The sequence below is a fragment of the Acinetobacter sp. V89_7 genome (genome assembly GCF_029967895.1).
Classification (GTDB): domain Bacteria; phylum Pseudomonadota; class Gammaproteobacteria; order Pseudomonadales; family Moraxellaceae; genus Acinetobacter; species Acinetobacter soli.
Genome location: NZ_JASCAJ010000017.1, coordinates 1 through 230,686 on the forward strand (window position 1 = coordinate 1; position 230,686 = coordinate 230,686).

Below are 230,686 nucleotides of genomic sequence, written 5' to 3' on the forward strand. Positions count from 1 at the left end.
GTAGAAGTATTACGTGATGGCGTGGTGATTGGCACAGCGACCGTGACTGGCACCAGCTGGAGCTATACCGACATGGGTTTGGTTGATGGCAGCAGCTACAGCTACACGGCACGTGTAGTGAACAATGCGGGCACGAGTGGTGCATTGAGTGGTAGCTATATCATCAATGTGGATACTACGGCACCGTTGCAAACCACCACAATTGAACACTACATCGATGATCAATTGCCTAAAGACGGTACCTTTGACTTTAGCGTTCCAACCAACGACACCAGTCCGGCCATTCAAGGCACGGTGAGTGGTGCATTGGGCAGTGGAGAAGTGGTGGCGATCTACCGTGATGGGGTGTATCTGGGCAATGCGACTGTGGTAGGAGGCATATGGAGCTTCCAAGACTCAGGCCTCATGAACGGCAGTTACAGCTATACGGCACAAGTTCAGGATGCGGCTGGAAATGCGGGCGCCAGCAGTCAGGCGACCTTGAAAATAGATACTGTTCCGCCTGCAGCTCCGTTAGGTACATTCAATGCTAGCGGTTCTGAAATCAGTGGAACTGCTGAAGCAGGATCTGTTGTCAAAGTCAAAGATTTAAACGGTAATGTTTTGGGTTCTGCAACTGCTGATTCAAATGGTAATTACAAAGTTACTTTAGCCGATCCACTGAATGATGCTGAAAAAGTAAAAATTACAGCAACAGATAAGGCAGGCAATGAATCACAAGCTACAGATCTAACAGCACCAAATGTCATTATTGATGCGGTTAATAACGTTGTTTCAACAACAATTGATTTTGAATATCCAACTACAACCCAAACCTTTAATGATGTGATCAAAGCATCATGGTTATTAAATGTTGCTGGCTTGCCAGTAATTTCAACGGGAACAACCAGTGGTACATTTACTGTTGGTCCAAATACAATCGCAGATGCTAACTTTACTGTTTCAAGTAGCGCTGTATTGAGTCTATTAGATGGCGTGTCATTGACACTATCTAAACAAAATAGTGATGGTACTTGGACCGTAATTGCAAACAATAGTTCAGGTGGTTTGTTGGATTTACTCGGGTTACTGGGTCAAACTGCAACAATTACCATCAAGGATCTGACATCGGGTAACTATCGATTAGATTTCAATACCAATGCTTTAGTTGGGCTTGGAGGTTCTATTGATGTTGATGTTTCACTGACGAATCGAGATACATCGACCGATCCGACAGTTACAGCTGTAAAAACGATCACTGGAAATGTAATTACTGATAATGATGCTTCAAATGGTCAGGATCAGGTGACATCACAAACCAAGGTGACCGCAGTGAATGGTCAAACAGTCGCTGCTGATGGTACAACTACAATTGTAGGTGAACATGGTACGTTAACGGTTAAAGCGGATGGATCATATTCCTACACGCCGAAGTCGGATATTACGGGTATCGGTAAAACAGATGTGTTCACTTATACCATTACTGATGCATCTTCAGGTAAGAGTGATACAGCTAAACTGATCGTTCAGATTGGAACCAATAGTGATCTAGACTTGACTTGGAAACCAAATGATCCAGAGGCAGATGCGACCAGCGTTGTTGCAACTAATAACGAGGACACGGTTGGTGTTGGAGCGACCAATACTGAAACAACTGTGACAGGTCCATCGATCAATGAATCTTGGATTGTCGGTCTAGGAGGAAGTAAAGAGGTAATAAGTCAAACCATCACCATTGCTCAAGGTAACTTGGGAGCTATTGAAATCGGTTTATCAACAGGTTCACTAGTTGGTTTAGGTGGAGCTGCATCTATACAATTCCAAAAACTGGTAAACACTACATGGACAACGGTAAATACCATTTCCGCAAGTAGTCTTGCTGATTTAATTGGACTGTTTCCGAATGGTAATGGTAAGGTCTATGACGATTTGGAAGCTGGACAGTATCGTTATATTTTAAACTACACTCGAGGTATTAGTGTCGGCGGAAGCGTATCTGTTTCTAGTGAAGTAACTTCAACAGACCTCGATAGCTACACTGTAACTTCTCGTGAGACTGTGACAGGGAATGTGCTTACTGAAGATACTGGATCAGGAACTGATAAAGTGGCCTCGGCGTTTACAGAATTGTCGATTTCAACCAATGGAAATAGTTACACTACTGTAAGCAGTACTGGTACAACCATTCAGGGTGTACATGGTACCTTGGTCATCAAATCGGATGGTAGTTACACTTACACACCAAATACCACGCTTACAGGTGGTGGCGAAGATCAGTTTACCTACAAACTCACTGCACCAAATGGCGATGAATCGACTGCAACACTGACATTTAATGCTGGCTTTGTGTATAACACCAGTGCGGGTGCCGATATTATTACCAGCAGTGCAGGTGATGATACTTTTACCACCAACGCAGGTGCAGACAAAGTGATCTTCAACTTGTTAAACAACACTGATGCGACTGGTGGAAATGGTCATGACACATGGACTGATTTCAGCAAAACACAAGGTGATAAAGTGGATATCAGTGCATTGTTGACAGGTCAAAGTGTCACAGCATCTAATATTGCAAATTACGTTACAGTTACCAAAGATGGTGCAGATACGGTAATTAGCATTGATCGTGATGGAACTGGAACAACCTACCAAAGCACTGAGTTGCTTACATTGAAAAATGTGAATACAACTCTAGATGAACTGTTGCAAAACAATCATTTGATTTACTAATTCGTTAGAAAAAAAAAGAGGACCGTCAGGTCCTCTTTTTTTGTTTAAATATTATAAAAATTAATATCTTATATGTTAAAAACATCAATCTTATTTATGCACTACCAGTACAGGCAGTGTGGTTTCCCCTAATAGTTTTTGAGTGACACTACCAAGAACTAATTTACGAATACCTGTTCGGCCATGTGAACCAATTACAATTAAATCGACCGCATGCTCTTCAGATACTTTAATAATTTCTTTGTGAACATCTTGGCCTTCAATGATGACAGTATTCGCATCAATTCCAAACGTTAAGAATTTTTGTTTTGCTTCATCGACAATGGTTTTAATAATTTCCCGAGTTTGTTTTAGCGCGTCGTTTTCCACTTGGTGTGCCGAATTAATATATTCAATGTTGATGAATGGATCAATTGTTAAGACATAGATCACAGTCACTGTGCTTTGATAGGTGGTTGCAAGCTTGGCGGCATGCTGAATTGCAGTTAAAGATGTGGGTGATCCATCAACTGGCACCATGATATGTTGATATCCCATTCTTATATACTCCCTTGTATTTATTGATAAGATTTATTGCATCCAAACAGTATTCTATCTAATTTATAAAAAATAGAGGCGACTTAATTATCTTTAGTATGAGTTGCTTTCATAAATTAGCACAAAATAATCTTAAAGATTCAACTTTAGAATTCATGCATAATCAAATTTTTAATTGTTTTATATAAGATGTGTGCTTATGGTGATTTTCCGTCAAGTTCAGCCACAAAAAGCGTCATCGATTGAGCTATATCGACAGATATTGGCTGTGGTTGCATTAGTGCCTGAAGGTTATGTGGCCACTTATGGGCAGATCGCCAAACTTGCTGGACTACCTAAACATGCTCGATTGGTTGGAACTGTTTTAAAACAGATGAGTGAGACGTCAGATTTGCCTTGGCACCGGATTATTAATGCACAGGGACGAATCAGTACTGGGCAAATCAATGATGCTGGTCAAAATATTCAAGAACTCAAACTCATACAAGAAGGTATCATCATAAAAGATGGACGAATTGATTTGAAGAAGTACCAGTGGATGACTGACACATCTCAAATTTAGGCAAACTAGAATTGAGATGAATAGAGCACGATAAAAAGCCCCAGCGAACTGAGGCTTAAGTCATCGAGTGAAATTATAAGTATTCCACACTTACGATTTCATATTCGACTTCACCCTGAGGCGTCGTGATTTTGGCTTCGTCACCTTCGCTTTTACCCAGTAGACCACGTGCAATTGGCGAGTTGACAGAGATTTTATTGATTTTAAAATCAGCTTCATCATCACCCACGATCTTATAGGTTTTGCGCTCTTCGGTATCAAGATTTTCAATGGTCACAGTAACACCAAAAACCACTCGGCCATTGTGTTCAAGCTCTTTAATATCGATCACTTGAGCTGCGCCTAATTTACCCTCGATATCCTGAATGCGTCCTTCACAGAAACCCTGTTGTTCACGTGCAGCGTGATACTCGGCATTTTCTTTTAAATCACCGTGTTCACGCGCTTCTGCAATCGCCTGTGTAATACGTGGACGTTCAACACTCTTCAGATGTTGTAATTCTTTCTCTAGAGCAGATTTGCCCTCGGGAGTCATTGGATAACGTTGCATTTTAGTCCCTCTTAATAAAATGGGAAAACCGCATTTTTAAAAAATAAAAAGCCCGCCACCGATAAGGTGGCGGGACTTATCGGTAACGAATTAACCTACTGTTTGTAAATCTTGCAAACGGTAAACATCCATTGGCAATTTCACAGCAAAAGCTTGGCAAACGGCTTCTGCACCGTTGATGGTCGTGGTGTAATACACTTTACCCTGTAGGGCAGCACGACGAATCATGGCAGAATCATATTGCGCTTGTTTGCCTTCTGTTGTGTTGACAATAAGATGAATTTCACCATTTTTCAAGCGATCCACAATATGTGGACGACCTTCGGTGACTTTATTTACCGCTTCACACTCAAGACCCGCTTCACGAAGGACTTTATGTGTGCCATTTGTTGCAACAAGTTTAAAGCCATACGCGATTAACTGCTTGGCAATATCAGCAATGTATTTCTTGTCAGATTCACGTACAGACAAGAATGCATACTTCACTTCACCATCAGTTGGCAAACCAGGCAGACGTTCGTTTGAGCCAAGTACGGCTTTGTAGAATGCTTCACCAAAGGTTTGACCCACACCCATCACTTCACCTGTCGATTTCATCTCTGGGCCAAGCATTGGATCTACGCCAGGGAATTTGGCGAATGGGAAGACTGCTTCTTTCACAGCAAAACGTGTCGGGATAATCTCTTTGGTAAATCCTTGAGACGCTAGTGATTGACCCGCCATACAACGTGCTGCAACTTTCGCCAGTGATTCACCGATACATTTCGATACGAATGGTACGGTACGTGAAGCACGTGGATTCACTTCAAGAACATAGATGTCGTTGCCTTTTACAGCAAATTGTACGTTCATCAAGCCAATAACACCGAGCTCTTTTGCCATTGCAACGGTTTGACGACGCATCTCATCCTGAACTTCTTGAGAAAGCGAGTAAGGCGGGATTGAGCAAGCTGAGTCACCAGAGTGAATACCAGCCTGTTCGATGTGCTGCATGATACCGCCAATCACCACATCTTTACCATCAGAGACACAGTCTACATCGACTTCAGTTGCATCGTCCAAGAAACGGTCGAGCAGGACAGGCGCTTCATTCGACGCTTGTACCGCTTCACGAAGATAACGTTTCAGCTCTTCTTCGTTATACACGATTTCCATTGCACGACCACCTAAGACATAAGATGGACGAACAACCAATGGATATCCCACTTTCGCTGCTTCTGAAATACCTTCTTCAGCCGATTTTACAATACTGTTGTTCGGTTGGCGAAGTTGTAGACGTTGAATCATTTGCTGGAAACGTTCACGGTCTTCAGCACGGTCAATTGCATCTGGTGAGGTACCAATAATTGGTGTGCCTGCTTCTTCAAGCGCACGTGCCAATTTAAGTGGTGTCTGACCACCGTACTGTACGATCACGCCTTTTGGCTTTTCGGTACGCACAATCTCAAGTACATCTTCAAGCGTAACGGGCTCAAAGTACAAACGATCTGAAGTGTCGTAGTCTGTTGAAACTGTTTCTGGGTTACAGTTCACCATAATGGTTTCGTAACCGTCATCACGCATTGCAAGCGCTGCGTGTACACAACAGTAGTCAAACTCGATCCCTTGACCAATACGGTTTGGACCACCGCCAATAACCATGATCTTGTCACGGTTCGATGGATTCGCTTCGCATTCTTCATCATAAGTTGAGTACATGTAGGCAGTGCCTGACTCAAACTCTGCTGCGCAGGTATCCACACGCTTGTAAACCGGATAAACACCCAAATTCCAACGTTGCTTACGGAATTGCTTTTGTGAAATACCCATCAAGTTGGCAATACGTAGGTCAGATAAACCTTTACGTTTGAACGAACGGATGTTGTCAGCGTTTAGATCACCAAAACCTAGCGTCTTCACTTGCGCTTCAGTTTTGATAATGTCCTCAATTTGAATCAAGAACCAACGGTCGATTTTGGTCGCTTCAAATACGTCATCTAAAGAAAAACCGTGACGGAATGCGTCAGCCACGTACCAGATACGCTCCGGACCAGGCACTTTAAGTTCTTTTAAGATAATCTCTTTGGCATTGGTGGTACCGGCTTCAACTTTTTCATCAAAGCCACAAACACCCACTTCCAAACCACGTAAAGCTTTTTGTACAGACTCTTGGAAATTACGTCCAATTGCCATTACCTCACCCACAGATTTCATCTGTGTGGTTAACACAGGCTCTGCTTGCGGGAATTTTTCGAAGTTAAAGCGAGGAATCTTGGTTACTACATAGTCGATTGCAGGTTCAAATGATGCTGGTGTTACGCCACCGGTGATGTCATTTTTTAATTCATCAAGGGTGTAGCCTACCGCAAGCTTCGCCGCGATTTTCGCAATCGGGAAGCCTGTCGCTTTTGAAGCAAGAGCAGATGAACGCGATACACGTGGGTTCATCTCGATCACAACCATACGGCCGTCTTTCGGATTGATACCAAACTGTACGTTTGAACCACCTGTTTCAACACCAATTTCACGAAGAACTGCAATCGATGCATTACGCATGATTTGATATTCTTTGTCGGTTAGTGTTTGTGCAGGTGCAACAGTGATCGAGTCACCTGTATGCACGCCCATTGGGTCAAAGTTTTCGATTGCACAGACGATAATACAGTTGTCATTTTTATCACGAACAACTTCCATCTCGTACTCTTTCCAGCCAATCAGTGATTCATCGATCAATAATTGTTTAGTCGGAGAAAGATCGAAACCACGCTCACAGATCTCAATAAATTCTTCTTTATTGTAAGCAATACCGCCACCAGAACCGCCCATGGTGAATGATGGGCGAATGATGACCGGGAAGCCGAAACGTGACTGAATTTCCAGTGCATGTTCCATACTTTCTGCAACATCGGCACGAGGACACTCTAAGCCGATTTTGCGCATTGCGATGTCAAAAAGTTTACGATCTTCTGCTTTTTCAATTGCGTCTTTAGTGGCACCAATCAGTTCAACATTGAACTTTTCTAGAACACCATTTTCGTCCAAAGCAAGCGCACAGTTCAATGCAGTTTGGCCGCCCATAGTAGGGAGCACAGCATCTGGACGCTCTTTTTCGATAATTTGCGCAACAGTTTGCCAAGTGATTGGTTCAATGTAGGTCGCATCCGCCATTGATGGATCGGTCATGATGGTCGCTGGGTTAGAGTTGACCAAAATAACACGGTAACCTTCTTCACGAAGCGCTTTACATGCTTGTGCACCTGAGTAGTCAAACTCACAGGCTTGTCCAATTACAATTGGACCAGCACCGATAATCAAGATGCTTTTAATATCCGTACGTTTAGGCATTATTCGCTCCTCAATTACTTCTTAGCTGCTTCGATAAGTTCGATGAAATGATCGAACAATGGGGCACAGTCATGTGGACCTGGGCTAGCTTCTGGGTGACCTTGGAAGCTAAATGCGGGTTTGTCTGTACGATGAATACCTTGGTTTGTACCGTCAAACAGTGAGCGGTGAGTCACCTTCACATTTGCAGGTAAAGTACTTTCGTCAACAGCAAAGCCGTGGTTTTGAGAAGTAATCATCACTGTACCTTGTTCAAGGTTTTGTACAGGATGGTTTGCACCATGGTGACCATGATTCATTTTCATGGTTTTTGCACCTGATGCCAGCGCTAAAATCTGGTGACCCAAACAAATACCAAATACTGGTAAGTTGGTTGTTTCCACAATTGTTTTAACTGCTTCGATTGCATAGTCACATGCCGCTGGATCGCCAGGACCATTCGACAGGAAAACACCATCTGGATTCATTGCCAAAACTTTCTCGGCAGGTGTTTGAGCAGGAACAACTGTAAGTTTACAACCGCGGTCTGCAAGCATACGCAAGATGTTGGTTTTGACACCGTAATCGTATGCAACGACATGATATTTAAGTTCAGGTTGAGTAAAACCGTGTCCAAGCGTCCATGAACCTTCCGTCCATTCAAAGCCTTCAGGATCACAGCACTCTTTTGCCAAATCGAGGCCATTTAGACCACCAAAGGCACGTGCTTTTTCGAGCGCTTGTTCTTCTGTAATATTGTCGCCCGCAAGGATACAGCCGTTTTGCGCACCTTTTTCACGTAAAATACGTGTCAGTTTACGCGTATCAATGTCGGCAATTGCCACAACATTGTGCTGTTTTAAGTAGTCGCCTAAAGATTGTTCAGAACGGAAATTACTGTGAAGCAAAGGCAGATCACGAATAATCAAACCATTTGCCCACACTTTATGGATGCGACCCGATTCGGCGTCTTCGTCATTGCATCCAGTATTTCCAATGTGAGGATAAGTTAATGTCACAACTTGTTGTGCATAACTTGGATCGGTCAGAATTTCTTGATAACCAGTCATGGCAGTATTAAAAACGACTTCACCAGTCGTTGAACCCGTAGCACCGATAGACGTACCTTTAAAGATCGTTCCATCAGCAAGGGCTAAAATGGCGGGGGTGCTCAAACCAAAGCTCCTGAACTAAAACCACAAAAATTAGGGCTGTAAAAAAGCGAGTAGACGTAAAAAAAGGTAGGCTGCCTTCAAAAACATGCCCTCCTTTCAGTCTACTCGCTTATAACTTAACAGCGCATTATACGCATCGATTAGACCAAAGTCTACGTTTTTATTTGAAAAATTCTGAATTAAAACAATTCATTGTTTTTACTGAATTTTGATATCGAAATTTGAAAAAAACACTGAAATTCAAGATTGTCGAACAATTTTTATCAGTTTTCTCAACATTAGGCTTACTATGTAATATGCGGTGACCAAATCGATACTATTACGTGAATCAGAGGTGTATTCATGACAACAAAAAAATCATTAAAACAAGCAGTCCAAGCGCATCAACAGCAAGTTGATCAACTGTGTAGTGACACCACAGCACAGGTACAAGAAGTGCTGAACGAAACGCAGGAAAAAATTGAAACTGAAGCCAAAGAATTAAACCAGACCATCCAAACCCAGTATCAACAAATTAAAGCCGATGTGCTTGGCCGCTTAGATGTGATCAAATCGCAACTCACACATTCACAAGGCGATTTGTCTGAGGCAGTTGAAGTACTTAAAAAAGAGTTATTGCAACTCAGTGATGATTTAAGCAAATTGGGTAAAGAAATTAAAGATGATCTGACCCATGTGACTTCAAAACACAAGGAAACGCTGACTGAAGTGCTTAAGCGTTCTAAAGATCAGGCGCTTGAAGCATGGCATAAAGTCAAAGAGAGTGCTTAGTATTGAGCAAAAGACAAAAATGCGAGATCTAGTATCTCGCATTTTTTTAAAACTGATGTAGCCAATCCCGTTTATTATGAAAATCGGGTTGTGGACTACTGTGTTGCATGGCGTAGAACTGTGTTCCTTGAGAGGTGTTGAGTACAGCACTTAACCCCACATAGATATCTGTCCATTTCACTTGGTGCTGACGCATAAATTTGCCAAGATCGAGGCTTGTATTTAGACCGTAATGCGTGCGCTCTAGCTTGATGAGTTCAATATCATGCGCGGCAACAGGAGGCATCTGCTCTGGATAGCGATACTCTTCAAACTCATATACTTGCCAGGCCTGTGAAGGGGAGAGATTAACCTCACGGTACGCATCTTGATGTTTAATGCCAATAAAGACTTCAAGGCAAGTTGAATTCCATAAATAATCTTGACGAGGATGCGCTGAGACACGTTTGGGCCATTCAATCAGCTGGTTGGGATCACGTACCCAGAATCCGATATTTAAAACAGATGGATGTTGTTGCTCAATCGCACCGACCAGTGAAATGACTTCAAACCGATCAAATGCATTTAACTCATAACTCGCCATACATCAAATCAACTATTTGTTGCCCAAATGCGCATGACGCACAAGATTTGAAAGATTTGGATTTTGTTTTGCAGCTTTTTTATACAAAAGTGCAATCTTGCCAATTTTCTGTACCACTTCAGCTTGAGTCTCTGCAATTAAAGCATCAATCACTTGTGCACGCGCGTCGCGGTCTTCACCAGCAATTTTGATTTTAATCAATTCGTGATCATTCAGTGCGCGGTTGGTTTCTTCGATAACACCTTCCGTCAACCCTTGTCCACCGATCATGACCACTGGATTGAGCGCATGCCCGATTTGACGTAAGCGTTTACGTTCTTGGATAGATAAAGCTGCCATTGAAACTACCTAGGATTAAAAGCGCCTAAGTATAGCAAAGTTGAAGGTCAAACGCGCACACTATTGTTGAAATATTCGATTATGATCATAGGAAAAAATCTACCAAAAGTGGGGCTTTCTGATACACAACCATACTGCATCAATGCCGTTTTTGACGTACAATAGAGGTCAAGAAGTTTTTTAATATTTAGTAAGTTATGGCGACACGCATTACCAACCAGAAGTTATCTAAAAGTAGTCGTGCGTGGATGAGAGAGCATCTTGATGATCCTTTTGTAAAAAAGGCTCAAAAAGAAGGCTACCGTGCACGTGCTGCATATAAACTTTTAGAAATTCAGGAGAAATACAAACTGATCAGACCCGGAATGACAGTCGTCGATTTGGGTGCTGCGCCTGGAAGTTGGTCGCAAATTGCAGGCAAGCTTGTAGGTAGTAAAGGTTTAGTGATAGCTTCTGATATCTTGGCAATGGACGCTCTGCCGGACGTGACTTTCTTGCAAGGTGACTTTCGCGAAGAGGAAGTGTTCGAAAAATTGTTAAATATTTTAAATGGGCGTACTGTAGACATTGTAATTTCAGATATGGCCCCCAATACATCAGGTAATAGGGCAGTAGATCAGCCTCGTCAGATTTACTTATGTGAACTGGCGCTCGATTTTGCCCAGAAAGTACTTGGTCCAGATGGTCAGTTTGTGGTAAAGGTTTTCCAAGGATCAGGTTTTGATGAGTTTCGTAAGCAGGTAGTTGAGAGTTTCGATATTCTTAAAACTGCAAAACCTGCTGCCTCTCGTGCTCGATCAAAGGAAGTATTCTTAATCGGTCAAGGGCGTAAAAAGGCCTTGAAATAAAGTTTACTTGCCAAGCCGTTAAAAATTGTGCATTTTGTACAATTTGAACTGTTGCAAGCGCGAGACTTGCTGTGAACTAGGGTCAACCCAGTGATATGGGCATGATCAAATTAGATTGATAATGGGAATAAAGCTTTGAGCGATCTCTTCAAGAATGCCGTATTGTGGCTAATAATACTTGGTGTTCTGATCTTGATTTTCAGTAACATCAGTGACCGTAATAAGCCATCTGCAATGAATTATTCGGAATTTGTTGCGGCGGTGAATGCTGGTCAAATTAAGCAAGTCACTATTGATGGTTTGAATATTAGTGGTGAGAAAACCAATGGCTCTCACTTTGAGACAGTACGTCCGCAAGTTGAAGACACACAGCTTTTACCTAGCCTAAACAAGAACAATGTGGTGGTTGAAGGTACAGCTCCTCAACGTCAAGGCTTGTTGATGCAACTTCTCATTGCTAGTTTCCCTGTGCTTTTAATCATTTTGTTATTCATGTTCTTTATGCGCAACATGGGTGGCGGTGCAGGTGGTAAAAACGGGCCAATGAGTTTTGGAAAGTCGAAGGCAAAAATGCTTTCGGAAGATCAAATCAAAGTAACATTTAAAGATGTTGCAGGTTGTGACGAAGCAAAACAAGAAGTTGTAGAGATCGTAGATTTTTTAAAAGATCCAGCGAAATTCAAACGTTTAGGGGCAACAATCCCGCGTGGCGTTTTGATGGTTGGACCTCCAGGAACGGGTAAAACCCTTTTGGCGAAAGCCATTGCAGGTGAAGCAAAAGTCCCATTCTTCAGCATTTCAGGTTCTGATTTTGTGGAAATGTTTGTGGGTGTTGGTGCTTCACGTGTACGTGATATGTTTGAACAAGCTAAGCGTCATGCGCCATGTATTATCTTCATTGATGAGATCGATGCAGTTGGTCGTCACCGTGGTTCAGGTACCGGTGGTGGTCATGACGAACGTGAACAGACATTAAACCAGATGCTGGTTGAGATGGACGGCTTTGAAGGTAATGAAGGCGTGATCGTGATTGCAGCGACCAACCGTGTCGATGTACTCGATAAAGCCTTGTTGCGTCCAGGCCGTTTTGACCGTCAAGTGATGGTAGGATTACCTGACATTAATGGTCGTGAGCAGATTTTAAATGTTCACCTCAGAAAATTACCGTCAGTGACTGGTGTAGACGTTAAGGTATTGGCACGCGGTACACCGGGATTCTCTGGTGCACAGCTGGCTAACCTGGTTAACGAAGCAGCTTTATTTGCTGCACGTCGTAACAAAAACACGGTCGATATGCATGACTTTGAAGATGCCAAAGACAAGATCTATATGGGTCCTGAACGTAAATCGATGATTCTTCGTGAAGAAGAGCGTCGTGCAACGGCATATCATGAGTCGGGCCATGCCATTGTTGCAGAAGCTTTGCCGGGTACCGATCCAGTACATAAAGTGACCATTATGCCGCGTGGCTGGGCACTAGGTGTAACTTGGCAGTTGCCTGAGCAGGATCAGATTAGTCACTACAAAGATAAAATGTTGAAAGAAATTTCGATTTTATTTGGTGGTCGTATTGCTGAAGAAATTTTCATCAATCAGCAATCCACTGGTGCATCAAACGACTTTGAACGTGCAACTAAAATGGCACGTGCGATGGTCACCAAATACGGTATGTCAGATCGACTAGGCGTGATGGTTTATGAAGACGACAATACTCAAGGTTTCTTTGGAAATGTGGGTAGCCGTACAATTTCTGAAGCAACCCAACAACAGGTTGATGAAGAAGTTCGTCGTATTCTAGATGAGCAGTATAAAGTGGCATGGGATATTCTTGAAAACAACAAGGATAAAGCGCATACCATGGTGAAAGCCTTGATGGAGTGGGAAACCATTGACCGTGATCAAGTGCTGGATATTATGGAAGGTCGTGAACCGCGTCCACCAAAGGTTTATGTTGCTGAAAATCCAGTTGTTGATTTGGATCCACCAAGTAACGGACCATCTACACCTCCGCCATTGCCATCAATGAGCTAAGTGTGAAATAAAAAAGAGTCGCCTAGAGCGGCTCTTTTTTTATTTAAAACAAAATGGAAATTATCTTTAAAGTGATGAGGTTGTTAAAATGATGGCATTTAAATGTGGAGTCATTGCATGAAATTGATGCCCTTACCGCAGAAAGTCATTTCCTGTGGATCATTGGAGTTGGATTTATCCTGTCCCCATGTTATGGGTATTTTAAATGTCACACCAGATTCATTTAGTGATGGAGGGAAACATAACTCCAAGGTAGCTGCAATAGCGCATGCACAGCAGATGATTGCAGATGGTGCGAGTATTATCGATATTGGAGGCGAATCCACTCGTCCAGGTGCATCGATAGTGGAGGTTGAAGAAGAGATACAGCGTGTAGTACCTGTGGTTGAATCTTTGGCACAAGAGAATGTCATCATTTCTATCGATACCAGTCAGCCTCGTGTGATAGAAGCCGCTGTGGCAGCAGGTGCACATATCTGGAATGATGTGCGTGCACTTACTCGCCCAGGCGCCCTTGAGATGGCTGCGAGATTGAATATTCCTGTGATTATCATGCATATGCGTGGTGAACCGACCACAATGAATCAGCTAGATCAGTACGACAATGTTATAGAAGATGTGATTGATGAGCTTCAGCAGCGCGTTCAAGCTGCGTTATCAGCTGGTATTCGGCAGGAACATATTATTGTCGATCCCGGATTCGGTTTTGCAAAAAATGCCCAGCAGAATTTGACTTTGCTCAATGCGCTGTGGCGATTTACAGATTTAGGCTACCCAGTATTGTCGGGTTTGTCACGCAAACGGTTTGTTGGAGATGTCTTGCAAGGCGCAAGCGCAGATCAGCGAATGGTGGGGAGTGTAACTGGGCATTTACTCAGTCTTCAGCAAGGGGCCTCCATTGTTCGTGTTCATGATGTAAAAGCCACCGTGGATGCGGTACGTATGTGGCAGGCGATGTTGGTTGCATCGTGAATATTGCCTTTAAAGAAGGTCGCCTTTTTGTATCAGGTATGATATAAGCAGCACGTTTTTTATTGAAAAGATGTGCTGATGTTTAACGATTTACTTCTCCCTATGTTTGATGACGGCTACTATCCAGAAGTGTTAGTTGCAGAAGTTAAGCAGTATATTGTTGAATTTGCTAAAAAGATTCAGAAAATTGAGCAATCTGATTCTGAAATTTATCGCTTGGCAAACTTAACCTTGCTGAAAATCAATGAAATGAAACCAGACTTTGAGGATCTTGACTCGAATTTGGACGATACAGCCACTGATTATATTGCGGAAGCAATGATGATGGCCGTACAAGATGCGGGTTACATGGATATCGATCTTGAGGAATTGGTTGCAAACCGAGAATGGTGATCACCGTTCTCGCCATCTATGTGTAGTCATCGGTGTGATCTACATTTAATAGTGAGCAGACATAAAAAAACCAGCATATTGCTGGATTTTTTATTACACCATTTTAAAAGACTTAAAATGGTGCCCGGGGCCGGACTCGAACCGGCACGCCTTTGTGGGCGGGGGATTTTAAATCCCCTGTGTCTACCTATTTCACCACCCGGGCATGAGCGCCATCATAGTGTAACCATGCAAATTAGGCAAGGAAATCTTGAATTATATGCAGATTTTTCAAGCAATTATTTTGTTTCAGTCGATTCAAGCTGTTTAATGAGGCGTCCGATATTTTCTGTTGTACGTGTAAGATTCATTGCCCCATTTTTACAAGCTTGTTCAATATTACTGGCACCATCGAGAATACCGAAAATCGCAGTAATACCATCTTCATACAGCATTCCGATGCCTTGGCCGATATAGCCTGCACATACAAATACAGGCTTGTTAAACGTTTTAGCTAAACGCGCCACTCCAATCGGTGTTTTTCCAAACTGCGTCTGTATGTCGATTCCGCCTTCGCCAGTAAAAATGTAATCTGCTGCCTCAATTTTCTGAGCCAATTGAATAGATTCGATGACTGTTTCAACACCAGACTGAATTTTTGCCGTGGTAAACGCCATTAGGCCTGCGGCCAGTCCTCCTGCGGCGCCAGCACCCTTTACATGATGTAGAGAAATGCCTAAAGCTTGCTGAATAATATCGGCAAAATGACAAAGATTGGCCTCAAGCTGAATGAGCATATCCAGTGTGGCGCCCTTTTGCGGCCCAAAAATATAGGTTGCGCCGTGTTGGCCAATTAACGGATTATTCACGTCGGTGGCAATTACGATCTCAACATCAGCCAAGCGTGGGTCGAGTTGAGTGATATCAATTGATGCAATCTGATTCAGTTGCCCGCCACCCAATTCAACCTCTTGATCGAATTGATCTAAAAATCGTACACCTAAAGCACTTGCCATTCCCATGCCAGCATAATTGGTAACACTACCGCCAAGCCCGATAATAATTTTCGATACCTGATGATCTAAAGCAGCGCGAATCAGCTCTCCAGTACCATAAGTCGAAGTGAGTAGGGGATTGCGCTGATCGGGTGTGAGTAAGTGAATACCATTGGCCTTTGCTATTTCGATCACTGCGGTACGCCCCTGATCAATCAATCCAAAATAGGTCTGGACTTTATAGGGATGCAAAGGACCACTCACCGTGACATATACTTTTTGGCCTTGTTGCGCATCGATGATGGTATCTACTGTACCTTCACCACCGTCTGCCATAGGGCATAAATCATACTTGGCATCTGGAAAAATACGTTGTAAACCGTGTTGCATGGCCAAACATGCTTCTCTGGCAGTCATACTTTCTTTAAAGGAGTCGGGGGCGAGTACAAATGTTTTTGTTTTCATCATTGAATAATAACGCGATGCACATTGTTATTGGATTTGTTATGAAGATAACACTCAGATCTTGAGATTTAAATGAGAAAGTCTTGGCTTGAATAAAGAAAATATAAAAACATAAATTTCAGGCATAAAAAAACCAGCGTATTGCTGGATTCTTTATTGCACCATTTCAAAAGATTTAAAATGGTGCCCGGGGCCGGACTCGAACCGGCACGCCTTTGTGGGCGGGGGATTTTAAATCCCCTGTGTCTACCTATTTCACCACCCGGGCTTTACCAAATGTGGAGGCGGAGGTCGGAATCGAACCGGCGTACACGGAGTTGCAGTCCGCTGCATGACCACTCTGCCACCCCGCCATCATTTGGTGATGCACATATTAGCAAGCTTCAGAAAAAAAACAATACTAAATTCAGCGAATATGCGCAGAAAAACAACATCTAAAATAAAATTACCCAAATTATCATGTATCATTTGCAAAAATTGATTCATATCTAGCTTGGAGATGTGCCGTGGCATTGGTTTTAGATGGTCGTGCATTAGCAAAGAAAATTGAAGCGGACTTGTTGGTGCGTGTTGAAGCACTGAAAGCAAAAACAGGTCGTACTCCAATTTTGGCAACAATTTTAGTCGGTGATGATGGTGCTTCTGCAACCTATGTACGTATGAAAGGCAATGCATGTCGCCGTGTGGGAATGGATTCATTAAAAATTGAACTTCCACAGACCACGACTACCGAAGAGCTATTGGCAGAAATTGAAAAACTCAATGCCAATCCAGATGTACACGGAATCTTGCTGCAACATCCTGTTCCTGCACAGATTGATGAGCGTGCATGTTTCGATGCAATTTCACTCAATAAAGATGTCGATGGTGTGACGTGCTTGGGCTATGGTCGCATGGCAATGGGTGAGGCAGCCTATGGTTCTGCTACTCCAGCTGGAATTATGACAATTTTAAAAGAACACAATATTGAGCTGACCGGTAAGCATGCTGTTGTCGTAGGGCGTTCGGCAATTTTAGGTAAGCCAATGGCCGCCATGTTGCTTGAAGCGAATGCGACCGTTACGATTTGTCACTCGCGTACACAAAACTTAGCTGAGTTTGTGAAGCAGGCAGATATTATTGTCGGTGCTGTAGGTAAGGCTGAATTGATTCAAAAAGACTGGATCAAACCGGGTGCGGTAGTGGTCGATGCTGGTTTTCATCCGCGTGATGGCGGTGGTGTAGGTGATATTCAGCTTGAGGGTATCGAGACTATCGCTTCGGCTTACACGCCTGTCCCGGGTGGTGTGGGTCCAATGACCATCACTACGCTGATCCGTCAGACTGTTGAAGCTGCCGAAAAAGCACTCGTCTGAATATGAGCGATCATATATCGCGAGCACATGCAGTACCGCCTGTTTTACTCGAAGCACTGCATGCCATTATTCCAAATGCTGAATTACAGGCACAGCAATTACCCGATACGCCAATTTCCCTCTGGTTGATTCCTCCAGTATTTCCAGTAGATCGGCTCGATGATGAGGTGGTGCGTAGAATCTGGAACGATACACCGTACTGGATTTTTTGTTGGGCTTCGGGTTTGGCGATGGCACAATGGTTGCTGGCAGAGCCTGAACATGTGCGTGACAAGGTGGTACTGGATTTTGGTGCGGGTTCTGGTGTGGTGGCAATTGCTGCAAAACTGGCTGGTGCAAAACGCGTCATTTGCTGTGATATCGATGCGGTCAGTTTGGCGGCCTGCTGTGAAAATGCACGTTTAAACTCGGTGGAACTGGAGTATTTAGAGGATTTATATCAGTCGGAGCAAGTTGATGTGTTGCTGGCGGCCGATGTTTTATATGACCAGTGTAATCGTTTTTTTCTGGATGAATTTTTAAAATTCGCACCTCAGGTGTGGGTGGCCGATAGCCGGGTAAAAAACTTTAGCCATTCGCGTTATATGAAAATGGATGAACGAAGTGCAACCACATGGCCAGATCTGGATGAGGCGAAAGAGTTTCGAAATGTGAGTTTTTATAAGACGCTGTGATCACAGCGTCTTTTTTATGCGACAGATTGAATCAAGAACAGGTATAGCGCACGACTTTAAGTGTACTTGGGCGTGCCTCTAAGGCTTCACGCGTTGCATAGCCTTCACTGTTGTTGAGACTTGGACTGTCGGATAAGCCAAACGACATACGTGAGTTACGAATGGCAATCCCTTGATCTTGCGATCGGTTGGCTGCTGTATTTGGAATTTCATTGATGCTTAAAATCGACAGCGTATAGGTTTTGGTCGTTCCTAATACTGATTGACAGGCACGTTGTAATTTTCTCTGATCTAAATCTTGATTCGCGCGATTTGCAAGCGTATACGAAATCGTTGCCGAATTGGCAGATTTATTTTCGACTTGATAGCCTGTATTGCCGTTATATTGACGTGGTGTGCTTTGACAAGCCGTAAGACTCGCTGCAAGCGCTAAAACACCCAATAAATTATACATTTTCATGAAATTCATCCTTCTCTTATTGTGGTTAGTATCGCATAGTTTTAAGCATAACGTGGTGTCTGAGGCGGGGTGAATCCGCTGGACTTTACATCACTTAAAAAGTGTACACGTTTGGTGGGTTGTGGCGTGTGAAAATCTGGCCGCTTGGCTTTCCAATTTGGATGTTTTTTGTTAACGTTAAAAATAAAAACCACAAAAAGGCGGGGATGATGAACATAGAAAATTCGCTTCCGTTGTACGACATTGCAGTGATAGGTGGTGGCATTAATGGTGTGGGAATTGCCAACGATGCTGCGGGACGCGGTCTGTCGGTCTTTTTGTGTGAGAAAGATGATTTTGCCAGTCATACCTCTTCTGCCAGCAGTAAATTAATTCATGGTGGTCTGCGTTATCTTGAGCACTATGAATTTCGATTGGTACATGAAGCGCTAGCTGAGCGTGAAGTATTGATGCGTAAGGCACCGCATATTGTGTGGCCTTTGCGTTTTGTTATGCCACATCGGCCGCATTTACGCCCTGCATGGCTGATTCGTTCAGGCTTGTTTTTGTATGACTATTTAGGTAAGCGTGAAACGTTGGCGGCTTCCAAGAAAATTCATATGAATGCCAGTAGTCCCTTAATTCCGGAAATTTGTTTGGGGTTTGAGTATTCTGATTGTGCTGTAGACGACAGTCGTTTGGTGATCTTAAATGCGATGCAAGCCAGAGAGAATGGGGCAGAGCTGATGACTCGTACCCGCTGTGTCTGTGCCGAGGTTGTGGAGGGGGTATGGGTGCTTTCGTTACAGGGTGCAAAAGGATACTTTCAAATCCGTGCCAAAGCGTTGGTCAATGCAACGGGGCCTTGGGTCGAAGAATTTATTAAAACGCAGCTTGATCAACCCTCACCGTATAAGATCCGGCAGGTACAAGGCAGCCATTTAGTTGTCAAAAGATTGTATGAAGGGGATCATGCTTATATTTTGCAAAATAATGATCGCCGGATTGTGTTTACCATTCCCTATCTGAATGAATTTACATTAATTGGAACAACCGACCAACTTTATACCCAGCATTTGGATCAAGTTGAAATCACCTCGAGTGAGACGGATTATTTACTGGAGGTGGTCAATGCACATTTTAAAAAGCCAATTACGAAAGAAGATATTGTTGAGTATTTTTCGGGTGTACGCCCACTGTGCGATGATGAATCTGACCAGCCATCTGCCATTACGCGTGATTATACGCTTGCACTACAGATGATCGCCCCAAATGCACCGCTGTTATCTGTATTTGGCGGCAAGCTGACCACTTACCGTATGCTGGCCGAGTCTGCCATGACACGCCTAAAACCGTATTTTAAGCATATGGCACCTGCTTGGACCAAGACTGAACCTCTGCCAGGTGGAGAGCACTTTAAATCGAAGCTTACACTTGCAGCAGCTATTCAGCGCCGTGTGAAAGGGATATCACCAACATTGGCTACACGCTGGGCATCGACCTATGGTACACGTGTTTGGAAACTGCTTGAGGGAGTGGCCAAATTGGAGGATATGGGAGAGCATTTTGCTGATGAGTTGTATCGGGTTGAGGTTGATTATTTGATTCGGGTGGAGTGGGTGCAGACAGTTGATGATCTACTATGGCGCAGAACAAAACTGGGTTATCACGTTGGTAGTACAGAAAAACGTATTCTTGAAGATTACATGATGAACCGTATGGGATACACAACAGGATTGATTGCTTAACTATGTATTGGTGCAAATAAATAATCAAATACAATCTAATTCATTGAGCATTGAGTAGAAAATAAAAAAGGCCACAGATGTGACCTTTTTTATCTAAGCTAGATTAGCTCTTTTTGACTGCTTCAAGTAACTGGTTTTGACGTTCTTTCAATGCTTTTGGAAGACGTTCACCAAGTTTATTGAACAATTCAGTGTGGCTTTCAATCTCTGTAATCCACTGATCTTTGCTTTGAGCTGTGACAAGATCAAACTCTTCTTTAGAGAAGTCTGTGCCAGTCCAGTTCAAGTCATCGTAAGTTGGTACGTAGCCGATAGCAGTTTCAACTGCATTTGCACGGCCTTCAACACGGTCAATCATCCACTCAAGTACACGCATGTTCTGACCAAAGCCAGGCCATACAAAGTTGCCTTCAGCATCACGACGGAACCAGTTTACGTTAAAGATTTTTGGTAGCTTGTTACCAGCTGCTTCAGCTTTTTCGCCAACTTCTTGACCAAGTTGTAACCAGTGGTCGAAGTAGTCTGCCATGTTGTAACCTGCAAACGGAAGCATCGCAAACGGATCACGGCGAACAATACCTTGTTGACCGACAGCTGCAGCAGTTGTTTCAGAGCCCATGGTTGCTGCTTTATAAACACCATCTACCCAGTCAAATGCTTCAGAAACCAACGGCACTGTATCCGCACGGCGACCGCCAAAAATGAACGCAGAAATTGGCACGCCCGCTGGATTTTCCCAGTCAGCATCAATAGAAGGACATTGACCAGCAGATACGGTAAAGCGCGCATTTGGATGTGCAGCTTTTTCACCCGCAACGTGTGGCTGGCCTTTCCAGTTCGTTAAGTTAGCTGGAACTTCTTTAGAAAGACCTTCCCACCATACTTGACCGTCTTCTGTAACTGCAACGTTGGTATAGATCACGTCTTTATGCAAGGTTGCCATACAGTTTGGATTTGTTTTGGTATTGGTGCCTGGTGCAACACCAAAGAAACCTGCTTCTGGGTTAATCGCGTACAAACGACCATCTTCGCCTGGTTTAATCCACGCGATATCGTCACCTACGGTTTCGATTTTCCAGCCTTCGTAGCCTGCTGGTGGAATGAGCATAGCGAAGTTGGTTTTACCACATGCAGACGGGAATGCCGCAGCGATATAATGTTTTTCGCCTTGTGGATTCGTCACACCTAAAATTAGCATGTGCTCTGCTAACCAGCCTTGCTCACGGCCCATTGCCGAAGCGATACGAAGCGCAAGACATTTTTTACCTAGAAGTGCGTTACCGCCGTAACCTGAACCAAATGACCAGATTTCACGGGTTTCTGGATAATGCACAATATATTTTTCAGGGTTGCATGGCCATGCAACATCTTTTTGACCTTCTGTAAGTGGTGCACCTACAGTGTGAACACATGGAACGTATTGACCGTCAGTGCCTAATACATCGTAAACCGCTTTACCCATACGCGCCATTTTACGCATGCTGACTGCAACATAAGGAGAATCGGTCAATTCAATACCGATCTGCGCAATATGACTGCCTAATGGACCCATTGAAAATGGAACCACATACATGGTGCGGCCTTCCATTGAACCATCAAATAGACCGTTTAGCTTTTCACGCATTACTGCGGGCGCTTCCCAGTTGTTTGTTGCACCAGCATCTTCTTGCTTTTCAGAGCAGATGAACGTGCGATCTTCTACACGAGCAACATCTGATGGGTCAGAATTTGCAAGATAAGAACCTGGGTGTTTTTCTTGGTTGAGCGGTTGCATGGTGCCGTTTGCGATCATCAAGTCGATCAGACGTTGATATTCTTCCTCGCTACCGTCACACCACTCGATTTTTGCAGGCTTGGTCAATTTTGCAATTTCTTCAACCCATGCAATAAGCTTAGGATGACGAACGAATTCAGGTGCGTTCACTTGGGTCATGGTGAGGCCTATTCTAAAATGTGTACAACGTACAATTCCCTTTGGTTGTGGTACAACAAAAGAGACGAAGTCAAAAAAGTGGCGCTATTAAAGCATAAATCACTAAAAAAAATAAGACTAAAGACTATACAGGGGCTTTGGTGAGTATTTTTGTTTAATTTGTTTTAAATCAATATCTTAAGTTGTTTTTAGGGTGTGTTTTTGGTATTTATTAAAGAAATAGAGACTATTTATTTATAAAATAAATTTGCATATCATGATTTTATATGGCGGATTTGACTAATATATATTATTGATAAAATAAATGATCACCATTCAAAAATTACATAAAAGCGCTTTTATTTGTGTATTTTGTATTCAAAAATAAAGTATGTCCACTGTTTGACATATTAAAACGTATGGCTAAATTAAAACCACTCTCCATCATTTATAACGGAAAATCTGGATTTCATGCAAGTGATAATGAGGGGGTATATGAACAAATCATGACACTCTTTACTCATTATGATTTTGAGATTCAGGTTTTTGAGCTGGAACATGACATGTCGTTTAATACGCTCATGTCGAATGTACTCGAACGTCATCAAACCTCAGACCGTACTGGGTATGAGGGAGTAGTGGTTGCGGCTGGCGGAGATGGTACACTTAATGCGGTGGCAACCAAGCTGGTCGATACCGGGCTTGCAATGGGAATCTTGCCGCTCGGTACATTCAATTATGTGGCACGCGTTCTCGATATACCGCTTGATCTGATTCAAGCCGCCGAGGTGATCGCAACAGGTGCCCAACGATCAGTCCATGTGGCAAGTGTCAATGATCGTATTTATTTGAACAATGCCAGTTTGGGGTTGTATCCCTTATTTATTCAAAAGCGTGAAATGTATAATCAGCGTTTTGGACGTTTACCTTTAAATGCTTACACTTCGGCCTTAGATGTACTCATTCGTGATCGTAAAGAGCTCAAATTATCGATTAAAGTGGATGACCACCTTTATCCTGTCAAAACGCCATTGATCTTCTTTGGTAATAATCAGCTTCAACTCAAAGAAATGAATCTGCAAATCGCAGAATGCGCGGCGCAGGGGCGAGTCGCAGGTGTAGTGCTGGCCAAAAGCGATAAGACCAGTCTTTTTAAAATGCTCTATCAATTGATTCGCGGTGCGCTCGAGCAGGCCAAAGATGTATACAGCTTTAGTGCAGATCGCGTAGTCGTCGATTGTAAGCGTAAAAAATTAAAAATTGCCATTGATGGAGAAATTGAAGAGTTGACGACACCTTTAACTTTTACCGTGAAAAAAAATGCCTTAACTATTATGGTGCCTCATGCTGCTGCATCTGTCTGATTTACACTTTGGTACCGAGAAACAAGAGTGTCTAGATGCCATTGCTGCTTTTTGTCGGGAGCATGAGCCGGAAGTCATAGTAGTAAGTGGTGATCTGACCCAACGTGCCCGCTTTACGCAGTTTTATTCGTGCAAGCAATTTCTCGATAGTCTGGGTATTCCTTATATGGTTATTCCCGGCAACCACGATATTCCGCTGTACCATTTGTGGAACCGTTTTTTTTCTCCATTTGTTCGCTATCAGTTTTTCTTCGGCGCACTTGAGCCGACTATTGAAACCGAACATTTTTATGTCATTGGTGTGAATAGTATTCGGCGTCGCTATCATACCCGTGGCTATATTTCGCTAGAACAAATTCAAAAAACCAATGAGCTGCTTAAACGCGGCCCTGCCCATAAGCTTAAGCTGGTCACCTTGCATCAACCCTTTTATACCCCCCCAGATGAACCGCACGGTATTAAAGATTGTCCGGTGCTCGGCAGAATGGCGCTGAATAACTGGAGTAAAAGTGGCTTGTTTGGTGTGCTCCACGGACATCTGCATAAAACTGCGGTATATGATTTGAATCAGATTTATAATTTGCAGGCAGCGCATCCGGTTTATGACATTCATGCTGGCACAGCGACGTCTTATCGACTTTATAAAAGTTTACCCAACAGCTTTAACGTGATTTTTAAAGATGGTCAGGTTCAGCATTATTGGTTTGATTCCAACTTACGTCAGTTTGTTTTACAGCCTGCACCGATTGAAAAGCTGCCAGATCACAAATGAGTGTTTAAAAAAAATACAAAAATTCATTTTTTTTTCTTTTTTGCCCTTGAAGCCGTTTTTTCCATCCCCACAAAAGTGTCATCAAATTCATTTTGATGATTGCTTTAGGAAGAATGACAGCAAACATCATTTATTAAAATAGACTTAGTCTGATGGAGTTATTTATGAGCAACATTCGTCCATTACATGACCGTGTAGTAATTCGTCGTGTTGAAGAAGAAACAAAAACGGCTGGCGGAATTTTATTGCCAGGTTCTGCTGCTGAAAAACCGGCTCAAGGTGAAGTCATTGCAGTAGGTAATGGTCAAATTACGGATAACGGCGTTCGCGCACTTGACGTAAAAGTGGGCGACAAAGTGTTATTCGGTACTTATGCAGGTACAACTGTGAAAGTAAATGGTGACGAATTCTTAATCATGAAAGAATCTGACATTTTAGCTGTTCTTGAAGGCTAATTTGCGCATTAACCACTCATTGATAAATCAGATCAAGCATTGATAGAAAAAATTGGAGTAGAGAATGTCAGCTAAAGACGTAAAATTCGGTGATTCAGCGCGTTCAAAAATGATCGCAGGTGTAAACGTTCTTGCAGATGCAGTGAAAGTGACACTCGGCCCTAAAGGTCGTAACGTGGTTATTGACCGTTCTTTCGGTGCACCACACATTACGAAAGACGGCGTAACGGTTGCAAAAGAAATCTCTCTCAAAGACAAATTTGAGAACATGGGTGCACAGTTGGTACGTGAAGTATCAAGCAAAACCAACGATATCGCCGGTGACGGAACAACGACAGCGACTGTTCTTGCACAAGCGATCTTAAATGAAGGGATCAAATCAGTAACTGCTGGTATGAACCCGATGGATCTTAAACGCGGAATCGACATTGCAGTAAGAGCAGTGGTTGAAAACATTCGCGCGACAGCTAAACCTGCTGACGATTTCAAAGCAATTGAGCAAGTGGGTTCAATTTCTGCAAACTCTGACGAGACTGTAGGTAAATTGATTGCTCAAGCAATGGAAAAAGTGGGCAAAGAAGGCGTGATTACCGTTGAAGAAGGTTCAGGCTTTGAAGATGCGCTTGATGTTGTAGAAGGTATGCAGTTTGACCGTGGTTATATCTCACCATACTTCGCAAACAAGCAAGACACGCTCACTGCAGAACTTGAAAATCCGTTCATTCTTCTTGTTGATAAAAAAATCAGCAACATTCGTGAATTGATTACGACTCTAGAAGCAGTTGCAAAAACGGGTAAACCACTTTTGATCATTGCTGAAGATGTTGAAGGCGAAGCGCTTGCAACACTTGTTGTTAACAACATGCGCGGTATTATCAAAGTATGTGCGGTAAAAGCACCTGGTTTTGGTGACCGTCGTAAAGCAATGCTACAAGACATCGCGATCTTGACTGGCGCTACTGTAATTTCTGAAGAAGTAGGTATGTCGCTTGAGCAAGCTACCCTTCAAGATTTGGGTACTGCACACAAAATCACAGTATCGAAAGAAAACACAGTGATTGTAGATGGTGCGGGTGATGCCAATGCGATTGCAGAACGTGTTCAGCAGATTCGTGCGCAAATCGAAGAGTCAACTTCTGAATACGACAAAGAAAAACTTCAAGAACGCGTAGCAAAACTTGCTGGCGGTGTTGCAGTGATCAAAATCGGTGCAGCAACTGAAGTTGAAATGAAAGAGAAGAAAGACCGTGTAGACGATGCGCTTCATGCAACGCGTGCTGCGGTTGAAGAAGGTGTGGTTGCAGGTGGTGGTGTTGCACTTGTACGTGCAGTGAACTCACTTGACGGCTTAACTGGCGCAAATGATGACCAAACTGTTGGTATCAACATTTTACGTCGTGCGATTGAAGCACCACTTCGTCAAATCGTATCGAATGCAGGTGATGAGCCTTCTGTTGTTGTCAATGCAGTCAAAGCAGGTGAAGGTAACTTCGGCTATAACGCAGCAACGGGTGTATATGGCGACATGCTTGAAATGGGTATTCTTGATCCAGCTAAAGTTACGCGTTCTGCGCTTGAGCATGCAGCATCTGTTGCGGGCTTGATGTTGACTACTGAAGCGATGATCACAGATATTCCAGAAGACAAACCAGCAATGCCTGATATGGGTGGCATGGGTGGTATGGGCGGTATGATGTAAACCGCTCACATGTGGTTTAAATTATTGTAATTTAATAATATTTAAACTATATCTGTTAAGCTTACTCATAATGTTACTCACATTCGAGTTTGTTACAAAAAAGGTCACAAATTTTATTTGTGACCTTTTTAATTTTATAGATCTACTAGATCTCTTAAAAACTAAAGTCATCATATTAGATAAGGATTTAACTATTGGATGAATGAAAATATTGAAATAATACGCCTGAGAAAAATCAGGCGTTTTTGACTAAGAACAACAGCTATTTCATTCTGACGTAAGAATGGAGTTTTCCTCATGAATAATACAGGAAAGGACATAGCTATTAAGCCAGTAATTTTTACGTCCATCTTTGATTGGTCTTGTCACGCGACCAGTTTTAATTCGATCATATAGCTCCTTTTCTGAAATATTCATGCGCAAAGCGAATTCGGCAGTAGATACTCGACGTTCGGTATTAGTTAGGTCTATAGATACAGCCATTAAATATCTCCTTTAATAAAGTTTTAAGAGAAAACCTCTTAAAATAAAGGCTATCAAAATTTTAAAAAAAAAGATGAGATATATGGGAAAAAACCAAAAAAAGATGAGATATATGGAAAAAAACCAAAAAAAGATGAGATATGTTTAAAAAATTAAAAAAAGACTTATTTTTTATTATATCAGTAAATAATCTTTTGTTAGTTGTCAGTAATAACAACGTTGACTGCTTAACTCATTTAAAATAAATGAGCTAAACGTATACTGCTTTATCTTTTAATCTATATTTTTATTTAAAAGGATTTTTAGGATCAGATAAAATCGCATTTTTCTTATCGTTAAAGTTTCTACCAATTTCTGAGAATTTAAATTTATTTATTTCATATTCTGAAAAAAATTCTCTGCTAAAATAATTTTTAGTCTGATAAAGCTCTATCATCTTAAGTGTAATATCCAGATAATTCATTTCAATATTTTGTGATTTAAAAAATGATATAAGCGCACTTCCAAGAAAAAATTTCTCATGATTTTCTCTCTTCTTGTCTTTTATCTTCTGATCTCTTTGCTTATATGAATTATTCAAAGATTTTTTAATTTCATTGTGTGCTTTTTGTTTAATTTCATTGGGAGTTTTTCTATTGTAATTTTTTAGCATTTTTAATGCTATTGTTAATCTTTCATCAGTCTGAGAAGAAGGATCTTCATATCTACTAAAATCAACGATGTCATTTTCAATCTCAGAGCGATCACTCTTTGCTATCGTGCAGATAGAGTCCATTAATTCTGCTAATCTGTTTAATTCTAAAATTTTGTGATCTTTATTTTTTAATTTTCTTATATCTTCTTCGGTAAATTGATTTACAGGTTTAGATTGAATCAATTGAAGTACCAACTCATCTGAATGAGTACGTTTTGCTATCTGTCTTAAGTGTTTTTCAACTCTTAAAGTTATTTCATTCACTGTTAATTTAACTCTAGCCATTTTTAAACCATCTGTTTTTAAGAAAATGTTGGTATATCACAGAGTCTTAAAAAAAATCGCCATATGTTGAGTTTTTCAAAAAATACTACTTTTCTGTTAATTTGAGCTGTTAATTTATGGCTGTTAATAGTGGGGCAGATAAAAAATCTTTTTTGCGAATGCAAAAAAGATTTTTTATATCTCGTATCCGTGTCTTTTAAAATTTCGCTTCGCTCTCATTTAAAAGACACTTCTTCTCGTGCTGCGCAGCCCTGTTAATTTTTAAGTCTATGATTTTTAATGGTTATAGGGTGTTACTCTTATGTGCTATCGGCGTTACTCATATTTTTAGTAGGTGTTACTCTTATTTAGTTAAGCTGTTACACGGTTTTTATGAATAGCTTATATATCTGTTTTTATTGATAAAAATTGATATTTTTTAACTTTTTCATTCTGTTACTCTTATTTTTAGGTTTTGTTACTCATGCAGTTTTATTGAATGTGTATTTTTTGATCTGAGTTCAAGTTTTTTTCATTTTTCTTTACGAAACGAATCATGAATTTTTAAAATTTTGTAGGATCCGATATTCCAGTTAAATTAATATCGGAAGTAAAAATGTATTATTTTCATTTAAGTCATAACGTTAAAGGTAATAGTCAAATAAAGTTGAGTGACGGTCATTCAAAGTATCGACTATCAAAAAGTGCATATCACTATATTACTCGGACTTTATATTTTTCTAAGCATAAAAGTGAGATTGAAGAGCTTGAATATTGTTCTTCATATCATATGCCAGCTTGGGGCGATAATCATCCCGATCAGTTTTGGTATGCGGCAGATCAATATACAAGTGTGACCAAACGAACCTCATCACATATTACAATCGCTTTACCAAAAGAATTGGATAAAAATCGCCGTATTGAACTGTCTGAAAGATTAATGCATGAATTTTGCGGTCAATATAAAATGCCATCCACAATCGCAATTCATAATCATGTTGCTGCTCTTGATGGAAATTCAGAACAACCACATTTACATTTATTATTTTCTGAAAAAAGTATGCTGGATAATATTCGACGTTCCCCAGAGCAGTTCTTTAAGCAATATCGTCAAAAAAATCCAGCTAAAGGTGGTGCATTAAAAATCACGGCAGATGTACTCGGATTTCGCCGTAATATATTATTTCACTATCGAACAAAAACTGAAGAAATAATAAATGAATTTTTAGAAAAATATGCGCCAACCAAGATTGTAGAAATCTATGGTATTCAATTAGAAGTGAGTAGTGCGGTGTCATGTTTATCTAATGAAGATTATAATAAAAAATATGGAACTAAATTAATGGATGTTACTCAAGTTCCTAGGGAATTATTGTATAGCACTAACCCTGAAGATCAAGATGAGGTGGCAAATTATAGAAAGGAGATTCGGGAAATTCGTCAACATAACCTGTGTGAAGTCTATAAAAAAGAGTATGAGTTAGCGTTGGCTAAAAAAAGTGAACAGGAAAAGGAAAATACACATCATCTTGATCAATCGAAAAATCTAGATTTTGAGTTTTAATATATAGATGAAAAACCCAAAGTTTGTTATCTCTGATGAGCCAGTTCAATGGATTTAATCAGTCTTTGTTCAACCTTTGATTTAATCAAATGATCCATCTATGGACTTTAATAGATGGATCATTTGAAATTGGTTTTCGTTCAGTTTGACCTATTTCTTTAAATAACTTTCCATTTGTAGCTGTTCAAGTGTGTGCCATTGATAGCGCTCATGTCCTGCAAAATTCTGTTTGATATATACAATATGTTGAAGAATCCGCTTTTGATATTTCAACATTTGTTGAATGCGTTGATCATCACAATCAATATCTACACGTTGCTGCCTGAGTGCTTGATAAAAGCAGCGGTAATTGAGATCCATATTTTTTAACGTTTCGTTTAATGCAAGAGGGTGGAGTGGTTGGCTTAATCCCTTTACTGAATAAGATTCAGGCGTGACAAAGTTGGGGCGTAGATGGGATTCTTTTGCCACTTTTAATGAGGGTTCAACTGTATTTGATTTAACCTTGATATTTTGAAATGCCTGTTGAATTGAATTGATTAACATTGATGATTGGACGGCTTGAACAGAGTTTTCCAAAGGTGGTGTGATTACGACTGAATCAGAAGAGGGAACTACTTCGTTAGGCAGATTATTTTGTCCGTTATTCATCGTGATGAGTTGTTTTAATTTCTTATAGTTAATCGTATAGAAATTGGTTTGTAGCCATTTATTTTTTGCCAATTTTTCAATGACTAAAATTCCAGCTTGCTTTAACTTTGCCACAATTCGTTTGATTGTTGATAGGCTATAAACGCCAAGCGTCGCTTGCCATTGCTCGTAGCTATGGAACCAATACTTTTTTCCATTAAAAATTTTCCCTTCGTTATTTTCTAAGCAATAATGCAATTTCTGTAGAAAATTAGCGGCTGCAACGCCATACGCTTTTGCAAGCGTCGGCGAAGCAATTAAAGGATAGTCTCCTGAAATCAGGAGATTGTTCTTATTAGCTTTGGACATAACCAGCTCCAAACAGCACACGTTGTGCGCGTTCAATCAACTTGTGACGTTGATGCGTACGGAATGCCCATAGAGAGGAGAGGTTGTTATTTTGATTGAGCTTTGCGACTTCAAGAATTTGTTCATCATCCATCTCACGCATACACTGACGAATGATTTGATGTGCTTGTTCAAGCTCGTTAAGTAAGGAATTTGCGGTATCGACTGCAATATAAAGATTTGCCAATGTTTGGCGTTGAGGGTTTGAAATAGATTTACCGAGTTCAACAATCAGTTGAGAGGCTTGTTTTTTAGGTGTGCAAGTGTTTGCACCATGAAGAATTGCGTTCATAGCAGTAGTCCTAGATAAGTTTAATTACTTACCGCCATCATTTTCCTACGATGATGGTGGCAGCTTAACAGGAGTAGGAAATACTGAATCTAGGCTCAGCCAACCTTACGGTTGTCCTGTCAAACTGCCATAACGACTGCTAAACAGTAGACAAAAAAATAGCCGCAAGTGCGACATTTATTTGCACCTAGATAATATCAGGTTTCCTACGCCTGAACACAGATTTTGCTGTGTAGAATTAGCTTAGCTGGGTATACCTTAACCTGTCAACGATTCAATTTGATGTTTTTACATATTTTAACATTAAATAATTTATTGATTAACCTGAAGATATTCTGGATTGCTGACGGCTAGGAAACTGTTTTCAGAAGTGTTTATGGACGATGGTCATTGTTCAATATTTGTTGTTTTTCTTGCTTTGAGGGCTCATCTGAATAGGTCTTATATGTGTTTAAATCATAAAACTTAGAGTGACTGCTGTTAATCATGAGCTGAATTCATGATCGATTTGTCAGTGCCTCAACAATGTTTAAGGCTTTCACTAATCTTTTTCTTACATGTATGTATTGAATCTGGATATCACCCATAGCTGTATTGAATAAGATCATAAAAGGATAAGTCCAATCTTAATCTTAGCTGATATGACTAATCCCATTTCATTAGTCCAAATATTTAAAGGTATGGTTGGGAGATTTATTGATTCATTTTATTGTTTCATTTTAATAAAGAAGAACAGTCCATTTTAGTCTCATCCATTAAACCAAAATGAGCTAATTGAGTGGATTAATTTGACCTCATGGGAAAAATCAAACACTTAACTTAAATTCTTACAAGTAATTTGATTGTCTAGATTTTAGTGGCAGGAAAATTGACTAAAGCCCGATATGAAATTAATATGGGCTCGCTGGCCTACATTGCCAGTCGGTTTTGACAGACCGTTGATCCAGCACAGAGAATAGCTCGCCTATTTTTTGTGGACCTTCTCGTCCCCCTTTTATCTTTATGGTAGGACAGAAGGGGGACACCTTCGGGTGTGCTGGTTCCTTGGATCCCAGTCTGTCAACCCTCTTTTGTTCTGCCACCATTATTTGACAGTGATATGGCAGAACTTCTTAAGATTCAAGGAGCTTCACATGTTGTATCTATCTTTTCTTTTTTGTGCCTCGCCACCTGTTCAACCTTGTTGTGCTTTTCAACGAGGACTATACGGCTAATTTAATTTTTAGGCTGTATTAAAAAAACTTTTTAACAAGAACAATCCAACGGTGGATGGCTAAGTCACGCCTGTAAAAATAAAACTTTTTATATCTGCTGGTGATTGTGAATTGCATTGAACATGCGGGAAACAACCATGACTGAATTAACGAAACCCAAAATCATTCCAATCGAAAACCGTCCACAGAAATCCAAGTTATTTTTAAAATGTGTGGTTTTGCCAATTGTGATCTTTCTGATTATTGCCAAAATCTTTTCCTTTGGTGCTTTTGCCTATATCTTCTTTGGCTTTGACCTGTTCTGGTTTGTGATCATTTACTACCTCTATCAATATGGAAATACATATTTCGATGGAATGACTGAGCAACTGAAACGCCAAGGGGAAACTTTTAACTATCAAAATCGTGGTGTCTGGATTAATAGTCAGGATAAAACCATCATCCTGTTTGATCAGCCGGATCAGCGCTTAGTCAAATATCCTTTTGACTATATAACTTCTGTGGGATATTACAATCTGGTTGAAGACCGCTTCAGAACCACAACCACGGTGATCAGTAACCCGATGATGGGAACCCATGTTAATCAACAAGTACATCGGACACCGATGAAACGTGAGTTCCAAGTCAATATCGGAACACGGGATCAATTTAAACCAAATTATAGTCTTAAGGTGCTATTCCCTTGGCGTAGTCCAAAAATGGCCAGTGAAATTCGCCAGTTACTCTCGGCTGATCATTATCAATAACAACAATAAATATAAGGCAGTCAAATATGATGATTTCAAAATCGTTTATGCCATCTGTGCTGATGATGGCAATCAGTACTGTAATCCTCGGATGTGGTGGTGGCGGTAGTTCAGGTGGAGATTCCAGTTCATCCAATGGCGGTGGAGCGGATAATCCAGATAATGGCAATACAACTCCTAAGCCCGTGACCTGTGCTGAAAGCCAATATCTGGAAGAGGGTGCATGTAAAAATAAGGTAGTACAAAACATTCAGTCACTACCATTGAGCAGCCTGATTCAAGGTCAAAGTTATCCATTATCGCTTCAAACCGATCAAGGTTTGGCAGTGACTTTTAGCAGTAACACCCTCAACATCTGTAATGTAAGTGGTAATGAACTCAAAGCTCTTAAAGTTGGACAGTGTACTCTGGCACTGACACAGGCAGGGACAGCAAAAGTTCTACCACTCAATAGCCGCATGACCGTCAATGTGACTTGTGCTGCGGATCAATATCTAGAAAATAATGTTTGTGTAACTAAGGTCGAGCAAACCATTACCCCACTCAAAATCAAATACATCCTGACGGATAATGTTTATTCACTGGATACTGAATCCAGTGCCAAACTTCCCGTCACGATTAGCAGCCTTTCTTCATCAACCTGTACGTATAGTCAGGGCGAACTCAAGGGGATTGGGGCGGGTGTATGTACTCTTAAACTCACCCATGATGGTGATACTAAAACACTGGTAGCAGAGAGTAAAACCATCAGCTTTGATGTGTTTAAGGCTTCATCTATGAGTGATGACCCCAATATTAATAACTGTTATGCGGGTAAGCTCAGTGCAAAGTTTAGAAATGAATTCTTGAGTGAAATCAATACAGTTCGCTCTTTGCATGGGCTGCCAAGTATTACATACGATTATGCCCGTGAAGATGAGATGATGCAGACCGCACTGGTTCTTGCGGCAAACAACATCTTGACCCATTACCCCGAAGCCAACACAAACTGCTATTCCGATATTGGTGCGGTGGGTGCAAGAACCAGTAGCCTAGAAATGGGGGTAAGACAGAATAAATATGACTATTCACCTGCCGAAAGCATTACAAATATGGTGCATGACAAATTAAATCTGTTTGCAGGAGATGTAGGGCATCGACTCTGGATGCTCAATCCATTCTTGAAAAAATCGGCTTATGGTTCAGTCAATGCACCATCATTCAAGGATACCCGATTCCCTTATGTGGTCGGTACGTCCTACAAAGTGGTTTATCCCTTCGACAATCCAACCACTGCACCACTCGGTGTGATTGCCTATCCCTACCACAATTATCCAGCCAAATATTATATGGCGGGTTCAATTCTCTCGATTTCAGTTTTAACCGATCAAAAGAATTTCTTTGCCAATCGCAATGTGGACTACGCCAAAGCTAACGTTGTTGTCACTGAACGAAGTAGTGGTGCTAAACAGAAGATCAGTAATATCCGTTATGAAAATATCGGAGTTCCCAACCATATCCAGTTTAACTTTGACGATTTGAAATTGAACGTGATCTACGATGTCAAACTCAGCAATGTCTTGGTGAATGGTCAGCCTAAAGAATATTCCTACTGGTTTAACGTGAATGATCGGTAAGCGAAAATAAGGACAACAACAAAATGGGATGTATGATTAAAGAATTTCTTGTCACGAGTATCTCGCTGCTCATGATACACACCGCGACGGCTCAACCTATTTCTGCCTCATCTTTAACACTGGAGCAAGGCTTATCCTGTCTGGATTGGACTGAAAATGAACAATCTTTTAATAATCAACTGGCGTTGGGTGACAGGGCAGATATACCAACACCAGCGATCGCCAAACTTCAGAAAAAATTTCAAAAGCAATATAGCAAGCAAAAGACGGCCATTATCGATGATTCAGAAGATGAAAATTTCTGTCAGGACTGCCCTGAAACAACCGTCTATCTTCCTAGAAACAAAAGTAATCTAATTCAACGGATTGAGACCTCAATGCATGTCAGTATTGCAGGAGCAAGTACATCGATCTATCGTCGAGATGACATCGGCACAACTAAACAAAAAATTGAAAGCGGATTAAATATTAAATTCAGTAGCTATACAGGGCAGCAATTTAAAAACTTTAAACAGCAATGGGATAAAGCCTTAGATCAGGATAAGGACAGTGGAAAGAGAATTAAGACCACACAGGTCTTTCAGCAATATCCATATTTAAAAGCCTTTAATGGAGAAGTCTTCCAAAATCAAAAGATCTATACACCTAAACAGATTTATATCTATAGCCAGCCCTATAAACGAGATGCTTCTGATCTGAATGATATGATTGCTTTTATCAGCCTTTATAACAATCCAGTCAATTCCTCACAGCACATCTTACAGTGTGGCTTTATTGACAATGTGTTTTAACCTCCATATAAATAAAGAGTTGAATCAAATGAAAAAATTACTATTCGCAGGATTATGTTTAAGTCTTTCAACACTGGCTTGTGCAGGTGCCAAAGAAAGTCTAGTAGGAAAGCGTCTGGTCTTAGATTTGCCAGATACTGAATGCGCAGGATTGTCTTTTGCTAAGAATGGTAAAGATGCAGCGATGTATGCAGAATTAGGGCAATGCCAAGATCCTTTACTACTTCGAGTAAAATGGTTAGATGACAAGACCTTTATTTTAATTGAGAAAGTACGAACGAATAATATTTCTCCACCACGTAGCTATTTATACAGGGTCCAAAGTATCAATCAGCGTTATGTAAAACTGACTCAGATATGGACAGGCTGGGGAGATTATAAAGATACGAGCGTCAGTTATTACTATAAATAATGACAAGTATTGACAGCTTAGTGAATCCGTTAAAACAATGAACTACTACGCAGAGGATCCCTTCTAGGTAACTGAACCTAGGAGGCAATATGATAAAGCTAAAATTTCAGTACAAACAAGCTGTAAATAATCATACTAAGGACGATATACGAAAAAATACCCTCACCTGAGAATGTGTATCAAAAAACTTCAGTACACAGTAAAAGCATAGTTTTTATTTTCTTCATATTTTTGAATATAAAAGCTATCCTTTAAAACTTCGTATTGCACAATTCACAGGTTTAATGATGAATGAAATGATTTCGTCAATGATATATATAAAACTGCAAAAGAAGGAGACATAATTGGATAAAACGGGTATTAGTACTGTAAATACCGAGGTAATTAATGTAAAAAAATAACAATACAGATTTTAAGCTAATTCGATTTATGTATTAAATGTGAAAATTTATTATTATTTTCACATTAATTTACATAAGATATAAAATTTATCTAAAGGATTTAATAACAATACAAATCCAAATGTTATTTTTATTGTTCTGATAATTAAATGCTAGAGGTAATTATGAAAATATTAGCCTTGATAAGTGTTGGGATGGTTGGTGGTATTTACTATAAGATGAGTAAAACAAAAAAAATAAATTCAATAAAATTGGATTTTGATGAAATTGTTACTCAAATGATTTTAAAAAGTTTTTAATTTAAACAGAAAATTAATTAAATAAGGATGATGGAATGATATCTAAAGCTCTAAAAATTGTTTTTTTTCGTTATTTTTGTAGTGTTAACTCTAATAGTTCATAAGTTTGGGAGTGCCACTACAGAAATATGGATTTATAAATAATTTAATATTAATATAATCATAATTAAATATATGTATCTAGAGAGGGTGTAATTATGATTCAATATTTTAAATGCTTGATAGGTCTGCACAAAGTACTTGAAATTCATCGTTGTAAAGATGGTGAATTAACGGTTTGTCATCATTGTTTAAAAGTTTTTCAAAGTAATTAATTAAGAGTTGGAAGAATATAACTTTTAATGTTTATTTTTGATACGGTTGTGCTTTTTTTATAAAAAAATTAGTTAATAATTTATTTATTAATATGCCTTTAATGTATAAATTAGGTTTGAGGTATGCCTAATTCATTAAATTTATTTAATATAGCTGCTCGTAGTTGAAGCAAATTTATTTGTCTTCTTAAATTTTATTAAACACCGTATTGATTTAAATGAATATTTCCATTAATCTAAAAAAAACTAGAATTTGATTTAGATTTCACCATGATGCCAAAAAATATTAGAAGTGTAGAATTTTTAATATGGATAGCTAACTTTATTGAGAAAATAACTTATGAGAAATAACAATAAATATTATTAATTTTTATAAATAAATCGTTTAAATTATTTTAATATAGTTTTTTAAAAAAGAAAGATTTAAAATTTATAAGTTTTAGCTGGTTGATGAAAGAAGTTAAATATGTTTTTTAATTGAATAAAGTATATGTCTTGATAAAGGATCTTTCTTATCTAATAATGGATGAACAAATTCTTTAATTTTAGTCATTTTTAAGTGCTTCATCACTTCTTCTGATCTTATATTGCTGGATGCTGTAAAAGCAACAACTTTATTTAAGTTTAAATTTTCAAATGCATATTTTAGAACTATTGCTGCACCTTCTGAAGCATAACCATTTCCCCATGAATCTTCATCTATGCGCCAAGCAATTGCTATACAGGGTGAAAAATCAAATAAAGTTTTTTCTTCTTTTAAACCAATAAATCCTAAAAAACTACCTGAGGATTTTAATTCTACAGCCCAATATCCCCAACCATTTTCATGTAGAAGTCTTGATTCGTTTGTTATAAATTCAATTGTTTCAGAAGTTGTAAGAATACTTGGGTAATATTTCATTACCCGAGAGTTTTTATTTATTTTAATAAATTTTTCAATATCTTCATCTTTCCATTGTCTTAATATTAGCCTCTTTGTAATAATCATAAGCACCTCCATATATTATTTCTTCAGTGTATTATATTTTATTTTTATTATTTTTTTAAAAGTGACAATTTATGTATTTGTAGGTAATATATTTAAAATTGTAATTTTATATTATTTATACCAATTTGAACTAATTTATTATTGATGAGTCTGAATACATCAAATTTCACACTTTCTTACAGTACAGCTTTTCATTCCAGATAGTTAGTTTGTCCCTAATCTAATCTTCTACCTAATTAATTTAAATTAATTATATAAACAATTTTGATACTTAAATTTAAGTGTTTGATTTATAACTTATGTTTTTAAGTAATTCTTAAAGAAGAATTTAATAAATTTATATAAGTGGATATTAAATTTAAATTGTTAAAATTTTTACTTATTTATTGATGGTTATTACTTTATTACAATTCGTCTATTTAATTAAATGGAATATTATTTTATTTTAAAGGATTAACTCAAATCAATATTTTAATAATGAATAGTCAATTATCTAAAAAAAGTTTAACTTTCGATATATTAAATCGCTTTGAACAGTACACAGCTGAAGAAAAGTTAAATCAACGTCCAATTGTGTTGAAACAGTTAATTCATTCTATTGGACGGTTGCCTGAACCTGCCTCCGGACAAACATATCAACGATGGCAAATTTTTGCTCAGATCGCTGGCTTTGATCTCAGTTTAGCCAAACTTTTTGAGTCACATTGCGACGCTTTAAGCATCTTGTATGAACTCGGTTATGAAAATGAAATCGATGAGAAGACATGGGCTATTTGGGCTGCCAATGGTGGACCAGCGCAGATACAGGTTGAAAATGGGCTTTGTCATGGAGTAAAAATGTGGTGTTCAGGTGCTGAATTTATTCAAAAAGTATTAATCAGTTTTAAAGATCAACAAGGGCAATCTCAGCTCTGTATTATTGATTTAAGCCAACCATCGGTCTCGATTGATTTATCTCATTGGCAAGCCGTAGGTATGCAAGGAACACGGACAGCCAGAGTTAAATTTCAGGATACAGTAGTTAAAATTATTGGTAATCCTAATGATTACATTGATCGGCCTGGTTTCTGGCATGGTGCAGCGGGTGTCGGGGCTTGCTGGTATGGTGCAGCTGTACGACTAATGGATGAGCTGCAAAAAAGTTGCTTTACAGCCCCTAATTCTTTTAAAAAAATGTATTTAGGTCAATTGGCAAGCCAACTTGCGGTAACTCGACAATATTTCCACTATGTCGCTCAACTTATAGATAGTCAACCGAAGCTTAGTTATGAACGGGAAGTACGGATATTGCGTGCGCATGCAGAACAAAGCTGTTTGGCTGTTATTGAAGGGGTTGGAAAAGCGCTTGGAGCACGGCCTTTTTGTGAACAAGCAACTTTTGCCAGTCTAATGGCTGATTTACCTGTATTTATTCGGCAAAGTCATGCGGCATTCGATGATGAGCAAATTGCTGAACGATGTTTACAGGAGCAAATATCATGGCAGCTCTAAAACATTCTTTAGTCGAAGATCGTATTATAGAAGGGCAAGGTACACCCAGAGAACAATGGTTACATGCATTTTCGCAGCAGCCGCTATTGCCACTCGATCTTAAAAAATTTCAATCGAAACGAATTGTGATTGTGGCGCCGCATCCAGATGATGAAATACTCGGCTGTGGCGGCTTGATGCAACAGTTGATTAGCTTTAATTGTCGCCTAGTGATTGTCGCCGTCAGCAATGGTACCCAAAGCCATCCACATTCAAGTAAATATAGTCCAGAGCAATTAGATCGAATCCGCCCACAAGAAAGTCTGGCGGCGTTACATTGTTTACAGGTCTCAGATTTTGCTCAACGTATTGCCTTAAATTTACCAGATGGACAGATTCATTTGCATACAGAACAACTGTGGCAAACATTAGACATGCTGGTTCAAGCGGAAGACATTCTGATTTGTAGCTATGCACAGGATGGACATCCAGATCATGAAGCGGTAGGAAAAACGGTACAGGCCCTTGCTTTAGCGCATGCCCTACCATATTTACATGTGCTGATCTGGGCATGGCATTGGGCGCGACCACTAGATCCACGTATCAACTGGCAAAAGGCTAGAGCTTACAACTTAACTCAGGCCCAATTAATCAAAAAACGTCAGGCCATCATGCAGTTTAAGAGTCAGATTGAACCTGATGAAAGTACAGGCAATGCTGCGGTTTTATCTCCAACAATCATCGAACGTTTGTTAATGCCTTGGGAGGTTTATCTTTGTGAATGATTCTAGTCAATATTTCGAAGCCTTATATCATCACAATAATGACCCTTGGGGCTACGATTTACATTGGTATGAAGCTCGTAAAAGGCAGATTTGTTTGGCATTGCTTACTCAACAGCGTTATTCATCAGTGTTGGAAATCGGCTGTTCCAATGGCCATTTAAGTGTACATTTAGCCAAACGCGCTGATCAGCTTTTATGTCTAGATTTTTCTGAACATGCTGTTCATTGGGCCTCTAAACGTTTACAGAATTTGAAGCATGTGAGCGTTCAACACCAAAAAATTCCTGAATATTTTCCTGAACAGAAATTTGATCTGATTGTCATCAGTGAAGTGGCCTATTACTTATCACGCACTGAACTGCATGAACTGATCTATCAGCTCAAAAACAGTTTAACGCCACAAGGTGAAATCCTGTGTTGTCACTGGCGTCACGCTATTCAGGATTTTGAACTAGATGCTTCTCAAGTCCATCATCATTTAAAACAATCTTTGTTGTTCACTCATTATTTAAGTCTGAATGATCCAGATTTCATTATTGATATCTGGACGGTAAATCCTTCATCTTTGGCAAAACAACAGGGCTTAATATGAAAATAGGTATTGTTATCCCAGCCCATAATGAAGAACAGAATTTATCCGCTTGTTTGCAGTCAATTGAACAGGCTATTGAGAATATGGGTCACGATCAGGTCGAGATTTTAGTAGTTTTAGACAGTTGTACTGACCAGTCTCTTATGATTGTAAAGTCACATCAGATGAACTGGCTTGAATGTAATTTTGCTTGTGTAGGCAAGGCCAGAGATATTGGCATTAGGCAGTTAATCGATCAAGGTGTGACCTGGCTCGCTTGCACTGATGCTGATACAATTGTAGATCCAGATTGGTTACTATGCCAAATGCGCCATCAGCCCACAGATGCCATTTGTGGAATCGTTATACTGGATGATCTTAGTTACTTATCAGTACCGCAACAACAAAAATATTTGGCTCACTATCAGGACAGCATGAACCATCAACATATTCATGGCGCGAATTTAAGTTTTAGTGCGCAAGCTTATATTCAAGCAGGAGGTTTTGAGCCCATTCCTTGTCATGAGGATGTCTCATTAATTGAAAAATTTATTAAGCAATGTTGCAAAATCACTTGGAGTAATTTGGTTCGGGTCACCACTAGCAGTCGATTAAATGGACGTGCACCTGAAGGTTTATCGTACTTTTTAAAACATTTATAAAATTGACCTAATTCGAGAGAGAAAGTTAATCCACAGCTTTAGCGGGTGAAATATATTATTCAGCTTTATAAATGAGCTATTTAATTCTGTCATCCTTACAAAATTTAAGTAAATTCATATCTTTGCCTAATTAAATTGAAAAGCTAAGAAGAAAAAGTGTTAAAAATAAATGCTTTAATTTTATTTGAATAAATAATAATAAGCTGTTGATATATATAAATTTTATTTTTGTAAAAAATACTGTTTTTAGCTTGGTTTTGTGTATAATTTCGTCATAAAAGCCTCTGTGGATTTATAGAACTTCTCTATAGATTAGCAGGGGTTTTTCTATGGCGATTTATCCGAGATGGACGCTCTGAGTTAATTTGTGTGGATGGTATTAAATGATCCTTTTTTCCAGAACTGCTCTTATTGATCCTGAAATTCAATTAAGTGCTCAACGTCTTTCAACTCGTTTTAGCTTTTTCGGTCTGGGTTTCGCCACGGCTGCATGGGCGCCGCTGATTCCTTTTGCCCAGCAACGTTTGCATTTTAATCATGCCGATTTTGGTTTGTTGCTATTATGCGGCGGCTTAGGTGCAATGCTAGCTATGCCTGCAACAGGTAAAATTGTTCAGCGTATTGGTTGTCGTGTGCCGATCGGTTTCGCTTTACTTTTGCTTGCCGTTTTATTGCCAAGCCTAAGCTTATTGAGCACGCCGTTAATGATGGCGATCACCTTATTCTTATTTGGTACAGCAGCAGGAAGTCTGGGTGTCGCTCTCAATATTCAGGCCGTAGTGGTTGAGAAAAATAGCTTAAAATCATTGATGTCTGGCTTTCATGGTATGGCGAGTCTAGGCGGATTAGCTGGGGTACTGACGATTACTGCATTGCTTGCTTTAAGTATTTCGTCTGTTATAAGCGCATTTGCTGTGAGTTTACTGTTGGTAATTATTGTTTTTCTTTCAGTGCCATACAACATAAAAGCTGTAGAAAACACCCTTCTTGAAGCGTCATCGAAAGTGAAAAAGTCGATACGCCAGCGTCTGCCACAACCTTTGATTATATTAATTGGTATTGCCTGCTTCATCATTTTCATGACGGAAGGTGCGGCGATGGACTGGAGTGGTATTTATTTAACGCAACAATATGGAGTTAATGCCGCTTTTGCGGGATTGGCGTATACCTTCTTCGCGATTGCCATGACCACAGGACGTTTTACGGGGGATTATCTGATCCGTTATTTTGGTGAAAAAAAGCTTTTAACCTATAGCGCGATTTGTGCAACTTTAGGCTTGGCTTTGGTCAGTATCGCGCCTCGTTGGTGGCTGGTTTTAGTAGGTTATACATTGGTTGGCGCAGGTTGTTCTAACATCGTCCCGATCATGTTTTCCCGTGCTGGACGTCAGAAGATGATGGCAAGCGCAGTTGCCTTGTCGTGTGTTTCGACTATGGCTTATACGGGTATTCTGGTTGGACCTGCTTTCATTGGAATGGTGAGTGAGCTGTTTGGCCTAAGTACAGTATTTATGGCACTATCTGGTCTATTATTATTGATTGTGGCTTTAAATCGGTATACTTATGTGAAATAAGCATCATAGTGAATTGAACTGGCAATATCTGGATACTGCCAGTTCCTTACAAATTGAAGTACTATAAATTTTGATAAATAGGGTTAACGTTACGCATTCCCAGAAATCTGAAATTCTGCACAGCGGTTTTGTTCTGTAAGTCGTTAAGAAATGCATTGCGCCAGTCATTAATATCAAAATCTTTTAAACCTTTCATCAGTTGTTTGTAGCGTGAAATACGCTCTTGTCGTGGCATTTCCAGAGCTGTTTTTAAAGCATCGACCATTGCCGTTTTGTCGGTAGGATCAACCAGTAGTGCTTCTGACATATGCTCTGCAGCACCTGCATATTTGGATAGAATCAGTACACCAGGATTTGATGGATTTTGCGCGGCAATATATTCTTTCGCGACTAGATTCATTCCATCTCGTATTGAACTGATCCAGCATACATCTGCTTGACGATAGATTTGCATCAAATGATGATGTTTCATTGCATCATAAATACATTCCACGGGTTGCCAGTCTTGCTGAGCAAATTCCTGATTAATCATCTCGATCTTAATCTTGAAACGCTCAAATAAACGTTGATAAGCTGGAACTTCCAAACGGCATGGGCAAGCAATTTGTAAATGTTGAATATGCTGCTGATACTCAGGATATTTGTCTAAGAACTCTGCATAGGACAAAAAACGTTCCAGTAAACCTTTTGAATAATCAATCCGATCTACGCCGATAATGGTTTTTGCAGCATTCAGCTCTACTGGACGGGTAAGGAAGTCTTGTACATCAACAAACTTATGGGCCGCTTTTTGAATCGCTGTTGGATTTACACCAATTGGGTAGCATTTAATTATGGTTAAACGTTGATGGTAGCTTAACAAAGTTTGTTGAATTTTCTGTGCGTTCAATAAAGATGTGCATACTTGCATACACACTTTTTGATCTTTATCTGTTTGTAGACCCACCACATCGTATTGGCATAGATCCTCAATCAATTGTTGAGCACATGGAATTTTTTGCCAGATAAATAAAGGTGCAAAAGGAATGTGCAGGAAAAATCCAATTTTATTCTGCATACCGAGTTCACGGCAATATTTCGCCACACTTAAAAAATGATAATCATGAACCCAAATGGTATCGTCTGGATCTGCAATTTCGGCAAGTTTTTGAGCGAATAAAGAATTTACTTTTTGATATCCTTCGTATTCTGATGTTTTAAACTCAATCAGGTCTGAACGATAATGCATGGCAGGCCAAAGTGAATTGTTGGCAAACCCTGCATAATAATCTGAATATTGAGAATTTGTTAAAGGGCAGGTGACATAATCAACTTTATCCTTCCGAAAAATATTAAAATGTACTTCCTCTTGCTTATGAACTCGTTCGCCATTCCATCCGAGCCATACACCACCAATATCATCTAATGCATCTTGTATAGCGACTGCAAGCCCACCTGCGGTAGTTTTTTGCCCATCGGGAATACTGACTCGATTCGATAAAATAATTAATTTAGACATGTTTTCTCTCCATCTAAGTTGTTGTTACCCTTAAAATTATTGTCATAATTCTTAATATGTTCTAAAAATAATTCTAAAAAATCATGTACTTGTTTTGTGTCTTGAAGCTGGTATTTGGCATGGGTAAGCCCTTGACCGACTTTGATTGAGATGCCATCTTCCACCTGATTCACAAAATAAAAACCATCTTCGTCCGTGACGTCATCGCCAATGAAAATTGGTGTGTAAACCTCATACTGGTTTAAATGAGATAAAACTTCCTTGATTGCCAAGCCTTTGTTGGCTTGCGCAGGTAATAATTCATAAACGAATTTCCCTTGAATTAACTTTAGGTTGGGGAACATCTTTTGACTTTCTAATATTATTTTTTTCGCTATATCTTCTAGCTCTGGAGCTTTTCTGTAGTGTAAGGCAATTGAAGATTTCTTGTTTTCAATCAGTAAACTTGGATATGAGATACATGCTTGAGCTAAAATTTTATAAATATTTGAAATTTCTAAAAAATTCTTTGGGGTATGTATTTTTTTTTCATTCCCAAGATATATTTCTAATCCATGTAATGCAGCAATTGGAAGATGAATTGATCCAAATAATTTACGTGCAGAATCAATATCTCGTCCTGTTACAGCTACAACAGGAATCTCCTTTGAAATAATTTTTCCTAAAATATTTAAAGTCTTTGTCGGAATATAACTTTCAGTAGGATTTAATTGAAAATCAGATAAAGTTCCATCTATATCTAAGAACAGACATGGCTTATTATAAATTGAGCTAAGCTTATCTCTCAGATTCTGTAAAAAAATTAAATTTGAACTTAATTCCACTATTTTATTTTTCAATTTTAATATCTCTTATCACTATTTTATTTTTATTGTAGAGCGAAAATTTATATATAATAGATGATTTGTCAATAATTAAACACAAGCAGAACATAATTTACATTTGTAATGTTTTTAATACATCGTAAATTTTTTTTACATTTTTAATATAAAATTATTTGGTAAGTAATATTTATATCGTGCACAGTCCTGTTTCAATAAATCTTTTAAAATATTTTTCAGTATTCTGTATGAATTGACGAGAGTAGAGATAAATAAAATTAGTTTAATTTTCAATGATTTGGTCTTATTACTTGTGCCAATGAATACCATTAAAAACCTGAAATTAGGATTAAAATAAAAAATACATTCACTAGGAAGCACTGATAAGTATTTATCTATGGAGGTGTAGGGAAGCTATTAAATTAGGAAATTTAATTTGGTAATAAATATTTGATAATAATAGTATAAATTTTTTTTGGTAAAACTCGGATTTAATATATTGAAGATCTAGAAGTATATATGGATTAAAATTTAATTTAATCGTAAATACTCAAACTAATAAGTAAAATTCTGGAAAATTAGAGGGTTGGTTTTTTGTGGTAATAAATTTTTTAATTTGTATTTAAAGATATTTATTAAATGTTGATTAGAGATGAGATTATTTATAAGATTGAATATATTTTTTATAAAATTTAATTGCGTAAATTATTTTTATGATTTTAAAGTATTTTGGCTTGATAATAAGTAAATTACTATGGTTGTTAAAAGTGTAAATTTTATATTCATTGTTTCTTATGAAATAAATTTACTTTTTTAAATTGTTTGTATTTTGATTCTAATATATATAATAATGGAAATCTAATGAAAGGGTGGGTACATCATGTTATATAAATTACAATCATTTTAAAATTTTTATCACTTGTTTATAAATTGATTCAAGATAATTATTTAATGGCACTAGATTCTGACCAGACTTACTACGGATATATTTAAAATAAGGAGTCAAAGGATATTCTCCACTTTCACATACAATGACTCTTGGAAAACATTCCTTATGAAACTGATCCGCGGTGATATCAAGAATGATCCCATTCACGCTTAAATAGCAGTGTGCAATTTCTGGCATTCGTGCAGAAATTTGAACTTTCCCGACACGATAATCAGATTTTATGTTGTGAACATTGAGCAAATAGTATTGTAATAGATCGCAAGCATCGGCTCCACATTCTTTTGGAAATTTACTAAACGTTCCTGTAATAAAACCCTGAGTGATATGATCTAAAGCTCCACGGAAAGCTTGTGCAATACGAGAAAGTGTTTGAACATCATTTTCATAAGCCATTTGATCTAATTTTTAAAGTAATATAAGTTCTATATAGTAAAAACTATTAAATGTAAGATTTTACTAAATTTGTTGGTTGAATTGTTAAGACTATTACTAGTTGTAATACGAATAAAAATTTTATCTGGCTAGCGATTGGTCAACCGATAAATTATTTCAAACAATTTAAAAATATTGCACGATTTTTATACTACTTACATATTTGGAATGAATAATTTTCATTTCATAATAAACTAAAGTACTTAACTTTAAGAGAACTTTTCCATATCTCGATGTCTAAAAATTGCTGAAAATATTTATATGAAATTTAAGGAAAATGATTAGTTTATTAATGATAAACAAGATAATTTTAATTTAATAATTAAGCAAATTCAATCAGAGGTGAACTTGTTTCACATCTTGTAGAAACTAGAAGGGGAGCTTTAGGTGGTACACTTGTAGGTGCTTTAAGTACTGGAGTCGATGAATTGGTTAGACATGCTGTTGGTGAAATAATTGATATTACTGTAGAGGATAGTTATTGGAACAAAATTATGTAAATTAGTCTTATTAAAATTTTGCAAAGACTAAATATTCAGATCTAGATTATGATCGATACAACAGAAATACTTATCGAATAAGCTATGAAATACGTTATGAATGTGATTCCGATGTCGCATTCGGAGATGTAGAGCCAGAACTAAGAATTAATTGGGAGCAGGCAAAAGAAATAACGTTTAACTTGGGATCAAGCAAGACATGCTTCGCATGATGCTTTGAAAATGTATATGTATAAAGGATAAAATAAATAGTAAGGATTTATAGCCATAACAAAATCACCGTATTCATCAGTTATTTTTGTTATGGCTATACATTTTATTTGTTTTATATAAAAGAAAGCTGCCTTTAAAGAGCGGTTACTGAAAGATTCAGAAAATTATAGAAGTGTGAAGTGCAGGAACGTTTTTTTTCTGAATTAATAGTGGCTATTGAAGATTTCCATAAACTCATGTGATTTAAAGTAAGAATTAATCATTTCTCCACTTTTTGAATACTCAGGTATCTTTGCCTGATACTTCTTTTTTTCTTTAGACGAAGTATATTTGAACTCTGGTGGTATATCTTTACGAATAGGAGGTAGTTTTCTTTTACCATCAGTTGTAATTCGTTGAATAAATCCTGCTAACCATAAAATGAATTCACCTTCATTTTTTATATTCGGGATTAAGCTGATATCCAATTTTATTTTACATTCAGATTCGTGTTTATTTAAACATTCCTCGAAATCTATAAAATTATAAAGCAGTTTTAATTTAGTACTCTTTATTTCTTTACGTATTTCAATAATTAAGATGTTAAGATTTTCAAGAGAATCAGTGCTGAACTCTTTACTTTTCTTTAATTTATTATATATTTTTTCTGCAATACTTAAATACTGTGACATGTTATGCTTTCCCTAAATATTACTTAATACTTAATAATTATGAAATACTTTATGTTTTAAATTGTATATTTTGTGCGACTTATTGTTATTAGTAGGAGGTTTGTGAAACGTTGAGCTAAATGATACTTAGATTTAATTCGCTAGCCAATTAATAAATAATTGTTTTTGCTAATTTTTTATTTTTTTAAATCGAAACCTATTCTTATTTAATTTTGAATAAACCGTGCACAAAATATAATCGTAAATAATAAGTATATTGAAATTCTTTGCCTTATTTATAGTTTTAATACCATGACTTATAGTTATTTATTATTTTGAGTGGAAAAACAATTCTGTATTTAATTATTAATTTATTATATTTTGTAAGCTTTTGATCTGGTTGTCTTAAAATTTTATTATTTGATGCTGTTTAAATATTAGAAGGCATTTTTCTTATTGTGTATTATTTTTTTATCTTCTAAAATTGTTACTAAATGTTTGCTTTAGATTTTTATTTGAGCATGGGTTTTTTTATAATTTTAATGATATTGGTGGTTTATATAGCTTTTTAAATAATAAAATTACTTTTTATGGTTACATAAAGTTTCTTATTTTTTAAAAATAATAATAAAGTAGTGGTAAAGTTTACATAAAAAGCAGTCATTATAAAGTTGTTTTAAATTAATTAAGAGGCTCATTATGTTAAAAATGATCATTATCTTAGGAACTGGTGTTGCTTTAGGTTGCTATTATAAATCTCATAAAGATAAAGCTAAATTATCAGATGAGAAAGAAAATGCCGATATTAATCACAGTGAGGAAGCGAAGGGAAAGAAAGTTTTCAGTAGGTTTTTAAAATAAATATAAAAAGGAGCTTGATCAAAAGCTTCTTTTTATTTTAATCACATACATTATGAATGTATTGAAGTTATAGATTCTGAAATTTGATTCGATTTAGATATGAATAATATATCTAAATTTACGACCACAAGATGAGAGGTAAACAATATGAATAATCTATTAGTGAAAAGTCTAGTACTGAGTTGTGTTTTCACGCTTGTAGCATGTGAAAAAAATAAAACGACTGATAATTCAGCTCTACGGCAAGAAACGACTACGCCTCATTCGATGCAACCTGAATCACCCACTCATAGCAATCAATTGCATGATGATATGCAACATGATGCGTCTATACCTGTAACAAATGAAAATAGTACATCTGAAGTGCATACTGAAAGTGCAACTACGCAAAAAACTCCTTAGCTGTAAAAACTAAATATAATTATTTTATAGATAAAGGTTGAAGTTTGAATAAAAATTTCAACTTTTCAGGAGCGTTGATAGAATCAAGGGTAAGGCTAACTTTTGAATTATGTGATGTTGCTTACGTTATTAATTATTAATGATATATTTAGCAATTATTGTGTGGTTTTTATGTATCACATTTTTTATTTTAGTAGCATAAGTCCAATCAATATTAACAATTAATAACCTAACTTATAGCAAACTCTTTTAATACAAAAACTAAAGGAATAATCTCATGCCTCAATATTTAAAATTAGCTGAAAATATATATGCCAATGTTAAAAATTCAAAGGGGTTTATAGATGAACCTTTAGTGGATTTGAATAATTTAATGCTTGAACTTCGTAATGAGATTAAAAAAACTGATTTTAAGATACTTTATAATTATATAAATTTTGAGGATTTATTGATGAATTCTAGTGACTTACCTTTAAATTTGGATATCAGTATTTTACCAAAAAGTAAAAACAAAACAGAATATATTTTATGGCTTGCAAGTTTTATTCAGAAAATAACTTTTCCTATTAAAAAAGACCTTTTAAATGCGAAAAGTAAAGTAATTGTTCCTCATTACTATTATGATGATCATGGAAATATTGTTAACAAATTTGAAAATAATGGTGAAGAATATCTTTAAGATGGCTAAGTTATATATTAAAAGAAGTTGATGTTAGTAGTGAGGGATGAGATAAAATTATTGTCGAACAGATTTAATAGCAAGGAATTAGCCCTGTTATAGATCAGTACAATCAATCATGATCACAATGGTCTAAAGTAGTGATTATGGATAAGGTCATTCAGTTGAGTGACTATTTGATATGGTAATCCTCCCTCCAATTGATATGGTTTTTAGAATCAAAGATTTTTAATTTTAAAGAGTAATATCCCTTACAATTAGTTCAGTTGATATGTGGTGTCTGCAAAGATTTAACCCAATCTTTACCTTTGCATCGAACGCATTCTTGTTCTAGACTAAATAAACGTTGTGTCATTCCACAATACATACACGAATAAAAAAGTTCAGTTTCCAGACAATTAGCCTTTTTATAATCTTGAGGAAATAAGGGGAGACCCCACTTAGTTTCTTCTTTTGTATAAAATAATAAACTTAAACAACCATCTGTTTCCAGTAAGGCAACTCTGACTTGACCTAAGTGTTCTACACTTTGTTGACGCATTTCAGCAAAAAATTCATCATGTGAATATTTCTCTTTTTGGATATCTTTAATCACCATTAAGCCATTTTCTACGATGCATAAAGGTTTTCCTTCTAAGAGTATTTCAAACTTCTTACTTTTCATCATGATCCAAGTGATCAGACGATATAAAATAATAATGGTACACATCACCACAAAAGCTTGGGCAATAGGTGCATCATCTATAAACATCGGATCACCTGCAGCACTTCCTAGGCTCAGAATGATGGCGACTTCAAAGATTGATAATTGCCGAATGCCACGTTTACCAGAGAGCTTTAAGAAAATCAGAATAAGAAGAAACATGACAAAACACCGAATAATGATCTCAAGAACAAGATCCCAACTGGTGTCATAAAGAAAAATATCGATAATATTCATGGTTTTTCTCATTTTTATAATAAGTAATTAAACTCTGAAAAAAATGAGCTTATGTTTTAAATAAGCTCATTTTTTTATCCAATGATCGATTTTATATTCGATCCCAAGCATCTTTGATAGCTTGCTTGGCATGTTCCCATTTTAATCTGGATTCAGCTTTTAGCTCTTCCCAAGATTCTTTAAGACTGCCTTCAACATCTTCAAATTGCGTACTACGGTCATGTTCAGAGCGTGCACGACTACCTAACTCATAGGCTTTTGAAAAATCTCGATCATAATCAAGGTCTGGTGTGTCGAGTTGAGCTTCTTGATAATAAGGACGTGTCAAATAACTAGAACGCCAATGATCATTTGGATCAATCTTCACATTTGAACCTTGATTCTGTTGATTGGATAAATTTTGATTTGTCATGATAATTCTCCAGTAAACTTTCCAGCTTAGATAAAACTTAGGAGAATATTTATTTTATTCTCCTAAATCTATATAGATCTAAAACAATTAAGAATTACTTCTGTTGATTATTTTGATTTGATCCTTGGCGGTTAGAATCTTTTTGATGAGATCCTTGTTGCTGACGGTTGCCATTTTCCTGTTGTTGCTGTTGTTGACGATTGTCATTTTTTTGATTTTGCTTCTGTGGATTATTACGCTCTTCATTACGTTGATTATTTGTATTACTCATGATCGTACACCTCATCTAGTTTTAGATATTATCTGAGTAAATCAGATGATTAAATTAAAACATAAAAGTTTATATAAAATGGAGTAAGCCTGTTTCAGTATATTTAAATGTAATGCAGTTTTTTTATAGAAATAATGTTTTTTAACAAGTTAAGTATTTGTATTTGTTTTTGAAGCGAACAGTCTTAATATAAGTTTATAATAAATTAACAAACTGAAACAAAGAATAATATCATTTGTTTTGGATATCTTTTTTATTGATAATCTTAACAATATTACAGCATATATCCTTGAGTAGTTTTTTTAGCTTTTTGGTGGGGTATCCATGATATATCTTTTTGAAAATATAAGTTTTATTTTTATAATCTATGCAGTAAAAGAATGTTCCGACAGGTTTCTGTTTGCTTTCAGAGCCTCCATTCTTGAGTAATCCAGTGCAGGAAATATAAATATCTGATTTAAAGATTTTCTTTCCCTTTTTTATCATCTCTTCTGTGACCTGAATGGATTCAGCACTATATTTCTTAATTAGATTTGGAGAAATTTTTAGCACCTTTTCTTTTACCTTTAAGTCATAACAAACCAAACTTCCTATAAGAATATCTCCAGAAAAGGGACTTAAAGAAAATTGATAAGATAAATAACCTGCAGAAGTGCTTTCAATAAAGAATACAGAAATTTTCTTTTGAGCCAGTAATTCGCATGTTTTTTTAAACATCTCTTTCTCTCATCAAATTTATTACTTAAATTATTAATTATTTTTCAACTTATTTTCTGATTAAATAATTCAAAATATTGAAATGTAAAAAAGTGGTTTTCCTATTTTGTTGATATAAAAGGTATTTGATTTTTATTTGTTTCAATCTTAACTTGTTTTAACAAAATGTTAGTAGGAATAAAGCATGAGCAACGTAAAGTAAATTTATATTTTCGATTCGGAGAATGGAAATGCCTGTTGTCGTAAAAAAAAGATTACTTGATTTGTTGCACGACGATCATAAAAATTATTACGAGTTAGTTTCTTTCTTCTTTGATGGGGATATATCTAACTTTGAAAAAGAGAAAAAAGCAGTTAATTTCTTAGCACAAGAATTTGATACGATGAAGTCGAATAAGATTTCTTTACCTAATGAGATTGAGGAAATCCGTAATTGGTATAACAATGAAAATCGTAAAGTATGTCTCAGCTATCAAGACTATTTATGCCAGCGCAAAGCAGGGAGCCAGCGAGAATATTTTAAAAACATCGGGCAGGCATTTGAATTTTTATTAAAAGTTGCTCCTGTAAAAAAAGTAGACGGTTCTTGGCTATATAGCCTCGTAAATTATTGGAATGATCCTGTTTTTCATGACCTTATTTTAATTTATCTAGAAGAGCTCGGTCTGGGACAGGCAACGTCCAACCATGTCTGTATCTATGATGATTTATTGCGTGTATTGGGACTGGATGATTTTGAGCTTTTACTAGACGACGAGTATTATCATCACTCAGCAGTTCAACTGGCTTTAGCTTATGCACCACCAGAGTTTATTCCTGAAATCATTGGTTTTAATCTTGGCTATGAGCAGCTTCCTTTACATCTCTTAATTACCAACTATGAGCTCACAGAGCTGGGAATTGAAGCCAAATATTTCAATTTGCATATTACCATCGATAATTTGGACAATGGTCATGCGCACAAGTCTTTAAAAGCTTTTGAAAATGTTTATAAAAAATATAAAAATAAAGAAGCTTTTATGGCGAAGGTAAAACGAGGTTATGCCTTAAATCAGCAAGGTATGTCCTCACTACAAATTATTAAAGATCTGAATCTTGAAAATTCTGTTCATAAAATTTTAAAACGCAAAGCCTTAATTGGGCAACTTGTTCATAACGAAAAACAAATTGTTGGATGCAAATCAATTAATCATTGGCTAGCCAATCCACAACAGATTGGGAGTTTTATCGATCAATTGGTCGAAAAGCGCTGGATAAGATTCAATTGTGATCCTGAAGAAAGTCCGTTCTGGCGCATGATTAGCCATGAAGATGGGAAGATGTATGGTGTATTTACACCTGCAGAAAGACAAATTATTCATGACTGGATTGCTGGCGATCAATACTCAACCCATATCTTGCCTTATAAGAATAGCCTAAGTAAAGAACAGCCATTACTTGATTATCTATACAGTTACATCTCGGAGGGCGAACTGGAACATTTACAAACCAGAGTTAGCCAGACAGACAATTTTGCACTCAAGATATGTAAATTGACGCCTTTTCTTGGCCCCGAATCTCATCACAAAAGTATAGGCCTATGGAGTACACAGAAGTATGCCGAATTGTTATTTCCTTATTTAACTGCTTCATCGCGTTAAGTCAGGAAAACCACAACACCATTTAATCATTTTATTTAGCCAACAATAAAACAGGGTAGCCCAATGAATGACGATCTTAAAGATAACAATACTAAAAGTACTTTAGCTGGGAATACACCAGACAAAAGTAATCAGACTGAAAAAACTAGACAGCTTGATCAGGTAAGAAGTGATGCCACCGACGAAGCATTAACGACCAATCAAGGGGTAAAAATTGCAGATAACCAGAACAGCCTAAAAGCAGGTGTACGAGGCTCAACTTTACTTGAAGATTTTATTTTGCGTGAGAAAATTACGCACTTTGACCATGAGCGTATTCCAGAAAGGATTGTGCATGCGCGCGGTGTCGGTGCACATGGTTATTTTCAAGCCTATGAAGGCAATGAACGGTTTACCAAAGCGGGTTTCCTAACTGACCCAAGCATACAAACACCTATTTTTGTGCGTTTTTCGACAGTTCAGGGGCCACGTGGTTCGGCGGATACAGTACGTGATATTCGTGGTTTTGCCATTAAGTTCTATACCCAAGAAGGCAATTTTGATCTGGTCGGCAATAATGCCCCGGTATTCTTTGTTCAGGATGGGATTAAATTTCCAGATTTCGTTCATGCAGTAAAACCTGAGCCACATAGAGAAATTCCGACTGGGGCGACTGCGCATGATACTTTCTGGGATTTTGTTTCACTGGTGCCTGAGTCCGCGCATGCGGTGATGTGGGCGATGTCTGACCGTGCGATTCCACGTAATTTACGTTCTATCCAAGGTTTTGGTGTGCATACTTTCCGTTTTGTAGATGCCCATGAAAAAGCTCGTTTTGTGAAGTTTCATTGGACACCGAAACAGGGTTTAAGTGCGCTGGTTTGGGATGAAGCACAAAAACTGGCAGGTAAAGATCCTGATTTTCATCGTCGAGACCTGTATGAAGCTATTGAGCAAGGCCTGTATCCTGAGTGGGAACTGGGTGTGCAGATTCTTGAAGAAGAAGATGAGATGAGCTTCGATTTTGATCTCCTTGATCCGACCAAAATTATTCCTGAAGAATTGGTTCCGATTACGCCAATTGGCAAGTTTGTGTTGAATCGTAATGTGGATAACTTCTTTGCAGAAACCGAGCAAATTGCATTCTGCCCAGGGCATATCGTACCAGGGCTTGATTTCACAAATGACCCGCTATTGCAGGCTCGTTTATTTTCCTATACCGATACTCAGTTAAGTCGTTTGGGTGGTCCGAATTTCCATCAGATTCCAATCAATAAGCCTGTATGTCCATTCCACAATAATCAGCGTGATGGCATTCATCAGCATCAAATCCATAAAGGTCAGGCTTCATATCAGCCTAATTCAATTGATAACAACTGGCCGATTGAGATTCCTGCTACTGCACAGAATGGCGGCTTTGAAAGTTATCAGGAGCGCATTGATGGACACAAAATTCGTCAGCGTAGTGAATCTTTCTCGGATCATTTTTCCCAAGCGCGTTTGTATTATCAAAGCTTGGCGTCGCATGAGCAAAAACATGTGGTCGATGCCTATACTTTTGAATTAAGTAAGGTACAGCGACCACATATCCGTGAGCGTGAAGTTCAGGAAGTGCTAGCCAATATTGATACCGATCTCGCGAAGCAAGTCGGGCAAAATCTCGGAATCGATGTGCCAGACTTAAAAGAAACCTTTAAGCATGCCAGCATTGAAAAATCTGAAAAACTTTCTATGCAGGCATTTATTCCTGAGGATATTCAGGGGCGTAAAATCGCTGTGTTGATTCATGACAAAGTCAATGCGGAGACATTACGTACCATCATTAACTGGTCGATTCAGGAAAATGCCATTGTGCATTTATTAACGCCAATGCTGGCACCAGTAAAAGGGTCACGAGATGAAGTAATTACCTCTGATGGCATGCAGAAAGCAGAACCTTCTATTATCTATGATGCTGTGGTGATTGCAGATGGCGATAATTTAGATGCTGTCTTAGCGGATGGTGTGACCAAGCATTATTTACTGGAAGCCTATAAGCATTTAAAACCAATTGTATTCTTGGGTGATAAAGCTGAATTACTGGATCAACTTAATTTAATGTCAGATGAAGGCACGCTATTGCAAGATGATTTCCGTCATGTGGCCGAAAAGCTGAAACAGTTACTTCGTCATCATCGTATTTGGGCGAGGGAAGCCATGGCAGAAGCCATACCAGCCTAATGCTAAAAAGCTCCGTCATGGAGCATTTTAATATCACTAAAAATCAGGCAGCAGAGAGCTTGATCAAAACCAGAGCAATTCTTTCGATATGTTGATAGGCTGGTCGTTCAAGTTCTTCTCCAAACACATCAGGGTTAATTTCCTCATAACTGTATTTAAAGTCAGGATAATCTTGTATCCAGCTATGGACTGTTTCTAAAAACTTATTTCCATCCTGACTGATCGCTATACCAGTATATAAAAATAACGTACCTTGAGGCGTCAGTCTTTTGATTGCTTCGGTGAGAATATTAAAGGATAAATCAGTGCCATCAAGCGCATTACCGCCGTGCCGATATTGGCGTTCATGCAAATCCATTAGATAAGGAGGATTGGCAAAGATTAAGTCAAAATGACCCTCCAGATTGGAAAAAAGATTACTTTGTGTGGGGAAAATATTACTCAACCCCGTAAAATCTTTATTCACCTGACTATAAAACAGTGCTTTAGGATTAATATCCGCAGTAAAAATTTCCGTAGCCTCAGGAAATAACTTGGCAATCGTAATGGCAACAGGCGAAGCACCACAACAGAGTTCCACACTACGTTGTATAACATGTGTTTGGTGGAGTAAGTAGTGTTTAAGATGATAATAAAAACGATAAGTATCTGGTCCAAAGAACACTGCATCGGTTTCAAGCGTTGGGAAAGCCGAATGAATAAATAACTTTTCATCTAGAGATGCCACTCGAACTGAACTCAACCATTGCTGATCTTCAAGACGGATCAGGTCGGCATTTTTTAAGATTATAAAAAGTTGTCGATCCAGAGCTTCAGGATAAAAGGGCAGATTCCAGCCAAAAATATCCTTTAAGCTCCTCACTGTATTCGATAAGTGTTTCTTACGCTTAAAAATCCGTTCATGACTAAGCGGTGTTATAACAGCAAAACGATAATGCTGTTCTTCTAAAAAATGGAGTAAATAGTGCAAAGCCCTTTGCTGTATACATTCCATAGTTAAATGCTGATTCATTTTTGTGCCTCTTATTGTTATTAAAAAACCTCCTAAAGGAGGTTTTATGCTAGCTTAGCCATTGATAATTTCACCACCGTTCACGTGGATAACCTGTCCTGTAATATAACTGGCATCATCGGAAGCCAAGAATAAGTATGCAGGCGCAACTTCACTTGGTTGGCCCATTCGTCCCATAGGCGTATCCTGACCAAATTTCTCTACCGTTTTTGCATCAAAACTACTTGGAATTAGCGGGGTCCAGATCGGGCCAGGGGCAACACCATTTACACGGATACCTTTTTTCTGCTTCATGAGATTAGTCGATAAACTGCGGGTAAATGTTGTAATTGCACCTTTCGTGCTGGCATAGTCAATTAATTCATCGTGTCCGTGATAACTGGTAATACTGGTGGTATTAATAATACTGTCTCCTTCTTTTAAAAGAGGCAGTACCGCTTTGGTTAAATAAAACATAGAGAAAATATTGATTTTAAACGTTCTCTCCAACTGTTTATTACTAATATTTATTAAATCTTTTTGCTGAAACTGAACGCCAGCATTATTAACTAAGATATTGATTTTCCCAAAAGCCTTTACAGTTTCCTCAACACACCTTTCCGAGACTTTAGGATCAGTTATATCTTCTTTAAACAATATACATTGTTGACCTTCTTGCTCAACCAGTTGTTTAGTTTTTTCAGCATCTTCTTGTTCTTCAAGATAAATAATTGCAATATCAGCACCTTCCCGAGCAAATAATACGGCAATAGAGCGACCTATTCCGCTATCACCACCACTAATCAGGGCAACTTTATTTTTGAGTTTGCTACTGCCCTGATGAGTCGATTTAATAATTTCTGGTTCTGGATGCATCACTTGCTGCTTTCCAGGTTGGTGTGATTGTTCCTGAGCAGGTGCAGAGGTTGGATATTTATTCGGATTGTTGCTCATATCGAGAGTCCTTTAATTCAATTATTTTTTATCATCTTTCAAAAAAATGTTATTTTTGGTAAGGACAATGTTTTTATTAGTTGGAATTGTATTTTTTCCGTAGAAGGTAGTAAGAAAATATAAATTTTATCTTTTATCAAATGTCCTTTAGGTGAGAGATAATATCTTAAGATGATGACTGGTAATAATATCTCCAACAATTGTTATATTTTCAATATCTTGTGTCAAATTTTCAATGGGTGTGGATAGCTCTAGATTGAGTATTGCTCTAATTATTTTCTCGGTTAATTGCAATTGTTCTATACTGATCGAGGGTTGATGCTGATGAGAATGTAGAGCCTCAGAGGATAATTGATAATTAGTATAAATTTCAATATTTTTCAGATTGTTAGTAATATGTATGATGCGCTGAAATGGTGATGTAATATCTTTTTTCTCTATTTTGTAAAACCAGTCTGAGTCTGAATCATATATTAGCCAGTCGTTATTATTAATGTCTAGATGAGCCAGCAAAATTTCAGGGCTGAGTAAAGTAATAAAAGTTAGTCTTAGTTCCAAATCAGAATATATTTCAATTTCGTAATTCATTTTAAAACTCCTGAAAAAATTATTCGATCATTTTTATATATCTTAAATTTAATTGTTTCTTTAAACATCTACTTTGTATTATTTTTTATCAAATTTAATCTTTTCGATTGTGATTGTAAAATAATGTTTATTTGTTGTCTTTATTAATTCTTTATTCTCTGTGTTATTTCAAACGTAAAGACTAAATAATAATTTTTAAAATTAATATTTAAAAATTATTTATATAACATGACGATATAGGATTTATAAAAAATAAGTTGGAAACATTAAAAAGTATTGAAACATAGCAAGGTTTGGGAAAAAGTATTTTATCTCCTATGGTGATTATAGCCGCTATATATCGGCACATTTATAATTAGTAGAGGAAGAGATAATCATGGCTAATCAAAATTCAAGACAAGACGATCAAGATAATAACTCTGGTACATCAACTCGTGGATTCGCAAGTATGGATCCAGATAGAGTAAAGGAAATAGCAAGTATGGGAGGACGTGCCGCCCATGCGAGTGGCAATGCTCATGAATTTACTTCAGAAGAAGCTAGAGACGCTGGCCGTATTGCACATTCACGAGGTAATGCTCATGAATTTACATCTGATGAGGCGCGTGAAGCGGGATCATTAAGTCATAAAAATGATCGTCGTTTTAGTAGCCACGATGATGATTATGATGATCGGGGCGGAAATCGCTCAAGCGGACGTGGTCGTAGTCGCAATGATGACGACGATTATGATGATCGTGGTGGAAATCGTTCAGGTGGACGCGGTCGTAGCCGCAATGATGACGACGATGATGATCATGGTAGCAACCGTTCAGATGGACGCGGTCGTAGCCGCAATGATAACGACGATGATGATCGGGGTAGCAACCGTTCCGGTGGACGCGGTCGTAGCCGCAATGATGACGACGATGATGATCGTGGTAGCAACCGTTCAGGTGGACGCGGTCGTAGCCGCAATGATGACGACGACGATGATCGTGGTAGCAACCGTTCAGGTGGACGCGGTCGTAGCCGCAATGATGATGACGACGATGATCGTGGTAGCAACCGTTCCGGTGGACGCGGTCGTAGCCGTCGCAATGATGACGATGATGATGATCGCGGTGGCAACCGTTCAGGTGGACGTGATCGCAGTCGCCGTAATGACGACGATGAAGATCGTGGTAGCAACCGTTCAGGTGGTAGAGGCCGCAGTCGCCGCAATGATGACGACGATTATGATGATCGTGGTGGCAACCGTTCAGGTGGACGCGGTCGTAGCCGCAATGATGACGATGGTTATGATGATCGTGGTGGCAACCGTTCCGGTGGACGCGGTCGTAGCCGCAATGATGACGACGATTATGATGACCGTGGTGGCAACCGTTCCGGTGGACGCGGTCGTAGCCGCAATGATGACGACGATTATGATGATCATGGTGGCAACCGTTCCGGTGGACGTGGTCGTAGCCGTCGCGATGATGACGATGATGATGATCGGGGTAGCAACCGCTCAGGTGGACGTGGTCGTAGCCGTCGCGATGATGACGATGATGATGATCGTGGTAGCAACCGCTCAGGTGGACGTGGTCGTAGCCGTCGCGATGATGACGATGATGATCGTGGTAGCAACCGTTCAGGTGGCCGCGGTCGTAGCCGCAATGAGGATGATGACTATGATAATCGAGGGAATAGTGGACGTGGTAATTCGAATCAAAAACGTGATGAGTATGGTCGCTTTACCAATTAAAGAAATATCAATTTTTCAACTTAATAATCATATCGAAATGGTTATCTAATTAAAGAAGTTGAGTGGATTATATTTACTCAACTTCTTTTTCAGTTTCATCTCAATATTAGGGGTTATTTGATTATTAATCACTTTGTTGTTTTTAGGAGTATGAAATGAATACGATTAATTTTTCAGAGTGTGCAAATGTCTGTATTTTCTGTTCATTAACCTGTTCTACTTGCGCAGATCTTTGCTTAAAAGAAAATGATGTTGAGATGATGCGTGAATGTATTCAACGTTGTCTAGAATGTACTGAAATTTGTAGCTTATGTGCAAGATCAAATCAAATAAAATCATTTTTCTTGGTTGATATATGTGAACTTTGTGCCAGAGTTTGTGATTACTGTAATGAGGAGTGTAGGAAGCATAATAATGAGCACTGTCAGCAATGTGCTGAAGTATGTCATCTGTGTGCAATTGAATGTCGCAAAATGGTAGCTTAATTAATTTATTAGGAAATCAAGAAAGACATATGTTGCTGAAGGCTATGATAGTCACAATGAAATACTGAATGATGTAATGTTTTATTATTATCAATACTAATCGTGAATGAGGGGAGATATCTATATGTGGATTCTTATACTCACTGTAATTATTATACTTCTCACCATTTTGTTTACTAGAAAATTTCAAAATACCAAGACTTTATCGACTTCTACATCTGAGAATGCGTCATTTGTAGATAATGTTTTATATACGTTTGAAATAGCACAGGTAGAATCTTTCCAAGAAAATTTAAAGTCAATTGTAAATTCTGAAACTCATGAAAAGTTAGTTGAAGTCACTGCTAGGCTTATTTCTGAGCCATCAAATAAATTAGATAAACATGCAATTAGGGTAGAAGTGAAAGGATTAGTTGTTGGATATCTACATCAAGATGATGCACACCAATTTACAGAAACTTTGATAGATCAGAAGGTGGCTGCTGCTATCAGTGAAGAGAGCCAATTTTATGTTATAAATCTTTCGCTTATAGGCATACAAAATCTGAAAGAAATGTGAGTTGAGTAATTTATCAAGTGAATTTGTCGTTAAGTGACGAGTTGACTTGCAAAATGTGCTTATCTCAGCCAAGTATATTGATGGAAAAAAGCAAGACTTCGGGTTTTATTAGGAAGCTTTAGATCATATGGCATGACAGGATAATGTTAATACGAAATATAAGATAAAGGAGTTATATGCGATACTGAAAATATTTTTACACTTTCATAAGTTTAATGGGGGCTGTATTGTCCATTGTTTTGTCTAGGATCATTCTAATAATTAAATTATATATAAAAAGTAATCCCATCCATAATTGGATTACTTTAACTCACTAATAGATGTAACCCTTTATAGGTAAAATATAGAGTTAGTCCTTATCCCAACTATCTACATGATCAGCCCACCATTGCATCATTGTTTTACGGTCATTTAGCCATTGAGCATGATTGTATGATGCGCGTGTTTTATTATCAGAAACGTGGGCAAGTTGTATTTCAACCCAATCCTTATTAAAACCATTCTCATTAGCCACAGTGGATGCAGTTGCTCTTAAAGTATGCATCCTGAACTCTAATTTCATATTACTCAGGGCTGTATTCAATGTAGTTTTACCCATCATTTCTCCGTCTTCTCCCGCAAATATATATTCACTATCAGGATAAAGCACAAATTGCTCTTTTATGATTTCAATGGCTTGGTCTGACAATGGTACAACATGCATTCTGTTCTTTTTCATATTGCGGTTAGCAGCCAAAATATCAGCCCTCGATACTGCTGGAATCGTCCATGTCTTATCTTCAAAATCAATATATTCCTTTTTGCCTCGGCGTATCTCAATGCTTCTAAGCCATGTGTATGTTGCGGCTTTAATAGCATTTCGTGTGCTAATTAAGCCACCGTATGCATTGAGCTTAGGCAAAAGTACTTTTTTTTCAGATTCAGTTAATGGTCTGGCATGGGTTACATCTGGCTGTTTAATGTAACCCCTAAGAATATAAGTAGGATCTATAGAAATACGTTTTGTGATAATTGCATATTCCATAACTTCACCGATGATTTGTCTTACAAAAATTCCTTTAACCTCTCCTGTACCTCTTCCTGATTTTTTGATTCTTGCCATAGTGCTATCAAGCACATTTTTAATATCAATAGAGTCAATCACATGAATAGGTTTATTACCGATAAGAGGATAAACATCTTTCTCAAAATAACTGCTGCGGCGTTGTTCCCATTCCTTGGATTGTTGAGCTTTCCGAGAATTCATAAATTCGTTGGCGACTAAACGGAATGTACCATTATTTGCTTTGATTGCTTCAAGGCGTTCATGCTTCTGGTGGTTTGATGGGTCTACTCCTTTGGCAAGTTGCTCTCGATACTCCATTGTTTTTAAGCGAGCATATGCTAGAGTAATTTCAGGGTATTTACCGATTGTGAGCATTTTTGCTTTAGTAAGGAAACGATAGCGATAGCGCCAGAATTTGCTGCCAGATGGGCGGACTTCTATACAGAGTCCTGAATGATCAGCCACGCGGTATAATTCTTCACGTTGTTTTAATCTTTTGATTTTAAGGTCGTTTAACATAAGGTGTGAGTAACGCTATTTTTGAAAGTTCTTACTCACAATCTTACTCACAAAAATTGGTAATTGCATGTATCAGGTTGTTATGGAAGGTTTGAATGAAAACCTTTTTAAATCAATTGGATATTATTTCATGTAATTTGTATTTAGAGAAGGTTACCTCGTTAATTGGCATGATGTAATATCGACCGCATCCCGATTTTAAATACAATCGGGATTGAATATCTAAAAAGACCGTGAGCCTGCTCACGGTCTTTTTTTATGGTGATGTTTTGGCTTTAAGATAAAGAATCAACTAAAAAACCACAATTTGATGATGAATGTGCTTAAAAAATCAATTTTTAGCCGTGGATTAATTTAATTTTAAGTTTCAATGCTTATTCTTAACTCAGAAACAAAGGCTGTAGTTTCTGGTTTTCACCATGTTTATTCCTGGATAAGCATGGTTTTTTTATGTCCAAAATAAAATAATTGCCCATGTCGCGGCAATCATGATGAGCGCAACACACTGTGCAGCACTACCCATGTCCTTGGCATTTTTGGATAGTTCATGGCGCTCTAAAGAAATCCGGTCAACTACTGCTTCAATAGCCGAATTAAAGAGTTCGACAATGATGGCCAGTAGTCCCACAATCAGTAAAATTGCATGTTCGAGCGCACTTAAGTGCAAACTGAAATTGATGATTCCCAGCACAATATTCAGCAAGATAATTTGTCGAAATGCCGCTTCTAGTCGAAATGCAGATTTAAAGCCTGCCACCGAGTAGCCTGTTGCATTGAAAATACGTTTTAAGCCTTGTTTACCTTTAAATGGGGAATAGGGAGTCATAACGTTTTAAGCAATTAAATTTGCTCTAAAGTTAAGGGAATTGGCTTAAGAAACAATTAAGACGACCAAATTTTCAAATATCCAAACTAGCCTTATAGTTACCAAATCTTCATGATTTATCCAAAGTTATAAATTACTACACGATTCTGTAAATTCTGCTTGTATTTCATGAGTTGCTCATTGATGATCAGCGTATCAGCTAGTACCTAAAAATCTGAATGATCTTTGCGGTCATTCACTCAATGTTGAGCGCACGCCATCATGCTATCCAGATTTTTTATTGATAGACCTATTTTTGCTGTAGTTTTGGCAATTATTGTGATGGCGGTGGGCGTATTTTCCCTTCTCAATCTACCTGTCGAGCGTTATCCGGATATCGCGCCGCCTCGAATTGTCGTTTCGACCAGTTATAGTGGTGCAGATGCACAGGCTGTTGAAGACAGTGTGACTCAAGTGCTCGAGCAGCAAATCAAGGGTATTGATCATCTGCTATATTTTAGTTCGAGCAGTGATGCCAATGGTAACAGCCAAATTAGTTTGTACTTTCAGCAAGGAACCAATCCAGATCAGGCCCAAGTCCAAGTTCAAAATGCCATCAATGGAGCTCTAAACCGACTTCCAGACGATGTGCAGCGTCAAGGCGTGATTGTTCGAAAGTCCTTAAGTGATTCTTTTTTGGTGATGGGATTAGGTGATCGCTCAGGTAAATCAAGCAATATTGATATTGCAGATTATCTGACCAACAATTTCGAGCTGAACTTAAGCCGCATTGAAGGCGTGGGCGAAATTAATGTGTTTGGCTCTCAGTACGCCATGCGCATCTGGCTCGATCCGATTAAATTACAGCATTATCAATTGACCGTTGGTGAAGTACGTTCTGCACTGGAAAATCAGAATACTCAGGTGGCGGCAGGTGCGATTGGTGATTTACCTGCACCCGACGACCAATACCTAAATGCCAAGGTCACATCTGGCTCGCTGTTAAAAACGCCAGAACAGTTTGAAAATATCATTGTTAAAGCCAACAATAATGGCAGTTTTGTCTATTTAAAAGACATTGCACGTGTCGAGATTGGTGCGCAAAACTATCAGGTGTTTAACCGCCTCAATGGCTATCCGGCAGCGGGCTTGTCGGTATCACTTGCAGTGGGTGCTAATCTGGTGAAGACCGCCGATGCGGTGTATCAGGAAATTGCACGCCTCGAAAAAAATCTGCCCGATGGTTACTTTATTGTGTATCCACGAGATGACACACCATTTGTAAAAGAATCCATCAAACAAGTGGTGAGCACGTTACTTGAGGCGATTGTGCTGGTGGTACTGGTGATGTTTCTGTTTTTACAAAACTGGCGTGCCACGCTCATTCCAACCATTACCGTGCCCGTTGTGATCTTGGGGACCTTTGCCGTACTGGCAGTGCTGGGCATGAGCATTAATACCTTAACGCTATTTGCCATGGTCTTGGCGATTGGTTTGTTGGTCGACGATGCGATTGTGGTGGTCGAAAACGTGGAACGCTTAATGCATGAGCAACAGGTCGATGCACGTGAAGCCAGTATCCTGTCTATGCAGGAAATCAGTGGTGCACTGGTAGGCATTACCTTGGTACTGACCGCCGTCTTTATTCCAATGTCGTTTTTTAGTGGTGCAACGGGCATTATTTACCGGCAGTTTTCGATTACGCTGGTCGCAGCGATGGCGCTGTCATTGATGGTGGCACTGATTTTAACTCCAGCACTGTGTGCAGTCTTATTAAAGCCCCACAAACGTGAGTTTAAATGGGCACATTGGTTCAATCATAAGCTGGATCAACTTAGAGATCAGTATTTGCGTTTAACCAAGCGTAGTATTCAAACCAAAGCCATCACGCTGGTAATCTTTGTGGCGCTGATCGCGACCTTTGTATGGGTATATCGGAATTTGCCAACCAGCTTTTTACCGCAAGAAGATCAGGGAGCATTGAGCGTTCAGTTTACTTTGCCTCAGGGGACACCGCTGAGTAAAACCGAAGCGATTGGCAAGCAGATTTCAGACTATTTTATGCAACATGAAAAAGCCAATCTGAACGGTATTATGGTAATTCAAGGACGAAACAATTCGGGAACAGGACAAAACTTGGGGCAGGCCTATGTGTCTTTAAAACACTGGGATGAGCGAAAGGGTAGTGAAAACAGCGCGCAGAAAATTCGTGAGCGTGCAATGCAGTATTTTAGTCAGGATAATCAAGCACGTATCTTTGTACTCATGCCATCTGTGATTCGCGGATTGGGTAATTCAGACAAGATTTCATTTTGGCTGCAAGATTTAAAAGGACTTGGCCGTGAGCATCTGTTGGATGCCTTTAAGCAACTTCAAGACCAAGAAGATGCCACACAGGATTTACGCAACATTGATAAACGCAGTAATGACGATCAAGCCGTACTGAATATCAAGATTGACCATAAAGTGGCTATGGCACTCGGGCTAGATGTGGCACAGATTAATCAGACCATTTCCACAGCGTGGAGCGGCAGTTACATCAATGATTTTATTGATCGCGGTCGAATCAAGCGTGTGTATTTACAAGGTGACATGCAATATCGTTCGAAACCCGAAGATTTAAGCTACTGGTATGTTAAAAATGCGCAAGGACAAATGACACCGTTTTCACAATTTAGTCAGGTTGAGTGGACCGGTGCTCCTCCATTGCTGGAACGCTTTATGGGGTATCCATCACTTGAAATGGAAGCCGATGCAGGTAACGGTGCAAGTACGGGACAAGCCATGCAGAGTTTGACTCAACTGGTCGATAAAATGCCAGAAGTGGGATTGGCGTGGAGTGGCATTGCCTATCAAGAGCGCGAGTCGAGTAACCAAGCGGTGTGGTTATATGTCATTTCTGTTGTGTTTATCTTTTTGTGTCTTGCTGCACTTTATGAAAGCTGGTCGATTCCGAGTATCGTCATGGCTGCTATTCCGCTTGGGATAGGCGGCACCATTTTATTTAGTTCTTGGTTTAATTTTGCCAATGATATTTACTTTCAAATCGCATTACTCACGACCATTGGGTTGTCTTGTAAAAATGCGATCTTGATGGTGGAGTACGCCTCTAACTTGCAAAATCAAGGACATCGTATTCTTGATGCCGCACTGAAATCTGCTGGACTACGCTTAAGACCGATTTTGATGACCTCGCTGGCATTTGGTGCAGGTGTGATTCCTTTGATGTTTTCTTCTGGCGCGGGTGCGCTAAGCCGTCAGGCGATCGGGTATAGTGTGTTTGGAGGTGTGGTGTTTGGGACCATTTTGGTGCTGATCTTTATTCCGTTTATGTATGTATTGGTTCGTTCAATGGGACGCACAAAATCTAGGGCATCTTAAGCGGTTAGCATTTTAAATTTTATATTTGCTTTAACAGAACAATCTGGGTGGGGTTGAAACCACCTGCTATAAAAATAAACATAGTACTTGGAGAGAAACAATGAAAACGGCTCCAAATATCTTAGCCTTGGCCGATGCCTTGGCACATATGGATATTGGTGCGGCTCAAATGCTACTGCATGAGCTGCAATCGATTGATGTGGCCGAGGCACTTGAGCAACTACCAGTTGAGTCATCCAGTTTGATTTTAATGCAGTTGCCCAAGCGCGCCAAAGTTTATGCTGCGATGCATGCTGCTTATCAGGCGCGTTTGGCACAACTTTTATCTCGTGCCGATCTGGCGACCATTGTTACAGAAATGCCAGCGGACAAACGCACCGATGTGTTTAAGGCTTTGGCACCCTCTGAGCAGGTGGCCTTGTTGCCTGCACTGGCACAAGCCAAGCGTGAAGATCTGCGCCGGCTGGCAGAGTATCAAGAAGGTACGGCAGGGGCGATTATGACCTCGGAATATGCCACCTTGCGCGCCAAAATGAGTATAGCTGAAGCGATTGATTTTTTACGTCAAGAAGCCCCAGACGCCGAAACGATTTATGAGTCGTACATCATTGATGAGCAGCAACAGTTATTAGGTGAGATTTCATTACATCAGTTGATACTGGCACCTGTAGATGCCAATGTCGGTGCTTTAATGGCTACAGATATTGTCTATGCTTATGTCGATGATGATCAGGACGATGTGGCCAAGAAAATTGCCAGATACGATTTACTGGCGTTACCAATCATCGATCGGCAGCATCGGCTGGTTGGAATAGTGACCTATGATGATGCCATGGATGTCGCCAGTGAAGAGGCCAATGAAGATTTCTTGAAAAGTGCAGGGGTGGAGGCATTTGCGCCTACACTTAATTTGAAACAAACGCCGCTGTTTCAGCTTTATAAAAAACGTGTTTTTTGGCTGGTCATTCTGGTTTTTGGCAGTTTGCTATCAGGATTGGGAATTGCACATTTCGAATCAATTATTGAATCGAATATTGTACTGGTGTTTTTTTTGCCTTTACTGGTGGGAAGTGGCGGAAATGCAGGTTCTCAGTCGGCTACGCTCATGGTGCGTGCATTGGCGACAGGTGATGTGGTCTTAAAAGACTGGCTGCTGCTTTTGGGGCGTGAATGTCTGGTGGCTCTGGCACTTGGTGTTACGATGGCGATGGCCGTTGCAGTGCTGGGCTATATTCGTGGCGATGCCATGGTGGCTTTGGTATTGATCTTAAGTATGATTGGGATTGTGCTGATTGGCAGTGTAATTGGTATGAGTTTACCGTTTGTTTTAAATCGTTTGAATCTTGATCCGGCCAGTGCCTCTGCGCCTTTGGTCACTTCGATTTGTGATGCAACAGGGGTCGTGATTTATTTATGTATTGCGGCGCAATTGTTGCCTCAAATTTAAATACTTAATTTCGTTTTAAGAAGTGAAATCACCATGTCCAATCCAAAAAAAATATCCCAACAAGAGGTCATTCGCTTAGAGCGAGATTTGGCAAAGTTTGCCAATATCATGGACAGTGTAGTGCGTATTCCCTTTACCAAGCAGGGGGTGGGCGCCGATGCTGCGTTGAGTACCATTCCGGTTGCAGGCGATGTCGCTGGCTTTGCACTCACGCTGTATGCCATTCATAAAGCCCGGCAGATTGGGGTGCCACAACACAAACTTACGCCAGTACTCAAACTGGCGGCCATGGATGCCATACTCGGGTTTATTCCAGTGGCCGGCACGGTGTTTGATATATTTATCCGACCAAGCCGCAAAGCGCTAGAAGTCGTGCATCAGCACATTCGTGATGAGTATGCGATTAATAGTGACGACCATGTGGTGCATCCTTATTTACATGAGCAGTTAGAACGCAAACAGCAGCATTCTGCATTCTGGCGTAATCCTGTGGTGAGCTGGATTTGGTTGCATATTCCAGATTTGATCGGGTTGGTATTTCTGGTGCTGCTACTGGTCGCAATGTGGTTCGGTTTAAGTTATGTATGGCAGTGGTACCAAGGAATATAAAGTGAAAAAAGCCTCCAACTGGAGGCTTTTTTAATGGCTACACTTACGGACAGTTTAACTGATGAAGTGCTGCGACACGCTGTTCGATACTTGGGTGAGTTTGGAACAATGCTGCAAGACTAAATCCTTGTTCCTTACCTTCCGCAATTGCAAACGCTTTCATTTCTTTTGGCATCTGATCTGGCAATTCAGATTCCGCCTGTAGGCGAAGCAATGCCGAAATCATGGCTTGTTTGCCAGCAAGTCGTGCACCTGCTTCGTCGGCACGATACTCGCGCTGACGGGAGAACCACATTACAATCGCTGAGGCCAAAATACCGAATACAATATCGAGTACGATGGTAATAACGAAGAAACCGATGCCCGGTGCTTCACCATCTTGACGACCAAATACATTACGATCGATAAAATCACCGACCACACGCGCGAAGAACATGACAAAGGCGTTGACCACCCCTTGAATCAAGGCCAGTGTCACCATATCGCCGTTTGCAACGTGACCGATCTCGTGCGCCAGTACCGCACGTAGCTCGTCTTTGTTCATGCGTTCGAGCAATCCTGAAGAAACGGCAACCAATGCGTCATTTTTGTTCCAGCCGGTTGCAAATGCATTCGATTGATACGACGGAAAAATACCAACTTCAGGCATCTTAATGCCCGCACGTTGAGAGAGATCTGCAACAGTTTGCAATAACCATGCTTCAGCCTGATTACGAGGCGCATTCGGATCGATCAGTTCTGTACCAGTGGTTTTTTTAGCCATCCATTTCGACATAAAAAGGGAGACTAAAGAGCCCACCATACCAAACACAAAACAGATGACCAAAAGGTTGCCTAGATTTAAGCCACCCGCGCCATGGTAACTACCGACACCGAAGAGTGACAAGATAATGCCAGCCACAACCAGTACCGCGAGGTTGGTTAGCAAAAACAAACCAATCCGCATCATTGAGAAAATCCTCTTATAAGTAAAACCTATTATGATTCATTCATCATAAATCATTGCTCTCAATATGAGGGGAATCCTAAGAAAATTCAAGACCAATTACATGATTTAAGCTTTTTTTAAGTTAAATCCTGTAAGGGGTGGGCGACGTGCTTAATTTGAAATCTGAATTCGGGCTGAAGCCGTTGCATTACGGGTCACATAAGTGTTTGGTGCATCGGTAAAACTGCCATTTTCAAGAGCAATAATCTGGCGTTGCTGCGTATATTTCGGGGCAGTGTTTGCATCGGAATGTGTATAGTTTGCCGATTGGGCAATAATTTGTGATGATAACGGATTATCCGTGCTTGAGCTTTGTGAGGAAACATACAGATTTTGGTAACGGCTGGTCACACGCTTTACATAATCTTGGGTTTCACGAAACGGTGGAATGCCGCCATACTTATCGACATTCCCTTCTCCTGCATTGTAGGCTGCCAAAACCAGCTGCATATTGCCATTAAAGCGTTTCATGAGCCAGCTTAAATACTGTGCACCACCAAAAATATTCTGCTCGGGATCAAATACATTTGACACATTAAAACGTTTTGCTGTAGCTGGCATGAGTTGCATCAGTCCTTGCGCACCTACGGGCGAACGGGCACGAATATTAAAACCCGATTCGGTATGCATGACCGCTTTGATTAGGCCTTCTGACACACCGTGGCGCTGCGCAGCCTGACGGATAATATGATCGAAAGCATTGACGTTTTTACTGTAGCTCGGTAAAACCGATGCTTCTGAGGCACCCCAGTTGCGGTAGGTGTGAATATTACTGTCTGGGTAATAAGTAACTTTGACTTTGGTTAAGGCAGGGTCTGAACTTTTACGGTTGGTAAGCAAGGTTGCGCCGGATTTATCTTTATAGATAAACATCTGTCCCGCGATGGCGGTATTTATGCAGCCATAACTCAGTAAGAAAGAGCAAACAAATGGTAAACAAGAATCCATGCGTTTTTTCATTTTATGTTATTCGCTTTAGGTGATTCGCTAAAAGTAGTGACATCTTGTAAGCCAGTGTAGCAAAAAAAAAACGTAAACATGAGATATACAGCTAAAATTTTTCACAACTGTTTGACAGAAAAAATCAAGCTTTATTGTTTGGATGTTAATCAAAAAAAAATTAAATTTTTTTTTGAAATGGCTGGGTTGACTTTAATAAGCATTTGATTTTAAAAAAATAAAATAATTGGTTAAAAAATGATCAATTTAAACAAAACCCTTATTTTTTCGTCTAGTCACTTTGTCAAGCCTCCAGAAATCCACAATTTTATCCACAGGTTTTGTGGAAAACTGTGGAAAAGTCCAAAATATAAGCGTTCTGTGCAAAAAATGCTCAAAGAACTACTTTTTTCAGGACAATAAAAAAGCATGATACAAAATCATGACAATTTAAAGAATTCAAAATCTATAGATGCGATTCACGCGCGAATCATATAAAATTGCCCAGTATTTTTTTTATGGGTCACGTGTGTCTATGTACTCGCCAGTTGAGTCCGAAGCAGGATTTAATTTTAAGCCAGAGCTTCCTACAAGCTCCGCCTATTATCGCTTACTGAAAAAGCTCCGTCGACAAGTGGGTCACGCGATTCGTGATTTCAAAATGATCGAAGACGGCGATAAAGTGATGGTCTGCGTTTCTGGCGGTAAGGACAGCTATACCTTGCTGGATATCTTGCTGCAATTTAAGCGCATTGCACCCATCAACTTTGATATTGTCGCGGTCAATCTCGATCAGAAACAGCCGGGCTTTCCAGAAGACGTGTTGCCACGCTATATGGAAGAGAACAATATTCCGTATTACATTCTTGAAAAAGACACCTACACCATTACCAAACGCCTTACGCCGGAAGGTAAAACCTACTGCGCGGTGTGTTCACGTTTGCGCCGTGGTTCGCTGTATGGCTTTGCGCAAGAAATTGGGGCGACCAAAGTGGCTTTAGGCCATCATCGCGATGATATTATCGCGACCTTTTTCTTGAACTTATTCCATGGTGGAAGTCTAAAGGCGATGCCACCGAAGCTGCTTTCATCGGACAAGAAGAATATTTTGATTCGTCCGCTGGCCTACGTGGAAGAAAAAGACATCATCAAATATGCTGAAATGCGTAAGTTTCCGATTATTCCGTGTAACTTGTGTGGTTCGCAAGAAAATCTGCAACGTGCCATGCTCAACGAGATGCTACGTGAGTGGGACAAACAGTATCCAAAACGCTTGCACAGTATTTTTGGCGCATTACAAAATGTCTCGCCATCGCAGTTGGCAGATCGTGAGCTGTTTGATTTTGAAGCCTTGGACTCACAGCGCGAACTCGACTTTAAAGAACCTGAAGAATTAAAAAAACGACTGGATGTGGTCAATCTCAGCTTTGCTGCTGACTAACAAGTCAAGCGCTAACCTCTTAAAAAGTTAGCGCTTTTTTTTGATTAAAAATTGTGATTCTTCTAAAAATTAAGGGACTCATACAAAAAAGGTTAACGGACTTTTTAGAGATCATGCTATAACAAGGCAAAAGCTGTAACGCTTCAACCATGATGCTGTCTGGAAAAACAGCACACATAATTGAATAAATTGACTTGAGGAATAATCATGCCTGCATTTTTAACTGATGATTGGTTTACAACTGTTGAAAAACTAAGTGCAGACGCAGGTGATCTAAATTTACCACCAGCACTTGCAAATTTAGCCATTAATCTTGTTGTTGCAAATGCAGACAACACCACCGAAGTATCCTTGGAAAACGGAAAAATTCATAAAGGTCTTTCTCCGAATGCCAAAACCACTTTAAACATGGATGCTGAGACGCTTCGTAAGGTGTTTTTAGAGTTTGATATGGCGGCTGCAATGCAAGCCTTCATGACAGGCAAAATCAAAGTGCAGGGCGATATGTCTCAGTTGATGGCTTTACAAACTGCAAAGCCTAGCCAAGAGCAAAAAGATCTGTTCAAACGCGTACTTGAGCATACTGCTTAATTTACGCCAGCCTTGTATAAAGAAAGCTTACGCAGATGCAGTAAGCTTTTTTTATATCTGTATGATCAATTCGGCTTAAACATCGACCCAGCGTGGTGAAGTCTTGATGTGCTCCAAATAGGCACGAATCCGCGTAACATATTGCAAGGCTTGTCTGTAGCGGCCATTGCTGGCCTGATTACGATTTAGGTAGTTGTACAGGTTAAGCCACTGGTTTGGGTTTTTGCCCTGTGCCTGAATGCGCTTTTGAATTTGAGCGACTGCACCTGGCCCCATGTTGTACGCTACCAGAGCGTACCAGTTACGATCTGGATACGGAATCATTTCATACTGCTTGAGCATTTGATCATAATACTTTGCGCCGCCCTGAATGCTTTGGGTGGGGTCGTTGCGATTACTGACGCCCATCGCCTGCGCTGTATTATTGGTCAGCATCATCAAACCGCGAACACCAGTGGGAGAGACTGAGTTGGGCTTTAAATAAGACTCTTGATAGCCTATGGCTGCCAATAAATGCCAATCCAGATTGTATTGCTCGGCGCTACGTTTAAAGCTTGCCTTATATACCGGAAGTCGGTTACTTAAATCGCGCTGAATAATTTCCCACGATTCAGGCTGCACCACATTGCGGTTATAAAATGACGCCAATTGCTGCATGGTGCCATTTTGCTTACTTTGACACACATAACTGCTCGCAGTCTGTGTCAGTGGATCATCGGCATATTTAAACACCCAGTTGAGCGATGCATTGAGTCCATTTTGAGTCAGTGTACTGTCTGCACCACAGCTGGCCGAAAAAGAAATCAGTTGCTTGGTTTCAATGCTGTGTAAATCTGCGGTGGTCATGGCCAGATTGGCCCGGCCTTCGTTGATCCATTTTAACGCAGTCGCATCATCTTTGACGGTTTTAAACTTGAGCTTAACGTTAAGGCTCTGTGCATAATTTCTTGCCAGATCGTAACCAAAGCCATGAATAAACTCACCGTCTTTAAACACTGTAGTAGGCGATTCGACCGCAACCACAGTGAGGGTATTACTATTAACCACCGTATTATACTGGTGGGCTTTGCTGGCACTAATACTGTGAAACGGAAACACTATTGTACTTAATGCAAGCGCTTTCAAGGGGAGAGAAGAAAATAAAGTGTCTAGGCCAAGCCTCGACCCAGAAGTTGAACTACTGTGCATGTTGTCTCCGCTACAGATAATTTACGCCCTAAAAAATTTTGGCAAAACGAATACACAAAACTTTTTTCAAGTTGGTAAATCCAAAGAGGATGGGCATTCATGACGTCATTCGTGATGACATGGGATTAACAATAACTATGTAGAAAAACTACAAAGTTTAAAAAACAACCAAATAAAAAGTAGGGCGAATAATAATTGCCTAAAAACCTCTTGTCAAATTTTTAGGTCAAAAAATAGTCTTTGCGATATGTAAGCCTATGATTTACTAAGGGAAGAAAATTTATACACTGAAGTTGTGGTGTAAAAGAGGAAGCTCTGCAACAGTATGTAACCAAATTGTAAGTTGGTAACTGTTATAAATATTATAATTTTACTTAATTTGGTGGTTATTTCAGCGCTTGTAAGGCCTGTAAACAAAGACACGAAAGCAAAAATATCCTGTTTATTTTATGTGCAAAATTCATGTTTTTCGGCTTACATTTGCAATATTCAGATACGCATTAGCTGTAGGGTATCTGCTCTAATGATCAATCATTTGTACCGTATCGATTAGCCTGATTGATAGCGAATCGAATTGATGTACCATATCTTCCGACCCAATGGGGTTTGTACAGTCACCTCATCATTGATGGATTTACCCAAGCATGCTTTGGCCATGGGAGACTGCAACGAGATATAATCTTTACGGCCATAAATTTCTTCATCCCCCACAATCCGAAATTCAATGGTTTCACCTTCGTCATTTTCAAGCACTACCCAAGCACCAAAATACGCTTTGCCATCTTGCTCAGGGCTGTACTCTACTTTATGTGCCACTTCAAAAAGTTTGGTTAAATATCGGATTCTGCGGTCAATCTCGCGTAATTTTTTCTTGTTGTAAATATAATCGGCGTTCTCTGACCGATCTCCTAGACTGGCTGCCCACGAAACAATTTTGGTAATTTCAGGACGTTCTTTACGCACCAAATCGTTAAGCTCATTTTGTAAGCGTTGATAACCCTCTGAGGTGAGTAATTTGCGGTTCAAGAGATTGCTCCAAATACATGTCAGACTGCTGTGTAAAGCTACTACACTCTGCGCTCTAGATGCAGTACTTTTTTCACATGGGTGCGCATTTATAATTTCGTCCGAGCAAAAAATTAATGAAGGTCTTAAAAAAGCTGTGTTTTGTGTTTTGTGTGCGTAAAGTGCCCGATTTTGCTCGTAAATGATTCTACCAAATACTCAACATGAGAAAAAATGCCCATATTGTGCTTATTTTGAACATTTAACTGATTTTTATTAAAAATAATTTGCCAAGTGGTGTTTTTATTTATATGATAGCCGCCATTGGAAGCGTGGCAGAGCGGTTTAATGCACCGGTCTTGAAAACCGACGAGGGTGTGAGTCCTCCGTGAGTTCGAATCTCACCGCTTCCGCCAAATATTTAAATAAGCCCTTGTTTTTACAAGGGCTTATTTTTTTGCTGTAATTCTACCCCTCAACTTACCCCACATTAAATTTTGGATTGAGAGGTATTATTTGGTGTTGATTCGGATCACTTAGGACAATTGAAATCGGCTTTGTTGCACAAAGCTATTCTTGAAGGCTTCTTCAGCAATATAATTTCCAGATGAAGAAGCGTGCACCTAAAATCTACCGTACAACCAATTGGTCCTCGTATAACCAAGCTTTAATCAAGCGAGGAAATATTTCAATCTGGTTTGATCCCAAGACCCAATGGTATGCACAGCCACAAGGCAAGCACGGACGAAATCAAACTTATTCAGATACAGCGATTCAATGCTGTTTAATGATCAAATCTCTATTCCGTCTTTCTTTACCTATGGTCACTGGCTTTGTTCAAAGTCTCATTAAACTCTGTAATTTGAATTGGACAGCACCAGATTACTCCACCCTCTGTAGACGACAAAAGCATATTGATATTGCGATAAGCTATCAGAAAAGTCGTGATGGGTTACACCTACTCGTCGACTCTACGGGGTTAAAATTTTTAGGTGAAGGCGAATGGAAGCGTAAGAAACATCAGCCTGAATATCGTCACCAATGGCGCAAACTTCATATTGGTATAGATGCTAAAACCTTGCAAATACGAGCTGTGCAGCTCACAACAAATAATGTCAGTGATTCACAAGTCTTGGGTGATATGCTAAATCAAATCCCATCTGATGTGGAAATAGACTCTGTTTATACCGATGGAGCTTATGACACGAAATTGTGCAGACAAGTGATTTCAGATCGTCATGCACATGCCGTAATTCCTCCAAGAAAAAATGCAAGACCATGGAAAGATAAGAAATTGGGATCTTTAGAAAGAAATGAACTATTGAAAACAATCAAACGTCTAGGAAGAACGCTTTGGAAAAAGTGGTCTGGCTATCATCGGCGCAGTTTGGTTGAAACCAAGATGCATTGTATCAAATTATTGGGCGATAAACTCAGTGCTAGGAACTTTCAAAGTCAAGTGAATGAGATTCATGCACGTGTGGCAGTATTAAATAAATTTACGGACTTAGGCAGACCTAACACCCAAGTTGTGCCTTGAATTTGGTAGGACTTGGTGAAATCAGCCTTTAAAAGGTTTGTGCAACAAAGCCCTTTTACATCCTATTATTTTTAGGGGGGATTATCATAGCGAAGTATACAGTATAGACAGAACTGTATTTTTTTGTGATTGAATATTTATTTTTGTTTTAAGTTTGTGATAAATAGCATGATTAATGATACATTTCTCCAATGGAATATTAATGTCGTAATCCCATTTACTTCCCCAAGGGTTTGGGATTTTTTTCTATTTGTAAGTTTACTTTTAGAATTTGTAAGCCTGAAGTGACTTAGTGCGAATCAGGCGAAGGTATGATCATACCTTCGTCCTCGTATTCTTTATGCTCACTTTGGAGCAGGGACAATAATAATCTTATCGTTTGGAATTTCAAAAGTTTGGGGTAGCTTTCCTTTTTTAGGAGATAACTGGATAATAGTTTTTTGTCCTACCCCTGTAAGCATGACATTAATGTCCTTGAAAGTTGTGTAGTTGGGTTCTGTATATTTCGGCTCTGTCACTTTGTATTCTTCAGGGAGGAAACGGCTATATGGTGGTTGAACTAAGACGTAGGTATCTCTTTTTTGAAGATTTGAAAATCTCATACTTCCTTCCATCGTATTGACACCTATACCGCTAAATAAGACTGGAAAGATAAAAATACAACCGGCAAACAAATATTTAACTCGATTGAGATTTGTCAACTTCAGGTTGTTTTCTCTTGTCTGTGGCTCATTTAGTAACGCATAACGTTTTACTGCATTATCTTGAAAACATGTCCATAGTACAGAGAGCAAAATTACAGATAAGATTAAGTTGATGCTGATTGTTTTATCCTGATATATGAATGCTCCGATAAAGATGATGCCAAATAAACAAAGCATCCAATGTATGGCATTGGGTTTAACAAACTTAAAAGGTTCTAATGAGCTAGAGGTTGTTTGTTGGAGAGAGAACTTTCGACGAAGGAATCTTGACAGTGTGAGTAACGGGTTGAGGATTAAATAGGAAATACATACGCCTACAGATAAAAGGCAAGCAGTAATGATGCTATAAAAGAATCCAAAACAGACTGCAATGATAATAAAAATCAGGCTGTCACCAGCAGCTACTCCTGCTGGGAAATAGTTTAAATGTAGGCAGTACGCCACAAAGATACAACAGCCTAAAAAGGTGCCTAGCCCAATTACTACTGTTGACGCTTTGAGAATAGTACCAAGATTCGAATCAATTTGTTGTGAGGGTGGTAAAGTCATAACTAGCTACTTTGGCTGTTTGAAAAACACACAATAGATGACTTTTAAGAAGCGTAAAATACTAGCATAAAAACCCACGACAAGATGTGACGTGAAAGTTTGGACGCTTTGCTTTTTGATCTCTTCAGAAGCTAATGTCAGGTTTTTTGATTAATCAATTATAATGCCATTCGTTCTGCAAAACTTCTTTCAATTTCATCTGCTACGAAGAACTGAACCGTACCGGTTTTTTCGGAGAGATTTTTATTAAAGTTAGGTCACCTGACCTAACGGGCTCATCTTATCATAGTACATTGCTTCAAACTCAAATGGCGATACATAAGCTAGAGCACTATGTACACGCTTTTTATTGAACCAATCCACCCAGTTTAATGTCGCAAGTTGTACATCTACCAAACCTTGCCAATCTGCTTTTAGATATTCAATCACCTCTGTTTTGTATAAGCCATTCACCGTTTCAGCCAAAGCATTATCGTATGAATCACCAGTCGTACCGACTGATGCTCGTAAATTTGCTGCTTCTAAACGATTGGTATAGCGGATGGAAAGATATTGCACACCTCTATCGGAATGATGGATCACGCTCTTTGGCATGCCTCGATCATTCAATGCTTGCTCCAATGCATCGAGCACCATATCTGTATTCATTCGTGTAGATACTTTCCATCCAACAATGGCTCGTGAGAACACATCAATAATAAAGGCGGTATACACCCAGCCTGAATTGGTTCGAATATACGTGAAGTCAGCCACCCACAGTTGGTCAGGATGATCAGCAGTAAAATTGCGTTTCACCAAGTCAGGTGCAGAAGGAAGTTTACTTCGCCGTTTACACGGCTTTTCCAGTCGTGCCGACATTGAGCTACTCGAACAGATGTTTGTGGTATGTTTAAACGCACTGGATGAAATGCTTGAAGTGCCTCAGCACTCATCAAGTGCTACAACAGGTCATGAATCAAATTTCAGATAATATTCCACCTGATTCTTTTGAGCTTAAGCTGATGTGTCCTGTTGGGTGGTATGCTGGCGTGTTTCAATGGCAAATTTGAGTAAAGATGCGCTGCGGTAAAAACCATGTGCGAACTTTCCAAAAGGCATGGTAATAAAGAAGGTCATGACTGTTGCTAAGTGGAAAATTAGTAAAAGCGCCATGTATGGAGAATTACGAAATGCCATGAGCGCTAAGCCTGAAGCACTGACTAAAATTAAAAGGAAAATAAAGCCTCGATCTACAGGTTTTTGCTCGCGGTCACCATGCAGTGGATGGCGTTTAAGATTTAAATAGAGCAGGCCAGATGGCCCAACCACTAAGCCGATTCCACCTAGCGTACCCAAAATAACAGGCAAGCTTAGGTAAGGATAAGGTGCATGGAGGTTAAGGAAATAGTGATATAAAGTCGCTACACCTGTGGCTGCAAAGCAAAGCATAAAGCCATAAAACGTCAGGTGATGGAACACACGACGAATGTGTGTGTAACGGTCATCTTGCTCATTACAGCCTTTGCCATGTCCACCATCTAAATATTTAAGCATTAACACATTTTGAGAGGCTTGAACCAGATCGGGTTTCTCAACTTTGCCGTGAATGACTTTAGATGTTTGTTGCCAAAATTTACCAATTCCAATACCGAGTAAAACAATGGCAACTGTAAAGGTCGCTCCAAACAATAGAGCCAAAAAGTTATGCGGTAAAATCGCATAGAAATTACCTTGATAGCCTGCAAACAGGTCAATACCTTTGTACCGCACCATAGCGAGCATGTATAAAAAGAAAATAAGTGTTAATACCGAAATAAAAGGAATTCCCACAGATTTATAAAGTCGCCCTAAAGGTTGCGGGGTCGCAAACTCTTGGTAAGTTTCTAAACGTACTTGCGCCATCGCTTTAGGAATGTTTACCCCAAACTCGTGTGGCGGGGCATACTGGCAAGCGTGTAAACACGCACCACAGTTATGGCACAGGTTTGCGAGATAATGAATATCGGCTTGATTAAACTCAAGGCGCTTGGTCATGGCGGCAAACACGGCACAAAACGACTCACAGTAACGACAAGCATTACAAATCTGTAGCGCTCTTTGAACTTCCTGCTCATGCTCAGAGAGCTGAACAACTGGAATTAGGGCTTGAGTACTAGCATTCATGTTCAACTCCTTGTGAAAGTGCATAGCGGGCTGCATTTTTTCCGGCAATGCGTCCAAAGGTCGTGCCGATCGACATGCCAACGCCTGCGGTATAACCCTGACCAAGTACGTTACCTGCCATCATTTCACCTGCCACAAATAAGTTGCGGCTGGCTTTATTGTTAAAACGCACAGCAGCATCGTCTTCGACTTTTAAGCCTAAATAAGTAAAGGTAATGCCGGGTTTAAGCGCATAGGCATAGAAGGGCGGGCGATCGAGCGGAACGGCCCAATGGGTCTTGTTGGGAACGATATTTTGAGTGGTACAATCGTCTAAGACCGTATGGTTAAAGGTGCCTTGTACGCAGGCTTGATTAAATTCGTCTACGGTATGGCATAAGGTTTTTGCATCTAACCCGATTTTTTCGGCCAGCTCTTGAATGCTATTTGCTTTTACCCCCGCAAATACAGGTGGCATAAAGCGACCAATGGCTTTTGAATCAATAATGGAATAGGCGATTTGCTGTGGCTGTTTGGCCACAAGGCGACCCCAAATCGCATAACGTTTTGGCCAGAAGTCTTCGCCTTCATCGTAAAAACGTTTGGCCTTGTTATTAACCACAATTCCCAGTGAAACGCAGTCAATACGGGTGCAGATGCCGCCGTCATATAACGGTGCGCGTGCATCTACAGCCACACAGTGCGATTGCGATGGATCACCAATCATATCGGCGCCTCGATCGATCATAAATTTGAGTAAGTTACCTTGATTAAAGCGGGTTCCGCGGATAATGAAATTATCGGCAGGCCATTCGCCGTTTTCATTTCGTCCCCATGCTGCCCTTAACCATTCTAAATTTGACTCAAATCCCCCGGCGGCCAATACACAGCTTTTTGCTTGAAACACACGGCCATCTTCTGCAATTGCAGCTTCAAAATGTCCTTGATTTAACTTGAGGTCTTTAATTTTGGTGTTGTATAAAATCTCAATACCAAGTGCTTGCGCACTTCGGTAGTAGGCGTTGATGAGGGCTTTACCACCACCCATAAAAAAGGCATTGGTACGCGCAACATGTAAAGCACCTGATAGCGGCGGCTGAAAATTGACACCATGTTTACGCATCCAGTCGCGACATGTTGCCGTGCTACGAATGACCAGACGGGCCAAGTGTTCATTGGTTTTGCCAGCAGTGACTTTAAGTAGGTCTTGCCAATATTCTTCTTCGGGATAGGCATCGACCAGTACATCTTGAGGAGCATCATGCATGCAACGGAGGTTACGAGTGTGCTGTGAATTACCACCACGCCATTCTTTAGGCGCTGCCTCTAAAACTAGCACAGAAGTACCACTCTCTTTTGCTGTGAGCGCGGCACACAGTGCGGCATTTCCACCCCCAATGACAATCACATCATGCATAGATTTCTTCCTTTTTTAGCTCAGGCTAATGTAGCTTTAAAAGGCAATATGCAGTGAGAGGCTCAGCTTGAATGGGTGTTTAGTAAAAATAAATACAAATGGCTTAAGTGTTTATAAGCTTCGCACCGGGCCAGCGATTTTCTTGAATCAGGTTGATTACACATGCACGAATCACCACTTTAGTGGCTAAAGTGGCAGGCGAGAGTTCTTCTTCAGACAAACTAATTAAATAGTTAATACGCTCAATGGCAGGTTCAACGACGCGTAGCAAACATAAATCTTGGCGTGAGTTTAATGCGGCACCCGCAGGCTGAATAGTCGCCATTTCGAGTTGGCTGATACTTTCCATCAGCAAATGCAGTCCATCAATCTCATAGGCCACTTTAAGTTGATGAATTTTTTGTTCGAGCAACAAGCGCAGGCCATGTCGTTGGCTCGGTAAAATCAGGGGAAGTTTTTTAAGCTGTGTATGCGTAATGGTTTGCATGTCGATACAACTTTCAAGGTGATACTGACTCAGCACTTCTTTAGGCGAGATTAAAAACATTTGCTCTTTGACCAAAGGCTGAATAGCCCATTGTGGATCGACATCGTCACGAAAGATGATAGCCACATCGAGCTGCCTTGCATTAACTAAAGCTTTTAAATCACCCGATAATCCTTCTATTAAACGGACTTTAATGTCGGGGTAACGGTTTCTCATGAGTTTTAAAAAATGTGTGCCAATCACAGCCGCCACACTTGGTGAAAAACCGACGGTCACATGACCACTTAAGCGTGAAGAATGCGCAGAATCTACGGCATGCTCTAGGTGCCTAAGCGCCAGTTGTACTTGTTGAAAAAATGCTAAACCCGCAGGGGTGGGGACTGTACCCAAAGTAGTACGTTGTAAAAGACGAATAGAAAGCTCGCTTTCTAATTTTGAGATTTGCTGACTTAATGCAGAAGTGCCAATATCGAGATTTTTTGCAGCTTTACCCAAACTTCCAGACTCGATCACGGCAATAAAATACTTTAATTGTTTGAGTTCCACGGCAAATACTACATTGTCCTTTGTTCATTATTCTACACGGGTTTATCGCTTTGTATTTTGTTCTATCAGGCTGCGTAAACCGCCGAAAGAATAAAGGCAACATCCTCTCAAAATGCTGCCTTTTAGAGCTTTTATTGTTTAACCTGCTCAAGACCCTGTTCTTCAATCGTTTGTGTCGCTTGAGGCGATTTTACAAATTGAATCAGTTCTTTTGCTGCTTTTGCATGTTCAGAGTGTTTACCAATGCCAGCAGCAAATACCGTGACTTTTTGGTAAGGCGCAGGAATCGGGCCGACCAAATCAACTTGACCATATTGGCCAGTAAACGGTTTGATTTCACTAATTTGCTGGAAGCCAATATCAAACTGTCCTTCAGCAATACGTTTTGCAACGCGGTCGCCGACGACTTTTTCTGCTTTACTCGAAATTAATTTGTATTCGACCGGTGGAAAGCTTGGAAAAACATCTTTTTCAAGGTGTGTACCACTCGCACTCGCTGAATAGCCAATGTGCTTGGCATTGAGTAAAACTTGTTCAAATTTTGCCGCAGAGCTAATGTCTGGCTTTGGTGCACCTTTGGGAACAGCCATGCCAATGCTTGAATTGACCAGAGCACGTTGTGAATCTGGATCGACATACCCTTTTTCTGCAAGCTTACTGAGTTCGGGAGCAGCCAGCATCACCACATCAAAACGCTCACCACGATCGAGACGGTTTGGAATTGCAGTGGGCGATGCACCCATAGATGAACCAGAAGACAGATGAACTGTGTGACCAGTTTGTTTTTCAAATAATGGAATGAGTTTTTCCATAGATGAATAAAAACCGCCAGAGCTGATCACTTCGAGCGTGTCTGCATGGGTGAATGTAGAGCCTAAACCTGCACCAGCTAAGCACATACTCAATACAATCGGAGATTTTTTCATAGTAACTCACTTGAAGGACACAAGAACACAGCACGGTTGCAATATGCACGCCGTGCTGTTCATTAAAATTTTCAAATGATGCTGATGTGTTAGACACTCAGTTTTGCCGGTTCAACAACTGCGTCAGGATTGTTCTTTTTAGCACCACGGCATAAATACAGGCTTGAGATCAGGCTACATACGGCAGCAAACATGAGCCAAAAAGCCGGAGTGCTTGGGTTGCCAGTGTGCTCAACCAAGAAGGTGCATGCCATCGGCGTCATGCCACCAAAAATCGCAGCGGCAAGACTAAATGCCAAAGAAAAGCCAACGGTACGTACGCGTTTTGGCATTACTTCTGCCAGCGTGGCAACCATGGTGCCGTTATACAGACCAAAGAAGAAAGAGAAGTACGCAAGTGCAATGATCAGGTTGGTAAAACTAATGTCACTGACCAACCAGCTTAAAACCGGATAACTGGTAAAAATTGCAAGTGTCGTAATGCCGACCAGCACAGGACGACGTCCAATTTTGTCGGAAAGCAAGCCACCCATAGGTAACCAGAAGAAATTGGATAACCCTACAAATACAGTCGCTAAAAGGCTATCTGTGATCGACATTTCTAGAGTACGTTTTGCATAGACAGTGGTGTAAACCGTAATGAAATAGAACGTGGTCGTGGTCATGGCACTCATCATCATACCGGCCAGTACAATGCGCCAATTGCTTGCCAATGTGCTAAAAATTTCTTTGGTCGTCGGATGGGTTTTTTGTGCTTTAAAGTCTTCTGTTTCTTCCAGCGTACGACGGAACACAAAAATAAGCGGAATGATCAAACATCCAATTAAAAATGGAATACGCCAGCCCCAGTCACTGACCTGAGCATGGCTCAATACCGAATTCAGCCAATAACCCAGTAACGCTGCAAATACTACTGCAATTTGCTGGCTACCCGATTGCCAACTGGTAATAAAACCACGGTTTTTGTCTGTGGCAATTTCGGCCAGATAAATCGATACACCACCGGATTCAACACCGGCAGAAAAGCCTTGCAATAATCGTCCGATCACCACCAAGATGGGTGCAATGATGCCGATCGCATCGTAACTTGGAACAAAGGTAATTAAAATAGTACCCAGTGCCATTAAACTTAAAGTGATAATCAGACCTTTACGACGCCCCACGCGGTCGACATAGGCGCCTAGAAAAATCGCCCCCAACGGTCGCATTAAAAAACCTGCCGCGAATACGGTAAAGGTCATCATAAGTGAGACGTATTCATTTTCTGAATGAAAAAACTTGGCTGCAATATAGGTTGCATAAAATCCAAAAAGAAAAAAATCATATTGTTCTAAGAAATTGCCACTGGTGACATTTAGAATTTTTTTAAACGTAGCACTACGTTTAGCAACCTGTTCCATTAAGACCTCCTTGGTCTGAAAAATGGAAACCATCACGTGTCTCTTTTTTTATGACCGCATGGTCCGTCTTAAGGTGTCGTATTGATCGTGACACAACGTCATGCAGATATTTTGGTAAGAGAGGGCGATACCGTGTTTCCAGTTCAAACGACTTATCAAAGTTTGATAAAGAACAATTCATTTATCATGTGGCAGGAATGTACGAGGAAAAACAGAAAAGGAGTGAGAGTCTAAAAGTAATTGGGTATTTAGAAAAATTAATGACCCTCTATAAAATGAGTTCGGAACACGGCCAGATTTGTGCGCGAATTAATTCTTTTACACAGGCTTTAATGGCTGATTTGGCTGCCAGTGCTGCTGGCGAAAGCTCTTCTTCTGCCAGACTGACCAGATAATTAATTCGCTCGATTTCAGGATCAATCACTTTTAAGAGCTGGATCTGGTGCTTGTATTTCTGTAAACAAGCACTTCCTGGCCGGACACTGGCCAGATCCAGATGAATCAGGCTATCCATGAGCAGGTGTAGGCCATCAATCTCATACACCACATTGAGTTGACCAATTTTGTGTTCGAGCAGTTTACGTAAACTGTGGCGCTGTCGGGGGAGGACCAGTGGAATATCCCCAATTTGCTGTGACTGAATAATGCCCGTTTGCAAGCAATCCGATAAACCATGTTTGATCAGCACTTCTTTTCGTGCCATCAGATACATTTGCTCTTTAACCAAGGGCTGAATGGCCCATTGCTTATCAATTTCATGAGTAAAAATAATGGCAATATCAAGCTGGCGCGAATTAATTGACTGAATCAGATTGCCTGACAGCGTTTCGACAATTTCTAGGCGAATATCAGGGTAGCGTTCAGACATTAATTTCATTAAAGGGATGCCAATCAATGCACTGATGGTTGGCGGAAAACCCAAACTCACATGACCAGACAGACGTGCTGAATGCGCTGCATCAATCGCAAAATTAATCTGACGCAAAATTAATTGAGAGTGTTTTAAAAAAGCAAGACCCGCGGGGGTTGGAGTCACACCAAATGCATTACGTTGTAATAAACGAATGCTGAGCTCTTGTTCTAGCTTGGTAATTTGCTGACTAATGGCAGAAGCACCGACATCTAACTTTTGAGCGGCTTTACCAATACTGCCTGCCTCAACCACGGTTAAAAAATATTTAATTTGTTTGATTTCCATACGCAGCGTTTCGCTCATGATCCATGCAAATACTGGACTGATACTGCCGTTTTCGCAGCCAGTTATACCGCATCATAGCAGGATTAAAAAACGCAACAAGCCACAGATTCTTCATTTGACCTATTCACAACTGCGCCGTGGTACGCTTATGATCAAAAATATATTTCATGACTTTTCACGTATCTGGTTTTAAGAGTATTTAGGAGATCGTTGCAACGCAAATTACAATTTACGAAGGGCCTGTGAATCGTACCGGAGCTTTAGACAGTATTCGCTCGGTTTACATACGCGATCCAGATCTAAATCTGATTGAAATTTCAAACTATACCGATTGAGACCTTAAATTTACGCCGTATCGGGTTGAGTGTAATTCTGCGAAAATAACTCGTCCTGAATCCAGTTTAAAAACATCTCGATTTTGGGAATAAATTGGTGCGTGCGCGGATAAACCAGATGATGTGCCGAAACTGGAATGGAGAATGAATCGGGAAAAACACGCACTAATTTGCCCGAATCCAGATAATTTTGAGTAAGTAAGTTACTTTCCAGCACGAATCCCAAGCCGTGTGTCGCCGCTTCAAGCGACATATAAGAGCGGTCAAAACTAAAGGTATAAGGAAATTCAGGAATACTCAGACCTTGATGGGCAAACCACTGCGGCCAAGTCACCAATGTCGAGCGTGACAAAATCAGCTCCTTTTTAAGCAAATCTTTGGGTTCGTATACCGGGCTTCTCGTCAAAAGTTTGGGTGAGGCCAGTACCTCAAGCTGTTCATTCCGAATGGTTCTGATTTCGACCCCCGTCCAGTTCGGTAAACCATGTCGAATATCGATATCAATTTTATCTCGGGTAAAGTGTAGGTTTTCGTACGAGCACGACAGATTTACCTGTAGCATCGGAAATTTTTCTTTAAACGCCTCAAGCCGTGGCAACAACCACAGCAAACCAAAGCTTGGCGATGAGTGAATGTACAGACTGTCTTTAGGGCTTTTATCTGCCGCTTTTTCTGTGGCAAGCATCAGATTGTGCAAAATGGTGGTCACTTCGTGAAAGTAGCGTTCTCCAGACGGGGTCAGCGTGACACCGCGTGCGCCGCGAATAAACAGGCTTTGTCCAATCATGTCTTCTAGTTTGGCAATCTGATGACTCACTGCTGAAGGCGTTAAATTTAGATTGTCTGCTGCTTTGGCCACATTACCTAGCCGTGCTGTTTGCTCAAAAGCCTGAAGGGTTTTGATGGACGGAATCTGATTAAAATTGTTTTCACGGCTATCCATAGTTCTGTCCGGTTTTTGCGTTTTATTTTGCTTTGATTATCTTTAGGCGTGAATTTTTTTCATGCTTTGCTGAATTCTATCGTATTGCTGCCTGCACTGAAAAGAGCGAATCTAGCGCAAAAGCACACAAATAAAGTTAAACGAAGAGGATTGAGCATGTTACTACAAGGAAAAGTGGCGTTAATTACTGGTGCAGCATCTGCACGAGGTATTGGGCGTGCAACAGCAGAAATTTTTGCACAGCAAGGCGCCAAAGTGGTGGTGGTCGATTTAGATCTTGAACAAAGCCAGCACGCTGCGCAGGCACTGGGCGAAGGTCATCTTGGGCTTGCGGCAAACGTGGCCAATGAAGAGCAGGCCAAAGCGGCAGTCGATGCGGCAATTCAGCATTTTGGAAAAATCGATATTTTGGTGAATAATGCCGGAATTACTCAGCCCATCAAAACACTCGATATTCAACGTAATGATTACGATCGCGTGCTCGATGTGAGTTTACGCGGCACATTAATCATGTCTCAAGCGGTTATCCCATCCATGAAAGCCAGTGGAGGCGGGAGTATTGTATGCCTGTCATCGGTATCGGCACAGCGTGGCGGCGGTATTTTTGGCGGACCACATTACAGTGCAGCCAAAGCAGGCGTGCTGGGGTTGGCCAAAGCGATGGCGCGCGAGTTTGGTGCAGATAATATTCGCGTTAACTCACTTACGCCCGGACTCATCCAAACCGATATCACGGGTGGACTCATGAATGATGATCGTCGCCATGATATTTTGGCCGGAATTCCACTAGGCCGTTTAGGTAAAGCGCAAGATGTGGCCAATGCTGCGCTATTTTTAGCCAGCGATTTGTCGGCCTATCTCACGGGTGTGACATTAGATGTCAATGGCGGGATGCTCATTCACTAATGGTTTAAACCAAAAATTAAAATAGAGTAACGGCCACACGAGGATAGCGTGGCCACATATACAGGGACTCAAGTAATGGATACGGTTTATTTTCAAGAATCGGATGCAGTGCGTAAATCTGCGTATCGAAAAATTGCGTTTCGGCTGATGCCATTTTTAATGTTGTGTTATTTCTGTGCTTACCTTGATCGCGTTAATGTCGGTTTTGCCAAGCTGCAAATGATGAACGATTTGCAATTTAGTGAAGCAGTATACGGTTTAGGTGCAGGAATCTTTTTTCTCGGTTATTTTTTATGTGAAGTGCCCAGCAATATTGTTTTACATAAAGTCGGTGCACGCCGCTGGATTGCCCGCATCATGATTACATGGGGTATTTTGTCGGGTTGTTTCGCCTTTGTACAAACAGAATGGCAGTTTTATACCTTGCGCTTTCTACTGGGCGTAGCAGAAGCCGGACTGGCACCGGGATTACTCCTTTATCTCACGTACTGGTTTCCATCGTACCGACGTGCCCGCATGACCGTGCTTTGGTTTATTGCCATTCCGATCTCGGGCATGATTGGCGGTCCGATCTCGGGCTTGATTATGGACCAGATGAACAATGTGCGCGGTTGGCACGGCTGGCAGTGGATGTTTGTACTCGAAGCCATTCCCACGGTTGTGGTTGGGCTTCTGGTTTTAGCAATACTTAAAGACTCGGTCAATGATGCCAACTGGTTAACAGACGACGAAAAAAGTCTGGTTAAAAAAGAAATTGCCGAAGATAACCAGCACAAACAAGGCCATGGCAGCATTAAAGATTTTGTTCGTGACCGTCGATTATGGTTACTGGCGGGTATTTATTTCTGTGTGGTGATGGGACAGTACGCCATTACCTTCTGGCTACCCACACTCATTCGTAACTCCGGAATCAGCGATAACTGGCATATCGGATTACTCACCAGCTTACCGTATATGTGTGCCATTTTTGTAATGCTCATGGCGGGCCGCAGTGGTGACCATTTTAGAGAACGCCGTTGGCATTTGATCATACCGATGTGTGCAGGTGCAGCAGCACTGACACTGGCCACTCTGTTTGTCTCTAACCTGACCGTTTCATTGATTTTCCTCTGTATCGCGGCTTCAGGTGTACTGACTGCATCATCATTGTTCTGGATGTTGCCTACCAACTTTTTAGGTGGCGTATCTGCCGCAGCTGGCATTGCAGCAGTCAACAGTTTTGCCAATCTTGCCGGATTTTGCTCACCGTATTTGATCGGTTGGGTAACGACTAATACGGGATCCAATGCCATCGGCATGTTCATTATAACCGCGGTTCTGTTGTTCGGTGCGACCTTGGTGTCTCGTGTTCCAGCAAAACTGGTCAATCGTTAAAAAGGAAAGAAAATGACAATGTTAAATATCGATCGCGCTGGGCAAATTGCCGAACTTCATCAACGCGCCTATAACATTCGCCAGCACGCATTGCGTATGGGGCAGGTACAAGGGCAAGGATACGTAGGGCAGGCACTGGGTGCAGCCGATTTACTTGCTGTGGCATATTTTCATGCCATGAAGTATCAACCTGAAAATCCGGAATGGGAAGGTCGTGACCGTTTTTATCTTTCGATCGGTCACTATGCAATTGCACTTTATGCCGCGCTGATCGAGGCCAAAATTGTGCCTCTCGACGAGCTGGAAAGCTATGGAGCTGATGACAGCCGTTTACCAATGTCAGGCATGGCCTCTTACACGCCCGGTATGGAAATTACCGGTGGCTCGCTCGGACACGGTTTGGGCATTGCAGTGGGGGCTTGCTTGGCACTCAAGCAAAAAAAATCCGATGCTTTTGTGTATAACCTGCTTTCCGATGGTGAATTAAACGAAGGCTCAACTTGGGAAGCGGTGATGTCGGCTTCACACTGGAAACTCGACAACCTAATTGCAATTATTGATGTCAATAATCAGCAAGCTGACGGCCACTCAAGTGAAATTCTGGCATTCGAGCCGATTGTAGATCGATGGGAAGCCTTTGGCTGGTTTACCCAGCGTGTTGATGGCAATGATGTACCTGCCTTGCTCAATGCGTTTGATCAAGCCAAACAGCATACCGGACAGCGCCCACGAGTAATTATTTGTGACACCAAAATGGGCAAAGGCGTATCGTTTCTGGAAAGCCGTGAAAAAACTCACTTTATTCGTGTCGATGAACACGAGTGGGATCAAGCATTAAATATTTTGACGCATTATGGTCAATAAGGAGCATTTCTGATGAGCCAGTTAACACATCCGCCAAAGAAAAAACTTACTACCTCAGCCATGATTGCTTCAATTGCTGCGGAAGGACAACCTACCAAGCCAGCGCCATTTGGTCATGCCCTTAATGCACTCGCAAAAGAGCGCGACGATATTGTCGGATTATCGGCCGATTTGTCGAAATACACCGATCTGCACATTTTTGCCAAAGAAAATCCGGATAAATTTTTTCAGATGGGTATGGCTGAACAACTCTTGATGAGTGCAGCCGCAGGTATGGCACGTGAAGGCTTTGTGCCTTTTGCAACCACCTATGCGGTGTTTGCATCGCGCCGTGCTTACGACTTTATCTGTATGGCGATTGCAGAAGATAATTTAAACGTCAAGATTGTCGCGGCTCTACCTGGCCTGACCACAGGTTACGGACCTAGCCATCAGGCTACCGACGATATCGCGATTTTTCGCGCAATGCCGAACTTGATGGTGATCGATCCATGCGATGCGCTGGAAATCGAGCAGGCCATTCCTCAGATTGCAGCGCATAAAGGGCCGGTTTATATGCGGTTATTGCGTGGTCAAGTACCTTTAGTACTCGATAAATACAACTATGAGTTTAAGCTCGGCAAGGCGCAAGTGATTAAGCCCGGCAAAGATTTGTTAATCATCTCTACAGGCTTACTGACCATGCGTGCACTTGAAGCCGCCGAAGCTTTGGCGCAAGAAGGGATAGACGTGGCAGTGCTGCACGTACCAACCATCAAGCCACTCGATGAAGACACCATTTTGCAGGAAGTGGCTCAAGGTGGACGTCCGGTACTAACCGCAGAAAATCATTCGCTGGTGGGTGGGCTTGGAGAAGCAGTAGCTGCTTTGCTGCTTAAACATGGTCAGCATCCGCGGTTTGATATGATTGGGCTGCCAGATGCCTTTTTAGATGCAGGCGCGCTACCCACCTTGCATGACCGCTATGGTATTTCGACCAAAGCAGTGAAAGACAAAATCAAGGCACATTTGGCGAAGTAATGACTCTATAAGTGTTTAAGCACGCCCCAAAGCCACGCTCAATTGAGATTAATTATCGAAAAACACGACAGCATTTATTTCAAAACAAGTTAAAAAAGTACAGCACCACCTATAAGAATTCTTTTAGGTGGTGCTGTTTTTTAAGATGCCACTAAGTAAGCTCATGGCATATACACCTCTACATGTATAGGCTTAGAAAAGTAATCAAATCAGCCAAACTGTTTACACTTTGCGAACTTCGACTTAAGTCTAAAAGATAATTCGATATTCAGTTTATTTGAATAAATTAATTATTTTCAATGAATTAATAGTTTTAATGCTAAAAAAGTAAACGTGTGAGTTTTTTATATTGTCGACAATGTGATTGCAATTTGCGTTATCTGTGCGTATTTTAACAACAGCATCGTCGTAATTGTTGACATCATCATGACCGAACTTCTTGAGCCAGCCGCGCGCGCAAGTACACAAGAAACCCTGACCGATCAGATTTTTAAAAAAATTCAATCGGCGATTGTCAGTGGTGAAATCGCAGCGGGCAGTAAAATTTCGGAGCCAGAATTGGCACGTGTTTATGGCATCAGCCGCGGGCCGTTGCGAGAAGCCATTCATCGGCTAGAAGGACAAAAACTGGTCGAGCGCACCGCACATGTGGGCGCGCGGGTGGTATCGCTGTCACATCAGCAATTGCGAGAGCTATATCAGATTCGTGAAAACCTAGAAGGTCTGGCTTGCCGACTAGCCGCGCAAAGCATCGACAAACAGCAAATCTTAAATTTGCGTGACGTATTGCATCTGCACGCGCAAGATCCCGATTTCAAAGAAGGTAAGGGTTACTATTTACAAGAAGGCCAAGACGATTTTCATTACTGCATTATTAAAAATTGTGGCAACAAAACCTTGGAAAAAATGCTCTGCGATGAACTCTATCATTTAATTCGAATGTATCGGGTGCAGTATTCCAAAACCCCGAATCGTCCGCACAGAGCACTGTCTGAACATTTACATATTTTAAACGCGATTGCCGAAGGAGATGCTGAACTGGCAGAACTTCTGATGCGCAGGCATATCGCAGCATCGTATCGCAATATCGAACAACATTTTATTTAATTGACAGGGAGAGAGACCAGCACATGTCTACAGTATCAGCAGGACAGAAATTTAGAGATGCAGTCGCCAGTGAACGTCCATTACAGGTGGTGGGTGCAATCAATGCCAACCATGCCTTATTGGCCAAACGTGCAGGCTATAAAGCCATTTATTTGTCGGGTGGTGGGGTTGCGGCGGGTTCGCTTGGTTTACCCGATTTAGGTATTAGTAATTTAGATGATGTACTGATCGATGTGCGCCGTATTACGGATGTATGCGATTTGCCTCTGCTGGTCGATGCCGACACAGGCTTTGGCGCTTCAGCATTTAATATTGCCCGTACCACCAAATCGCTAATTAAATTTGGTGCTGCCGCCATGCACATTGAAGATCAGGTCGGTGCCAAGCGTTGTGGTCATCGTCCAAATAAAGCTATTGTGAGCCAAGAAGAAATGGTTGACCGGATTAAAGCGGCGGTTGATGCACGTACCGATGAAAATTTTGTGATTATGGCACGTACCGATGCACTGGCTGTCGATGGTTTACAAGCTGCGATTGATCGTGCAGGCGCATATATCGAAGCCGGTGCAGACATGCTATTTCCAGAAGCCATTACCGAGCTTGCAATGTATAAGCAATTTGCACAGGCGACTGGCGCACCCATTTTGGCCAATATTACCGAGTTTGGTTCTACGCCACTATTTACCACCGATGAACTGGCCTCTGCCGATGTCAGCCTTGCGTTATATCCACTCTCGGCATTTCGTGCCATGAACAAGGCAGCCGAAACGGTTTATGAAACCTTGCGTAAAGAAGGCACACAAAAGAATGTGGTCGACATCATGCAAACGCGTAAAGAGCTGTATGAACGCATTAACTACTATGCATTTGAAGACTATTTAGACAACGCATTTGCGAAAAAGAAATAAATAAGCCCTCTTTGAAAAGAAGTGGAAACGATGGTCTTGGCTATCGTGAGGGCGGCATGGATGCAGCTACATTGGACGGCCTTGCACTGCTTTTAAAGCGATTAAAGCTCTGATGAGGCGCAAGGCGAAGTGGTTAATTTCGAAATAAGAAGTGAAAATGGTACGACTCCATCGTGCCTAATAAATAAATTCAGATCGATAGGAAAGGACAATCTTATGAGCTCAAATGAAACAACAACAGGCTTTAAACCAAAAAAATCAGTTGCCTTAAGTGGACAAGTGGCAGGCAACACCGCGCTCTGTACCGTCGGTCGTAGCGGTAACGACTTGCATTATCGTGGCTATGACATTTTAGATCTCGCCGTAGGCAGCCAGTTTGAAGAAGTGGCACACTTGCTGGTACATGGCAAATTACCAAATCAAGCTGAGCTTAAAGCGTATAAAGCCAAATTAAAGGCACTTCGTGGCTTACCGGCAGCACTCAAAACCGCACTTGAACAGCTTCCGCCGTCTGCTCACCCCATGGATGTGATGCGTACGGGCGTGTCGGTATTAGGCTGTTTAACCCCAGAACATGAAGACCATAACGAAGCCGGCGCAAAAGACATTGCCGATAAACTTATGGCCAGCCTGGGTTCGATGCTGCTGTACTGGTATCACTTTAGCAACAATGGGCGCCGTATTGAGGTCGAAACCGACGACGACTCAATCGCTGCGCATTTCCTGCACTTGTTGCATGGCGAAAAACCATCTGAAGAATGGATTCAGGCCATGCACACCTCACTCATTTTGTATGCAGAGCACGAGTTTAATGCATCTACCTTTACCTCACGCGTAGTCGCCGGTACGGGTTCAGATATGTACTCGGCCATTACCGGTGGAATTGGCGCGCTACGTGGCCCTAAACACGGCGGTGCCAATGAAGTGGCCTTTGTGATTCAGCAACGTTATGACAATGCAGACGAAGCTGAGGCAGACATTCGAAGCCGTGTAGAGAAGAAAGAAGTGGTGATCGGATTTGGTCATCCGGTTTATACCGTATCTGATCCGCGTAATGAAGTGATTAAAAAAGTGGCCTACGATTTGGCGCAGTCCCAGCAAAACACCAAGATGTATTTGATCGCGGAGCGTTTGGAAGCCGTGATGAAAGAAGTAAAAAACATGTTTCCAAATCTCGACTGGTTTAGTGCGGTAAGTTATCACCTGATGGGTGTACCAACAGCCATGTTTACACCATTATTTGTGATTGCACGTACCGCAGGATGGTCGGCGCACGTGATCGAGCAGCGTCAAGACGGCAAGATTATTCGTCCAAGTGCAAACTATACTGGCCCAGAAAATCTCGAATTTAAACCGTTGGCGGAGCGTGACTAATGTCAAATCCATATCGTAAACCGTTGCCCAATGCTGCACTTGGCGATACCCCGCTGGACTATTACGACGTGCGTCAGGCCGTTGAAGATATTCAGCCAGGCGCTTACCAGACATTGCCTTATACCTCAAAAGTGCTGGCCGAGCAGTTGGTTCGTAAAGCAGATCCTGCGCATCTAACCGATTATTTAAAGCAGTTGATCGAACGTCGTCAGGATCTAGATTTTCCTTGGTATCCGGCGCGTGTGGTCTGTCATGATATTTTAGGCCAAACCGCACTGGTTGACCTTGCGGGCCTGCGGGATGCTATTGCAGATAAAGGCGGTGATCCGTCTAAAGTGAACCCAGTAGTGCCGACACAACTGATTGTCGACCATTCGCTTGCGGTCGAATATGGCGGATTTGATCCCGATGCCTTTGAGAAAAACCGCGCGATTGAAGACCGTCGTAACGAAGACCGTTTTCATTTTATCGAATGGACCAAAACGGCATTTAAAAATGTCGATGTCATTCCTGCCGGAAACGGCATCATGCACCAGATCAATCTGGAAAAAATGTCGCCGGTGGTTCAGGCACGTGATGGTGTTGCTTATCCAGATACTTGTGTCGGCACCGATTCACATACTCCACATACCGATGCATTGGGTGTTATTTCGATAGGTGTCGGTGGCTTGGAAGCAGAGAACGTGATGCTGGGTCGTGCTTCTTGGATGCGTTTGCCAGATATCATTGGCGTCGAGCTGGTCGGGCAGCGTCAGGCCGGCATTACCGCGACCGATATCGTACTGGCACTCACTGAGTTTTTACGAAAAGAACGCGTGGTCGGGGCATATCTGGAGTTTTTTGGCGAGGGAGCCGACAGCATGTCGGTGGGTGACCGTGCCACCATTTCAAACATGACACCAGAATATGGCGCCACCGCAGCCATGTTTTATATCGACCAGAACACCATTGACTATTTGCGCCTGACAGGCCGTGAAGATGCTCAAGTGGCATTGGTTGAGCAATATGCTAAAGAAATCGGTCTTTGGGCATCTGAAATGACTCAAGCCGAGTACCCGCGCGTACTTCGTTTTGATTTATCTACTGTTACACGCAACATTGCAGGCCCATCTAATCCGCATGCCCGTGTTTCAACCGCCGACTTGGCAGCAAAAGGCATTGCAGGCAACTTAGATGCAGCCAAAGCACAAGAAGCAGAAGGCTTGATGCCAGATGGCGCCGTCATCATTGCGGCGATTACCTCTTGTACCAATACCTCAAACCCACGTAATACCGTGGCCGCAGGGCTACTCGCACGAAAGGCCAACGAGTTAGGTTTGGTTCGTAAGCCTTGGGTAAAATCTTCTTTTGCACCGGGGTCAAAAGCGGCAGCGCTTTACCTAGAAGAAGCGGGCGTACTCAAAGACTTAGAACAACTCGGTTTTGGTATTGTGGCCTATGCCTGTACCACGTGTAACGGGATGTCGGGTGCGTTAGATCCAGTTATTCAGCAAGAAATTATCGACCGTGATTTGTATGCAACGGCTGTACTTTCGGGCAACCGTAACTTCGACGGGCGTATTCATCCATATGCAAAACAGGCCTTTTTGGCATCTCCACCGCTCGTGGTGGCGTATGCGATTGCCGGCACCATTCGTTTTGACATCGAAAAAGATGCACTCGGCACCGACCAAAACGGCAACGCCATTTACCTTAAAGACATCTGGCCATCCGATGCCGAAATAGATGCACTGGTTAAAGAAGCGGTGAAGCCTGAACAGTTCCGTAAAGTGTATATTCCCATGTTTGATCTGGGTGAGGTTGAACAGGCCGAAAGCCCGCTGTACAACTGGCGCCCACAAAGTACCTATATTCGCCGTCCGCCATATTGGGAAGGCGCTCTGGCTGCACCACGCACTTTGACCAATATGCGTCCGCTGGCAATCTTGGGTGATAACATCACCACCGACCATTTATCGCCTTCAAATGCGATTATGATGGATTCGGCAGCAGGTGAATACTTGCATAAAATGGGCGTACCAGAAGAAGACTTTAACTCATACGCAACCCACCGTGGCGACCACTTGACTGCACAACGTGCTACTTTTGCTAACCCGAAATTGTTTAATGAAATGGTGGTTCGTTCCGACGGTACCATTAAGCAAGGTTCAAAAGCGCGTGTTGAGCCAGAAGGCGAAGTGATGCGGATGTGGGAAGCCATTGAAACCTACATGAACCGTAAGCAACCGTTAATCATTGTTGCTGGTGCAGATTATGGCCAAGGTTCAAGCCGTGACTGGGCTGCAAAAGGTGTACGCCTTGCAGGTGTAGAAGCGATTGTAGCCGAAGGCTTTGAGCGTATTCACCGCACTAACCTTGTAGGTATGGGCGTGTTACCGCTTGAGTTTAAAGCAGGTGTAAACCGTAAAACCTTAAAACTCGATGGTACAGAGCTATATAGCGTGATTGGGAATATTGCACCGCGTTCGACGTTAACTTTGGTGATTGAACGTGCTACAGCGGATGGTAAGGAAGAGATTCTGGAAGTGCCTGTAACGTGCCGTTTAGATACAGAAGAAGAAGTATCTGTATATGAAGCGGGTGGGGTATTACAGCGTTTTGCGCAGGACTTTTTAGAGGGACAGGTAGCTTGATATTTAGTCTATAGTTGATTGAAAATTATTCAAAAGAGCCCTATCTTGATGATGGGGTTTTTTATTGTATATGGATAAACAATGATTCGATTAATAAATCTTAAAAATGTTGCAAGCTATAAAAGTAATGCTACTTTAGAAACTGATAAAAAGATAAATCTTATTTATGGTTTAAATGGTGCAGGCAAAAGTACTTTTTCAAATTTTTTTCATCAAATGGTAGATCCGAAATATAAAGATTGTTCCATAGATGGTTTGGAAGATGATCATGAAGTTCTTGTATATAATCAAAAGTTTATTCAAGAAAACTTTTTTGAAGTTGAAAATTTAAAGGGGATTTTTACTCTTTCAAAAGAGAATAAAGAGGCTGAAACTAAGATTTCTAATGCTTTGAAAGAAATTGAAAAACTTAAAGATGAAGTAGAAAAACAAAAAAGTGAACTTGAGGATGAGAAAAGAATAATAGTTCGAGAACAAAATGCTGCAAAGGAAACAGTTTGGAAAATAAAAAATGATTATAGTGGTGGCGACAGGGTTCTTGAATTTTGTTTAGACGGCTACAAAGCTTCAAAAGATAGTTTATTTAATTATCTTTTAGATTTAAGTAAACCAACTATAAAACCTAAAAAAAGTATTGATGATTTAAAAAGTGACTTTCAATCTATTTCAGGTGATAACCCACAAAAGTATCTAAGCTTACCTAAAATTAATTTTTCATCTCAAAATGTAGAGATTGAATCTTTGTTAAGTAAACATATCGTAGGTAATGAAAATAGTACCGTTTCACAACTCATCAAGATGCTTGGTAACTCTGACTGGGTGAAGTTAGGATTAAAATATATACCTCAAAACAACTTAAATGAAAATTTGAATTGTCCATTTTGTCAAGAAAAGACGATCTCAAATATATTAATAGAAAATATAAAAAGTTATTTTGATGCTTCTTATGAAGCGGATATAGTAGCTTTGAATTATTTATTTAAAAATTATTCAAAAGAAATTCAATCTATCCCTAGTAAATCTACTTTTGAATCACATCCAAAGTTTGAAGTGTATAGTAAAGATTTCGAGATTAGATATCATGAATTTATAAAAATTATTGAAAATAATCATAAAATTATTGAAGATAAAATCAAGAACCCAAGTGCTTCATTTTATTTGAAAAGTTCCGTGGAAGCTCTTGAAGAATTAAATAAAGTTATTCTAGGGATTAATTCACTTGTTAATGAACACAATAAAAATATTGACCAAAAAGAAGTGGTAAGAGCAAATATAAGAAAATATTTTTGGGAAATAATGCGTTGGGAGTATGATCTAATTATTAGTTCATTTAAGACTAAAAAAATAATATTACAAACAAGAATAGATCAAATAGAAAAGAACATAACACAAAATTTAATAAAAATTGATATACAAAAAACAATTATTTATGAACAGCAAAAAAGGACAGTAAATATTGATAAAGCAATTGAAAATATAAAAGATGGTTTAATTGATTTAGGAATTAATGATTTTGAGATTAAAAAATATTCTGATAATTTCTATAAAATAATAAGGGGAAACAAAGAGGATAAAATTTTTCACTCTTTAAGTGAAGGCGAAAAAATGATTATTAGTTTTCTTTATTTTCTTGAATTATGTAGAGGGAAGAAAGAAGTAACAGAAACAAACACAAAGAAAATCATTGTTATTGATGATCCAATTTCTAGTTTATCTCATATATATATCTTCAATGTTGGAAGATTAATTAAAAATGAATTTTTTGGTACGAAAAGTACTAGAGTGAATCCTAAAACTTCTTGCAAGGAAACTACATGGAACTATAAATATGAACAAGTTTTTATTTTAACTCATAGTTTATATTTCTTCTATGAAGTTACTGAGACTAATCATGAGGTTAGGAAGGAAAATCAGAGTTTGTTCAGATTAGTAAAGAATGAAACAGGAAGTAATTTTATTCCTATGAGATATGAAGAAATCCAAAATGATTATCAAGCTTATTGGTTTGTTATAAAGGATAGCCAGCAACCGGCAGCCCTGATTGCTAATTGTATGAGAAATATAATTGAATATTTTTTTAATTTTGTTGAAAAAAGAGATTTGAATAATTTTTTCTTACAAGAGTCTTTAAAAGCTAATAGATTCCAAGCATTTTATAGATATATAAATCGAGAATCACACTCTTTAGGACAAAATATTTTTGACTTTAAAGAGTTTAATTATCAAGATTTTCGTGATGCTTTTGCAGAACTTTTTAAAGTTGCTGGGTATGAAAATCATTATAAAAAAATGATAACAATATGATTTGTTGAAAGATCATTCTAATAAAAAAAGCCCAACATCCTGTTGGGCTTTTTTCGTATTTCGTTACTAGGTATAACTCCTGTCGTACCTCACGTCCTGATGCTTAAACTTATTGTTGTAGTTTTATGTTTTGGAACGTCCTGTTCCTGTATGACTTTAGAATAGACCTAGAGCAGCAGGCTGCCAATCCGCAAAATCCTTAAAATAATGTACGTCAAAACGTACACAACTGCACTTCGCTATTAAATCATGACCGTTTGTCAGAAAGGTCAATATATAATCAAAAGTATCACGCTATAGTATATATACCATTTCTAAAATATATGGAGAACAAAAATGGTTACAGCTGGCGAAAAACCTGGAACAGGCTTCTATTTTTGTGTCCAATGCGGACATCGCGTTTACTTAGAAATTGGTACAGATCGACTACCTCCGTGTACCAAATGCCTTGGCAAGCAATTTAGCAGTAAGCTTGCCTAAGCCGCATAATACAAAACAGCTATCCGCTATTTTGAAAAATCCCTGTCAACCGACGGGATTTTTTTATTGATAATACTCAGCCATCATTCAAATAAGCAAAAAAAAGCCCAACATCCTGTTGGGCTTTTTTCGTATTTCGTTACTAGGTATAACTCCTGTCGTACCTCACGTCCTGATGCTTAAACTTATTGTTGTTGTTTTATGTTTTGGAACGTCCTGTTCCTGTATGACTTTAGAATAGACCTTTACCATTGGGCTGCCAATCCGCAAAATCCTTAAAATTTTGTACGCCAAAGCCTACAAAATTTTATTTCACCATTGGGCCTTTGGCTTAAAAGAATCGTTTAGTACGTTTGGGTTTGGTCGAGGCAATACTTTTACTAGTTTGCACAATTACTTTTATGCCGCCTTCAACAAATTCGTATTTAGACAGCTTGAAATGTAGGTTTTCATTTAAAAAAGTCCACATTGCCATGATAGAAGGAAGTTGTATGGTCATTTCAGTTTTCATGAGTGTACTGTTCTTATTTATGATGTCGCCAATTTAGCATTGCTCAAAATATTTCAATAGTACAAAGCTGTTATACAAATAATGCACTCGCGCAACAAAACGTTGATTTTTCTTTCTATTTGTAATTTTATTTTAACCTAAGATATCAGTAGCATAGTGCTAAGGTGACGTTTTTAAATAGTAATATCGGTATAAAATTTAATCTATTAACGGTACTGTTCTCCCGCACTCACCGAACATGAACAAAGACTCACGTACTGTATAAAATCTACACATTAAACCCTCACCAGAAATGATCATTCAGCTTTAGATTGATAAACCAATGCATGCTCTTTACTTAAGGAAATCACATGTCACTTTACGAAAATCAATACAATATAAGCGCTGAAAACACTGCAAATAAAACCAATAAAGCAAAATTATATGTCAAAGACTGGGGCCAAGGAGAGCCTGTGGTACTGATTCATGGTTGGCCGTTGTCTTCAGACAGTTGGGACTGGATCGCGATTAAACTGGTCGAAGCTGGCTTTCGTGTGGTGAGTTATGACCGTCGTGGTTTTGGTCGTTCAGAGCAAACATGGTCGGGTTATGACTACGATACTTTTGCCGATGATTTACGCGGTGTAATTGAAGACAAACAGCTCACCAATGTCACTTTGGTGGGGTTCTCTATGGGAGGCGGCGAAATTGCACGCTACTTGAGTCGCCATCAAGCCAAAGATATTAAACAGGTGGCTTTAATTTCTTCAGTCGTGCCGTTTTTATTAAAAACCGATAATCATCCTGAAGGTGTAGACGGCTCAGTCTTTCAAGGCATGATTGAAGGCATCTTAGATGAACGTCCAAAGTTTTTTAATCACTTCTTTAAAGATTTTTATGGTGTAGGCTTTCTAAGCCATGCGGTCAGTGATGAATTTATTAAATGGAATACCCAAGTGGCGATGCAAGCCAGTTTGAAAGCCACAGTCGATTGTGTGAGAGCCTTTGCCTATACAGATTTCAGACCCGATCTGGCCGCTTTTACCGTGCCAGTGCTGGTGATTCATGGCACAGCAGATAAAACCGTTCCGATTGGGATTACCGCACATGCGGTGCAAAAAGCGTTGCCGAATGCCAAACTCATCGAGTATGTAGATGAGCCACATGGTGTGTTGGCGACGCAACAAGAACGCGTAGCGCAAGATTTGCTCGATTTCTTGGGTGTACAGCATTCAGTCGATCGTTTTTAAGTAGGCAGTGTAAGCTTTTTTACTCATGCTATGAAACATTGAAAAAAACCTGCTCCTTAAAGCAGGTTTTTTTTATGAGGGCGATCAACTCCAGCTAAACAAACGTTATTTTAAAATTCGACTTAAAACGCTTAAACCATGCTCGAAAATTTGACCACAATCCAGTACATTACAGTGTTTTTTTGAATTGCATATGGGGCCTATGGCGATTGTCTGGATTTTATTTACGTTGATGGCGGCATTTATGCAGGCGTGGCGTAATGCATTTCAAAAGCAGCTCAGTGGCAGTGTCGATATCTATGGCACCACCTTGGCCCGATTTGTATTTTCGCCAGTATTTGCGCTGAGTTATCTTGCTTTTTTATATCATCAGCAGCCTATCACTGCGCATGTCAGCTTTTCTCCAAAATTTTGGCTGTGTATTGTGATTGCTGGAGTGAGCCAGATTTATGCCACCGCCTTAATGGTTAAATTGTTTCAGCAAAAAAATTATGCCATTGGGGTGGGGCTTGCCAAAAGTGAAGCGATTTTGGCCGCTTTGGTGGGGGTATTGTTTCTACAAGAGCATCTAACCGCATGGGGCTGGGTGGGCGTATCGATTGGTGCAGTTGCGGTATTTCTACTCAGTAAAGGTCGGCAGCAGAGTGAATTGTCGCTAAAAACTCTCATGATTGGTTTGGGAAGTGGCCTGTGTTTTGCCATTACATCACTATTGGTACGTGAAGCCAGTTTAGAGCTCGACATGCTGCCATTTTTACATCGCGCTGCGTGGGTGCTATGTAGTCTGATCAGTTTTCAATGCATCATCATGCTGTTGTATCTGGGAATCTTTAGCCGACAAACGCTTTATCATATGTGGCAACGAATTGGACTAACCTTTAAGGTCAGCGTTTGCAGTTTTTTGGCGTCTTTGGGCTGGTTTAGTGCCATGAGCATGCAAACCGTTGCCATTGTTAAAACGTTAGGGCAGGTCGAGATTTTATTTAGTCTGTTAATTTCAGCTTTCTTTTTTAAAGAAAAACTCGCTAGAACAGACCATATGGGTTTGTGGCTGGTGATTGTGGCCGCAATTATGGTGATTTGGGCTTAGCCGTAAATAAAACTTTGATCACTCCATTGCGTTTATTGCAAGGTATGCTCATTCTGATCACGTATTACAGGATGTTTATTTGAGTCCTTTTAATACCTGCTTGGCATCTGAGTCACCTGCATCGGCAGCGCGTTGTAGCCACTTTTTGGCAAGGGGCAGATTTTTTGCTGTGCCTTCTGCATTTAAATACATCATGCCTAAATTATACTGTGCATCTTTTTCACCGTTTTCGGCTGCTTGTGTGTACCAGTGCAATGCTTGTGTATCATTTTTCTGGACGCCTTTACCGTTAGAATACATTTGCCCCAAGCTGTATTGTGCAGGCGGGTAGTGCTGCTGTGCAGATTGACTCATCCAGTTAAAGGCTTCTTGTGCATTTTGTGGGGTTCCTCGCCCTTCGCGATACATATGAGCGACTACATATTGCGCTTTGGCATGGCCAGACTTGGCTGCCCGTTTAAAATAATCGAGTGCGCGTGCTTCATCCTTTTTCACTCCCTGACCGACCAAATACAACATGCCAAGACTGTACTTGGCGCCTACGCTGCCATTGTCATCGGCGCGAGTGAGCCACTTGAGTGCTTCGGCATTATTAAGCTGAACACCTTGTTCACCACTTAAATGCATCATACCGTAATGATACTGCGCGGTGGCTTTGCCAGCCTCGGCCTCTTTACGAATATCACTGACGCTCGGTTCAGACCATGCTGCTACGCTAAGCGTACAGGCGGCAATCAAAATAATAATTTTTCGGTGGACGTAATTGCGCATATCAAAACATCTTCTTGTATTTATTTTGATAAAACTTTAACCAAAATTTGAATGAATCTGCAACAGATGACTGTGAAATGGTTGGCCGTATGGTTTGTGATGCGCCAAGAAATAAAAAGAGAGATGGTTCGTCTCTCTTTAAATGTTTTATCGTTATGCTGATTAAGTGCGTGGTTAAATCTATACGCTGGTCATGATCAGTTTGATGGCCATACCCATTAGCACCACACCAATGCCGCGTTCTACCACGGTTTCACGTTTTAAAAATGCCTGACGGATGCTGGCACGTGAAAACAGTAAGCTCACCAAAATAAACCATAAGGCGGTGACCACACACATCCAGACACCATAAAAAATCTGAATATTGGTGGGGGTATTCGGACTAACCAAGGTCGTAAAAATAGCCAAAAAGAAAATGGTGGCTTTGGGGTTGAGTGCATTGGTCATAAATCCGGTACTGATGGCCTGCCATTTACTCATTTTTGTATGCGCAGATGCAGGCTGCTCCAGATCAATCACGCCGCTCGATCTACTGGTAATCAGCTTCCAGCCCAGATAGCACAGGTACAATGCACCCGCAGATTTAAACAGCAGCATGAGCCACTCATTTTTTTGGATAAAAAATCCAACCCCAACCAAGGTATAAAGTACATGCACCGAAATTCCCATGCCAATACCAATTGCGGTCAGGCAACCAATAAGGTGGCCATAGCGTAAACTTTGACGCACACTGATCGCAAAATCGGGGCCGGGTAAAATCACCGCCAGCAGGTGAACAATCGCTAAACTTAAAAATTCAGGCCAATAGTGTGTCAGCATCGGAAAGGTCCCAAAAATTTGTTAAGTCTTAGTGTAAAAAAACATGTAGATGATGATAATCTAGTAAAAATTCAAATTATTTTTGCTTCATGAGCACAAATCAAAGTATTCATTATTTGCAGGAAATGGCCATTTTTGTAAAAGTGGTGGAAACGGGAAGTTTTTCTGAAACAGCCCGTCAGATGGGCGCTACACCGTCTGCGATTAGTCGTGCAATTTCTCGTCTGGAAAAAGTATTGGGCACGCGTTTGCTTCAGCGCACAACGCGCAAGTTACGTTTAAGTGAAAGTGGCCAGCAGATTTATGTCAATTGTCTCGACATGGTCAATGCTGCGCAGGCCGTAATGGAAAGTTCAGGGCAGTTTCATAGTGAGCCGCAAGGTACAGTTCGTATGAGTGTACCCAAAGCGGTGGGGCATTTTATGCTGCATCCGCATATGCCAGAGTTTTTTCAGCGTTATCCAAAAATTGATGTCCAGATGCTGCTCGAAGATCGTTATGTCGATTTTATCGATGACGGTGTCGATCTGGCCATTCGTATCACCGATCACCCGCCGGGTGGGTTAATGGGGCGGCGCTTGATCGAAATTAATCATCTGCTTTGCGCCACGCCGCAATATTTAGCCGAGCACGGCACTCCCGAACAGCCTCAAGACTTAAAACAACACTCATGTATTTATTTGGGTGAACAGCCCAGCGATTCGAAATGGAAATTCCAGCAAGGCTCGAAAACCATCACGGTACAGGTGAGCGGACGTTACTCGGCCAATCACACGGGCATCCGTTTAGATGCTGCACTTAAACATATTGGCATTGCCAGCCTGCCGTATTTTGTGGCAAGACATGCCTTGCAAGACGGTCGGCTGATTCAGGTATTGCCAGACTGGTATTTTAAAACCTATTACAGTGGTGATGCATGGTTACTGTATCCACCCACGCGACATTTGCCGCCAAAGCTTAGTGTATTTATTCAATTTTTGGCAGAAAAACTTGCTTTAGAACCAACACTTTAAATGACTCATTGAGTATCTGGCTTTACATAGAAGAAATCTGACGTATAATTATAGACGACTGGTCTATTTTATTGTGAAGGTCATGACAACACATCAAGCGCAAAAATCTGAAGCGAAACGGCAACATATCCTCGATACCGGATTTAGTTTGGTCTTACGTAAAGGATTTGTTGGCGTGGGTTTGCAAGAAATTTTAAAAACTAGCGGTGTTCCAAAGGGTTCTTTTTACCATTACTTCGATTCGAAGGAAGTCTTTGGTTGTGCTTTACTCAAGAACTACATATCCGATTATCAAATACGTTTAAATCAGTTGTGGGCCAGCGAGCAGTCTGCACGGGACAAATTACTCACGTATTTTCAATGCTGGATTGAAGATCCTTCTACCCAAGACAGTTGGGCCGAATCTTGCCTGATTGTAAAAATGGCCGCAGAAGTTGCAGATTTATCTGAAGACATGCGACTGATTATGGATGAAGGTGTGAAGCGTTTGACCGCGCGTATGGCGGACTTGATTGTGCAAGGGCAAAAAGAGGGCTCGATTGCTTCTGTACAACCGGCACAGAGTCTTGCACAGGTCATTTATCAAATGTTTTTGGGTGCAGCATTGCTCAGCAAACTGCACAAAGAAAAGACCCCTCTTTATCAGGCGCTTGATACCAGCAAAGCCCTTTTAACGGGATGTCAGCATAACCAACAGGAAAAATAATCAATGAAAATTTTAATCATTCTTACCTCACATAGTCAGCTTGGTTCTACAGGCAAAAAAACCGGTTTTTGGCTAGAAGAATTTACCTCGCCGTATTATGTATTTAAAGATGCAGGTGCCGAGCTAGTATTGGCATCTCCTCAAGGTGGACAGCCACCGCTAGATCCAAAAAGTGACGATCCGGATGCTCAAACCGACTCAACCCGTCGTTTTAAAGAAGATCCAGATGCACAGCAACAGCTTGCCAATACCATTCCGCTGGCGCAAATCAATCCAGATGATTTCGATGCTGTATTTTACTCGGGTGGTCATGGCCCGCTATGGGATTTAACCAACGATCCGCATTCGATTCGTCTGATCGAGCAGGTCACTCAAGATCAAAAACCATTGGGTTTGGTATGCCATGCGCCGGCAGTGCTTAAAAATGTAAAAACGCCAGAAGGCGGCTCGTTTGTAAAAGGTAAGCATGTAACTGGTTTTTCAAACAGTGAAGAAGAGGGGGTACAACTGACTGATGTTGTACCGTTTTTGATTGAAGATGAATTTAAGGCCCAAGGCGCACATTATGAAAAAGGTGCAGATTGGCAGTCCTTTACCGTGAAAGAAGGCCTATTGGTGACGGGTCAAAATCCGGCCAGTTCTGAAGCTGTGGCAGAGCATTTGCTCAAACTATTGAGTCAGCGTAGCGCCTAAGTGCGCTGCCGATACGGCCACGTTTCATCCTTCTTTAATTCTTGTTTAAACTTAGGAAATTTATATGCAAAGCGTACTTCATAAAACCTTTGGTGAACCTGTCGATGTACTGGAGCTGGGAGAGGCGCCTGTGCCTGAGCCAAAAGCGGGACAGGTACGTATCAAAACAATTCTCACCCCAATTCATAACCACGATGTCTGGACAGTACGCGGGCGCTATGGTTATAAGCCTGAACTTCCTGCAATTGGAGGCAGTGAGGCGGTCGGATTGATTGATGCGTTGGGTGAGGGCGTTGAGCATCTTCAAGTTGGACAACGTGTGTCGGTGGCTTCTGTACATAACACATGGGCAGAGTACTTTCTTGCACCAGCGGCAGGTGTGGTGCCATTGCCAGACGAAATTGATGACCAAACCGCGGCACAGTTGATTGGCATGCCGATCAGTGCGCTGATGTTACTCGATTTTATTGGCATTCAGCCGGGTCAATGGATGATTCAAAACACTGCCAACGGCGCAGTAGGTAAAACAGTGGCCATGATTGCCAAATCTCGTGGTATTGGTGTGATCAATCTGGTGCGTCGTCAAAGTGCGGTCGATGAAATGACGGCGCTCGGAATTCAGCATGTGGTTGCTACCGAACAAGACGACTGGAAAGCACAGGTTAAAACCCTGCTCGGTGAGCATACGTTGGTAGCAGGTGTCGATTCGATTGGTGGACAGGCCAGTGCTGAAGTGTTGAGCTTATTAGGCGATGACAGCACCTTGGTGTCTTTTGGTAGCATGACTGGCGAACCGATGCAGCTACCTTCGGGTGATTTGATTTTTAAGCAGGCTGTGGTGAAAGGATTTTGGGCCAGTGTCGTGAGCAAGAACATGGAGCCAGCACACAAACGTGAGCTACTGAGCGAACTGATTCAACTGGCGGCAAGTAAACAATTGCAACTTCCGGTCGAGGCGATTTTAAGCTTTGATCAGGTCGATGAAGCGGCACGACTTTCAACCCAAAGTGGCCGCAAAGGCAAGGTGTTGTTTAAACCAAACTAGGCCATCACTGTGTATAAGTACAAGCACATGTCAGAAGAGTTCTGGCATGTGCTTTTTTGTGCCTTAAAAATAGAGGGAAATATAAAAGCCAAACATTCAGTAAGCTGTTATGCGACATCGTTTATGTTTTTTGTTCGAATGGTGTGCCAAGTCTTTGATCATCGGTTAAGATGGACTAGAAAAAGAAATATAAGTTTGTACAGGACGTCAGTCATCTACATATCAAAGCGACAACTTTTATTTCATAGCGCCTTTAATTTTATACTGGGTCACGTGCTCCATGAGTCGAGATGTTTCAGAGCAGTCATCAGCCTTACCATCAAGCCCGACAATTTTTATAGAGGGACAATCCTTTACGCCTTCAGAATTGGCAGGGTGTGAAGAATGCGATGCTATTTACCGCAAGGTCACGTTGGCTGCGGGTGAACGTGCTTACTGCAACTGTTGTGGTGCCGAATTATATCGACGAAGCAAGTCGCTCAGTACTTTGCTAGCGCTGGTGCTCACAGCGCTGATTGTATTTGCGATTGCCAATAGTTTTCCGATTGTAAAGGTCGAATTGCAGGGGAATTCCTCTCAGACTACGCTCATTGGTGCCGCGATGGCGATGTTTCATATTGATCGGGCATTTGTGGGGGTGCTCATTCTGATCACGACCTTTATTGTTCCTTTATTAGATTTATTGTTACTCACTTACGTTCTGGCTTCGGTGAGTGTATTTAAAACGCGTCCTTCTTATTTGTTGGTGGCACTCAGAGCCCTGTTTCTTTTTCGAGAATGGGGCATGATTGAGGTATTCCTGATTGGAGTACTGGTGACACTGGTCAAGCTGATCGCAATGGTGGTGGTCATTCCGGGTATTGCACTTTGGGCATTTGCACTGTTGAGTGTGTTACTGGTTTATATTGCATCGTTTAAGATCAATGATCTGTGGGATGAAATTGACAGGAGGGTGCCATGAGTACTCAACATGAGTCACAGCAACAGCATGTGGTCAGTCCTGTTTCCGATGTGCATCCACCTCGAGCGCATGAACTTTCGCTCGTGCGTTGTCATTGTTGCGGGCTGCTCAATCATGTCGACATCTCGCATACCGATGAGAGCACACCTAAGTGCGTCCGATGCCACAGTGCATTGCATGCGCGAAAACCAAGTAGTTTAAACCGGACCTTTGCACTGGCCGTGGCAGCAAGTATTTTGTACATACCCGCCAACGTATTGCCCATGACCATTACCAATTCATTATTGGGCAGTCAGCAAGACACCATCATGAGTGGGGTGATTTACTTCTGGAAAAGTGGTGATTATCTGGTGGCGACGGTCATTTTTATGGCCAGTATTTTTATTCCGCTGCTTAAACTATTTATTCTATTTTTCCTGCTGATTGCAGTCCGCATGCAATCTTCATTACGCTGGCGTTTTTCGCCTGAGCATTGTTCGATTTTATACCGCATTGTTGAGTTTATTGGCCGTTGGTCCATGATTGATGTTTTTGTGGTGGCCTTACTCACCGCGCTGATTCAGATTCAATCACTGGCCACGATCTTGGCTGGGCCGGGTGCTGTTGCATTTGGCGCCGTGGTAGTCCTGACCATGTTTGCATCCTTGAGTTTCGACCCCCGAATGATTTGGGATAACTATTATTCCGGACAGTCCAAACAGCAGTCCCAGACAGCTCAAGGCACAGCGACCACGATGATGGAGCAGCACCATTGAATTACATTTTCCCTTTAATGACCTTTAAAAAGAACGATAAGCATGTCTGAGCATACTCCAAACAGTGAACATCCCGTTCCAGATCCGAATCATACTTCGCGTGGCTTGCCTGAACCACAAAAGAGAAAAGGCAAGTGGCGGCCGGCACTGATCTGGCTCATTCCGCTTGTGGCGTTATTGATTGCGCTCTCGCTGGCGGTTAAGGCTATTTTAAACACCGGGCCCACAATCGATGTGTCGTTCCGTACGGCTGAAGGCTTGGTGGCAGGCAAAACCACTGTGCGTTATAAACAGGTCGATATCGGACTAGTGCGTCAAATTGATTTAGCTGACGACGGCTCTCATGTCATTGCAAAAATCGAGCTACGCAAAGACGCCAGCCAGTTTGCCTCAAAAGATTCGCGTTTCTGGGTGGTGCGTCCACGAATTGGAACCAGTGGTGTATCGGGCATTGATACCTTATTGTCGGGTGCATACATCGAGGTCGATGGCGGCAAGTCCAAAGAAAAGCAAGAAGAATTTACTGGGCTTGAAGTGCCGCCTGTGGTGGCGTCGGATGTACCCGGCAAAGTCTATTTTCTTAAAGCGCGTGATTTGGGTTCGCTGGATATTGGCTCACCGATTTATTATCGACGCATCAATGTCGGACAGATTACAGCGTATAAACTCTCGCAAGATGGCAAGAGCGTCGAGTTACAAACCTTTGTTCGTTCACCTTACGATAAATTTGTCACCACCGATGCGCGCTTTTGGCAAGCCAGCGGCGTTGATGTCACGCTCAATGCATCAGGCTTTAATTTAGACACCCAGTCGCTGGCCAGTATTGTGGCGGGCGGGATTGCCTTTGGTTATCCGGAATCATCTAATGCGGGGGTTGCGGCCAATCACAGTCGTTTTATTCTGGCAGATTCACGCACAGAAGCGCTTAAAGAACCAGACGGCCGACCAAAACAGATCATTATGTACTTTAATCATTCTATTCGTGGTCTAACTGCAGGCGCACCGATTGACTTTATGGGCTTAGAAATTGGGAATGTGAAATCGATTAATGTTGAATTCAACGCCAATTATACGCAGCTTCGTATGCGGGTTGAGGCGCTGATTTATCCGTCGCGTCTGGCCAACGGTAAAGAGCTCGATCCAGATGGTGATATTTTCAGATCATTTATCCAGCAAGGCTGGCGTGCTCAAATGCGCACAGGTAATTTGCTAACGGGCCAAAACTATATTGCCTTTGATAAGTTCCCGAAAGCCAAACCAGCAAATCTGATCATTCGACCAAATGGTGTCGTAGAAGTTCCGACCACGCCAACAGAACTCAGCGGCTTACAGGCTCAGGTTTCACAAATTGCCGACAAGCTCACCAAATTCCCACTGGTTGAAATTGGTCAAGATGTCCGCAAAACGCTGAAAAACATGAATACCGCTATTGAATCGACCGACAAGCTGGTTAAACAGTTAGATGGAAAAGTTGCACCAGATTTGCAAGCCACACTCACTGAAGTGCGTAAAACTGTGAAATCAAGCGAATCAATTTTGTCGAGTGATGCACCAATGCAGCAAGATGTTCGCCGTGCGTTACAGCAAATGACGCGCGCCGCAGCATCGTTGCAATTGATGGCGGATTATATTGAACAACATCCAGAATCTTTGATTCGTGGCAAATTACCAGAGGATGATGATGATAAATAAGATTACACACCCAGTGTCACTGGGTCGTCGACTACTGGGATGTGTCACATTTGTGGCTTTACCGTGGCTTCTCAGTGCCTGTAGCAGTTCGCCAACACCGAACTATTACACGCTTTCACCTCAGGTAACGCCTTTGACCAGCTCGAATGTTCGAGTCATTGAGGTGCTTCCTGTAGCGTTGCCCGACCGCCTCAACCGTATTCCGTTGGTCTTGCAGCAACCTTCGGGCAAATCCAAGGTACTCGATAATGATCGCTGGACCTCTACCTTTAGCTCTGAACTGCGTGATAGTCTGTCGGCTGGATTACAACGTAAGCTGGGCGCCGTCGATCGCTACAGCAGCGGTATGACTGGCGGGCAGGTCTCGTATCGTATTGCAACGGACTTTTCTCATTTCGATATCATCAGTGCGGGTAATGGTGAAAAGATGAAATCGAATACTCGTATGATTGATGTGGCGGTGGCCTGGATTATCAAACGACAAGAACCGATCAATGTACCTGTGAAAACCGCAGCGGCGGGAAGTGCGGAAATTGCCGATCGTCAAATGAGTTGTCGTGTGACCTTTCAGCAACCAGTGGCATCTGGTGCAGGTGATATTCAGGCAACTGTGCGTGCTTCTAGTGTGGCAATGGAACGTGTGATTGATGCTGTGGCGCAGTCCGTAGTCGCCACCGAAGCCAAAACACGCCCTACCATTCAGGGCGTACGTTGTTCGTAAAACTTCAGCATCATTAAAAAAGCCTCACGCGTTGAGGCTTTTTTTATCGAGATGATCAAATCGCCTTAAAAAACTCGCTAGTCAAGAATTCTAGGGTTTTATAGATTGACTCTGTTGTGATACCGCTGTACGTTTTGTTTAGTTCTTTTTTGGAACTTAAAATTAGGTTTTATATTGATACGGCTGAAAAAATAAATAGATTCGGTTAACTACATGATGAAAGAATTTGCGAGGAAAATAACATGAACCCACATCAAATGACGGGGCTTGAAATGATGCAAGCATTTCAAAAAGGCTTGGTTCCAGCTCCTGGAATTTCAAAAACCATGGGAATGGGTGAGTTGGTCGAAGCCGAGTTTGGCCGAATTGTCATGCGTGCATTAGCTGATGAGCGTCATACCAATCCTTTAGGTGGCGTACATGGCGGATTTGCCGCAACTGTTTTGGATTCTGTCACTGGATGTTCAGCGCATTCGGTTCTGGCTGCTGGAGAAGGCTATGGGACCACCGATCTGGCCATAAAAATGTGCCGTCCAGTACCGTTTAATACGCCGCTCATAGCAGAAGGGAAAGTAATTAATATCGGGAAAAACCTGATTATTTCTGAAGGCTATTTGCGTGATGAAGAAGGAAAACTCTATGCGCATGCCACCGCAACCAATATGATTTTGCGTGCCAAATCAGCCTGAAAACAGCATTAAAATAATATTTAGATGCGTGACATCAATTTATTTTTTAAAAATGAAATAGAAAATTAGACTTTATCTCATCATCCGGTTCGCAAGTGTCGAACAGCAGAACCGGATTATTTGAGCATTTAAAGCTTGAACATTAACAGGCATGGCTAAAATGTGGTGCCAATAACTGTAGTCCACGGGTAATGTCGTGCAAAGACGAGCCATTCATCCAGAAGGATTTCTTTAATATCAAGGTTGTCATAATACTGTCGGCCTGATCTTCATCATTTAGGTTACATACAAGGCCGTAGCGATTTTCTAAAATCTTATTATTTTCAATAAACTGAATATAGTAAGCATGTAAATCCTGTGCATAGCCGAATACTGCATCACGTTGTTTTTTCATTGTTACGCTCCACCAGATATTGTTGATAATTTGATCTGCTCATGGCTATTGTTATGCAAAAGTAAAACGTCGTCAACTTGAATTTGTAACGAATTCAAGATAGATTAATAAAATACGATGAATGGTCAAGCGAGGAGGAGAATGATGGCTGAACAACATAAAAATGAGCACGGCGGTGCACGGGCCAATGCGGGTCGAAAGGCAAAATTTCAGGAACCCACTAAGGTGATTCGTGTGCCTGAGTCGCAAGTGGCATTTATCAAACAATGGCTGCTCGATAATTTAAAAACCAATAACCTGGTCGATTTTAAAACTTCGATCAAGGCACAGGCGATTCAGCCCAATACCGCCAAAATCTATCAGATTCCACTTGCCACTGAGCGTGTTGCGGCAGGTTTTCCGTCGCCGGCACAAGATCACGTCGAACAGGGACTCGATTTAAACGAATATCTGATTCGTAACGAAAGTGCGACGTTTATTGTGAAGGCCAATTCGCTTTCCATGCTCGATGCAGGTATTGATATCGACGATCCACTGATTGTTGACCGTAGCCTTCCTGCAAAATCGGGTGATATTGTGATCGCCATGGTCGACAATGAATTTACGGTCAAACGCTTGATGATCGATCATCATTTTCAGCCTCCAAAAATCTGGCTAAAAGCCGAAAATCCTGACTTTCAAGATATTTATATCGATGAAGGCCAAGAATTGGTGATTTGGGGTGTAGTGACTTACAACCTTAAACGAATGCGATAAGTCCATGAAACAGCGTGTTTTTGCGCTCGTCGACGTCAATAATTGTTACGTCAGTTGTGAGCGAGTATTCGACCCCAAATTACATCAACGCCCAGTGGTTGTTTTGTCTAATAACGATGGCTGTGTCGTGTCACGCTCTAAAGAAGCCAAGGCATTGGGCATTAAAATGGCAGTTCCGCTTTTTCAGATTCAGCATTTAATTCGTCGGCATCACGTGGCTGTGCTCTCGAGCAACTACGCACTGTATGCCGAAATGTCCAGACGCTTTATGAATATTCTGGCTAACTTTGTCGGGCCGAACGATCAGGAAATCTATTCCATTGATGAATGTTTTTTGGAGCTGACCGACCATCAGCACAGAGAAAACCTCAGTCAATATGCACGCCAGATTTTAAAAACCGTACAGACATGGTTAGGACTACCGTGCTGTATTGGTATTGGTTACTCAAAAACTCAAGCCAAAATGGCCAATCACCTCGCCAAAACCCATGCTGCATTTGATGGTGTCTGTAACATGGTCAATGAAGACCCCTGTGTGATTGAAGATTTGCTGGCACACACCGATGTAGGGGAGGTGTGGGGCGTCGGACGCAAGCTACAAAAGCGTCTTGAACAAATGCAGATTTGCAGTGTGATGGATTTGGTTGAAGCTGATGATAAGCGACTCGGTCAACATTTTTCAGTGATACTTGAAAATACAGTCCGTGAGCTTCGAGGGATATCTTGTATTGAACTTGAACATCAAGTGCCCGATAAGCAGCATATTATTAGTAGCCGTAGCTTTGGACAACCTGTTAAGGATTTGCAAAATCTGAGTGAAGCCTTAACGCAGTTTACCCAGCGGGCTGTAGAGCGGCTTTATGCACAGCGCCTGTTATGTAAATCGATCGGTGTTAGTATCCGTACCAACCGCTTTCAAGACGCTGAGTATTTTCATCCCTATACGATTGTCCATTTGAGAGATTACACCGACAATCTGCTGGAAATTAATAAAGCGGTTCAATATGGATTAAAGTGTATCTTTAAAGTAGGGCACAGCTACAAAAAAGCCGGTATTACGCTACTAGATGTAATTCCTCGGCAGCAATATGTACCAGATCTGTTTTTCGATGCACAGAGCACCATTAAAAATCAAAAATTACTGGATATATTGATACAAATAAACAAAGAGCATGGCAAAGATCGAATTGTTTTGGCTCCTTTGACGAATAAGCAGCCTCGACCTTGGAAAATGAATCAGGCACATAAATCGCCCAGTTATCTTACTCAGTGGGCGGATGTGCTGAGGGTGCAATGATTAAATTTTAAGTATTGGTTTTGGTAAAAATAACCTTGTTTTTTGATTATAATGAAAGAATAAAAGTATATTTTTTCTTTAAATTGAAAAAATTGTCACTAATTTGGCTTTAAATGAAAAAAAATTTAAAAAATGAAATAAAAAAGTGATTTTAAGGGAAACAATCCCACCCTGATTTTCCTACACTATATCTCAAGGGTGTGATAGGGATCGAAAAGAGTAGCATGCACCAAAACGTATAACGTTAGTGTGTACTCACCCAAAAGGTCTCGATTCGGCTTAGGACGCTATAGATCAAGAGTTTATAGGCAAAAGGTTACAGCTTACAAAGCTTTAATTGTTGAAGTTAAACATATTGTTTTCCCTAAACACCCTCAAGATTTTAAAAGAATATAAAACATTATAAAAATCTAACATTCAGCATTTATATACTCTCTTCATCTTCATCTTCATCTTCATCTTCATCTTCATCTTCATCTTCATCTTCATCTTCATCTTCATCTTCATCTTCATCTTGACGCAAAATAGAACAGATCAGCTCAAATTGATTTTGAACTTTAGTCGCGCAGATCTGATCAGTCACAACCACTGCCAGAAAAATCATTTAAACTTTAAGCATCGAATAAAAATGCGAAATGGATAAAGCAACATCATGAAATTTCCTCCTCAACAAAAAATTGCAGCAACCTATATGCGTGGTGGTACCAGTAAAGGTGTATTTTTTAATTTAAATGATTTGCCCGTTGAGGCTCAGGTTGCAGGAGCCGCTCGCGACCAACTTTTGCTGCGTGTGATTGGAAGTCCCGATCCCTATGGCAAGCAAATTGACGGCATGGGCGGTGCAACATCAAGTACCAGTAAAACGGTCATTCTCGCCAAAAGTCAACAACCCGAGCATGATGTTGATTATTTGTTTGGACAGGTTTCGATTGACCAACCGTTTATCGACTGGAGCGGTAATTGCGGCAATTTAACCGCAGCAGTGGGTGCCTTTGCGATTCGTCAGGGATTGATTGACCCAGAGCGAGTTCCAGACAACGGACACTGCACAGTACGCATCTGGCAAAAAAATATTCAAAAAACCATTATTGCCCACGTGCCGATCACACACGGTGTGGTACAAGAAACTGGCGATTTTGAACTCGACGGAGTTACTTTTCCCGCCGCAGAAGTTCAGATCGAATTTTTAGATCCTGCCGAAGACGGTGAGGATGGCGGGGCAATGTTTCCAACGGGTCAAGTTGTCGATGATCTAGAAGTGCCTGGAGTTGGAACGTTTAAAGCCACATTCATCAATGCAGGCATTCCGACCATCTTTTTAAATGCAGCAGAACTGGGCTATACAGGTACCGAATTACAAAATCAGATTAATAATGATGTTGCTGCGCTGGCGCGTTTTGAAACCATTCGTGCCCATGGAGCAGTCAAAATGGGACTTATCAAAGACATTTCAGAAGCAGCATCACGCCAGCACACACCGAAAATTGCGTTTGTTGCGCCGCCGCAGTCCTATCAGGCATCGAGCGGAAAAACGGTTGAGCTATCCGATATCGATTTACTGGTGCGCGCATTATCGATGGGTAAATTGCACCATGCCATGATGGGAACCGCCGCAGTCGCCATTGGTACTGCCGCTGCCGTACCGGGAACGTTGGTACACACAGCTGCTGGTGCCATACCACGTGAAGCGGTTCGATTTGGTCATCCATCGGGTACCTTACGTGTTGGTGCAGAAGCAGTACAAGACACCAGCGGACAATGGCAAGTGAAAAAAGCAATTATGAGTCGTAGTGCCCGTGTTCTGATGGAGGGTTTTGTTTATGTGCCTCAGTAATATGTATCAGGCTTAAACTAACTGTTGCTGTCTGACGCACTGAGTTGGCCTTCAGCAATGAGCTGTTCGGCCATCTCTTTCGTTTTTTTCAAGCCGGGCATTCGATATTCGGTATGCCCGTAATCTTGAATCGATTTCCAGCGGCCTCCCCACGTTAAGCCTACCGACTCTGCAACTTCACCATAAAGCTGATAGCCACGCATGGCCCACGGATCACGCTCCGAAATTACGACTTTGCCGTTACGTTTAAATGCCACATCGGCGGCTAGGCCAAATTGATGATAGCTTTGATAGCCCCGGGCACGCGTGGTATTGGGGTTGCCAGACAAGAAGTTCTGTCGCTCAGGGCTACGGTATCCTTCGAGTAATACCAATTCATAGCCATGGCGCTCTTTCATGATTTTAAACACCATCAACAAACGTTGTTTGTAACGTGGATTCATCTTGTCCCATTTACGATCAACAAACTGGGTATCCATAATCAGACTATGGTGCCCAATGCCTTCGGCCTCCGCTGTGATACTCGGTTCTGCAGGCCGACTACTGGCATATTGCTGTTCGAGCTGATTGGCCTCAACAATTGCAGCTTCAATCAAGGATTGATCGACTTCAGGTGGAGGCGTGAGCATTTCACCATTTAAGAGCGTATAGATTTGTGGATCGACTTCTTTTAGATATTCGGCTTCAATTTTGCTTGAGCTGACTGGTCGTGTAAAAGCAAACACCAGCACACTACTAAACAATAGTAATCCTGCAATTAAAATCCACCATTGCTGCAAATGCCATTGCGACTGTAATTGCTGCGATGACGATGCTGCATGCATGCGCTGTACCATCGTTTTAGCATGCTGGATTTTATGTTTACTTTGGGGGAGAAGTGTCTGAAGCCATTGTTTCGCTTTAAAGCGCAGCTCATACGACATAAACAGTGTTAATGTCACTGCCACTGCAATAAAACCCAAAATAATCAGAATGATCATAGATGAGACTTAACTTGCCTCTGCAGGTTTTGCTGGTGCAGCAGTTGAAGGCTCGGCTGTAGAATCTGTTGTCGGCTTCGTAACTGGCGCGGCAACATCATGATTCGTTTTAGGCTCTGCTGTATTGGCTTTTTTGGGTGCCGCTTGGGCCGCAGGTTTAGGGGATGTTGCTGTTTTCGGTGTCGCATGTAGCGATTGATCAAATGGCGAAACACGTTGAACCGGCGCGGCTGCGGGGGTATGCGAAAAAAGTTTGCTGAGCTCACTGTCTTTCGGCTGTGCGATTTCAGTATCGGCTTCATCGCCCGTTGTCGCGGTTACATGCGCGGTTTCTGAACGTGCAGGTGTTTCCACATCCTGACGTAAGCTGGGTGGATTCGGCGTAATTGGAACCACAACCTCCTCGGCTTGTGAGTGTGCCGAAGATGAACCCATAGACGGTTGTAAAACCAGAAAAAATCCCATTAAAGTGACGCCAACGCCAGTCATGAACCCCACAAGACCAAACATAAAAGGTGAAGCTGATTTTTTTTTAGATGTTTGTAATATACGTAATGAAGTCGGTTTTTCTTGTGCCATATCCGTGCCTTTTAAGGTAAGTAAATGGTGATATGTGCTTCTTCAGCAGGCGCGGAAACCACATTCTGATAAGGTGCAAGTGAGCTATTGGCCTGATGCCCCAACATATATTTGAGTCCGCCGAAACTCAAAAGTGCAAAAATCAGTAAAATAATTAAAATCCAAAAAAATGGCAGCTCACCATGAATCATATTTCGAATTTGATCGGGAATAGCCGCAAAAGGTGAGAAGGCCGCCTTTTTACCCTTTAAGTAGTCAATTTCATCTCCAACCCGTGCCACTAAATGATTCAGACTTTCAATCGATTCAATCCGATATTTGCCCTGAAATCCGAGCAATAAACAATAATGAAAGACTTCTAAAGACGCGAGACGCGCTTTCCCTTTACTGCGCAGTTGTTCCAGTATTTCAAAAAATTGATAGCCAGCAAGCTGTGAACCAAAGAGGCTTAATTGTAATGGACTGATCAGCCATGCATTTTGCAAGTGAAAGAAACTTGGATCTTGCTGAGTCACAATCGTTTCATCTATCAGCGCACAAAAAGCATATTTAGCATCGTGGATATCATCGGCTGAAAAATGCAGCTTTTTAGCTTGCTGTTCAAAGCGATTGAGTAAGTCGACAATTTTCTGGCGGAATTCTTGTACATCCGACGGGATATACTGATTTCGAATGAGGAAAACAATATAAAACCCATCATGTAACAAATCGACCAGATTGACACTTTGCTGCTGACTGTATTGATTGGGTGCTGAAAAATCACCGCCGATTTTGCCATCGTCAAATAGTGAAGGGGCACCAGTAGGTTGGCTCATCCAGATTCTCCTTAGGCGTTCATCACAGCAATCAATTCAATGCTAATATCTTGAAAACCCGATGGAACGTATAAACAGATCGATTCGGATTCCAGCATGCGTTGATACAGATCGTGATGTGGTTCAATTTCGAAATAACTTACCCCAGAGCGCACGGGAATAGCGGTCGGCACCTGCATCAGATGATGCAATGGTATGGCAGGTAGGGCTGCCACCACGCGTTGCTCGACATCTACTGTACTGCCCACTTTAAAGCGTAACGGCACGATCTGAACCAGTTCGTGGGTTTGCATCATGCTGCTCGACACTGCAATATACAGCCGTGTATCTCGGGTGATTTTGTCTGATTCAAGACTACCCAACCAGTAAGAAGGACGAATTTCCTTAAGCGCAATACTGATATATCGACTCGAAATAATCGTATCTAGCAAATCGCGTAAAATGACATCCAGCTCTTGAAAACTATGCTGTAATTGATGATGGCGATATGAAGGCAACTGATCGACTTCGTACGCGGTTGAAAACGTCAGTAAAGACCCTGTTAGGCGTAACAACTCAAAGAAAAGCCGCTCTGGATGAATTTGAGGATACTGCAAAAAATGGCTTAATGTGGCATGTGCTGTATTCAGTGCATTGACCAACCAGAACGAGACAATATCGCCAGAGCGAAATTCGATGAGTTTCTGTTCGTTTTCGCGATTGTTGGTCTGAATCGTTTTAATTTTGGCGCGAATGACATTCAGCGTACGTTTTAAATTAGAGGTTAAGGCCTCTGAAGCTTCGATATGGAGTAGCGGTGCAATAAACTTCTGATCCAGTTCGAAAGCGCCAGAGCTATGACGTTTGATGCGTCCAATCGGGAGGTATAAAAAACCCTCTAACTGGCTAATTGGATCTGCGACTGGATCGAGTAAGCGTAATACGGCACGACGTCGGAGTAAGGTGATGTCGGCAGGTTGAGCATCGGTAAACAAGTCATGGGTATGTGCAAGATGCGATGCATAGCGCCCCGAATGCTGCTGTTCTTGATCATGACTCATGTTCTTTTTATTGGGCTGAACCACAGGTAGCGTCAGATAAATCGTCATCTCACCACGGAAATTCAGATCATCAAGTAATAAAGGTTCCGGCAATAAATCTGTACTCGGTGCGTGATAAATCTCGCCGTCTTGCCAAATCATTTCAATGTTTTCGAGTGCCAGCACGTGCGTACCGAGTTGTAACTCGTCAAAACGCAGTTGCCGAATACCATATGCAAATGGAATGGTTGACCGAATGGTTTGATTCAGGCGCTGCTCATGATAGCTGTCCTGAATTTGAAAATGCTGTGGACGTAAAAACAATCCTTCGCCCCAGAGGATTTTTTCTGCTTTAAACATATGTTTTTACCCACATTTATTCATATTCATTTTGGGTTTGAACACCCAATGCATCATGTATTTGTTGAAGCGGATGTTCATCCTTAATCACTTGGGCCAGCCATTCGTGTAGCGGCATCTGACTCCATTTAATGGTTTTTTGCAGCATATAACTGACAGGGCTGTGCGGTTCATTGGTTTGAAAATAGTCCGAAATTTGCTGTAGTACGCGAATGGCCTGTTCGCGGTTTTCAATATGGCTTTGAGCAACTGGCTGAAACTGTGAGGATACAGGCTGTGCTACAGGATGGTTACTTTGGTCTAAAGCGACAACATCATTGTGGTTTTGATCAGATATGGAGGAGGTTTGGCTTGGCGCAGTATCAAACGTATCAGCCTTATAAATTTTACGCAGGGTCACATCAATTCCCTCCAGACTCGAATCAATCGCAGCATAGCTTGGCGCATCAAGCCCCATATGTGTATCAAGTACCTGTTTTAAGGTATGCCATTGCTCAAGAATTTCTTTAAATGACTGATAGTTTTGATATTGAAAACTTTTTGAAGTGTTAAACAGGGCTTGCTCAAATACTTCAAGTTCATTTGGTGCATCTGAATCGGAGTATTCATCGCTTTGCTTTCTACGAATATTCTGATGGTAAAGAAAACTTTCGTATTGCAGCAATGCATAATGAGGTGCTGTATTGATCAGAGGTACTTTTTTTACAAGCATTGGAAGCTGATTAATTAATCCCTGTAATAGCCCCAAACGCTGGTCTAAATCCTGATCTTCAATCACCGGATGAATCGAATCCCAGTAACGATCGAGGAGCAGATGACTCAGCTCTACGCCTTTGGCAATACCTTCAAATCCAGCCAGATTTGCCCAGCCTTCAACGAGCCAAGTGAGTAAACGAATATCTTTGGTGTGCTGTTGTAATAAATCTGTCGATGTCTCAATCACCAATTCCCAGTTGGCCTGTTTGGGTGCGGTAACCCAATCTCCCTGATCAAGCAGCAGATCATCTTGTGTTCTGGCCTGCTTGATCCGATGAAATTCATTAGAGAATGAATAATCCTCTCCACATGGCGAGTGTTCAGTAATTGGATTTAGCAATTCTGACAAATTTAGTTGCATAGCATTACTCTATAGACTCACGCTTCAGACACTTTAGTCGTTTTGACGACACGTTTTTTGCTCGATTTTTTTTCAACAGGATCAAGCTGGTAGACGATTTCATCGTCTTGGGTATCTATTACAATTCGTTTTGGTAGGTTTTGATCGGCCAACGCCATCAAAATGTGGGTGGCAAGTGCTGGTAATACACTTGCATTTAAAATGTGATCAACATTACGCGCACCACTATCGACTTCGGTACAACGCATCAAAATGAGTTCAACCACATCATCTGAATACTCCACCTCTGTACTGTACTGAGCCGTCAAACGGTGAACAATTTTATCGAGTTTATGGCGGATAATCTGAATCAGTAACTCATCGTGCAATGGAAAATAGGGCACAATTCGCATACGTCCTAAAAATGCCGGTTTAAAGTGCTGATACAAACTTGGTTTAAGTTGTTCAATCAATTCAATCGCGCTTGGCCATTCCTCGACTGGGCGGTTAATACACGTTTTCATGATGCTGCTTGAACCCGCATTTGAGGTCAGAATGAGGGTGGTATTTTTAAAATCGATTAATCGGCCTTCACCATCCTCAAGCATGCCTTTATCAAACACCTGATAAAACAGCTCTTGAACATCGCTATGGGCTTTTTCAATTTCATCGAGTAATACCACGCTGTACGGATGACGACGCACAGCTTCGGTTAACACGCCACCTTGACCGTAACCGACATAGCCTGGAGGCGCACCTTTTAGGGATGAAACGGTATGTGCTTCTTGGTATTCAGACATATTGATGGTAATCAGGTGTTGTTCACCACCATAAAGCTCATTTGCAAGTGCAAGTGCAGTTTCTGTTTTACCGACACCACTTGGCCCTACCAGTAAAAATACGCCTTGTGGCTTATTGGGATCTTCCAAACGAGCTTTAGAGGTTTTAATTCCCTGCACGAGCTGTTCAAGCGCATAGTCTTGTCCCATTACGCGCTGTTCTAATTTATCTTTGAGCGTCAGGATCTGTTGAATTTCGTCATGCACCATATTACCTACTGGAATACCGGTCCAGTCGGAAATAATCTGGTTAATCATCTGTGCAGTCACACGTTCAAACACCAATGGCTCATTGCCCTGAAGCTGTTGTAAGCTACTACGCAATGGCAAAAGCTGAGCTGAATAATCCTCTAAATTTTCATTATTTTTTTGAATATCCTGAATTTTTTTAACCAGTTCAAGCTCTTGCTGCCAGCGTGCATGTACGGCTTGGATCTGATGATTTACAGCTTGAATATCCTGATTCAAGCTGTTTAAACGCTGCTCATGTGCCGCAGAGTGGCGATGCTCATGCGTTAATAAATCGTGTTCAAGTTGAAGATTATGCAGCTCGGCCTGTAGCTGATCGAGCATCACCGGCTGTGCATTTTGTGTCAGTGCGACACGCGCTGCGGCGGTATCGAGCACACTGATGGCTTTGTCTGGGAGCTGACGACCGCTGATGTAGCGATGCGAGGCCTGTACGGCTGTCACAATCGCCTCATCGTCGATATGTAAATTAAAATGCTGCTGCATGACTGGAATCATGGCGCGCAGCATGTCAACCGCAACTTCTTCAGACGGTTCTTCAACTTTAATGACCTGAAAGCGGCGGCTGAGTGCAGCATCTTTTTCAAAATATTGTTTGTATTCTGCCCACGTGGTTGCTGCGATTGTTCGAAGCTCACCCCGCGCAAGGGCAGGCTTCAAAAGGTTGGCAGCATCATTTTGCCCGGCTTGTCCACCTGCACCAATCAGGGTATGTGCCTCGTCAATGAACAAAATAATAGGATGCGTCGAAGATTGAACTTCTTGAATCACTTGTTTTAAACGATTTTCAAATTCACCTTTTACACTTGCGCCTGCTTGTAGCAGCCCCATATCCAAGGTATGCAAGTGTACATTGAGTAGGGCACTCGGTACCTGACCTTGTGCAATCTTGAGTGCAAGCCCTTCAACCACCGCGGTTTTTCCCACGCCAGGTTCACCAGTTAAAATCGGATTGTTCTGACGTCTACGCATCAAAATATCCAGCATTAAGCGAATTTCATTTTCACGGCCAATTACAGGATCAATTGCACCATTTTTAGCTTTATCGGTTAGATTGATGGTGTATAAATCGAGTGCTGGCGTTTTTTGTTTGGTATCTGACGCTTTTGCAGGTGCAGGATTAACGTCTTCGTGATGAATATTTTCTGGGCTGTGTTCACACTCTTCGAGAAACTTATGTTTGAGTAATTCAACTGGAATATCCTCAAAACGTTCCGATGCACGAATCGCAATTTGATAAAGATCGGCTGCTGTTAATAGCGCGACCAATAAGTGGCCACTTCGAATAATCGGAGTTTGATCTGCTGATGCAACTAACCAAGCCTGTTCCAATAATCGAACAATTGATTTTGAGAAAATTGGCGTGCGATTATTTCCCTTAGGCAGGGTGTTAAGTGATTGATTTAAATCACTTGAAAGTTCATCTAAATTAATTTTGTATTTATTTAGTAAAATTTTTAAATCGTTATTGCTGTTTTGATTTAAAAGCTCTAAAAAAAGGTGTTCGATTTCAATTTCAAAGTTTTGTAACAAAATACATGAGTTTGCTGATTTTTCTAATGCTGTCCGAGAGTTACTCGATAATTTGGTAATTAGAATTTTTAAATTGCTCATCATAAATCTCAGGTCGTTTTATTAATATTTACTAGAATCTTGAATAAGAAAATTCACATCTTCTAAAAAATAAAACACCATTTTTTATGTATAATTTATTGATTTTAAATAAATTATACTTTTTTAGGTGCGTTTTGCTTTTTTATTCTACCGAAAAAAAACATTAATGGGTAGATGAAGTTGATTGTATTAAACTCTCTTGTATTGATTATTGATTGCGTGTTAAATAAAGTTTTAAAATAAATAGACAGATTAGTCTTGACGAGCTTGGTGTGTTTTTTGATAGAATCCGCACGTTCGAATTTTATAAAAATTGATGAGCAGATTTGTGATTGACAAAAAATTGTAATGTCTTTCCCTAAAAAATTTAAATGATTAAGAGGCATATTTTGAGAAAAAGTATTGTATTTTCAGTGATTTTAGTTGGCTTAACATTTTTAAATTCTGCTCATGCAAACGATGAAAATATTAAGCTGAAAAAGAGCTGTATACGTGATTATCCGCAGGCTGCAGGGCAAACAGATCAAGCCCTACTTTCACTTTATGCACAAGTGTGTGATAAAAAAAATGCCGATCGTAAAAATGATTTATTGGCTCAGGCTGCGATGCGTTTTCATCAGATCGGACAAAATATGAATGCGCTGTATTTGGTTAATCAACTCAAGCAGCAGAATGTTCGCGGAAATCTCCTCACAGACGTCACTTTCTTATCGAGCGTTGCGATTGCGAATACAAGCTTAAAAGAGATGCGTAACACTGAAATGCGTTTTCTCACTGAAGATACGACTTATCCACCCGCGAAAGAACTTGCCGACGCGATTAAAAGTGCTGTTCCTGCGCCAGATACCTCAAACCTCAAACCCATCACCGATGAATCACTCAGAAATAAAGCACGTGCCCAACGTGTAGCTGCAACGTCCAGCACGAAGCGTTCTACAAAAAGTACGCCTAAACCAAAAGCGTCAAGCCCGGCTCCAGCCAAAGCCGCCGCTCCCGCATCGAAATCAAGTGCAAGTCCATTTGATTCTTTAAAGTAATTTGACACAGGAAAATTGACCATGGCGAAAAGAGAAAGCGTACAAAAGAAGCTTCAACGAATTCGACCACCACGTGTACAACTCACCTATGACGTTGAGATTGGTGATGGCAAAGAAGCAAAAGAGTTGCCATTTGTGGTAGGCGTAATGGGAGATTTTTCTGCGGCGTCAGAAGTTGAAAAAACCAAATTAAAAGATAAAAAATTTATTAACGTTGATTTAGACAATATTGACGATGTGATGCAATCCATGGCACCTCGTGCCGCGTTTGATGTAGGGAATACCTTAACTGAACAAGGTGGACGAATGCATGTGGATTTAACCTTTAATTCGATGGATGACTTTCGACCAGAACACGTGGCCCAACAAGTTGAGCCATTACGTAAGCTGGTCGAAGCACGTGAGCGTCTGACCGATTTGCGTAATAAAATTTCGAATAATGAGCGACTTGAAGATTTACTTGATGAAGTGCTGAAAAATACTGATCAAGTGCGTAAATTAAGCAATGAGGTGGATCATGAGTAATTCACAACTGGCCAATACAGCGGCAGCAGTCGAGACTCAAAGTACACCTTTGCTCGATTCAATTGTCGAGCAAAGCCGCATTGCGCGTAATGATGAAGAGCATACACGTGCCAAAAGCCTCATTGGTGAATTGGCCAAAGAGGTGATGGCAGGTACCATTACCGTCTCTGAAAACATGACCTTGTCAATTGACAAACGAATTGCAGAGATTGATGCCTTGATTTCCCAGCAGCTCAGCGAAATTATGCATCATGAAAAGTTTCAAAAAATTGAATCGACTTGGCGTGGACTCTACTATTTCTGCCAAGAAACACCGTCAAATCCATTAATCAAAATCCGCATGCTCAATACCACAAAAAAAGAGCTGATCAAGGATTTTCAGGGTGCAACCGATTTCGATCAAAGTACCTTGTTTAAAAAGATTTATGAAGAAGAATACGGCTCTTTTGGGGGTGCACCTTATTCGGCGTTGATTGGTGATTTCGAGTTTGACCGCACGCCATCGGACATGTATCTGCTTGAGCAAATTTCACATGTAGCTGCTGCGGCTCATGCGCCGTTTATCTCGGCTGCCAATCCAAATATGTTTGGATTAGAGTCTTATACAGATATTGATCGCCCTCGTGATGTATCGAAAATTTTTGAAACGGCCGAATACGTACAATGGCGTTCGTTTCGAGACAGTGAAGACGCGCGCTATGTAGCGTTGACGATGCCACGTGTTTTGGGTCGTCTGCCGTATCATCCGAAAGAAGGTACCGCCACTGAAGGCTTTAACTTCGCAGAGGATGTGACAGGTCAAGATCACCACGATTATTTGTGGATGAATGCGGCTTATGCCTTTGGTACTCGACTCACCAATGCGTTTGATTTACACGGCTGGTGTGCCGCGATTCGTGGTGTTGAAGGCGGCGGACTGGTCGAAGGCCTGCCTGTACATACCTTTAAAACGCATGACGGTGAGGTGGCATTTAAATGCCCAACTGAAATTGCAATTACAGACCGTCGTGAAAAAGAGCTGAGCGATTTAGGCTTTATTCCGTTAGTACACTGTAAAAATACCGATTACGCTGCATTTTTTGGTGCGCAATCGACGCAAAAACCGAAAAAGTACGACAGTGATACTGCAAATGCCAATTCCGCATTGTCGAGTCAAATTCAATACATCATGGCCGTATCGCGTATTGCACATTACTTAAAAGCAATGATGCGCGATAAAGTCGGAAGTTTTGCTTCAGCAGGGAACGTAGAAGCCTTCTTGAATGAATGGCTGTCTCAGTATGTATTGCTTGATGATGGAGCTTCACAAGAAGCAAAAGCGCAATACCCACTTCGTGAGGCATCTGTAAAGGTTGTAGAAGATCCGGCACAACCGGGACACTACAAATCGGTGGTCTTTTTAAGACCCCACTTCCAGCTGGATGAGTTGTCAGTTTCTTTAAGACTAGTCACGGAACTTCCGCAGTCCTCAAATTAGAGAACAGCTCATAATAACTTTAAATTACAATAGGATAATTTTGAAATGAAAGATATATACGTTCAATTTCGTGGTAAATACAAGGTGGACGGCGAGTCACGTGATGCTGAGCACAAAGACTGGCTAGAAGTCAATTCATGGGCTCATAACATTCGTCAGCCAAAATCAGCAACTTCAAGTAGCGTCGGTGGTCATACAGCAGAACGTGTTGAACACTCAGACATGCTCTTTGTAAAAGATTTGGATGCAACAAGTCCAAAACTTTGGGAAGCATGTTCAGCGGGTTACACTTTCGACGAAGTACAGATCGACTTTTACCGTGCCAATGGCGACAAACGAATCAAGTACTTGCAGATTAAATTGAAGCATGTCTTGGTATCAAGCGTGACACCAACTGTAAATGAAGAAGGTGTACCGACTGAAACGTTTGGTCTTAAGTACGCAGCAGTAGAGTGGACTTACAACCAGCAAGACATCAATGGTACAGCGAAGGGTGCCGTTACCAAGAAATGGTCGTTGTCTAACAACACCGCGTCTTACGCAGCATAATGCATTAACTTCGAGCTGGATAGAGAACAATTTCGATTGTTCTCTATCTGGTTTTTCATGTTTGAGAAAATGAATCTAGATCACTTATATCCATTTGGATTTCGTTCGACACTGTTTGATCGACTTGCCCCTGAACAAGAAGATTTAAGCGGTTTGTCCGTACAACAATTGCGCGAATCTGTGGCACGTGATTTAGAAGATTTGCTCAACAGCCGCATTGCAAAAATGGACCATGTCATGGATCACTATCCATTGGCTCAAAAATCTATTTTACAGTTTGGCATTATCGACTTTGTCGGTTTATCGACAGCCAATCCAATGGATCGGGAAAAAATCTGTCAATCAATCGAACAATCGATTGCCGCACATGAGCCTCGCTTAAAGCAGGTCAAGGTCGAGATGTTGCTTGATGGTCATAATATGGGCGCATTGTGTTTGAGTATTCAGGCCTATCTGAATATCCACCCATTATATGAACCAGTAGTATTTGATGCCTTGCTGAAACCAACCACACAACAATATGTAATTTCTGCTCAAAGCTAAGTGGAGCTGCTGTGATAGAAGAACTTTTACCCTACTATGAAAAACAGCTTCAAGAGTTTGGTCAGCAATCGCGTGAGTTTGCGCAGAAATATCCTAAAATTGCACAGCGTCTCGCGCTCAATCAAGAACAGATTGATGATCCGCATATCGAGCGCTTGATTCAGGCCTTTTCTTTAATTGCGGCGCGTATTGATAAAAAAATTACAGACAGCCACGACATTTTTACCCGCTCATTATTTGAGGTGATGTTTCCGCAATATTTGCGACACTTTCCAGCCTGTAGTGTGGTGAGTTTTGATGATCCTCAGAAACTCAAACAATTGACCGAGCCACATCTTATTCCGGCACAAACACGTTTGAAATCGCGCAGCTTTCGAGGCGTGCAGTGCGAATTTAACACCGCCTACGATGTACGCTTATTGCCCATTCAACTGGCACGGGTTGAATTTAAAACATTAGACAGTGCTCGTGCACACTTGAGCCAAAATGCCAGTTTTAACTTTCATTTTGATCTTTTGAATCCGGCGCAGACATGGCTGCTTGATGAACAATTACCGATTTATCTGGACAGTATTTCTAATTTTCCGCTTCAAGTACTCGATCAGTTATTTAAAACAGAGACCCAGTTTTCGATTACTGTAAACCGCCAGACGCATAGTATTCCGAATCCATTTCAGATCATGGGCTTTGAAGAAGAGCAGGCCTTACTGCCGATTGATCAGCATACCCATCATGCTTATCGGTTGTTGATGGAATATTTTTGCTTTCCAGAAAAATTCAATTATTTAAAGCTTAATCTTTCTATACTCAAGTCGTTCTTGTCGGGCCAGTCTAATTTTGAGCTATCAGTTCATCTTAAACTCAACTTGAATGATACAGCGAGCGTTCGTAATTACTCTGAACTTGTCACTGAAAACTTCAAACTCTTTACCACACCGATTATCAATCTTTTTGAAAAACAGGCTGAACCACAAAAGATCAATCATCAGCAACTTGAATATTCATTATTGACCGATGCTCATTATCCTGATGCCTATCAGGTGTATGCTATTCAAAATATGCAGATGATTCGCGAGAAAAGTAATCAGGAACAGATCACCACACCTGTTTTACCTTTTTTCGCCATGAGTCATTATCACCCTCAGACGGTTAAGTTTTTTTATGCATTGAATCAGCAAAAAATAAGCAGTTCGAGCCGGATGCAGACCCGATTTACAATTGTTTCAAAACAGCTGGAACCATTTAATACGTCTTCAGACTACGTGAGTACGCAATTGTTGTGTTCAAACTGGGACCTTCCACACGAGGTCTTGGGACAAACACACACCACGCTCAATCTAAACAACAGTACGCTGGCACGCCGTGCAACGGTTTTAAAACGACCTACCATGCCGTATCAGTTTGAACAAAATAAAAATGAGCAGTGGCGAATTATTTCGCATTTATCACTCAATACGCTGGCACTCATGAAAGGCGATAGCCTGTCGCATCTAAAGGAACTTTTAGCGCTCTATAATTTGCCACATTCTAAAGAAAATACATTACTGATTCATGCCATCAAACAAATCCAGTTTGAATTAACGCACAAGCTAGTCGAGGCCAAACCTTTTCCTATGTTTGTGCGAGGGATCAAAGCCAACGTTTATGTTGATCCTACAGTTTTTCGTGGGCACAGCGTATATATTTTCAGTCAGTTGCTCAGTCATATCTTCAATTTAAAAGTTCAAATGAACAGTTTTGTCGATGTGGTGATTTGGGACAGTCAACGTCAACAGGAGTTATACCAATGCGTTCAGAACGTTGGTGGCAAAGCACTTCTGTAACAGAAAACCTGTTTCAGACACCTAAAAAATTCGAATTTATTCAGGCCATCCGTTTACTGCGACATGTACCATTTCGCCTCAATCAGCGTCGCTGGGCATCGCATTTTTATTTTGGTACATCGTTAGAATTGGGTTTTCCTGCCACTGAAATTGAGCATCTGGCACAAGAAAATGATCGTATCGAACTGGTCAACCTAATTGTCGGTTTAACTGGAACGCAAGGCGCATTGCCTTATACCTATACCAACAAAGTCAAGCGCAGTGCACGGCCTCAACGTAAAGAAACCCAAGCCTTTTTAGGTCTGTTTAACCACACTTTGTCTGCCCAGTATGTAGATGCCAGTCTGGTACATCATTTACCGCTTCGCTATGAAATTGAAGAAGAAAATCATTATTTAAAGATTTTGCATGCACTGAATGGCTATATTGCCGAGCAGCATCAGCAGCCAGAGTTAGACGAATACTTCGCAGAATTTGCAGGCTTAATGCAGGGGCAAAACCATACGGCTTATGCACTCAGTACCATGCTGCGTTGTATTTTTAAACAGCAAGTAAAAGTTCAAGAGTTTATTCGGGAAAAGTTTGCCTTAAATGATGCACAGAAAACTTCTTTAGGCGGACAAAACCCGAGCTTATTGGGCGTGAATACCTTCTGTGGTGATCAAGTAGAGCAGATGGATGGCAAAATTGAGATCCAGATTGGCCCACTGCAACGTCAGGATTACTTGCGTTTTTTGCCATCTGGTGTGCATAGCCAGCGATTAAAACAAATTTTACAAACATGGAGTAACCCGACGCTATTGGTCGATGTACGTCTGATTTTAAAACATGAAGATGTACAACCATTTCAATTGAGTTCAGTGCATGAGCAGGGGCTAGGACAAGGTGCATTTTTGATGTCGGCAGCATCTGGGCAAGATCGTGATGATACCTGCTATGCCTTGATCGGGGTGGTTGCATGATAAAAAAAATAATATGGGTGTTGCTGGGTGTTTTACTACTGGTTATCAGTGTAGTAATTCTTTACTGGAAGGACAGTCAGTTTGATCCAAGCAGTACCGATTTATGGCTGTATCTGTTTGTACTGCCTCTTGTATTGGGGCTTTTGATCTTAAGTCCATGGCTTCTTTATCGCGCCTATCGTGCATATCAAAATCGTCAGCAACAAGCTTCAATGCAGCCGCAACATGCTCAGGAAATACCTGCTCAAGCCGTGCAGGCAGAAGTGCCCGAGTGGCTTAAGCTGAATGTTTTTGCCGCATCTGCCTATGCCGCAAGTGGTGAAAACACAGATATTCTTGAGGCGATTGTGGCTTATCAAAGTCCAAGTTTAGATAGTGAGCTGACCAATTCTTATGGTTTGCCTATTTTGTCATATCGCATTGCAGATTTAGTTTTGGCTGACGATGAATCGGAGCTTGCGCTTCGTCAGCAGCGAATTTATAGCTTGATTCAGCATCAACTCGAACAGCATCAATCGGTGTTTGAGTCGATTGCCGCGCATTTAAATCGTTCTGCATTATTTTATGACACACAGGAAAGTTATGACTATCGTGTTCATCCAGGTTGGAAAAATGAGCAAGCCGATACACCTGAGCTTGAATCCGCAATGTTCACGCCACCTGTACAGCAGCTCGATCGTTTAACGCTACAACTATTTTTGCCTGAAGACTTGTTACACATTTGGCAGGATGAGCATGCCAATTCGCTGATCTATGCACAGCTTACGCAGTACGGTTTAAATCCAGAGCAGCTCATGATTGAGTATCAATTTGTGAGTTCAGTTTCGGCTTATTCTAAATGGAACAGTTTACTTCGAGAAATTACAAGTAAACCAAATGAAGTGTATTGGGTGGCAGCAGTCGATTCGGAAATTGATCAGGATGTAATAGACGAGCGCTTCTGGCAAAAAGAAAATCACGTACCGGCCGAGTTTATCAGTAGCTGTTGTATAGCAGTAGAGACCGTGGTGATTGAAGGCTTAGAATCTATCAAGCATCTGAATGTCTGTAAAGCTGCTGCGCACGCTCACGCTGCACTTTGTGATTTAAATCTGGAAACACATGCGCAGTATGAAGCGGAAGATCCTTTTGTGTATGTGCTTGAGCCAGCAACACAATTCAATTTGAGCAAAAAACTCGATCATTTTTTTCAACAAACTTCAATCGAGGCGCATCACTATCTCTATCCGTGCGCGCTCAGTGCCGATACTCAGCAGGTGGCAAAAATCTATGCCACGATGCTGGCGATGCAAGCAACTCTCCCGCCGCTTAATGTGGTGGTGAGTACAACAGATCACACATTAACGGTCATTCAAAATCCAGTGGCTGAGGTTGAAACCAAGGATGAGGCTGCTGCATGACCTTAACTTTTTTAATTTTAAATTTGAAATGAGAACACGATGTATACAATTTTAGGCTACTTGTGGCAGTACATCACTAATCCAAAAGCGATCATCGCACTGTCGTTGCTGGTGGCGCTAATTTCATCGTATTCATATATTCCCCAGACCATTTTCTGGATTTTGCTGGCTCTGTACGTGCTGATGTTGCTTGCATATGGCATCTACTGGTTAATTCAGCGTCGCCGACATGCCAAACAAGGAGAAGAACTGGCACAGGCGATTGAAAAAGAAATCGAAACAGAAACGCATTCACATAACAATAAAGACGAACTGCATTTGATGCAGCAACAAATGAAAGAGTCGGTTCAACTGATTCGTAAGTCTCGCCTTGGAGATAAGAAGGGCAACGCGGCATTATATGAGCTGCCGTGGTACATGGTGATCGGGAATCCTGCTGCGGGCAAAAGTTCTGCAATCTATAATTCTGGCTTAAAATTTCCTTTTGAAGAGAACCATCAGAAAATGGTCTCTGCGGGACTCAGCGGAACGAGAAACTGCGACTGGTTTTTTTCGACTGACGGTATTTTACTGGATACCGCGGGGCGCTACTCGGTGTACTCAGAAGATCACTCTGAGTGGTTGGGCTTTTTAAGCCTATTGAAAAAAAATCGCCCGAAGGCACCTGTGAATGGACTGATTGTGATTGTGAGTATTGCAGAGCTCATTAGTCAAAGTCCTGAAAGTTCGCTCAAGCTTGCGAAAAACTTACGTGCGCGTATACAAGATCTGACCGAAAAGCTTGAAGTAATTGTTCCGGTTTATCTGGTCTTTTCAAAGATGGATTTAATTGCAGGGTTCACCGAATTTTTCGATTGCTACGAGGCGCAAGAATACAATCAGGCTTGGGGCGCTACACTGCCGTATGAGCAAAACTCATCGCAAAATGCTGTGGATCTTTTTGATCATCATTACAATGTTTTGTATGAAGGGCTAAAAGGGGTCAGTACGACACATCTAAGCCGGCGTCATGCGCAAAATATTTCACCGAGCGTCATGACCTTCCCACTCGAGTTTAAAACACTTAAACCCGCATTAAGAAGCTTTGTTTCAACCCTGTTTGAAGATAATCCGTACCAGTTCCAACCCGTATTTCGCGGCTTTTATTTTACCAGTGCCTTACAAGAGGGTGTGGTCGAAAGCCCGATGACCGAGCAGATTGCTCAGGAGTTTCGCTTATCGGCCATTGAACATCCCGAACAGCCACACGCAACTCAATCGCAGATTCAAAATCACGGTTATTTCTTAAAAGGATTATTTTCCGATGTGATTTTGCGTGATAAAGAACTGGTCAAACAGCACATCAATCCAGCCAAAAAACGTCAGCGCCACGTTGCCTTTATTGGTTCGTTAGTGGGGGTTGCTTTGATTTTGGGAGTATGGGTCTGGTCATATCGCAATAATCAGCAACTGATTCAAGATGTGCAGGCCGATTTAAACAAAGTGGTGCAATTAGAAAAAACTTCCGGTCAGCAACTTTCAACCCAACTGGATGCACTGTTGATTTTACAAGAACGGTTGCAACAGCTTGATGAGTTTGATCAGCATCGCCCGCTCAAATTTAGTTTTGGTTTGTATCAAGGTAATCGCTTGCGTGAGCAACTGCGTGCCGAGTATCTCAATGGTGTTCGTCAAATTGTATTGATACCTACGCAGCAAAATATTGCGCAGTATTTGCAACGTGTAAAAGGCAATGAAGAGTCGCTTAAAGCCAATCATTCAAATGTTGAGATCAAACAAGTCGCAAAAACACAGCAGTATCTCGAGCCATCAGACAGCAATCCGCAAGATGCCTATAATGCACTCAAAGCGTATCTGATGATGAGTAATCCGCAGTACCGCGAATCGAGCCATTTAAATGATCAGGTGACACGTTTCTGGCGCTCTTGGCTAGATGCCAATAAAGGTCAGATGCCGCGCGGTGAAATGATCCAAAAAGCTGAACAAATTTTATCTTATGCACTGACACTGACCACCGATTCAAATTTTCCGGTGTTACAAGCCGATAGCCAACTGGTCGATCAAACACGTCAGGTCTTATTGGCTGTAATTCGGGGAATGCCTGCGCGTGATCGTGTGTATAACGAAATTAAAATGCGTGCTGCTGTGCGTTATCCTGCATTAACTGTCTCGCAGATTGTGGGTGAAAACAGTAAAGGAATTATCCTAGGCAGTTATGCGCTCCCGGGAATGTTCACTCATAAGGCATGGACTGACTATATCGAAACCGCTATTGATGAAGTCGCCAATAAACCTACAGACACCAAAGACTGGGTACTCAATAGCCGCCAGTCAGACGATCTGACCTTTTCGGGAAGTCCAGAGCAGATTCGCAAACAATTGGTGGCGTTATATAAACAAGACTATATCGCAGAATGGCGTAAGTTTTTAAATGGTGTGCATTACGCCAAAGCCACTCAATTTAGCCAGCAAGTGAAAAATATTGATGTTTTGGGTGAACCGCAAAATTCACCGATTCGTACCTTTCTTGATCGGGTTGCAATAGAAACCAACTGGGATAACCCGGTGGTTCAGGCCGAACTGGCTGCACCGCAAAAAGGTTTTATTGCATGGTTTAAACGCAAAGTGCTTAATCGTGATGATGATAAGCTCAAGCAACAAGCCATGAGCAAAGCCCAAGGGCAGATCTCACAGCAATATCAGATGTTTTATCAACTGGTGCGCAAACGCGATGATCAGCAAAACAAATCACTGTTAGATGAATATCTTGAAAATCTCGCGCAAGTGCGTAGTAAATTCAACGAGCTGAAAAATGCGGGTGAGATTGGCCCAAGTGCAATCACTTTGGTGAAACAAACCATCAACGATCAAACTTCGGTGTTTAATGTGACACAGAAATTGATTGATGAAAAAATCTCGGTCGGCGCAAATGAGCTGGATCAGCAGATGTTGCAACGCTTTTTAGTGACGCCGCTGACGCAGTCTTTTGACAGTCTGATTGTACCTGCACAAGACGAAATTAATAAATTATGGACCATGCAGGCCTATCAGCCATTTAGTACCAATTTAAGTCAGAAATATCCGTTTAATTCATCGGCTACCTTGCAGGCCACCAATGCTGAAATCGGGCAAATTTTTGGTGAAAGTGGCAGCATTGCGCGCTTTGTTAAAGAAAATCTGGATCCGCTGGTGATTCGACGTGGCTATACACTGACCTCAAAAACATGGAAAGACTTAGGCATTAGCTTAAATCCTCAGTTTGTGATGAATTTCCAGCGTTATGTTGCGCCGATTAATGGCATGGCAACAGGCGAATTAAATCAAACGCCTGCTGCTGCACCAGCGGCAGCTCAGTCTAACTTCCAATTTTATCCATTACCGAATAGCCAGTTCAGCTCGTATACGATTGATATCGATGGCCAACGTATGACCTACGAGAACGGTATTCAACAGTGGGTCAATTTTGTTTGGCCAAATCAAGGTGCAATACCGGGTGCTCGTATTACAGCAGTCGATTTACAAGGAAAAACCCATACCATTTTTGATGAGCCGGGTGAGTATGGCATTAATCGACTGATCGACCGTGCACAGCGCAAAGAGCAAAATGGTAGTTTTGAGATGACGTGGAAAAGTAAAACCGATCCAAATCTGATGGTCAAAGTGAATTTCAGACTCATCAGCGGTAATCACTCTGGCAATATTGGCTCAAGCCGTGGTTATACGGGCTTACAACTGGTCGATAAAGTCACCACCACCAAGGCGGTTCGTGTAGTGGCTGCTCAGCAAGCACCCACTGTAGCTTCAACCAACAATACACCAGCTGCTGGGGCACAGGCACCAGCGACGGGAGCACGCCCATAATGAGAAACAACCAGTCTGACATAGGGAGGAATGTATGCAGCACGTAAATACCACTCCCTTGTATTTTGGTAAAAGTCCAGCACGTGGCGACTTTCTAAAAAGTAAAGGGCAGCCCTCACTGCTCCAATTGATTGATCAATGGATCACGGAGGCACTGGAAAATGCAATGCAATCGCCTGAATTCAAAGCTCGCTATGCCGATTTTCCAGCGCTGGACTTTTTTATTGCCAACCCACAGGAAAAGATGTTTCTGGCTGCCAATCTGATTACCAGTCAGGACAGTTCTGGACGTGCTTTTCCAATGGTGCTGGGTCAATTGATGGATGTGGAGCAGCCTTATCAGAATATCTTGTTTGCGCCGTATCGCTACAAAATGCTGTTGGTCGATTTGTATCAAAAAAACAAGGTGATCAAAACCATACGTGAGCCGGGCATTTTGCTGGACAAACTCAATCAACTGCCAGCACAGGCACAGGTTTTTACTGCAGAGGAATATGCAGGATTTTATGAAAACCATACCATGCATTCATTTGCACAACTGATGAAAATGAATGTATATCAGCTGGCACAAAGCATGATTGGTTTGGGTTTGTTGCTGCAACCGATTTTAAAAAATGGAACCAAGCAGCTAAATAAGGTGTTGGTTCTGCCGCTCAATAATCCGATGTATTGCTATGAAATTGCCGCTTTTTGGGTCAGTTTAGTTGGGCGTTTTCTAAAGCAAGACAACACCGAAGTGTTAATTGGATTGTTGCATCGTGAGCAGCCGGTACTTTTGTTTGGGTTTCAAGGTGCTGACATACTGGCACTGAGTGATCTGTTTGTGCAAAACATGCAAAGTTCACATTGGGTTTCGCTGGTTGAAGCTCAGTGGATTGACCGCTACCTTGAACAAAATGCGGGACTGGCCACCTTGGAGCAATCGCTGTGTCAGCGGCAGTTAAGCCTGTCACAAGGCTTGAAGCTCTTTAGACAAACATTTTTAGATGAATAATCATGAAAAAAAATAACTTACGTAGCCTGAAAATTGGATTATTGCTCAGTACGCTTGTCGCAGCTTCAACTGTCTTTGCAGAGCCGATTGTGGTTGAAGGCGTGGTGCCTAACGCCACCTCAAAACAAGCCATTTTGCAAAAAATGCAGGCTGTTTACGGAGCTGATCAGGTGATCGATAAAATTCAGATTCGTCCGGTCAATGCACCAAATGGCTGGAGCGATTCAGTCACTCAAGTGATTAGTCCCGATCTGAAAAAAGTCAAGCAGGGCAAACTCACTGTGCGCGGCACTCAAGTTGAATTGACGGGTAAAATGACCAATCCAAATGACATCCAACCCACTATTCAGCAGTATCAAAATTTGGTCCAGCCACCGTATCGATTCAACTCACAATTGACGGTAAATCAGGCTGAACAAAAAATTGTCGATGATGCGTTAAAAAATCGGATTATCGAATTTGAATCAGGAAGTGCAATTTTAACGGCTTCTGGTCAGCAAATCTTAGACGAAATGGCAGCAGCACTGAAAAAAGTGGGCGGTAAAAAAGTCAAGATTATCGGGCACACCGACAGTTCAGGTGATGCCGGTAAAAATCTGGTTTTAAGTCAAGAACGAGCGGGCGCAGTAAAAAACTACCTACTTACGAAAGGCTTATCCAGTGATAATTTAAGCACTGAAGGTTTAGGTTCAAGCAAACCGGTGGCAGATAATACGACAGCCGAAGGACGACGCAAAAACCGACGCATCGAGTTTGAGGTGCAATAAGAACAACACATACAGGAGGATTTATGGCACTTCCATATATTACCATTGGCTCACCAACTACAGGCGGCGGTAAAGTGATTACCGCCAACGCAGGTTTTTTAATTGAGGGAAAGGCGGTTGCATGTGTCGGTGATAAAGCCACTTGCCCTAAACATAAAACAGTTGCGACCATTGTGGCTGGAGACAATCATATGCTGATGATGGGTAAAGCGATTGCCCAACATAATTCAGCGCTGTCTTGTGGATGTAAATGCATTGCCAATCAATCCTTAACCGTGGGAAATAACTAAAATTAAATTTTCCAGCCCTTGCTTTTTAAATTAGAAGAATCATATTAACAATGAATGGTGCTATTTTTTGTGAACTTAAAAATAGCATCGAAGTATTGGGTTACCGATTAAAAAATACAAAATAAAGGATAATGAAATTATGTCGCTTTCTTATGAAAATGAAAATAACGGTGCATGGCAAACCTATCTGGCTCAAGTAGACCGTGTGACGCCATATCTTGAAGACGCTTTGGTGCCCTATATTCATACATTGAAGCGCCCTAAACGCGCTCTGATTGTCGATGTGCCGATTGTCATGGATGATGGTTCTATTCAGCATTTTGAAGGTTATCGTGTACAACACAATTTATCGCGAGGGCCAGGCAAAGGTGGTATTCGTTATCATCCGGATGTTGAGCTCAATGAAGTCATGGCTTTGGCCGCTTGGATGACTATCAAAACCGCAGTATTGAATTTACCGTATGGTGGCGCCAAAGGCGGGATTCGGGTTGATCCTAAAAAACTGTCTAGCCGAGAGCTGGAACGCCTAACCCGACGTTTTACCAGTGAAATCAGCCCAATTATTGGGCCTCAAAATGATATTCCTGCGCCAGATGTAGGCACAAATGCCGATATCATGGGCTGGATGATGGATACCTATTCAAGCATCAAAGGACATACTGTCACAGGTGTTGTTACAGGCAAACCAGTTCATCTGGGTGGCTCGCTTGGGCGCGTACGGGCTACGGGCCGCGGCGTATTTGTGACAGGACTAGAGGTCGCCAAGAAAATTAATCTGCCAATCGAAAACAGTCGGGTCGCTGTACAAGGCTTTGGTAATGTAGGCAGCGAAGCAGCATATCTGTTTCATAAATCCAATGCACAGGTGGTATGTGTACAAGACCATACGGGCACCATCTATAACGAAAACGGACTCGACATCAAACAGCTACAAGAGCATGTGCTTAAAACCTCAGGCGTGGCTGGATTTCCTGGCTCAGAAAAAATCGACGATGACGCTTTTTGGCACATCGATATGGATATTTTGGTTCCAGCCGCATTAGAAGGGCAGATCACCGCAGAGCGTGCCCAGACCTTAAAAGCCAAGCTGGTACTTGAAGGCGCGAACGGACCGACTTATCCAGATGCAGATGATGTACTGGTGCAGCGCAATATTATTGTGGTGCCGGATGTACTTTGTAACGCTGGTGGTGTAACGGTCAGTTATTTCGAGTGGGTGCAGGATATGTCGAGTTACTTCTGGACAGAAGCCGAAATTAATGAGCGGCTCGACAAGCTGATGATTCAAGCCGTAGCAGATATCTGGCAAAAAGCGCAAGATAAGGTCTGTACTATGCGTACCGCCGCTTATATCTTAGCCTGTGAACGCATTTTAAAAGCACGTAAAGAGCGAGGAATTTTCCCCGGTTAAGCTGTTCAGTGGAGGCAGTGATTTATACTGCCTTCACTGTTTTGAGTGAAGTTCCAAATATCGATTTTTTGGGTTTTTTGTACACAGATTTGGAGTATACTCAAATTGAACTTGCCCAGTTTAGGGCAAGCAACCAGATGATGGATAATCTGGAACTGTATGCCATCTGAAACCATGGCACATAAATTGCTGTAAAACAATAAAGGTTAGCTAGGTGAAAAGGATATGCTGTCACTCAGCCAAGAGATGGATCTTAATCATTCGTCACACAAGGCGGAATTTGCCCATCATTTGATGTCGACCATTTGTGGCGAACATCGTCTCGACACCACGTGTAAAGATACGCTGAATTTTCATTATGAAGGGATGCGTTTGCCGTACCGTAAAATGGCGCTTGGTAAAATTAGCTATGGGGCCAATGTTGCAATCAATACCTCACAACTGCGTGCTTATAGCATCAGTTTACCTTTTGAAGGCAAGCAAACGTTAAATGTGCGCGGTGAAACCTATTTTTCAAATCGAGATAGCGGCTTAATTGTGTCTAATGCAGAACTGCAAGATTTGATGATCGATAAAAATTGTAAAAAATTTCAGGTGGTGATTCCAGAACAAAGCCTGAATTCCGTGCTGTCCGAACTGGTCAAACAGCCAATCGATAAGCCAGTATTGTTTAATCCCGATATGCATCTTGGAAACAACCCATATATTGCAGCGTGGTGGAAAAATATTGAAACGTTTTTACAGCTTAAGTCGCAGTATGCGGGTTATGGTCTGCAACTTTGGTCTGAAGATTATGAAAACTTTTTGATTAAATCGTTGTTACTGTCACAGGAAAACAATTATAGCGAGCGGTTGCGGCAGCAATCCTATTTACAAGAACCCGATTATATTCGACGTGTTCGTCACTATCTGGTTGAACATGCGCATGAAGCGATTTCTACTGATGAATTACACCATTTAGCAGGCGTATCAAAATCGAAACTCTATGAAGAATTTCAACATTATTATGGTATGAGTCCGCTGGTGTATTTGCGCAAATATCGCCTGCAACAGGTCCGAAAAATTCTGACGGCTTCTGCGCATAAAAAAGTCTCGATTTCAAAACTGGCGTATGATTGGGGATTCAATCATTTGGGACGCTTTTCACAAGAATATCGGGATGAATTTGGTGAAAGCCCGAGCGAGACGCGAAGTAAATTTTAAAACAGATTCATTTAATTGATTTTACAAGCCCAGATTTTCTGGGTTTTTTATTAAAAATAAAATCATGGTCTTATTTTTTTATATTAGTTAATTCAACAGCGTAATTCGTATCTTTATGACGATTTCTAATGATCTGTTCGGTTTTCATTGACCAATGCATTCTCTCGCACTGGATGGATAGTACTCGCAATTTTTGGACAGACGACACCCCGTATTCAGCGACATGATAACTCCAATCACAGGGTCTGGAGTGAATCCGATGTCAGGTCAATACATTGAAGTAAAAACAGCAACAGGACAATCGTTTGCGGCCTACTTGGCCGTTGCAGAGGGTGGTAAAGGCTCGGGCATTGTACTTTGCCAAGAAATTTTCGGCGTGAATGCAGCCATGCGTGCCAAAGCTGACTTTTTGGCAGAAGAAGGATATACCGTTTTGGTACCAGATTTATTCTGGCGTACAGCACCACGAATTGAACTGGCGTATACCGAACAAGATTTTGCAAAAGCCTTTGAGTTATACCAAGCCTACGATGAAAACTTGGGAATTGATGACATCCGCGATAGCTTGGCAACGCTTTCAACACTTGAGAGTTGTGATGCCTCAGCAGGGCTCGGGGTCGTTGGCTATTGCCTAGGTGGAAAGCTCGCGTACTTAGCCGCTTGCCGATTACCTGAGGTGGCATGTGCTGTGGGCTATTACGGCGTCGGAATTGATCACGCCTTAGACGAGCTGCATAACTTAACAGGTCGATTGGTGCTTCATATTGCCGAGCTTGATAAATTTACTCCACCTGAAGCACGTCAAGCTATCTTAGATGCCACGGCTCAGCATCCACGTGCACAAGCCTATGTGTATGAAGGCGTAGATCATGCCTTTGCGCGCCCTAATAGTGAGCATTATCACAAACCATCGGCACGCTTTGCGCATGAGCGTAGCGTGACTGCACTGCATCAGACCATTGGACCGGTTTACGATCTGGTGGCTTTATGGGAAGAGCATATTCGGCATGAGTTTGATACCCGGGATGTTCCTGCCACGATGGCGACAATGGTCAAAGAACCTTATGTCAATCATATTCCAACACTTACTGGTGGTGTCGGTCAGCGCCAGCTTGCACGCTTTTATCAGCATCATTTTGTTCACCAAAATCCAAAAGATATGAAAATCACCTCAATCTCACGCACGGTGGGATCGACGCAGGTGGTCGATGAATTCATCATGAGTTTTACCCACGACAGTGAAATTGACTGGTTACTGCCTGGTGTCGCGCCAACCGGAAAATATGTCGAGATTCCAATGCTGGGTGTGATCCAGTTCCGTGGTCCAAAGCTATGTCATGAACATATTTATTGGGATCAAGCATCTGTACTGGTACAGATCGGATTGCTTGATCCAACGGGTTTACCTGTTGCGGGCGTTGAAACGGCCCAGAAGCTGCTCGACGAAGAACTGCCATCCAATACGCTGATGCCGTCATGGGCCTCAAGCGAGCATAAGCCAGTTTAGGCAGCACAGGAGAATGCTATGAAAATTGAAATGACAGACAAAATTGCCGTGGTGAGTGGTGGAGCTACCTTGATTGGTCGTGCCGTGGTGCAGGCACTGGTTGATGCTGGTACCAAAGTTGCAATTCTCGATATCGATGCCAATGGTCAAGAGATCGCCAACAGCATGCACGGTCAGGCTGTTTTTATTCAGACCGACATTACCAGTGATACAGGGCTGCAACGTGCGGTTCAACAGATTCATCGTCAGTTAGGACGTGTCGACTTTTTGGTTAATCTGGCCTGTACCTACCTAGATGATGGCTTTAAGTCGACTCGTGGGGATTGGTTGCATGCACTGGATATCAACTTGGTGTCGGCGGTCGAGTTGACTCGCACGCTATATCCCGATCTGCAACACAACCGCGGAGCGATTGTAAATTTCAGCTCGATTTCAGCCAAGATTGCGCAAACGGGTCGCTGGCTGTATCCAGTCAGCAAAGCGGCAATGCGCCAACTGACCCAGTCCATGGCCATGGATTTTGCTGCCGATGGCATTCGGGTCAATTCGGTTTCACCGGGCTGGACATGGTCAAGAGTCATTGCCGAAGTCAGTGGCAATGACCGCAAAAAAGCCGATGCAGTGGCTGCCGATTATCATGTTTTGGGTCGCTTGGGCGAACCTGAAGATGTTGCAAATGTTGTTGTTTTTTTACTCTCTCCAGCGGCGCGTTTTGTCACTGGTGCCGATTATGCCGTCGATGGCGGATATTCGGTTATGGGACCTGAAGGGAATCAACCGGCTATTCCACGTTTAGCCGATGAAGCGTAATCGCACACGCGTTAATTTACGAAAGACATAGAAAATGGGAGAACCATAATGCGTAATGTAGCAATTGTTGGTGCGGGTCAATCTGGCTTGCAACTCGGATTAAGTTTACTAGAAACTGGATATACCGTCACAATTGTGACCAACCGGACGGCAGATGATATTCGTCAGGGGAAGGTCATGTCCAGTCAGTGTATGTTTCATACGGCCTTACAAACAGAACGTGATGTTGGCCTGAACTTTTGGGAAGAACAGTGCCCCGCAGTAGAAGGGATTGGCTTTACGCTGGTTAACCCTGAAACTGGCGATGCTGCATTTAGCTGGAGTGCACGTTTGGAGCGCTATGCTCAGTCTGTAGATCAGCGTGTCAAGATGCCGTACTGGATAGAAGAATTTGAGCGCCGTGGTGGCAAACTCATCATTCAGGATGTTGGAATTGATGAGCTTGAGCAACTGACGGCCGAGTATGAGCTGGTGCTTTTGGCAGCGGGTAAGGGCGAAGTGGTGAAGCAGTTTGAACGTGACGCTCAGCGTAGCACCTTCGATAAGCCGCAGCGTGCCTTGGCACTCACTTATGTCAAGGGAATGAAACCGATCTCACCTTATTCACGTGTGACATTTAACGTGATTCCGGGTGTTGGAGAATACTTTTGCTTTCCAGCGCTCACTGTGAATGGACCATGTGAAATCATGGTGTTTGAAGGTATTCCTGAAGGGCCAATGGATTGCTGGCAAGATGCCAAAACGCCTGAACAACATCTTCAAATGAGTAAGGACATCTTAAACACTTATTTACCTTGGGAAGCCGAGCGCTGTAGCGAGATTGAACTGACCGATGCGGGAGGGTACTTGTCTGGACGTTTTGCACCTTCGGTACGTAAACCGATTCTAACCTTGCCATCTGGACGAAAAGTATTTGGTATGGCCGATGCACTGGTGGTCAATGATCCAATCACGGGTCAAGGATCGAATAACGCCGCCAAATGTAGCAAGATTTACTTCGATGCGATTTTGGCCCGTGATTCTCAAGAATTTAGTTCGGAGTGGATGCAGCAAACTTTCGAAAGCTACTGGAACTACGCCGAAACCGTGGTGGCATGGACCAATAGCTTACTGGTACCGCCTGAGCCGCAAATGATTGACGTATTGGCGGCAGCGAGCCAAAACCAAGCGATTGCTTCGACTATTGCCAACAACTTTGACGATCCGCGCCAGTTTGCACCGTGGTGGTTCGATCAAAGTGCAGCGCAACGTTTTATTCAGTCGAAACAGTGTCAGAAAGTGGCGTAATACAAAGGGAATTGGTGAACGATATGAATACATCCATGCAGCAAGGCTTAAAAGCAATTGACCCTGAAAACCCAAGAGAAATACGTAATTTGCTGGGACAGTTTGCCACAGGCGTGACCGTTATCACCACACGTGGACAAGATGGTCGAAAAATTGGAATGACCGCAAACTCGTTTTCGTCATTGTCGCTTGATCCGCCTCTGATCTTATGGAGTTTGTCAAAAACTGCGCCGAGCCTGCCAGATTTCACACAGGCAGCGTATTTTGCCATTCACATGCTGGCCCAAGAACATCATGTATTGTCTGGACATTTTGCCCGCGGTGCAGAAGATAAATTTGTCGGGATTGCACACCGTGAATGCGAATATGGCGTACCGCTTCTTGATGATGTTTTGGCAACATTGGTCTGCAAAAATGTCAATCAATACGAAGGTGGCGATCATCTGATTTTTATTGGTCAGATTGAGCATTACCAGCAACGCATGGGTGAACCTTTGGTTTTTCATGCGGGACAATACCGGATTGCAGCAGCACATCCTGAACTTAGTGTTTAAACAACAAATCACGATCATCCAGATCGTGATTTTTTTTGGGGATTTAAAATGAAAAACAATGTGATTAAAAAGGGATTTCTAGCAGGGACAGTGGTTCTAGCGTCGGTTTCGGCTTATGCCTACGACTTACCGACTGTCAACTTGGGTTTAACCAGCTTTATGGATGGTGGATTACCCGCAGGCCCGGGCTGGTATTCTCAAACTTACCTACAAAACTATGATGCTTCCAAACTCGTCGACAACAATGGCAATACACTTGGCTTACCTAAAACCGACTTAAGTTATCAGGCGATTATTGAGCAAGTCAGTTATATGTCGAATATACGTGTAGGACAGCACGCCGGGTTGGGCTTAAATTTTTTACTGCCATTTGTCAGTAAAATGGACATGGATGATGGCTTAAATAATGCGGCCATTAAAGCCCAAGGTGGATTTGGCGATTTAATGATTGGCCCGTTTATACAGTTCGATCCAGTGATGGGAGCTGCGGGGCCAAAATTTGTACAGCGTATCGAGTTTCAGGTGAATTTGCCAACGGGTGAATATGATCGAAATAAAGATATTAATCCGGGTAATAATGCGGTATCGCTTGATCCGTATTGGGCAGCCACCTACTGGCTAAATCCGAAATGGACAGCATCGACGCGTATTCATTACCTCTATAATTTTAAAAATAATGAGCCAGGCTATGCGTTTGGTGCAGCAGATGACATACAAGCAGGGCAAGCCATACACGCCAACTTTGCAACCGATTATGCGGTAACGCCGCAGCTACGTCTGGGGATCAATGGATACTGGTTGAAGCAAGTGACCGACACAGAAGTCGATGGCGAGAAAGTCAAAGGTAGACGTGAACAAGTTTGGGCTATAGGCCCGGGGGCAATGTATAGTTTTTCCAAAAATGATCATTTGGTTGCCAATGCTTATTTCGAACAAGATGCGAAAAACCGTCCAGAAGGCACACGCGTTTCGTTCCGTTACATCCATCATTTTTAAAGCCATTAAGCGCAGTACTTGTGACCTATTTAATTTCGGTTAAATAGGTTGAAACTGTAGTAATCAAATACTATGGCTGAACACAGTTTAAGAAAAGTTACGTAAATACATTTCTGGATGTTCAAGGCTACCGCGTCGTGTTGAAGATGGTAACTCTCCATAACGACGTTTATATTCTTGAGAAAAACGTCCTAAATGGCTAAAGCCCCATTTAAAAGCCACATCGGTGACTGACGCTTGTTCGTTTTGCATCAGCTCAAGATGTGCCTGCTCAAAACGTAATTCTTTTAGGTAGGCCATAGGCGTTGTATTTAAAAAGCTTTTAAAGCCTGCAAATAAGGTACGCACACTTACACCAGCATGCTCGGCAAGCTGTTCGATACTCAGTGCCATATGCAGGTTTTCTCGCATATAAGCCTCGGTTCGCTTAATAAAATACGGAGAAACGACCTTCTCTTTGGCCTGATTCAAATGCTCAAGCAAGGTATTTGATTGACCGTACAAAAGGGCATTGAGCAGATTGGATTCAAATTGTTTAAACACCATAGGATGATGCAGTGGATGATTTTCACATGCCAGTGCTTCCATTAAGGTGGTCATCAGTTGTAAAAAATATCCGCCACTATGCGTTGAGAAATCCAGTTTGGTTTCAAAAATAGGCGTATGACGTGTGCTTTCAGGCAAATGCTGTCTGCAATGTTGTACTAAATCATCTTTGTCAATTTTTAAAATAAGCTGAGGAGAATGCGCATGCCAACGCATTTTCAAGGCTTGATCTGGCGATATGACTGAAGCAACTTGTGGATAGGAAATAAACTTTTGCTGGTCTACTTCAATTTCAGCATATCCTTGAGTAGGAATCTGGATAAGATAGAATTTTTCAAGATGATCGGGTTCAATATAAACATCGGTGCCGTATTCAAGACGGCTGATCGATAAACGGCCAGTTTTAAGATGGTGCATCGACGACTGAAATTCGCTCTTTTGTTGCACAATTTTGAGTAAATGCGGTTTAAAAATCTGACCGACACTTTTGCAGGTTTCCCCAATATCCTGATGCTGAAAAATCAAGTTTTGCGATGAAAAAATCGAGCACTGTTGCAAGTGACGTCCATTCAGTTCTATATGGGAATTGGCCTGACTCATAACATATTCCTTTTGGGCTAACGTATTGAATTGAGCAGCATGGCGACAAAACAGCAGCTCGGCGAAATCAACACGACTTAAAATATTTAAGTGGCTTATCTGAATAAAGAATCAAGCAAAAAGTAGACCAGATCGGGAATTTTATCTACATGATCGTAGCAATCTGTATGCGATGAAGCTGAACATACAATAGGTCAGTCATGTAAGAATTTTGTTGAAAAACTAAGTGAAAACGGCCTGTAAGGGTTTACTTTTTCTAAACGCTTTATTCGATCTTAATCCTTAAGATCTGTATTCTTTTATAGCAAATTCATTTGGTCGTATCAATGTATTTACGTGAATTGCGACAGGTAGCACCTATATAAAAAATAAAGAATCTGCATGGTTGAACATGCAGATTCTTTGTCGTTTTTTTAGCATAAATAAAAGATTGAGCTGATTGAAATAAGCAGCCTCAGCTTAGGTACGTGCTGTGTTGCTTTGCAGAAATTTTTCGCTATAAACATGGCACTGATCAATCGCATGCGTATCAAGCCAAGACTTAACTGCTTCAATCATTGGAGGAGGGCCACACAGATACATGTCAAAACTTCTCTCATCTAGCTGTTCTTTATTCAAGTGTTCATGAATGAAACCTGATTTACCAGTCCAGCTTTCAGATGCTTTGGTCACAATCGGGTGATAACTGAAGTCCTTAATACGCTCACCGTAGGCCATCAGACGCTGCTGCTCGCACAAGTCAGCTTCGGTATTGACGCCGTAATAGAGGTGAACAGGAGGCGGATTGGATTGATCGGCAATATTATCGAGCATGCCTAAAAATGCGGATAGGCCCGTTCCACCTGCAATAAACACCAGTGGGCGCTCAACCTCGCGCAAATAAAAACTTCCCAGAGGCGCTTCCATCATTATAGTTTGACCAACCTGACAGCGCTCACGCAAATAGTTACTCATTACGCCATCTGGTAAAAGTCGAATCAGAAACTGTAGCTGATTCTGTGCGTTTGGTCGGTTGGCAAATGAGTAAGAGCGCCAATCCTCGGTTTGAGGAATGTGAAGCCGTGCATATTGACCAGGCAAGAAATCGAGCTGCTTGGTATGGCCACTTGCATCGAGATGTAAAATCGCCGTCGTTTCCGAAACCAGTTCAACGCCAGTAACTGTGGTGGCAATTTTTAAGGTTTCACCTGCATTACAAATGCTTGAGTGATGATCAAAATAAAACGCTGCATTAGATTTAACGCGTGTCTGGCAGGCAAGCATTTTTCGCTCTGCCAGATCACGTTCACTTAATGCGTCTTCATCGACATATTCTTGTTCATAAATCCCTGTTTCACATTTTCCCTGACAGGTTCCACATACACCTTCACGACAATCTAGCGGCAGATTAATTCCCTGACGAACAGCAGCATCAAGCAGCAATTCGTCGGATTGAACAGAAATAAAAAAAGTTTTGCCGTCGGCAAAGTTGAGTGCAACAGAATGACTCATATCGGCCTCCCTAAACGTGATAGAAATCCAGTACGGAATCTATTTTGTCGTTAAGTAAAATGCTGTGCTGACGGCGAATGCGAAAACTGTTTTCGGTTGGACGAAGCACGTAAGTTGCTCTGCCGTAGAAACAGCCTTCCAGTCCTTGACGGTTATACAGGGTACGCCAGCTTACTTTCGCCTCGACAAGGCCATCGTCACGTGTTTGCACCTGCACATTGTGAATATTGTGCTGGGTACGAGGCAACGGGGTAGCAGAAGCTGCCTTGCCTGTACGGATACGAAATACCCGGTCTTCAAGACCAGAGCGGTCTGCGTAGTAAATATAAGAGAGTCCCTGATTTGGATCTTCTACATATGTGTGGTCATCAATCCACTGCGGAATATGATATTCACTGTCTTCATCGTAGAGTTCAAGGTAAGCATCCCAGTCATAGTTGTCGCAGAGTTCCGCTTTTTTGTAGAGGAACTGGGAAACTGCATAGTGAAGTTCTAAAGACATGATTACACCTCATCCGTTACAGACTGATTGTCATAGGTTAGGTCATGCATCTTGAGTGCTTTATTGTTCAGTCCGTCAAGTAACAAGCGCTGCCAGTGACCATGTTGATTGACATAGAGTCCTTCGTGCGTAAATTCACGGCCTGTGATCACAGGCTCGATGCCTAGGTCTAGAGCATTTTGTGTTGGGCCATAGGTCCATTTATGATAGCCACGCGAAATATCACTCCAGCGTTCGATACGTCCCTGAAAACCTTTTTGCTGTTCACGGAATTCAACCAGATCATCGGGTGTACCTAAGCCCGATACATTAAAGAAATCTTCAAACTGGCGAATACGGTTACGGCGTGCTTCAGCAGATTCGCCTTTCACCCCGATACACTGACTAATTACCTCGGTTTTATTCCACGCGACCGGACGAACAATCCGAAGTTGTGAACTGATTTGATCCATAAAAAACAGGCTTGGATACAAGTTGAGGTTACGCAAACGGTGCATCGCCCATTCGGCATGTTTGGCACCAAATTTTTCGACCATATAAGGCATAACGGTGTCGTAGCCGGGACGCACAGTAGGATTTGGCATATCACTGAACAATACGCTGTGTCCGTGTTTGAAACTAAACCAGCCATCATCGGTTTCTGCATCGCCTGCACCGAGTTTGCTGTAGTCGAGTGTATCGAGCTCTCCACCTTTGGCAGCATTCACTTGCTGACGATGCTGTACGGTCGAAACATAGTTGTAATGTACGGTACTGACATGATAGCCATCGAGGCCATTTTCATTTTGAAGTTTCCAGTTGCCAGCAAAGGTATAAGCCGATTTACCTTGCAATACTTCAAGTTCGCCTGTAGGCGATTGATCGACCATCAAATCGAGAAAAATTTTGGCATCGCCTAAAAAGTCTTCTAAAGAATCGGTGGCTTGAGTATCTAAACTGACAAAGACAAATCCACGATAACTGGCGATACGTCCTTGCTTTAGACCACGACTGGACTTGTCGAAGTCATCGCAGTATTCACCCGGTGCCTTCACCTTAACCAGACGACCGTCCGACTTGTAACACCATGCATGGAACGGGCAGGTAAATACCGACTGATTACCTTTGGCAACGCGTGTAAGCGTTGCACCGCGATGCTCGCAAGCATTGACCATGGCATGGAGTTCACCTTTGCCATCACGGCTAATAATCATCGGTTGGCGTCCAATTTGAACGGTCAGGAAATCGTTGTTGTTTGGAATTTCACTTTCGTGGCAGGCATAAATCCAGACCTTTTCAAAAATGAGTTCCATTTCTAACTCAAACAGTTCCGGCTCGGTAAACATATCGCGAGCAATCCGATAGACACCATCATTTGGGCGAAAATCGATACAACCTTGTACAAAATTTTGCCATTCGGCGAGGTTACGTGCAGTCATGGGCTCATCCTCTATCCAATCAATGCGTTTTATTGATTGAACCGCGATTTACTGCCGCACTCTATCCAGATTTTCCGGATCTTTATCCACTTTATGCAATTTATTGGTGGCTTAATCGGTTTGTTCGTTTTTCAAGATGAAGATGAGGTAAATGAAATAGACGGCGATGTTGTCTGTTTGCAGCGACTGGTTACAGTATGTTGTTGAGACTGGTCAGCATGTACGTCTTGGATCACTATAGAGGATACAGCGTGGAATATAACGTGCAGGAGCAACCCCAATGATTCACATTCGTTCAATCAGATCTGGTGCATATGCACTTGGAAGCATGATACTACTTGCATTGAGTAGTGTTTCATTTGCCAGTTCAAATGAAGCATGGAAACAGCACGATCAAGCCATGAAAACAGCCTGTGTTAAGGCCAGTCAGCTTAAAAAGGTTAAACTGGTGAGTAATATCATGCTGTTTGATGATCGTGCGGGATATTCGGCCGTGCTGATGCAGGGAACTTTTCCTCAGGCGCATATGAAAAATAAAACTGGTCAGGAACTCTGCCTATGGAATAAAACCACCAAAAAAGCGTATGTATCGGAATTTAATCGCACCAGCTAAGATGATGCAGACTCAATATTCTTCTTAAGAGCAGACCAGACTTTTTTCACGTGGTCACCTTACACGTGACGCGGTATTATAGCAGCGTTGACATGACGGGACGATATTATGAAGATTGTCGCAGATGAAAATCTTGCGTTTACAGATTATTTTTTTTCATCATTTGGAGAAATTCAGCATCGGGCAGGGCGCTTGCTCACTGCCAAAGATGTGCATGATGCACAGGCATTGATTGTTCGCTCCGTCACTAAAGTCAACGCCGCGCTTATTCAAGACAGTCAGTTACAGTTTGTTGGTAGCGCCACCATTGGGACGGATCATCTGGATACCGTAGCGCTCGATCGTCAGAATGTTACATGGCGCAATGCACCCGGCTGTAATGCGCAAGCAGTGGCTGAATATGTTATTACTGCGCTCTATCAGCTTGATAACACTGTACTCGATCAAGGTAAAAGCTTCCATTTAGGAATCGTGGGGTTAGGAAACGTAGGGCGCCGACTGGCATCGATGGCGCAGAAAATTGGCTGGACAGTGATAGGATATGATCCCTTTGTGCAACTCGACGGCATTCAAAACGTCAGTTTTGAGCAGTTGATTCAGCATAGTCACGCTATCTCTATTCATGTACCTTTAACCACGTCTGGAGCATATCCGACACAGCATCTGTTTAATCATGATGTATTTGCTCACATGCCACCAGATAGCATATTGATCAATAGTGCGCGGGGGCCGGTTGTTGAAGAAGCAGCATTAATTGCTGATCTTAAACGTACACAGCGCAAAGTTGTACTCGATGTGTTTGAGCATGAGCCTGAAATCTCAGAAGAGCTGCTTGATTTGGTGACATTGGTCACGCCTCATATTGCAGGCTATAGTCTAGAAGGCAAAGCCCGCGGTACACAAATGGTTTATGAGGCGTTTTGTAAGGTATTTGGCTTTGAAGCGACCAAGCGATTTGAAACCCAACTGCCTCAAGGCGATGCCTATTTCACAGAAAACACGCTGACTGAGGCATTAAAAGCCCATCTTCATCAGATCTACGATATCCAGCGTGATGATCAAAATTTAAGGGCGTGTCTAAAGGCGGGGCGGGTAGACCAGCAAGCCTTTGACCGACTTCGAAAAGAATATCCACTGCGCCGTGAATGGGCTGCACACGGAGGCCCTGTGGCATGAGTCAACGCTTTGAAAGTCAGACTGCTTTGCCTACTTGTTCAATTGAGGCACTTAAAGCACGCGCACAGCTCTACCGTACCATTCGAGAGTTTTTTGCCCAGCGTAATGTCATGGAAGTTGAAACGCCGATCGTATCTCAGGCAGGAGTTACTGATGTTCATTTGGCATCTGTGCAGGTGCAACGCCATATCGAAGGTCGTATGCAGCAACAGTATTTACAAACCTCACCTGAGTTTGCCATGAAACGCCTGCTGGCTGCGGATAGTGGTCCGATTTATCAAATCTGTAAGGTTTTTCGAGACGACGAGCATGGTCGCAAACACAACAGTGAGTTTACTATGCTGGAGTGGTATCGCCCCGGGCTAAATTTACGCGAGTTGATGCATGAAACGGCGGCGCTATTAAACGTGTGTTTAGCGCATCGTTTTGATGAAATTCGCCCACTGGTTTTGAGCTACAAACATGCATTTCAAGATCGTTTAGATATTAATCCTTTACAGGCAACGCTGGCACAATTAAAACAGACTGCACAACGTGTAGGATTGACGCTAGATTTAGGCGATGATCGTTTAGCCTACATGGATTTATTATTTTCACATTTTGTCGAGCCAAGTTTGGGCTTTGATACACCAATTTTCCTCACCGATTTTCCACCTGAAATGGCTTCTTTGGCCAAAGTACGTCTAGATGAAGACGGCGAAGAAGTTGCCGCACGCTTTGAAGTGTATATCGAGGGTTTGGAACTGGCTAACGCCTACGATGAATTGCTTGATGCATCGGTGCTCCGCGCACGTTTTGAAGCAGATAACCAAGAGCGAGAAAAATTAGGCTTACAGGTGATGCCACTCGATGAGAACTTATTGGCAGCCTTAGCACATATGCCAGAATGCTCAGGCATTGCTTTGGGTATTGACCGTTTATTAATGGTGGCCACTCAGAAGCTAAACATAGAACAGGTGATTGCTTTCCCTGCATCTAGAGCGTAAATAAAAAAAGCCGCGTTACGCGGCTTTTTTTATTTATATATTATTGTTCTTGCTGAATACCCGCGACTTTCCAGTCTTCTGTTGAACCCGCAGGCTTAACAAAATGCCAGATCTCGGTAAACGGTTGTGGAAGACTGTTGAGATCTTCACTCACAGTACCTGTGAAGCGTACACTCACCACATATTGACCGTTTTCAGTCGCAGAATCGACGACCATTGCATTTAGGTTGCTAAACTCAGCAACGTCTTGGTCCTGATTGGCCAAAATGTCGTTGTACATCGATGCATACAATTCAGGCGTCAAGTAACGACGAATTTCTTCAACATTATTTGCAGAATTGACAGACTGAATATGGTTAAAACGTTGACGTGCAATACGCAAGAACGCTGCTGGTTCAGTACCATCTGGTAACTGACTACCGCTTTGTGTATAAGCACCACCAAACGGCGCTGCACTTGGTGCAGCTGAACCACCAACAGACTGACCAAAAATATTGGTGTTGTCACCGCCAGCTGCAGCGCGTGGAGCAGCAGGCGTAGAGCTGTTGTTAAACGGTGAAGAACCGCTGTTGTTTGGTGCGTAAGGATTATTATTACCTGCTAATTTTTTTTTAGCACCGAAACGACGGAAAATAAAGAAAGCAATTGCAGCGATCAGCACAATCCAGATCCAGCCCGGTAGGCCGCCTTTTTTCTCTTCTTGCTGCTGTTGCTGAGCCTGAGTCGCTTGCTGTTCTGGCGATGTTGTATGTTTGTCATCAGCCATTGCATTGGCGGCAAGCGCACCCACCGCAGCACCCGCTACACCTGCAGCAACCACTGTCCCCACACCTGGGCCAGAACGTTGAGGTGTTCCCGCTGGCGCAGTTTGAGGCGCTGGCGTAACCTGACGAGGCTGTTGGTAAGATTGAGTCGGTGCCGCAGAGCGAGACATGCCGTGGCTTTTACCACCGCCCGCACGCTTTGCTTCTGCAAGAGGAGCAACAACTAAAGCAGCCATCATGATGCCTGTAATCAGGCCACGCTGTCTTACTTTCATTTAAAATTCCTGTATAAAAAAATAAAAACAAAATAAAAAGAATCTAAGACTACATATATGCAGGCTTTTGAGGCGAATTTCAACACAAAAAAGATGTTTTTTATGTCGAAACATATTCGCGTCAAAAGATGCTCCAATTTTATCTTATTCGGATAGCTCCATCGCAGTTTGCAAGGCCTCGTGCAAACGTGATACCGCAATCACCTGTACGCCCTCAATTGCCTTTTGCGGAGCATTACCTTTAGGCAAAATGACATGAGTAAATCCGTGTTTGACGGCTTCCTTTAAACGTTCCTGACCATTTGGAACCGGGCGGATTTCACCCGATAACCCGACCTCACCAAAAACGGCCAGTTGTTGTGGTAATGCCTTGGCTCTTAAGCTAGATGCACAGGCCAGCAACACAGCCAGATCCGAGCCTGTTTCGGTAATTTTTAATCCGCCGACCACATTCACATACACATCTTGTCCAGAGGTTTGCACACCGCCATGCCGATGCATCACTGCGAGCAGCATGTTTAAGCGGTTCTGCTCGAGGCCGAGTGCCACACGTCGCGGCTGACCTTGTGCATCATCGACCAGTGCCTGAACTTCCACCAAGAGGGGGCGCGTGCCTTCGCGACTAATCATCACAATCGATCCGGGAATCGCTTCATTATAACGGCTTAAAAAAATGGCAGAGGGATTGGCCACTTCTCGTAAGCCCTTATCGGTCATCCCAAAAACGCCAAGCTCATTTACCGCGCCAAATCGATTTTTTACCGCACGAATCATGCGATAACGTGAATCGGATTGGCCTTCAAAATACAGCACACAATCGACCATATGCTCAAGCACACGTGGGCCTGCCAGTGCGCCTTCTTTAGTGACATGACCCACAATAAATAATGCGGTTCCGCTGTTTTTGGCAAAGCGAGTGAGAAGAGCAGCCGACTCGCGAATTTGTGAAACCCCGCCCGGTGCCGATTGCAGTGTTTCGGTATATAAGGTTTGAATCGAATCTAAAATGGCCACCACTGGGCGCTCTTGTGCCAAAATCTCACAAATTCTCTCGACACAGGTTTCTGCCATGACTTTGAGCTGATCGGTAGGTAGATCTAAGCGTTGTGCCCGCAGTGCCACTTGCGACAGCGATTCTTCGCCTGTCACATAAAGTGCAGTACTGCTTTTGCTGGCCATGTGTGTTGCCGTTTGCAGCAAAATTGTGGATTTTCCGATCCCTGGGTCACCGCCAATTAAAACTACCGAACCCGTAACCAAACCGCCACCAAGTACCCGATCAAATTCACTAATACCGGTAGCAACACGCGGTACATTCGAAACCGAAATTTTATTGAGCGTGGTAACAGTAGAGATTTCTCCTGCATATCCACCGAGTTTAGGTTTTGCCCGATGTGGTGTTACGCTTTCCAATCGGACTTCAGTCAAGCAGTTCCATTCTCCGCATTCAGAGCATTGGCCTGCCCATTTAGAATGATCTGCACCACATTGTTCACAGCGATAGACACTTTTGATTTTTGCCATATTTAAAAATTGAAAATTTTCGATAAAGAAGTTAAAACAGAAGGAAGTACAAAATATCGCATGTACACCCAATTTTGATAAGGCCATATAAACAAGCGAGTTTTGTATTTGACTGATTAAAGGGAAGTGATCAGGAAAATAACATGATAAGGAATTTTTGCACAATCGTTGAAATTGGATTTTTCTCGATCGTTATCATTCTGTTTGCGCTTCCATGGAGGAACTTTGAGCAACTGTATCGACGTTTGCCATAACCTGATAAGACTCTGGCATAGTTATTGCTCTTGCTCAAAGACATGAAAACAGGTCATTGAATCTGTTTTTCAAAAAAATAAATAAATTTGCAAGGTTAATGTATATGAGTGCAGCTGAAATTGTCGATTGGGTCAATAGTATTATTTGGAGTCCGGCACTGATTTATTTGTGCTTGGGCGCAGGGTTGTTTTTTTCAATTTTGACACGATTTGTACAGGTGCGACAAATCAAAGAGATGGGCCGTTTATTGGTGAATGGTTCATCATCGGCACAGGGAATTTCATCATTTCAGGCGCTTTCTGTGTCGCTCTCAGGGCGCGTGGGTGTAGGTAATATTGCTGGTGTTGCCGCTGCAATTGGCTTTGGTGGCCCTGGTGCGGTGTTTTGGATGTGGGTGGTGGCTTTTCTAGGCGCGAGTACGGCCTATGTTGAATCGACACTTGGACAAATCTATAAAGTTGAATATCAAGGACAATATCGCGGCGGCCCGGCATTTTATTTCGATCGTGGTTTGGGCCAACGCTGGCTGGGGGTTTTATTTGCCATTGCCGCGTTGGTGTCTTGCGGATTATTTTTACCGGGAATTCAGGCAAATGCAGTAGGAAATGCCTTCACTCAGATTACAGGAGAAGGGGCGATTGTTTTTGGTCAGGTAGGAACCTATAAACTTCTGGCATTGGTGGTCATTGTTAGTTTACTGGCCGTGATTATTTTTGGTGGGATTAAGCGTATTGCTCGTTTTGCCGAATTTGTGGTGCCGTTTATGGCGCTTGGTTATATCTTGATGGCTTTAGTGATTGTGTTTATGAATCTTGAAGCCTTACCGGGTGTGATCAAAATGATTTTTGCAGATGCATTCAGCCCGATGGCCGGATTAGGTGCGGCAATTGGCTGGGGGGTGAAGCGTGGGGTTTATTCCAACGAAGCAGGTCAGGGAACCGGTCCGCATGCAGCCGCTGCGGCAGAAGTGCAGCATCCGGCACAACAGGGGTTTGTACAAGCATTTTCGATTTATATAGATACCTTGTTTGTCTGCTCTGCAACCGCTTTTATGATTTTGATTACGGGCATGTACAATGTACAAGGAACTTTAGAAGCTGGTCAGTTCATTATACAAAACGTCACTTCAACCGCAGAAATTGGTTCACCTGCCTTTACTCAAATGGCCGTTAGTACCGTATTTGGTGGCTTTGGGCAGATCTTTGTTGCACTTGCCGTATTCTTTTTTGCCTTTACAACCATTGTTGCCTATTACTACATCGCGGAAACCAACATCACTTATTTAAGTTACATTACCAAAACACCTTCGCTACTGTTTCTAACCAAGTGCTTTATCATTCTTTCGGTTGCCTATGGCGTCATGAGTGCCACAGGCTACATTTGGGGAATTGGTGATATCGGTGTCGGGCTTATGGCATGGATTAACATTATCGGGATTATTGTGACTTATTTTGTCTGGAAACCGACCATCAAGGCGCTACGAGACTATGAAGAGCAACAAAAAGCAGGTGTAAAAGAATATACCTTCGATCCAATTAAACTCGGTATTAAAAATGCCACTTACTGGGAAGAACGCTTAAAAACCAAAAATGCTTTAGAGGCGCAAGCTCAAAACGCATCGTCGAAAAAGACCGCAACCTAACATGTCACTCAATTTAAATTCACTTTTTTTGAAGACTCAGGTGTCGAAAAATGTGAATTGTATTGCTTCTACCTTATGCGTATGATCGAAAACGAGTGTACGCACACATGCGTGGCGTTATACAACTACGCAATCGCCAAGCAGAACGTTTATCAAAATCATTCAGTTGAATAAGATGCCATAAAATGGTGCGGAATTGTTTTTGAGGAGACGCTGTTTTGGCTCTATAAAAATACTGGAGTGTTTTGTAGCAATGTCGAATTATAACCACGACTCATCTTCTGGAGAACATGAGTTATCACGAAGCCTTTCTAATCGGCATTTGCAACTGATTGCAATTGGCGGTGCAATTGGAACAGGTTTATTTATGGGCTCTGGTAAAACCATTAGTCTTGCCGGCCCATCGATCTTATTTATTTATCTGATCATTGGAGTGATGGTCTTTTTCGTCATGCGTGCGCTAGGCGAATTGTTGCTCTCCAATCTTCAATATAAGTCTTTTATTGACTTTACCACTGATTTGATCGGCCCTTGGGCCGGATATTTTGTGGGCTGGACCTACTGGTTGTGCTGGATTACCATCGGTATCGCCGACTTATCTGCGATTATTTATTATTTGCAGTTTTTTAATAACGGTCTTCCTTTTACACCAACCGAAGGCGCCATGATCAGTATTGCGGCGATTATCTTCATCATGGGGCTGAACCTCATGACCGTAAAACTGTTTGGTGAGCTTGAGTTCTGGTTTGCCATGATCAAAATTACTGCGATTGTGGTCCTGATTTTGGTCGGACTCTGGATGATCTTCACGGGCTTCACCTCGACCAGTGGTGAAGTGGCATCATTTACGCATTTGTGGGCCAATGGTGGCTTCTTCCCAACGGGTATGCACGGTTTCTTGGCAGGCTTCCAGATTGCGATCTTTGCCTTTGTTGGGGTAGAGCTCGTGGGCACCACTGCTGCTGAAACCAAAAATCCGGAACGTAATTTGCCTAAGGCAGTCAATTCCATCCCGATTCGAATCATTATTTTCTATGTACTGGCCTTGTTGGTTGTGATGTCGGTGACACCATGGAATAAAATTGACCCAAACATCAGCCCGTTTGTAAATCTGTTCAGTCAGGCAGGCATTGCAGCAGCGGCAATTATCATGAACTTGGTGGTCTTGTCTTCGGTGATGTCATCGATGAACAGCGGTGTATTCTCTACCAGTCGCATGCTATTTGGTTTGTCTAAAGAACGCCAAGCACCTCAACCTTTTGGTACGCTCAATAAAGGTCGTGTTCCTGCAAATGCATTGTATTTTTCAACGGTGTGTTTGTTGCTCGGTGCAGCGCTGCAATATTTTGTGCCCAATACCGTTGAAGCTTTTACACTGGCGACTACGCTATCGACCATTTTGTTTATTTGTGTGTGGCTGATGATTATCTGGAGCTACATGGTCTATTACAAAACCCGTCCAGAGTTACATGCCAAATCTATTTTCAAATTACCTGGCGGTTTGTTTACCTGCTGGGTGGTGATCATTTTCTTTATTGGAATGATTTATGTGCTGTCATTAGAGCCAGACACCATGAAAGCCTTGATGGTCAGCCCAATCTGGCTGGTTATTTTGGTGATTGGTTACTTTGGTTTTTACAAGCCTCGATTGAAATCCAAGAAATAATTAAAAAAACGCCAGTCAATGACTGGCGTTTTTTTTCGCTTCCTTTTAAGCTTGGTGCTTTTGTACTTTGGTCCTGTGCTGGATCACGGTATAATTATTCAAATTTTTTGAGTAGGTGATCAGATGCGCCGTTTCATTTGCTACACAAGTTTACTCACCATGAGTCTGGCTATGCTGGGCTGTGGTCAAACGGGGGCATTACATTTGCCATCCGATCCAAATTACGACAAACGTGCAAAATATTTGCTGTATTCACAGCCTCAGTCTGACAAAACCTCGAAAGACAAAACTTCGACTCCTGATCATTCAGCGTCTTCTCAGCCAGTTCCTTCTTCACCTTAAGCTTTAAAAATAAGGATGCATTCATGAGTTTCTCCCGCATTAATGGGATATTGCATGCCGAGCAATGTTCACTTCAGCAGCTCGCGCAGCAATTTGGTACGCCACTTTATGTTTATTCAAAGACAGCCTTTGAAAAACATTATCAAGATCTGGATCGTGCCTTTGATTTTATTGATCATCAAATCTGTTTTGCGGTGAAATCAAACTCTAATTTGGCGGTATTGAATGTTTTGGCAAAACTGGGTTCAGGTTTTGATATTGTAACCGGTGGCGAACTCGCACGTGTATTGGCTGCGGGCGGTGATCCAAGCAAAATCGTATTTTCTGGTTTGGGTAAATCTGAGGCCGATATTCAAAAAGCACTTGAGGTCGGCATTGCGTGTTTTAATGTTGAGTCTTATGCCGAGCTCGACCGTATTCAAAAGGTTGCAGCGAGCCTCAACTTACGTGCACCCATTTCATTGCGCGTTAATCCCGATGTCGATGCCAAGACACATCCTTATATTTCAACGGGTTTAAAAGAAAACAAATTTGGTATTCCAAGTGATACCGTATTTGAAACGTATCAATATGCAGCCTCGTTGTCTCATTTAGATGTAGTTGGAATCGATTGTCATATTGGTTCACAGTTGACCGAAACCAAACCGTTTGTAGATGCTTTAGATCGCGTGATTGTGATGATCGAACAGCTTAAAACGCTGGGAATTGAGATCAAGCACATCGATATCGGTGGTGGTTTGGGAGTCTGTTACAAAGACGAGACACCGCCAACCGCTGCAGAGTACGCTGCTGCACTCAAGCCTGCGCTACAAAAACTTGGGCTTAAAGTATATATGGAACCAGGTCGTAGTATTAGTGCCAATGCGGGTGTGTTATTGACCAAAGTTGATTTGCTCAAGCCAACCAATCATCGTAACTTTGCCATTATTGATGCAGCCATGAATGACTTGATTCGTCCGTCATTGTATGAAGCATGGATGGATATTCAGTCTGTTTCAGCGTCATCGGATGCTGAAGAAAAAACTTGGGATATCGTTGGGGCAATTTGCGAAACGGGTGATTTTCTAGGTAAAGACCGAAGCCTTGCACTTAAAGAAAATGATGTGCTGGCGGTGATGGGTGCAGGTGCTTATGGCTTTGTGATGAGTTCAAACTACAACACTCGTGGCCGTGCCGCAGAAGTGATGGTGGCAGGTAATGCCGCACATTTGATTCGTGAGCGTGAAACCATCGAGTCGTTGTGGGAAAAAGAACGTTTGCTGCCAGAGGGTTAAGACATGTTACTTGAATTTACCAAAATGCATGGTCTGGGCAATGACTTTGTTGTGCTCGATTTAATTAGCCAACGTGCTTACTTAGACACCACCACCATCCAGCGTATGGCAGATCGTCATTTTGGTATTGGCTTTGATCAATTATTGATTGTCGAGCCACCAGATGATCCGCAAACCGATTTTAAATATCGTATTTTCAATGCAGATGGTTCGGAAGTGGAGCAGTGCGGAAATGGTGTGCGTTGTTTTGCCCGCTTTGTACATGAGCGACAACTCACCAAAAAAACCAAAATCAGAGTGCAAACCAAAGCAGGAATTGTTGAACCAGAACTTGGCCCTAATGGCTGGGTACGCGTCAATATGGGTTATCCTAAGTTTCATCCACAGGATATTCCATTTCTGACCCAAGAACTGGATGCCTTGTATACGCTTCCATTAGCCAATGAGCAAAGCTTAAAAATTGATGTCGTCAATATGGGAAATCCGCATGCGGTAACCATTGTGCCGGATATCTTGACAGCCGATGTTGCAGGCATGGGGCCACAAGTCGAAGCACATGTGCAATTTCCACAGCGTGTCAATGCGGGTTTTATGCAGATTTTGGATGAAAAGCATGTGCGTTTGCGTGTGTTTGAGCGCGGTGTGGGCGAAACACTCGCTTGCGGTACGGGTGCATGTGCGGCAGCCGTAAGTGGTATGCGTCGTGGTTTACTGGCAAATTCGGTAGAAGTCGAGCTGGCGGGTGGAAAACTTCAAATCGAGTGGCAAGAGGGTGATGTGGTCTGGATGACAGGGCCAACAGCCACAGTCTATGAAGGACGCCTTGATTTACGTTACTTTCAAACCTGATCTATAAAATACCAAGAAAGCACGCTTAGACTGGGCGTGCTTTTTTTATGCTGAAATATGGCATATTTTAAATTTAATCGATTGAATAACTGAAAAAAATGACCACACAATTAATTTTTTTACCCGGTGCATCGGGCAGTACACAATTTTGGCAGCCTTTAATTCACTATTTAGGATCAAACGATACAAGCATAATAATTGCTTATCCGGGATTTGGCTGTGAACCGGCTCAAGACACGATCACCGATTTTGATACGCTAACTGAGTATGTGCTGGCGCAAATTGATACGCCGTCTATTATTATTGCTCAATCGATGGGAGGAATTTTCGCGGTTCAGGCCGCACTCGAAAAAGCGGAAATGGTCAAAGGATTGGTGTTGATTGCCACTTCGGGTGGTCTGGATTTGAGTGGTTTTGATGTTGAAGACTGGCGAAGTGCTTATCAGGAACATTATTTAAATTATCCAGACTGGTTTGTTCATACACGAGTCAATCATGAGCATCGTTTACATGACATTCAGCAACCCGTACTTCTGATCTGGGGAGATCAAGATCGTATCAGTCCGGTATCCGTCGGGGTACATTTACAGCACTTGCTGTCCGCTGCGAACCTACTTGTGGTACCAGAAGGTGATCATGCTCTGGCCGAGCAGCAAGCGAGTAAGATTGCTCCGCCGATTTTACAATTTATCAAGCAGTTGGATTAGCGTTTACTCAAAACGAGTTTGAGGGCAAATATCAGGAAGATACTGCCCGTAACACGATCTAAACCGCGCACAAATTTGGGTTGTTTTAAAAAGCGAGAAATAGGTTGCATTGCCCAAATCAACAGCATTGACCAGATGATACCGATCAAAACATGCAACATCACCAGCCCCATAATCCATGAAAATGCAGCGGCTTCTGCGGGAATAAACTGAGGCAAAAAAGAAAGATAGAAAACCCCAATTTTGGGATTAAGTAAGTTGCCCAGAAAACCTTTAAAAAATGCATTCTGGCGTAGTGCAAAACTAGGGGGAATGTTTGAAGACATTTGACCCAGATGATGGCGAGGTTTGAAGAGCATATTTAGCCCAAGCCAAGCTAAATAAGCCGCACCAACCCATTTCAATACACTAAAAGCCATTGCCGAAGCCATGAATAAAGCGCCTAATCCACAGGCAACTACGAGCCCCCACACGATACAGCCTGTACTAATCCCAAGCGCTGCATGAAAGGCGCTGGATTTTCCTTCTAGTGTTGCGGTACGAATAATCAATGTCGTATCCAACCCCGGCGTAATTGTAAGTATGCTAATGGCAACTAAATAAGAAACTAGCAGAGTCGTCATGGCAACAAAGTTTCTCTCACAGTGATCAATGAATTGTATACTAAGTTGCATTGATCGATGAGTTGTCAGTGGTCGTTTTTAAGCGGTTTTATATTCGGCAGTTTCAGTCATCACCAAAGTTAAATTGATTAAAATTAAGGAAGACACGTTTGGCGTTTGAACAGCAGTTACTGGGCATGTGGCTCAAAGAAAAACAACTTCAGAACCATTCTGAGCATACACTGCGTGCTTACCATCGTGATTTAACTCATTTCTTAGCGTTTTGCACAGAGAAAAAACTCAGTCTTGGCAATATCGAAGCGGCGGATTTAAGAGAATATCTTGCACATCGTGTTGAACATGATCATTTGAGTTCAGCGAGTTTACAGCGTCATCTCACCTCGATTCGCCAGTTTATGAAATGGGCGCAGCAGTCGAACCATTTAAGCCATAATCCTGTCGATGATTTTAAACTTAAACGCAAATCGCGACCGTTGCCGGGCTTGGTCGATATCGAAACTGTGCTGCAGATTTTAGATCAACCTGCACCAAGTGATGCGGTTGATCAGCAGCTATGGCTAAGAGATAAAGCCATGCTTGAATTGCTCTATTCAAGCGGCTTGCGTCTGGCCGAGTTGCAAGGACTTGAACTCCGTGATCTCGATTTTCAACGTCAATTATTACGTGTGACCGGTAAAGGTAATAAAACACGCGTCGTCCCGTTTGGTCAAAAAGCAAAGGACAGTATCATGGCATGGCTGAAGATATATCAGCTTTGGAAGGGGCATTTCGAGCCGCATGATCCACTTTTTGTGTCGCAAAAAGGGGGCGTGCTTTCACCGCGGCAAATCGAAAATCGGGTGAAGTTTCAGGCCATTCGTGCAGGCGTCAATGTCGATTTACATCCCCATTTACTTCGGCATTGCTTTGCCAGTCATATGCTCTCGGCCAGTCGGGACTTGCGCTCGATTCAAGAAATGCTGGGCCATTCTAACTTAAGTACCACTCAAATTTATACGCATGTTGATTTTGACCATTTGGCGCAAGTGTATGACCAGGCGCATCCTCGTGCGCAGAAGCCAGATAAATCGCGATAACTTGAAGAAAAATGACAATCCAAAATATGACTTCCGAGTCGCTTTAACACTCGCTTACTCGAATGACATCTTTGATCTAAGCAGTCAATCAATTTCAAAATGATGAAGAAGTGAGCTTTTTTACATAAATTAACCAAACTATCAGGCACGCTGATGAAACAAATCAAATAAAAACATAATATAAATCAATAAGTAAAAAATAATTAAAAATACTGTAAATTCAATAACAAAACATTTAGATTAGAAAAAATGAACTGTGGATTCCACAGTTTTATTGCAGATTTATCTTGGCGGCTGTAATTGTGACTTGACCGAAATGCCAAACACATAGCAAGATAAAGCACCTAAAAAATTTATATTGAAGCGTTACTATAATGCTTCTGAACATTTACTTGCTGAAACAGCCGAGGATTACATGAAGGCTCTTGTTGCTGTAAAACGTGTGGTTGATGCCAACGTTAAAGTTCGCGTTAAGCCGGACAATACTGGGGTTGACCTAACCAACGTAAAAATGTCAATTAACCCATTCTGTGAAATCGCAGTGGAAGAAGCGGTTCGTTTAAAAGAAAAGGGAACTGTATCTGAAATTATTGTGGTTTCAATTGGCCCGAAAGAAGCGCAAGAACAAATCCGTTCTTCAATGGCTTTGGGTGCAGACCGTGGTATCTTGGTTGAAACATCTGATGATATTGGCGCACTTGAAGTGGCTAAAATTCTTAAAGGTGTGGTAGACGCTGAAAAGCCAGAACTGATCTTATTGGGCAAACAAGCCATTGATGATGATTCAAACCAAGTGGGTCAGATGCTCGGTGCACTTTTGAATGCAGGTCAGGGTACCTTTGCATCAGAAGTGAAAGTAGACGCGGGTAAAGTTCAAGTTACACGCGAGATCGACGGTGGTTTGCAAACCGTTGAACTGACGCTACCTGCGATTGTGACTGCCGACCTTCGTTTGAATGAGCCACGTTATGCGGCGCTTCCAAACATTATGAAAGCACGTAAAAAACCGCTTGAAACCAAATCTCCAGCAGATTATGGCGTAACAGCGACCACCAAACTCAAAACCGTTAAAGTTGAAGCACCAGCAGAGCGTAAAGCAGGTGTTCAAGTGAAATCGGTAGATGAGCTTGTTGAAAAGTTAAAAAATGAAGCGAAAGTGATCTAATACGGAAGGATAAAATCATGAGTATTTTAGTTATCGCTGAGCACGACAATAAGACACTTAATGGTGCAACTTTGAATGTCGTGGCTGCAGCACAAAAAATCGGTGGTGATATTGCTGTATTGGTTGCAGGCGCTGGTGCTCAGGCTGTTGCAGACGCGGCAGCAAAAATTGCGGGTGTCAGCAAAGTTCTTCTTGCAGACAACGCTGTGTACGAACACCAATTGGCTGAAAACGTTGCACAGCTTGTGGCTGATGTAGCGAAATCAGGTTATAAGCATGTTTTGGCAGCATCAACGACTTCAGGTAAAAACATTCTGCCACGCGCAGCGGCTTTACTTGATGTCAGCATGATCTCCGACATTATTGCAGTTGAATCTGAAAATACGTTTAAGCGTCCAATCTACGCTGGTAATGCGATTGCAACAGTTCAATCTGAAGAATCAATTATCGTGGCGACCGTTCGTGGTACTGCATTTGATGCAGTGGCAAGCGAAGGTGGCTCTGCTGCAATCGAAGCAGTCGGTGAGGCAGCCAATGCAGACGTTTCAAGTTTTGTAAACGAAGAAATTGTGAAACTGGATCGTCCAGAGTTGACTGCAGCACGTATCGTGGTATCAGGTGGCCGTGGTGTGGGTTCAGGTGAGAACTATCACAAGGTACTCGATCCATTGGCAGATAAACTAGGTGCAGCGCAAGGTGCTTCTCGTGCGGCTGTGGATGCCGGTTTTGTACCAAACGATTATCAAGTGGGTCAAACGGGTAAAATCGTAGCACCAGATCTTTATCTTGCTGTTGGTCTGTCAGGTGCGATTCAGCATTTGGCGGGTATGAAAGATTCTAAAGTCATTGTTGCAATCAACAAGGATGAAGAAGCGCCAATCAACAGTGTTGCTGACTACTGGTTAGTTGGTGACTTGAACACTGTTGTGCCAGAATTGGTATCTAAGCTCTAATCAGCGCTTTGATTGGATCTGAAAACCTCAGCATTTGCTGGGGTTTTTTATTTGATCAATCCTGCCAAACTTAGCGTGAGTTGTTTTAGGAAAAGCGTCACCATTTACTAAAAAAGTCATGTAAAAAACCAGACTGAGAATACAGTTGTCTATTTTTAAATCAGTATAAAATTAAATCTGTAAATAATCTGTAAATTATATAAATATAAAAGCCAGATCACGGCGAGATCGTACATTCAGAAGCAGAATTATGCTATCATTTGCCGCTGTATTTTTTATTTTTAGTTCAGCTTTTTTGAGCTGAATTTTATTGCAAGATCAAGACATATTGCAGCAAGTTTAGCGCTTGCTGTCTACAAGGAGTATGCATGAGCGTATCGGAAATCCGACCGATTGCCATTGAGGACGAACTCAAGCATTCATATCTAGATTATGCGATGAGCGTAATTGTATCGCGTGCATTGCCAGATGTACGTGATGGCCTTAAGCCAGTGCATCGTCGTGTGCTTTATGCCATGCACGAGCTCGGCAATGACTATAACAAAGCCTATAAAAAGTCAGCACGTGTTGTGGGTGATGTGATCGGTAAGTACCACCCGCACGGTGATACTGCTGTATACGACACAATCGTGCGTATGGCACAAGATTTTAGTCTACGTTATCTGTTGGTCGATGGTCAGGGTAACTTTGGCTCTGTGGACGGCGACAGTGCAGCAGCGATGCGTTATACGGAAGTGCGTATGACCAAGCTGACACATGAGCTTCTGGCAGATCTTGAAAAAGACACCGTGGACTGGGTGGATAACTACGACGGTTCAGAGCGTATTCCAGATGTGTTGCCAACGCGCATTCCAAACCTGCTTATCAATGGAGCAGCAGGGATTGCCGTCGGTATGGCGACCAATATGGCACCGCACCATCTAAATGAAGTGATTCATGCCTGTCTAGCTTATGCAGACAACCCGAATATCTCCATTGAAGGCTTGATGGAACATATCACCGGTCCAGACTTTCCGACAGGTGGTATCATCTATGGAAAATCAGGCATCGTCGATGCTTACCGAACAGGTAAGGGGCGTTTGCATATTCGCGGTAAATATCATTTTGAAGAAGATGAAAAAACCGGACGTACCACCATTGTCTTTACGGAAATTCCGTATCAGGTCAATAAGGCACGTGTGATTGAGCGTATTGCCGAATTAGTCAAAGAGAAAAAGCTTGAAGGTATTTCGGAGCTTCGCGACGAATCCGACAAAGAAGGCATGCGTATCGCGATTGACTTGAAACGCGGTGAAAACGCGGAAGTGATCGTCAATAACCTGTTTTTGAATACCCAGCTAGAAAACTCATTCAGCATCAATATGGTGTGTCTGGACAACGGACAACCGAAGTTGATGAACCTGAAGGACATCATTGCGGCATTTATCCGTCATCGTCAAGAAGTGGTAACGCGCCGTACCATGTTTGAACTGCGTAAAGCGCGCGAACGTGGTCATATTTTGGAAGGCTTAACGGTTGCCTTAGCCAATATTGATAACATCATCGAAACCATTAAAACCTCGGCGAATCCGGCTGAAGCACGTGAACGCCTTTTGGCGGGCGAGTGGGCTGGTGGCGGTGTGATTGCCTTGCTCGAAAAAGCAGGTTCGGTTTCGGTTCGTCCAGATGAAATTGAGGGTGAAGATCCAGCGCGCCCATTTGGTTTATCTGACCAGATCTACCGCTTGTCACCAACGCAAGTGGGTGCAATTCTTGAGCTTCGCTTGCATCGTTTAACAGGTCTAGAGCAAGACAAACTCCACGCCGAATACAGCGAAATTTTGGCTCAAATTGCCGAGCTGACAGCAATTTTAAACGACTTTAATCTGTTGATGACGGTGATTCGTGAAGAGCTTGCGCTGATTTTACAACAGTATGGTGATGAACGTCGTACTCAGATTGTCGAATCACGTATTGATTTCTGTCGTGAAGATTTGATTCCAGAAGAGCAGGTGGTATTGACCGTTTCACAAACGGGTTATGCCAAAACACAGCCATTGTCAGACTATCAGGCGCAGCGCCGTGGTGGACGTGGTAAATCTGCAACCTCAATGAAAGATGACGATATAATCCAGCATTTGATTGTGGCGTCGAATCACGCGACCGTGCTGTGCTTTACCAATGTGGGTAAAGTGTACCGTTTGAAAGTGTTTGAAGTGCCGCAAGCATCGCGTGGTGCAAAAGGCCGTCCTATGGTCAATTTGCTGCCATTAGATGCCAATGAAACCATCACTGCAATTTTACCGCTGACTGAATTCCCAGAAGACCATTATGTCTTTATGGCAACAGCTTCAGGAACGGTAAAACGTGTAGAACTTGAGCAGTTTGCCAATATCCGCTCAAACGGCTTACGTGCCATCGAACTCAATGAAGAAGATACCTTGATTGGTGTAGCCATTACCGATGGTCAACAGCAAATCATGCTGTTTTCTAATGAAGGTAAGGCCATTCGTTTTGCAGAAACCGATGTGCGTGCTATGGGGCGTACCGCAAAAGGTGTTCGCGGTATGCGCGTGACGCTGGCTGCTGCTGTAGATAGTGAAGATGCAGAACTCGATACCGATGAAGCAGATGATTCAGATGATTCTAACGATTCAAATCTGGTGAGTCGCATTGTGTCATTGGTGGTGGTACCTGAAACTGGTGAAGTGCTGTGTGCCAGTGCCAACGGCTATGGTAAGCGTACACCAGTAAATGACTTCCCAACCAAAAAACGTGGCGGCAAGGGCGTGATTGCAATCAAGACTTCCGAGCGTAATGGTGAATTGGTAGGCGCTGTTTCAATTGATGAAACCAAAGAGCTGATGTTGATTTCAGATGGCGGAACCTTGGTACGTACCCGTGCCGCCGAAGTTGCAATGACAGGCCGTAATGCACAGGGTGTTCGCTTGATCCGTCTCAGCGATGCAGAAACCTTGGTGGGTGTGGTATCCATTGAGGCTGTAGAAGATGATCTGATTGAAGATCTCGAGGCTCAAGCATCAGATGCAGTAGAGCAAGCAGATATCGAGTCTGATACAGTAAATCAAAGTGTTGCAAATGACTTAGAGAGCAATGATCAAGCTTAACCATCTTGATATGTAAAAAAAGGAAGCTTTGGCTTCCTTTTTTTATGAATGTCGATTGTGCGTGCGATGAACCCACCGATAGTAAGCCAATGCTAAAAAGATTACAGTCATGAGCGTCAATATCATAAGTTTGGGCATGACAGCACTTAAATGAACCCCCATTTGATTGAGCTGTACAAATAGCTGTACTGCATGCGTAGATGGCAGCAACGCACTAAAAATCTGCATCCAGTGAGGCATGGCCTGTATTGGCCAGGCGGTTCCGGTGAGTAAAAATAATGGAATAGAAGTAAAAACCAGAAAATGTCCGGCACGTTCGCTCATATCGAGTAAAGAACCAAAAAGCAGACCCAAGCTAACAATACAACTCACAAAGATTGGAACCGCAACCAGCATGCCCCAGAAATTTCCGCCATGCGGATAATCATTTTTCCAAAACACAAAGCCAAACATATACAGACAGCCTAGGCATCCAATGGTAAAAAAACTGGCAAATATTCCCCAAAACTGACTCGATGTGGGCTGATACCGTTCTTCTTTATATCCTCCAAGTAACATACCTAAACCCAATACAATGGTTTGATGAATAATCAGCGGTGCGACGGCGGGAAATACATAGCTCCCATAGCCTGAAAGCGTGTTGAAAAGCGGAATCTGATGGATTGAAAGCGCCGGTTTAAAATGCGTAATCTGACCAAATTTTTCGGCATATTCGGCAATCACTTGTTCGATAGAGAGCGCCAGTCCTAAACCAATTTCTTTGATTTTTAAAAAATATGCAGCACTGATATAAAGTCCAACGCCACCCATTTCACCACGTCGAACACTCATGCTTAATTGATCAGGCAGATACAAAATACCATCTGCTTTTTGGTTTTTAACCATTTGCTCTGCTTCAAGAAAGTTTGTCGTGGTTGCAACAATCTTGATTTTAGGGCTATTTGCGACTTGACTAATGATGGTTGAGGTTAAAGCACTTTGTTCTTCATCCACAATCACAATGGGGAGTGATTCAGCATGTTCTGCCTTATACGCAGTGGGGTAGAAGAAGCTGTAAAAAAACACTGACAACACAACAGTCGTCAAAATGGAGGAATTTTTTACAATTTCTTTAAACGTGTGCAGATAATAAAACCAGAATTTTTTCATGAGAGCGCCTCCTGCACACGTTTTTTAAGCAAGCGACTCGACACCAAAAAATAAAAAACACAGTAAAACAGCAAGATCAGAAGGGGCCATAATGAAATAGAAACATCACTTCCAACCACCCATTGCTCGGTTTGAAGCTTTGCGTACGGTGTATATGGAATAATCATGGACCAAAATTGTGTAAAAATCGGTGCATTGTTCAGTGGTAAAGTAACGCCTGCAAAACTTAAGGATGATCCGCCATAAACGGCAATAAATCCAAAGGTTCGGCCCATATTTTGCGATGCAATCATAACGGTTGCGCTAATCATGGCATATGCGAAATAAAGTAAAAACTGTGCCATTAAAAGCAGGCTCAAACTGCCCGCAACAAACCAGCCACGAACCACAATCAGCCAGAACATCCATAGCCATGTCCAAGCACAAAAAATCACGACATAGAGTAAAGTTTTGGCAAGTAGCATTTTCATGGCATTGTCAGGTGCGCTCCATTGCGTCAGTGTGCCGCGCTTAAATTCCTGACCAATTGCAAATGCAACGCAGCAACACAGCAATAAATGCAAAATCGCGGGTACCATGAAAGGCTCTAGATAAAACTCATAGCTTAAGCTAGGGTTGTAAAGTGTTGAGACTTTGACATGCGGTGTGGGCAGGTCAATGGCAGGCAATAATGCTGAAAAATAGTGTTCACCACCAAACTCGCCCATAGCATTGAGTGTGCTGATGAGCATGGCACTTGAAATGGTGTTGCCAATACTAAAAAATGACTGATTAAACGCCACACTAATCTGTGCATCTTGTGCATTCACTAAACGCTGTTCTGCACCTTCTGGGATATGTACATATCCCCAAATTTGGGTTTTGTTTACGAGTTCCTCAGCCTCAGACGTATTGGTTAAAACGTATTTCAAATCTAGGGTGGGATTATGGCGTAAATCCTGTTCGATGATGCGACTCAGCTGGCTATGATCTTGGTCAATGAGTGCAATGGGAAGATGATCGGGTTTTCCCTGATAAAACATACTTGCAAACAGCACCACAACACATAGAGGGGCGAGTGTAACCATCGCCAAATCCCATTTGTTTTTGAGCAGATAAATGCACTCACGCCAGAAACAGGCCCACATATCAATTGGCCTCAACTACATCAAAAATCACACTCATACCCACTTTTAAATCAGCTGCTGCTTCTGTGGGTTTAAGATGAAGCTTAAAGCTACGGATATCGTAACCGCCGGTTTGTCGCGTGGTTTTAATGGTGGCAAACTCACCTTCGGCATCGATGTGTTGAATATTAAAATTGATCTTTTTATCAAGTGCGGGTACATATCCCTGAAGTGTTTTTTGCTGATAGACACTTCGATACTGATCTTCCCGGACATTTAAACTGACCCAGCGTTCGTCATCCTCTAACAAACTGACCACAGGCACTGCGGCAGCGACCAACTCCGAGGGTTTCCCATAAATTTTGGAAACAGTGCCGTTTATTGGGGAGTAGAGTTTGGTTTCAGTTTCTAACGATTCAGCTTCACCCAGCGCAGCACGTGCAATATCGACCTGTGCATCTGCCATCGATTTTTGTTGTGGCGTACTGCCACGCTTGGCACGTGCATACTGTTGATAGGCGGCTTCGCTTAAAGCTCGGGCAGAGCGCTGTGCTGCGAACATTTCATCGCGACGCTGACGTGAAATGACGCCTTCTTTGTAGAGTGTTTCACCACGACGATACGTGGTTTCAGCCAATTCCGCCTGAGCTTTTACACTTTGCCAGTTGGCATATAAGGTATCAATATTTTCTTCTTGAGAACCGCGCTCTGCTGTCGATTGAAGTGCTAAAGCCGATTGTAAAGCGGCTTGCGCTTGCTGCTTTTTGGCTTCTATCTCAGGACTAACCAAGCGAGCAAGTGCTTGACCTTTCTTAATATTCTGGCCTTCTTCGACAAAGATTTCCGCAATACGACTAGGCACTTTGGTGGTGACGTAAAGCGTTTCGGCTTCAACGCGACCTTGTAATGCTACGCTACGAGGCTGATACGCTTTCCATAAACCATAAATAATCAGTCCAATGATGAGCAATAAAATGATCAAACCAATGATTTTTACGGCGCGCTTAGGACCATGTGGTGTCTGTTTTTGCTGGGATCCGGTGGTCGTTGCCGAATCAGAGGCAGAGGGCACCGGATGTTCAGTGTCAGAAGACGATTGATCTGTCGGCATGATGTCCTCGTAATTAATAAATATATACTGTATTAGGCTGATTTAAATACGTTTTAAACTGACTAATCGAGCCATGACTTTGGAGCAGCGTGGCCAGAGAGAGCACGTATTTATAAGCATTGATGGCCATTTCTGTATCAATCACTTGCACAGCATTTTGTGCATCAATCACTTGATTGGCCGTTCCCATGTTTTCTCTAAATGAAAGCTCTTGGATGCGTAAGTTTTCAAGTGCAGCGCGTTTATTGTCATTCAGCAGCGTTTGTGTTTGCTGCGAAGAACCCATTTCGCTATAAGATTTTTGAATAATATTTTCAATTTCCTGTTTGGTACGCTCGACTAAAAGCTGACTGCCATAGCGCTTGAGTTCGGCAGATTCGATACTTTTATTTTTATCTAGTCCACCAAACAGGTTGTAGCGTGCCACCACACCCACAATCCAGTTTTCGTTTTTGTCTAAGCTATATTCGGCAAAGGCAAATACAGTCGGCTTTTTGGCGGCGCGCTGTGCTTTCACATTTTCATCTGCCAGTTGGGTGTCTATTTGCATTTTTCGAATGAGATTAGACTGATTGGGATATGAGCTCAAAAATTGATTCAAAGGCAATGTTTGTTTTGTATTGACAAAAAGCGGTGTGGTGAGATTCCCGTTCGTTTGCTGATGTAATAGATGATTTAACTGAAACTGACTGCTGTTTAAGTTGCTTTGAGCGTTTTGTAATAAGCGCAGGGCGTTGTTACGTGCCACTTCAAACTGCATTCGCTGGCCTTTGCTGATAAAGCCTTGCTGTTCGAGCTTAAAGGCGTTATTGACATGTTTTTGCATGGCATCCGCATTGAACTGGCTCGATTTCACCAATTGCGTTTGTAGCTGAGTATTAAAGTAAGCCTGAATAATTTCAAATCGTTGAATATCTTGCTGTTGTTCTGTACTGAGTTGTGCCCGCATGGCCTGTATGGTAGCAATTTGCTTGGCACTTTTAATCAGGCCGCCTGTGTAAATGGGCATGACTAGAGAAATGGTGGGTCTGATCACTTCATCTTCAATACTTAAATTTGCGTAATTGGGAAACTGATTAATTCCATCTGAAATAGCTGTATTCGCACCCGTCTGAATCGTATTGAGTACATCTGGCGGCAACACGCCACCCACCTGAGACAATTGCTCGCTCAAGCGTTGACTCAAAGTATTTTCAAGATTTTGTTTAAAACTGTCTAAAGGGAGATCAACTTCGCTATGGAATTTATAAGCCCGTACATTAAGCTCAATACGTGGGCGTCCTAGGCCTTTAGTGGCTTGTGCATCAAGACGTGCTGCCTGTTCAAAGGCTTGACTGGCCTGAGTGCTGTAAGAGGATGTGAGCGCTTGTTGCTCTGCCTCTACATAACTGATGCCCTCAGCAAGTGCCACCTCACTGCATAAAAGCAAAGCGGCCATACAGCCAAACAAAAACTTGACTGGAGGAGGTGAGGTTGCGCACCTGAAATTCATTTTTATCATTCGCTGTTGTAATGTCATATCAAGTCACGTCGTGTTGTTCCTGAAAGTATAATCTTTATTGTAGAAGCATCAGTTATAGTCTTGTTTATTATACAAATGTATAGCACGTGGGGTGTTTAAAAAGCAATCAATATACTTGGATTAATCTGACTGGATATTCTATTATTTATCTGATTTGATCAATCGTAAATTCAGGCCAAAAGGCATCAAGTTATATAAAAAATATATGCTCAATGCTGCTGCATGCGCTGTCAAGATGTGGTTAAATGCGAACTTTAGTTTAGTTTCAATTATATAAAGGAACGATCATGCGCGCGTACAATTTCTGTGCTGGCCCAGCTGCATTACCGACTGCTGTTTTAGAAAAAGCTCAACGTGAACTGTTGGACTGGCAGGGTAAAGGGCTTTCCATCATGGAAATGAGTCACCGTAGCGCTGATTATGTTGCCGTTGCAGAAAAGGCTGAAGCCGATCTGCGCCAGCTGATGAACATTCCTGAAAACTATAAAGTCTTATTCTTGCAAGGTGGTGCATCGTTACAGTTTTCAGCAATTCCATTAAATTTGCTTGGAAAAAACAGCAAGGCAGATTATATCCATACTGGAATCTGGTCTGAAAAAGCGCTAAAAGAAGCTCAGCGTTATGGCGATATCAATGTAATCGAAGCAGGCACTCAAATTGATGGCAAGCTTGGTATTAAGCCTCAGTCTGAATGGGCATTGTCTGAAGATGCAGCTTATGTGCATTATGCAGATAACGAAACCATCGGGGGCTTACAATTTGCAGGTATTCCTGAGGTTAATGCGCCGTTGGTATCGGATTTATCGTCTAGCATTTTGTCTGCACCGCTAGATGTGAGTAAGTTTGGTTTGATTTATGCTGGTGCGCAAAAAAATATTGGCCCCGCAGGTCTTACTTTGGTCATTGTTCGTGACGATTTGCTTGACCAATCACGTGCAGATATTCCGAGCCTGTTAAAATACTCTGCACAAGCTAAAAATGACTCTATGGTGAATACACCGGCAACTTATTCATGGTATTTGGCTGGTTTGGTATTTGAGTGGTTAAAAGAGCAAGGTGGTGTTGAGGCCATTCATCAAGCCAACCTTGAAAAAGCCAAATTACTCTATGGTTATATCGATTCGAGTGATTTTTATAACAACCCGATTGCGCCGGCCAATCGCTCGATTATGAATGTGCCATTCACTTTGGCAGATGAAGCATTGGAAAAACGTTTCTTAAAAGAAGCAGAGCAAAACAATCTATTGAACCTTGCTGGACATCGTTCAGTTGGTGGAATGCGTGCCAGCATTTACAATGCTGTGCCGCTTGAAGGCGTGCAAGCACTGGTCAACTTTATGGACGCATTTGTCAAAGCCAACGGCTAATTGCAAAGGCAATAAAAAAAGCCCCTACATCATGTGGGGCTTTTTTAATGATTCATTTAAAGCGATAAGAAACCAAAATAATGGATCATCACTGCTGCTAAAAACATTCCGAGTGCAAAAAAGCATAATGCAACTGTATCGAATTTAATACGCTGTCCGCTCAATTGAATCAGATTGGTCGATTGTTCAGGTATAATTTTCATCAATACGCCTAATTTATTAATTATTCGTTGAAACGCTATTATTCAACTTTACTTTTAGCATAAATATTCGCCTGAATCCAGATATTACCTCGAATATACTGACCAATTTCAAAATTTTCGTGGGCATTATTTTTAGTGGCGAGACGAATTAATATTGCAGGTAGCTCGTCTTCTAGCACCAACACCACATCATAAAGGGTATAGGTTTCATCCATAAATGTCGTCGATGATTTACCTACGATATTGCCTTGAAACCAAGCTTCGTCTTCTTGGCCCATGGTTTCGCCAAATAAATAAGCCACCATTTTAGAAAAATCGACCGTTACAGGTTCCTGATCTTCAGGCGTTTTAGGTTGCCACGCATCAATCAATTCTTGCAGATTTTCAGGCGCAACACCGTTATTGGCCGATAAAATATCATTTAACGCACGATGATGTTTAATCGATGCCGGATCGTCGACTTCAATGGTTTCGTTGTCGGCAACGACTTCAAGTTCATAGGCCCAAGCATTTAACTGAACTTGATAGGCCTGATTTTTCTCATATTGATTGTGATTGACGCTATATAGATTATCGTAAGCGTAAATAGTGGTATTTTTATTTAAACTCAACCGTAAAACAGCCTGAGTATTTGATTCGCAGGCAATGATACGATCAATCACAGCATTATATTTATATGGGCTTTCAAAACTTGGAAATGCAGTTTTCAGCGCGCGCGGTTTATTATTTTCGACCGCAATAATCTGGCTGACTTTAATCCCGGATTCAGACGGACCTTGAATCAACCATACGTCGGTATCCATATCCTGTTCAGTTTCACATAAACCCATTGGCATCATAGGAGCGTCGAGTGCCATACTGAGCCATTTAGGCACGACTTGTTCAGGTGTATCACTCAATAACGCCCAATGCTCGCCATGGTTGCCAAAACCTTGATCTTGAATAGTAACGATTTCTGGACTGTTTTGATTTTTCATATAACCCTGAAGAATTTTTAAAAGATTTAGATATATAAATCGAGCATATCTAAGTTTTTTCAAGTGTTGATATGCAATTATGTAAAAAATATTTTAATTTTCTTTTTGAATTTCATCGAGATGTTGGCGTATTAGATCTATGTAAAAATAACAAGTCTACAGGTCACCATCAAATCTTAAGTCTGTTAAAATAAAGGCCTCTTTAAAAAGGTTGAAATTGCGTGTTGCCATTTAAACTTTGGGTCGATGCCGATGCATTGCCAAAGATTCTGCGAGAAGTCATTTTGCGTGCTTCTGATCGTTATCAGCTTGAAGTCATTTTTGTTGCAAATCAAAACGTGGGCATTACGCCATCTGTAAGGATCAAATCGATTCAGGTTATGAGTGGTGCCGATCAGGCCGATCGTGAAATTGTCGAGCGCATGCAGGCACATGATATTGTGATTACTCAGGATATTCCTTTAGCTGCACAAGTGATTGAAAAGGGCGGTATTGCGATTCATCCACGAGGTGAAATCTATACCGATGCCAATGTAAAAGCACGTTTGCATTTACGTGATTTTATGGACACCCTGCGGGGTGCTGGCGTACAAACTGGCGGACCACCGCCCATTTCTGAACGTGATAAACGCGAGTTTTCAAGTGCGCTTGATCAAACCATTTTAAAGCAAAAGCGTAAAACGCTTTGAGACCGGCTATGCCTTCAAAAAGCAATATCATACTGACCTATATTGTTTTGGTTTTGATCTGGGCATCGACTCCGCTGGCGATTGTCTGGAGCGTGGCGGATCTGCATGTACTTTGGGCCATGATGTTACGCTTCTTTTTGGCGCTGCCAATTGCTGTAGTGATATTACTGGTACTCAGAATTCGTTTTCCACTCAACCCAAACGCCATTCATAGCTATATTGCAGGCTCGTTTAGCTTAATTGGCGCGCAGGTGTTTACCTATATTGCCACGCAGTATCTAAGCTCTGGGGTGATTGCTCTAATGTTTGGGCTTGCACCTATCATTGCCGGTTTGATTGGCCGTTTTGCTTTTGCGCAGCAACTCAATCGCCTGCAATGGACGGGTATGGCCATTGCAATTGTCGGTTTGGCATTGATCTGCTTTGGCGGGTCATCACAGCATGTGCATCCGCTGGGCATCGGTCTGATGCTCATGAGTGTCTTTATCTACTGTAGCTCAATTTTTTGGGTAAAAAAGGTCAATGCCGATGTCGTGCCGATGGCACAAGCCACCGGGTCAATTCTGGTTTCTACCTTGGTGTCTTTGTGTGTACTGCCGTTTGTGTGGTCACATGCACCTACGCATCTGCCGGAAATGAAATCATTACTGGCCTTGTTGTACACCACGATCATGGCATCACTGATTGCAATGTTTTGCTATTTTAAACTGGTCAAAAACATTGAGCCGACCACATTATCGCTCACCAATGTGATGACGCCTTTACTGGCCTTGGTCATTGGCGCTTTATTTAATCATGAGCAGATTTCACTCATGATGATTTTAGGTACCTGTATTATTTTGAGTGGGTTATTTTTATATTTTTATCGTGATATTCAGGCCAATCGACGCTACAAACAACACATCAAATCTTGAGGATCACTGTAGCTTGCCTAATGTAATGCACAGACAGGTACGATTGAATTTGGCTTAAAACCGGGTAACATACGCTTCATAAAGTACATCAAAATGTTGATCTTTATGCCTTAATTGTTCGATTTCGTAGTAATCCGTACGATCAAATTGATCTACTGCGGTATCTGGTACAAAATAAGCCCGCTATATAATCTGAATCGTAAGGGTCATTCAATAATAAGAGTCTGCCGGGTGAAGTTTTATCGAGATTCTTTTGGTGTATCTGTGCGTAATCGATGTTAATCGCAGTATCTAAATAAATACTGTTTTTTCTTTTATGAAATGACCTTGGACTAAGTGGTATGTTTAAACCAATCTCGCTGTATATAGGGTTGCGATATACCCGCGCTCGGCGTAGTAATCACTTTATTTCGTTTATTGCCTTGGTTTCGATGATTGGTCTGACCTTGGGCGTTGCGGTACTGATTACCGTTTTGTCCGTGATGAACGGCTTTGATCGCGAGTTGAAAAATCGTGTACTTGGTATGGTACCGCAGGCCACGATTTCATCGAACCAGATTCTAACCGACTGGCCTCAACTTGCTAAAAAAATTGAGGGTCATCCTCATGTCACTGGTGTTGCACCATTTACACAATTACAAGGCATGCTTACCGCACAAGGCCAAGTTGCCGGTATTATGGTCAGCGGAATCGAACCAAGTTATGAAAAAAAGGTTTCGATCATCCAAAACCATATGGTGGCAGGTAGTATCGACAGCCTTAAAAAAGGCGAATACGGCATTGTACTCGGCAAGCAAATGACCGACGCACTCGGGCTTGGTCTAAACGACAGTGTGACGCTGGTTTTGCCTGAAGCGACGCCATCACCTGCTGGGGTGGTGCCACGATTTAAACGATTTAAAATTGTGGGCATCTTCAGTATTGGTGCCGAAGTAGATTCGATGATGGGTTATATTGCCTTGAATGATGCATCTACACTGTTGCGCTTACCCGATGGCGCCCAAGGAATTCGCCTTAAACTGGACAATATTTTTGCAGCACCTCAAGTGGCAGACGATATTGTGAAGACCTTACCATCCAATTTCTATGCGTCTAACTGGACCTATACTCACGGTAACTTGTTTAGCGCCATTCAAATGGAAAAAGCCATGGTGAGCTTGCTATTGTTCCTGATTGTTTTGGTTGCAGCATTCAATATTGTATCTTCACTGGTCATGGTAGTGACCGATAAAAAATCAGACATCGCGATTTTAAGAACGCTAGGTGCATCACCAGCCACCATTACCAAAATCTTTATGGTTCAAGGTACAGTGATTGGTGTGATCGGTACGGTGGCGGGTGCTATTTTAGGAGTCGTGTTTGCTTCAAGCGTGAGTAATATCATTGACTGGTTCAATACCGCGCTTGGTTTACATTTATTCGATGCGTATTTCATTAATTACTTGCCGTCTTATCTACGCTGGCAAGATGTGGCTTTGATTGTGTCGGTTTCACTATTATTGAGCTTTCTTGCCACGATTTATCCGGCATTGCGTGCAGCGAAAATTCAACCTGCGGAGGCATTGCGCTATGAGTAAGATTGTCCTTGAAGCCAAAGATATTCATAAGCATTTTACCGATGGAAAATCGACAGTTGATGTGATTAAAGGCTTATCGCTTCAGGTAAAAGCAGGGGAATTTGTTTCGATTGTTGGAGCAAGTGGTTCAGGTAAAAGCACTTTGCTGCATGTACTGGGCGGACTCGATACGCCGAGTCAGGGTCAGGTTTTTCTGGATGGTCAGCGTTTTGATAATCTGGGTGAAGCGCAACGCGGCTATAAACGAAATCATTATTTGGGTTTCGTCTATCAGTTTCACCATTTACTACCAGAGTTTTCGGCACTTGAAAATGTGGCCATGCCGCTGATGCTTCGTGCAGAGACTAATTATAAAGAGGTCAAACAACAGGCTGAACACTTACTGGATCGTGTTGGGTTGTCACATCGGTTGACGCATAAGCCTGGTGAATTATCTGGCGGAGAGCGCCAGCGTGTTGCATTGGCACGTGCACTGGTTGGGCGTCCGGCAGTGATGCTGGCAGATGAGCCAACAGGAAATCTAGACCGCAAAACGGCACTGGGTATTTTTGAGCTACTCACCGAGCTGAAAAAAGAATTCAATATGGCCATGCTGATCGTGACCCACGATGAACAGTTGGCACAATCTGCAGATTCAATTTTACATATGCAAGATGGCCTTTGGGTCGATCCAGTCTGATGTTGTGCGTATTGATAGCCCTTTCGGGGGCTTTCAATTTTTATAATGCAAGTAAATAAAATAGATTTTAAATAACAATGCTAAAGCTTATTTTTCTGGGGTGGATTGCAGGAATTGCAGCCATGGGGCATATATTTGATCCCATATCGGCTGTCACACTCGGTATCGCGATCGGTCTATATTTCCTATTTTTACTCATCTATCTACGTGTGACCCAACAGTTCAACTCTTCGAAATTGTTAGGCGGCTTATTGGGCATCTTTTCGGTGTGTTTGTCGTATAGCTGTGGCGTCTATTACGCCGATCAGGCACTCACCACGCGGCTTGAGCATCGTGTCACGACCTCTTCAGTCGACTCATACATCATCTACATCAACCGTATGGGGGAGCAGTCTCAAAACGGAATTAGACAGCCTGCACAGATTCTCAATGAAAATGATGCTCCCATTCACTGGGTACTTTCCATAGATGAAACAGTTATCCCTGCTGATACCATGGCGCATAGTTTAACTGTTGGGCAGTATTATCGTGCCGTGATCCAGCGTCAACCTGTGCATGGTTACGCTATACAAGGTGCATTCGATGTAGAAAAATGGTTCGTACAACAAAACTGGCAAGGACGTGGCAAAGTTGTACAACTCGAAATGCTTTCAAGTGAACAGGCGCTACGTGAAGGATATTATGATCATGTGAAACAGCAACAATCTTGGACTCGAAAATTTTTGCTTGCTGCCGAGCACTTAAGATTAAAATTTAGAGGCTATTTTCTTGCTTCTTCCTTACAACATCAAAGCTTACTTCTGGCCTTACTCACGGGCGATCGAAGTCTTCTTGATCCTGAGCTTGAGCAGCAGTTTCAACGCTTTGGTATTTCACATTTGCTGGCGATATCTGGGCCGCATGTGCTTATTTTTGCAGCGCTGATGACATGGTGTATTATCCAATTGATCAATCGATACTACGCCGCAATTTATTTGGTGATTCCACGCCAGCGACTGATGCTGATTCCATTTTTATTATGCGTACTCCTGTATTGCGCGTTGGTGGGGTTTGAAATTCCTGCTCTAAGAACGCTGCTGACCGTAACCATAGTGAGTATTTTCATACTTTTAAAACGTCCCGTACATGCCAGTTTCTTGTTGCTGTTCAGTGCTTCTATTTTATTACTCATCGATCCGTTTAGCATACTTTCGGCAGCATTTTGGCTATCTTATGGGGCCTGTTTTATTCTGATTCGTATTTATCAGGAAATTGTACAGGAGCAAAAGACTGGTCAATCTTGGCGTATTCGAATCGGATATGCTGCGCAGCTTCTTATCAGAACACAATGGAAAATCTTTCTCGCACTGTTACCCCTGACCTTATTGCTCTTTAAACAGTTTTCTTGGATGACTCCATTTGCCAATATCATTGCCATTCCAGTTCTGGGTGCCATCGTGGTGCCTTTAGATATTATCGCTGCATGCTTCTGGCTTATCCTTCCTGCATTTGGACATTTGATTTTTCAACTCAACGATGGGGTATTACAGGCTGTTTTGGGTCTGTTTAATATGATGGATCATATCTTTGCACCGGAGTTACAATATTTTGCACTTCGTCCTTGGATGATCATCAGCATTTCATTTGGCATTTTAATTTTATTTTTGCCTAAAGGCACAGTGCCTAAATGCTGGTCAATCATATGCTGTGTGCCTGTTTTTCTACCTGCACAATTAAAATCACCTACCCAATTAGTGGTGTTAGATGTCGGTCAAGGACAGTCTGTGTTCATCCAAGATCAGACACAACGAATACTGCTCGATACTGGCGGCAATCACGACGAGCAAAAGTTTAGTGTAGGTAGGCAGGTGGTGGTGCCATTTTTGAAGGCACGGGGCGTAAAGCAGCTAGACCGAATTATACTGTCACATTTAGATCAAGATCATAGCGGGGCATTACCTGCGATTCTGGATGCAATATCGGTTACGCAGATTCAAGCCAATGAACCAATGCCTAAACTTCAATCTACTTTTGAGCTGTGCTATGCCGGACAGCGTTTTGAGACACCTGAAACCATTATACAAGTTTTATCACCAGCGCTTCAGGAGATCGGACGTGCTGATACGAATCGAAATGAATCGTCATGTGTTATGCATATCGAGTTTAAAAACAATCAACCCATACGACATTTTTTAATTATGGGAGATGCAGGTTGGGAAACCGAGTTTAAATTACTTCAACATTATCCGGATCTGCGCGTAGATGTTTTGGTTTTGGGGCATCACGGGAGTCGTCATAGTTCAGCCTATGATTTTTTACAGCATTATCGGCCTCAATATGCGATTGCATCGGCAGGTGCAACCAATCGTTATGGACATCCTAGTATTGAAGTTCAGGCACGACTGGCAGCGTTACAAATTCCTTTACTCAGCACAGCCAAAGCAGGCAGTATTTCTTTTAGTTTTGATCAAGCGAATGAGCAGCCACGTTTTTATCGCCATCAATACCGCTGGTTAACACAATAGCCTTTTCGCGCTGATTGGCGTCACGTACCTGTTGCACTTTTTCGAGTGCTTCCTCTTCGCTTAAGGTGTAAAGATTGTCGAGTTCAGGGTTGGCTTTAAAGCGTTTATAACTCCAATGGTAATGATCTGGATACTTTTGAATTAAAGATTCAATTGCTCGATGGATCACCGCTGTGCCATCGCGATCTGTGCCTTCATAGATTTTTGTATCCATAGGTTCGATATACATATCGAAACCGTGATTTTCATTACGAATGGCGTATAGAAACAAGGCTTTGGCTTTGGTTTTCTGAATAAGTTTGGCACTTAAATTACTCGATGCCAAAGGGATACCAAAATACTCAACCAACTCGCCGCCCACGTTAGGCGTATGATCGGGCAAAATCACGGTAGTTCCGCCTTGTTTTAAGGCTTTAAAAATTTGACGAACACCACTTTCGTCAGTTGGAACCAGATTGGCTTGTTCGCGGCTACGTGCTTCGCGTACAAAGCGATCGGCATCTTCATTCTTGACTGGTTTATATAGAATGGTCATGTCGGTAAATTGAGCGCACCATGCGTTCATAATTTCCCATGTACCAAAATGTGGCACGATCAAAACCAGTCCCTTTTTTTCGGCGACCGCTTGGTGAAAGTATTCTGCACCTTGAATGCTATGAATTCGAGAAATATTTTTTTCGTTGGAAGATCCCCAAATACTAAAGAATTCCATATAAGACATCAGTTCATTTCGAATTGCGTTACGAATGATGTCATGACGCTGCTCGTCATTGAGATACGGCAAGGTAATTTTTAGGTTGAGTTGTATGGTCTTAGATGTTTTTGTAAGTTTCAAACCATTTACAAGGCTAGCAAGCATCCGTGCGAATAGACGAGAAAGCTGGATAGGCTGTCTGCTAATAAAATTAAGTAAGCGATACATTAAGCTACGTGAATCGGAAGTCGTCATTATAAAAGTGCTTAAAAACAAAAACGGAGGCTTGTCGGATAAAAATATTATAAGTTAAATCATAACGATTAAACAGTTTTTCCCGATTCAGTGTATATAATGGCAGTATTTTCAACTTTTTGGGTTATTTTTTATGTCTGATTGGCCGCCTAAACCACAAAATGAAGTGCAAAATAGCAACAATAAAACTGGTCAAGAATGGCAGATTTTAGAAAAAGCTGTTTTGGCCTCTGTCGAAGAGCAGCGTCGTAGTCGTCGTTGGGGGATCTTCTTTAAAACGCTTACTTTTTTATATGTACTGTTCGTGCTGGTTTTGCTGGGCCGTGGTTGTTCTGTCAGTGATGGGGCGAGCGGTACGTCAAGTAGTAGCCCACATTTGGCTGTGGTCAATATTATTGGAACCATCGATTCAAGCAGTAAATCGGTCAATAGTGAAGATACCAACAAAGCACTTACCCGAGCGTTTGAAGCTAAATCAAGTAAGGCCGTGGTCCTCAATATCAATTCGCCGGGTGGTTCGCCAGTTCAGTCAGATGAAATCTGGCAAGAAATCCGTTATTTGAAAAAACAGCACCCAGATAAAAAGGTTTATGCCGTAATTGGTGATATGGGGGCTTCAGGCGCCTACTATATTGCTTCTGCTGCAGATGAAATTATTGTCAACCCTTCGAGTCTGGTGGGGTCAATTGGTGTGATTATGCCAAACTATGGCATTACTGGTCTGGCGCAAAAATTGGGCATTGAAGACCGTACACTTACATCTGGCGATAACAAAGATATTTTAAGCATGACCAAACCGGTTAATCCTGCACAACGTGCACATGTGCAATCAGTTTTAGATAACGTTCATGCACATTTTATCAATGCGGTTAAAGAGGGGCGGGGCAATCGCCTAAAATCGAATGATCCAGCCGTATTTTCGGGCTTGTTCTGGTCGGGTGAGCAAGCGGTCAAATTGGGTGTGGCTGACCGGACAGGTAATTTACAAACCTTGATGCGTGAGTTAAAAGTAGACAATAAAGTAGATTACACCATTGAGCGCAATCCATTTGAAACAATTCTAGGTCGAATGGGTTCAGAATTTGGTCAAGGTGTCGCTGCATCGTTGAGCCAGCACCTGCAAACGGAACAGCAGGCGAAACTCCAATAAATCTCGAGGATCACTTGAACAAGCCTTTAATTCATTTTGCCCATGCCAACGGTATACCTTCGAAGGTATACCAAAAACTGTTCGATCTATTGAGCGATCGTTACGACATTATTTATGTGCCGATGATTGGTCCAGATAAGCGCTATCCTGTCACCAATCACTGGCCACATCTGGTCGATCAAGTGATTGACAGCATTGTGCGTCAGGCAAATGGACGAAAAGTGATTGGTCTAGGACATTCCTTAGGTTCAGTTTTAACCATGATGGCCAGTTACAAGCGTCCTGAGCTTTTTTCGCAAGTGATCATGCTCGACCCGCCTTTAATTTTGGGTGCTTATTCTTTTGCCTTTCATTTGGCAAAAGTCTTTAGCCCAAAAACGGTTGATCGGATGACGCCCGCTGGGTTATCTGTCCACCGACGCGACCATTGGCCGTCACGAGAAAATGCTGCTTCACGCTTGCGTCCTAAAGGATTTTATCGAGATTTTGATCCAGACTGCTTTCAAGCCTATCTGGATTACGCCTTGACAGAAGATCCTGTTCGAGGTGGCGTGACCTTAAGTATTCCAAAAGCGGATGAAGTGGCGATTTTCAGAACTAATCCTTCATGGTGGTGGCTGACGCTTAATCGTAAACCATCAGTGCCGATTCAGTTGGTGGTGGGTGAGCAAAGTAACTTTTTTAAACGACGCTTGCCGCACAAAGCCAAGAAAAGTTTAGGTATTCCATTTACCACATTGCGTGGTGGTCATATGTTCCCCCTGGAGCATCCTGAAGAGACCGTTGCTCACATTAAAACGCTGATTTCCAAGAACTAAGAAGTCTAGACACATAAAACCTAGCCATAAAAAAACGCATCCGTGGATGCGTTTTTTGATTTATAAATCACAAAACTGAATAGGTTTATTCAGTGGTATGCCCTTATACAAAATCTGACCATTTTCAAGATGTTTGAGTGTACCGTTACAAATCCACTCCACAGCTTGTGGATAAATTTTATGCTCAATGCTATGTACACGATGTGCCAAACTTTCAGGTGTTTGATGATGACCGACGGGTATCACTCCCTGTAAGAGCGTTGGCCCTGCGTCCAGCTCTGGGGTCACATAATGGACGGTACATCCATGATACACATCACCGGTATTTAATACACGTTGATGGGTATGCATCCCTTTGTACAAAGGCAACAAGGAAGGATGAATATTGATCATCTTTCCGTGCCAGTTTCGTACAAATTTTTCGCTTAAGATCCGCATGAAGCCTGCCAAGACCACCAAATCGACCTCCCACTCGGTAAGCTGTTGATGCAATGCTGCATCGAAGAGTTCCCGAGTAGGATACGCTTTATGTTCAATCACTTTGGTTTGAATATTGGCATCTGCCGCACGTTTTAGTGCATATGCATCTGCTTTGTTGGAAATGACACCGACTATTTCACCTGAAAGATTTGCATCAATCAGAGCTTGTAAGTTACTGCCATTTCCTGAAACGAGTACCGCAATTTTTATCATGCAAAGATCACACGAATTTTTTCGTCTGCGCCTTCAACGGATGCTGGATTATCTTGGATATGACCAATTTTCCATGCTTTTTCACCTTGTGCATTTAACACATCGATGGTCTTTTGTGCGTCCGCCGCATCAACCGCAATCACCATGCCTACGCCACAGTTGAAGGTACGATACATTTCAAACTGCTCAACACCGCCTTCACGCTGCAAAAGTTTGAACAATTCTGGCCATTCCCATGATGCTTCATCAATGACAGCTTGCGCACCATTTGGTAAAACACGCGGTAAGTTACCCGGTAAACCGCCGCCAGTGATATGCGCCATAGCATGTACATCGACTTGCTTGCATAATTCAAGAACAGGCTTAACGTAAATACGCGTAGGTTCCATTGCAACATCTGCAAGTGAGCGTCCATCGATTTGTTGATTTAAATCAACATTTTTAACATCTAAAATTTTGCGGAGCAGGGAGTAACCGTTAGAGTGTGCACCACTTGATGCTACTCCGATTAAAACGTCACCCGCTTTGACTTTTGAGCCATCAATGATTTTACTGTGTTCAACCACACCTACGGCAAATCCGGCAAGATCGTAATCTTCACCTTCATACATACCCGGCATTTCTGCTGTTTCACCACCAACGAGTGCACAACCAGCAAGCTCACAACCTTTACCAATTCCAGTCACAACGTCGGCTGCAACGTCTACATTTAAATGACCTGTTGCATAGTAATCAAGGAAAAATAGAGGTTCAGCGCCACACACCAAAAGGTCGTTTACACACATGGCAACCAAATCTTGGCCAATAGTGTCATGACGATTAAGATTGAGTGCCAAGCGTAGCTTTGTACCTACACCATCTGTACCTGAAACCAGTACTGGCTCTTCATAGCCTTTTGGAATTTTGCATAGTGCGCCGAAGCCACCAAGACCGCCCATTACTTCAGGACGAGTGGTGCGTTTAGCTACCGACTTGATTCGGTCGACTAATGCGTCGCCCGCTTCGATGTCGACACCCGCATCTTTATAGCTTAAACCAGTGTTAGGGGTAGAAGTTGAGTTGCTCATAGTGAAGTCTCCGCATTGGCGGCAGATTATAACCTGAATATACGAAACTCTTATGGTATTTATGATCGAAAATGCTATCTTTACTGAATTATTTTTGCATCTATAACGAATACATTAAAAAAAGGCTAGAATTTATGCAAGATCGTATGCTTAGACGCGTGTTCATCTTGGCAGGTATAGCACTTTTATTGTGGCTCCTGTACTTACTTAAACCTGTCGTATTGCCTTTTATTGGCGCTTTTTTAATCGCTTATTTGTTTAGTCCATTGGTTGATAAACTTTGCAAGTTGCATCTGCCTCGCTGGCTTTCGATTAGTATTGTGTTTGTCGGCATTGGAGTATTACTTACTTGGGCGATGTGGTATGTGGTGCCGTTAGTTTGGCGTCAGCTCATTTATGCACGAGACAGTATTCCTTCGGGAATTCATTGGATTAATGCCACCTTCTTACCGTGGCTTTCGCACAACTTTAATGTTGAGCGGATGGAAATTGATACCGATCAGATTTCGACTGTGGTTATGGAGTACATTCAGACCAACTACAGCGCAGACAGTATTCAAAGCATGGCGCTACGTTTGGCACAATCTGGTTTGAGCTTTATTCAGGTGGGCGGCACCATTGTACTGATCCCGATCATTTCGTTTTATTTCTTGCTCGATTGGGAACGAATGCTGAATAGTTTGCGTCGATTAATTCCTCGTCCATATGAACACAGCACGTTAAAAATTGTGCGTGAGTGTCACAGTGTTTTAGGTGCTTTTGTCAAAGGTCAGTTTTTGGTCATGCTACTTTTGGGGATTGTCTATGCTGTTGGCTTACAACTTATTGGTTTAGAGGTTGGTCTGATTATCGGAATGGTGGCCGGACTGGCGAGTATCATTCCGTATTTAGGTTTTGCAGTCGGAATTATTGCTGCCGTGATTGCGACCCTATTTCAGTTTGGCGTCGACTGGATGCAACTGGCGCTTGTGGGTGTGGTCTTTATGATTGGGCAAGCTGTCGAAGGTTATATTCTTCAGCCGTTCTTGTTAGGTGATAAAATTGGCCTATCACCTGTTGCAGTGGTGTTTGCCGTATTGGCTGGTGCACAGTTAGCTGGTTTTCTAGGCATGTTGATTGCTTTGCCTGTGGCAGCAGTCATTGTGGTTCTGCTCAGGCACATTCGCGAAGCCTATGAACATACCGCTTTATATAGTGGATCAGCAGTGGTCGTTTCTACTGGAGACAGCGAGCGTATCAGTGTAGAAACTGAATCAGTTGATCTTGATATTGAGGTCAAAAAGCCGCAAGATACTGATACATCGATTGATGTTGATCGGAAGTAATACGAAGGTCTATTGGATTTATGCGTCAACTACAGTTGGATATAGAACCTCAGCTCGATGCCCGCATTAGCGATTTTTCCGGGCCGGGATGGGGACATGTGGTTGACGCCGTACGCCAGTTACATGCCGGATTAATGAACCGCTTTTATATTTACGGAGGGGCGGGTTCCGGTAAAAGCCATTTACTCTCGGCTATCTGTGATTCCTACCTCGAAATTGGAAAGTCGGCCATCAAAGTCTCTTTGTTAGAGCTTTTAGATGCGCCTATTGAAGCCATCACCTCGCTTGAACGATACGATCTTGTGGCATTAGATGATATCGAATCGATTAGTGGTGTTCCGCATTGGCAAAAAGCTGTGTTTCACTTAATTAATTACAATAATGAAGTGGGCGGACAATTGGTGTTTTCTTCACGTGTTGCCCCCATTGAACTACGTCTGGAATTACCGGATTTACAATCGCGTCTTACGCAGGCAGTCAGTGTAAAATTACCCAATGGTAGTTTGTATGCCGATCGGCAGGCACTCATAGTATCGACCATGACGCGTCGTGGTTTGCAATTTGATCCGCAAATTTTAGACTATTTGCTTTTGCACGGGCCTCATCAAGCGTCATTACTCTTGCAAACCATTGCCCAGCTTGAAAAATTATTAAAAGGCGAAAAGACAAAATTATCCAATGCGACCTTGCGTCAGATTTACGCATTGATAGATGAATATCGACACTAAAATTAGATCTTGAGTAATTACTCTAGCTGTGACAAAGTAGGCAAAGAATTCAAAGTTGTTGGGATAGAGCAACTTTAAAAAAATAATGAAAAATGGAATGTTAAGGAGAATAATATGCTCAAGCAGGGCTTAGGCATTGGCTTGTTGTGTATTGCGGGGCATGCGTACTGTGACAGTATTATAGTAAACACCACAGCGGATGAAGTGAAAGATGACCAATTGTGCTCACTACGTGAAGCTGTGGAGTACATTAATAAAGGGTCGCCTGAATCAGGCTACAATGGATGCGGGGGCAAAGACAGCAACCCGGTTATTTTGCTTGAAAAAAGTAAAACCTACGAATTAAAAAGCAAAATTGAAATTAAAAAAGCATTGCAAATTAAAACCACTTACGACACGACTATTACCAATCAGCTAGGTTTGAATAATGCCACCATCAAAATGACAGGGGCTGATCAGATTTTTCGAATCCGTGATGATAGCACCCAGAATGAGCAATATAATGTTCAGCTCACAGAAGTGAATCTGGATGGCTGTGCCAAAGATTGCGGCATTGCTCAGGGTGGTTTGATATACAACCAAGAGACACTCGTTTTAAGTTATGTGACGCTTAAAAACGGATATGCGAATTTGGGTGGCGCAATTTATAACGCACAAGCATCAACTACAGATAAATCCAGTGGATCAGTCACCATTATCAATAGTTTGATGCAAAATAATACTGCCAGCCAAGGCGCTGTAATTTACAGTGATCTTCCTCGATTTGTGATGACTCAATCGGTTGTGCGAGACAACACTGCAACGACTACAACGACACCGACATTATTTTTTAGCGCAGCAAAGTTTAGCGATGATCTTACAGCGGGTTTTTTTAGTTCGGGGTTGTATGGTGTAAAAAATTCGACAATCCTTAAAAACACGGGCTATCTCATCAATTTACGTGATGGCCAGAGTTTGAATAACAACACAGTGGTACGCAACTCTTTGGGTATCTATTTCGATGCGCCGCTTGGTAATGCCTATTTAGCCAATAGTATTGTGGTTGAAAACGGGATTGTTCAAAATGAAGTATTACAAACTGCCAAGAACTGTACCTTTACAAGCTCTGACAAAAGCTTGATTCAAAATAATCTAGTGAATTCTGACTGTGGATCGGGTTCAAGTAATGCACCCAATATTAATCTCGGTGCTGTAAAACTATTTGCAGGCTCGAGTGTAGAAGGAAAATGTACACTCGCACCTGCTGAAGGACTACTGTGTCCGTTTGCTACACCGAGTATGACCTTTTTAGGTTTTTTTAGACCGCGCTTATTGCTTAGCTACAACAGTTTAGATGACTCTTTGATTGTGAATCGTGGTCGTATTAGTGGCACGGGTGCATGTGAATCAGTCGATCAGCGTGGTAAATCTCGTAGTAGTAATCAATCATGTGACTTGGGTGCCATTGAACTCGTCATCGACACCTCATCAATCGCTACTGTGGGAAGTGATATTTTATATGGTGAACAGGCAAAATTTTCGATTGCAGAACAACTCACAGATGGGGAATTAGTTCCGGCGAGTGCGTGCGAGGCTATTTTAGGAAAACGTACAGACGGTAAAGCATGGCAAGTCGGTTGTTTGGACGTTATACAAACCAATACGCCATCTAAGGGAGCGTTAACGCTCGATCAGGATGGAAATGTGGTTTACACACCCAATGGCAACTGGCACGGAACAGATGAATTTAAAATCCGTGTTGTAACCACATTTAGCCGTTTTAGTTCGTCGACCAACAGCAAGTATATCGATATTCCTGTGCGTATTGTACAAAACCCGCCCAACACCTTCGAAGATAAAAAAGTCAGTACAGGTGGTGGTGGTAGTTTCGGCTGGGGAAGCTTGATCGTATTGGGTGGATTGATGATGTGGCGTCGGAAACGTCAGCAGTAAGAAAAGGATGAATCATGCAGAATTATAAAAAAGGAATACTGACATTAATGATTTTATCAGCCATGTCACTCATGGCAGCAGAAGATAAAACCATATACGTGAATACCTTTGAAGATATCGACAGTGACTCAAGTGCCAAATGTTCACTACGCATGGCGCTTAAAGCCGCGGCAGCCAATAAAGCCTATGGTGGATGTTCAGCTGGAAATACCGTTGCATCTAGCACCGATACCATCCAGCTTGAAGCGGGAACGTATAATTTGAGTTCCGAGCTGGTACCGACTTCACAGGTGATTATTAAAGGAAAAGAGGCGCTCGATTATACGCAAAAAGATGCAATCACCCAGCAGTATCCTGCACTGACCGCAGTGAAAACTGTGATTTCAGGACAAAATAATGTACGTATTTTAAATACCACCAATGCGAAATCTGCACTCACTTTGAATGATCTCGAGTTACGTCAGGGCCGTAGTTCGGATCGTGGGGGAGCGCTTTATTTAGGCGGATCGACCACGCTCAATCGGGTAAATATCCTCAACTCGAGCGCAGCCAATGGTGGCGCAATTTATCTTGAAAATGGCACCAGTGCCGTGACGATCAGTAATAGCCTTTTTCAGGGAAATACAGCATCAACCAATGCAGTACTGGGCATGGCATGCCGTGACTTCGGTGTGCTTAATCCACGCACTCTCACGCTGACCAATAACAGCATTATACAAAATGGCAGTGCATCGAGTGACAGTGTACTGACCTTTTGTGGAACGCCCACAGCAACTTTAACTGCTAACACGATTGCACTCAACACTGCCAATCCGACTTCTGGCAGTATTATAAAATTCAGCAGTGATCAATCAAACTCGCAATCGAGTAATCTTGATGCCAGCTCCAATTTAACCCTTGAAAATAACACGATTGTTAAAAACACAGCATTTAGTACCTTTTTATACGACAAGACTGGTACCAAGAGACTAACCCTGAATGCTTTATTTGCAAATACTGGAAAATCATGCCGTTATGCATACGGTGATGCCAAATCAGAAACTTCGACCGGTTTAAATTTATCTTATAATGCGCTGGTTTTGTCTGCTGCAAAAGAAGGGCAGTGTGATGTCGGTAATGAGGTTTTAGCTACACAGCACAATACCATCGATGTGAGTACCACCAGCTTCTCAAGCCTGTTCGAAGATTTACGTGCAGGTGATAAAAATACCAATTACTTACCTGTATATTTTCCAAGAAATAATCAAAATCAAAGCGATTTGGTTGATGTCGGCTCGACCAGTTGTAATGCCAAAAATGATCAACGTGGTATTCAGCGGATTACCGATGCGACGTTATTGCTGAATCCCGCTGCTGCCAATAGCTGTGATATCGGTTCAATTGAATTGTTAAAACTGACCGCAAGTGATTTAAAAAATCTAACCAATACATCATTGGTCGATTTATTCACAAATACTAATTCAGGTTATGAAACTTTAAGGGATTCGTATAAGAAACTGATTGAAGACAGTGCCACAGATCCGAAATTTTTACCGTTATATCGCGATGAATTTCAAAAATACAGTGACTTGGTGACCAATACCAAAGCCAATTTAAAGTACCGTGCAATTTACGTCGATCCGTTTGCAAAAAGTTTTGCCAATGAAAACGCCGCGCATGAAATCCAGCCATTAAATCTGGAAAATTATAATGTAAGCGTGCAACGTTTTGGAATTGGTACATTGAATAACTCAAGCAGTACCGCAAGCGTAATCAAATTAAGAGACGATGCAAATTTACAGTGTGAATGGAATCCGACTTTAAAACGGATCATTATTTCACGTAAAGACGATACCATTACACAAGCCGATGAATACAACATTTGCCAATATACATTAACGTCAAAAACGGATTCGAGTAGTCAGTCATCTGGATTGTTATTTGCACAGTTTGTCAATATTAAACCAATTGCAAAAGATGATGAGTACAGTCTGCAATATGGCAGCAGTCAAGAAATTAGCGTTAATCTGCTGAGCAATGACAGTGATGATGGCGATGGGCCAAGTTCAACCTTAACGTCAAATCCAAATAAACCAAAATTTTATCGCAATGATGACGGGGCAGAGCTTGCAGTAAGTTTAATTGATGTCCCATCAGGTATTACCATTGCAGCAGACCGAACAGGTAACTGTCCGGGTGATGATATTGCTAATCTTTGTTATGGCGGTAATCTGCGTATACAGGTAAAAAACAACTTCAGCCCATTTAATTATTCCTTCAAATATGTGATTTACGATGCTGAAGGTCTAAAGTCTGAACAAGCGACAGTCAAACTGGTCAATACCGCAACAACAACCAATGACAGTCGCGGTGGGGGTGGCAGTCTTGGTGTATTCGGCGTAATTGGTCTTATGGGGCTTGCGCTATACAGACGCTTCAAATAGTCAACTTCTAAAAGTAAGAAAGAGGTCAATCGACCTCTTTTTTGTTATATCGCTGTATTATTGCGGGTCGGCGGTCGTCAGATACTTATGAATGTATTCTTCACGAATTTGAGTACGCTCTTCCATACTGGCATTTTGCATACGTTTTCTTAAATCGTTGCGTTCTTGAGTACTCATTTTTTGCCAAGTATCTCGCATTTTTTGTTTTTCTTGCTCTGGAAGCTGAGTGAACCAGTCCATACGCTGCTGCAAATCAATTTTTTTATCTTTTGGTGCCTCTTTCAGCGATTGGTAGCGCTGTATGAGTGCACGTTGTTCGTCATCTGAAAGTGCATCCCAGGTTTCATTGACTTGCGTATTGGCATCTTTGGAAAAAAACCAAAAACGCTCGAATCCTGCAAAACTAGTTTGCAGAAAGCTTAAAGCACATAGGGCAATGGCGAGTCGTTTAGCTACCATGAGGCACCTTATCTTCGCCAAGTACACTTAGCATTTCAAAATCCTCCACCATTTGCGGTGAAAGTTTTGGTGTCACAATGACTTGATTTTGTGGTTTTTCAGTCAGATCAAACGAGCTTGGCAAAATCACAAAACCTGTGATTGCTGCGGCCAGAGCAAAACCTGACATTTTCCACACGCTATAGTATGACTTTGGTTCTTCTTTAATTTTTTCAAGAACATGGGTCATGACAACAGCTTTGTTTTTATGATGACGTGCGAGTCCATCAAGCTTAGACGTCACACGCTTTGTGAAATCATCTTGATTCATCTGATGAACCTCCCAAAGATGGATTTAAATGAGCTAACGAAGCGCGTAAACCCTGAATAGCGCGATGGTAATGCGTTTTTACGCTTCCCTCTGTGCAATTCATGATCTGAGCAGTGGTTTGAGTATCAAACCCTTCCCAAGCACGCAACATAAACGCCTGTTGTTGTCGAACAGGTAGTTTACTGATGGCGTCTTGAATCTCTTCAATGGTTACGGCTTGATCCAGAAAGTCAAAAGGATTAGGTGTTGTTTCATCAACAACATCAGTTATTTCGTCGTCGGAATCTAAACTGACTTTTTTAAAAAAAGAAAATGGGTTAGACCTTCGGGCTTCCTTACGCCGCCAGTCCTGTAATTTATTATTCAGTATGGTGTAAAAAAGAGGATACCATTCATCGATACTCTTGTCTGCATAAGACTTGTGAAGCGAAATAAACGCTTCTTGTACCAGATCCATGGCAATGCCTTGCTGACCTTGAGTGGCACTTTCCATCATGACAAGCGCACGGCCGCTCACATCTTGCATAAAAAACTTAAGACGTTGTTCGGCAGTACCTTCATGGGTACTACGTTCAGTTCGAGACTGTTTGGGCGCTAAATCCATAGAGATGGAAAATCCTGTCATTCGATCCCCATTCTTCCTATCTGGTTACATGTTCTATATAACGCTCAACAAGAAGAATAGGTTGACAACATCAACAGTTATTTACATACAGTCTAAATGATTTTATTCGATAAAAGAGAGACTTTAATATAAATTAACGTTTCTACAGTCGTTGGCGAACCATTTCAAAAAAACAGATAGAGCCTGCAATGGCCACATTTAAGGATTCCTGACCACCCGGCTGCGGAATGGTGACACTTTGCGCATGTGCAAGTGCATAATCTGACACACCCTGACCTTCATTCCCTAATATCCAGACACAAGATTGGGTTAAATCTTGATCATAGATACTGGTCGCCTCGTGCGAGCTGGTCACATAGACCGGAATTTTAAACTGATCAAGTACAACATCAAGCGCAATGTTTTCAAAGGTAAACAGACTAAAATGTGCACCCATCCCGGCTCGTAATACGCGAGGCGACCATAAAGATGCCGAACCTTTGGTGCAAATGACTTGCTTAATATTGGCCGCCGCTGCAGAGCGAAGCAACGTTCCGACATTGCCTGGATCCTGAATGTTTTCCAAAATAAGTGTATCTTGAGAAAAATCGATGGCCTGACTTGATTGAGGTAAGTCGATAATCGCCAAACATGCCAGTGAGGTACCAAGCGTACTTAAATCGCGGTATAAACTTTCTGCTAAAATAAACACGTGGCCAGTATATTGCGCTGCGATGGCGTCAAAATCTGGATGTTTTAATGCGGCTTCAGTGGTAAAAATGCTGTTAATTTTGCGTTGTTGCTGTAACCAAGACAAACATAAATGTGTGCCTTCAAGTACAGTTTGACGGTTCTTTTTACGAAAAGCTTGCTGTTCGATCAGCCCGCGCAAATGTTTAATTTTGGGGTTATCTTTAGATTCAAGATAAATAATCGACATATATAAAAGTCCACTGTGATGCCAAAACTGACATCACAGTCTGATAAAATTACTGATGATAACCGGTCACAAGATCGACTTCATTTTTTGAGCCGATAATGACAGGAACGCGCTGATGAAGATCGTTTGGCTCGATTTCCATGATACGCACGCGACCCGTGGTTGCTGCACCGCCTGCTTGTTCAATAATAAAGCTCATTGGATTGGCTTCATACATGAGACGTAAACGTCCAGCTGAGCTTGGATCTTTCAAATCGTATGGATACATAAAGATACCAGTACGGCATAAAATACGATGAACATCTGCCACCATACATGCGATCCAGCGCATATTGAAATCTTTACCGCGAACCGACGTTTTTCCTGCAAGCAACTCATCGATATAACGTTTAACTGGTGCTTCCCAGTGACGTTGGTTTGAAGCGTTGATAGCGAATTCTTGAGTATCCGCATTAACTTTAACCGACGCAGTCGTCAAGATAAACTCACGGCTTTCGATATCGAAAGTGAAGAAGTCTACGCCTGCACCAAAGGTAAGCGCCATCATAGTTGAAGGCCCATACATAACATAACCGGCAGCAACCTGAGCTGTACCAGGCTGCATGAAGTCAGCAGCTTGCGTCACTGCTTGTTTGGCAGGTAAAACCGAAAAAATAGTGCCGACGCACATATTGATATCAATGTTGCTTGATCCATCTAAAGGATCAAACAAAACCAAGTACTTGCCATCTTGATGACCTGGGGTAAAATCGTCCAGCTCTTCCGATGCAAGGCCACCTACCTGAGGGTGTGCTTGAAGGGCATCAAGCAAAAGATCATTTGATAACACATCGAGTTTTTTCTGCGTTTCACCCTGAACATTTTCGTTACCTGCGCTTCCAAGCAGATCGGCCAATGCTCCTTTTTGAATGGCTTGATCAATTTCTTTACAAGCATTTGTAATTGTTTCAATCACTTGTGCCAACTCAGGTGTCAAATTCCCATTTTTTTGTTGTAGGTATTGAGCCAAGGTGAGATTTGACATACAAAATAACTCCGAAGAAGATGAATAGTGGTGATCTGCAACTGGCGCATAGTTTAGATGAGATTGGACAAAAAGAAAAATTATCTTACTTTATTTCTGGTTATTTTTTGCTTGCAAGCTTGCCATAACATGTTATGTTTAGTGGCATAGGAGAAATCCGAGGGTAGGAGCAGCAAAAATGACGACCAAGAAGTTTGAGCCAAGTCCCACGCCGAGCGAAGCTTTGAGTTTGGATGAGATCTCCAAAGAAAGTATTGCTGCAGCTTGGGAAGGGTATCAAGCAAAACCTGAATATAAAGAGTTTAATAAACACGATTTGATCGAGTCGTTTCAGCACCAAGAAGCAGATTCAAACCATACTTCACAGTAAAAGACATTCATATAAAAAGCGCCTTTCAATGAAGGCGCTTTTTATATTTTTTATCTATTACTTCAACAAAGGAGGAACTGCTTCGTAGTTGATTTCAACGCGACGGTTCTCTTTCCATGCTGCTTCCTCATGACCCGCATTAATTGGCATTTCTTTGCCATAACTCACTGCTTCAAGCTGCTGTGGATTGACGCCATTGGTGATTAGGTAGCTTTGTACTGCTTTTGCACGACGCTCACCTAAGGCCATATTGTATTCACGTGTACCGCGTTCATCTGTATGACCTGTCAATGCAACACGAGAGTTTGCATTTGCCATTAGAAATTGAGCATGTGCTTGAAGTGTTTGATAGTCTTCAGTGGATAAATCACTGCTGTCGTAATCGAAATGGACCACGCGTTTTGCCAGAAAGGCACGATTTGCAGCAGTGACCCCTTTAGATGACGCACCAGTCAGATTTTTTGCATTTAATGCAGCATCTTCACTTAAGCCTTCTGTGCTTACAGTGGTCGTGCCAGTTGGATTCGTTCCAGTGGTCACAGGTGCAGCAGGTTTGCGGCTTGCACATCCTGTCATGATTACCGCTGTTGCCAGCACAGGTAAAACAAATAATTTCACAGCGTTCATATTAATCTCCAGTAAGATTATGTCTAAGCGTTATTTCGGTGCCCACGCAGGTTCTCTCACTTCACCCTGTTCACTTGGTAAATTCATTCGGAAGCGGCCATCTGTCGACATAATAGACAATAAGCCACGACTTCCTTCATAGGTAGCATAGACCACCATCTGGCCATTCGGTGAAAAGCTTGGTGATTCATCAAGGCTGGTTGGGGTCAGAATATTCACGATACCAGTCGAAATATTCATGATGGCCACTTTGTAATTACTACCTGAAGGGCGATGTACCAATGCGATATTCTTACCGTCTGCACTGAGTGTGCCACGTGCATTAAAGGCACCACGGAAGGTCAAGCGCTTAACCGATGAATCATCGAAACTGTAGCGATAAATTTGAGGTGAGCCACCGCGATCTGAGGTAAAAATAAAGGATTTGCCATCTGGTGCATAACGTGCTTCTGTATCAATCGCGTTATCGTTGGTCATGCGCTGTAATTGGCGGGTGGTTAAATCCATTTGATAGACTTCTGGATTGCCGTTCATCGACGCTGTAAATAACATCGATTTGCCGTCTGGAGAAAAACTTGGCGCGCCGTTTAAGCCTTTAAAACTTGCCAAAACTTCGCGTTGCCCCGTTGCTAAATCTTGCAAATAAATAGCGGGTCGTTTGGTTTCAAAAGATACATAAGCAATCTTTTTAGCGTCGGGTGTCCATGCCGGTGATAGAATTGGATCACGAGACGATAAAACGGTTTTAGGTTGTTCGCCATCTGTGTCTGCGATCTGGAGTGTATAACGCTGATTTGGAGTAGCAGGATTACGAAGTACGTAGGCAATACGCCCGCTAAAGTCGCCCGGTATACCAGTGAGGGCTTGATAAATCGCATCACTGATCATATGCGCAGCCTGACGTACGCGCGAAGCTGGAACAGTTAAGACTTCATTTAAAAGATATTGCTGCTTTTGCACATCGTAAAGTTGGTAATGTACTTCAAGTGCATTATTGGCTGCAGGTTTAACATTACCTACCACGACATAGGGAATGCCGGCAGATTGCCATGCTGAAGCCTGCACCTGATCTACCGAAGCTGTAGCGGGTAAATTTTTTGAAGAACTGCTAAAACGACCAGATCGATTCAAGTCGTTTTCCACAATCGGAAACAAGGATTGATCATTTGCAAAAGGCACAATCGCGATTTTAGGCGCTTCTTCAGGCGCCTTTGCAATTTCAAGATGCAATTGGGCAAACGTGTTTGAAGTCACGGTCATCCCGAGAGCCGCAATGAGTGCGAAAGAAAGTAAATGTTTACGCGTCATATCCATAGTCGTGATAGAGGGTCAAATTGAATGGCTTGTGCTGTTTTAGCACGATTACATGCTTTGAATCCATTTAAAGCATGTAATCACAATCAAAAATTATTTTGCTGTAAACGACGAGGTAAACGTACGCGCTTCACGTCGTGCATCTGGGTCTGACGGCATTGGATAAGGGGCGGCTGATCGTACCGCAGCTTCGACACTCGCTTTGACATCTGCATCACTGGAATTCACCACCACCGAAAGTACAGAGCCGCTATCACTTAAAGTGACACGTGCAGTGGCTTTTTTACCAGCTGCACCCATAGGAATATTCCATGCGCGGTAAATTTTCTGCTCGAAATCTTTTTTGGCACTTGAAGCCACGCGTCTAGCTTCAGCTTTCCTCTGTGCCGCTTCTTGCTGTGCTTTTTCTGCTGCAGATTCACGGGCTTCAGCTTCAGCTTTTGCAGCAGCATCCGCTTTGGCTTTTGCAGCAGCATCCGCTTTGGCTTTTGCGGCAGCATCCGCTTTGGCTTTTGCAGCAGCGTCAGCTTTGGCTTTTGCGGCAGCATCCGCTTTGGCCCTTTCTGCTGCTTCGGCTTTGTCTTTTGCAGCAGCATCCGCTTTAGCTTTTGCAGCGGCATCCGCTTTAGCTTTTGCAGCGGCATCCGCTTTGGCTTTTGCAGCGGCATCCGCTTTGGCTTTTGCAGCAGCGTCGGCTTTGGCCCTTTCTGTTGCTTCAGCTTTGGCTTTTGCAGCAGCGTCGGCTTTAGCTTTTGCAGCGGCTTCAGCTTTGGCTTTTGCAGCAGCATCCGCTTTAGCTTTTGCAGCAGCGTCGGCTTTGGCTCTTTCTGCTGCTTCAGCTTTGGCTTTTGCAGCGGCATCGGCTTTAGCTTTTTGAGCGGCTTCAGCTTTGACCTTTTCGGCTGCATCGGCTTTAGTCTTTTCAGCAGCCTCTACCTTGGCTTTTAATCTTTCTTGAGCTTCAGCTCGAGCTTTATCTTCTGCTTCACGCTTTGCTTCAGCTGCTGCTTTTTTTGCTTGTGTCAGCTCTTGAGCTTTTGCGGCAGCCGTTGCTGCTGCGAGTGCGGCGGCATTTGCCTCAGATTGAGATTGCTCTTGAGGACTTGCAGGAATAATGGGAGCTTCTTGATTGGGTGTTTGTGTTGACTGTATGTTCTGTGCGACTTGCGTACTCGTCGTATCTGCTTCTTGAACAGGTAAAGCCAAATCGGCAGGGTTCACCAGTACAGTGGTGATTTTTTTAGGCGGTTCAGGTGGTTTACTTAAGCCCAAATAAAGTAAGCCAACAATTGCCAGCGTATGCACACCAAGTGTAAATCCGAGTGCAATTGATCGTTCTTTAAAAGCGGGCTTTTGAAAATTTTTCATGGGTTACTTTAATGGTTCTGTAAGCAGACCAACTTGTGTTAAACCTGCTGCTTGTAAAGTAGACATGAGTGAAACCACATCGCCATAAGGTCTAGATTTTTCACCATTGACCAATACAGTCAGCTTCTGATTGCTTTGATCAGCCTGAGCTTGAGCCTCTCCTAATATATTTTTGAGCTGATCGAGTGAAACAGGTTCTTCTTTGTGATCTTTATATTGCAGAAAAATCTGGCCATCTTGTCCAAGGGTTACGATTGCGGGTTCTTTAGATTCAATTGGTGTGTTATTGGCTTGTGGTAGATCTACTTTAATACCACTGGTGATCATTGGAGCAGTCACCATAAAAATAACCAAGAGCACCAGCATGACATCAATATAGGGTACGACATTCATGTCACTTTTTAACGGCTTTTTAATGCGCTCAAAGCGCCCGGAACGCTGAATGGCCATTATACGTCTTCCTGAGTGGAACCTACAGATTGACGTTGCAGCAATGCGACCATTTCTTCTGCAAAAAGTGCGCGGTCAGAATAAAGCGCTTCACCCTTAGCTGTATAATGGTTAAAGGCGAGTACCGCTGGAATTGCAGCGAACAAACCGATTGCTGTGGCAATAAGTGCTTCTGCGATGCCTGGTGCAACAGTGGCCAGGGTGACTTGATCAACTGCTGACAAACCGATAAAGGCATTCATAATGCCCCATACGGTACCAAACAGACCAATATAAGGTGCAACAGAACCAATACTGGCCAAGGCACCAAGTCCTTGTTCGAGGCGGCCTTGATCCCGACTCAAACCGACACGTAAAATTCGCTCAGTTCCTTCAATACTTTGAGAGGCGGGAGCATGGCGCTTTTTAAGTTTAAAAAACTCACCCAGTCCATGATAAAAGATATCTTCAAGACCTGTGCGTTTTGAGTTGAGCTGTGCATTGTTGTAAAGCGTATTCAGCTCTGCACCCGACCAGAACATTTTTTGAAAATGTTCATCCTGTTGTGCAGATTTTTTATAGCTCATATGTAACTTGGCAATCAGATACCAACTATAAATCGATGCGAAAAGTAAGATCAACATTACGGCCTGTACCACAGGACTTGCTTGTAAAATAAGATCAGAAATATGCAATGAAGATTGAGCTGGTGTTGCCATAGTTACGTGTGCCAAAGTTTGTTTTTTTAAGCTTGTTCCAATTCTTGAAGAATAAGACCACGAATTTCATCTGGTAAACGACGAGGGCGCAATTCAGCATTTAAACACGCCAGTTCCACTTCACCAGAAGCTAGCATGATTTCACCACGATATATATTTTGTTGCAATACAAATGACGAAGCTTTACATGAAACTACACTTGCTGTAACAGTGATCATATCGTCCATCATGATTGGGCGAATGTACTTCAGTGCAATTTTGTGCACAACAAAGTTATAGTCTTTTTGGTGCCAGTAGTGATCGATGCCAGAGGCACGAAGCCATTCTGTACGAGTTCTTTCAAGATAGCGAATATGGTTAGCATGATAGACGATACCGCCGGCATCAGTATCTTCAATATATACACGAATTTGGAATTCGAATTTATTCGCCATGAGAGTGTTCCGTCTTTTGATTCAATATTGTGTTTTGAGTTGGCGCTGTTCAAAATCTGCGGGAAAAGTAGAAAAATTTGCTCATGCGCCAAGGTTCTACCGCATTGAAGTTTATCAGCTTATCTGAAGCGTCCAATGGCACAACACTCCAATCATCATGATGATTTAAACGAAAAAAAAATTCTGGAATTTTTCCTAAAAATCCAGAATAATTAAGATCTTAGTGGTGCATAATTGTTTAATTTTAAGCAGAGTGCACTTATTTAAATTGCCATCAGTTTCAATTAAGATGGATTCTGATCTTTATTTAACCAAGCATCTTGTACTTTTTGCGCTACATTTGGATAGTCCAAAACAAACCTCACATGTGTTTCAACGCCTGTTTTTAAAGTTGCATCATCGACAATAAAATTAGGATTATGATTTGGTGCGGCTTTGTTAAGTTCAATTGTGCTTGGGGTTGCTCCAAGAAATACAAACAACGATGGCATGTATCGACCATAGTATGAAAAGTCTTCACTCGCGCTGGCATTCGTATCTAGGCGATGTAGTTTTTGCACACCAACAACGGTGTTAAGTGTTGGCAGCATAGATTCAGTTAATATTTTATTATTTGAGGTGACCGGAGCATACTGTGCGATATCAACGTGGGTTTTCACATCATTTGCCAAGCCAATGTGCTCAACCATGACAGGTAAATCTTTTAAAATCGTTTGACGAATATCTTCATGATTAGAACGAATAGTCCCAACCATAGCAACTTGCTCAGGAATAATATTACCTGCCGTGCCTGCCTGAATATTTCCAATACTGACAACGCCCATTCCTTTTGATAAATCGGTACGACGACTTATCAAGGTCTGTAAATTATTGATAATCTCTGCTGAAGCGACAACAGGGTCGCGTCCATACCAAGGTGTTGAGCCGTGTACGGCTTGTCCCGTAACACGAATACGAAGCTGATCTGCACTGTTTAAAATCACACCATCTTTGTAATATAGCTCTCCACTTTTCATACCCGCGATCACATGAAGACCAAATATCACTTCAGGTTTTGGTTGATTTAATGCGCCATCTGCAATCATTTTACGTGATCCAATTTGATCACCCTGAGTAAAGTTATCAATATCTGCACCGCCTTCTTCAGCAGGCTGAAACAGAAACACCACTGTGCCCGCAATTTTATCTTTATGCTGAGCCAGAATTTTTGCAGCGCTCAGAAGCATCGCGGTGTGCGCGTCGTGACCACAAGCATGCATCACGTAACTTTCTTTACCTTGATAGATGGCTTTGGTTTGACTTGCGAAGGGAAGTCCTGTTTGCTCTTGCATAGGAAGTGCATCCATATCGGCACGTAATGCCATTACCGGACCTGGTTTTGCACCTTTTAATATGCCTATCACGCCTGTTTTAGCATAACCGGTTTTTACTTCAATACCATAAGATTTCAGCTCGGACTGGACCAGTTTTGAGGTTTGAAACTCCATATTCCCAAGTTCGGGATGCTGATGGATTTGATGACGTAACTGAATTGTTTGCGGTTCAACTTGTTGAGCTGACTGTTTCACCCAATCGGCATAACTCGCTGTGCAGACTGTAAAAAGTGACAGCGTGCATAGCAGTGCTTTTTTAAATTGTTTCAAGAGAAAATTCCTTTTTCAAAAATCGTTTTTTGTATTTTGATAACGTTATTTTGCCAATTTTATGGCGAAATTGCATGAGCGTATTAAGTATAAAAAAATACTTAATACGTATACTTATTCTTTGATTATTATAAAAATTACAGAAATGATATATGTAAAAAAGCCACGATTTAAATGTGCCAGAGATCAATTTTTTCTCGCTGGCACATTCTTAAAAATTAGCTTTTAGGCTCTGGCGGGGTTAAGCCAAATTGTAAATACGCCATGTTGGTGACAATTCGGCCACGAGCGGTACGCATCACATAACCTTGTTGAATAAGATACGGCTCAATCACATCTTCAAGCGTTCCGCTATCTTCTGCCATAGCGGCAGCCAATGCTTCCACACCTGCCGGTCCGCCATCAAAACGTTCAAGCAGCATGCTTAAGTAACGTCGATCGAGTGTGTCTAGCCCGTCTTTGTCTACATTCAGCATATCAAGTGCACGTTGCGCCATTTCTTGTGTAATTTCACCAGTCCCTTTTACCTGCGCATAATCACGTACTCGTCGGAGCAAACGATTGGCGATACGCGGCGTACCTCGTGCACGACGTGCGATTTCGGCCGCACCCGAATGTGTGATCGGAACATCCATCAGATTTGCAGAGCGCGTCACGATATGGGTCAGATCCTCGACCGAGTAAAATTCAAGACGCTGGACAATACCGAATCGATCACGCAGCGGCGAGGTGAGTAGACCTGCTCGTGTTGTGGCGGCCACTAGGGTAAACGGTGGAAGATCAAGCTTGATCGAACGCGCAGCAGGCCCTTCACCAATCATGATATCCAGTTGATAATCTTCCATTGCTGGATACAGAATTTCTTCGATGACCGGCGATAAACGATGAATCTCATCGATAAACAGCACATCACCTTCTTCAAGATTGGTCAGCATGGCGGCAAGGTCACCGGCACGCTCAAGCACCGGGCCTGAAGTTGACTTGAGGTTTCCACCCATTTCTCTGGCAATAATGTTGGCCAGTGTGGTTTTTCCTAAGCCAGGAGGACCAAAAATAAGCGTATGATCCAGTGCTTCACCTCGGCCACGTGCCGCACCAATAAAGATTTCCATTTGCTCACGAACCACGGGCTGACCAATATAGTCAGCGAGCGAGGTAGGACGAATGGCGCGATCAAAATGATCTTCTGGTTTTTCACTGCCACTGATTAAACGATCACTCATTGACGGCTCACTTCATCATCGATTTTAATGCAGCACGAATAATATCGGCTGCTTCGGTGTGGTTGGCTTTTGCTGCTGCCACTGCTTTTTGTGCTTCTGCTGGTTTATAGCCCAATGACTGTAAGGCGGCTTCTGCTTCTGCCACGGGGGAGTTAGCGCTAAACTGGATCTGTGCTGGCGCCATAGCGGAGCCTGTGCCACTCGGAGTAGATAAGGCTTTGAAGCGATCACGTAACTCTATCATTAAACGTTCGGCTGTTTTTTTACCTACCCCAGGAACTTTAATAAGAGTATTGATGTCATCATGCTCAATGGTATGGATCAGTAAATCAATGCTGAGGGTAGATAAAATGCCCAATGCCATTTTGGGACCAACACCATTCACTTTGAGTAGGGTTCTAAAAACCAACTTTTCTTGTGCATCGATAAAACCAAACAGTTGCTGTGCATCTTCTCGAACCACCAGATGCGTCCATAATGTGACGCGTTGTCCTTTTTGCAACTGACAAAATGTTGATAGCGGCGTGTCGATTTCATAACCGACACCATTGACATTCAGCAATACGGTCGGCGCCTCAAGCGCAAAAACTTCACCAATTAAACAACCAATCATGCGATTCAATCACTCTTCAAATTCAAAAAATACAATAACAAAAATCTTGATACTCCACAGCAAATAACCGGCTGTTGTACAAGCAACTGATTTGATCTGGCGACTAAAATTTAAAACATGCTGACTTTATTGCCTTTGAGCTCTTGCGAAATGGCATAAGCCTGATGGTCGGAAAAACGACTGATAATATCTAAAATCTGCATGATGTTTTGATAGAGATCATCACTCATGATCATGCCAAGATTTTGCAAAATTACCATTAAACGCTGATCTTTAAAGCGTAGCCGCTGTTTTGGTTGAGCAAGCGGAATAAAAGCATCGAGTAAATGCTGCAAACTCGAGTGTGCCAGTAATTCAAGATCCGCTTTGTGTGGATGATCAAAAATTTTATCTCGAGTCAGGTTTTTTGCATTTTGAATACCAATATGAATATCACTTGGGCAATATTGCAATAAACCGCCATTGAGCTTACCCGCCAGTATTTCATCATGATGACGTGCAAAGGCGTTGGTTACTTCTGCAACCAGACGTTTCATCACCCGTCCACGTAAGGCCGCGACTTTCTGATGCCATGTGGCGTGCGGGAGGGTCAGTTCGTGTGGGGTGCCGTAGTCACCAATCAAATTCAGAAAATAAGGCTCAACTTCATCATATTCGAGCATATTCATGCTGATGCCATCTTCAAGATCAATCAGGGCATAACAAATATCATCGGCCGCTTCGAGTAAATAGGTTAAAGGATGGCGACAATAATGATAGTCGCCTAACTGGATGAGCCCGAGTTGTTCTGCAATTTGCACAAGTACTTCTTTTTCAGACTGATAGCAGCCAAACTTGGAGCGCAGATGCGTTGAGTCGATATGGTCAACCGGATGAGACAACCACGGATATTTTAAATAAGCACCCAGTGTAGCAAAAGTGAGTCGCATCCCACCGTCATTGGGGTGATAATCTAGACGCGTTAAAATACGTAAGCCTTGGGCATTGCCTTCAAACTGACATACATCGGCATGCTGTTCGGGGGTAAGGCCTTCAAGATAGCGCTGATTTTCAGCTTCATCGAACCAGTCACGAATCGCATATTCACCTGCATGACCAAAAGGTGGATTGCCAATGTCATGTGCAAGACACGCAGCCTGAATAATGGCACCGATGTCTGATGGAGAAATCCACGCGGGAAGTTCATTCTTGATTTTTTCAGCAGCTAACATTCCTAATGTGCGCCCAACACAAGATACTTCAAGTGAATGTGTGAGCCGTGTGTGAATGCCATCTTGCTGGGTGAGCGGGTGGACTTGAGTTTTGCGGTTTAGTTGCCGAAAACTCGGCGAGAAGATGATGCGATCATAATCTTTATGATATGGGCTACGGGCCAATTCAGTTTTACTTTTTTTACTACCTAAACGAACCGCTGAAAGCAGCTCTAACCAGCGCATTTGTTCCATTTATAACTTTTCTTGAGATCTCTGATTTCATGATGCCAAAAAAAAGAAAAAAGCACTAGATCAGTGCGACAGAAGTTGGCGCTTTTAGTGAAATTTAATTTCTTTTCGTGAATGTGATTATTTTGATGCAATTCATTTAGATAATACGGAATGTTCATCTAGCCGATTTTTGCTTTTCACAGTAGAATATGCGCTCTCTCTAAAGTCACATTGCGGTAAAGTTCATCAGACTTGCCCGTGGAGCCAAAATCAACATGTTTATCGTGGCCGGTGCACCAGCACATTCTTCTTTTAAGAAAGCTCAACTATTAACACGTTTATCGTCAATTAGTTCTGTACAATCTTTTGACAGCCAATGGGTTTATCTGTTTGATCAAGCGCTCAACGAGCAGCAGCATCAATCTGCATTACAACTATTAAATGATGGATCATCGTTTGAGCTGCGTCAGGCGGCAACAGATGAAATCCAAGTTTTGGTGACGCCACGTATCGGCACCATTTCGCCGTGGTCGTCTAAAGCCACCGATATTTTCAAAAACTGTAATACACCGATTCATCGTTTAGAGCGTGGTATTTTGTTTACCCTTAAAGGGATTAGCGAAATGACCCATGAAGTGAAACAAGCACTTCATGACCGCATGACTGAAACAGTTTTTGCAGAAATTGACAGTGCCAATGCATTGTTTTTGGAAACTTCGCCAAAACCGCTCAACTCGATTGATATTTTGGGTGAGGGTAAAGCGGCACTGGTCAAAGCCAACAATGAATTTGGTTTTGCATTGTCTGAGCAAGAAATTGACTACCTTACCGATGCCTTTACTCAATTGGGCCGTAACCCGAACGATATCGAGCTGATGATGTTTGCTCAGGCAAACTCAGAGCACTGCCGTCATAAAATCTTTGGTTCAGAATGGACGATTGATGGTGAAGTACAGCCGTTATCCTTGTTCCAGATGATTAAAAACACCTATAAAGAGTCACCAGACGAAGTGTTATCTGCCTATAAAGATAATGCGTCTGTGATTGTGGGCTACGATACTCAGCGTTTTTATCCAAAAAAAGACAACGACACCGGTCATTATATTTATAAATATAAAAGTCAGGCTGCACACATCCTGATGAAAGTTGAAACCCATAACCATCCAACTGCAATCTCGCCATTTGCGGGTGCTGCAACGGGTTCAGGCGGTGAAATCCGCGATGAAGGCGCAACAGGCCGTGGGGGGAAACCAAAAGCAGGCTTGACCGGTTTTACCGTTTCAAACCTCAATATTCCGGGCTTTGAACAGCCTTGGGAAGACAACTACGGTAAACCGTCACGCATGGCATCTCCACTTCAAATCATGATTGAAGGTCCATTGGGTGGTGCAGCATTTAACAATGAATTTGGCCGTCCGGCATTAAATGGTTATTTCCGTACATTTGAACAAAATGTCAACGGCGAAGTGAAAGGCTTCCATAAGCCAATCATGATTGCGGGCGGTTATGGCAACATTCGTCCAGATCATGTCGAAAAAGATGCAATTCAACCAGGTGATTTACTGATTGTACTCGGCGGACCAGCCATGTTGATTGGTTTGGGTGGTGGAGCAGCATCTTCTGTAGACAGCGGTACCATGGGTGAGAGCCTTGATTTTGCTTCTGTACAACGTGAAAACCCAGAGATGGAGCGCCGTTGCCAAGAAGTGATTGATACCTGCTGGCGCCTAGAAGATTTCAACCCGATTGTGTCTGTTCATGACGTTGGTGCAGGTGGTCTTTCAAATGCGATGCCTGAACTGGTAAACGACCATGAGTTGGGTGCGATTTTAAATTTACGTAAAATTCCATCGCTTGAGCCTGGCATGAGCCCAATGGAAATCTGGTCAAACGAAGCACAAGAACGGTATGTGCTTGCGATTCGTCCAGAGTCTTTGGCTCAGTTTGAAGAAATCTGTGCGCGTGAGCGTTGTCCGTTTGCTGTGCTTGGTGAAGCAACTGAAGCGCGTCATTTAACGGTTGAAGATCCATTGTTTGAAAACAATGCGGTGGATATCCCGATGCAAGTCATGCTAGGTGGTACGCCTCGTATGCAACGTTCTTATGAAAGCATTGAACGTGAAGGTACAGCTTTTGATACGACACAGATCGATTTAAAAGATGCCATTTTCCGTGTACTTAAAAACCCAACTGTGGCATCTAAATCGTTCTTGATCACCATTGGTGACCGCTCGATTACTGGGATGGTGGCACGTGACCAAATGGTTGGCCCATGGCAGGTGCCTGTTGCCGATGCTGCGGTGACCACAACCAGCCTTCAAGGGTACACAGGTGAAGCCATGGCAATGGGCGAACGCCCGCCAGTGGCATTGTTAAACCCTGCGGCATCTGCACGCCTAGCGGTGGCTGAAGCGATTACCAATATTGCATCGGCCAATATCGAACAAATTGGTGACATCAAACTTTCTGCAAACTGGATGGCAGCTGCAGGTCAAAAAGGTGAAGATCAAGCTTTATTTGAAGGTGTAAAAGCCATTGGTATGGAAATGTGCCCTGCGCTGGGCATTGCGATTCCGGTCGGTAAAGACTCGCTTTCCATGCGTACCACGTGGAATGATAATGGTGAAGACAAAGCCGTGACTTCGCCAATGTCGGGTGTGATTACTGCATTTGCACCTGTGAGTGATGTGCGTAAAACCTTAACACCAGAGCTGAAAAAATTTGATGAATCTGTTCTGGTTCGTATCGATTTATCGAAAGGCCAGTTCCGTCTCGGCGCTTCGATTCTCACTCAAGTATACAAGGCAATCGGGACGGTTACGCCAGATGTTGACAGTTTTGATGACTTAAAAGCATTTTTTGCGTTGGTACAAGACTGGAATAATCGCAGTTTAATTCAAGCCTATCACGATATCGGTGATGGTGGCTTGCTCGCTACGGTTGCCGAAATGATGTTTGCATCACGTTTAGGTGTTGCACTTGAACAGCAAAGCATTGAAAGCCTGTTTGCAGAAGAAATTGGTGCAGTGGTTCAGTTAAAAGCTGCAGATTGGGACGCTGTACAAGCTGAAATTTCGGCTTCTAGCCTTAAAGATGCGATTTCGGTAGTTGGCCGTGTGAACAGTTCAGATCAATTAACTGTGAACGGTTTAACTTTTGAACGTGCCGAATTACAACGTGCATGGGCAGAAGTGTCTCATCAAATCCAGCGTTTACGTGACAATGTTGAAACTGCTGACCAAGAATTTGCCTTGATTTCAGATCAAGACCACAAAGGTTTGATTGCACAAGCTACTTTTGATTTAAACGAACCAGTTGAAGCACCTTTCATTGCGACACGTCGTCCAAATATGGCGATTTTGCGTGAGCAAGGTGTCAATGGGCACGTTGAAATGGCGGCGGCATTCGATAAAGTCGGATTCAACACCATTGATGTTCACATGAGTGACTTACTCGCCGGTCGTGTCGATCTTCAAGATTTTGAAGGTTTGGTGGCATGTGGTGGCTTCTCATACGGTGATGTCATGGGTGCAGGTGGTGGCTGGGCCAAATCGGTGCTGTTTAATCCGAAATTACGCGATCAGTTTGAGAGCTTCTTCCATCGTGACAATACCTTTAGTCTGGGGATTTGTAACGGATGTCAAATGCTGTCACAGCTTGCACCGCTTATTCCGGGTGCTGATGCATGGCCACGTTTCCATCGTAACGTTTCGGAAGTGTTTGAGGCGCGTAGCGTAAACGTGCGTGTTGAAAAATCGGTGTCGGTATTGTTGCAAGATATGCAAGGTTCGATCTTGCCAATTGCAGTCGCTCACGGTGAAGGTCGTGTAGTGACAACCGATGCTCATTTGGCGAGCTTAAATGCCAATCAGCAAGTCACTTTACGTTATGTCGACAGCTTGGGTAACCCAACTCAGCATTATCCGCTGAATCCGAATGGCTCACCAGAAGCTGTTACAGGTGTGACCTCTAAAGATGGCCGTGCAACCATTATGATGCCGCATCCAGAGCGTAACTTCCGTGCTATTCAACATTCTTGGTCACCAGAAAACTGGACTGAAGATGGTGCATGGTTACGTATGTTCCGTAACGCACGTAAATTTATTGGCTAATTCAGCCGCATAAAAAAACGCCACCTTGTGTGGCGTTTTTTTATGCTGTTTATATTTTGTGCTGTGGTATGGCTTTTGCTTTAGATTTATGAGCACAATAAAAAAAGGATGTATCTGCAATGTATTCTAATAAGCACACAGTTCAACACAAACGCAGAGGGTGGTGGTTATTTGGCATGGTGATGAGTCTGGAAATGCTCTGGATTGTGGCAAATTATTTACGCCTTAATGTGTCGTAACCACATTCGCGGGATTCGGTGTACGCAGTGTCCAGAGCAGGCCCCAGATCAGAGCTGCCAAGCCCATGTAAAAGCTTTGCAGTAATGTCCCGCCATGATCAATCCAGAGTTTAGCCAGCCACGGTCCAATTAGTTGGGTGCCAGCATATAGGCTAATCAGCGCTGCGTATAGTTTAGGGCCTTGATGCGGTTGAAAGATTCGCGCAATTCGCTGAGAGCACACCACAGTCCCCATAAAACTCCCGCCCATCAAAATCGCGCAGATCACCACACCGATTGCATTATGAAAGATCAATACAGCAATCAAGCTTAAAATTTGCACAATATAAGAACAAATCAGTGCAAAGCGGTCATTGGTACTTGCGCCGAGCTTATTCCAGAAAGGTAACAAAATTAGGCAAGAAAGTGCCGTAATTAGCCAGATATTGGTCAGAATGAATGGCTGGTTACGAATTAACTCATGTGCTAGCGTAGGCAAAAACGTCATCGGTAAAATATAGCCTAAGCCAGCACCTGCATAGCCGATAAATAACGGAGTACTGTTTCGGTCTAGTAAGTGTGATGAACGAATGACGACTGTAGGGCGAGAAGATAATGCAATTTTCTTAAGTTGCCAGACACTAAATAACGCCAGCGGCAGCGCCACCAAGCCGATTGGAATCCAGCGCAATTGTCCGCTAAACCATGCCGATGACCAGTCGATTAATATACTGTCCAAAATGAGCCCAATCGACACGCCTGTAAACATCAGCCCGCTTAACTGTGTTTTATGATGCTCTGCCAACCATTCAAGAATCAGTGCAGGGACAAGCACAAACACCAGCCCGTTGGTGATACCATTGCATAAACGCAGCAGTAGAAAAAACGTATAATCTGTTGTGATAATTTGCAAAATAGTCAATCCTGCATTGACGAGTAATGCCCAGATCAGCACACTTTGCGTGCTGTTTCGTCCATGTAGAGAGACTGCCACCAGTGCACCGACCAAATAGCCAATATAATTCCAAGTTGCGAGATTAGCCCCTTGAGCAAGTGTGATCACATTATCTTGAATGAGATAAGGCAGTAAGGGGGTAAATGCAAATCGCCCTAGACCATGTGCCACAATTAAACTTGAAATGCCTGCGAACAGGATAAGTAACGTTTCGGCTGGGCGTGGCGAGGAGGCGGTGAGTATCATCTGACTATAAGCTCCATCTATAGATCTGACAGCTGTATTTGGAACAGCTAAAATACCATGCTTTGGTTCGCTTCGAATATCACTAATCTATAATCACTATTTAAAATTATTAGGAATTTTATATGCTTAAACTAATTTATTACGTACCTGAATCTCATCTGGAATCGACCAAAGCTGCAATTTTTGCCGCCGGGGCAGGCGGTGTTGGTCATTATGAGCAGTGTGCTTGGCAAGTAAAAGGTATTGGACAATTTAAAGCAGTTAAAAATGCTCAACCTTTTTTAGGGCAACTAGACGCTCTAGAGCAGCTTGAAGAATGGCGTGTGGAAACGATTGTATCTGAACAAAAGGCCAAAGCAGTTGCCTTGGCCTTAAGTGCAAGTCATCCGTATGAAGAACCCGCATTTGAATTTATTCAAATGGTAGATATTGATTCAATCAGATTTTCTGAATAAACAGCTCACGATCAAATCGGTACTGTGGATAAAACACACCATCTGTGGCACGTTCACCCGCCGCAATGACCATAATCGGAAATTGCTCGTCATTGAGTTTAAGCAGCTTATGTACCATTGGCTCGTCAAAGCCTTCCATCATGCAGCTATCAAATCCATAGGCTCGTAATGCCAAGACCAGATTTTCACAGGCCAGTGCGGTACTCTTTGCAGCCCAAAGCTTTGCGTCGGCCGGATTAAATGCCGTCACAGGCAGCTGGCGATCCAGTGTTCTGGCCACTTTAAAAGCCACTTTTTTTAAATTTCCCAGTGCGTTGAAATAGCCGGTTTTATAGTTGAACGGAATAAAACGGTAATACTGTTTAACCATTTTAGGCGGTTCATTAAACGGAAATTCAGAAATATTTTTCTTGGCCATTTCATCGACACGATCGGTACGCGCAACACAGACGATCAGTTCTGACGCTGTTTTTGCAGCCAATTGCCCTAAGCAAGCCTTAACCAGCTGTTTTTTCTTGGCTGGATTTTGCACTACATAAAATGTCCATGGCTGAAGGTTTGACGAGTTTGGTGCCAGTAGGGCCAAATCCAGACAGGCATCTAAGACCTCAGTAGGAATGGCTTTATCGGTAAATTTGCGTACCGAGCGTCTGCTTTCAAGCACTTTACGAAAGTTATCGACATCGATATCTTGAGGTGCAGGCTCAAAATAGCGTTTTTTTTCAGTTGAATCTGAGGTTGCTGAATCGTGAGAAGTCGTGGTCATGATCTTTACTTAAGCGAGACAATAAAATGAGCATATCACTGCATCAATTTTGTGATGTTAAAAAAATGTATCACAAAACTGAAGATTAAGTGATTGATTGTATTGAAGTATAATAATTAGGCAAACTGTGAGAAATCAGGTTGGCGTTTTTGCATAAAAGCTTGCACCGCTTCTTTCATTTCTGCCGATTGCACACGTTGCATAAAAATTTCGGCTTCGTTGTCAATGCAGTCGATAATCTCAGATAGGTCTTGCTTCATGAGGGCTTTAGACTGCTTGATGGAAGCCAAAGGAAGGGCAGATAACTGTTGAGCCGTTTTGTTTGCTAATGTATAGACATCTTCTGAAATCTGGTTGATCAAACTGGCTTGTAGCGCTTTTTCGGCATTAAATTTTTGTGCAGTAAACAGTAATTCTGCCGCACGATGATATCCTGCTTGTTGCACCAACAGACGGCTTGCAGCCCCTTCAGGTGACAATCCTAGGCTGACAAATGGAATCTGGAACAACGCCGTATTGTCGGCGTAAACAATATCTGCATGTAGCAAAATGGTCACTCCAATACCAATGGCGACACCGCGAACTGCAATAATAAGTGGCTTTGAAAAGCGCGCAGCCGATTTTAACAAGACAAAAGGCGGCTGATCGCCAGCTTTGCCTTCATGCGGTTTTTGAATAAATGACATAAAGTCTTTCATGTCATTGCCAGCCGAAAAATCTGCATCAACACCACGTAACACAACCACTCGAACCTCAGACGATGCATCAGCATCATCGAGCGCTTTTGCCAGCCAAAGATATAATTCGCCATAAAGTGCATTTTTTGCTTCTGCACGATTAAGCGCTAAGGTAAGCACCCCATTTTCTAAATTTGCTTGTAAATGTTGATGAGGTTGTTGAATACATTGTAGTGTCATCGTACTATCCTTGGTTATTTATAAAAGGCTATGCGGCTCATTATGTCTTAAAACTGCTTGAAAAAAGCAACTGATGAGTTCATTGAAGTTAAGTTGATATATGTATACGTTTGATTACCTTGTTTTTATTGGGCGTTTTCAGCCTTTTCATTTGGCTCATCTTGAAACGATTCAAATTGCATTACAGCAGAGTCGACAAGTGATTATTGCTTTGGGGTCGGCTCAGGTAGAGCGAAATATTAAAAATCCGTTTCTGGCGGCAGAGCGACAAGACATGATCTTGTCAAATTTTACACCCGAACAGCAAACACGTATTTTGTTTGCGCCCATTATTGATGTCTATGACGATAAAAAGTGGGTTGAGCAAGTTAAATCTGGTGTTTATGCGCTGGCTCCATCCACAAGTAAGATTGGTTTAATTGGCCATTTTAAGGATGAGTCATCCTACTACTTAAAGTTGTTTCCAGAGTGGCACATGGTTGAACTGGACAGCCTAAAGCAGTCTATGTCGGCCACGCCGCTGCGTGAAGCGTTCTATGAGGGTTGCATTGATGAGTCGGCTTTTCCACAAGGCACCATTGCATTTTTGAAGGCTTTTCAAAAAACTGATACCTATCGAGAGTTACAGCACAAATTTTCTTATCACGATAGTTCAAATCTTTAATATGTTGACAATAGACTTCGCTCTAAGCGAAGTCTATTGGACTAGATTATTTGGCTTGAAGCGCCTGAATATCCTCAAGCACCTGTTCTGCATGCCCAGCTGCTTTCACTTTACGATAGCTTTTGACTAATTTTTTATTGTGAAAAATAAAGGTTGAGCGTTCAATCCCCATCACCATTTTACCGTACATATTTTTTTCTTTGATCACGTCAAAATGCTTACACAACACTTCTTCTTTATCGCTGATCAAATCGATGGTGAGTGCTTGCTTTGCTGTAAAGTTTTGATGTGATTTCACTGAGTCGCGTGATAAACCAACAATTTTAACATTCAGAGCATCAAACTGATCTTTCAAGCAAGAAAAGCCGACTGCTTGTGTTGTACAACCCGGGGTGGAGTCTTTTGGGTAAAAATAGATCACCAACCATTCGTTATCTAAATCAGATAAATTAATTTCACCCGTTGTAGTTGGAAACACTTGATCCGGTAATTGAATTTCTACGTTACTCATTGTTCTCTCCATAAAAAACAAGCCACATAATGTGGCTTGTAATGTCATTTTAAAATGAACTTAGTTTTTCGCTGCTGGTGCGGCTTTCATAGCTTCTTCACTTAAAGTTTTAAGTTTTGAAGTCAACTGAGGGCCTAAGCAAGTTTGAAGGCTTTTGTTTTGCTGTTGTACGAAAGCCAATGTGCTTGGGCTTTTCTTAGCATTAATCGCGCTTTGAATTTCCCATTTTTGTGCATTGGTCATTCTGCCGTCTGCTTCTACTGCACATGAACAATATTTGCTTACTTCTGCGCTGTTCAGTTTATTACCTTTAGCAGTTTCTTCTTTACACAGATTGATCAAAGCACCTTTTACATTTGTGCTTTTGTAGGCTTGCTGAAGTTTGTTGTCGTCTGCATGGGTTACAGATGCAAACAAAGCTGCAGATGCCATTACAGAAGAAAGTAAAAGTTTGGTATTCAAAAATTTCATAAATAGTACCTTATTATTGCGGTATGTAGCGTGTTGGATCTGCGACGCCAGCTTCAATAAAACCTTCTTTACGTAAGCGGCAGCTATCACATTTACCACAAGCACGGCCTTGCGTATCAGCCTGATAGCAAGAAACTGTTTGACTATAGTCTACGCCATGTTCAATACCAAGACGTATAATATTCGCTTTGGATAAATGTAACAAAGGTGTTTCAAATGTAAGAGGTTTTCCTTCTACACCCGCTTTTGTTGCCAAGCGTGCCATATTTGTAAACGCTTCGATATATTCTGGGCGACAATCAGGGTATCCAGAATAATCTACTGCATTTACGCCAATAACAATAGCCTCAGCGCCAAAAACTTCTGCTGCAGCAAGCGCATACGAGAGAAAAATTGTGTTACGAGCCGGTACATACGTCACCGGAATACCATCTTGTTGTTGTTCTGGAACATCAATGCTGTGATCGGTAAGGGCAGAGCCACCCAAATTACCTAAATCGATATTGATCACGCGATGTTCAACGCCAGCGCGTTGAGTCAGTGCTTTGGCTGCATCTAGCTCTGTAGATGAACGTTGACCATACATAAAGCTTAAGGCCATGCATTCATAGCGCGCTTGTGCCCAAGCTAAACAGGTTGTTGAGTCTAAGCCGCCTGACAATAAAACAATGGCACGAGGGCGCATATATCATTCTCCAATCAAATTAAATTAACGACCCGTTTCATCGTTCCATAAAATTTTATGGAGCTGTAACTGAAACCGCACGGGGAGATGGTCGTTTAGAATCCACTCTGCTAAATCACGAGCCAGTTGAGGCAGTTTGGCTGCATTTTTCTCAACGGCAAAAGCAGGCGAGAACCATACGGTACTCACTTTTTTCTCAAGTTGAAATTGTTCGACCTGAAGTTTGGACCATTCATAATCTTCACGATTACAAATCACAAATTTGATCTGATCGTGAGGAGTCAAATGATCAAGATTGCTCATCAGGTTACGCTTCTCTTCACCAGAGGTTGGCGTCTTGAGATCAAGCACTTTTGATACCCGAGCATCGACCATTGAAACATCGAGTGCACCACTGGTTTCCAGTGAAACGTCAAAACCTAAATCACACAGACGCGTTAATAACACCTGACAATTGGGCTGAGCCAGTGGCTCGCCACCTGTCACACAAATATAAGGCGTTTTGTAGGCACGTGCAGTTTCTATGATTTCATCAATTGAAAGTCGTTGCCCACCTTCAAATGAATAAGTGGTATCACAATATGTGCAGCGTAAAGGGCAACCCGTTAAGCGGATAAAAACTGTTGGTAAACCCGCAGTATTGGCTTCCCCTTGTAAAGAGTAGAAAATTTCCGTTATGCGTAGTCCCGCAGCCGGGTCCGTCACTGGAATTGTCGTAGAACGTAAAGAAGTCATTACAGCATTACCAAGAGTTGAAAAACAAAAATCTCTACGATCAGGCTTGACCGTAGAGACGAGAAGCGAATCAGGCTCCGAAGAGCATCAATATTTCGCTAATCTGTGAGAATTACTCAGCGCGAAGCAAATCGTTCAAACTGGTTTTCGAGCGTGTTTGCGCATCTACTTTTTTCACAATAATTGCAGCATACAGACTGTACTTGCCGTCTTTAGACGGTAAGCTGCCCGGTACAACTACTGAACCCGCAGGTACACGGCCGTAATGAATTTCACCAGTTTCACGGTCGTAAATACGAGTCGACTGACCAATATATACGCCCATTGAAATTACAGAACCTTCTTCTACGATTACACCTTCAACAATTTCAGAACGCGCGCCAATAAAGCAGTTATCTTCAATAATCGTTGGATTGGCTTGAAGTGGTTCAAGTACACCACCAATGCCTACACCGCCAGACAAGTGAACATTTTTACCGATCTGAGCACAAGAACCTACAGTAGCCCAAGTATCAACCATGGTGTTTTCATCAACGTAAGCACCAATGTTGACATAAGATGGCATCAACACAACATTTTTCGCTTGGAAGCTACCACGGCGTGCAACAGCAGGAGGAACAACACGAACACCAGCTTCTTTAAACTGCGCTTCAGTCCAGCCTGCAAATTTAGTGTCTACTTTATCGTAAAACGCTAAATCGCCAGATTCAACAGGTTTGTTGTCGTTAAGTTTGAACGATAATAAAACCGCTTTTTTAACCCACTGGTGAACAATCCATTCACCATCAATTTTTTCAGCAACACGTAAAGTGCCGTTGTCTAAACCAGCAATAACGTGTTCAACTGCTTCACGAATTTCTGTAGGGCAATCAGCAGCGGTAAAGTTGGCACGATTTTCAAACGCTTGCTCAATGATCGTTGAAAGCTCAGACATGGACGTCCTTCCAAAAAAAATTTTAAAGATTCTACACGAAAACGGCCAAAGAATCTTGGGTTGAATGATTGTCGTGATTAAAAAACAATCAAAATTTAGACATTGCGTTTTTGCAGCAATAATTATATTTAAATTCAATAAAAATTGATTAAAAAACAAGCTAAAAGGCCAACTTGTATCAAAAATTAACAGAAAATAAGCAAATTTTGTATAAAAACAAATCACAATTTCATCTACTATGGGCTTACCAAAAGAAATCAGATTTATTAGAACAAACCTTTACTCTTTTTGAGGAGACGAAAATGAAAGTATTAAAAGTATTCGCATTAGCAGGTGCACTTAGCGCTGTAGCAGGCGTTGCATCAGCTGATGATGCTGTGGTACATGACCGTTATGCATTTGATGCGCAGCAGCTCATTCCTGTAGGTGTTCGTGCTGAAGTAGGCACAACGGGTTATGGTGGTGCTTTGCTTTGGCAAGCAAACCCGTATGTAGGTCTAGCACTTGGTTATAATGGTGGCGATATTTCATGGCGCGATGACGTTTCAGTCAATGGCACCAAGTATGATTTAGATATGAATAATAACAATGTCTATCTAAACGCTGAAATTCGTCCTTGGGGTGCAAGCGATAACCGTTGGGCACAAGGTTTATATGTTGCAGCGGGTGCTGCATATCTAGATAATGACTACGATCTTGCAAAACGCATTAATCCTGGTGAATCGTTATCAATAGATGGTAAAAATTACCAAGTAACTGATACAAATCAACAAGGTGGCGTTCGCGGTAAGATGAACTACAACAATGATATTGCGCCTTATTTAGGCTTTGGTTTCGCACCTAAGATTAACAAAAACTGGGGTGTATTCGCTGAAGTTGGTGCTTACTACACTGGTAATCCTCAAGTTGAACTCACCCAGTACAATCTTACACCAATTGCTGGTAACACAACATCTGCTCAAGATGCTGTCAATAATGAAGAGAACAAAATCCGTAACGATGACAAATACAAATGGTTACCTGTTGGTAAAGTGGGCGTAAGCTACTACTGGTAATTGTTTGAACATAAAAAAACGGGAGAAATCCCGTTTTTTTTGTTTTATCAATTTGATTTTACTCGTCTGGGTAAGCCACTTTTTTAAGCTGCTTAATGTCCGCTTCTGGTGAGCATAAAGAAATAAACTCGTAGCCGTAACCACGAAGTAAGTGTCCTTTACGAACCGCGATCCATGTTGTATTTAAGCCAAAAATTCCGGTTTTGAGTTGGCTCAAGCGATAATCTCGTTCTTTATCGTAGGCCACGTCATTCACAATTCCCACACCCATTCCAAGTTCTACATAGGTTTTAATGACATCGGCGTCGAGTGCAGACATGACGATATCGACATCAATGCCGGCATCTTCAAAGGCTTTATCGATTTTTGAACGCCCAGTAAAGCCGCCGTGATAGGTGATGATTGGAAAATTTGCGAGCTTCTCAAGTGTAATGTCGGTTTCTTTGGCAAGCGGATGATTTTGCGGCGTGATAATGCTGTGTTCCCATTGATAGTAAGGGACGCTGGCCAAATTATCTTCGGTGGTCAAAGACTCGGTGGCAATACCGATGTCCGCTTCACCAAGCAACAACATTTCTGAGATTTCGGTTGGGCTGGCCTGTTGCAAGATTAAATGTACCTTTGGAAACAGTTTCTTAAATTGATTGACAATCGGAGGCAGCACATAACGAGCTTGTGTGTGCGTGGTGGCAATAGTCAAGGTGCCTTCATCAACTTTGTTAAAGTCATCGGCCAGACGTTTAATATTTTCTGCATCGACCAACATACGTTCAACAATGCCAAGCAAGGATTGGCCGGGTTCTGTCAAACCTAACAATCGTTTTCCTTTGCGAACAAAAAGTTGTACACCCAACTCATCTTCTAAATCTTTAATATGCTTACTGACACCTGATTGTGAAGTGTAAAGTGCAGCAGAAGCTTCGGTCAGATTAAAATTCTGACGCACGGTTTCCCGAATAATGCGTAATTGTTGAAAATTCATGTTCTCTTGATCCTCTCAACGAGAATGGGGGACTTGCCCCCATTTTTTAATTCTAAGCAACCCGTTCTTCAAAAAGATGAAGCTGAGACACACTGATCCAAACCGTTTGGTTCGGTCTAAATTGATGAAGGCGTGCTTCATCGGGTGTCAGGGCAATTTCGATCAGTCTGCCATTACGATCTTGTAATTCAGCAACGACTTTTCCAGCAATCCAGACTTCTCTTAAAAAGGTAGCTTGAATGGTGTTATCTGTTGGTTGTGCATGAATATGTAGTTCATTTGGTCGAGCAAATGCTATCACTTTACCATGAGGTGTTTGCGAGGCATTCGGTAAAATAATTTTGTCATCGCCCAATTGAATGATGTTTTCATAATAATGTCCATCAAAGCGATTGGCTTGTCCTAAAAAGTCGAAAACAAACGGAGTAGCTGGCTTTTCGTATACTTCACGTGGTGAACCAATTTGCTCGACATTCCCTTTATTCATCACAATAATCTGATCGGCAACTTCAAGCGCCTCTTCTTGATCGTGTGTCACAAAAATCGAGGTAATATGTAGCTCGTCATGCAGTGTCCGTAACCAGCGTCGCAATTCCTTACGCACTTTGGCATCCAGCGCACCAAATGGTTCGTCAAGCAGTAGCACGCGCGGTTCAACTGCCAGTGCACGGGCCAATGCAATACGCTGGCGCTGACCACCCGAAAGTTGAGAAGGGTAGCGATCGGCTAAAAAACCGAGTTGAACCAGATCCAGCAAACGTGTTACGCGCTTTTTAATCTCTGCTTCCGATGGGCGCGTCCGCCGTGAGCGTACACGTAAACCGAAGGCAATATTGTCAAATACGGACATGTGGCGAAACAGCGCATAATGTTGAAATACGAATCCCACTTGACGCTCACGCACATGAATATCGGTGGCATCGGTGCCTTCAAGCAACACTTGCCCGCCATCTGCCGATTCTAGTCCTGCAATGATACGTAAAAGTGTTGTTTTTCCGCAGCCTGATGGTCCTAACAATGCCACCAGTTCACCTTCTGGAAAGTCTAATGAAATATTTTTTAATGCATGGAATGCACCAAAATGTTTTTCAATATTTTTAACTTGAATACTCATTTGTCATTCCTCAAGATGAAGTTGAATCATGTTGTTTGTTTTGTTTTTCCTGACGCACTTCCACCCATGTTTTTAAAATCAGGGTCACAATCGCCAGCAGCGCCAACAGTGAAGACACGGCAAAAGCGGCACTAAAGGTGTATTCGTTGTATAAAATCTCGACATGCAGTGGCAAAGTATTGGTTTCACCGCGGATATGTCCTGAAACCACAGAAACTGCACCAAACTCACCCATCGCGCGTGCATTACACAAGATCACACCGTAAATTAAGCCCCATTTGATGTTGGGTAAGGTCACTTTCCAAAAGGTCTGCCAGCCCGATGCACCCAAAACCATCGCCGCTTCTTCTTCTTCAGTGCCTTGCGCTTCCATTAAAGGAATCAGCTCACGTGCCACAAAAGGTACGATAATAAAAACAGTAGCCAATACAATCGCAGGTACGGCATACAACACCTTGATGTCATGATCCATAAACCATGGCCCGAACCAGCCTTGCATACCAAAGATCAGGACCAGCATCAAACCTGCAATTACAGGTGAAACTGAAAACGGTAAATCGATTAAGGTCGTGAGTATCGATTTTCCGGCAAATTGAAATTTTGCCACGGCCCATGCTGCTGCCACACCAAAGATGACATTGAGTGGTACCGCAATTGCTGCCGTAAGCAAGGTTAGCTTGACTGCCGATAAAGTGTCTGGATTAATCAGTGCATTGATATATACCTCGACACCTTGTCGAAATGCTTCTACAAAGACCAAAATAAGGGGCAGAATCAGGCAGCTTAAAAAGAACAGTAACGCAATACTCAGCAGCGTATAACGAACCCACTTAGGCTCGCGTGTGGCATCACGGCTTTGAAGCTTTTCTGCCAGTAAATGGCTATCGGTGACTAAGCTCATTTCACTGTTCTCCCGGTACGGCGGCTCGCCCATGCTTGTAAAAGATTGATCGCAAACAAGATTACAAAAGAAATCACCAGCATCACGACAGCAATTGTGGTTGCAGCCTCATAGTCATATTCTTCGAGTCTGGAGATAATCATTAGCGGTGCGATTTCTGTTTTAAAAGGTTGATTGCCGGCAATAAAAATCACTGAACCATATTCACCCACGCCACGTGCAAACGCTAAGGCAAAACCGGTGAGCAAGGCTGGAAATAAAATGGGCAAAATAATTTTGGTGATAATTTGAAAACGGTTGGCACCCAGAGCCGATGCAGCTTCCTCAAGTTCGGTTTCGATATCGCTTAAAACCGGCTGCACAGTACGTACTACAAAAGGTAATCCAATGAACACCAAAGCGAGGGTAATGCCAATCGGTGTATATGCAACCTTAATACCAAGTGGCTCAAGATACTGACCCACCCAGCCAGTCGAAGCGTATAGCGAGGTGAGGGCAATACCTGCAACCGCAGTAGGTAAGGCAAATGGTAAATCCACCAACGCATCGACAATACGTTTACCTGGAAAGCTATAGCGCACCAAGCACCATGCCAGAAGCAAGCCAAACACTACATTAATGAGCGCGGCAATCATGGCAGTCGTAAAACTGAGTTGCAAAGATTTAAGAATGCGCTCTGAACTCAGGATCTCCCAGAGTCCATCCCATCCCACACCCAGAGATTTGATAAAAACGGCAGATAATGGAATAAGCACGATTAAAGATAAATATGCAAGGGTAAAGCCCAGTGAAAGACCAAACCCTGGCAGCACTCGGGATCGCTGCGACATGGTAACTCCTGAAAAAGAGCAGGTTTGCTCAATCAAGCAAACGAAAAATAAAAAATCTTAATCCCAACATTGATTTACAGTGCAAAGTCAAAAAATCGATTGCTGTAACGCGCACGTACAGATCCAGTACGCTGTTTTTCTGGGAGAACGTAGTCAAATATTTCTGGAAAAGGACCGAAACCCGAAGCCACATTGATATGACCAACGTGGCCTAGGCTGACGGCCTTTAACTTCCAGCAGTGTGCAAGATGCTGTGCATCTTGCACATGTAGCCACGGATCATTTTCACTCATCAGCAACTGTGTTCTAACGATTGGTCTAAGTGATTCAAAATAGGCTAAATAGTTGTTGGTGCTGTCTCTGGCGAATCCTGCATCTCCAAAACGCGCTGGATTCGCGGGTGCAACTAAGGTCAGATGCTTGATCTTGTGCGTCAGATCTGGATGCTCTTTCAAAGCCGCCAAACTGGTTAAACAGCCAAAACTATGCGCCACCAGTTGTACTGGTCCATGAATTGAGCGTACATGCTTTGCCAGTTGTTCTACCCATTCAGAAAGTACAGGTCGATGCCAATCGGCTTGTTCGACACGTGAGCATGACTGCAGTTGACGTTGTAACCATGACTGCCAATGATGTTGTTCACTACCACCAACACCCGGAACAATTACTGTATGAACCATTGTCATGCTCCTAAACGCTCAATTATTTTGCGCTATTTTCTTTAACAATTTGGTCAAAGACGCCGCCATTACTAAAGTGTGCCTTTTGTACTTTTTTCCAGCCGCCAAACTCTTGATCAATCGTGACCAGTTTGAGTGGCTTAAAAGTGCCGCTATAGCGTTTCAAAATATTTTGATCACGTGGGCGATAAAAGTTTTTCGCCGCAATATCTTGGCCTTTTGGTGAATACAAGAAGTTTAGATAAGCTTTTGCTAGGTTTTCGTTGCCATCTTTTTGAACATTCTTTTCTACAATTGCCACAGGTGGTTCAGCTAAAATTGAAAGCGAAGGCGTAATAATTTCAAACTTGCCGGGTTGTTCACGTACCGCCAGATAAGCTTCGTTTTCCCATGCCAATAACACATCGCCAATACCGCGCTCAGCAAAGGTTGTGGTCGCACCACGAGCACCTGAATCAAGCACTTTGGTCTGTTTGTAAATTTGGCGCACAAAATCGCGTGCTTTGGCATCTGAGCCATATTTATGTTTTGCCCATGCCCATGCCGCTAGGTAGTTCCAGCGTGCACCACCTGAGGTTTTTGGATTTGGCGTAATAATTTCGACACCGGGCTTGGTAATGTCGCTCCAGTCTTTAATACCTTTTGGGTTACCTTTACGGACTAGAAATACAATCGTTGAGGTATATGGTGTTGAGTTATTTGGAAATTTCTTTTGCCAGTCGGGTAATAGTAGTTTTGCTTTATCGGCAATTTCATCGATATCAGCAGCCAAAGCAAGGGTAACCACATCGGCTTGCAAACCATCAATCACTGCACGTGCTTGTTTGCCAGAACCTCCGTGTGATTGTTTAAAGTTAATCTCTTGACCAGTACGTTGTTTCCAGTACGCACCGAACTCTTTATTGAAGTTTTCGTAGAGTTCACGTGTTGGGTCATAAGACACATTTAAAAAGTCTTTTGCTGCAAATGAAGAAACGGAGATTAATGCAGCCAGTACCCCAATTTTTAACTGTGCAAATCGCATATTCGTATCCTTAAATAGGTTAGTTCTAAATCTAAAAAGGAGAATACAATGAGTTACTATCCATAAAAAATAATAAAAAATGAATTTTATATGAATAAAAAAGAAATAAGAAAATGCATCATTTTTATGGTTCGGTTTTACACTAAGCTGCCAAAAAATAGAGAAATTGCCTATGTGGTGCTTTAAAAATGCTCAACCCGTTGCGTCTGTTGCTTTACAGGATCGCGCATTTCAATATGGGGATGGGTGTTTTTCGACAGCACGCATTGTGAAAGGGCAGATTCAACTGGCCAATCGACATTATGAGCGCTTGAACTACGCCTGCCAGCAATTGGGATTAAATGTTGATTTAAAGCTGATTGAGCAAAGCCTACAGCAACTGACTCATCAGGAGATAGTGCTCACCGGAACGCTGAAACTTTTGATCAGTCGGGGTGAAGGCCCACGAGGCTATAGCGTTCCAGATCATAATGCGGATCTGTATGTATTTTTCTATCCGCAAGCCTATAGTGACACCGCACCGCAGTATGTAGAGGTTGGTCTGTTACCACGCCGTATCGGATTGACCATGCCAGATATGGTCGGTATCAAGACGCTCAATCGACTCGAACAAGTCTTGCTCAAGCAGCAGGCAGATCAATACGGCTGGGCAGAAGCATTGGTGGCAGATTTAAACGGGAATATTGTTGAAGGCGTAAGCAGTAACTGCTTTATTTACTTAAATAACGCATGGATTACGCCCGAACTTCGCTATAATGGCGTTCGCGGTTTAATGCGAACTGAAATTTTGGATCGGGCCCAACAGGCCGGTATCGATATTCTTGAACGTCAGATTCATCTCGATGAACTCGATCAGGTTCAGGCGCTGTTTTTTTGTAATACGCTTCATCCGATGACCATTGCCTCGCGGATGCATTCGCGATCTTTAAGTACCGAGGCATGTTTGACACTTTTCCACACTCTTAAACTGAATCAGATTGATTGATATGTCGAAGCAGCCCACAAAGCCGAAATCTAAAAACACATCGCAAAAACTGCCTTCTTCGGGGTGGAAAAAACATCGTTTCACTTGGGTACTATTGATCATCTTAGTGGCCATGTTTTGGGTGCTATGGAGTAATTTGTTTCGTGCCTACCCAATCGAAGGTAAAAAACAAATGCTGTCGATTGCTCCCGGTGATACCTACACGCGATTTATCGACCGTCTGGGTCGTGATGAAAAAGTCAGCTTGCCAATCGTTTTGAAAATTTATCAAAAGTTTTTTATTCATGACAGTTTAAAAGCAGGCGTGTATGAAATTCAGCAGGGCATGAGTATTCGACAAGTTCTGGCAATGCTCTCAAATGCCGATAATGCGCAAATGAACCGTATTTTGGTGATTGAAGGTACCACTTTTAAACAGTTGGTCGAGATTCTTAAAAAAGATCCTTTGGTTGAAAAAAGCGTGGTCAATTTACCGCAACAAGAAATGTTGAAGGCTCTGGATATTCCGTATGATCATCCTGAAGGACTATTTGCACCAAACACCTATTTTTTTGCCAAAGGTGAGTCGGATAAAAAAATCCTGACCGATTTGTATCGCTATCAAATGAAAACCTTAGATGAGGCGTGGCAAAAGCGAGCACCGGGTCTGCCGTATAAAAATAAATATGAGGCGTTGATTATGGCCTCGATTATTGAAAAAGAAACCAGTTTGGATTCAGAGCTACGTCAAGTTTCGGGCGTGTTTGTACGTCGTCAAAAATTGGGTATGCGATTGCAAACAGATCCGACTGTTATTTACGGTATGGGTGAGCGCTATACCGGCAATATTACCCGTCAGGATTTGCGAACACCTACTGCCTATAACACATACACCATGGCCGGATTACCCCCAACCCCAATTGCATTGCCGGGTAAAAAAGCCATTGAGGCTGCCATGCATCCAGACAATTCTGACAATATTTATTTTGTTGCTACTGGCAACGGCGGGCATAAATTTAGTGCGACTTTGCAGGAGCACAATCAAGCGGTTCAACAGTATTTGTCCGTGTTAAGATCGAAAAATTAAGGTATTTGAATGTTTATTAGTTTTGAAGGCACGGAAGGTGTAGGAAAAACCACGCTCATTCGTAAACTGTACGAATATTTTGAGGCAGCCGGTCAGCAGGTGATACTTACCCGTGAACCAGGAGGGACACCGCTTGCAGAACAGATTCGCAGTTTACTGCTTGCTGTTAATCATAGCGAAAGTATGAGTTCAGACACTGAACTATTGCTAATGTACGCGGCGCGTGCGCAGCATATTCAAGAAGTCATTCAGCCTGCATTGAAACAGGGGAAACTGGTTCTGAGCGATCGTTTTACCGATGCCAGCTATGCTTATCAATGTGCTGGCCGTGGTTTAAGTAAAGACAAACTCTCGATTTTGAATCAAACCTTTGTCAATTGTATGCCTGAGCTGACCTTCTGGTTAGATGCACCGATTGAGCTGGGGATGTCGCGTGCGCGCGAGCGTGGAGAGCTGGATCGTTTTGAACAAGAAAAAATGACTTTTTTTAGTCGTGTTCGTGCAGGCTATGAAGAGTTGAGCCTGCAATATCCAGAACGCGTCAAGCGTCTGGATGCGACACAAGCGCCAGATCGAGTATTTGAAGCTGCGCTCAAGCATTTAGAAGCACGAATCTGACTTTAGATTCGTGCTAGGCCTTTATGCCAGATTGACGAGCGGTTGCTCCACTTCAAAATGAGGTGGAGTGAGCACCGTTTTTCGAAGTTCTGAGCCAAGCTCTGGATAGTCTAGTGTGTAATGTAAGCCGCGTGATTCTTTGCGCTGCATGGCACAGCGTACAATCATCTCGGACACCAATACCAAATTCCGTAGTTCAATCAAATTCTTGCTGACGCGGTAATCTTGATAATATTCGGTAATTTCACTTTTAAGCATTTCGATGCGATGCAGTGCACGCTGTAGACGCTTGGTTGTTCTGACAATCCCCACATAATTCCACATGGTTGAACGTAGCTCATCCCAGTTTTGTAAAATCACCACATCTTCATCGGCATTGGTCACTTGTGAGTCGTCCCATGCAGGCACATCTGGAAAATCAAACGGTTGAGTAAATTTTCGCTCAATATCAGATGCTGCGCCCATCCCATAAACAAAGCATTCAAGCAGTGAATTACTGGCCATACGGTTTGCACCATGCAACCCGGTGTACGATGTTTCACCAATCGCATATAGCCCTTCAAGATCGGTCTGACTGTTTTCGTCGACCACCACACCCCCACAGGTATAATGTGCAGCCGGTACGACTGGAATCATGTCCGTGGTAATATCGATGCCCAGTTCCAGTAAGCGCGCATACAGGGTGGGAAAATGCTCCTGAATAAATGCTGCCGGCTTATGGGTAATGTCGAGCCAGACGTGACGAATACCGAGTCGTTTAATCTCAAAATCGATCGCACGCGCCACAACGTCGCGTGGCGCCAATTCTGCACGTGAATCAAACCGAAGCATAAAACGTTCACCATCGGGTAAACGTAAGTAGGCACCTTCGCCGCGCATGGCTTCAGTAATCAGAAATGAGCGTGCTTG

212 protein-coding genes, 4 tRNA genes and 2 pseudogenes (1 of these 218 cut by a window edge) are annotated in these 230,686 nt (G+C 42.0%); 119 read left to right on the top strand and 99 right to left on the bottom strand.

The window, feature by feature from the left end; all coding sequences use genetic code 11:
• A partial coding sequence (locus tag QLG00_RS01240) for a BapA/Bap/LapF family large adhesin (protein WP_282470381.1) occupies positions 1-2,709 on the top strand: 2,709 nt, incomplete at its 5' end.
• Positions 2,710-2,799: 90 nt separating this feature from the next.
• Here QLG00_RS01240 and QLG00_RS01245 read toward each other — a convergent pair.
• On the bottom strand, positions 2,800-3,246 hold the full coding sequence (locus tag QLG00_RS01245) for a universal stress protein (RefSeq protein ID WP_104124239.1): 447 nt from the start codon (positions 3,244-3,246) through the stop codon (positions 2,800-2,802).
• A 199-nt stretch (positions 3,247-3,445) separates the two neighbouring features.
• Between QLG00_RS01245 and QLG00_RS01250 the strand changes: the two genes are divergently transcribed.
• A complete protein-coding gene (locus QLG00_RS01250; RefSeq protein ID WP_025094346.1) occupies positions 3,446-3,808 on the top strand; it encodes an MGMT family protein in 363 nt (120 codons plus the stop codon).
• Between the two features lie 73 nt (positions 3,809-3,881).
• On the opposite strand, the gene greA is transcribed toward QLG00_RS01250, so the two are convergent.
• The 3 genes from greA to carA form a co-directional block, all read right to left on the bottom strand.
• Entirely contained in the window at positions 3,882-4,358 is a 477-nt protein-coding gene (gene greA / locus QLG00_RS01255) for a transcription elongation factor GreA (protein WP_004939793.1), read from the bottom strand.
• Positions 4,359-4,448: 90 nt separating this feature from the next.
• Positions 4,449-7,682, bottom strand: a complete 3,234-nt coding sequence (carB, locus tag QLG00_RS01260; RefSeq protein ID WP_004948917.1) for a carbamoyl-phosphate synthase large subunit — start codon at positions 7,680-7,682, stop codon at positions 4,449-4,451.
• A gap of 14 nt (positions 7,683-7,696) precedes the next feature.
• Positions 7,697-8,836: a glutamine-hydrolyzing carbamoyl-phosphate synthase small subunit gene (gene carA / locus QLG00_RS01265; RefSeq protein WP_004939789.1), complete on the bottom strand. Its 1,140-nt coding sequence runs from the start codon at positions 8,834-8,836 to the stop codon at positions 7,697-7,699.
• Between the two features lie 342 nt (positions 8,837-9,178).
• On the opposite strand from carA, the gene QLG00_RS01270 reads away from it, so the two are divergent.
• Positions 9,179-9,607: a hypothetical protein gene (locus QLG00_RS01270; RefSeq protein WP_004939787.1), complete on the top strand. Its 429-nt coding sequence runs from the start codon at positions 9,179-9,181 to the stop codon at positions 9,605-9,607.
• A 46-nt stretch (positions 9,608-9,653) separates the two neighbouring features.
• On the opposite strand, the gene QLG00_RS01275 is transcribed toward QLG00_RS01270, so the two are convergent.
• Entirely contained in the window at positions 9,654-10,190 is a 537-nt protein-coding gene (locus QLG00_RS01275; RefSeq protein WP_282470382.1) for a DOMON-like domain-containing protein, read from the bottom strand.
• 12 nt (positions 10,191-10,202) lie between these two features.
• Entirely contained in the window at positions 10,203-10,529 is a 327-nt protein-coding gene (gene yhbY, locus QLG00_RS01280) for a ribosome assembly RNA-binding protein YhbY (RefSeq protein ID WP_004939780.1), read from the bottom strand.
• 197 nt (positions 10,530-10,726) lie between these two features.
• Between yhbY and rlmE the strand changes: the two genes are divergently transcribed.
• From rlmE to QLG00_RS01300, 4 genes are all read left to right on the top strand, one after another.
• Positions 10,727-11,377, top strand: coding sequence for a 23S rRNA (uridine(2552)-2'-O)-methyltransferase RlmE (rlmE, locus tag QLG00_RS01285; RefSeq protein ID WP_004939777.1), 651 nt, complete (start codon positions 10,727-10,729; stop codon positions 11,375-11,377).
• A 135-nt stretch (positions 11,378-11,512) separates the two neighbouring features.
• Complete coding sequence (gene ftsH, locus QLG00_RS01290) at positions 11,513-13,408, top strand: ATP-dependent zinc metalloprotease FtsH (RefSeq protein WP_004939774.1); 1,896 nt, start codon at positions 11,513-11,515, stop codon at positions 13,406-13,408.
• A gap of 117 nt (positions 13,409-13,525) precedes the next feature.
• The gene (folP, locus tag QLG00_RS01295) at positions 13,526-14,380 is read left to right on the top strand and encodes a dihydropteroate synthase (RefSeq protein WP_104124237.1); all 855 of its coding nucleotides are present in this window, start codon (positions 13,526-13,528) and stop codon (positions 14,378-14,380) included.
• Between the two features lie 78 nt (positions 14,381-14,458).
• Positions 14,459-14,773, top strand: a complete 315-nt coding sequence (locus QLG00_RS01300) for a DUF5713 family protein (protein ID WP_004939767.1) — start codon at positions 14,459-14,461, stop codon at positions 14,771-14,773.
• Positions 14,774-14,891: 118 nt separating this feature from the next.
• On the opposite strand, the gene QLG00_RS01305 is transcribed toward QLG00_RS01300, so the two are convergent.
• The 4 genes from QLG00_RS01305 to QLG00_RS01320 all read right to left on the bottom strand — a co-directional run bounded on the left by QLG00_RS01305 (position 14,892) and on the right by QLG00_RS01320 (position 16,565).
• Positions 14,892-14,978: transfer RNA gene (locus QLG00_RS01305), tRNA-Leu, on the bottom strand.
• 73 nt (positions 14,979-15,051) lie between these two features.
• On the bottom strand, positions 15,052-16,215 hold the full coding sequence (locus QLG00_RS01310) for a glycerate kinase (RefSeq protein WP_282470383.1): 1,164 nt from the start codon (positions 16,213-16,215) through the stop codon (positions 15,052-15,054).
• A 178-nt stretch (positions 16,216-16,393) separates the two neighbouring features.
• A tRNA-Leu gene (locus QLG00_RS01315) sits at positions 16,394-16,480 on the bottom strand.
• An 11-nt stretch (positions 16,481-16,491) separates the two neighbouring features.
• Positions 16,492-16,565, bottom strand: a tRNA-Cys gene (locus tag QLG00_RS01320).
• Positions 16,566-16,718: 153 nt separating this feature from the next.
• Between QLG00_RS01320 and folD the strand changes: the two genes are divergently transcribed.
• Entirely contained in the window at positions 16,719-17,567 is an 849-nt protein-coding gene (folD, locus tag QLG00_RS01325; RefSeq protein ID WP_004939760.1) for a bifunctional methylenetetrahydrofolate dehydrogenase/methenyltetrahydrofolate cyclohydrolase FolD, read from the top strand.
• Positions 17,564-18,241 carry a 50S ribosomal protein L11 methyltransferase gene (locus tag QLG00_RS01330; protein WP_282470512.1) on the top strand — a complete coding sequence of 226 codons (678 nt, stop codon included), beginning with the start codon at positions 17,564-17,566 and terminating at the stop codon, positions 18,239-18,241. Before folD ends, QLG00_RS01330 begins: the two co-directional genes overlap by 4 nt.
• A gap of 31 nt (positions 18,242-18,272) precedes the next feature.
• Here QLG00_RS01330 and QLG00_RS01335 read toward each other — a convergent pair whose 3' ends face one another.
• Positions 18,273-18,701, bottom strand: coding sequence for a hypothetical protein (locus tag QLG00_RS01335; protein ID WP_250364802.1), 429 nt, complete (start codon positions 18,699-18,701; stop codon positions 18,273-18,275).
• A 209-nt stretch (positions 18,702-18,910) separates the two neighbouring features.
• On the opposite strand from QLG00_RS01335, the gene glpD reads away from it, so the two are divergent.
• Positions 18,911-20,428: a glycerol-3-phosphate dehydrogenase gene (gene glpD / locus QLG00_RS01340; protein ID WP_282470384.1), complete on the top strand. Its 1,518-nt coding sequence runs from the start codon at positions 18,911-18,913 to the stop codon at positions 20,426-20,428.
• A gap of 103 nt (positions 20,429-20,531) precedes the next feature.
• Here the strand turns inward: glpD and QLG00_RS01345 are convergent, their stop codons facing one another.
• Positions 20,532-22,361: a phosphoenolpyruvate carboxykinase (GTP) gene (locus QLG00_RS01345; protein WP_004939747.1), complete on the bottom strand. Its 1,830-nt coding sequence runs from the start codon at positions 22,359-22,361 to the stop codon at positions 20,532-20,534.
• 398 nt (positions 22,362-22,759) lie between these two features.
• Here QLG00_RS01345 and QLG00_RS01350 point away from each other — a divergent pair, with 398 nt between their 5' ends.
• The 4 genes from QLG00_RS01350 (at position 22,760) to groL (ending at position 26,630) form a co-directional block, all read left to right on the top strand.
• The gene (locus QLG00_RS01350; protein ID WP_004939744.1) at positions 22,760-23,704 is read left to right on the top strand and encodes a diacylglycerol kinase family protein; all 945 of its coding nucleotides are present in this window, start codon (positions 22,760-22,762) and stop codon (positions 23,702-23,704) included.
• Positions 23,685-24,476: a metallophosphoesterase family protein gene (locus tag QLG00_RS01355; RefSeq protein ID WP_282470385.1), complete on the top strand. Its 792-nt coding sequence runs from the start codon at positions 23,685-23,687 to the stop codon at positions 24,474-24,476. The genes QLG00_RS01350 and QLG00_RS01355 overlap by 20 nt, the downstream gene beginning before the upstream one ends.
• Before the next feature lie 164 nt (positions 24,477-24,640).
• The gene (gene groES / locus QLG00_RS01360) at positions 24,641-24,931 is read left to right on the top strand and encodes a co-chaperone GroES (RefSeq protein ID WP_004939735.1); all 291 of its coding nucleotides are present in this window, start codon (positions 24,641-24,643) and stop codon (positions 24,929-24,931) included.
• Positions 24,932-24,995: 64 nt separating this feature from the next.
• Positions 24,996-26,630, top strand: coding sequence for a chaperonin GroEL (groL, locus tag QLG00_RS01365; protein ID WP_004939733.1), 1,635 nt, complete (start codon positions 24,996-24,998; stop codon positions 26,628-26,630).
• 267 nt (positions 26,631-26,897) lie between these two features.
• Here groL and QLG00_RS01370 read toward each other — a convergent pair whose 3' ends face one another.
• Positions 26,898-27,113 carry a hypothetical protein gene (locus tag QLG00_RS01370; protein ID WP_004996635.1) on the bottom strand — a complete coding sequence of 72 codons (216 nt, stop codon included), beginning with the start codon at positions 27,111-27,113 and terminating at the stop codon, positions 26,898-26,900.
• A gap of 286 nt (positions 27,114-27,399) precedes the next feature.
• On the bottom strand, positions 27,400-28,092 hold the full coding sequence (locus QLG00_RS01375; protein ID WP_151976215.1) for a hypothetical protein: 693 nt from the start codon (positions 28,090-28,092) through the stop codon (positions 27,400-27,402).
• 595 nt (positions 28,093-28,687) lie between these two features.
• Between QLG00_RS01375 and QLG00_RS01380 the strand changes: the two genes are divergently transcribed.
• Complete coding sequence (locus QLG00_RS01380) at positions 28,688-29,635, top strand: MobA/MobL family protein (RefSeq protein ID WP_282470386.1); 948 nt, start codon at positions 28,688-28,690, stop codon at positions 29,633-29,635.
• A 150-nt stretch (positions 29,636-29,785) separates the two neighbouring features.
• On the opposite strand, the gene QLG00_RS01385 is transcribed toward QLG00_RS01380, so the two are convergent.
• Together QLG00_RS01385 and QLG00_RS01390 are read right to left on the bottom strand one after the other, a co-directional pair.
• Positions 29,786-30,634, bottom strand: coding sequence for a hypothetical protein (locus tag QLG00_RS01385; RefSeq protein ID WP_088458521.1), 849 nt, complete (start codon positions 30,632-30,634; stop codon positions 29,786-29,788).
• Positions 30,621-30,965, bottom strand: coding sequence for a hypothetical protein (locus QLG00_RS01390; RefSeq protein WP_088458520.1), 345 nt, complete (start codon positions 30,963-30,965; stop codon positions 30,621-30,623). The genes QLG00_RS01385 and QLG00_RS01390 overlap by 14 nt, the downstream gene beginning before the upstream one ends.
• A 1,351-nt stretch (positions 30,966-32,316) precedes the next feature.
• On the opposite strand from QLG00_RS01390, the gene QLG00_RS01395 reads away from it, so the two are divergent.
• The 5 genes from QLG00_RS01395 to QLG00_RS01415 all read left to right on the top strand — a co-directional run bounded on the left by QLG00_RS01395 (position 32,317) and on the right by QLG00_RS01415 (position 36,444).
• Positions 32,317-32,925, top strand: a complete 609-nt coding sequence (locus QLG00_RS01395; protein ID WP_088458519.1) for a hypothetical protein — start codon at positions 32,317-32,319, stop codon at positions 32,923-32,925.
• A 26-nt stretch (positions 32,926-32,951) separates the two neighbouring features.
• Positions 32,952-34,541, top strand: coding sequence for a CAP domain-containing protein (locus QLG00_RS01400; RefSeq protein WP_119026509.1), 1,590 nt, complete (start codon positions 32,952-32,954; stop codon positions 34,539-34,541).
• Between the two features lie 23 nt (positions 34,542-34,564).
• The gene (locus QLG00_RS01405) at positions 34,565-35,332 is read left to right on the top strand and encodes a hypothetical protein (protein ID WP_119026510.1); all 768 of its coding nucleotides are present in this window, start codon (positions 34,565-34,567) and stop codon (positions 35,330-35,332) included.
• A gap of 28 nt (positions 35,333-35,360) precedes the next feature.
• Positions 35,361-35,744, top strand: a complete 384-nt coding sequence (locus QLG00_RS01410) for a hypothetical protein (protein ID WP_119026511.1) — start codon at positions 35,361-35,363, stop codon at positions 35,742-35,744.
• A 565-nt stretch (positions 35,745-36,309) separates the two neighbouring features.
• Positions 36,310-36,444: a hypothetical protein gene (locus tag QLG00_RS01415; protein WP_228198417.1), complete on the top strand. Its 135-nt coding sequence runs from the start codon at positions 36,310-36,312 to the stop codon at positions 36,442-36,444.
• 774 nt (positions 36,445-37,218) lie between these two features.
• Here QLG00_RS01415 and QLG00_RS01420 read toward each other — a convergent pair.
• Positions 37,219-37,746, bottom strand: a complete 528-nt coding sequence (locus QLG00_RS01420) for a GNAT family N-acetyltransferase (protein WP_213069584.1) — start codon at positions 37,744-37,746, stop codon at positions 37,219-37,221.
• Between the two features lie 477 nt (positions 37,747-38,223).
• Here QLG00_RS01420 and QLG00_RS01425 point away from each other — a divergent pair, with 477 nt between their 5' ends.
• The 5 genes from QLG00_RS01425 (at position 38,224) to QLG00_RS01445 (ending at position 42,808) form a co-directional block, all read left to right on the top strand.
• The gene (locus QLG00_RS01425; RefSeq protein ID WP_119026438.1) at positions 38,224-39,237 is read left to right on the top strand and encodes an acyl-CoA/acyl-ACP dehydrogenase; all 1,014 of its coding nucleotides are present in this window, start codon (positions 38,224-38,226) and stop codon (positions 39,235-39,237) included.
• Positions 39,225-40,001, top strand: a complete 777-nt coding sequence (locus QLG00_RS01430; protein WP_119026439.1) for a PIG-L family deacetylase — start codon at positions 39,225-39,227, stop codon at positions 39,999-40,001. The genes QLG00_RS01425 and QLG00_RS01430 overlap by 13 nt, the downstream gene beginning before the upstream one ends.
• The gene (locus tag QLG00_RS01435) at positions 39,994-40,593 is read left to right on the top strand and encodes a class I SAM-dependent methyltransferase (RefSeq protein ID WP_088458858.1); all 600 of its coding nucleotides are present in this window, start codon (positions 39,994-39,996) and stop codon (positions 40,591-40,593) included. The genes QLG00_RS01430 and QLG00_RS01435 overlap by 8 nt, the downstream gene beginning before the upstream one ends.
• Positions 40,590-41,234: a glycosyltransferase gene (locus tag QLG00_RS01440; protein ID WP_119026440.1), complete on the top strand. Its 645-nt coding sequence runs from the start codon at positions 40,590-40,592 to the stop codon at positions 41,232-41,234. The genes QLG00_RS01435 and QLG00_RS01440 overlap by 4 nt, the downstream gene beginning before the upstream one ends.
• Before the next feature lie 383 nt (positions 41,235-41,617).
• Positions 41,618-42,808: an MFS transporter gene (locus tag QLG00_RS01445; RefSeq protein ID WP_088458859.1), complete on the top strand. Its 1,191-nt coding sequence runs from the start codon at positions 41,618-41,620 to the stop codon at positions 42,806-42,808.
• A gap of 61 nt (positions 42,809-42,869) precedes the next feature.
• Here the strand turns inward: QLG00_RS01445 and QLG00_RS01450 are convergent, their stop codons facing one another.
• The 4 genes from QLG00_RS01450 to QLG00_RS01465 all read right to left on the bottom strand — a co-directional run bounded on the left by QLG00_RS01450 (position 42,870) and on the right by QLG00_RS01465 (position 47,892).
• On the bottom strand, positions 42,870-44,306 hold the full coding sequence (locus tag QLG00_RS01450) for a trehalose-6-phosphate synthase (protein WP_088458860.1): 1,437 nt from the start codon (positions 44,304-44,306) through the stop codon (positions 42,870-42,872).
• Positions 44,294-45,145 (bottom strand): trehalose-phosphatase, encoded by an 852-nt coding sequence (gene otsB, locus QLG00_RS01455; RefSeq protein ID WP_119026222.1) that lies wholly within the window; start codon positions 45,143-45,145, stop codon positions 44,294-44,296. Before otsB ends, QLG00_RS01450 begins: the two co-directional genes overlap by 13 nt.
• Positions 45,146-46,025: 880 nt before the next feature.
• On the bottom strand, positions 46,026-46,469 hold the full coding sequence (locus QLG00_RS01460) for a hypothetical protein (protein WP_119026655.1): 444 nt from the start codon (positions 46,467-46,469) through the stop codon (positions 46,026-46,028).
• A gap of 955 nt (positions 46,470-47,424) precedes the next feature.
• On the bottom strand, positions 47,425-47,892 hold the full coding sequence (locus QLG00_RS01465) for a hypothetical protein (RefSeq protein WP_088458863.1): 468 nt from the start codon (positions 47,890-47,892) through the stop codon (positions 47,425-47,427).
• A 678-nt stretch (positions 47,893-48,570) separates the two neighbouring features.
• On the opposite strand from QLG00_RS01465, the gene QLG00_RS01470 reads away from it, so the two are divergent.
• The 3 genes from QLG00_RS01470 (at position 48,571) to QLG00_RS01480 (ending at position 49,813) form a co-directional block, all read left to right on the top strand.
• The gene (locus tag QLG00_RS01470) at positions 48,571-48,732 is read left to right on the top strand and encodes a hypothetical protein (protein WP_162897576.1); all 162 of its coding nucleotides are present in this window, start codon (positions 48,571-48,573) and stop codon (positions 48,730-48,732) included.
• Positions 48,733-48,879: 147 nt separating this feature from the next.
• Positions 48,880-49,134 carry a hypothetical protein gene (locus QLG00_RS01475; RefSeq protein ID WP_088458864.1) on the top strand — a complete coding sequence of 85 codons (255 nt, stop codon included), beginning with the start codon at positions 48,880-48,882 and terminating at the stop codon, positions 49,132-49,134.
• 277 nt (positions 49,135-49,411) lie between these two features.
• The gene (locus QLG00_RS01480; RefSeq protein ID WP_088458865.1) at positions 49,412-49,813 is read left to right on the top strand and encodes a hypothetical protein; all 402 of its coding nucleotides are present in this window, start codon (positions 49,412-49,414) and stop codon (positions 49,811-49,813) included.
• Positions 49,814-50,075: 262 nt separating this feature from the next.
• On the opposite strand, the gene QLG00_RS01485 is transcribed toward QLG00_RS01480, so the two are convergent.
• The 4 genes from QLG00_RS01485 to QLG00_RS01500 form a co-directional block, all read right to left on the bottom strand.
• Entirely contained in the window at positions 50,076-50,753 is a 678-nt protein-coding gene (locus tag QLG00_RS01485; RefSeq protein WP_119025065.1) for a YetF domain-containing protein, read from the bottom strand.
• A 91-nt stretch (positions 50,754-50,844) separates the two neighbouring features.
• Entirely contained in the window at positions 50,845-51,165 is a 321-nt protein-coding gene (locus QLG00_RS01490; RefSeq protein ID WP_088458867.1) for a hypothetical protein, read from the bottom strand.
• A gap of 94 nt (positions 51,166-51,259) precedes the next feature.
• Positions 51,260-51,436, bottom strand: a complete 177-nt coding sequence (locus QLG00_RS01495) for a hypothetical protein (protein WP_088458868.1) — start codon at positions 51,434-51,436, stop codon at positions 51,260-51,262.
• Between the two features lie 231 nt (positions 51,437-51,667).
• Positions 51,668-52,153: a CinA family protein gene (locus tag QLG00_RS01500; protein ID WP_088458869.1), complete on the bottom strand. Its 486-nt coding sequence runs from the start codon at positions 52,151-52,153 to the stop codon at positions 51,668-51,670.
• A gap of 230 nt (positions 52,154-52,383) precedes the next feature.
• On the opposite strand from QLG00_RS01500, the gene QLG00_RS01505 reads away from it, so the two are divergent.
• Together QLG00_RS01505 and katE are read left to right on the top strand one after the other, a co-directional pair.
• The gene (locus tag QLG00_RS01505; protein WP_088458871.1) at positions 52,384-53,793 is read left to right on the top strand and encodes an iron-containing redox enzyme family protein; all 1,410 of its coding nucleotides are present in this window, start codon (positions 52,384-52,386) and stop codon (positions 53,791-53,793) included.
• Between the two features lie 63 nt (positions 53,794-53,856).
• Positions 53,857-55,992 (top strand): catalase HPII, encoded by a 2,136-nt coding sequence (gene katE, locus QLG00_RS01510; RefSeq protein WP_119025066.1) that lies wholly within the window; start codon positions 53,857-53,859, stop codon positions 55,990-55,992.
• A gap of 43 nt (positions 55,993-56,035) precedes the next feature.
• Here the strand turns inward: katE and QLG00_RS01515 are convergent, their stop codons facing one another.
• The 3 genes from QLG00_RS01515 to QLG00_RS01525 all read right to left on the bottom strand — a co-directional run bounded on the left by QLG00_RS01515 (position 56,036) and on the right by QLG00_RS01525 (position 58,525).
• Positions 56,036-57,004, bottom strand: coding sequence for a class I SAM-dependent methyltransferase (locus tag QLG00_RS01515; protein ID WP_119025067.1), 969 nt, complete (start codon positions 57,002-57,004; stop codon positions 56,036-56,038).
• Between the two features lie 54 nt (positions 57,005-57,058).
• Positions 57,059-57,937 carry an SDR family oxidoreductase gene (locus QLG00_RS01520; protein ID WP_088458872.1) on the bottom strand — a complete coding sequence of 293 codons (879 nt, stop codon included), beginning with the start codon at positions 57,935-57,937 and terminating at the stop codon, positions 57,059-57,061.
• 147 nt (positions 57,938-58,084) lie between these two features.
• Positions 58,085-58,525: a hypothetical protein gene (locus QLG00_RS01525; RefSeq protein WP_151746575.1), complete on the bottom strand. Its 441-nt coding sequence runs from the start codon at positions 58,523-58,525 to the stop codon at positions 58,085-58,087.
• A gap of 376 nt (positions 58,526-58,901) precedes the next feature.
• Between QLG00_RS01525 and QLG00_RS01530 the strand changes: the two genes are divergently transcribed.
• The 3 genes from QLG00_RS01530 (at position 58,902) to QLG00_RS01540 (ending at position 61,298) form a co-directional block, all read left to right on the top strand.
• The gene (locus QLG00_RS01530; RefSeq protein WP_088459310.1) at positions 58,902-60,254 is read left to right on the top strand and encodes a KGG domain-containing protein; all 1,353 of its coding nucleotides are present in this window, start codon (positions 58,902-58,904) and stop codon (positions 60,252-60,254) included.
• 155 nt (positions 60,255-60,409) lie between these two features.
• Complete coding sequence (locus QLG00_RS01535; protein ID WP_088459309.1) at positions 60,410-60,739, top strand: four-helix bundle copper-binding protein; 330 nt, start codon at positions 60,410-60,412, stop codon at positions 60,737-60,739.
• A 124-nt stretch (positions 60,740-60,863) separates the two neighbouring features.
• Positions 60,864-61,298, top strand: a complete 435-nt coding sequence (locus QLG00_RS01540; protein WP_088459313.1) for a hypothetical protein — start codon at positions 60,864-60,866, stop codon at positions 61,296-61,298.
• A gap of 349 nt (positions 61,299-61,647) precedes the next feature.
• On the opposite strand, the gene QLG00_RS01545 is transcribed toward QLG00_RS01540, so the two are convergent.
• Positions 61,648-62,862, bottom strand: coding sequence for an integrase arm-type DNA-binding domain-containing protein (locus QLG00_RS01545; protein ID WP_282470387.1), 1,215 nt, complete (start codon positions 62,860-62,862; stop codon positions 61,648-61,650).
• 448 nt (positions 62,863-63,310) lie between these two features.
• Positions 63,311-63,688, bottom strand: a complete 378-nt coding sequence (locus QLG00_RS01550; RefSeq protein WP_004939730.1) for a diacylglycerol kinase — start codon at positions 63,686-63,688, stop codon at positions 63,311-63,313.
• Positions 63,689-63,949: 261 nt separating this feature from the next.
• Between QLG00_RS01550 and QLG00_RS01555 the strand changes: the two genes are divergently transcribed.
• The 3 genes from QLG00_RS01555 (at position 63,950) to QLG00_RS01565 (ending at position 69,104) form a co-directional block, all read left to right on the top strand.
• A complete protein-coding gene (locus QLG00_RS01555; protein ID WP_282470388.1) occupies positions 63,950-67,048 on the top strand; it encodes an efflux RND transporter permease subunit in 3,099 nt (1,032 codons plus the stop codon).
• Positions 67,049-67,196: 148 nt separating this feature from the next.
• Positions 67,197-68,495, top strand: a complete 1,299-nt coding sequence (mgtE, locus tag QLG00_RS01560) for a magnesium transporter (RefSeq protein WP_282470513.1) — start codon at positions 67,197-67,199, stop codon at positions 68,493-68,495.
• 33 nt (positions 68,496-68,528) lie between these two features.
• Positions 68,529-69,104 carry a DUF4112 domain-containing protein gene (locus QLG00_RS01565; RefSeq protein ID WP_004948887.1) on the top strand — a complete coding sequence of 192 codons (576 nt, stop codon included), beginning with the start codon at positions 68,529-68,531 and terminating at the stop codon, positions 69,102-69,104.
• Between the two features lie 43 nt (positions 69,105-69,147).
• Here the strand turns inward: QLG00_RS01565 and htpX are convergent, their stop codons facing one another.
• Positions 69,148-70,053 (bottom strand): protease HtpX, encoded by a 906-nt coding sequence (htpX, locus tag QLG00_RS01570; RefSeq protein ID WP_151791854.1) that lies wholly within the window; start codon positions 70,051-70,053, stop codon positions 69,148-69,150.
• A gap of 150 nt (positions 70,054-70,203) precedes the next feature.
• Positions 70,204-71,040, bottom strand: coding sequence for a lytic transglycosylase domain-containing protein (locus QLG00_RS01575; protein WP_282470389.1), 837 nt, complete (start codon positions 71,038-71,040; stop codon positions 70,204-70,206).
• A gap of 526 nt (positions 71,041-71,566) precedes the next feature.
• Between QLG00_RS01575 and ttcA the strand changes: the two genes are divergently transcribed.
• Entirely contained in the window at positions 71,567-72,472 is a 906-nt protein-coding gene (ttcA, locus tag QLG00_RS01580; RefSeq protein ID WP_025096236.1) for a tRNA 2-thiocytidine(32) synthetase TtcA, read from the top strand.
• 207 nt (positions 72,473-72,679) lie between these two features.
• Positions 72,680-73,063, top strand: coding sequence for an SCP2 sterol-binding domain-containing protein (locus QLG00_RS01585; protein ID WP_004939712.1), 384 nt, complete (start codon positions 72,680-72,682; stop codon positions 73,061-73,063).
• Between the two features lie 75 nt (positions 73,064-73,138).
• Here QLG00_RS01585 and QLG00_RS01590 read toward each other — a convergent pair whose 3' ends face one another.
• Entirely contained in the window at positions 73,139-74,251 is a 1,113-nt protein-coding gene (locus tag QLG00_RS01590; protein ID WP_119026271.1) for a transglycosylase SLT domain-containing protein, read from the bottom strand.
• Positions 74,252-74,800: 549 nt separating this feature from the next.
• Positions 74,801-75,277 carry a transcription elongation factor GreB gene (greB, locus tag QLG00_RS01595; RefSeq protein ID WP_208476677.1) on the bottom strand — a complete coding sequence of 159 codons (477 nt, stop codon included), beginning with the start codon at positions 75,275-75,277 and terminating at the stop codon, positions 74,801-74,803.
• Between the two features lie 305 nt (positions 75,278-75,582).
• On the opposite strand from greB, the gene QLG00_RS01600 reads away from it, so the two are divergent.
• Positions 75,583-75,672, top strand: a tRNA-Ser gene (locus QLG00_RS01600).
• A gap of 191 nt (positions 75,673-75,863) precedes the next feature.
• Positions 75,864-76,796 (top strand): IS5 family transposase, encoded by a 933-nt coding sequence (locus tag QLG00_RS01605; protein WP_282470390.1) that lies wholly within the window; start codon positions 75,864-75,866, stop codon positions 76,794-76,796.
• 344 nt (positions 76,797-77,140) lie between these two features.
• Here QLG00_RS01605 and QLG00_RS01610 read toward each other — a convergent pair whose 3' ends face one another.
• Positions 77,141-78,049, bottom strand: coding sequence for a hypothetical protein (locus QLG00_RS01610; RefSeq protein ID WP_282470391.1), 909 nt, complete (start codon positions 78,047-78,049; stop codon positions 77,141-77,143).
• Positions 78,050-78,301: 252 nt separating this feature from the next.
• Positions 78,302-78,850, bottom strand: a pseudogene (locus QLG00_RS01615) (IS3 family transposase); the annotation flags it as partial.
• Between QLG00_RS01615 and QLG00_RS01620 the strand changes: the two are divergent.
• Complete coding sequence (locus tag QLG00_RS01620; protein ID WP_282470521.1) at positions 78,834-79,019, top strand: hypothetical protein; 186 nt, start codon at positions 78,834-78,836, stop codon at positions 79,017-79,019. The pseudogene QLG00_RS01615 and the gene QLG00_RS01620 sit on opposite strands and share 17 nt — an antisense overlap.
• Positions 79,020-79,042: 23 nt before the next feature.
• Here QLG00_RS01620 and tcuB read toward each other — a convergent pair whose 3' ends face one another.
• From tcuB to QLG00_RS01650, 6 genes are all read right to left on the bottom strand, one after another.
• A complete protein-coding gene (gene tcuB / locus QLG00_RS01625; protein WP_282470392.1) occupies positions 79,043-80,191 on the bottom strand; it encodes a tricarballylate utilization 4Fe-4S protein TcuB in 1,149 nt (382 codons plus the stop codon).
• Positions 80,181-81,587: an FAD-dependent tricarballylate dehydrogenase TcuA gene (gene tcuA / locus QLG00_RS01630; RefSeq protein WP_282470393.1), complete on the bottom strand. Its 1,407-nt coding sequence runs from the start codon at positions 81,585-81,587 to the stop codon at positions 80,181-80,183. Before tcuA ends, tcuB begins: the two co-directional genes overlap by 11 nt.
• A 103-nt stretch (positions 81,588-81,690) precedes the next feature.
• The gene (locus tag QLG00_RS01635) at positions 81,691-82,620 is read right to left on the bottom strand and encodes a LysR family transcriptional regulator (RefSeq protein WP_282470394.1); all 930 of its coding nucleotides are present in this window, start codon (positions 82,618-82,620) and stop codon (positions 81,691-81,693) included.
• A gap of 131 nt (positions 82,621-82,751) precedes the next feature.
• Positions 82,752-83,546 (bottom strand): substrate-binding domain-containing protein, encoded by a 795-nt coding sequence (locus QLG00_RS01640; RefSeq protein WP_111812966.1) that lies wholly within the window; start codon positions 83,544-83,546, stop codon positions 82,752-82,754.
• 89 nt (positions 83,547-83,635) lie between these two features.
• Entirely contained in the window at positions 83,636-84,946 is a 1,311-nt protein-coding gene (locus QLG00_RS01645) for an MFS transporter (protein ID WP_004925205.1), read from the bottom strand.
• Between the two features lie 268 nt (positions 84,947-85,214).
• On the bottom strand, positions 85,215-86,144 hold the full coding sequence (locus QLG00_RS01650) for a LysR family transcriptional regulator (RefSeq protein WP_282470514.1): 930 nt from the start codon (positions 86,142-86,144) through the stop codon (positions 85,215-85,217).
• Positions 86,145-86,362: 218 nt separating this feature from the next.
• On the opposite strand from QLG00_RS01650, the pseudogene QLG00_RS01655 reads away from it, so the two are divergent.
• Positions 86,363-86,479: pseudogene (locus QLG00_RS01655) on the top strand (VOC family protein); the annotation flags it as partial.
• A gap of 10 nt (positions 86,480-86,489) precedes the next feature.
• Here QLG00_RS01655 and QLG00_RS01660 read toward each other — a convergent pair.
• Positions 86,490-87,392: a LysR substrate-binding domain-containing protein gene (locus QLG00_RS01660; RefSeq protein WP_151796733.1), complete on the bottom strand. Its 903-nt coding sequence runs from the start codon at positions 87,390-87,392 to the stop codon at positions 86,490-86,492.
• Positions 87,393-87,578: 186 nt separating this feature from the next.
• On the opposite strand from QLG00_RS01660, the gene QLG00_RS01665 reads away from it, so the two are divergent.
• From QLG00_RS01665 to QLG00_RS01720, 12 genes are all read left to right on the top strand, one after another.
• A complete protein-coding gene (locus QLG00_RS01665) occupies positions 87,579-88,328 on the top strand; it encodes an SDR family NAD(P)-dependent oxidoreductase (protein WP_004939687.1) in 750 nt (249 codons plus the stop codon).
• A 75-nt stretch (positions 88,329-88,403) separates the two neighbouring features.
• Complete coding sequence (locus QLG00_RS01670; RefSeq protein ID WP_151765491.1) at positions 88,404-89,702, top strand: MFS transporter; 1,299 nt, start codon at positions 88,404-88,406, stop codon at positions 89,700-89,702.
• An 18-nt stretch (positions 89,703-89,720) separates the two neighbouring features.
• Entirely contained in the window at positions 89,721-90,566 is an 846-nt protein-coding gene (locus QLG00_RS01675) for a transketolase (RefSeq protein WP_111812972.1), read from the top strand.
• Between the two features lie 12 nt (positions 90,567-90,578).
• A complete protein-coding gene (locus QLG00_RS01680) occupies positions 90,579-91,586 on the top strand; it encodes a transketolase C-terminal domain-containing protein (protein WP_282470395.1) in 1,008 nt (335 codons plus the stop codon).
• Positions 91,587-92,012: 426 nt separating this feature from the next.
• On the top strand, positions 92,013-92,693 hold the full coding sequence (locus QLG00_RS01685) for a GntR family transcriptional regulator (RefSeq protein ID WP_004948854.1): 681 nt from the start codon (positions 92,013-92,015) through the stop codon (positions 92,691-92,693).
• A 23-nt stretch (positions 92,694-92,716) separates the two neighbouring features.
• Positions 92,717-93,601, top strand: a complete 885-nt coding sequence (gene prpB / locus QLG00_RS01690; RefSeq protein WP_004929161.1) for a methylisocitrate lyase — start codon at positions 92,717-92,719, stop codon at positions 93,599-93,601.
• Positions 93,602-93,817: 216 nt separating this feature from the next.
• Complete coding sequence (gene prpC / locus QLG00_RS01695) at positions 93,818-94,975, top strand: 2-methylcitrate synthase (RefSeq protein WP_004948850.1); 1,158 nt, start codon at positions 93,818-93,820, stop codon at positions 94,973-94,975.
• Complete coding sequence (gene acnD, locus QLG00_RS01700) at positions 94,975-97,608, top strand: Fe/S-dependent 2-methylisocitrate dehydratase AcnD (RefSeq protein WP_282470396.1); 2,634 nt, start codon at positions 94,975-94,977, stop codon at positions 97,606-97,608. Before prpC ends, acnD begins: the two co-directional genes overlap by 1 nt.
• Before the next feature lie 81 nt (positions 97,609-97,689).
• Positions 97,690-99,912 (top strand): AAA family ATPase, encoded by a 2,223-nt coding sequence (locus QLG00_RS01705; protein ID WP_282470397.1) that lies wholly within the window; start codon positions 97,690-97,692, stop codon positions 99,910-99,912.
• 336 nt (positions 99,913-100,248) lie between these two features.
• Complete coding sequence (locus tag QLG00_RS01710; RefSeq protein WP_004939665.1) at positions 100,249-100,392, top strand: zinc ribbon-containing protein; 144 nt, start codon at positions 100,249-100,251, stop codon at positions 100,390-100,392.
• Between the two features lie 861 nt (positions 100,393-101,253).
• Entirely contained in the window at positions 101,254-102,132 is an 879-nt protein-coding gene (locus QLG00_RS01715; protein ID WP_025095028.1) for an alpha/beta hydrolase, read from the top strand.
• A 202-nt stretch (positions 102,133-102,334) separates the two neighbouring features.
• On the top strand, positions 102,335-103,222 hold the full coding sequence (locus QLG00_RS01720) for a DMT family transporter (protein ID WP_282470398.1): 888 nt from the start codon (positions 102,335-102,337) through the stop codon (positions 103,220-103,222).
• 75 nt (positions 103,223-103,297) lie between these two features.
• On the opposite strand, the gene QLG00_RS01725 is transcribed toward QLG00_RS01720, so the two are convergent.
• Both QLG00_RS01725 and QLG00_RS01730 read right to left on the bottom strand, forming a co-directional pair.
• Positions 103,298-103,993 (bottom strand): tetratricopeptide repeat protein, encoded by a 696-nt coding sequence (locus QLG00_RS01725; RefSeq protein WP_119690825.1) that lies wholly within the window; start codon positions 103,991-103,993, stop codon positions 103,298-103,300.
• A gap of 180 nt (positions 103,994-104,173) precedes the next feature.
• Entirely contained in the window at positions 104,174-104,812 is a 639-nt protein-coding gene (locus QLG00_RS01730) for a LysE family translocator (RefSeq protein ID WP_282470399.1), read from the bottom strand.
• A gap of 89 nt (positions 104,813-104,901) precedes the next feature.
• On the opposite strand from QLG00_RS01730, the gene QLG00_RS01735 reads away from it, so the two are divergent.
• The 9 genes from QLG00_RS01735 (at position 104,902) to QLG00_RS01775 (ending at position 113,087) form a co-directional block, all read left to right on the top strand.
• On the top strand, positions 104,902-105,825 hold the full coding sequence (locus QLG00_RS01735; RefSeq protein WP_004948835.1) for a LysR family transcriptional regulator: 924 nt from the start codon (positions 104,902-104,904) through the stop codon (positions 105,823-105,825).
• Positions 105,826-105,907: 82 nt separating this feature from the next.
• On the top strand, positions 105,908-106,531 hold the full coding sequence (locus QLG00_RS01740) for a TetR/AcrR family transcriptional regulator (protein ID WP_282470400.1): 624 nt from the start codon (positions 105,908-105,910) through the stop codon (positions 106,529-106,531).
• A gap of 3 nt (positions 106,532-106,534) precedes the next feature.
• Positions 106,535-107,224 carry a type 1 glutamine amidotransferase domain-containing protein gene (locus QLG00_RS01745; RefSeq protein WP_004939637.1) on the top strand — a complete coding sequence of 230 codons (690 nt, stop codon included), beginning with the start codon at positions 106,535-106,537 and terminating at the stop codon, positions 107,222-107,224.
• 64 nt (positions 107,225-107,288) lie between these two features.
• On the top strand, positions 107,289-108,269 hold the full coding sequence (locus QLG00_RS01750) for a zinc-binding dehydrogenase (protein WP_282470401.1): 981 nt from the start codon (positions 107,289-107,291) through the stop codon (positions 108,267-108,269).
• A gap of 280 nt (positions 108,270-108,549) precedes the next feature.
• Positions 108,550-109,230 (top strand): paraquat-inducible protein A, encoded by a 681-nt coding sequence (locus QLG00_RS01755; RefSeq protein ID WP_025095023.1) that lies wholly within the window; start codon positions 108,550-108,552, stop codon positions 109,228-109,230.
• A complete protein-coding gene (locus tag QLG00_RS01760) occupies positions 109,227-109,985 on the top strand; it encodes a paraquat-inducible protein A (RefSeq protein ID WP_119025976.1) in 759 nt (252 codons plus the stop codon). Before QLG00_RS01755 ends, QLG00_RS01760 begins: the two co-directional genes overlap by 4 nt.
• 36 nt (positions 109,986-110,021) lie before the next feature.
• The gene (locus QLG00_RS01765) at positions 110,022-111,677 is read left to right on the top strand and encodes an MlaD family protein (protein ID WP_162179346.1); all 1,656 of its coding nucleotides are present in this window, start codon (positions 110,022-110,024) and stop codon (positions 111,675-111,677) included.
• On the top strand, positions 111,667-112,398 hold the full coding sequence (locus tag QLG00_RS01770; RefSeq protein WP_076031982.1) for a PqiC family protein: 732 nt from the start codon (positions 111,667-111,669) through the stop codon (positions 112,396-112,398). The genes QLG00_RS01765 and QLG00_RS01770 overlap by 11 nt, the downstream gene beginning before the upstream one ends.
• A 242-nt stretch (positions 112,399-112,640) precedes the next feature.
• The gene (locus QLG00_RS01775) at positions 112,641-113,087 is read left to right on the top strand and encodes a PaaI family thioesterase (protein ID WP_004939612.1); all 447 of its coding nucleotides are present in this window, start codon (positions 112,641-112,643) and stop codon (positions 113,085-113,087) included.
• Between the two features lie 142 nt (positions 113,088-113,229).
• Here QLG00_RS01775 and QLG00_RS01780 read toward each other — a convergent pair whose 3' ends face one another.
• The gene (locus QLG00_RS01780) at positions 113,230-113,481 is read right to left on the bottom strand and encodes a hypothetical protein (RefSeq protein ID WP_004939609.1); all 252 of its coding nucleotides are present in this window, start codon (positions 113,479-113,481) and stop codon (positions 113,230-113,232) included.
• Positions 113,482-113,625: 144 nt separating this feature from the next.
• On the opposite strand from QLG00_RS01780, the gene umuD reads away from it, so the two are divergent.
• Both umuD and QLG00_RS01790 read left to right on the top strand, forming a co-directional pair.
• Complete coding sequence (umuD, locus tag QLG00_RS01785) at positions 113,626-114,237, top strand: translesion error-prone DNA polymerase V autoproteolytic subunit (RefSeq protein ID WP_004939604.1); 612 nt, start codon at positions 113,626-113,628, stop codon at positions 114,235-114,237.
• A 4-nt stretch (positions 114,238-114,241) separates the two neighbouring features.
• Positions 114,242-115,534, top strand: a complete 1,293-nt coding sequence (locus tag QLG00_RS01790) for a Y-family DNA polymerase (RefSeq protein WP_282470402.1) — start codon at positions 114,242-114,244, stop codon at positions 115,532-115,534.
• A 424-nt stretch (positions 115,535-115,958) separates the two neighbouring features.
• Here QLG00_RS01790 and QLG00_RS01795 read toward each other — a convergent pair whose 3' ends face one another.
• Positions 115,959-116,117, bottom strand: coding sequence for a hypothetical protein (locus QLG00_RS01795; protein WP_282470403.1), 159 nt, complete (start codon positions 116,115-116,117; stop codon positions 115,959-115,961).
• 69 nt (positions 116,118-116,186) lie between these two features.
• Here QLG00_RS01795 and prpF point away from each other — a divergent pair, with 69 nt between their 5' ends.
• On the top strand, positions 116,187-117,368 hold the full coding sequence (gene prpF, locus QLG00_RS01800; RefSeq protein WP_282470404.1) for a 2-methylaconitate cis-trans isomerase PrpF: 1,182 nt from the start codon (positions 116,187-116,189) through the stop codon (positions 117,366-117,368).
• Positions 117,369-117,385: 17 nt separating this feature from the next.
• On the opposite strand, the gene QLG00_RS01805 is transcribed toward prpF, so the two are convergent.
• Genes QLG00_RS01805 through tssH form a run of 6 tightly spaced genes read right to left on the bottom strand, consistent with a single transcriptional unit; the run spans position 117,386 to position 124,922 of the window.
• Entirely contained in the window at positions 117,386-118,348 is a 963-nt protein-coding gene (locus QLG00_RS01805; protein WP_055415489.1) for a M15 family metallopeptidase, read from the bottom strand.
• Between the two features lie 9 nt (positions 118,349-118,357).
• Positions 118,358-118,927, bottom strand: a complete 570-nt coding sequence (locus QLG00_RS01810; protein ID WP_282470405.1) for a hypothetical protein — start codon at positions 118,925-118,927, stop codon at positions 118,358-118,360.
• A gap of 11 nt (positions 118,928-118,938) precedes the next feature.
• Positions 118,939-119,742, bottom strand: coding sequence for a type IVB secretion system protein IcmH/DotU (gene icmH / locus QLG00_RS01815; RefSeq protein WP_004939586.1), 804 nt, complete (start codon positions 119,740-119,742; stop codon positions 118,939-118,941).
• An 11-nt stretch (positions 119,743-119,753) separates the two neighbouring features.
• A complete protein-coding gene (gene tssK / locus QLG00_RS01820; protein ID WP_048765789.1) occupies positions 119,754-121,121 on the bottom strand; it encodes a type VI secretion system baseplate subunit TssK in 1,368 nt (455 codons plus the stop codon).
• A 16-nt stretch (positions 121,122-121,137) separates the two neighbouring features.
• Entirely contained in the window at positions 121,138-122,238 is a 1,101-nt protein-coding gene (gene tssA, locus QLG00_RS01825) for a type VI secretion system protein TssA (protein ID WP_151868103.1), read from the bottom strand.
• Between the two features lie 17 nt (positions 122,239-122,255).
• Complete coding sequence (gene tssH / locus QLG00_RS01830; protein WP_282470406.1) at positions 122,256-124,922, bottom strand: type VI secretion system ATPase TssH; 2,667 nt, start codon at positions 124,920-124,922, stop codon at positions 122,256-122,258.
• 386 nt (positions 124,923-125,308) lie between these two features.
• Between tssH and QLG00_RS01835 the strand changes: the two genes are divergently transcribed.
• The 19 genes from QLG00_RS01835 to QLG00_RS01925 all read left to right on the top strand — a co-directional run bounded on the left by QLG00_RS01835 (position 125,309) and on the right by QLG00_RS01925 (position 146,915).
• Positions 125,309-125,956 (top strand): hypothetical protein, encoded by a 648-nt coding sequence (locus tag QLG00_RS01835; RefSeq protein ID WP_004939578.1) that lies wholly within the window; start codon positions 125,309-125,311, stop codon positions 125,954-125,956.
• 21 nt (positions 125,957-125,977) lie between these two features.
• Positions 125,978-126,481 (top strand): type VI secretion system contractile sheath small subunit, encoded by a 504-nt coding sequence (gene tssB / locus QLG00_RS01840; protein ID WP_004939573.1) that lies wholly within the window; start codon positions 125,978-125,980, stop codon positions 126,479-126,481.
• Positions 126,474-127,958 (top strand): type VI secretion system contractile sheath large subunit, encoded by a 1,485-nt coding sequence (gene tssC / locus QLG00_RS01845; RefSeq protein ID WP_282470407.1) that lies wholly within the window; start codon positions 126,474-126,476, stop codon positions 127,956-127,958. Before tssB ends, tssC begins: the two co-directional genes overlap by 8 nt.
• Before the next feature lie 45 nt (positions 127,959-128,003).
• Complete coding sequence (locus tag QLG00_RS01850) at positions 128,004-128,507, top strand: type VI secretion system tube protein Hcp (RefSeq protein ID WP_004939568.1); 504 nt, start codon at positions 128,004-128,006, stop codon at positions 128,505-128,507.
• 69 nt (positions 128,508-128,576) lie between these two features.
• Entirely contained in the window at positions 128,577-129,050 is a 474-nt protein-coding gene (gene tssE, locus QLG00_RS01855) for a type VI secretion system baseplate subunit TssE (RefSeq protein ID WP_039910098.1), read from the top strand.
• A gap of 11 nt (positions 129,051-129,061) precedes the next feature.
• A complete protein-coding gene (tssF, locus tag QLG00_RS01860; RefSeq protein WP_282470408.1) occupies positions 129,062-130,873 on the top strand; it encodes a type VI secretion system baseplate subunit TssF in 1,812 nt (603 codons plus the stop codon).
• Positions 130,837-131,835, top strand: a complete 999-nt coding sequence (gene tssG / locus QLG00_RS01865; RefSeq protein WP_151746599.1) for a type VI secretion system baseplate subunit TssG — start codon at positions 130,837-130,839, stop codon at positions 131,833-131,835. Before tssF ends, tssG begins: the two co-directional genes overlap by 37 nt.
• A complete protein-coding gene (locus QLG00_RS01870; protein ID WP_282470409.1) occupies positions 131,832-133,235 on the top strand; it encodes a hypothetical protein in 1,404 nt (467 codons plus the stop codon). The genes tssG and QLG00_RS01870 overlap by 4 nt, the downstream gene beginning before the upstream one ends.
• A gap of 39 nt (positions 133,236-133,274) precedes the next feature.
• A complete protein-coding gene (tssM, locus tag QLG00_RS01875; RefSeq protein ID WP_151746601.1) occupies positions 133,275-137,096 on the top strand; it encodes a type VI secretion system membrane subunit TssM in 3,822 nt (1,273 codons plus the stop codon).
• A gap of 34 nt (positions 137,097-137,130) precedes the next feature.
• On the top strand, positions 137,131-138,090 hold the full coding sequence (gene tagF, locus QLG00_RS01880; RefSeq protein WP_282470410.1) for a type VI secretion system-associated protein TagF: 960 nt from the start codon (positions 137,131-137,133) through the stop codon (positions 138,088-138,090).
• Positions 138,091-138,092: 2 nt separating this feature from the next.
• The gene (locus QLG00_RS01885) at positions 138,093-138,857 is read left to right on the top strand and encodes an OmpA family protein (protein WP_282470411.1); all 765 of its coding nucleotides are present in this window, start codon (positions 138,093-138,095) and stop codon (positions 138,855-138,857) included.
• 23 nt (positions 138,858-138,880) lie between these two features.
• A complete protein-coding gene (locus QLG00_RS01890; RefSeq protein ID WP_004939535.1) occupies positions 138,881-139,147 on the top strand; it encodes a PAAR domain-containing protein in 267 nt (88 codons plus the stop codon).
• A 136-nt stretch (positions 139,148-139,283) separates the two neighbouring features.
• Positions 139,284-140,558, top strand: a complete 1,275-nt coding sequence (locus QLG00_RS01895; RefSeq protein WP_171063767.1) for a Glu/Leu/Phe/Val dehydrogenase — start codon at positions 139,284-139,286, stop codon at positions 140,556-140,558.
• 225 nt (positions 140,559-140,783) lie between these two features.
• Positions 140,784-141,761 carry an AraC family transcriptional regulator gene (locus tag QLG00_RS01900; protein ID WP_119025961.1) on the top strand — a complete coding sequence of 326 codons (978 nt, stop codon included), beginning with the start codon at positions 140,784-140,786 and terminating at the stop codon, positions 141,759-141,761.
• Between the two features lie 259 nt (positions 141,762-142,020).
• On the top strand, positions 142,021-143,268 hold the full coding sequence (locus tag QLG00_RS01905) for a dienelactone hydrolase family protein (protein WP_282470412.1): 1,248 nt from the start codon (positions 142,021-142,023) through the stop codon (positions 143,266-143,268).
• An 18-nt stretch (positions 143,269-143,286) separates the two neighbouring features.
• Positions 143,287-144,078 (top strand): SDR family oxidoreductase, encoded by a 792-nt coding sequence (locus QLG00_RS01910; protein WP_282470413.1) that lies wholly within the window; start codon positions 143,287-143,289, stop codon positions 144,076-144,078.
• A 48-nt stretch (positions 144,079-144,126) separates the two neighbouring features.
• Entirely contained in the window at positions 144,127-145,365 is a 1,239-nt protein-coding gene (locus tag QLG00_RS01915) for a styrene monooxygenase/indole monooxygenase family protein (RefSeq protein ID WP_119025959.1), read from the top strand.
• Positions 145,366-145,388: 23 nt separating this feature from the next.
• Entirely contained in the window at positions 145,389-145,919 is a 531-nt protein-coding gene (locus tag QLG00_RS01920; protein WP_004948786.1) for a flavin reductase family protein, read from the top strand.
• Positions 145,920-145,967: 48 nt separating this feature from the next.
• Complete coding sequence (locus QLG00_RS01925; protein WP_004948785.1) at positions 145,968-146,915, top strand: transporter; 948 nt, start codon at positions 145,968-145,970, stop codon at positions 146,913-146,915.
• A gap of 87 nt (positions 146,916-147,002) precedes the next feature.
• Here QLG00_RS01925 and QLG00_RS01930 read toward each other — a convergent pair whose 3' ends face one another.
• The 4 genes from QLG00_RS01930 to antA form a co-directional block, all read right to left on the bottom strand.
• Complete coding sequence (locus QLG00_RS01930) at positions 147,003-148,061, bottom strand: AraC family transcriptional regulator (protein WP_076032001.1); 1,059 nt, start codon at positions 148,059-148,061, stop codon at positions 147,003-147,005.
• A gap of 459 nt (positions 148,062-148,520) precedes the next feature.
• Entirely contained in the window at positions 148,521-149,552 is a 1,032-nt protein-coding gene (gene antC / locus QLG00_RS01935) for an anthranilate 1,2-dioxygenase electron transfer component AntC (protein ID WP_282470414.1), read from the bottom strand.
• A gap of 10 nt (positions 149,553-149,562) precedes the next feature.
• Positions 149,563-150,054, bottom strand: coding sequence for an anthranilate 1,2-dioxygenase small subunit (gene antB / locus QLG00_RS01940; RefSeq protein WP_076032003.1), 492 nt, complete (start codon positions 150,052-150,054; stop codon positions 149,563-149,565).
• Positions 150,055-150,056: 2 nt separating this feature from the next.
• Positions 150,057-151,472, bottom strand: coding sequence for an anthranilate 1,2-dioxygenase large subunit (gene antA, locus QLG00_RS01945; protein WP_076032004.1), 1,416 nt, complete (start codon positions 151,470-151,472; stop codon positions 150,057-150,059).
• A 280-nt stretch (positions 151,473-151,752) separates the two neighbouring features.
• Here antA and QLG00_RS01950 point away from each other — a divergent pair, with 280 nt between their 5' ends.
• From QLG00_RS01950 to epmA, 3 genes are all read left to right on the top strand, one after another.
• Positions 151,753-152,085, top strand: coding sequence for a hypothetical protein (locus QLG00_RS01950; protein ID WP_076032005.1), 333 nt, complete (start codon positions 151,753-151,755; stop codon positions 152,083-152,085).
• Positions 152,086-152,193: 108 nt separating this feature from the next.
• The gene (locus QLG00_RS01955; RefSeq protein ID WP_282470415.1) at positions 152,194-153,261 is read left to right on the top strand and encodes a 4-phosphoerythronate dehydrogenase; all 1,068 of its coding nucleotides are present in this window, start codon (positions 152,194-152,196) and stop codon (positions 153,259-153,261) included.
• Positions 153,258-154,247: an EF-P lysine aminoacylase EpmA gene (gene epmA, locus QLG00_RS01960; protein ID WP_282470416.1), complete on the top strand. Its 990-nt coding sequence runs from the start codon at positions 153,258-153,260 to the stop codon at positions 154,245-154,247. The genes QLG00_RS01955 and epmA overlap by 4 nt, the downstream gene beginning before the upstream one ends.
• Before the next feature lie 40 nt (positions 154,248-154,287).
• Here the strand turns inward: epmA and QLG00_RS01965 are convergent, their stop codons facing one another.
• On the bottom strand, positions 154,288-155,286 hold the full coding sequence (locus QLG00_RS01965) for a Tim44-like domain-containing protein (RefSeq protein WP_004939497.1): 999 nt from the start codon (positions 155,284-155,286) through the stop codon (positions 154,288-154,290).
• A gap of 144 nt (positions 155,287-155,430) precedes the next feature.
• Positions 155,431-156,810: a DNA repair protein RadA gene (gene radA / locus QLG00_RS01970; RefSeq protein ID WP_004939495.1), complete on the bottom strand. Its 1,380-nt coding sequence runs from the start codon at positions 156,808-156,810 to the stop codon at positions 155,431-155,433.
• Between the two features lie 358 nt (positions 156,811-157,168).
• On the opposite strand from radA, the gene QLG00_RS01975 reads away from it, so the two are divergent.
• From QLG00_RS01975 to QLG00_RS02000, 6 genes are all read left to right on the top strand, one after another.
• Positions 157,169-158,707 carry an alanine/glycine:cation symporter family protein gene (locus tag QLG00_RS01975; protein ID WP_282470417.1) on the top strand — a complete coding sequence of 513 codons (1,539 nt, stop codon included), beginning with the start codon at positions 157,169-157,171 and terminating at the stop codon, positions 158,705-158,707.
• A 253-nt stretch (positions 158,708-158,960) separates the two neighbouring features.
• A complete protein-coding gene (locus QLG00_RS01980) occupies positions 158,961-160,373 on the top strand; it encodes an amino acid permease (RefSeq protein ID WP_282470418.1) in 1,413 nt (470 codons plus the stop codon).
• 123 nt (positions 160,374-160,496) lie between these two features.
• On the top strand, positions 160,497-160,715 hold the full coding sequence (locus QLG00_RS01985; protein ID WP_004948757.1) for a hypothetical protein: 219 nt from the start codon (positions 160,497-160,499) through the stop codon (positions 160,713-160,715).
• 23 nt (positions 160,716-160,738) lie between these two features.
• Positions 160,739-161,989 carry a diaminopimelate decarboxylase gene (gene lysA / locus QLG00_RS01990; RefSeq protein WP_004939484.1) on the top strand — a complete coding sequence of 417 codons (1,251 nt, stop codon included), beginning with the start codon at positions 160,739-160,741 and terminating at the stop codon, positions 161,987-161,989.
• A gap of 3 nt (positions 161,990-161,992) precedes the next feature.
• Positions 161,993-162,838 (top strand): diaminopimelate epimerase, encoded by an 846-nt coding sequence (gene dapF, locus QLG00_RS01995; RefSeq protein WP_151791813.1) that lies wholly within the window; start codon positions 161,993-161,995, stop codon positions 162,836-162,838.
• A 98-nt stretch (positions 162,839-162,936) separates the two neighbouring features.
• Positions 162,937-163,545, top strand: coding sequence for an alpha/beta hydrolase (locus tag QLG00_RS02000; protein WP_282470419.1), 609 nt, complete (start codon positions 162,937-162,939; stop codon positions 163,543-163,545).
• Here QLG00_RS02000 and QLG00_RS02005 read toward each other — a convergent pair.
• Positions 163,542-164,168, bottom strand: a complete 627-nt coding sequence (locus QLG00_RS02005) for a LysE family translocator (protein ID WP_171497752.1) — start codon at positions 164,166-164,168, stop codon at positions 163,542-163,544. The genes QLG00_RS02000 and QLG00_RS02005 overlap by 4 nt on opposite strands.
• A 176-nt stretch (positions 164,169-164,344) precedes the next feature.
• Here QLG00_RS02005 and QLG00_RS02010 point away from each other — a divergent pair, with 176 nt between their 5' ends.
• The 4 genes from QLG00_RS02010 to gyrA all read left to right on the top strand — a co-directional run bounded on the left by QLG00_RS02010 (position 164,345) and on the right by gyrA (position 170,469).
• Entirely contained in the window at positions 164,345-165,244 is a 900-nt protein-coding gene (locus tag QLG00_RS02010; protein WP_282470515.1) for a tyrosine recombinase XerC, read from the top strand.
• A 415-nt stretch (positions 165,245-165,659) separates the two neighbouring features.
• Positions 165,660-166,409, top strand: a complete 750-nt coding sequence (locus tag QLG00_RS02015) for an electron transfer flavoprotein subunit beta/FixA family protein (protein ID WP_004939466.1) — start codon at positions 165,660-165,662, stop codon at positions 166,407-166,409.
• 17 nt (positions 166,410-166,426) lie between these two features.
• Positions 166,427-167,362: an FAD-binding protein gene (locus QLG00_RS02020; RefSeq protein WP_282470420.1), complete on the top strand. Its 936-nt coding sequence runs from the start codon at positions 166,427-166,429 to the stop codon at positions 167,360-167,362.
• A gap of 368 nt (positions 167,363-167,730) precedes the next feature.
• Complete coding sequence (gene gyrA / locus QLG00_RS02025; protein ID WP_282470421.1) at positions 167,731-170,469, top strand: DNA gyrase subunit A; 2,739 nt, start codon at positions 167,731-167,733, stop codon at positions 170,467-170,469.
• A 42-nt stretch (positions 170,470-170,511) separates the two neighbouring features.
• Here the strand turns inward: gyrA and QLG00_RS02030 are convergent, their stop codons facing one another.
• Genes QLG00_RS02030 through QLG00_RS02045 form a run of 4 tightly spaced genes read right to left on the bottom strand, consistent with a single transcriptional unit; the run spans position 170,512 to position 175,273 of the window.
• Entirely contained in the window at positions 170,512-171,618 is a 1,107-nt protein-coding gene (locus QLG00_RS02030; protein WP_282470422.1) for an ABC transporter permease, read from the bottom strand.
• A complete protein-coding gene (locus QLG00_RS02035) occupies positions 171,615-172,745 on the bottom strand; it encodes an ABC transporter permease (protein ID WP_004939450.1) in 1,131 nt (376 codons plus the stop codon). Before QLG00_RS02035 ends, QLG00_RS02030 begins: the two co-directional genes overlap by 4 nt.
• A gap of 1 nt (position 172,746) precedes the next feature.
• Positions 172,747-173,835 (bottom strand): biotin/lipoyl-binding protein, encoded by a 1,089-nt coding sequence (locus QLG00_RS02040; RefSeq protein WP_282470423.1) that lies wholly within the window; start codon positions 173,833-173,835, stop codon positions 172,747-172,749.
• 13 nt (positions 173,836-173,848) lie between these two features.
• On the bottom strand, positions 173,849-175,273 hold the full coding sequence (locus tag QLG00_RS02045) for a TolC family protein (protein WP_282470424.1): 1,425 nt from the start codon (positions 175,271-175,273) through the stop codon (positions 173,849-173,851).
• 371 nt (positions 175,274-175,644) lie between these two features.
• On the opposite strand from QLG00_RS02045, the gene serC reads away from it, so the two are divergent.
• Positions 175,645-176,724 (top strand): 3-phosphoserine/phosphohydroxythreonine transaminase, encoded by a 1,080-nt coding sequence (gene serC, locus QLG00_RS02050; protein WP_004939443.1) that lies wholly within the window; start codon positions 175,645-175,647, stop codon positions 176,722-176,724.
• Between the two features lie 56 nt (positions 176,725-176,780).
• Here serC and QLG00_RS02055 read toward each other — a convergent pair whose 3' ends face one another.
• Both QLG00_RS02055 and QLG00_RS02060 read right to left on the bottom strand, forming a co-directional pair.
• A complete protein-coding gene (locus QLG00_RS02055; protein WP_004939440.1) occupies positions 176,781-176,927 on the bottom strand; it encodes a hypothetical protein in 147 nt (48 codons plus the stop codon).
• Between the two features lie 38 nt (positions 176,928-176,965).
• The gene (locus QLG00_RS02060) at positions 176,966-177,904 is read right to left on the bottom strand and encodes a hypothetical protein (RefSeq protein ID WP_004948725.1); all 939 of its coding nucleotides are present in this window, start codon (positions 177,902-177,904) and stop codon (positions 176,966-176,968) included.
• Between the two features lie 221 nt (positions 177,905-178,125).
• Here QLG00_RS02060 and QLG00_RS02065 point away from each other — a divergent pair, with 221 nt between their 5' ends.
• From QLG00_RS02065 to QLG00_RS02085, 5 genes are all read left to right on the top strand, one after another.
• Positions 178,126-178,593 carry a YaiI/YqxD family protein gene (locus tag QLG00_RS02065; protein ID WP_004939433.1) on the top strand — a complete coding sequence of 156 codons (468 nt, stop codon included), beginning with the start codon at positions 178,126-178,128 and terminating at the stop codon, positions 178,591-178,593.
• Positions 178,594-178,601: 8 nt separating this feature from the next.
• Positions 178,602-179,507 (top strand): EamA family transporter, encoded by a 906-nt coding sequence (locus QLG00_RS02070; RefSeq protein WP_004939432.1) that lies wholly within the window; start codon positions 178,602-178,604, stop codon positions 179,505-179,507.
• 341 nt (positions 179,508-179,848) lie between these two features.
• Positions 179,849-181,084 carry a lipoprotein-releasing ABC transporter permease subunit gene (locus QLG00_RS02075; RefSeq protein WP_004939428.1) on the top strand — a complete coding sequence of 412 codons (1,236 nt, stop codon included), beginning with the start codon at positions 179,849-179,851 and terminating at the stop codon, positions 181,082-181,084.
• Positions 181,077-181,763, top strand: a complete 687-nt coding sequence (lolD, locus tag QLG00_RS02080) for a lipoprotein-releasing ABC transporter ATP-binding protein LolD (protein WP_004939423.1) — start codon at positions 181,077-181,079, stop codon at positions 181,761-181,763. Before QLG00_RS02075 ends, lolD begins: the two co-directional genes overlap by 8 nt.
• A gap of 77 nt (positions 181,764-181,840) precedes the next feature.
• A complete protein-coding gene (locus tag QLG00_RS02085; RefSeq protein ID WP_282470425.1) occupies positions 181,841-184,267 on the top strand; it encodes a DNA internalization-related competence protein ComEC/Rec2 in 2,427 nt (808 codons plus the stop codon).
• On the opposite strand, the gene QLG00_RS02090 is transcribed toward QLG00_RS02085, so the two are convergent.
• On the bottom strand, positions 184,200-185,216 hold the full coding sequence (locus tag QLG00_RS02090; protein WP_004939417.1) for a lysophospholipid acyltransferase family protein: 1,017 nt from the start codon (positions 185,214-185,216) through the stop codon (positions 184,200-184,202). The genes QLG00_RS02085 and QLG00_RS02090 overlap by 68 nt on opposite strands.
• Before the next feature lie 133 nt (positions 185,217-185,349).
• Here QLG00_RS02090 and sppA point away from each other — a divergent pair, with 133 nt between their 5' ends.
• Both sppA and QLG00_RS02100 read left to right on the top strand, forming a co-directional pair.
• The gene (gene sppA, locus QLG00_RS02095) at positions 185,350-186,366 is read left to right on the top strand and encodes a signal peptide peptidase SppA (protein ID WP_004939415.1); all 1,017 of its coding nucleotides are present in this window, start codon (positions 185,350-185,352) and stop codon (positions 186,364-186,366) included.
• Positions 186,367-186,380: 14 nt separating this feature from the next.
• Positions 186,381-187,184 carry an alpha/beta hydrolase gene (locus QLG00_RS02100; RefSeq protein WP_282470426.1) on the top strand — a complete coding sequence of 268 codons (804 nt, stop codon included), beginning with the start codon at positions 186,381-186,383 and terminating at the stop codon, positions 187,182-187,184.
• 60 nt (positions 187,185-187,244) lie between these two features.
• Here QLG00_RS02100 and purN read toward each other — a convergent pair whose 3' ends face one another.
• On the bottom strand, positions 187,245-187,877 hold the full coding sequence (gene purN / locus QLG00_RS02105) for a phosphoribosylglycinamide formyltransferase (RefSeq protein ID WP_048765810.1): 633 nt from the start codon (positions 187,875-187,877) through the stop codon (positions 187,245-187,247).
• Entirely contained in the window at positions 187,874-188,944 is a 1,071-nt protein-coding gene (gene purM / locus QLG00_RS02110) for a phosphoribosylformylglycinamidine cyclo-ligase (protein ID WP_004939407.1), read from the bottom strand. Before purM ends, purN begins: the two co-directional genes overlap by 4 nt.
• Before the next feature lie 134 nt (positions 188,945-189,078).
• Here purM and cxpE point away from each other — a divergent pair, with 134 nt between their 5' ends.
• From cxpE to QLG00_RS02130, 4 genes are all read left to right on the top strand, one after another.
• Positions 189,079-190,269 carry a chloramphenicol efflux transporter CxpE gene (cxpE, locus tag QLG00_RS02115; RefSeq protein ID WP_282470427.1) on the top strand — a complete coding sequence of 397 codons (1,191 nt, stop codon included), beginning with the start codon at positions 189,079-189,081 and terminating at the stop codon, positions 190,267-190,269.
• Positions 190,270-190,289: 20 nt separating this feature from the next.
• Entirely contained in the window at positions 190,290-190,997 is a 708-nt protein-coding gene (gene hda, locus QLG00_RS02120; RefSeq protein WP_004939397.1) for a DnaA regulatory inactivator Hda, read from the top strand.
• 114 nt (positions 190,998-191,111) lie between these two features.
• Positions 191,112-192,929 carry a rhombotarget A gene (gene rbtA, locus QLG00_RS02125; RefSeq protein WP_282470428.1) on the top strand — a complete coding sequence of 606 codons (1,818 nt, stop codon included), beginning with the start codon at positions 191,112-191,114 and terminating at the stop codon, positions 192,927-192,929.
• A 14-nt stretch (positions 192,930-192,943) separates the two neighbouring features.
• Entirely contained in the window at positions 192,944-195,352 is a 2,409-nt protein-coding gene (locus QLG00_RS02130; RefSeq protein WP_282470429.1) for a CSLREA domain-containing protein, read from the top strand.
• A gap of 57 nt (positions 195,353-195,409) precedes the next feature.
• Here QLG00_RS02130 and QLG00_RS02135 read toward each other — a convergent pair whose 3' ends face one another.
• The 5 genes from QLG00_RS02135 to QLG00_RS02155 form a co-directional block, all read right to left on the bottom strand.
• Positions 195,410-195,811, bottom strand: a complete 402-nt coding sequence (locus QLG00_RS02135; protein ID WP_004939388.1) for a DUF3106 domain-containing protein — start codon at positions 195,809-195,811, stop codon at positions 195,410-195,412.
• Complete coding sequence (locus tag QLG00_RS02140; RefSeq protein ID WP_004939385.1) at positions 195,801-196,121, bottom strand: hypothetical protein; 321 nt, start codon at positions 196,119-196,121, stop codon at positions 195,801-195,803. Before QLG00_RS02140 ends, QLG00_RS02135 begins: the two co-directional genes overlap by 11 nt.
• Entirely contained in the window at positions 196,108-196,725 is a 618-nt protein-coding gene (locus QLG00_RS02145; RefSeq protein ID WP_004939381.1) for an RNA polymerase sigma factor, read from the bottom strand. The genes QLG00_RS02140 and QLG00_RS02145 overlap by 14 nt, the downstream gene beginning before the upstream one ends.
• 163 nt (positions 196,726-196,888) lie before the next feature.
• Positions 196,889-197,665, bottom strand: coding sequence for an RNA methyltransferase (locus QLG00_RS02150; protein ID WP_025094987.1), 777 nt, complete (start codon positions 197,663-197,665; stop codon positions 196,889-196,891).
• 49 nt (positions 197,666-197,714) lie between these two features.
• Complete coding sequence (locus QLG00_RS02155; RefSeq protein WP_004939373.1) at positions 197,715-198,689, bottom strand: class 1 fructose-bisphosphatase; 975 nt, start codon at positions 198,687-198,689, stop codon at positions 197,715-197,717.
• Positions 198,690-198,867: 178 nt separating this feature from the next.
• On the opposite strand from QLG00_RS02155, the gene QLG00_RS02160 reads away from it, so the two are divergent.
• Positions 198,868-199,059 carry an NF038105 family protein gene (locus QLG00_RS02160; protein WP_004939372.1) on the top strand — a complete coding sequence of 64 codons (192 nt, stop codon included), beginning with the start codon at positions 198,868-198,870 and terminating at the stop codon, positions 199,057-199,059.
• Positions 199,060-199,116: 57 nt separating this feature from the next.
• On the opposite strand, the gene pal is transcribed toward QLG00_RS02160, so the two are convergent.
• From pal to QLG00_RS02210, 10 genes are all read right to left on the bottom strand, one after another.
• The gene (gene pal, locus QLG00_RS02165; RefSeq protein WP_282470430.1) at positions 199,117-199,686 is read right to left on the bottom strand and encodes a peptidoglycan-associated lipoprotein Pal; all 570 of its coding nucleotides are present in this window, start codon (positions 199,684-199,686) and stop codon (positions 199,117-199,119) included.
• Between the two features lie 30 nt (positions 199,687-199,716).
• Entirely contained in the window at positions 199,717-201,000 is a 1,284-nt protein-coding gene (gene tolB / locus QLG00_RS02170; protein WP_004939365.1) for a Tol-Pal system beta propeller repeat protein TolB, read from the bottom strand.
• A 93-nt stretch (positions 201,001-201,093) separates the two neighbouring features.
• The gene (gene tolA / locus QLG00_RS02175) at positions 201,094-202,368 is read right to left on the bottom strand and encodes a cell envelope integrity protein TolA (protein ID WP_282470431.1); all 1,275 of its coding nucleotides are present in this window, start codon (positions 202,366-202,368) and stop codon (positions 201,094-201,096) included.
• 3 nt (positions 202,369-202,371) lie between these two features.
• Positions 202,372-202,818, bottom strand: a complete 447-nt coding sequence (gene tolR, locus QLG00_RS02180) for a protein TolR (RefSeq protein WP_004939356.1) — start codon at positions 202,816-202,818, stop codon at positions 202,372-202,374.
• Entirely contained in the window at positions 202,818-203,516 is a 699-nt protein-coding gene (gene tolQ / locus QLG00_RS02185) for a protein TolQ (RefSeq protein ID WP_004939353.1), read from the bottom strand. The genes tolR and tolQ overlap by 1 nt, the downstream gene beginning before the upstream one ends.
• 26 nt (positions 203,517-203,542) lie before the next feature.
• Positions 203,543-203,950: a tol-pal system-associated acyl-CoA thioesterase gene (gene ybgC / locus QLG00_RS02190; protein ID WP_004939350.1), complete on the bottom strand. Its 408-nt coding sequence runs from the start codon at positions 203,948-203,950 to the stop codon at positions 203,543-203,545.
• A gap of 284 nt (positions 203,951-204,234) precedes the next feature.
• Positions 204,235-205,572: an amidohydrolase gene (locus QLG00_RS02195; protein ID WP_282470516.1), complete on the bottom strand. Its 1,338-nt coding sequence runs from the start codon at positions 205,570-205,572 to the stop codon at positions 204,235-204,237.
• A 239-nt stretch (positions 205,573-205,811) separates the two neighbouring features.
• Complete coding sequence (gene ruvB / locus QLG00_RS02200; protein ID WP_282470432.1) at positions 205,812-206,816, bottom strand: Holliday junction branch migration DNA helicase RuvB; 1,005 nt, start codon at positions 206,814-206,816, stop codon at positions 205,812-205,814.
• Positions 206,817-206,823: 7 nt separating this feature from the next.
• Positions 206,824-207,429 carry a Holliday junction branch migration protein RuvA gene (gene ruvA / locus QLG00_RS02205; RefSeq protein WP_025094982.1) on the bottom strand — a complete coding sequence of 202 codons (606 nt, stop codon included), beginning with the start codon at positions 207,427-207,429 and terminating at the stop codon, positions 206,824-206,826.
• Positions 207,430-207,539: 110 nt separating this feature from the next.
• The gene (locus QLG00_RS02210) at positions 207,540-208,874 is read right to left on the bottom strand and encodes a deoxyguanosinetriphosphate triphosphohydrolase (protein WP_076032032.1); all 1,335 of its coding nucleotides are present in this window, start codon (positions 208,872-208,874) and stop codon (positions 207,540-207,542) included.
• Positions 208,875-209,128: 254 nt separating this feature from the next.
• Between QLG00_RS02210 and purL the strand changes: the two genes are divergently transcribed.
• Both purL and QLG00_RS02220 read left to right on the top strand, forming a co-directional pair.
• Positions 209,129-212,965, top strand: coding sequence for a phosphoribosylformylglycinamidine synthase (purL, locus tag QLG00_RS02215; RefSeq protein WP_282470433.1), 3,837 nt, complete (start codon positions 209,129-209,131; stop codon positions 212,963-212,965).
• 119 nt (positions 212,966-213,084) lie between these two features.
• Entirely contained in the window at positions 213,085-213,204 is a 120-nt protein-coding gene (locus QLG00_RS02220) for a KGW motif small protein (RefSeq protein ID WP_004939335.1), read from the top strand.
• Here QLG00_RS02220 and QLG00_RS02225 read toward each other — a convergent pair.
• Positions 213,191-214,384 carry a YbfB/YjiJ family MFS transporter gene (locus tag QLG00_RS02225; protein ID WP_151764060.1) on the bottom strand — a complete coding sequence of 398 codons (1,194 nt, stop codon included), beginning with the start codon at positions 214,382-214,384 and terminating at the stop codon, positions 213,191-213,193. The genes QLG00_RS02220 and QLG00_RS02225 overlap by 14 nt on opposite strands.
• Before the next feature lie 122 nt (positions 214,385-214,506).
• Here QLG00_RS02225 and QLG00_RS02230 point away from each other — a divergent pair, with 122 nt between their 5' ends.
• Positions 214,507-214,839, top strand: coding sequence for a hypothetical protein (locus tag QLG00_RS02230; RefSeq protein ID WP_004939320.1), 333 nt, complete (start codon positions 214,507-214,509; stop codon positions 214,837-214,839).
• On the opposite strand, the gene QLG00_RS02235 is transcribed toward QLG00_RS02230, so the two are convergent.
• A complete protein-coding gene (locus tag QLG00_RS02235; RefSeq protein ID WP_119689923.1) occupies positions 214,823-215,605 on the bottom strand; it encodes a nitroreductase family protein in 783 nt (260 codons plus the stop codon). The genes QLG00_RS02230 and QLG00_RS02235 overlap by 17 nt on opposite strands.
• Positions 215,606-215,721: 116 nt before the next feature.
• The gene (locus tag QLG00_RS02240) at positions 215,722-216,522 is read right to left on the bottom strand and encodes an enoyl-CoA hydratase-related protein (protein ID WP_282470434.1); all 801 of its coding nucleotides are present in this window, start codon (positions 216,520-216,522) and stop codon (positions 215,722-215,724) included.
• 100 nt (positions 216,523-216,622) lie between these two features.
• Between QLG00_RS02240 and QLG00_RS02245 the strand changes: the two genes are divergently transcribed.
• Complete coding sequence (locus QLG00_RS02245; protein ID WP_151815470.1) at positions 216,623-217,186, top strand: nicotinate-nicotinamide nucleotide adenylyltransferase; 564 nt, start codon at positions 216,623-216,625, stop codon at positions 217,184-217,186.
• A gap of 46 nt (positions 217,187-217,232) precedes the next feature.
• Here QLG00_RS02245 and QLG00_RS02250 read toward each other — a convergent pair whose 3' ends face one another.
• The 5 genes from QLG00_RS02250 to dapD form a co-directional block, all read right to left on the bottom strand.
• Entirely contained in the window at positions 217,233-217,697 is a 465-nt protein-coding gene (locus tag QLG00_RS02250) for a peroxiredoxin (protein WP_282470435.1), read from the bottom strand.
• Positions 217,698-217,757: 60 nt separating this feature from the next.
• Entirely contained in the window at positions 217,758-218,168 is a 411-nt protein-coding gene (locus QLG00_RS02255) for a hypothetical protein (RefSeq protein WP_004939305.1), read from the bottom strand.
• Between the two features lie 13 nt (positions 218,169-218,181).
• Positions 218,182-218,853, bottom strand: a complete 672-nt coding sequence (queC, locus tag QLG00_RS02260) for a 7-cyano-7-deazaguanine synthase QueC (RefSeq protein ID WP_025094974.1) — start codon at positions 218,851-218,853, stop codon at positions 218,182-218,184.
• A gap of 24 nt (positions 218,854-218,877) precedes the next feature.
• Positions 218,878-219,588 (bottom strand): 7-carboxy-7-deazaguanine synthase QueE, encoded by a 711-nt coding sequence (gene queE, locus QLG00_RS02265; RefSeq protein ID WP_004948660.1) that lies wholly within the window; start codon positions 219,586-219,588, stop codon positions 218,878-218,880.
• Between the two features lie 112 nt (positions 219,589-219,700).
• The gene (gene dapD / locus QLG00_RS02270; protein WP_004939296.1) at positions 219,701-220,522 is read right to left on the bottom strand and encodes a 2,3,4,5-tetrahydropyridine-2,6-dicarboxylate N-succinyltransferase; all 822 of its coding nucleotides are present in this window, start codon (positions 220,520-220,522) and stop codon (positions 219,701-219,703) included.
• Between the two features lie 302 nt (positions 220,523-220,824).
• Between dapD and carO the strand changes: the two genes are divergently transcribed.
• On the top strand, positions 220,825-221,577 hold the full coding sequence (gene carO, locus QLG00_RS02275) for an ornithine uptake porin CarO (RefSeq protein WP_119025930.1): 753 nt from the start codon (positions 220,825-220,827) through the stop codon (positions 221,575-221,577).
• A gap of 58 nt (positions 221,578-221,635) precedes the next feature.
• Here the strand turns inward: carO and QLG00_RS02280 are convergent, their stop codons facing one another.
• The 6 genes from QLG00_RS02280 to QLG00_RS02305 form a co-directional block, all read right to left on the bottom strand.
• Positions 221,636-222,559, bottom strand: coding sequence for a CysB family HTH-type transcriptional regulator (locus QLG00_RS02280; protein ID WP_004948656.1), 924 nt, complete (start codon positions 222,557-222,559; stop codon positions 221,636-221,638).
• A 52-nt stretch (positions 222,560-222,611) separates the two neighbouring features.
• Positions 222,612-223,673 carry a sulfate ABC transporter ATP-binding protein gene (locus tag QLG00_RS02285; RefSeq protein WP_004939291.1) on the bottom strand — a complete coding sequence of 354 codons (1,062 nt, stop codon included), beginning with the start codon at positions 223,671-223,673 and terminating at the stop codon, positions 222,612-222,614.
• A gap of 10 nt (positions 223,674-223,683) precedes the next feature.
• A complete protein-coding gene (gene cysW / locus QLG00_RS02290; RefSeq protein WP_282470436.1) occupies positions 223,684-224,574 on the bottom strand; it encodes a sulfate ABC transporter permease subunit CysW in 891 nt (296 codons plus the stop codon).
• Positions 224,571-225,404, bottom strand: a complete 834-nt coding sequence (gene cysT / locus QLG00_RS02295) for a sulfate ABC transporter permease subunit CysT (RefSeq protein WP_004939286.1) — start codon at positions 225,402-225,404, stop codon at positions 224,571-224,573. The genes cysW and cysT overlap by 4 nt, the downstream gene beginning before the upstream one ends.
• A gap of 74 nt (positions 225,405-225,478) precedes the next feature.
• Complete coding sequence (locus tag QLG00_RS02300; RefSeq protein WP_282470437.1) at positions 225,479-226,084, bottom strand: alpha/beta hydrolase; 606 nt, start codon at positions 226,082-226,084, stop codon at positions 225,479-225,481.
• 22 nt (positions 226,085-226,106) lie between these two features.
• Positions 226,107-227,108 carry a sulfate ABC transporter substrate-binding protein gene (locus tag QLG00_RS02305; RefSeq protein WP_282470438.1) on the bottom strand — a complete coding sequence of 334 codons (1,002 nt, stop codon included), beginning with the start codon at positions 227,106-227,108 and terminating at the stop codon, positions 226,107-226,109.
• 172 nt (positions 227,109-227,280) lie between these two features.
• Between QLG00_RS02305 and pabC the strand changes: the two genes are divergently transcribed.
• Genes pabC through tmk form a run of 3 tightly spaced genes read left to right on the top strand, consistent with a single transcriptional unit; the run spans position 227,281 to position 229,777 of the window.
• On the top strand, positions 227,281-228,093 hold the full coding sequence (pabC, locus tag QLG00_RS02310) for an aminodeoxychorismate lyase (protein ID WP_151868132.1): 813 nt from the start codon (positions 227,281-227,283) through the stop codon (positions 228,091-228,093).
• A gap of 1 nt (position 228,094) precedes the next feature.
• On the top strand, positions 228,095-229,159 hold the full coding sequence (gene mltG, locus QLG00_RS02315) for an endolytic transglycosylase MltG (protein WP_004948639.1): 1,065 nt from the start codon (positions 228,095-228,097) through the stop codon (positions 229,157-229,159).
• Between the two features lie 9 nt (positions 229,160-229,168).
• Positions 229,169-229,777: a dTMP kinase gene (gene tmk / locus QLG00_RS02320; RefSeq protein ID WP_282470439.1), complete on the top strand. Its 609-nt coding sequence runs from the start codon at positions 229,169-229,171 to the stop codon at positions 229,775-229,777.
• 21 nt (positions 229,778-229,798) lie between these two features.
• On the opposite strand, the gene nadB is transcribed toward tmk, so the two are convergent.
• A protein-coding gene (gene nadB / locus QLG00_RS02325) for an L-aspartate oxidase (protein ID WP_104124117.1) crosses the window boundary here: on the bottom strand, positions 229,799-230,686 show its 3' portion. It continues 753 nt past the right edge of the window; only the last 888 of its 1,641 coding nucleotides appear in the window; its start codon lies off the right edge, out of view — the gene reads right to left on this strand; it ends in the stop codon at positions 229,799-229,801.

Coding starts and splice junctions, on each gene's coding strand:
- QLG00_RS01245 (WP_104124239.1), bottom strand. CDS start 3,246: ATGGGATATCAACATATCATGGTGCCAGTTGATGGATCACCCACATCT.
- QLG00_RS01250 (WP_025094346.1), top strand. CDS start 3,446: ATGGTGATTTTCCGTCAAGTTCAGCCACAAAAAGCGTCATCGATTGAG.
- greA (WP_004939793.1), bottom strand. CDS start 4,358: ATGCAACGTTATCCAATGACTCCCGAGGGCAAATCTGCTCTAGAGAAA.
- carB (WP_004948917.1), bottom strand. CDS start 7,682: ATGCCTAAACGTACGGATATTAAAAGCATCTTGATTATCGGTGCTGGT.
- QLG00_RS01270 (WP_004939787.1), top strand. CDS start 9,179: ATGACAACAAAAAAATCATTAAAACAAGCAGTCCAAGCGCATCAACAG.
- QLG00_RS01275 (WP_282470382.1), bottom strand. CDS start 10,190: ATGGCGAGTTATGAGTTAAATGCATTTGATCGGTTTGAAGTCATTTCA.
- yhbY (WP_004939780.1), bottom strand. CDS start 10,529: ATGGCAGCTTTATCTATCCAAGAACGTAAACGCTTACGTCAAATCGGG.
- rlmE (WP_004939777.1), top strand. CDS start 10,727: ATGGCGACACGCATTACCAACCAGAAGTTATCTAAAAGTAGTCGTGCG.
- folP (WP_104124237.1), top strand. CDS start 13,526: ATGAAATTGATGCCCTTACCGCAGAAAGTCATTTCCTGTGGATCATTG.
- QLG00_RS01300 (WP_004939767.1), top strand. CDS start 14,459: ATGTTTAACGATTTACTTCTCCCTATGTTTGATGACGGCTACTATCCA.
- QLG00_RS01310 (WP_282470383.1), bottom strand. CDS start 16,215: ATGATGAAAACAAAAACATTTGTACTCGCCCCCGACTCCTTTAAAGAA.
- QLG00_RS01335 (WP_250364802.1), bottom strand. CDS start 18,701: ATGAAAATGTATAATTTATTGGGTGTTTTAGCGCTTGCAGCGAGTCTT.
- glpD (WP_282470384.1), top strand. CDS start 18,911: ATGAACATAGAAAATTCGCTTCCGTTGTACGACATTGCAGTGATAGGT.
- QLG00_RS01345 (WP_004939747.1), bottom strand. CDS start 22,361: ATGACCCAAGTGAACGCACCTGAATTCGTTCGTCATCCTAAGCTTATT.
- QLG00_RS01350 (WP_004939744.1), top strand. CDS start 22,760: ATGGCTAAATTAAAACCACTCTCCATCATTTATAACGGAAAATCTGGA.
- QLG00_RS01355 (WP_282470385.1), top strand. CDS start 23,685: ATGCTGCTGCATCTGTCTGATTTACACTTTGGTACCGAGAAACAAGAG.
- groES (WP_004939735.1), top strand. CDS start 24,641: ATGAGCAACATTCGTCCATTACATGACCGTGTAGTAATTCGTCGTGTT.
- groL (WP_004939733.1), top strand. CDS start 24,996: ATGTCAGCTAAAGACGTAAAATTCGGTGATTCAGCGCGTTCAAAAATG.
- QLG00_RS01370 (WP_004996635.1), bottom strand. CDS start 27,113: ATGGCTGTATCTATAGACCTAACTAATACCGAACGTCGAGTATCTACT.
- QLG00_RS01375 (WP_151976215.1), bottom strand. CDS start 28,092: ATGGCTAGAGTTAAATTAACAGTGAATGAAATAACTTTAAGAGTTGAA.
- QLG00_RS01380 (WP_282470386.1), top strand. CDS start 28,688: ATGTATTATTTTCATTTAAGTCATAACGTTAAAGGTAATAGTCAAATA.
- QLG00_RS01385 (WP_088458521.1), bottom strand. CDS start 30,634: ATGTCCAAAGCTAATAAGAACAATCTCCTGATTTCAGGAGACTATCCT.
- QLG00_RS01390 (WP_088458520.1), bottom strand. CDS start 30,965: ATGAACGCAATTCTTCATGGTGCAAACACTTGCACACCTAAAAAACAA.
- QLG00_RS01395 (WP_088458519.1), top strand. CDS start 32,317: ATGACTGAATTAACGAAACCCAAAATCATTCCAATCGAAAACCGTCCA.
- QLG00_RS01400 (WP_119026509.1), top strand. CDS start 32,952: ATGATGATTTCAAAATCGTTTATGCCATCTGTGCTGATGATGGCAATC.
- QLG00_RS01405 (WP_119026510.1), top strand. CDS start 34,565: ATGGGATGTATGATTAAAGAATTTCTTGTCACGAGTATCTCGCTGCTC.
- QLG00_RS01410 (WP_119026511.1), top strand. CDS start 35,361: ATGAAAAAATTACTATTCGCAGGATTATGTTTAAGTCTTTCAACACTG.
- QLG00_RS01415 (WP_228198417.1), top strand. CDS start 36,310: ATGAAAATATTAGCCTTGATAAGTGTTGGGATGGTTGGTGGTATTTAC.
- QLG00_RS01420 (WP_213069584.1), bottom strand. CDS start 37,746: ATGATTATTACAAAGAGGCTAATATTAAGACAATGGAAAGATGAAGAT.
- QLG00_RS01425 (WP_119026438.1), top strand. CDS start 38,224: ATGAATAGTCAATTATCTAAAAAAAGTTTAACTTTCGATATATTAAAT.
- QLG00_RS01430 (WP_119026439.1), top strand. CDS start 39,225: ATGGCAGCTCTAAAACATTCTTTAGTCGAAGATCGTATTATAGAAGGG.
- QLG00_RS01440 (WP_119026440.1), top strand. CDS start 40,590: ATGAAAATAGGTATTGTTATCCCAGCCCATAATGAAGAACAGAATTTA.
- QLG00_RS01445 (WP_088458859.1), top strand. CDS start 41,618: ATGATCCTTTTTTCCAGAACTGCTCTTATTGATCCTGAAATTCAATTA.
- QLG00_RS01450 (WP_088458860.1), bottom strand. CDS start 44,306: ATGTCTAAATTAATTATTTTATCGAATCGAGTCAGTATTCCCGATGGG.
- QLG00_RS01460 (WP_119026655.1), bottom strand. CDS start 46,469: ATGGCTTATGAAAATGATGTTCAAACACTTTCTCGTATTGCACAAGCT.
- QLG00_RS01465 (WP_088458863.1), bottom strand. CDS start 47,892: ATGTCACAGTATTTAAGTATTGCAGAAAAAATATATAATAAATTAAAG.
- QLG00_RS01470 (WP_162897576.1), top strand. CDS start 48,571: ATGTTAAAAATGATCATTATCTTAGGAACTGGTGTTGCTTTAGGTTGC.
- QLG00_RS01475 (WP_088458864.1), top strand. CDS start 48,880: ATGAATAATCTATTAGTGAAAAGTCTAGTACTGAGTTGTGTTTTCACG.
- QLG00_RS01480 (WP_088458865.1), top strand. CDS start 49,412: ATGCCTCAATATTTAAAATTAGCTGAAAATATATATGCCAATGTTAAA.
- QLG00_RS01485 (WP_119025065.1), bottom strand. CDS start 50,753: ATGAATATTATCGATATTTTTCTTTATGACACCAGTTGGGATCTTGTT.
- QLG00_RS01490 (WP_088458867.1), bottom strand. CDS start 51,165: ATGACAAATCAAAATTTATCCAATCAACAGAATCAAGGTTCAAATGTG.
- QLG00_RS01495 (WP_088458868.1), bottom strand. CDS start 51,436: ATGAGTAATACAAATAATCAACGTAATGAAGAGCGTAATAATCCACAG.
- QLG00_RS01500 (WP_088458869.1), bottom strand. CDS start 52,153: ATGTTTAAAAAAACATGCGAATTACTGGCTCAAAAGAAAATTTCTGTA.
- QLG00_RS01505 (WP_088458871.1), top strand. CDS start 52,384: ATGCCTGTTGTCGTAAAAAAAAGATTACTTGATTTGTTGCACGACGAT.
- katE (WP_119025066.1), top strand. CDS start 53,857: ATGAATGACGATCTTAAAGATAACAATACTAAAAGTACTTTAGCTGGG.
- QLG00_RS01515 (WP_119025067.1), bottom strand. CDS start 57,004: ATGAATCAGCATTTAACTATGGAATGTATACAGCAAAGGGCTTTGCAC.
- QLG00_RS01520 (WP_088458872.1), bottom strand. CDS start 57,937: ATGAGCAACAATCCGAATAAATATCCAACCTCTGCACCTGCTCAGGAA.
- QLG00_RS01525 (WP_151746575.1), bottom strand. CDS start 58,525: ATGAATTACGAAATTGAAATATATTCTGATTTGGAACTAAGACTAACT.
- QLG00_RS01530 (WP_088459310.1), top strand. CDS start 58,902: ATGGCTAATCAAAATTCAAGACAAGACGATCAAGATAATAACTCTGGT.
- QLG00_RS01535 (WP_088459309.1), top strand. CDS start 60,410: ATGAATACGATTAATTTTTCAGAGTGTGCAAATGTCTGTATTTTCTGT.
- QLG00_RS01540 (WP_088459313.1), top strand. CDS start 60,864: ATGTGGATTCTTATACTCACTGTAATTATTATACTTCTCACCATTTTG.
- QLG00_RS01545 (WP_282470387.1), bottom strand. CDS start 62,862: ATGTTAAACGACCTTAAAATCAAAAGATTAAAACAACGTGAAGAATTA.
- QLG00_RS01550 (WP_004939730.1), bottom strand. CDS start 63,688: ATGACTCCCTATTCCCCATTTAAAGGTAAACAAGGCTTAAAACGTATT.
- QLG00_RS01555 (WP_282470388.1), top strand. CDS start 63,950: ATGCTATCCAGATTTTTTATTGATAGACCTATTTTTGCTGTAGTTTTG.
- mgtE (WP_282470513.1), top strand. CDS start 67,197: ATGGATATTGGTGCGGCTCAAATGCTACTGCATGAGCTGCAATCGATT.
- QLG00_RS01565 (WP_004948887.1), top strand. CDS start 68,529: ATGTCCAATCCAAAAAAAATATCCCAACAAGAGGTCATTCGCTTAGAG.
- htpX (WP_151791854.1), bottom strand. CDS start 70,053: ATGATGCGGATTGGTTTGTTTTTGCTAACCAACCTCGCGGTACTGGTT.
- QLG00_RS01575 (WP_282470389.1), bottom strand. CDS start 71,040: ATGGATTCTTGTTTACCATTTGTTTGCTCTTTCTTACTGAGTTATGGC.
- ttcA (WP_025096236.1), top strand. CDS start 71,567: ATGTACTCGCCAGTTGAGTCCGAAGCAGGATTTAATTTTAAGCCAGAG.
- QLG00_RS01585 (WP_004939712.1), top strand. CDS start 72,680: ATGCCTGCATTTTTAACTGATGATTGGTTTACAACTGTTGAAAAACTA.
- QLG00_RS01590 (WP_119026271.1), bottom strand. CDS start 74,251: ATGCACAGTAGTTCAACTTCTGGGTCGAGGCTTGGCCTAGACACTTTA.
- QLG00_RS01605 (WP_282470390.1), top strand. CDS start 75,864: ATGAAGAAGCGTGCACCTAAAATCTACCGTACAACCAATTGGTCCTCG.
- QLG00_RS01610 (WP_282470391.1), bottom strand. CDS start 78,049: ATGACTTTACCACCCTCACAACAAATTGATTCGAATCTTGGTACTATT.
- tcuB (WP_282470392.1), bottom strand. CDS start 80,191: ATGAATGCTAGTACTCAAGCCCTAATTCCAGTTGTTCAGCTCTCTGAG.
- tcuA (WP_282470393.1), bottom strand. CDS start 81,587: ATGCATGATGTGATTGTCATTGGGGGTGGAAATGCCGCACTGTGTGCC.
- QLG00_RS01640 (WP_111812966.1), bottom strand. CDS start 83,546: ATGAAAAAATCTCCGATTGTATTGAGTATGTGCTTAGCTGGTGCAGGT.
- QLG00_RS01645 (WP_004925205.1), bottom strand. CDS start 84,946: ATGGAACAGGTTGCTAAACGTAGTGCTACGTTTAAAAAAATTCTAAAT.
- QLG00_RS01650 (WP_282470514.1), bottom strand. CDS start 86,144: ATGGAAATCAAACAAATTAAATATTTTTTAACCGTGGTTGAGGCAGGC.
- QLG00_RS01665 (WP_004939687.1), top strand. CDS start 87,579: ATGTTACTACAAGGAAAAGTGGCGTTAATTACTGGTGCAGCATCTGCA.
- QLG00_RS01670 (WP_151765491.1), top strand. CDS start 88,404: ATGGATACGGTTTATTTTCAAGAATCGGATGCAGTGCGTAAATCTGCG.
- QLG00_RS01675 (WP_111812972.1), top strand. CDS start 89,721: ATGTTAAATATCGATCGCGCTGGGCAAATTGCCGAACTTCATCAACGC.
- QLG00_RS01680 (WP_282470395.1), top strand. CDS start 90,579: ATGAGCCAGTTAACACATCCGCCAAAGAAAAAACTTACTACCTCAGCC.
- QLG00_RS01685 (WP_004948854.1), top strand. CDS start 92,013: ATGACCGAACTTCTTGAGCCAGCCGCGCGCGCAAGTACACAAGAAACC.
- prpB (WP_004929161.1), top strand. CDS start 92,717: ATGTCTACAGTATCAGCAGGACAGAAATTTAGAGATGCAGTCGCCAGT.
- prpC (WP_004948850.1), top strand. CDS start 93,818: ATGAGCTCAAATGAAACAACAACAGGCTTTAAACCAAAAAAATCAGTT.
- acnD (WP_282470396.1), top strand. CDS start 94,975: ATGTCAAATCCATATCGTAAACCGTTGCCCAATGCTGCACTTGGCGAT.
- QLG00_RS01705 (WP_282470397.1), top strand. CDS start 97,690: ATGATTCGATTAATAAATCTTAAAAATGTTGCAAGCTATAAAAGTAAT.
- QLG00_RS01710 (WP_004939665.1), top strand. CDS start 100,249: ATGGTTACAGCTGGCGAAAAACCTGGAACAGGCTTCTATTTTTGTGTC.
- QLG00_RS01715 (WP_025095028.1), top strand. CDS start 101,254: ATGTCACTTTACGAAAATCAATACAATATAAGCGCTGAAAACACTGCA.
- QLG00_RS01720 (WP_282470398.1), top strand. CDS start 102,335: ATGGCGATTGTCTGGATTTTATTTACGTTGATGGCGGCATTTATGCAG.
- QLG00_RS01725 (WP_119690825.1), bottom strand. CDS start 103,993: ATGCGCAATTACGTCCACCGAAAAATTATTATTTTGATTGCCGCCTGT.
- QLG00_RS01730 (WP_282470399.1), bottom strand. CDS start 104,812: ATGCTGACACACTATTGGCCTGAATTTTTAAGTTTAGCGATTGTTCAC.
- QLG00_RS01735 (WP_004948835.1), top strand. CDS start 104,902: ATGAGCACAAATCAAAGTATTCATTATTTGCAGGAAATGGCCATTTTT.
- QLG00_RS01740 (WP_282470400.1), top strand. CDS start 105,908: ATGACAACACATCAAGCGCAAAAATCTGAAGCGAAACGGCAACATATC.
- QLG00_RS01745 (WP_004939637.1), top strand. CDS start 106,535: ATGAAAATTTTAATCATTCTTACCTCACATAGTCAGCTTGGTTCTACA.
- QLG00_RS01750 (WP_282470401.1), top strand. CDS start 107,289: ATGCAAAGCGTACTTCATAAAACCTTTGGTGAACCTGTCGATGTACTG.
- QLG00_RS01755 (WP_025095023.1), top strand. CDS start 108,550: ATGAGTCGAGATGTTTCAGAGCAGTCATCAGCCTTACCATCAAGCCCG.
- QLG00_RS01760 (WP_119025976.1), top strand. CDS start 109,227: ATGAGTACTCAACATGAGTCACAGCAACAGCATGTGGTCAGTCCTGTT.
- QLG00_RS01770 (WP_076031982.1), top strand. CDS start 111,667: ATGATAAATAAGATTACACACCCAGTGTCACTGGGTCGTCGACTACTG.
- QLG00_RS01775 (WP_004939612.1), top strand. CDS start 112,641: ATGAACCCACATCAAATGACGGGGCTTGAAATGATGCAAGCATTTCAA.
- QLG00_RS01780 (WP_004939609.1), bottom strand. CDS start 113,481: ATGAAAAAACAACGTGATGCAGTATTCGGCTATGCACAGGATTTACAT.
- umuD (WP_004939604.1), top strand. CDS start 113,626: ATGGCTGAACAACATAAAAATGAGCACGGCGGTGCACGGGCCAATGCG.
- QLG00_RS01790 (WP_282470402.1), top strand. CDS start 114,242: ATGAAACAGCGTGTTTTTGCGCTCGTCGACGTCAATAATTGTTACGTC.
- prpF (WP_282470404.1), top strand. CDS start 116,187: ATGAAATTTCCTCCTCAACAAAAAATTGCAGCAACCTATATGCGTGGT.
- QLG00_RS01805 (WP_055415489.1), bottom strand. CDS start 118,348: ATGATCATTCTGATTATTTTGGGTTTTATTGCAGTGGCAGTGACATTA.
- QLG00_RS01810 (WP_282470405.1), bottom strand. CDS start 118,927: ATGGCACAAGAAAAACCGACTTCATTACGTATATTACAAACATCTAAA.
- icmH (WP_004939586.1), bottom strand. CDS start 119,742: ATGAGCCAACCTACTGGTGCCCCTTCACTATTTGACGATGGCAAAATC.
- tssK (WP_048765789.1), bottom strand. CDS start 121,121: ATGTTTAAAGCAGAAAAAATCCTCTGGGGCGAAGGATTGTTTTTACGT.
- tssA (WP_151868103.1), bottom strand. CDS start 122,238: ATGCAACTAAATTTGTCAGAATTGCTAAATCCAATTACTGAACACTCG.
- tssH (WP_282470406.1), bottom strand. CDS start 124,922: ATGATGAGCAATTTAAAAATTCTAATTACCAAATTATCGAGTAACTCT.
- tssB (WP_004939573.1), top strand. CDS start 125,978: ATGGCGAAAAGAGAAAGCGTACAAAAGAAGCTTCAACGAATTCGACCA.
- tssC (WP_282470407.1), top strand. CDS start 126,474: ATGAGTAATTCACAACTGGCCAATACAGCGGCAGCAGTCGAGACTCAA.
- QLG00_RS01850 (WP_004939568.1), top strand. CDS start 128,004: ATGAAAGATATATACGTTCAATTTCGTGGTAAATACAAGGTGGACGGC.
- tssE (WP_039910098.1), top strand. CDS start 128,577: ATGAATCTAGATCACTTATATCCATTTGGATTTCGTTCGACACTGTTT.
- tssG (WP_151746599.1), top strand. CDS start 130,837: ATGCGTTCAGAACGTTGGTGGCAAAGCACTTCTGTAACAGAAAACCTG.
- QLG00_RS01870 (WP_282470409.1), top strand. CDS start 131,832: ATGATAAAAAAAATAATATGGGTGTTGCTGGGTGTTTTACTACTGGTT.
- tssM (WP_151746601.1), top strand. CDS start 133,275: ATGTATACAATTTTAGGCTACTTGTGGCAGTACATCACTAATCCAAAA.
- tagF (WP_282470410.1), top strand. CDS start 137,131: ATGCAGCACGTAAATACCACTCCCTTGTATTTTGGTAAAAGTCCAGCA.
- QLG00_RS01885 (WP_282470411.1), top strand. CDS start 138,093: ATGAAAAAAAATAACTTACGTAGCCTGAAAATTGGATTATTGCTCAGT.
- QLG00_RS01890 (WP_004939535.1), top strand. CDS start 138,881: ATGGCACTTCCATATATTACCATTGGCTCACCAACTACAGGCGGCGGT.
- QLG00_RS01900 (WP_119025961.1), top strand. CDS start 140,784: ATGCTGTCACTCAGCCAAGAGATGGATCTTAATCATTCGTCACACAAG.
- QLG00_RS01905 (WP_282470412.1), top strand. CDS start 142,021: ATGTCAGGTCAATACATTGAAGTAAAAACAGCAACAGGACAATCGTTT.
- QLG00_RS01910 (WP_282470413.1), top strand. CDS start 143,287: ATGAAAATTGAAATGACAGACAAAATTGCCGTGGTGAGTGGTGGAGCT.
- QLG00_RS01915 (WP_119025959.1), top strand. CDS start 144,127: ATGCGTAATGTAGCAATTGTTGGTGCGGGTCAATCTGGCTTGCAACTC.
- QLG00_RS01920 (WP_004948786.1), top strand. CDS start 145,389: ATGAATACATCCATGCAGCAAGGCTTAAAAGCAATTGACCCTGAAAAC.
- QLG00_RS01925 (WP_004948785.1), top strand. CDS start 145,968: ATGAAAAACAATGTGATTAAAAAGGGATTTCTAGCAGGGACAGTGGTT.
- QLG00_RS01930 (WP_076032001.1), bottom strand. CDS start 148,061: ATGAGTCAGGCCAATTCCCATATAGAACTGAATGGACGTCACTTGCAA.
- antC (WP_282470414.1), bottom strand. CDS start 149,552: ATGAGTCATTCTGTTGCACTCAACTTTGCCGACGGCAAAACTTTTTTT.
- antB (WP_076032003.1), bottom strand. CDS start 150,054: ATGTCTTTAGAACTTCACTATGCAGTTTCCCAGTTCCTCTACAAAAAA.
- antA (WP_076032004.1), bottom strand. CDS start 151,472: ATGACTGCACGTAACCTCGCCGAATGGCAAAATTTTGTACAAGGTTGT.
- QLG00_RS01950 (WP_076032005.1), top strand. CDS start 151,753: ATGATTCACATTCGTTCAATCAGATCTGGTGCATATGCACTTGGAAGC.
- QLG00_RS01955 (WP_282470415.1), top strand. CDS start 152,194: ATGAAGATTGTCGCAGATGAAAATCTTGCGTTTACAGATTATTTTTTT.
- epmA (WP_282470416.1), top strand. CDS start 153,258: ATGAGTCAACGCTTTGAAAGTCAGACTGCTTTGCCTACTTGTTCAATT.
- QLG00_RS01965 (WP_004939497.1), bottom strand. CDS start 155,286: ATGAAAGTAAGACAGCGTGGCCTGATTACAGGCATCATGATGGCTGCT.
- radA (WP_004939495.1), bottom strand. CDS start 156,810: ATGGCAAAAATCAAAAGTGTCTATCGCTGTGAACAATGTGGTGCAGAT.
- QLG00_RS01975 (WP_282470417.1), top strand. CDS start 157,169: ATGAGTGCAGCTGAAATTGTCGATTGGGTCAATAGTATTATTTGGAGT.
- QLG00_RS01980 (WP_282470418.1), top strand. CDS start 158,961: ATGTCGAATTATAACCACGACTCATCTTCTGGAGAACATGAGTTATCA.
- QLG00_RS01985 (WP_004948757.1), top strand. CDS start 160,497: ATGCGCCGTTTCATTTGCTACACAAGTTTACTCACCATGAGTCTGGCT.
- lysA (WP_004939484.1), top strand. CDS start 160,739: ATGAGTTTCTCCCGCATTAATGGGATATTGCATGCCGAGCAATGTTCA.
- dapF (WP_151791813.1), top strand. CDS start 161,993: ATGTTACTTGAATTTACCAAAATGCATGGTCTGGGCAATGACTTTGTT.
- QLG00_RS02000 (WP_282470419.1), top strand. CDS start 162,937: ATGACCACACAATTAATTTTTTTACCCGGTGCATCGGGCAGTACACAA.
- QLG00_RS02005 (WP_171497752.1), bottom strand. CDS start 164,168: ATGACGACTCTGCTAGTTTCTTATTTAGTTGCCATTAGCATACTTACA.
- QLG00_RS02010 (WP_282470515.1), top strand. CDS start 164,345: ATGTGGCTCAAAGAAAAACAACTTCAGAACCATTCTGAGCATACACTG.
- QLG00_RS02015 (WP_004939466.1), top strand. CDS start 165,660: ATGAAGGCTCTTGTTGCTGTAAAACGTGTGGTTGATGCCAACGTTAAA.
- QLG00_RS02020 (WP_282470420.1), top strand. CDS start 166,427: ATGAGTATTTTAGTTATCGCTGAGCACGACAATAAGACACTTAATGGT.
- gyrA (WP_282470421.1), top strand. CDS start 167,731: ATGAGCGTATCGGAAATCCGACCGATTGCCATTGAGGACGAACTCAAG.
- QLG00_RS02030 (WP_282470422.1), bottom strand. CDS start 171,618: ATGAAAAAATTCTGGTTTTATTATCTGCACACGTTTAAAGAAATTGTA.
- QLG00_RS02035 (WP_004939450.1), bottom strand. CDS start 172,745: ATGTGGGCCTGTTTCTGGCGTGAGTGCATTTATCTGCTCAAAAACAAA.
- QLG00_RS02040 (WP_282470423.1), bottom strand. CDS start 173,835: ATGCCGACAGATCAATCGTCTTCTGACACTGAACATCCGGTGCCCTCT.
- QLG00_RS02045 (WP_282470424.1), bottom strand. CDS start 175,273: ATGGCCGCTTTGCTTTTATGCAGTGAGGTGGCACTTGCTGAGGGCATC.
- serC (WP_004939443.1), top strand. CDS start 175,645: ATGCGCGCGTACAATTTCTGTGCTGGCCCAGCTGCATTACCGACTGCT.
- QLG00_RS02055 (WP_004939440.1), bottom strand. CDS start 176,927: ATGAAAATTATACCTGAACAATCGACCAATCTGATTCAATTGAGCGGA.
- QLG00_RS02060 (WP_004948725.1), bottom strand. CDS start 177,904: ATGAAAAATCAAAACAGTCCAGAAATCGTTACTATTCAAGATCAAGGT.
- QLG00_RS02070 (WP_004939432.1), top strand. CDS start 178,602: ATGCCTTCAAAAAGCAATATCATACTGACCTATATTGTTTTGGTTTTG.
- QLG00_RS02075 (WP_004939428.1), top strand. CDS start 179,849: ATGTTTAAACCAATCTCGCTGTATATAGGGTTGCGATATACCCGCGCT.
- lolD (WP_004939423.1), top strand. CDS start 181,077: ATGAGTAAGATTGTCCTTGAAGCCAAAGATATTCATAAGCATTTTACC.
- QLG00_RS02085 (WP_282470425.1), top strand. CDS start 181,841: ATGCTAAAGCTTATTTTTCTGGGGTGGATTGCAGGAATTGCAGCCATG.
- QLG00_RS02090 (WP_004939417.1), bottom strand. CDS start 185,216: ATGACGACTTCCGATTCACGTAGCTTAATGTATCGCTTACTTAATTTT.
- sppA (WP_004939415.1), top strand. CDS start 185,350: ATGTCTGATTGGCCGCCTAAACCACAAAATGAAGTGCAAAATAGCAAC.
- purN (WP_048765810.1), bottom strand. CDS start 187,877: ATGATAAAAATTGCGGTACTCGTTTCAGGAAATGGCAGTAACTTACAA.
- purM (WP_004939407.1), bottom strand. CDS start 188,944: ATGAGCAACTCAACTTCTACCCCTAACACTGGTTTAAGCTATAAAGAT.
- cxpE (WP_282470427.1), top strand. CDS start 189,079: ATGCAAGATCGTATGCTTAGACGCGTGTTCATCTTGGCAGGTATAGCA.
- hda (WP_004939397.1), top strand. CDS start 190,290: ATGCGTCAACTACAGTTGGATATAGAACCTCAGCTCGATGCCCGCATT.
- rbtA (WP_282470428.1), top strand. CDS start 191,112: ATGCTCAAGCAGGGCTTAGGCATTGGCTTGTTGTGTATTGCGGGGCAT.
- QLG00_RS02130 (WP_282470429.1), top strand. CDS start 192,944: ATGCAGAATTATAAAAAAGGAATACTGACATTAATGATTTTATCAGCC.
- QLG00_RS02135 (WP_004939388.1), bottom strand. CDS start 195,811: ATGGTAGCTAAACGACTCGCCATTGCCCTATGTGCTTTAAGCTTTCTG.
- QLG00_RS02140 (WP_004939385.1), bottom strand. CDS start 196,121: ATGAATCAAGATGATTTCACAAAGCGTGTGACGTCTAAGCTTGATGGA.
- QLG00_RS02145 (WP_004939381.1), bottom strand. CDS start 196,725: ATGGATTTAGCGCCCAAACAGTCTCGAACTGAACGTAGTACCCATGAA.
- QLG00_RS02150 (WP_025094987.1), bottom strand. CDS start 197,665: ATGTCGATTATTTATCTTGAATCTAAAGATAACCCCAAAATTAAACAT.
- QLG00_RS02155 (WP_004939373.1), bottom strand. CDS start 198,689: ATGTCAAATCTCACCTTGGCTCAATACCTACAACAAAAAAATGGGAAT.
- QLG00_RS02160 (WP_004939372.1), top strand. CDS start 198,868: ATGACGACCAAGAAGTTTGAGCCAAGTCCCACGCCGAGCGAAGCTTTG.
- pal (WP_282470430.1), bottom strand. CDS start 199,686: ATGAACGCTGTGAAATTATTTGTTTTACCTGTGCTGGCAACAGCGGTA.
- tolB (WP_004939365.1), bottom strand. CDS start 201,000: ATGGATATGACGCGTAAACATTTACTTTCTTTCGCACTCATTGCGGCT.
- tolA (WP_282470431.1), bottom strand. CDS start 202,368: ATGAAAAATTTTCAAAAGCCCGCTTTTAAAGAACGATCAATTGCACTC.
- tolR (WP_004939356.1), bottom strand. CDS start 202,818: ATGGCCATTCAGCGTTCCGGGCGCTTTGAGCGCATTAAAAAGCCGTTA.
- tolQ (WP_004939353.1), bottom strand. CDS start 203,516: ATGGCAACACCAGCTCAATCTTCATTGCATATTTCTGATCTTATTTTA.
- ybgC (WP_004939350.1), bottom strand. CDS start 203,950: ATGGCGAATAAATTCGAATTCCAAATTCGTGTATATATTGAAGATACT.
- ruvB (WP_282470432.1), bottom strand. CDS start 206,816: ATGAGTGATCGTTTAATCAGTGGCAGTGAAAAACCAGAAGATCATTTT.
- ruvA (WP_025094982.1), bottom strand. CDS start 207,429: ATGATTGGTTGTTTAATTGGTGAAGTTTTTGCGCTTGAGGCGCCGACC.
- QLG00_RS02210 (WP_076032032.1), bottom strand. CDS start 208,874: ATGGAACAAATGCGCTGGTTAGAGCTGCTTTCAGCGGTTCGTTTAGGT.
- purL (WP_282470433.1), top strand. CDS start 209,129: ATGTTTATCGTGGCCGGTGCACCAGCACATTCTTCTTTTAAGAAAGCT.
- QLG00_RS02220 (WP_004939335.1), top strand. CDS start 213,085: ATGTATTCTAATAAGCACACAGTTCAACACAAACGCAGAGGGTGGTGG.
- QLG00_RS02225 (WP_151764060.1), bottom strand. CDS start 214,384: ATGATACTCACCGCCTCCTCGCCACGCCCAGCCGAAACGTTACTTATC.
- QLG00_RS02230 (WP_004939320.1), top strand. CDS start 214,507: ATGCTTAAACTAATTTATTACGTACCTGAATCTCATCTGGAATCGACC.
- QLG00_RS02235 (WP_119689923.1), bottom strand. CDS start 215,605: ATGACCACGACTTCTCACGATTCAGCAACCTCAGATTCAACTGAAAAA.
- QLG00_RS02240 (WP_282470434.1), bottom strand. CDS start 216,522: ATGACACTACAATGTATTCAACAACCTCATCAACATTTACAAGCAAAT.
- QLG00_RS02245 (WP_151815470.1), top strand. CDS start 216,623: ATGTATACGTTTGATTACCTTGTTTTTATTGGGCGTTTTCAGCCTTTT.
- QLG00_RS02250 (WP_282470435.1), bottom strand. CDS start 217,697: ATGAGTAACGTAGAAATTCAATTACCGGATCAAGTGTTTCCAACTACA.
- QLG00_RS02255 (WP_004939305.1), bottom strand. CDS start 218,168: ATGAAATTTTTGAATACCAAACTTTTACTTTCTTCTGTAATGGCATCT.
- queC (WP_025094974.1), bottom strand. CDS start 218,853: ATGCGCCCTCGTGCCATTGTTTTATTGTCAGGCGGCTTAGACTCAACA.
- queE (WP_004948660.1), bottom strand. CDS start 219,588: ATGACTTCTTTACGTTCTACGACAATTCCAGTGACGGACCCGGCTGCG.
- dapD (WP_004939296.1), bottom strand. CDS start 220,522: ATGTCTGAGCTTTCAACGATCATTGAGCAAGCGTTTGAAAATCGTGCC.
- carO (WP_119025930.1), top strand. CDS start 220,825: ATGAAAGTATTAAAAGTATTCGCATTAGCAGGTGCACTTAGCGCTGTA.
- QLG00_RS02280 (WP_004948656.1), bottom strand. CDS start 222,559: ATGAATTTTCAACAATTACGCATTATTCGGGAAACCGTGCGTCAGAAT.
- QLG00_RS02285 (WP_004939291.1), bottom strand. CDS start 223,673: ATGAGTATTCAAGTTAAAAATATTGAAAAACATTTTGGTGCATTCCAT.
- cysW (WP_282470436.1), bottom strand. CDS start 224,574: ATGAGCTTAGTCACCGATAGCCATTTACTGGCAGAAAAGCTTCAAAGC.
- cysT (WP_004939286.1), bottom strand. CDS start 225,404: ATGTCGCAGCGATCCCGAGTGCTGCCAGGGTTTGGTCTTTCACTGGGC.
- QLG00_RS02300 (WP_282470437.1), bottom strand. CDS start 226,084: ATGGTTCATACAGTAATTGTTCCGGGTGTTGGTGGTAGTGAACAACAT.
- QLG00_RS02305 (WP_282470438.1), bottom strand. CDS start 227,108: ATGCGATTTGCACAGTTAAAAATTGGGGTACTGGCTGCATTAATCTCC.
- pabC (WP_151868132.1), top strand. CDS start 227,281: ATGTGGTGCTTTAAAAATGCTCAACCCGTTGCGTCTGTTGCTTTACAG.
- mltG (WP_004948639.1), top strand. CDS start 228,095: ATGTCGAAGCAGCCCACAAAGCCGAAATCTAAAAACACATCGCAAAAA.
- tmk (WP_282470439.1), top strand. CDS start 229,169: ATGTTTATTAGTTTTGAAGGCACGGAAGGTGTAGGAAAAACCACGCTC.